The sequence below is a fragment of the Nitrospira sp. KM1 genome, from assembly GCF_011405515.1.
GTDB lineage: Bacteria > Nitrospirota > Nitrospiria > Nitrospirales > Nitrospiraceae > Nitrospira_C.
In genome coordinates, this window is record NZ_AP022671.1 from 113,948 (window position 1) to 344,633 (window position 230,686).

The following is a 230,686-nucleotide window of genomic DNA, read 5'->3' on the forward strand; positions in this document are numbered from 1 at the left end:
ATTGGGACGGCGGAACCGCTGCGATGGCGCCCTCGTCCGTGGCTCCCAAATCCGTCAAAATATCCTGGACCATCCAGACCGGAAAGACGTAGTAGCCTCGTTCGGCAAACGCCGTGCTCACCGTGGTCAGGAAGACCGACGGAGCGTCCACTGCCGTGGTTGTGTTGGCTGGAGGAACGATGACGATCGAGCGGGGTTGGTGTTCATAGAATGTGTCATATACGCGTGGCGGCGGAGGCGACGTGACGCAACCGGATAGCGTGATCAGTACAAAAACTCTGAGAAGAGGCGACACCGGGGTCATGAGGCAGGTTTCTTTTCCAATCCTTGTTGCGGTTCTGGTGTTTTCCGGTCCTGCATGCGACTGATCATGTTGTACATTAACGGTTGAGATTCCGGATAAAGCGCGGCTTCTTTCTGCAGTTCAGCGATCGCGTCGTCTACTTTCCCTTGCTTGAATAGAAGGTAGCCGTAATCGGCGTGAACTCCCGGCGCCACGTTGTGTTTGCCGTCCGTCGGTGCCTCGTTGATTGTCGTGGCCAGCATGGTCGCGGCGCTGGATTCTCCCTGCTCTCCGGCGTTCTGGTGGCGAGTGAGCAAGCTGTCTTCATACGACCCCCAATAAAAATGGGTTGACGGACCGCAAGTGGCCAAACTGAGAAGCAGTGCGCAGAAGGCCGTGCGTGGAATCGTGCGGCGTATCATCGGATGTCGATCGTCCGTGTAGAGCCGGTGCCGACATAGACCTTCTGTTTCAGCCGGGTGGCCCCAGCCTGGCGGATTTCGACGTCGTGCGTCCCGGGTGTGACACCAAGCTGACCTCCGGATCGATAGGCGTCTCCAGAGCCGATCGATGCCCCGTCCAGGAAAATCTCGTCGTGACCGGAAATATTGGTAAAGCGAATGTACCCCTCGTCTTTGTTCTGATCGACGTTCGAAGTCGTGGTCTGGGAGACTGGCCCGAAGATGGGAGCGAAAAGTCCGCAACCGGAGAGGAGGAGAGGGAGCAACCGCAATCCCGGACGCAACAGATTCGTGCTCATGAGCCCTCCTCCCGTTAGAATTGAATCAGATTGTCGGTTGTCGGAGCCGGCCCGGTGACAAGGCGGCAGATCGAACCCTCGTTCGTTTCACTGTCTCCAAAGAATGAGACGACCAGGAGCTCGCCGATCTGGGCGTTCGGGAGCTGAACATTGAAGCCCGTTTGCGGGCTCTTGATCACCTTACCCGGAACCATCACCTTCAGATGATCGCCCGCGCGGAGCCCCTGCCGTTCGCCGCCCGAGATGATGACGTTGGTCCCTTCGACGCTGAGCACGTTCGTCGTCCATGGCTTGTCGGAGAGCTTATTGATGAGTTTGTCGATGAGATTGACCACAGCGGCCGACAGGGCCTTGTCGCCAAGGGTAGAGTCAAAGGTCGCGCGATCCCCAAGTCCCAGAATCGTCGATTGATCCAGCGTGGCGTCTCCCGCTCCATCGTCGCTGAAAAATGCGTGACCGGTCCGCGGGTCCACCAGTCGGGCATTCACTTTTGCGTGGGCGATCTGCTGCCTGGAACGCGAGAACATCTGCACTTCTCCAACGTCCTTACGACCAAACTCGGCAATGGAACCGAAGATCAACGCATCGACCCCGACAAGGTTCTTTTTGAACTGGTCATGGCTCAACCCCATCAGCTCGCTTTCGGCCTCGAGTTTGTTGAGATCGGTGCGCTCCAGGACAATAAACTTTCCGGAGCGTGTCAGCTCTGTGGAGAGCATATCGGCGGCTTGTTTGCCCAGACGGTCAAAGTTCGGATCGCGATTGTAGGCCTCACCAAATAGGCTTGATGAGCCGCCTTTGGCTTCATTGGTGAACCGTGCGACTGCCACCTTGCGTTTCAGCAGGCGGGTCGACGAATTGACGCCGGCGGTCGTCGGGTTGACCGGAGCCTGGGCGGCAGGATTGGGGGAGGAAGGCCGTGAATCCACGACCTCGCGTTTATCGTAACTCGCACACCCGGTTATGAGAAGGAGGGAGGCACCAAGAGCCGCAATCTGTCTCATGAGCACCTCATGGAGGTTTGAATCGACACGTGTAACTACAAAAGACGGTAACAGAAAGCATTGCGGTCAGCAAGGGACGTTCCGGAGAACTGGCGCCCATGGCCAGTCGGACCTGATGGGGATCGGCTTCAGATTTGTCCGCTTGCCACATGCGTGCGTGGAGCGTAATATCGGGCTCTCATCACAATACAAAGATGGAGGTGCTTGCTATGGCTGCGCGCTCCACTTCATCATCCCAAAAATCCAGGCTTTCAATCGACCGAAGCATCGACTTGATGCGAAAACAGCTTGACGGTCTTGCGCCGTTTTTGCGCAAGGGGAAGCCGAATCGCAGTCTCGACGAATTCGACTTGGAAACGGAACGATTGATTGCGGATCTGCTCGGAGAAACGTCTTCGCTGTTGGACGCCTACGAGTATGCCCAGTGGGGTGAAGCGGCAGGTCTTGTGAACATGACGGAAGAAGCTCCGGAGAGCATTGGACTGGATAGCGAGCGGCAAAGTCTCTTTCAGCGAAGCCGCGTGCTTGAAAGTTGCGTGTCGGAGTTGGAAGCCAGACGCGCCAATGGATCCAAAGCACCGCAATCGGGCCGGCATCTGCTCACCGGTCCGCAAGTGGCTGAGCATATGTCGCCTGAATCGAGAAGCGTCTCGCAGACGGCCACGCTACGCGAAGCCGGAAAACTCATGGAGAAGTGGAAGACGGGGTCGCTCCTCGTGACGGACAATCAGACCTACGTAGGATTCATCACCGATTCTATGCTTGCACGGGATGTCGTGGCCAACGGACTCGATCCCAACACGACGCCGGTCTCATTCTGCGCCCGAAAGCCGCTGGTCGCCATTCATGGAGATCGTCCGCTGATTGAAGCGGTGCGCATGATGAAGGAGCAGGCCACCAGGCATTTGGCCGTTGTGCAGGACGGTTCCATTATCGGCGTCATTTCGGTCTCGAACATACTTCGCTATTATTCCGGCGTCGTATAACCGACGCCGAGAACGGTTGCTACGCCTGTAGGAGGAAATCATGGGACCAATGAAGACGGTTGTCAGAGACCAGGCTTTGTATGAGGCGAAATCCGGAAAACTCATCAAAGATGGATTCGCCGATTATCGGGAAGTCGAAGCGTATGTCAAACACCACTATCTCGCGTTGCCGGTGGTCGACAATGCGGGAAAGGCCTGGGTTCTCGACGACGGCCCCATTTACTGTCTGCACGGCAGCCAATATGAACTGTTGAACGATCAACGCGTCCATCTGTCGCGTTGTCCGGATTGCGGAGGAATGGGAATCCGGGCCGACGAATTCGTCGTCGAGTCCGACTGTATTCGATGCACTCAATGTGGACATGAGTTTGATGCGAGATTGGAGATGATGGAGACCTGATCCATATTGTTGTATTGTCTCCATTCTGATCGGTAAGTTTGCTGCGGTTCCTCCATCGGAACGACGGTGGGCGGCCAGCGCCCGGCCGCTCCCAATCTATTTGATTAAGGCCACCGGCAATCATACTCTCATGGGAGAGATCTCTTTGTAGGCGCCCATGAAAGACGGAAAAGATCCCTCAAGCCACTGCTCCAGAACACTCCAGCGCCGGCAATTCCTGAAGATCCTCGGTGTGACCGGATCCGTACTGGCGTTGAATCCAGCGAGCGGGACGAGGAGCATGCTCGCGACAGCCGTTTCCCATGCGAGGCCGGCGCCGGGAGATATTCCGAAGCGCCCGCTTGGCCGCACCGGTATCGAGGTCTCCGTTCTCTGCTTTGGAGGCGCTCATTTGGGACGGATTCAGGACGAGTCGGAGGCCGTCAACCTTCTGCACCACGCGATCGATGCCGGTATCACGTTTCTCGACAATGCCTGGGAGTACAACGGGGGAAGATCGGAAGAATTGATGGGAAAGGGGCTTCAAGGACGCCGGCAACAGGTCATCCTCATGACGAAACTGTGTTCTCATGGACGTGACAAGAAGGTGGCTATGCGGCAACTCGAGGAATCCCTCCGCCGACTGAAAACCGATTATCTCGACCTGTGGCAAATCCATGAAGTCGTGTACGACGACGATCCCGACCGGCATTTCATGCCTGGCGGTGCCACCGATGCACTTTTTGAGGCCAAACGGCAGGGCAAAGTACGTTTCATCGGTTTTACAGGACACAAGCATCCCAAGATCCATCTCGACATGTTATCGCGGAACTTTCCGTTTGATACGTGCCAGATGCCGCTCAACACGTTCGACGGGTCGTACCGCAGTTTCGAGCATGACGTCCTGCCGGTGCTCAATGAACGCGGGATCGCACCAATCGGAATGAAAAGCCTGTCAGGAAACGCCGAACCCATTAAACAGGGAATTCTGACGCCGCAAGAAGCGATGCAATATGTGTTGAGTCTGCCGATCGCATCCCTCGTGAGCGGAATCGATTCTCACGACGTGTTGAAGCAGAACATCACGATCGCGCGACACTTTTCTCCGATGTCGACGGCTCAAATGGACGGTTTGCGGAAACGTGTAGCGGCGTTCGCCATGGATGGGCGGTACGAGCTGTTCAAGAGCACGAATCGATACGATGGGCGTATCGGCAAGGAACAGCACGGGCTGGCCTAAAACCGACACGGGCTCCCATAAACACTGATTGGGAATAGATCAGAGCCGGTTGGATTTGCTGCAAGTCATCTTCTCAAGTCATCCTCTAATGTCGAATAGCTCGCCGCACGACCCCGGGATGTCGAACCCCTCTCACGATGACGTGCGAGACGTCGGTTGGTCCATTGGTCCCTTGCACATTGTAGTCTTTGATATTCGCGAATCTGCCGGCGTGCGGAGCGCTTGTGTTGCACAGCCAGCAGTCCAGTCACATGAATTGCTGAGATTCGAACATCAGCGGAAGCGACTCGCACGAAAAGCGCAGGAATGAGAGGTATGCATCCTGCAAGACGGTCTGGACTGATGAAAACACAGTTCGATCGAGGAGTTAAAGATGCCTGGTTCTCCTGAATTCATATTCCTCCCCATCCCTGTTCCAGACTCATCTGCATGCCGGACAGAGATGTCCCAATGCTGTCACAAAACTTCGCGCTGCTGTTCTATGTGAACGGCGATCAATAGGCCTATTTCAATACAAAGTTCGGCTAGCAGACATTCCGCAATATTGCGGAGCATCACCAGGAGGAGATTCTATGGCTGTCACTGCTCAGGCAGTTTCCTTGATGTCATTCTCGGATTGCTCAATCGATGAATGGCTTCTGAGCACCCTGCAGATGCGTGGGCCACAAACGCTCACTGACCTTAGCAACTCGATACCGGACGCACAGAGAACACCACTGTTCCTGGCCGTAGACCGCCTCAGCCGCTCGGGAGACATTGTCGTCGGATGTCCGACCTGCGGCGATTACATGATTTCGGCGCGACACCAAGTCATTGCTAAAGGTGCAAGCAATCACAGTGCGCACGACGTCGAGCTGAACGGCTGCATAAAGGAGGATACCCGTGATTAGAAACGGTTCGCTCATTGCTTCTCACACGGATGAGATCCAACGTCCAGCGGCCTCGGTCATGGCCGAGCCCCACGACGAGGAACAATTCTGGGACCAAGCGGACCCGTATGGGCGGCCCGGACTTCTCGTTCTATCCTCGAGCTTCAAGATCCTGCATATCAATCCTGAGGCGGAAGAAATGCTGAGATTCCTATGCTCGGACGATTGCAGACCAGACGATTGCGATTGGAGACCGATTCACCTGAAACGGCTGGCCGGCGAACTGCTGCGCCCGGTCCGTCTTCATGGCGTGGGAATTCCCGATCGCGCAGGCATTGCCTATGTCAGGATCGTCATCAGCATCGAGGAGGTCGTGCCTCGTTGTGCACCGTCCACCTGTTCGAGACCCACAAGTCACGGCCGTGAGGATCTGACGCACAAAACCGAGGGATGAAGTCTCATAAATTGAATAAGCACGTACGGGGGTAACCAACATGAGAAGCGGCCGCTCGAAGAGCACAAACCAGGAATGTCCGCATTGCCATCAGGATAAGCTAGTGCAGACGGGGATCTACTGGTGCTGCGGGGTATGTCGCTATGCCATTACGCATGCCGCTCTTCTCGTCGACTGCGGCGAGACAGTAGTGCGTGCCTCATACCATCGAGAGTCGCAGGGCGGTCTGAAGCCATCCTGATGACATCAACGACGGTCCATCCGATCATGGGTTTTTACATGAGCGGTTGGGCATTGAAAGAGAGGGGCACGTGATACGCATCGGAGACAAAGCGTTGACGTTTCGCTTTCCAGCCGTCGTCGACGGCGAAGTGTTCTACGTCGATACTGAAAAACTCTTGGGACAGTGGGTCGTCCTCAGTTTTGTACCCGTTCTTGGAGAATCCGAGCGCGCGATTTGGAATCGGCAAGGGAAACAGTTGATCGCGCTGGGAGCGGCCCTGCTCGTGGTTCCATCCGAGGCCCGGGCTGTTCACCAGGCGCGGTTTCTTCGTGCAGGGCAAATGTACTTCACGATGGTCGGCGATCCGCTGGAACGGTTGCAGCGCCTCTACGGAGACCGGACCGCACAGTCAATGGGACGTGGGCGAACGTTTCTGATCGACCCGGAAGGGTTTGTTCGATTCCATCTTCTGCACACCGTTTCTGAGCGGGGCATGACTCTTTTGATTGAGCTGTTGCAGGCGCATCAAGCCTCGGAAACGCAATATCGATCCGCATCCGCCGGGCGTTTACGTCAGGCGCAAGCATGCGGCCCACGACCCAGCACAACGAGCGGGAAGATTCGAGCGATGAGAAGAGACGTGTCAGTTTCATGAAGAATTTGCAATGAGAATGATCGCCGAACATGTGGTGATCGCAGGAGAAGGGGCGCTGCTATTTGGGGCGGTGCTTTTTGTGCTGGCCATGCTTCGGGACTTTTGGGGAGCACGAAGCGGAGATGAATGATGAACAGGAAACGATAGTGCCGTGGATCAAGGCGGTAACTGTTCATCTCACGGTCAACGGGAGGATACAAGGGGGACCTATGTCTATCGCCTGTTTGAATCAAGACAATTCATCGGATGTCAACGAGCCCGATTCTCAATGCTGTCCTCCGATGCTCTGCCTGGGAAGGCAGCGACGGCTCTGGTCGAGAGTATCCGAATATGTCTTTCATTCAACGGGAGGATGACATGACGGTGATTATCATCGGCATTGCGACGGTGACGGCTTTGGTGTGGGTCGTAGCGGCTAGTCTGGCAAACGAATCCGATGTCCGAAGACGTCTTGATGCTCGAGACAACCAGAGCGGAGGTGGCGAGGAGAAACGGCGCGTCGTCTATGACGAATCTCAACGAGCCGCATAAGACGCAGAGGATTTGTCCGTCGATCCGCGCCCCACGGCGGTCTGGTCGGGCCGTGCTCCATTGGCGGCTCCGCAATTCGCGGGGGGATTCGGTGGGAATCCCATTCCCCCGCTGCAGCCAACATAGCCTGGTACAGATCGGGATCTACTGGTCCTGCGCAGCATGCCAGTATGCCATTAGTCAAGCGGCTCTCCTCATCGAATGCCAAGGAATATCCAGGCGTGCCGGATATTCTTCTCATCATCCCGAACGTCACGGCCGTGATGAAGCGGTCGCGAGCATACCCACCTGGCCAGGCTGGAAGGGCGGGCCTCGGCGGTCCTTGTGTTGATCTGCAAGCAGGGATCAGCACGAATTGCTGATTCTTCCGCAGTCGGCGCGGGTGTAACTCAGGAGATGGCTGAATCAACTCCAAAATCGTCAGTGGCATCGATTCTGCTCTTCTGACATTACCGACGGCACCTGTGAACGCACGTCGACGAGGAAATCAGTGAGACGATTGCGACCAGTTCCCTCCGGTGCAGATCGTGTTCTGAAGAGCGGCGGAGCGACGGCATGACGACCGAGGTCGCTCCGTCGGTCAGCCTCGCCCAGCTTCATGAGTCCAAACCCGACAGGGTTACGATCGTGGTCTTGAGCGGTGACCTGGACCGCGTGATGGCGTCCTTCATCATCGCGACCGGTGCGGCGGCGATGGGGATGCACGTGACGATGTTTTTCACCTTTTGGGGCCTCAACGCCATCCGCCGAAAAGGAGCGGCAAGTGCGGCTCGTGATTGGCTGCGCCGCACGTTCGGCCTGTTGAACAAGGGCGGGGCTGGACGATTGCCGTTGTCGCGATTCCATTTCGGCGGGCTCGGCACAAGGATGATGCACCGCGTGATGAAGCAGAACCGGATGCCGGGTGTACCGGAATTGCTGCAGACCGCGCAGGATCTCGGCGTGCAATTCATCGCCTGCACGACGACGATGGGGTTGATGGGAATCACCAAAGACACGTTGATCGACGGCGTGGATCAGTTGGCCGGCGTCAGCACCTATCTAGCCGAGGCCAAGCAAGGCCGCGTGAATCTCTTCATATAGGTAAAGGTCGATGTCAGGGCTCAGGCTGAGATCGCTGTGGATTGCCGGGCCGCAATCTAACCTCAGCCTTCATGGAGTTGTTAATGGCACAGGCCGATGTCACGCTCGACACCCTCGGACTTCTCTGTCCGATGCCGATCATTCTGACTGCGAGGAAGATCAAAGAGCTGGCCGTCGGGCAGGTACTGGAAGTGGTTTCCGACGATGAAGGGATCAAGAGAGACATGCCGGCTTGGTGCCAGACGACCGGGCATGAGCTGGTGGGGCTTGAAGAGCAGATCGTCGCGAGCAAGCCGGCCTACAAGGCGTTCGTCAGAAAAGTCAGATGAGTCCGCGGCCCGCGGCAGCTCGGCTGCATTGTGAGGGTATCCCGGGCGCCAAGGGCAAGATGGGAGGGCTTGATGAAATGGCAAAAAAGGGTCCGTTCGCCCACGCGGGCTGTGTATATCGGGCTTGGGATCATTCTCATGTGAGTCGGCCTCTGGTCGGCCTGTTCGTCGAACAACACGGATGTCTCTTCCCCTGCATCGGCGGCGGGTTATGAAGTTTGGGTCAGCGATCAGGCCAATACGCAAGGTATTACCGGAGCGGTTTCCGACGGCACTCACGCGGGACATGTGCTGGTCTACGACGGCGCCGATCTCGAGAAGACGCCTCCTGTCGATAATCCGCGGATCTTGGATGTGACGGCCGATCTCTTCCGGAACGCGAACGTGACGACCGGCGCGCACGTGAGCCGCATCCACGACTATGTGTATAGGGCAATGAATTTTGTCGCCAGCGGCCATTTGGGCATCGTGCATGGCCAAGCGAAAACACCGGTGTGTCTCTTCCGCACGACAGCCTTACCACCACCGGGGTGTGCGGCACGACTACCGGTACGGCCGTGACCAACGATCCGACGCCGGACTTGGGTGATGTATCGCTCGGCGGAAATCCGCAAGGCGACCGCATCTATGTCGCTCTTCGCGGGCCGTTTCCACTGACCGTCGCCCATGCTGTGGACGGCAGTTGTCCCGGGCTCGGCCTCGTCAAGCTCTCCGCCGACCGGCGGCCGGGAGAGCTCACGGCGGTGCTCGGCACCACGGTGCTGGACGGAAACGGCGCGCGCAATTTGAGCGATCCCCATGCGGCGATCGTCCGCGCGAAAACATCTTAGGAGCGAAACCATGGCGTTGTTTCTCATCGAAAGCAAGCTGATTCCCGGCGAACGGCGACGGATCACGCAGATGCTGGACCGCTTGGCCGCGGAAGCCAAGCAGGCCGGCGGCGACATCGTGGAAGCGCAGGTGAGCGAGGAGGCGGCGCGCGTCATCATCGTGCTGGACATCGGGGACGCTCGCGGGGCGCGTCATGCGGTCGAGAATGCGGGACTCGACATCCAACTGCTGAAAGCCGTCAGGCTGGTGGGTCAGGACTTGCAGGCCATCAAGCAGCGCAAGGGAACCGCCAACTATCTCGTGGAGTGGAATCTTCCGGCCGGGCTCAGCATGGATGCGTATCTGAAACGCAAGGCTGAAAAGACGCCGCTCTATGCCGAGGTTCCCGAGGTGAGTTTTGAGCGGACGTATGTCTGCGAAGACATGAGCAAGTGCCTCTGTTTGTATGCCAGCCCCGACGAAGACGCCGTCGTGCGCGCCAGGAAGGCTGTGAGCGCTCCCATCGACGCCGTGAACAAAATCAAGAACGTCCGGTAGCAAAACAGCTCATGGCCGCCATATCCGATCGATTGCGGACATTTCTGGCGCAGCGCGCGGACGGCATGAACGACGGGACCGTCCCCGGTGAACAAGCCATTCACGCCATTGCGCAGGAAGAATGGCTGGGGTTGGGGGTTCCTGCGCGCCTGGGCGGATCCGGAGGGCCGCTGCTCGGCGCGATTGAATCGATTGCCGCGGTCTCGGAGTATTGCCTCACGAGCGGCTTCCTGCTGTGGTGCCATCGTATGCTCATCGAATATCTGGCACACAGCGAGAATCCATGGCTGCATGAGCAGGTATTGCCCCGGTTGCTGACGGCCGATCTCCATGGCGCAACCGGTCTGTCGAATGCGGTCAAACATTTGGCGGGAATCGAGCCGTTACGGGTGGAAGCGGAGCTTCGAGCGGAGAACGTGACGATCAACGGATCGCTGGCCTGGGTCTCCAATTTGGCGCCGGGCGGGTTCGCCGTGGCGGTCGCCGCGCGGACCGGCGGTGACCGATGGGCGGTCATCGCGGTGCCTTCGTCCGGCAAGGGAGTCGAGGCGGGAAAAGAATTGCCCCTGTTCGGACTGGGCTCCTCGCTGACTGCACCGATCCGGTTCGACCGGGTCTCGTTGCCCGCGACCTGGCTGATTCATGAGGACGGCGAGACGTTTTTGCGCCGCATACGGGCGCGATTCGTGCTGCTCCAGATCGGCCTGTCGCTGGGGCTCGCTCGGAGGTCGCTCAGCGAGGCCAGCTCGGCCGGGAGAGACCTCACGCAGGGCTTGGCAAAGCGTGCGGACACGATCGCGGCGACATTGCGCCGGTTCGAGGAGGCCGTTCGTGAATACGGATGCGCAGAGTCGCTCGACCCCGAGGAATTGCCCCATGTCTTCGAGTTGCGGATCGCCTTGGCGAACCTCGCGATCGAGGCGGTGTGGTTCGAGCTGCAGGCCAAAGGAGGACGGGCCTATCTCAAGGGCTGTGGGACGGGGCGCCGGTTGCGGGAGGCTGCCTTCCTGCCGATCGTCTCGCCCACATGCGTGCAGCTCGAGGAGGAGTTGAATCGTCATTATATGAGAGCGCCGGTATGAGCGGCCTCCCGCCTCCTCTAATAAGCGATCATCACATTTCACACGGCCGGAAGAGGGCTGATCCGATGTCTAACGCGCGTGAGCACGGCCATTCACAGCCGGTTCTGGCGGCGAAATCGCTGACCAAACACTACGAGACGAGCCGCGGCACGGTCGCGGCGTTCGAAAGGATCGACCTCACCGTCTCCAAAGGTGAATTGGTATGTTTGCTGGGAGCCAGCGGATGCGGAAAATCCTCTCTGCTCCTGACGTTGGCCGGCCTCTACCGGGCGACCTCGGGCGAGGTGCGGCTGTATGGGCGGCGCCTGGACGGGCCTGACCCAACAGTAAGTCTCATCTTTCAGGACCCCTGCCTGCTGCCCTGGCTCAATGCGCGGCACAACGCCGCCTTCGGTCTCCGGTTCAACCACAGCCGGCACGTGACGCGCCGGGAAACGATCGAGCGGACGGACGACGCGTTGCAACGCGTGGGATTGCATGGATGTGAGCTCAGATATCCGGCGCAGCTCTCCGGAGGCATGGCCCAGCGGGTGTCCTTGGCCAGAGCGCTGGTCCGCCGGTCTGAGCTGCTGCTGTTGGACGAGCCGTTCGGTGCGTTGGACGCGATCACCCGCCTGGAGATGCAGCAGCTCCTCCGCTCGTTGATTCACGAGCAGGCTTGCACCGCCGTCTTGATCACGCATGATATCGACGAAGCGCTCCTCCTGGCGAACCGCGTGTTGTTGATGGGCGGCTCGCCGGGCCGGATCTGCCATGAATGGGTCGTCGACATTCCTCATCCGCGCGAGGAACATCCGCGTCCCCTCGGAGAATTGCGTCTGGACGTGTTTCGAGAGCTGGCACATACACTGGCAGGCCAAAGGGCCGATGTCGTAACCCGCACGAATGGTGGTTCAACGGAGGACACATGAGTCATCTGACAAGACGAGATCTCCTCAAGATCAGCGCCGCGCTGGCCGCGGCTGCGGCCGGCACGCTCCGGAAGCCCGGCGGTCTGTGGGCCGCGGCGGAGAAGACCGACGATCCGCCCGTACGGATCGGGTATCTGCCGATCACCGACGCGACGCCTCTCCTGGTGGCCCACGCCAGAAAATTGTATGAGGCGGAGGGCCTGAGCGTGGAGAAGCCGCGGCTCTTCCGTTCCTGGGCGCAAATCGTGGAAGCGTTCGTATCCCGGCAGGTCAATGTGATTCACCTGCTTTCGCCCACGACCGTGTGGGTGCGTTACGGCACGAAATTTCCCGGAAAAATCGTGGCCTGGAACCATTTGAACGGCTCCGCGCTCGTGAGCAATCACGATATTCAGACTCCGGCGCATTTCGGAGGCAAAACGGTCGCCGTCCCGTTCTGGTATTCGATCCACAACATCATTTTGCAGCACGTGCTGCGGGAAAACGGACTGACGTCGGTCGTTCAGGCGCGCGCGGCCGGGCTCGGCAAGCAGGACGTCAAATTGGTGGTCATGGCGCCGCAGGACATGGTGCCGGCGCTCGCCAACCGCAGCATTGCCGGGTATATCGTCGCCGAGCCGTTCAACGCGCTGGCGGAGAATCTCAAGACCGGCAAAGTGCTCCGGTTCACCGGCGATGTCTGGAAAGAGCATGCCTGCTGCGTCGTGTTCATGCACGAGGCGGATCTGCAGCAGCGCAAGGAGTGGTCCCAGCGGGTGGTCAACGCCATCGTGAAAGCGCAACTGTGGATCAGGGGAAACCGCGACGCGACAGCGCGCCTCCTGGCGAAGGATGGCGAGGAGCATTACACACCGCATGCTCTTCCCGTGCTCGAACGGGTGCTTACGCCGGGAGATGATACCGGCTATATCGAGCAGGGCGCGATTCGCCATGTCGGCTGGAAGTCTCCCCGGATCGATTTCCAGCCCTATCCCTATCCGTCCTATACGGAGCAATTGATCCGCCTGCTCAAAGAGACCGCCGTCGAGGGAGACGCGGGATTTCTGCGCACACTCGAGCCGGCATTCGTCGCACGGGATCTCGTGGACGATACGTTCGTCAAGACGGCCATCCTGCAGGCCGGGGCGCTAAAGGCGTTCGGCTTGTCCGAGCAGTTCTCCAGACAGGAGGCGGTGGAACAGTGACCGAGGCGGTGAAACGGAGCGTTGAACGTTCAGCGCGTATCAGTCAGCTCCTGGCCGTGCAGTGACGTTACCGTCAGCCGGCCGCTTCACAGAACGAATCTTGCCGTTGGCAGGCCTCGGCAGCCTGCTCCTCTTCTGGTGGGTCGGCACGGCCTGGTTAGGGGAGCCGGGCCCGTTACGGCAAGCATTTTCTCCTGACCGCTGCCTGGCTGAGTTGGCCAAGCTGCTCTCATCGGGAGCGTTGCTTCCCCACATCCTGGCCAGCCTGAAGCGCGTACTCGTCAGCCTCCTGTTCGCAGTCCTGGTCGGGGTGCCGGTCGGTATCCTCGTCGGGGTCTCATCCCGTTGGGATCGCGCCACCTCCATGGTGTTCCAGTTCGTCCGAATGATTTCTCCTTTGTCATGGATGCCGGTGGCCATCATGCTGTTCGGCATCGGCGACGCGCCGGTCTATTTCCTCCTGACCGTGGCCGCCGTCTGGCCGATCCTCTTGAACACGTCTGCGGGGGTCGCTTCCGTCGAGGAACGGTGGATTCTGTTGGCGCGCAGCATGAGTGCAACCAGATGGGAGACGGTTCTCACCGTGGTGGCCCCCGCAATCCTTGCGCACGTGCTGACCGGGATCCGACTCGCCATCGGGATCATCTGGATCGTGCTGGTGCCGGCCGAGATGCTCGGGGTGAGCAGCGGATTAGGCTACTACATTCTCGATACCAGAGACCGTCTGGCTTACTCAGAACTCGTTGCGGTCATTCTTCTTGTGGGAGTCATCGGTTATGTGCTCGATCTGTCAGCCCGTCGTATCCACCAGGCCTGGATCCATCGGCCGGTGGACTAGCAGGATGTTGAAAAAGTCGCTCATGTCACCCACCCGCCCGGACGTGCCAAGACACGTCTTCACCAGGCTTTGTTCTCGCATCGCTCAGAGGCTCAACGTACCGAAAAGCGTATGCCTCGTCTCCTCGCTCGCTGCGGCCGTGCTGAACGGCCTTTTTGAACATCCTGCGGGATTTCAAATCCTCCCCATGACATTCAGGGGTCCTGGGTTGCCAGGCTATCAAAATGGTTTTTCAACAGCCTGCTAGAACGATTAGGCGCGAGGGATCCGGTTGAGTTGTTGAACAAGGCGCTTGTCACCCGTGCTCTTGTTGCCGCCTTCTCCCGGTGACACGGCGTCATGTGAAAAGCCAACGGATGGGATCCTCAGGTCCGTGTGGAGGGAGTGCTCTAGAGCCTGCGATCCCGAGTGTCATCGCAGAACGGTTTGTGCCGGCCCACCGGGCTCCTTTATCCTCGGTTAGAACCGGTACTCGATGCCGGTCTGAAACTTGACAGCATTGTCGGCAAACGGGGCGTACAGACGTCCCGGCAGAAAAATGCCGAAGTTCGCAAAGAGCCGGACGGCCGGATTGAAGAAATAATCCGTCAACACGTCGAATTCCTGACCGATATCCTTCGTCGGTCCCCCGACTCCCGTGCTGCTGTAGGAGAGGGCCGGGGTGAGGAAAGGGGTCGGTCCCAACGCTCCGGTGCCGGCGGGCTGCGCTTCCGTGGCGCGCAAATAGGTCCATGAAACTTTCGTTTGCAGTTTGTCGAGTGGTTTCACGATGAGATAGGGCTGAATAAACGTCGTGTTGGAGAACCCGCTTCCACGCCTGGTATCGAACGGCCGGCCGTTATAGCCGTGAATGTCGTCCGAAAAGAAGAAATTGTACCGGAACGCCGTTTCATCCAGGAACAGCGCGTCGAAGTTCTTGCTCCCGATGCCGAACGTCGTCCCGAGTGACAGGAGATTGTCGCGCACAAAAGGGAGCGCCTGCGAAGGGACATGGTATTTGAGGTCTAAATAACCCAGATAGTCGCTGTAGTCCTGCCTGGTTCCCGGAACGCCGCCCGCGGCGGCAGTGGTGGTGACGGGCGAAGTTCCCCACAGATAGACGCCTTCGAATGAATAATCGAGCAAGCCCAGTTTACCCGATCCGTTGAGATCGAAATATCTGTTCTGTTTGTTCACTCCCGCTGCCGTCGTGTCGAACAGAGCCCAGGCAAAAAACTGCAGGCGGTTGAGTGGGATCGGCGTATAGTTGAAGACCAGCCCGAATCCATCGAGATCTTCCTCCTTCCCGGTCACGTCGTTGACGCTCGTCTGGGTGGTCTGATTGAGCCCCGGGATGTTCGTGCCCTGCGGTGCGAACGTCGGGCCCGGTTGATTGGGAATCGACCGACCGGCCGAGCCCAGCACCCAGACGAGCGTGGTGTTGAAGGTATCGGTCCAGTTACGCCCGGCGGTGATCATGTCCCGCGGACTCTGGGCCACGATGCCGTTCCCCAGGCGTGCGTACTGGCGACCGGCACGGACCTTCAACCAGTCGTCGTACTCGATGTACAAGAGCTGCGGATTGACGATGAACTGCCGCTGTCCCGCCGCGCCGAGCGGCCCGGCATCGTTGCCGAGCAGGACACCGTCGTTGAACTGGTCTCCCGCGTAATCCAGCAACAACACCACCTGAAACGGCCCGTTCTTGATGGCGGTCGTCAGATACCCGCGCCAGTTGAAGAAGCGCATGCGTTGATCTTCTCGGCACGAGGTGTTGAACGAGCAAGAGGAATTATTCACGAAGGTTCGATTGCCCGGCGTGCTGCCGGGGGCGTTCCTGGTGTCGGAAAAATTATCGTAGAGATTGAACTGGAAGCGATTGTAGATCTGCAGCTCCAGCTCCCAGCCGACTTCCTTGGGTTTCTTCGGGGCGTCCAGGTACAGTTGCGGTTCGGGAAAACATTCCAGGAGCCCGACGCAGGCCACGGGATTGTAGGGGCGAAGCTGTTCCGGCTTTCTAATGTTCACATGGAACGAGGTCCAAGGATCCGGCGGCTTGACCGGTGGGGGAGCGGCCGACGCCTGAGCGGCGTTCGCCCGCTCCAGCCGCTCGATCCGTCGCTGCAGGTCATCGCGCTCCGCTTGCTGTTGCTGCAGCCGGTCCTTGAGATCCTGCAACTCATCGACGGACTGGCCGTAGCCGAGTCCCGGCGAGAGGAACCCATAAAACAAACCGAGCATGATCAGGAGTGCGCCTGACCTGTATGACGAGAACAGGGGGGAAGGCACTGCGTGTCCACAACGGTGGAGTGTCGATTCTCGATTGCGCATCATCCGCTTCACCTCCTTATGCAGTGCCCATAGCGAGGAACAGAGATTCGGCGCGCAGTGCAGTCGTTATGCCAATGGGTATTCAATGGGTTTTCAGCGGGAAGCACTGCGAGGGTTGCGGGCTCGGCAACAGTTTCTGCTGAGCGCTTGTTCAGGGCTCAACGGGGGAATCACGAAGAAGAGAGAGCAGAGAGGTGGACGGAAGATCGTGCGGGACGTCTTCAGAGACGAAGTCGATGGTCAGGTGATGGTGAAACCGGGACGACGCTCAATGGGAGAGCCGGTGCGACGACCGGTATGTTCCCCGTTGGGCCTGATCACTACGCAGGGAGAGGACCGGGCGGTGCCTCACCCTGCCACAGCAGCTCGTACCCGAGTTCCTTCGTCTTGGAGCACATGGCGGTCAAGGCTGAAAACTTGGTCCGGAAGAGGTCATCAGCGTGGGACCGCTCGTGATCGTCGAACGAACGCCAATACGTCACGACCGCATAATGTTCTTCTGTTGATCCGGTCGTGCTGAGCGAACCCTCCTCCGAAACGAAACCGGAAAACTTGAACACTTGCCCCGCGATAAATCCCCCGTTGTTTCCCCCGTACGTGTCTTTGACCACGCTGCAGAGTTCTCCGAAGGCAAGTTCCACGTCATCAAAGGTGACCCCAGGCCTGAGGCGGAGGGTGTTGAAGAGCATCTTGGCGCCGAACGGAATGGTAATCGGACCAAACATGGCCGCCTCCGGAATGGTATGTGGTTCGGTAGCCTTGTACGACAGAGGGCCGAGGTGCGTTTATATACTCCACTGACCGATTCGTTCCGAGAGGGATTTAGGCTGAATAGTAGCCGATGTACGCATTTGAGCCTGCATGACGTGACTGCCAGGCGGCACACTTTGAGTCAGCCACACGTTCCCGCCGATGACCGATCCCCGCCCGATCGTGATGCGTCCCAGGATCGTGGCTCCGGCGTAGATCACGACGTCGTCTTCCACTATTGGATGGCGGGGCTCCCCCTTGACCAGGACACCCTGCTCGTCTTCGGTGAATCGTTTGGCTCCAAGGGTGACAGCTTGATACAGACGGACGCGCTTTCCGATGACAGTCGTCTCGCCGATGACGACGCCCGTACCGTGGTCGATAAAAAACTGTGCATCAATTTGCGCGGCCGGGTGAATGTCGATTCCGGTCAACGAATGAGCGATATCGGAGACCAGGCGGGCCACCAGCGGCGCACCGAGCTCATGCAGGGCATGGGCGATGCGGTAATAGATGATGGCGGTCATGCCGGGATAACAGAGCAGAATCTCCGAGGCGCTGGTGGCAGCAGGATCTCCTTGATAGGCGGCTTGCAAATCTGTGAAGAGCAACCCTCGGATGGCTGGAAGCTGTATCGCGAATTCACCGATAATCCGGCTTGCTCCGCGGGCGAGGGAGAGATCATTCTGTTCATCGGCGTCGGATGCGAACAGCAACCCCCGGCGGACTTGATCCTGTAGGAGGGGCAGGGTCTGATTCAAGGTGTGCCCCACAAAATAATCGACGTTCGTCTCGTTCAAATCCGATCGGCCGTAGTGAGTCGGAAACAGCGCGGCGCACAGGCCCTCCACGATGTCTAGCAGCTCCTTCCTCGACGGCAGCTCGCGAATCCGACCCTGATGACGGATGTTGTGCATGCTCTCCCGCGACGTGCGCAGCTCCGTGACAATCTGGTCGAGGTTCCACGTCGTTCCTGCCGGTTCTTGTCGTTGCATCGTATCGTCTTCCATGATGATCAGCGACGCCGCAGCTCATGCAGAGCCCGGACCAACGTGTCGATTTCGTCGTGGGTATTGTAGAACGCCAGCGACGGACGAACGGTCCCTTCCAATCCGAACCGACGTACAGCCGGTTGGGCGCAGTGGTGTCCGGACCGCACCGCGATGCCGTGTCGATCCAAATGTCTGGCGACCTGCTCGTTCCGAACGCCGTCCAGGACGAAGGACAACACACTGGCTTTGGCTGCCGCGGTCCCGATGGGACGGAAGCCCCGAACGGAAGAGAGCGCCTGGGTCGCATACTCCAGCAACTCGTGTTCGTACGCGGCGATAGCGGGCATGCCTATGGCCGTGAGATAGTCGATGGCGGCACCGAGCCCGACCACACCGGCGATATCCGGAGTGCCGGCTTCGAATTTTTGCGGAATTTCGCTGTATGCCGTTTTTTCAAATGTCACGTCTTTGATCATGCTGCCGCCGCCCTGATAGGGCGGCATCTCTTCCAGCAAGGCGCTCTTGCCATAGAGTACGCCGATCCCGGTCGGCCCGAAAATCTTGTGCCCTGAGAACGCGAAGAAATCACAATCCATGGCCTGCACATTGATCGGCAGGTGCGGCGCGGATTGCGCTCCGTCCACAAGGACCGGTATGCCTCGCGCATGGGCGAGACCGATGATCGACTCCACGGGATTAATGGTGCCCAGAGCGTTTGAGACCTGCGTCACCGCCACCAATTTGGTGCGGGGACCGAGCAAGGGAGCAAACTGTTCCAGGAGCAATTCTCCGGCATCATTGATGGGAGCAATCCGGAGTAGAGCACCCGTCTGCTCGGCCAACAACTGCCAGGGCACGATGTTGGCGTGATGCTCCATTACGGTGAGCAAGATCTCGTCTCCGCGCCCGATATGGGTGCGCCCATAGGTTTGGGCCACGAGATTGACGGCTTCCGTGGTGCCGCGGACGAACACGATTTCCTTGGTATCGGCGGCGCCGATGAACTGCCGGACTTTTTCGCGGCCGCCTTCGTAGAGATCGGTGGCTCGAGCAGCCAGCGCATGCGCGGCTCGATGAATGTTGGAGTTGTCACGGCCGTAAAAGTGCGAGGTAGCCTCGATCACGCTCCGTGGTTTTTGCGTCGTCGCGGCGTTGTCGAGCCAGACAAGGGGATGACCGTTCACCCGCTGTTGGAGAGCCGGAAAATCCCGTCGGATCGATTCGACTTCAAGCGTGGACAACGGCAACGCGGTTGAAGAATGGGTCGTTACGCCGCCTGCCGTCGGAGAGGAATCGACCCCTCGAAGGAAGTACCAATCGCGCGCCGTACTGAACGCGTCTGCTCCCGACACCTGCGAGATACGCTGCTCCACGCGATGGTCTTCGGGCCGTCGTGGATCTCTGGAGCCGAAGAACTCGCCGTTACAGCGTGGTTCGCCAAACGGATAGGCTTCGCTGGAATCCGATGTATGTGCCCCGGAGGGAATAGAGTCTCTCTCGGGCGATGCGTTCGGGGTGACCGTTTCACCGGGGTAGACCTGAGGAAGGATGTTCGCCGTGGCTAATGGATAGCCGCCGGACAATCCCGGATTATCCGGTGTGTCTGCCCAATCAGTCGGCCGCCCAGATGGAGTCGAAGGGGAGGTGCCGGACAGATTCGACACGCTACCTGGCATGCCGGCAATCATCGTCGGAACGGTGGGGATTACCGGTGAAGGTCCCGGGATTGATGCCGGCCATTGCGTTGCCCGTTCAGAGCTCCGGTAGAATTCATTCGCCAGCTTGGTGATCAAGGCTGTCTCGAATGCCTCATCGTTGTGAGGGATGTGGTTCCGCTCTGCATTCATGGTCTCACCCTTTTGGATAGACATACTCGTGATAGAACTTGACTGACACGTTGTCGAGACGCGCGATCGCGTCCTCGGTCGACACCGCGGCGGAGAAATACCGAGTGACGAGATGAGAAGCGATACCGTGTTCGTTCGTCCCCATGTATCGGACGGAGAGGCCCGGTTCCAACTCTCCCGCCACGCCCGCTTTCTGCAGTCCGATGACTCCCTGCTGCGCTTCACCGGCACGCAGCAATAAGATAGTCGATTTACCTGCCTTGTCGATCTCCAGCTTGTTCGTAGGGATCAGAGGAACGCCGCGCCAAGTGATGAACGGCGAGCCGAACAGATGAACCGTGGGTGGAGGGACGCCGCGTCTGGTCGCCTCGCGCCCGAATGCGGCGATCGCCTTGGGGTGGGCCAGAAAGAAGGCCGGCTGTTTCCAGACCAGGGTCAAGAGCTCATCCAAATCATCCGGCGTGGGAGTTCCCTTGCGTGTTTGGATGCGCTGCTCAGGCACTACCTCTTTCAGCAGTCCAAATTCCTCGTGGTTGAGAATCTCCCACTCTTCGCGTTCCTTCACGGCTTCGACGGTCAGGCGTACCTGCTCGCGCAATTGGTCAATGCGATTGCTGTACAGATCGGTCACGCGCGTGTGGGTATGCACGATGGTTTGGATGGTGCTCAAGTGATATTCGCGCGGACGGACCTCATAGTCCACGTACGTCGCCGGTAGTTCCGGTTCGTTTCTGTCAACCGTCAACAGATCCACTTTCACTTCACCAAATTCGCTGGCGGGTTGTCCTTTTGGAGCCTTGGCCACGCGGTTCAGTCGATAGACCCCGCCGTCGACGTCCACCCATGGCAACAGCTTGCGGAGCCAGCGCGGGGTGATCTGGATCATCCGTGGAGCAGTGACGGTGGCCGTGGCGAGGTTGCGCGCCGCTTGGGCGCTTAAACTTGTTCGTGAGGTGTCACTCATGACCATATCCTTTCTGATGTAAGCGAGCGTGATGCCTTAGTGCAGGGTCCCGTACTTTCTATTTCCATTTTCGCGTTTGTTGCTGCGAAGCAGCCACTGGTTCCGGCCTCGAATTCACCCTCCTTTCGTATCGCTGGTTTCCCATCAAGCCGCTCCGTTGCGGGTCACCGGATCGTGCAGATTTCCGGCTCGTGATCTATGAGGGCTGTGATGGTCGGCTGGTCCCCACAGAGCGGACAGGCTGGATTGCGGGCCACCTTGACCTCCCGGAATGCCGTGCGTCTGGCATCGAAATCCAGGAGCCGGTCAGTCAAGGGCTGACCGATGCCCAGGACCAATTTCAAGGCCTCACTCGCTTGGATTGTACCGATGATGCCGGCCAAGACACCGAGCACACCGGCTTCCTGACAACTGGCAACCAGTCCCGGCGGTGGCGGCTGTCTGAATATGCAGCGGTAACAGGCCGAACGCTTAGGAATGATCGTAAATACACGCCCTTCGAAGCGCAAGATCCCTCCATGCGCGAGCGGCTTTCCGGCCATGTAGCAGGCATCATTGATCAAAAACTTCGCGGGAAAATTATCCACTCCGTCGAGTATGACGTCATAACTGCACACGATATCCAAGGCGTTTGCCGCGATCAGACGTTCTTCGTGCAGGATCACTTCGACATCGGGATTCAACGCCTGAATTTTTTCCTTCGCCGAGAGCACTTTGGGACGTCCGACGTCTGAGGTATGGTGAATGACCTGACGTTGCAGGTTCGAAAGATCGACGACATCATGGTCGATGAGACCTATGGTGCCGATGCCGGCTGCCGCAAGATACAGGGCGGCCGGCGCTCCAAGGCCTCCGGCTCCGACGATCAGGACACGGGCCTTCGCGATCTTCTTCTGACCCTTCCCCCCGACTTCCGGAAGGAGAATGTGGCGGCTGTATCTGGTGATCTGGGCGTCGGTGAATTCCATGTCAGGTTTCGATGGTCTTTTAGGCGGTGAAATACTTTTCCATGCTGATATATCGCTCCCCCGTATCACAGAGCACGGTGACCACGGTCTTTCCCGGGCCGAGTTCCTGCGCCACCCTTGTTGCGGCATGCACGTTTGCACCGGACGAGATGCCCACCAGGAGGCCCTCCGCTTTGGCAAGCGCTTTGGCGGTTTGAAAAGCTTCCTCATCCGTTACGGTCACGACACGATCAATTAATTTACGGTTCAAGATGGGCGGCACGAAGCCCGCCCCAATGCCCTGTATCTTATGGGGACCGGCTGCTCCGCCCGACAAAACGGGTGAGGTTGCAGGTTCCACGGCAATGATCTGAACGGCCGGATTCCGTTCTTTGAAGACTTCGCCGCAGCCGGTGATCGTTCCACCGGTGCCAACACCGGCGACAAAGGCGTCGAACCGGCCTTGCAGGGCGTTCCAGATTTCCGGCGCCGTCGTCGAGCGGTGGACCGCCGGGTTCGCCGGATTAGAAAATTGATCCGGCATAAAGTATGACGGATGACCGGCCACGATCTTCTCGGCTTCCCTGATGGATCCCAGCATGCTCTCCCATCCCGGAGTACGGACGAGGTCTGCGCCGTAGGACGACAAGAGACTGACGCGCTCCAGGCTCATGGTTTCCGGCATGACGAGAATCAGTTTATATCCTCGGATCGCCGCTACGAGCGCGAGTCCGATGCCGGTATTGCCGCTGGTCGGTTCGACAATCGTGGCACCTGGCTCGAGTCTGCCGCTTCGTTCCGCCTCGTTGATCATGTTGAGGCAAATACGGTCCTTGACACTGCCGCCGGGATTGGCGCTTTCTAGTTTGGCGTAGATGGTCGCGCCTCCATCCGGTGAGAGCCGGTTTAGCCGGATGAGCGGCGTATTGCCGATCAAGCTGGTGACGTCGTCATACGCGTGAACGATCACCGGCCCCCTCCCATGTAGAAGAGAAATTCGATCCGGTCCCCATCCCGAAGAGGCGTCGAATCGAGACTCGCCCGATCGATCATCGCATCGTTCAATTCCACTGCCACCATCTGAGGTTCGATAGTTTTCTCCTTCAGCAGATCGAGGAGAACAGATGCCCGTGTTTCCTCCGGTTTGCCATTGACGGTCACCACCATGAACGATCTCCTCCGATCCAATTCGGTTTAAATAAACAGCGTCGTCTCGGCACCTGCCGTGACCGTGAGAATGGCGGGCAGTCCCATGACGCTGTCTACCAGCCGGGTGACGGTATCTCCGTTCACCCCCATGTATTCGAGGCCGGCACTGCAAGCGACCAGCTGGAAATCACCGACCAATTTGGAGTCCTTGAACATTTCAGAGATGCTCGGAACCTGTTTCGCCCTCAACAGCGCACGGATCTCGTCGCCCGAGCCGACGTGGTCCGAGGGAAAATCCATCTCATCGATCCGGCCTTCGGCCAGCTTCTTGATTGTCCAGAACATCAGAACGACAGTGACCTCTTTCCCCATGGCGGCGGCCGTGAGCCCCAGCGTAGCCACCTGATGAAGCTTGTCGTACGTGCCGTTATGGGCAAAGATCACAAACCGTGGTTTCGGCGTCATGCATGCTCCCGCTGCGTCTTGAGTAGTCCGTACCGCAGCAGCCGATCGCGGACGATATTGCGACTGATACCCAGCAGGCGCGCGGTGCGCAGCTGGTTCCGCTCACAATACTCGTATGCGGCTTGGAATACGGTTTCATCGATGAGCCGGTAGAGATCTGGCGTGTCCGCATCAAAAAGATGTCTGAGTCCTTCCTCCAGCCGGGCCGGTCTTACCGGCGCAGTGGAGGCCGTGATTTCCGGCGGACGGGCAGCGGGCAGTCGCAGGTCTTCGGGTTGTACGATCGATCCTGAACAGACCAGCAGGGCATGATGAATCGTGTTCTCCAGTTCACGAATGTTGCCGGGCCATGGATAGGCGAGCAACGCGCGGGCAGCTGACGGCGAAAGCTCGACGACGGAGTAGCCGAGCCGGTTTCCATATTCGGCAAGAAAGTGTTGGGCCAGCGGTAATACGTCCGCGGTTCGCTGTCTTAGCGGAGGAAGCTCAAGCGATGCGACGTTGAGCCTGTAGTACAGGTCCTCCCGGAATCGTCCGGCCCTTACGGCCTCATCGAGCCTCACGTTGGTGGCCGCGATCAGCCTGACATCCACGGCGACAGGCTGCCGGGATCCAACGGGCACAACTTCCCGCTCTTGAACCACGCGCAGCAGCTTAGCCTGTAACGGAAGAGGAAGATCTCCTATCTCGTCAAGAAACAAGGATCCGCCATGCGCGGTTTCGAACCATCCTGCTTTCGAGGCGACCGCTCCCGTAAACGCGCCGCGCTCATGGCCGAAGAGCTCGCTCTCCATGAGCGAGTCGGTGATCGCCGCGCAATTCACCGCAATGAAGGGTCCTTGATGCCGAGCGCTCCGCTCGTGCAAGTGCCGGGCGATCAACTCCTTGCCGGTGCCAGTCTCTCCGATGATCAGCACGGTCGCTTCACTCCTGGCAATACGCTGAGCGCGTTCCAGAAGTGCATATGAGGCCGGATCTTCGAAGACCAGGCAGCTGGCACGCGTGGAAAGTGTCAGGGCGTGAGGATCTTTCGCTTTGACGATCGTGATGGATGCTTGCGCGTTCGCGGAGGACATGGGCGTATCGGGTCTCTGGTTCATCGGTAATGTCAGTGCCGGCATGGTCGTACGTACGGCTATTGGTCGTGAATACTCAGCCTCACGTAGGTGTTCCGCGTCCTAAAGCGCTCCTGAATCAGGGTGACAACGGGTCCGGTATTCTGAAAATCTGGAGTTGCTTGGGATACAAAAACACGACGTCGCCCTGTTGGATCTTGAGCTCGCGATATCGATCTTTGGTGAGCTCGACCTCGATGCTTTGCTCGACGTGCTTCGAATTCAATTCCAGCCTAACCCGAGCTCCTGCGTTGATGACCGTGTGTACGGTGGCTTCGAGCTGGGTCGGGGTCGTCCGGTTAAGGCTCAATTCCAGATCGTGCGGCCGGACAAAGGTGACCTCCTGATCACCAGTGGCGCCGTCTCCGGAAACCGGCAAGAGCGCGTGATCGACATCGACACCCGGCTGTTCATGAGGGGCGCGGCCATGGAAGACATTGACGTCACCGAGGAACTTATACACGAAGGGTGTGGCCGGCTGTTCATACACTTCGTCGGGAGTTCCGATTTGCTCGATCCGGCCCTGGTTCAAGACGACGATGCGGTCTGCCGATTCCAGCGCTTCTTCCTGATCGTGCGTCACGAGTATGCTCGTAATATGTAAGTCGTCATGCAGTCGCCGAAGCCAGCGCCGGAGCTCCTTCCTGACCTTGGCGTCCAACGCTCCGAACGGCTCGTCAAGGAGAAGGAGTTTTGGTTCGACGGCCAGAGCCCGCGCCAGTGCCACGCGCTGACGCTGCCCACCCGAAAGTTGATTCGGATAGCGGTTCGCCATGGCTTGTAATTGGACCAGCGACAGCAGTTCCTCGACTTTGTCCCGAATGCGATCCGCAGAGGGGCGCTGAGCGCGCGGAAGCACGTTGAGGCCGAAGGCCACATTGTCGGCGACGGTCAGGTGACGGAACAGCGCATAATGCTGAAACACGAATCCGACGCGGCGTTCGGTGATGCGCTGATCCGTCACTTCGGTGCCATTGAGCAGAATTCGCCCTTCATCCGGCCGCTCCAAGCCTGCGAGAATTCTCAGGAGAGTCGTCTTTCCGCAGCCGGACGGGCCAAGAAGGGCGACCAGTTCCCCGCGTTGCACATGAATGCTCACGTCCTTCAGCACGGTGAAGGCCCCGAAGCGCTTGGTGACGTGTTCAACCTGTATGCTCATGGATGACTCCCTGTCTGTGCGTGAACGTCAGGAGCGTGCGTCGTCCGGACGGGGTCTGTTTTCCTCTCGACGATCGTTTTGGCGATGAGTGTGACGATCGCCAGCAAGGTCAAGAGGGACGCCACTGCGAACGCCCCGACCGCATTGTATTCGTTATACAGAATCTCTACGTGCAGGGGCAGGGTATTGGTCAACCCTCTTATGTGACCGGAGACGACGGAAACCGCGCCGAACTCCCCCAATGCCCGCGCATTGCAGAGGATGACCCCGTAGAGCAGACTCCATTTGATATTGGGCAGCGTCACCCGCATAAATGTCTGCCACCCTGACGCGCCTAATGTCAGAGCCGCCTCTTCTTCTTCCCGACCCTGCGATTGCATAAGAGGAATGAGTTCCCGTGCGATGAACGGAACGGTCACAAACGTGGTGGCCAACACGATTCCTGGCAGGGCAAAAATGATCCTGATGTCGTGCTGCGCCAGCCACGGTCCGAGCCAACCCTGTGCCCCGAACAGCAGCACGTAGATCAATCCAGAAATGACGGGTGAAACCGCCAACGGAATATCGATCAGCGTGATGACAAACTGCTTGCCGACAAACTCGAATTTGGCGATGGCCCACGCGGCGGCAATGCCGAAGACGGCGTTGAGCGGCACGGCAAGAGAGGCAGCCAGGAGTGAGAGGCGGATGGCGGCCAACGCGTCCGGATCCTGAAATGAAGCGAAATACGCGCCGAGTCCGTGCTTCAGCGCCTCGGTAAAGACTGCGGCGAGAGGGATGAACAGGAACAGAGTGAGATATCCGAGCGCGACGGCAATAAGGATCCAGCGAACGAGTGCCCGTTCGCTTGTGAGCGATGCTTTCCACTCCTCATGGCTGATTCTCGAAATGGCTTGTGTCGTCATGAATAGGTGTCCTTAGCGTCCGGCATGGCGGGCGGTGCTCCACCACTGAAGAAGATTGACGATCAGCGAAAGCAGGAATGAAATCACGAGCATGACGACGCCCAATGACGTCGCTCCCGAATAGTCGTATTGCTCAAGTTTCGTCATGATCAGCAGGGGAGTGATCTCGGATTTCATCGGCATGTTTCCGGCAATAAAGATGACCGATCCGTATTCTCCCACAGCCCGCGCGAACGCCATGGCGATGCCGGTCAGGAGGGCGGGCCACAACTCCGGCACGATGACGGCGCGAAAGGTCTGCCAGCGGCTGGCTCCGAGCGTGGCCGCGGCTTCCTCCACCTCCCGATCCAAATCTTGCAGCACCGGCTGGACGGTACGCACGACGAATGGTAGGCCGATGAAGGTAAGCGCCACCAGGACCCCCAACGGCGTGAATGCCACTTTGATGCCGAGTGGCTCGAGCAGCCGGCCGATCCATCCGTTCGACGCGTAGATGGCTGTCAGCGCGATTCCCGCCACCGCCGTTGGCAGGGCGAACGGGAGATCGACCAGAGCGTCCACGATGGCACGCCCGGGAAATCGATATCGGACCAGAACCCAGGCCACGATTGATCCGAACACGCCGTTGATCAAGGCCCCGACCAAGGAGGCGCCGAAGGTCAGACGGTAGGAAGCGAGGGCGCGAGGTTCCGTCACGGTGTGCCAGAACTGATCCCAGGTCAACGTGCTGGTTTTGATCACCAGTCCGCTCAAGGGGATCAGTACGATTAAACTGAAGTACAGTGTTGCAAATCCGAGCGTCAGGCCGAATCCCGGAAGCACGCTGGGCTGTTTGAGTATCAAAGGCATGAAATTCCCCTCATGCAAACTTGATTATGGTGAACGATCTCCGCGCGTCTGAAATAACCGGTCAAATGTGCCTCCGTCCGTAAAATGGGTCGCGATAGCACGACTCCATCCGCCGAAGACGTCATCGGCTGTGAATAGTTCAACAGGGGGAAACAACTGCGCATATTTTTTAGCCACGGAAGCCAGCCGTGGCCGATAGTGATGGGTAGCCGCCAATTCCTGGCCATGCTCGGAGTACAGGTAACTAAGATAGGCTTCGGCAAGCTTTCTCGTGCCGTGTTTGTCCACTATGACATCCAGAACGGCGACGGGTCCCTCGGTCAGGATGCTGGCTGATGGGTAGACCACGTCAAATCGATCGGCACCCAATTCCTTCTGGATCAGTGAAACCTCATGTTCGAACGTCAGCAGCGCATCCCCCAATCCGCGTTGCGCGAAGGTCGTCGTCGCTCCACGTCCGCCGGAATCCAACACCGGCACATTGTTCAACAGTCGCCGGACGAACTCTTCTGCCTCGCGATCGGTCCCGCCTCTTGTGAGAATCTGCCCCCATGCTGCCAGATAGCTGTAACGACCGTTGCCGGATGTTTTCGGGTTGGGCATGATGACACCCACGCCGGGCTTGGTAAGGTCGGCCCAATCGCGAATGCCCTTGGGATTGTCTTTCCGGACTAGAAAGACGATCGTGGACGTCCAAGGCACGCTGCCATGCGGCAGCCGTTGTCGCCAGTTCGCCCCGAGCAATTTGCCGACATCGGAGAGAATTGTGACGTCACTTTCTTGATTCATCGTCACGACATCGGCTTCCAAACCTCCCAGAACTGCACGCGCCTGGGCGCTTGAGCCGCCGTGAGATTGCTTGATGGTCACGGTTTGACCGGTCTTCTCCAGCCAATATTTCTCAAAAGCGGGATTGTACGCTTTATAGAATTCGCGGGACACGTCATAGGAGACGTTCAGCAATTCGTGCGGCTCTGCGCCGGCGGTTGCCGCTTCCGAGCACTGCGATGCGAGTAAGGACAACATGAGCAGGGAGGCGGCGCGATGTATTCCCGCTGATCCGCGCCTGGGCAAAAAACGTCTCACGATGCTCATTTGGATATCTGCAGATAGATCTTGTCGAATGTGCCACCGTCGGCAAAATGGGTCTTATTGGCGTTTTGCCAGTTGCCAAATAATTCCTGGAGCGTGAACAGCTCCACCTTGGGGAATTTTGTCTGCTTTGCCGCCACCGACTGAAGTCTCGGCCGATAGGAATGCTTGGCTGCAATCTCCTGACCTTCTTCAGAGTACAGATACTCGAGATAGGCTTGGGCGACTGCTCGGGTGCCGTGCTTATCGACCGTCTTATCGACAAGGCTCACCGTCGGTTCTGCCAAGATGCTGACCGGCGGCACGACGATATCGAATTTGTCTTTTCCCAGTCCTTCACCGCCAAGAAGAATTTCATTTTCCCAGTTGATCAGCACGTCGCCGATGCCTCGTTCCACGAACGTCGTGGTGGCTCCGCGTGCTCCCGAATCGAGAACCGGGACATTCTTAAAAAGAAGGGACAGAAATTCCTGTGCCTTCTTCTCATCGCCGCCGGATTGTTTGAGGGCATAGCCCCATGCGGCCAGATAGTTCCAGCGTGCGACACCGGAGGTTTTGGGATTCGGTGTGATGACGGAGACGCCCGGTTTGATCAGGTCTTTCCAGTCCTTGATGCCTTTGGGGTTGCCCTTTCTGACCAAGAACGCGATGGTTGATGTGTAGGGAGCGCTGTCGTGTGGGAGGCGGCTTTGCCAGTTGGCCGGAAGCAAAGCAGCCTTTTCAGAAATTGCATCGATATCGTAGGCTAGAGCCAGCGTCACCACATCGGCTTCGAGTCCGTCGATCACGGCCCGTGCCTGCTTGCTGGATCCGCCGTGAGATTGTTTGATCGTTACGGTTGTACCGGCCTTGGCCTTCCAATATTTTGCGAATGCCGCATTAAATTCCTGATACAGCTCGCGCGTCGGGTCATAGGACACATTGAGGAGGGAGACCGATTCGGCGGATTGAGTCGGAAGAGGCTGCCAGACGATGCCACTGATGATGAGGGCAACAGCGATGAAGTATGTAGGTGCCACGACACGATCCTTTCGTTGAGAAATAGTCATAGAGAATTCGCCGAGTCTACGACGTGCATGCATCCTTCATTTTGCCTGACTCTCGAACGGTCCTGACCCTGGATGGCCCGCGGTCCCAATATCCTGGCAAGCGAGGCCTGGGCCAAGAGACGCGTCGAGTCCAAGAGTGGAAGTGGTGCAGTTTCGGGAATCACGATCAGGGGCAGTTCCGTACAACCCAAAATCGCTGCGTCGTAGCCGGATGTGTGGAAGCGCTCGAGCACATCGTGAAGGAATACCTGTGAGCGTGCTGTGAAGCGGCCAGGAATGAGTTCGTTCATGATGATGTCATGAATGCGTGTCTGATCAGCCCAATCTGGAGTGGCGCATTCGATGCCCCATTTGCCGAGGTAGTCTGGATACAGGGAACTGGCCATGATCGTGCGTGTACCAAGCACGCCCACACGGCGGAAACCCCGGCGTGCGGCTTCGGCGGCCACTACCTGTGCAATGTGGAGCCAGGGCGCAGGGGTCGTCACGAATGGATAGGAGAGGTGCAGGGTATTATTCGGGCAAATGATCAGGGTCGCCCCCGCCCTGGCCAATTTGGCCGCGGACTGGGACATCAACGCCGCCACGTGAATCCAATCGTTCCGATCGACAGCGCTCAGATACGAGCGGAGCGGAAATGTATGTAAGCTGACTTCGGGATGTATGCAATTATACGAGGACTCCATTTCTGTGCATAAGATGCGGTAGCAGAGAGCCGCCCCTTCGGCCGTTCCCGCCACGATCCCGATATGTCCGCTGCTATTGGTGAATTCACAAATCATGAAAGTGACCCGTTGTATGAATGTAGACCCAACAGGTTCGTTGTCTGTCGTACAGATGAGCCCACTGCTCGGCTTCGTTTCCGATAATAAACGGGAAGCCCCAGTCGTCCCGCCTCCACGCGTACCTTCTTGGCAAGCGCATGGTTGACCCGGTCCAGAATGAGGATGACAGCGTCAGTTGCCTTGGGAATGGCCCGGCTCAGATCGCGGGTCTTTCGTCCGCTCCAATGGTTGATAGGTGTCCGCGTATCCGCCGCGATCCCTTGCGCCAACGTTCCCACCGAATCGCCTCCCACCACTAAGATGCTCACGATCCCTCCTTCCATCCGTCCAGCGGCGGAGCGGCAGTTGCTGCCGCAGAGCTGCCGCTCCTCCGGGTTCGTCACGCCGTCTTACGGGGTGACATGACTTTGTCGCGGTTCCAGACCAGGTTGAATCGGCAGTGCCGAAAGAGCTTCCCGGTAACGAATATAGAGTTCTTCCCGCTGCTCGGGCGCAAACAGCCGTCCTCCAGACTTCGCCTTGACCAGATATTCTTCCGGCTCGAAGGTGACGTCAAAAGCGGCGGAGCGTTCCGGAACGTTGGGCATCTGCCGGTCGTACTTGCCGATGTCGGGACCCGGACCGTGGCGGTCATGCACTTCACTGAGTGCGAGAATCAGTTGTGGATCCCGGACGGACAGCCATCCCGTCGTCGTTTCCTCTTCACCATGTTCGGTGACATGACTCAGATGAAAATAGACCCGCTGAGCCGCGGTTGCCTGAGCCAGCGCCTTGGAAAGCGCAGGAGCGAGCAGCGTAATTTCTTCATCCCGGAACGCTCTGGTCCGATTGGCTTCTCCGGACACCAACCGATGCACAAAATTTCGCTGTTCCCATGTCCGGACACCGCGGAGAAGCGTACCGATTTGAGTCGGCGTCAACGTGATCGGATGCGTATTATTGCCGGCATCGGGATCTCCCTCCAAGCGGACGACGTTGAGCCCCGACTCATAGATCGCCTTCTCCGGCACGACAGGCTTGCTGGCGCAAGCGGGGAGCAGGACGAAGGCGCCAAGAACCAACAAGGATGTGCGAACCTGCCATGAGAGCGTGTGAGGTGTCAGGGATCGACGGTTCATGGTTTGACCTCCTTCCGCTGTGCAAGGCTCACATCCGATGAGGATTGGTTGAAGCCGAACTGTTTCAACTGCTCCTGGACCTCCGGCGAGAGCAGAAACTCGGTGAAGTCCTTGGCGCCCGAGATGTTCTTTGCCGTCCATGCCGTGGCGACACCATAGCGGACGGGGTTATGCGAGTCGGGTGAGGCGGTGTCGAGAATACGGACGTTCGAGTGGCCGACGGCATCCGTTTGATACACCACGCCGACTTCGGCTTCGCCATTGGCTACGAGATCCAGTACAGCGCGTGAATGTTGACCATACACGTATTGTGATTTGAGCTGCGCATCGAGCTTGGAATGTTTGAGAAATTGCAACGCCACTTTTCCGACTGATGAGGTCTTGGGATCTCCGATGGCAATGCGGCGGACCGGCACCGTGTGCAGATCTTGGACGGATCTGACTGGTGCGGGAAGCGCGGTCGCGGTAATGAGGACGAGTGACGTAGCCGCGTAGCTCCGTTTTGTCCCCTCGAGCACGAGATGTTTTTGTTCCAGCTGGTCGATTTCCTCAAAGAGCGACGGCAGATAGACATCGACCGGCGCGCCTTCCTCGATCTGCTTGCGCAAAGTTTGGGAAGGGCCGTAGATGACTTTGACCGTTATTTCTTTATGCTGTGCCTCGAAAAGAGGCAGCAGTTTGCGGAAGGCGTCCCGCAGGCTGTTCGCGGCGGCGATCGTCAGAGGTTCCGGTTGGGCATGGACCACAGATGTCGTGACCAGTTGCATGGCCACACCGGTCAAGATGACCAAGCTGGTAAAGATTCGTTGTAAGCGCGTCATGGTATTCCTCTTAGGAGTAAAAGGTTTACATTGCTAGAAGAAGAATTGATATTGCACGTTGAAGCGATTCTCGATCAAGTCACGGCCGAACCCCGCCTTGGTTTCAAACGGATATCGGTCGGGCGCGCGTCCCCCGCTTCCCATCGTGATATTGGAGTAGTCAATGACCAGCCGATTGTTGTACGTGCCATCGAAGCTGTAGTTGATGGCTGCACCGAACTCTTTGAGCAGGTCGTCCTTTTGTTTTGTCGATGGATCCAAGACGCCATATCGAACTGCGAGTTCCAGCTTTCTGGGGATCACGTATTTGCCGGCCTGAACGTAAAATCCCCATGCCTGACCCAGACTAACCGGAGGTCCGACGGCCAGAGGACTCGTCGGAATGGTACCAAGATCGAACACCTGGGTACCGCTGTCGGCATTTCGTACGCGTTGGTGCCGATAATAGCCTTCAGCCTGGAGAGACCATCCCCGATATTTTCCGATAAAGTCCGTTTCGTATGTCTGGAAATCGTAGATGCCTCCGCCGAGTAGCCGCCCATTGAAAGCTTTGGTCACGCGCTGACGGAAGGCACGTTCGACGATATCGGACCGTATCGAGCTCAAATAGTTTTGCCCGGGGTCGTATGCGTAGCCGAAGGCGATCGCAGCTTGGGGAGTCCGCGAATTGAGAATGTCGCCTTGCCCGTAGCCTGGATTGCCGGCGATTTTATAGAGCAAGCGAACCGTGTACATCAATTCACCCGTCATGAATCGGGTGTCGTAATTGTAGGTCCTGGTAGTCCCTGAATTCGGTGCTCCGGGGGTTCCCGTAACAGGCAGCACGTTTTGACTGACGGCGGTCCCTTCCCGCGCCAGATTGGCACCGACGCCGCCCCAAATCCCGATCGCATAGTTGAACTTGTATTGATCCTCATCACTCAGAATGCTGATACCGATGTCCCGGCTGCCTTGCAGGTTTGAGGCGAAGGCATTCTGGACAATCAGATTGTCCGCAAAACTGGAGGTGGCGATGGAACTGATGAGGGCACGATTGAACCAGACTCGCTGTTGACCGACCTGAACGGTAGCCCATGGGATATGCCAGGAGGAGACATATGCATCGAGAAGGCTGCCACGTCCGCTGCCGCCCTCTTGATCCCAGGAGGTCTGATCGAATGCGACGGAAAAGTTATAGCGAAAATCCGGATCGAACGCGTAACCCAGGAATTGCAGCCGAGACCGGGGCACCGAAAATTGATTGGAGTCGCTCTGCTTTCTCCATGCACGATACTCCACCTGCCCGCCGAGAATTTCAGGATTTCTTGAATCTCCAGTGGTCGACCAGGTGTCGTTATAAGTGCTGTGAGAATAACGGACCTGTGTCAGCAACCGGAGTTTCAGAAGAAACTTTTCGCCGACGCGAATGTTCAGGCCGTTATTCACATCGACGTTGAAGTTTGGCCGTGAGAGCCGTTCTTTGTTCTCTATCACTTTCAAGCCCTTTTCGTATTCATCCTGAGTAATGATCCCTTTTAAATAGAGATATTTGAGGCCCGGATCTTCGCCCGAGTAATACTCCCATTTGCCTTCCTTCTTGACGAATTGACCTTCTTCGACGGCCAAGCTGGAAGGGGGAGGTGTCAGCCACACGAAACCCAATGCTATGACAAACAGCAGACCGGAAATTCTCATGTCGATTCTCCTCCATGACATGGGAACTTCCGGTGGTCCGGTCAGTTCACAAACAATCGTGTCAAAAAATAATGGGATCGGTCTCCAGTTGACTGGATGACAGCGTTCCGTGTGTTAGCGTCAACAATGTTGATATGACATGACCATTTCCCTCACTTGAATGAATGTGAATATCCGGACTCCAGACGAACTTTTTCCTTGCGCTCGATCTGAACGACTTTGGAATCATGGACGATGATTTCCACCGATCCGAACCGCAGATCTTTCAATGCACTGAGGATTGCCAGCTCGAGCTGTTCTTGCAGGTCCTTCTTCTCTTGCCCCTGTGTTCCCTTACTCAACGTCAACATCTCTGCTTCCTCCTCATCACCCTGATTGATCTAGATGAATAACAATCTTTAGTGAGCGCCCCAGGCCCTCTCGATTAGGGGAGAGGACAGAAGGGTTCCAGTAAAGATGTCGGCCCGACGTTTGTCGATCGTCGAATCAACACGACGGACGATAGGGAGCGTGGTCGAGGAATCAAGGTGTCAGAAGAATGTTGGATGTTCCCGTCTCTATATAATGGATGTATATTAATCATGACTACTCCGATAGGATTTATAAAACATCTTATATATAAACTTAATCTACTTTGTCAACAATATTCTATCTGAACCAGTTGCTTTCATTCATGAATCAATTAAACTTGACAATAGCAATTTATAATTGATAGATAATGCCGCGTCATGGGTCTCAAACATCGCCCAGAATCTCCGGAAAATTTCCAAAACAACCTTAGGACGGTTCGAACGCATCGCGGCCTGTCGCAAGGAGATCTGGCTGGAAAGTCTGGCATTACGAGACAGGCAGTTTCATCTATCGAATCCAACGTTTACCTGCCGACGACAGCAGTGGCATTGCGACTTGCCGCTGCCCTCAGTTGTACTGTCGAAGAGTTGTTTCGTCTAGCCGATGCACCGGATCTCCTTGAAGGCCATTTCATAGGGGAGATTCCAATGAGAAACACCGGCTCCTCACCCGTCCGCGTGAAAGTCGCGGTCGTCGGCTCAAAAACGATCGTCCGTCCAATGGCCGGATTGGGCGAAGTGCTGTCCTGCACCGTTTCAGCCGATGGCTACCTTCAGCACGACACGCTGCGATCTGGTGGTGCTTGCCGTGTGAGACTTTCACGCAATCGTCAGGAAGTTGACCAGGAAATTTCAGTGGCCGGTTGCGACCCTGCCATCTTTTTGGCCGGTGAGCACCTCAGGCGAAAAAAGGATCTGACGACCGTCATCGGATGGTCGATGGGAAGCACGGCCGCCCTTCACGCCTTACAACGCGGCGAAGTGCATGTGGCGGGATTGCATCTGTTTGATCCAGTCAGTGGAGAGTCGAATCTTCCCTTCCTTCGAAAGGCGCTCAAAGGGTCCGGCTACGATGTCGTGACTTTCGCGACCTGGGAAGAAGGATTCGTCGTGCGAAAGGGGAATCCGAAATCCATCCGCTCGGTCGACGACCTGGCCCAACGGGATGTGTTGTTTGTGAATCGTGAGGAGGGTGCCGGCGCTCGATTGTTGCTCGACAACCGGTTGCAGCTCACGGGAATGGTCCCCGCGGCAATTCATGGCTACGGCCGGTTTGTAGCGTCGCATTTCGAGGTTGCCCGAGCGGTGGCATCGGGGCAGGCGGATGCCGGCATCGGAATCCGTTCGGCCGCACAGTTGTTTGATCTGGATTTCGTTCCGCTACAATCCGCCCGCTACGACCTGGTCGTCCCACGGCCCTATCTTGCGTCCCATCCGACGCTGGCCAACCTCTTCGAGACGCTCGTCAGCCGTCCTTTCAGAAACGAGATAGAAGCACTCGGTGGCTATGACACTCGCGAGACGGGAACGCTTCATCCGCTTCGATCCTGACGTGTTCATATGAAGGAGCAAGGAATGATGACAAAACATTCAGTGCTGTACGCATGCCTGCTCGGCGGCCTTCTGATATCGCAAGCGGCCCGGGCAGAGCAATTGATCATCGCCGCTTCTCCGAGCGTTGCAGGTGCGGTCGAAGCGCTGGGCCGGCAGTTTGAATCCACGCACCCCGACGTTCGAGTTCGCTTGTACCTGGATCCAGGTCTTGATCTTCGCCGGACAATCGCCGGGATGGAAAACAGTCCTCGAGGACAATACTTCATCGGTTCCGGACCAATCCATCTCGTCGCGCCAGGCGGAGACGAACTGATTACGCGCCTCGAGCAGAAATATTACGTGCTGCCGGGGACGAAGCGAACGTATGCGGAGGTGCCGCTGGTCCTGGTCGTGCCGGAGGCGTTGGTCGATGCACCGACGTCGTTTGAGTCCCTGGCGCAGGACCAGTCTGTCCGAATTGCTGTGGCCGATCCGGACCTCACAGTGCTCGGTCAGAAAACCCGCGACATGCTTTTGGCGATGGGCGTATGGGGCCGGATCGAGCAACGGATCGATCGGGCAACCGACATGCGGTCCGTACTGGACCATGTGCTCAACGGTCAAGCGGATGTCGGGATCCTGTTCGGCCCCGACGCCGTGCGTGAACGGGAACGTTTGCGGATTACGGCCCAATCAGCCGCCGGCGCCTTTCGTCCGACCGTCCATTCCATGGCCATGGAACGCTACTGTCCAAACCGGGCTCTCTGTGGCGAATTTCTCGAATTTATTCAATCGCCGGATGCCCAGGCGATCTTGCAGCGCCTCGGCTATTCATCCCCTCGACAACAGAAAGCAGATCGTTAAGCGACTCTTATTTTTATGGTCTCTGTATGAGGAGGACTTGTGATGTCAGGTCATAGGACGAGGAAATGGGTGCGAGTGGCTGGAACAGCGCAGATTTGCGCGCTGCTGATCGGTATGGCGGCCGGCGGATGCGCGAGGCTTCCGTATACGACCCAAGTGATTCATGAGGACCGCCGCGTCGTCGTCACGTTGCAACGCGAAACACGGCCGGTGCCGTATTCGCATCCTGTTCAGCTGCGTACTGACGAACTTGCCGCGGCGCTCGCCGGATTCTCATTCCGGGAAAAACAGCGTTTGCCGCTCCGTTGGTTTGCGGAGGAAGTGCCGCCCAAGCAGATTTTCAGATCCGACGAACTCCAGGCGGTCGTTCCGTATCTTGTAGAAGGCCTTCAGAAAGCCGCTCCCGACGAGCGCGTCTATTTTCAAGTGCTGGCCCCGGGGATGAACCCCGCCTACGAGAAAGACACGACGGCCGGGTGGATCGCGCTCCGTGAACCGTACCTCCACCTGACGCTCGAGCATTTTCACGCCCAATTCCCCGTAAGGAAGTCGGAGCAATGGGACCTCCGCTATCCCGCTCTGCCGCCCGAGCCCAAGACGTACCTCCTGTACTTTGAACCGGGTCGATTTTGGGAAACCGATCCTGTGACCGGGCAGTCTGCCGTGCAATTACGCGAGTTTTTGAAAATAGCCATTCCGGCTTCGTCGCGATGACCTCCTGAGCGTTCGGAGTCTCCAACATCACTTTTCTCCATCGATCTTATTTGCGGAGGATCCCCATGACTTTCTTACCATGGTTTGATCGAATTGAAGGAAGAATCAGGGCTGTCTCGGTGGCCTGGGCATTCGCCTGCCTGATGGGGATGCCGGTTCCGGGGCATGCCGTCGAATCTGGAAAACTCGTCGAGAAGGATGGTCAATACGTGTTCGTCGAGAGCATGGATCCCGCGACAAAGCTGTTGCTGGATCGTGCCTACGACAAGGGCATCATCACGCGAGACGAGCGTGATAAGGCGATCAAGGATTCAGAGGCACGCGCGTATATCATGCAGCCCAGCTTCAAGTTGTGGTACGACCGCGGCTTCAACTTCTCGATGAACGACAACGCGTTCATGCTCAAGATCCGCGGCCGCATGCAGCTGCGAGAAACGACCCGTTGGCGGAACGATGCGTGGAGAAACCCCGGGGATGCCAAGAATTTCCCTGAACTCCTCGGAGTCTTCGGTGATTACCGAGCCAACCGCTCGGAAGATTTTGCCTCGCAGTTCAATCTGCGTCGGGCACGGCTGATGTTCCTGGGACATCTGCTCAGCCCGGACTTCAAGTACTTCGTGCAAATCGGTTTCGAAACCGCCGAGAACGCACAGACGCCTGGGTCGGCCAATCTGATGGATTACTATTTCCTCAGCACGCACCTTCCGCTCCTCAATGTGCAAGTCGGGCAGTACAAGGTATTTTTCAACCGATCGCAGATCAACAATACCGCCTCCATGCAGTTTGCAGAACGCGCCCCGGTCCAGGATGCCTTTACCGCGAGCGGGTTGAACCGGCGTGATATCGGTCTCACGATCATGAACGACGACGAAGTGTATCCCGTTAATTATTACCTCGGAATCTTCAACGGGGCCGGACCGCTGTTCAACCGATACGGAAGCTACGACAGTGAAGAGGCTGTGACTGGTTGTCCCGGAGGACAGACCGGAGGCAATCCGTTTCCTTCCCCTGCCGGCTGTCCGACCAACACGCGCAATCTCAATTCAAATTTTCGAAATGAGATCGACAAGCTTATGTATGCGGGACGATTCCAGTGGAATATCCTCGGGCGGCCCGGCTATGGTGAAGGAGACCTGGCATATTCAGAAGCGCCGCAAATGGCCGTGGGAGGCGGGCTGGCCTACAATCCCGGTATCAATACCAGCACCGATAACGCGTTTGTCGGTATCGATCTGGCGAATTTGAATTTCAGGCGTCAGTTGGCGACGTTCGGTAACGGCCGCCAGTTGGGATGGGGAGTCGTGAACTATCTGACACATGCGTTCGACGGCGTGTTCAAGTATCGCGGTTTTTCTCTTCAGGGGGAGTATTATTTTAAAAACATCGATCGGACGTTCAATGGCAGACCCTGTATACAGACTGCTGGTACAGGTGGGCCCTGTACGGCGTTCTCCCCGGGGCTGTTGGGAAATTCAATGGGGTGGTATGTGCAGAGCGGATACTATCTCGTACCGCGGAAGCTCGAAGTTGCGGCGCGATACTCGTATTGGGATCCCGACACGAACTCCGGAGGCGATTTGATCAGGCAGGTCGACGCGTCGATCAATTGGTTTCCGTTTGGGACTTACGACTATCAATTGATGGTGACGTATACGAATATGGCGATGGGGACGGGCGGGTATGCGATCGGCAGAAGCAATCCGTTGCCGAGCACGGGAGGGTCCCAGAGTACCGTGCCTTGCCCGGCAACGTTCCCGTCGGGTTGTGTCCCGTTGGATGCCAGAGGAGGGACATTGATCGAAAATGCTATCCGTGTGCAGCTACAAATTTTCTTTTAATACTTTAATACGAGGAGTCATTCGTGGGAGGAACGTCAGGTATGCATGTGAGGCATCTGAGATGGGCATCTATTCTTGTGGGCGCGGTCGGGCTGGTGTGCATCGTCCTATGGCCGGTGGCCGGTGTTAGAGCCGAGGAACTCACGATCGCCGCGGCCTCGGATTTGAATTTCGCGATAAAGGATCTCGTGGCTGAATTCGAAAAGGAATCAGGTCATCGTGTCAGGCTGTCGCTGGGATCGTCGGGAAATTTTTACGCACAAATACAAAACGGCGCCCCATTTGATCTCTATTTTTCTGCCGACATCGGTTATCCTCAAAAACTCGAAGAGGCCGGATTGGTGGTGCCAGGGTCGGTGTATCGGTATGCAGTGGGTCGCATCGTGCTCTGGACGAGTCACTCGGCCCGCCGCGACGTCTCAAAGGGACTGGAGGTGCTGAGTGATTCTGTCGTCAAGAAAATCGCAATCGCCAATCCCAAGCACGCTCCGTATGGCCGCGCCGCAGTCGCGGCCATGCAGCATTTTCAGGTATACGATCAAGCAAAAGATCGGCTGATCTTAGGGGAGAATATTTCTCAAGCTGCCCAATTCGTGGAGTCCGGCTCTTGCGACATCGGCATTATTGCGTTGTCCCTGGCCATGGCACCGAGCATGAAGACTGCCGGAACCTATTGGGAGATTCCAGCCGAATCACATCCTCCGCTGGAACAGGGTGCGGCGATCGTGAAGACATCAACGCATCAAAAGGCCGCGAAGCAGTTTCTGGAGTTTATGCAGAGTCCGAAAGGACGGGAGATCATGACACGGTATGGGTTTACGCTTCCTCAATAGAACGATGGTTCCGTGGCTGGGTGCGGCCACAATAGTCTTTGCCAGTGGCTGTTCCGACGCCGTGCAGATGACCCAGGAGACAACCACCGGTGGCGTCGTGACCTATTTATTCAAACAGGACAGGGGAGGTCCGATGGGATCGCCTCATCGACGCGATGCGCTGCGCATGATTGAAAAGAAATGCCCGGAAGGTTACACCGTCGTTCGTGACGGGGAGGTCAAGGGGTATGCGAGTATGTCAAGCGTCGAAGGGGAAGAAGGGGACATCACAGGCAGGCGATGGGGAATTCAATTCCGCTGCAAATGAAGGTCAGTTCCAAACCCTTTGATCGGAAGCACGTCGTTGATTGAATTGGTAAGGCAAGGACGTATTCTCAATAACCACATGAGGTCATCATGAAACTCAGCGCACGCAATCAATTCCAAGGCACCGTGACACGTATTACGGAAGGACAGGCCATGGCTGAAGTCATCGTCAAGGTAGGATCGCTCGAATTCGTGGCGGCGATCACCGATGGATCGGTCAAGCAAATGGGCTTGAAGGTGAACGATGGGGTTACCGTCGCCGTCAAGGCGACCGAGGTCATGATCGGCAAATAGCCCGTCGTTGACTTCCATATCGCCACTTTCTACCATGGCGCCGCATAAGAACGGCGGAGAGACTCATGATCACGCGATTCGGCCTCGGGAAACTGAATGCTAAATCCATGATTACGTAAATTGAGACAGTCGTGAGCCGATCGACGCTTTTAGTGGTCAGGCGAGCGGCTGACACTCTTCGGCGGCTGTGAAGGCGGTGTGATGGACTGGACGGCGATCTGGGTGACCTTTAAGTTGGCGAGCCTGACGTCGGCCGCCCTCGTCATTGTCGGCTTGCCGATTGCGTACTGGCTGACATTTTCAAAATGGCGTGGCAAGTTTCTCATCGAGTCCGTTGTTGCTCTCCCTTTGGTACTACCTCCAACCGTTCTTGGGTTCTATATCCTTGTCGCCATCGGTCCGTATAGCCCCGTCGGCCGCCTCTACACCGATATTGTCGGTCACCCGTTGCCCTTCAGTTTTCAGGGGCTGCTGTTCGCCTCGATTCTCTACAGCCTTCCATTTGCGGTGCAGCCGTTCGCCTCGGCATTCGAGCATGTGGACCGAAAGCTGATCGAAACGTCTTGGACGCTGGGCGCCTCAAAACTCGCGACGTTCTTCAGACTCATTTGTCCATTATCCAAGGCCGGCCTCGTCACCGGAATCGTGCTCAGTTTTGCGCACACGCTCGGAGAGTTCGGCGTCGTCCTGATGGTAGGAGGAAACATAGAAGGGCAGACCAGAACCGTTTCCATTGACATCTACGACGAGGTGCAGGCCTTGAACTACGGAAGCGCAGCGAAGACAGCCCTCTTGTTGCTCGTCGTTTCGTATGGTGTGCTGCTCTTGGTCTATGCCATGAATCGAAAGGTGTGGGCGGCATGGCCGAGGAGATGATCGTTGACATCACCAAGACGTTTCCTGGACGACCGCCTATTCGCGCCTCCTTTCGGTATGTGCTGGAAGGCTCGACCGTTCTCATACTCTTCGGCCCGTCAGGTTCAGGGAAAACCACCATCCTACGTTCCATCGCCGGACTTGAGCGACCGGAGCGCGGAATAATCCGATTCCAGTCGGACATATGGTTGGACAATGAAGCGGCGTTGGAAGTGTCGCCTCAAGATCGCCGTGTCGGCTATATGCCCCAGGACTATGGGCTGTTTCCGAATTATTCAGTGACCGGAAATATCGCGTATGGCCTGGCCGGAATGCGTGCGGCTGATCGGGAAAAGCGCGTGCAAGACATGTTGAGGTTGTTTCATCTGCGCGAGTTGGAACATGCGAGACCGCGGGAATTGTCGGGCGGGCAACAGCAGCGGGTCGCGCTGGCCAGAGCTGTGGCGACCAAGCCCCGATTATTATTGTTGGACGAACCGTTGTCGGCGCTGGATACACCGACTCGATTGCTGATGCGAGGCGAATTGAGAACGCAATTGAAACATCTGGCCCTGCCATCCATCATTGTCACGCATGATTGGGCGGAAGCGCTGACCTTGGGCGATGTCATGGCGGTCATGCATGAAGGGACGGTGCTGCAGGTGGGGTCACCGCACGAGGTGTTCAGCCGGCCTGTCAATGCAGAGGTGGCCAGGATCGTGGGAGTTGAGACGGTTGTTCGCGGACATCTGACGGACGTGCAAAATGGACTGGCGACTGTCCTCGTCGGAGATGTGGCACTGACGGCGATTGCGGAATCGCACATCGGCCCCGATGTGTTCGTCTGCATCAGAGCGGAGGACGTAACTCTCCAACCGGTCAGCGCAGGTGTGACCAGCGCCCGTAATCACCTCGACGGACGTGTGCGCGATGTGACGACGACCGGGGCCTTGGCAAAAGTCACGGTGGACTGCGGATTTCTTGTCAGCGCACTTGTCACGAAATCGGCGATGGAGGAATTGGGGTTGGAAGCAGGTTCATCGGTCCAGGCAGCCGTCAAGGCTGGAGCAGTTCATCTCGTGCCGCGTCGCGACCATTCGGAGCATTAAAAGGGACCGACCAGACCGGCAGCCAGTTTTTCACGGATGATCGGAGTCGCTTCCTCGATGTTCGGTTCCTTTTGCAGGACGTGCGCGACCGATCGCTTCGTGTAGACTTTTGGGGGAAGATTGCGGTCCTGATTCTTTTCCGTTACCAAAACGTCGGCAATGCAGATATAGAGCGTACCTTCCGGCTTTGGCGGGGCGGCCATACCCATTCCGCCCATGCCGAATGCGGCTCCTCCTCTCCCGGCCATGGCTCGACGCATCATGGCGTTCATCTCTGGGAGATTGACCATGGGATTGCCCCCGAAAGCCGCCGCCATGCCGGCCATGTCGAAGCCCGTACTGCCTAATGTTGGAAGAGGAGCGCCTCCGCTTCCGATGCCGGCGCCAAATCCGGATTTCACGATCATTTCCGGTGTCATGTTCTCTGCCCCCTTGTGACAATACACCACTTGTGCTTGCAACCAGTAGGCCGCCCGTTCTGGATCGGGTACGAGGGTGTAGCCTTTAGATCCCAGTCTGGCTGAGATGTCGGTCGGAGTAGCCGATTGATTCTCGGACGTGTTGCGCAATTGAACATAGAGCGTCCGTTCGGCGCTGGGCGGGAGCATGATCGAACCGTCGTTCATCAGGCCGGAACGGATGACGTTACTGCAGCCTGTGGCAAAGATGAAAAGAAAGATCAGAAGCAGTCGAAATGACATCGTCAATAGCGCTAAAAATGTCCCGCAACAGATGCGCTCAATCGTTGTTGAACCAGCGGCGTGGCCTCCTCTTCGTCCAGTTTTTTCTGATGGACACTGGCGGCGAGCCGCGTCTGGTAGACCCCTGGCGGAGAAGGCGTGCCTGGTTGAGGATGGGATGGCTGGCCTCCCGTCTTGACCCGTTCGGTAATTTGCACGTCGACAACACAGGCATAGTTGATATTTTCATTCGCGCCCGGGCGTGACGGTCCGCTGAACATGTTGCCGACGGCGCTGCCAATGCCCTCGGCGGCGCTCAAGCCCATGGATGCCGCCCCTCCCAAGATCGCTCCCTGCGGTCCGGCCATGCTGGCCATGCTCGTCAGGCTGTGAAGGCCTCCCATGACCGATGAGCCAACCCCGGACCCGTAACCACTCGCAACGATGTCTTCCACCGGGACTTCCAGCTTTGTCTGATTGCAATACACAATGTTCGTCAACATGACGTAGGCCGCAGTATTAGGATCTTGCGACAGCTGGTATCCCTTGGCAGTCAGCCGGGAGCTCAGATCGTTCAGTGAGACGGCTTGATTGTCCGAGGAGTTCCGGTTCTGTAGGAAAATGGTCTTGCCGGAAGTGGGAGGCAAAATGATGCTGTTACTGGCCAGGATATCCGTGTCCTTGATATTCGATGCGCAACCGGATAGAAGCAGAATTGCGAAGCTGAAGGCGGCGGCTCGCATGGCATTTCCACGGTGTGGAGCAAAAGCGGACGGGATTGTAAGGCAAGGCGTTGGGTTCTGCAATAGAAGAGAACTGACTTTAAAGACTTTGAATGACCGGCTGTTGCGCTGCCTAAATGAACTATCGTTTCCGTTTCAATAATCGCAAATACAATGATCAAGGCTGTTTGAGTCAGCTCGCTTTCATCAAATATGCGTTCACGGCAAATCATTCTCACGTGGTTGGAGTAAATGCTCATAAAATGGTCTTTGAAGCGAGGCCATCGTAAACCTCCCCAGTAAATCTGTTAGTGTTCGCAAGCGTGAGAACCGAACAAAACGTTGAGGGCTTTTAAGCAGCCACGGTTAAGATTCTTTAGTACTCCCCAGTCCATCGTTCCTACGTCTTCCCAGAAAGCCTAAAAAGAAGTAATTCCGACCCCCTTTTCTTCGATTATTCCCAGTATTCCTACGAGCTGATTTAACTAAATTAGTTCCTCCTTCACCTCTTCCCCAGCTTCTGTGGATAACCCTGTGCGTAAGAACGGTTCCTTGGGAATAACAGTCGCGTTTTGTGTCGTAGGAGACCTGATTGCCTATTTTTTAAGCATTGGGCCAGAGACGCTTCCAGCCACCATATCTTGTGGTTCTTTCTGGGAAAAGTCGATGAATGGGTTATTCGCATGATTGGGAGCGGCGTTTGAATCATGATGGTTCGGATCGACATATCTGGAGCAGATTTTCTAAGAAAGTTATGCACAGCGTCAGTTCTTATATGCCGTTTTCCCACCCATTAAGATATAGGGTCAAAGGAAGGGCTTGACACGGGATCATTACGTGTGTAACCATTGGCTACAACATGAAGCCAGCTGATCTCAAACGAATGCGGGAACGAATGGGGCTGACACAGCAGCAATTGGCTGAGGCGCTGCATACGACCCGAGTCTCCGTTGCACGCTACGAAGCGGGCATGCGACGTATCCCGGGCATGGTGAAAGTCGCCATTGAGCAGCTTGGTCGCTCAACAGAGATTCCAATGGCTGGAATCGTGGCGGCGGGGCTGCCGATCGAACCCATTCAGCAATCCGAACTGGTCGACGTGCCGATCAGCATGCTCCGGGGCAAAGATATATTCGCCTTACGCGTCAAGGGAGAATCGATGAAAGATGAGGGGATTCTTCCGGGGGATGTGGTGATCGTTAGAAAACAGGAAACGGCGCAGAATGGCCAGACGGTGGTTGCGATGGTCAATCAGGAGGCGACCATTAAAACATATTATAAAAAAGCGACTCATATCGAATTGCAACCGGCCAATGAGGCCATGCAACCGCTCATCGTCCAACCATCGGACATATTTCATATCGAAGGGGTGCTCATCGGTGTCATTCGACATTGTGCAGATTGATCGAGCAGGACCAGTCATGTTGGGGAGGGAGGCAAGCATGATGACGACGGAACGATCGGTGGTGACAAAAGAACGGCTGATGGATTTAGAGCGGACGGTGGATGCGCTGCACGTGCGGTTGCGGGACATGCAATGGGAATTGCGACGAGCCAAGCCATCGTCATTGACCGAACGGCTCTGGCGCAATCTGGTGTCTTCAAGGCAGAGCAATGAGTTTATGTCGGCTGTGTGCAACAGACGGGTTCGGCCAAATACGAAGGTGGTGGAGCATGGTCATACAAGACATTGATACGCATCTCATGAGTACTTGTTCTGATTGCGGTAGACAGTCGAAGCGTCGTTTTGAATGCATGGACAAAGTGACGCACTCCAGACTGGAATTATGTGAAATGTGTTGGCACGCCTATCAACAGCGGCAGGTCTTTTCCGGCGGCTGTTGCGGATAGCACGAGGTGTCATATGCGAGCTGTCGCTGAAACAACGGAACTGCCGTTCGCAGATCGCCAGAATGACGAAGCGATCGGACATGGGCTGAGCAGAGAGACACAGGATTGGTTTCTCGCCCTTCGGCATGCGCGGGTACCGTTTTATCCCCAGGACCGATTGCTGCTGCTTTACGGACACCCGCTTGTCTTCCGCCTCGGTCTTCATGCTGCAACGGAGCGCGTTCTCGCGGGTGAACCGGTCATCTATCTTGACGGTGCCAGCACGTTCGACCCTTTCGTTATCGGAAGGCTTGCGCGCGTGCATCGCAGGCAGCCGCGACAGATACTCAACATGATTCATGTGGCCCGAGCGTTTACCTGTCATCAGATGGAACGGCTGGTGTCTCAATGCCTCGATGGTGCGCTCGACCGCTATCAGGCTCGCATCGTCATGTTATCGGGACTGCTCGACACCTTCTATGAGCAGACGGTTCCGGAGCCGGAAGCGTCAAGATTGTTTGCCCGCATAATGGAAACCATGACGCGTCTGAGTCAGCAAGGAATCACGCTACTGTGTCTGTGTCCTCCTGCGCCGATATTAACCAATGCCGGCCGCCGGTGTCTGGAGCAGTTGCGCGCTCAAGCAGACCGTGTGATTCGTGTGCAAGAGGAACATGGACTCGTACAGCTGCATGATGAAGGGTCTGCCGATGGTCAATCCTGGGAAGTTGCCCGGGCGGCATTGATTGAGCGCTGAAGCGCAACCATTGTCTTTCCAGCCCGTCATCGTTCATGTGAAGCGCGGAACACATTCTGCGTATTTCGTCTGATTCAACAATCTCGGATCTACTTTCGAGGAGCCTACACCGTGCCGACTATCCGCTCTAGGTCGTGCTGCGGGGACTCACTCCTGGCGAATCTTCATTCTGAGCACCGTCGTAGATCGCGCGCATCGTCTGCCGATCTTTCTTCGGTTGCTCAGAGAATCCTATCGACAAGCAAGTTGAACTATCGAGCGCAGGTGCATGGCGTGATGGCGGGTACATTGATCGGTGCGAGTTGCAGTTGTTTCAGATCCACTTTCATTGATTGCACATGTGCCGAGATTGCCGGCGTGCACGATCGATCGAAGATCCGACAAGAGGTCCATTGTCAGTTAGGTTCAATCAGTTTGCAAAGATAATCGAGGTGCGGTGAGAGGTGTAAGAGGGGTTCCCAGATACAATTGCATGTGTCACCCACGGAGAGCGTTTCTGCGCGTGATCCGATGCGAACAGCGACAGTACGATGCACGATCATCTTGCCGTGTGACTTCTATCAGAGTGTGACGTAGCGTCAGAGCGATTGGACTGTAAGAAGTGAACGTTCAGTATGAAGACGGCGGAGAATAAAATTCCGGAACATGATCCAGAGACATATGTATCTCACAAAGAAATACTTTCTCAAGCACAAAATGCTTTTTGATTCGACTAACCCATTCGTAGGCATATACATCCAGCAAATTTTACCCAGTTATCGCGATAAAGCGCGTTGTATTACACTTGGTCAGGAATAGTAAGCGTTGTGAAAGCATTGATCAGACGACTGATGAACAAAAAAAAATTGGCATACAATGACCTGTATCTAAAATGTATTCGGGGGTGTGCAAAGGAATATGAGAGATCTAGAGAAGTAAGGAAAATGTTTTTATAACAATCACTTAGAAAGGCAATGTCAATGATGCGCGGTTTGTATTTTTCGAATCAGATACTCGTTGAGGTGAGAGTCCAAGACTATCATGCCCGGTAGTTTCAATCTCCTGATCGGAAGGGTTTAGCAATCCCCGATACCCCCTTTCCCTGTTCTTATTCGGAATCGCACCACCATATTGCGGAGTGAAGGAAAGCCGATACGCTTTTACAGCGTCTCCACTACATCCATCACTGCAAAAAATACGAAAACACTCTCCTGGAGCAGTATTTAGCATCTTGCGCCCAATGGCATGCAACCTGCTGTGCGCACGGTCGAGCCGCACGAGCTATTTCGCACGTGCCGCAGTCGCACAAAAGGGGATCCATGAGACGCCAACCATGTGGCCACCAACTGCTCAGCGAGGGTCGGCAGGATAAATGGAAACGGATTGGGTTGTGTCTGCTTGCTCTTGCCGGCGCACAATCTTTCCTGGACTCAAAGGTCGAGGCTCAAAATCTATCTCCCTCGGGCATTACATTCACCTCGACGGCGGGTGGCGGCGCCCCCTCGGCGCAAACGATCACTCTCAATCCAGTCCCCACTGAGCGCACGAGAAATTGGACGGTGTCGAAGAACTCCAGTTGGCTGCGTGTCACACCGACATCCGGAGAAATCAGGAACGATACAGATACGCTTTCGGCCAGCGTCACCACGAGCGGGATGAGCGCCGGTCAATATACTGACACGATTCTGATCACTCTCGTCGATCCCAATGGTGTTGTGAGAACAACAAGCACATCGGTAACCTTGAATCTAACCGGTGGATCTTCATCCTCCACCAATCCATCCATGGCATTGTCCCCGTCGTCCCTGAGTTTTTCCGGAACAGCCGGCGGCAGCGTGCCCGCGACCAAATCCGTAAACATCACCAATCCGGGAGGGAGTGCCAGTACACTTAACTGGTCGACTTCGTCGAGCGCCCCTTGGTTGCTGGTGAGCCCCAGTTCAGGTTCTACGAGAACGGAGACCGACACTCTGACTATCACGGCGAATACGTCAGGTATGGGTGCGGGAACCTATTCCGGCATGTTGACCATTTCGGGCAATGGTTCGAACGCCCCTCAACAGGTTGCCGTAAATTTGACGTTGAGCAGTCAGAGCGGCGGCGGTGGCAGCCAAACTTCAGGACTAAAGATCTCTCCAGGAAGTTTAAATGTTTCTCAGCCCGTTGGGTCTATCACGAATTGGACGGTCAACGTGACCAATAGCGGCACCGGCGCCTTAAATTGGAACGTGACTGATCCAGTGGATTGGCTCTTGAAGAGCACCGGATCGGGAAGTACGCCCGGAACCGTCGAGATCACCTTGGATAACTATTTATTGCCGACAGGGACGTACCAGAGTACCGTGACATTCTCGCCGTCGGGTGGAAGTCCAGTTGTGATGCCGGTGACGATGACCGTGACGCCCGAGGGAACAGCGGTGTCTGGAGGGGGCGGTTCCAGCAGCGGCGGTGGCTCGGGAGGGAGCAGCGGTGGCTCAGGAGGGGGAAGCACATCTCCTATCCTGACCGTGAGTCCGGCGAGCATTTCCACCAATGCCCAAGTCGGCAGCAGTGGGCCATTGACCTCCTATCTCAATATTTCAAATACCGGAGGAGGGGGCAATCTCTCATGGTCCGTCACCGACCCCGTGGACTGGGTCATCAAGAGCGTCGATAGCGGGACCACACCGGGATCGGTGTCTGTGAGTCTCTATCCGAACGGATTGCCGGCTGGAACGTATACGACCAACGTGACGGTAACAGCGTCCGGGGTGAGCGGATCGCCGAAAGTCATTCCGGTGACGATGACCGTCGGCTCGGGGAGCACGGCATCGGCGAGTCTGAGTTGGAACGCGAATTCGGAATCCGACCTCGCCGGATACAAAGTCTATTATGGAACATCATCAGGGAACTATACGTCATCCATCAATGTGGGCAAAGTGACAAATTACACCGTCACCGGCCTTGCCACGGGAAGGACGTACTATTTTGCACTGACCGCCTATGACACGACTGGAAACGAGAGCGCCAAGTCGTCAGAGCGGAGCGTGTCGAGATAATCCTCATCCTCTGCGCCCGCGACGAGAGCGTCGCGGGCGAAGATTCCCCTCTCTCACGTTGTCCACGAAGCCTTGCCTAGACGGTTTCTTCACAACATGCCCCGATATCGCCGCTGGGAGTAACTTTCGTCGAAACAAGTGTTGACGGTGGTCATGAATCCGGCAACCTGTTATTCCTGCTGTAAACCGGATTGTGTTGCTGACGTGCCCGAAACCAAAGGGAGCGACACCAGCAGCAACGGCTCCGCTGAGAACCTCTCCGGGACCACCCCCGTCACTATTTACGTTGCCGAAGGGCGCTACGATTCATATCATCGGTCAGAAGTTTGGAGTCAACCCCGTTCCAGGTTTCAGGCCCTCAGCCGTCCTCTTAGACGCCCGAGCCGCCTCAGGCCGCTGCATGACGAACCGATGCAGCGATATGATCGCATCGTCGCGGTGGGGCACAGCCTTGGGAGCGTAATTGTCTATGACATCCTGACGCGTCTGTGGCAAGAGATGCATTGGCTGCACAACATGCCGGCAAAGCCTCAACAACCTTTCTACGAAGAGATGAAGGCATGTATAGCGGGCGCGTCAGATGCATTCGGAGATCTTGAGTGCTTCCGAAAACTACAGAGCGATCTGTTGAGAGAAGAACAATCACTCGGCATGCCCTGGAAAATCACCGATCTGATCACCATGGGAAGCCCGTTGACTTACGCCGACTTCTTGCCGGCGGATAAAAGTACGGAATAGAAGACGGAAGAAAGATCGTGCGTTTCCGACGTGCCCCCCCCTCAGGCCGAGAACCGGCGCGATAAATTGGATTTCTTGCGAACCGGTACACGTTGCCTGACGGGGCATGGATTCAAAAAAAAGAGAGCAAAAAGATTCTGCATCACGCGGCATCGTTCGCCTGTACACGCTGGATGAATCCCTTCTTCCCGTCCCGCATTGAGAAGCGTAAGGCAAACGTGTGTCAGAAATAGTCTTGCAAAATTTTAATATAAATACTGGATCAGCCGTCCGGATGGATCTAGAAGCCGACTGAGAGCCCCACCGTACTAAAGAACACCGAACGGTCCGATGGCCCCCACAGCTCACTGCCTATTCCAGTATCGAATACCACTCGAGAGCTGACCTGGTGCCGAATTCCAAGCCCGATGCCTGTCGGATTTCTTTGGCCTCTGAGATCCGATTGCCTCGTAAATACGTTGGCAATGATCGTGTCTCGAAAGCTCAAGGGATAACCCAGAGGATAACTCACTGCGGCGACAACACGGTAAATGCCCGGCCGTTCGTTCTGTTGTGGCGAGCCCAATATCGTGTATCCGGCATTCACGTGTGTTCGCCACCGGCCGAATGAACGGGTCATCACGCCGGTCATTTCGGTATCCACTCCCTTTGAGTTGACGCCGGTAGGCAGCCCGATTTCAATTCTGGCCGCAAAAGCCGGAATATTTATGGTCTCGGTATTGAAGTTATAGAGCGCGCCGATACTGAGGTCTCCCGATTTGTCGTCGCCCGTGACTCCCTGCGGCTCCGTTTGGATACCGGACATGATTTCAATCTGCGTATTCTCAAAGGCTCCATAGATAATCTGCGGTTGGAAACCAAACCGCCCTTTGCCCCGCTTACGGTCATCGAATGTCACCCCGCCTTCTACCCCGATTTCTCCTTTGGGAATGACATACGCGTCCTCAATGGCAATCGGGCGGTTAGGATCGAGGTTGTCATGGTCCAAGGCCATGGAAGTCGAAGGAAACATTCCTAAGCACAATAATATGACGCCGACTGTCCGATAATTCACCGCTTGTCCTCATGACCCGGATGCGTATTCGATTGCGGTGGGGTATCGTGGGTCTTCTCATCACGCCTCAGGTAAGGATTCGACGAATCGGCGCTTGCCCAGTAGTACTCGCGTGTGATGCGATAGATCTCATTGCGTTTGTCCTCCCACGTCGGCAACAAATCCGTCACCAGAATATCGCTGATGGTGTCATGCATCATGTGAAGATTATCGAAGATGTTGGCAATGGCCGGATACTCTGCGGCGAATCTCGGGCTCAGTTCGGCCGTCATCGGCATGAATGTCCACTGCACCGGAGGTTGGTCAAGATACCGGTGATAGGTTGTGAGGATTGGTTCGACTGCCTTCTGCTTCTCCGAAAGCCCGCGAGCAGCGCTCAAGGCGTCATACACCACGACTTGTAGATAGTGGTATGCCCAAATGGTTGCGTTAAACAGAGGAAACTTGCGACGAAAGGCTTTGGAATAGGGCAGTGAATCCAGCCGATGATGCTCGAGCCGTTTCGAGGTAATCGCATAGGCGCTCTTCTGATAGAAAGCGAGCACATTCTGCATGGCAGTGTTCTTATCGGGCAGGTCGGAGACGTAGATATCGTATGTCGCGCGATGGAGGGCATGGGCCTCATCGAAAGTATTCTGTGCCTTCCAGGCGAGTTTCATGTATGTCGGCGCAATGGCTTCTTCATTGGGATTGAGGGTCGGTCTCGATGCAATGAAACGAAGGGTCTCTCGCCTGGCTGTCTCTTCGATCGCCGGGACGTCTTGAGCCCCGGTCAGGAGCAAGTGTTCGTACAGATTCGAGTGGCCGAAATCGACTCCGTTGAACTCGATATCGAGCTCTTGGAGATTCTCCCTCAGCGAGAAATTCCATAGCGCTCGATAGTAGAACCGCTTATCGCGTTGTTCGAATTGGGAACACGCAGCAATGCTGGTCGCGACCACGGTCAGGCCGGCGATCGCGACGAACAGTTTAAGCCCGTGAAGCGTCATCGCGCGCAGACCTTTTCTCAGCATCCATGATGGCTGTGTACGAGTGCGTGACCTTTGCCTTGTTCGATCAACCAGCGGTTTACAGGAAACGCCGCAACACCTGCCAGGAGCATCGAGATAGCCAGACTGCCCCAGAATAATGGCGCGACGAGACCCGCGTTCATTGCACCGGGGATCACCAGCATGATCGCATTATCGACCAGCTCCATCGTTGTCATTGAGAGCGTGTCGGAGGCAAACGCCAAGTTCAGGGCTGAGCCCCATGCCAGTCCAGCCTGGCGCAAGGGCCAGAGTGTCATGGCATACCCAAAGACGAATGCAAGAGCGACCGCCAAGCCGATCGTCGGCCGGGTTCCCCAGCCCAAAGCAGTGCCCAGGGCCATGCCGATAACCTCGCCGATCGTGCAGCCAGTCAAGCAATGGATGGTTGCCATCAATGCGGTGCGGTTCAGAGACGAACGGCGATGCGGTGCTTGGATGACATGCTGCTTGGGCTCATTGTGCTCGCCATGATGTCCGCCTTGCACTGCCGTTTCCTGTTCCGTGCAGCATTGAGCCTTGGTTTCTGACACGTTCACGTGCGACTCTACTTGCGTCATCATATAGGCCTCCTTGCATGTGATGATTGATCCTCGCTACTGCAGACGCAAAAGGGGAACAACTATTACACCTCTTCGGAGATGCCTTTTGACAGGAATGACTTAGCGGGCGACGTGGATGGCCTCGATACCTAAGAGCAGGTGCAATTCAGGCAACCATGCTTGGTGCAGACCCCGCAGGCAGTTTCCAGGCTACTGCGAAACGCCCGCCGGGCACGATGAAGGCGGACTGTCGCGTTGGCAGGGGATATGTGAAGATTCTTGGCCACTGCGGCGATGGGTTCATCGCGCAAATCTATTCGCCGAATCATCTCGGCATAATTCGGCTGGAGTTGCGACAACACCCCATCAATGCAAGAGCAGATCGTTCCTTTGATTTCACCGAGTGAGGGTACTTCCTGCGCATCGACGACACGGGAGTCCTTTTCATAAATGTGCCGTCGAGACTCTTCGGCCGATCTGGAGCGATAGTAATCGATGACGGCATTTCTGAGGATCCGATAGAACCAGGCCACGACACTTTCGCGGCTTCTTACGGAATGTTCATGCTCAACGGCGCGAAGTAGGCTTTGCTGGAAAAGATCCTCTGCAATCGTCTCATCGCTGAGTCTCTTCTTCAGGAACCCTCGGAAGGCCGCCTCATGTTCGAGAATGCGAGAGAGCCCATCATCCACGATGCGCTCTCCGGTTGTCTGCTCTCGTCGTCCAATCTCTTTCACTGCAGTATTCCTCGTTCGGAAATGTGATTTGGCCAGCTGCCTATCCCTGCTTCGTCCACACTATGCCCCGACCAAAAGCAGGCAAAGGGACTAGGGAATGCAACGTGAACGGGTTACTCCCAGTCGGCCCCGACGCTATCGAAACAGATCACTGGCTGAGAAGTCAAAGCATAGCACTGCAACCCAACATCGGCTTCTGGTATGATGCGGCCCTACATGTGCGTTTAATGCAAGCGTGGAGGAGGTCCGATGACTATCAGCCGTAGGTGCGTGGGAAGTGCGCGGTATCTGATGATTGGGGCGATGTGTAGTATCCTGATGGTCATGACAGAGAAGCCTGTGACCGCGGCGGAACAGTCCAATACCAGCCCTGAGGCTGCGGCAGGCCTACAAGCCGCCAGTTGGTTGACAACTATTCCATATGGAGCCGTGAAGGTTGCATATGCGCTTGGCGGCGGTATCGTAGGCGGGTTGACCTGGGCCATGAGCGGAGGAGATCTGGCGGCTGCCAAGGAAGTGTGGGTCCCTTCGATGACGGGCGATTATATCGTCCAGCCGCAGAATCTCTCGGGGGAAAAACCGCTCCATTTTATAGGCCGGTCATCCGAGAACGCTCAGCAGGAATTATCAGCCCAGACGTTGCATTAATGCCGGAGTTGGAGCATTTGGCCGATTCGAGGATATTCCCCTTCGGGATGCCCGCCTGATCCAGACGAACTTGTTAGGAGTGATTTACGGGAGTCACTTGACGATGAGGCAGTCCCGGGCATCAAGGCGTTGGCATCCTGATCAATATTGCTTCGATTTCGGGATATAGAGGGCGGCATAAGCGCCCATCGTCTCGAGATGTCTCCCTTAAATGTTCTGAAGCCCTTAGAGAGTATAAGGTATCGATAACATAGGAATCTTCAACTCCTGCCTGATACACTCAGAAATCTGAGAATGTCTTCGGTTTTCATCTGCAACAGGGCCTGGTCGTACTTTTCGGCTTGCTGTAGATAGCTATAAGGCGCACTATCTGAGAGCCTTGTGTGCTTGTAGCGGAACCTTGATGAAGGTATGACTGGTGACCTCATCAACGCTATCGAAGATACAACTTCGAGTTTCAGATACAGCCATTGAGCTATCGTTTCGCTGGAAGATCACACCTTCGTATTGCACGGTAAAACTGTATCGGACACTGACAGATCCAGACCCTCTCTTGATCGCCACGCCGACCGGATACGGCACCATCGCATTACAGGAGCCTCGGACCCTGTATTGCGAATTCATCAAAAACAGTGGAACGTTCACTCTTTATACGGAGACATGGCGGGAGCCTTCACTCGACGAAGTGATGCCGAAGTTGGATGCGGCCAAGACGCTGTTGAATCGCGATGAAGCCGGCGAAAAGGTCCTGTCACAAAAACACATAGCCGTTCTATATATTGACGGACACAAGGAAGACCGTTGGTACTATGCCGAGAGGTTGCAAAGGGTCTTCCCGGATTATCGTATTCTTCAGGCTGAAACCTTGGAAGGGGGACGTCAAATTCTGAAGCGCGAAGGCATTGATTGTCTTGTGCTTGAGCTCGACCTCCCGGACATGTCTGGATTTCACATGTTGACCGACTGCTTGCCGAGTGAAGGATCTCCTGCACGGCCAGTCATCGTGTTGACTCGGGTGCAGAATCGCGATCTGTGGGAGCTCGCGAAAACCAATGGGGCGTATGCCTGCTTGTGGAAATCCAATACGTCGGGGGACCTGCTAGCCAATTACGTTGAAAGGGGCCTCGCGCAAATTGCTCTCTCCCATAAGGAGCGCAGTGGACGTCTTCACTCACTCGAAAGTTTACAATAGATCCGGCTTCATCAACCTTCACCTATTCGCACTCCAAGCCCAGACTCCGTTGAGCCAGGCCTGTCCAGCTTCTAATTTGGTCATTCGATTAGTTTGTACGAACTGCAATGGAGTAAGAAGTTCTTTTTACAGGCACAATCTGGCACCGCACGTGACAATGCGGCGGCGACGGCGACGGCCGTGTTACATGACCACTGTGCTGCCTTGAATGTCCCAATACGATAAAACCAAGGATGCTGAGGATCATTTGCCGAATCGATAATATGTTTTGCGCCGAAATCTCTTACGATTCTTTGAACAGATTCGAATATGAGTGAGCCATCCGGCCCGGTCTCCAGCTGAAACGATGCAGGTTTCGCATGCACTAAGGCATTATGCGCTCGAAATAATAGAGAGAAGTCCTGAAAAGGTTGAGCGCCCACATCAACTGGTTGTCCAGTTAGGATCTGCATGGCATTCTTGTATTTGTGCTCAATGGAGCCACGTCCTGCTTCGATTTCGGCGGCAAGGCGGATGAATTCCCGGATTTGTGGCGGGTCATGCCTAGTCGATTCAGGCAACATCGACAGGAGATCCGGCATTTCATTAATCAGGGCTTGGAGGGATAGCGCTGAAAAGATGATGGAAACGTAAGCATCGCTCTGTCCGCCTGCGGATGTGCGTGAATCGGTCGCAAGGCGTTCGCAGGCGGATTTAGCAATGCTGTAAAGAAGTCCCGAGTTGAAGTACTTGCCAGAGACGTTGAGTTCGCCAGGCAACATTAGTGCTTCTTATCATGTTATGCGAAAAGAAGTAAGCCGTACCGGTGGTCCAACTGTTCACTTTCCCGTCATCGATCATGGAGGATGGGTAGTCCTAACGCTTACACACTCGAACGTCCTGAACCGCCACGGCCATCTCATTACAACCTCCTATCGAATGTCCTTGTCAGCTAGCCCTGCGCCGCAATCCTTCCAGTAATTTCCACAGCGATCTCTACATCTTTCCATCGTGTATCGGGGCTAATGACGAATAGAGACGAGCATTTCATTGCGCCCCACAAACGAGGTATTCTCAACTATGCTCAGAGAGATTTTCGACCGGAAACCCCAATGATTGTAATTCTCAGGCTTGTCATACTCCTTATATATGCCGGTTGTACGTCTGCTCCGATGGAAGTGAGTCCGGGGGCCGTGATTTACAATCGACAACAAAAGGAGATTAGGACTCTGGCATTTCGGCCCTGTGGTACCAACGGTACCTGGGTGAAAATCAACGGATCTAGTATAGCCAGCGGATTCAGTTTTGAGTTCCAGCTTCCCGATGATTGCGTCGACTTACAAGCCCGATCTGATGATGGCAAGGTGGTAGGAACACAATATGACATAAAGCGCCAATACCCGTTTCGATGGGACCTCTATTAAGACGTTGATAAGGATAATCTGGAGTCGCTATGTCTAGGTTAAAGTGTTGTATCTTGCTCGCTGCAGTCGTTGCATTCACAGGTTGCTCCAACCGGTATTTGTTGATCTCGAAATTTGTCGCCAAGCCTCAAGCACCTCAGGCACCAGAAATTCTTGAAACCCCCACTTATTTGGCAGAGCACACGAAGATAAAAACGGTGGCAGTCCGTGCTCCGGATGGCTGCTCAAACCGGACTACAGATGAAAGCACAGGGTCGGCGATTTCTAAGGGGGCCATCATGCGGACGACCTGCGGTGTGGAAATGGCAGAACTTGAGAAGAAATTAGCCAAAGCCGGTTATCGTGTGATTTCGTGGAAAGTGCTTGAGCGTGAAATGAGTAATAAAGTTTCGGCAACAGAGGCTGCGGGCTCGCTAGGAGCCGAAGCCCTCTTTCAGATCAACTCTCTGGAGCGTTCACAAAAGCACATAGGTAAGGATGCTCTGTGGGAAAGGGAATTCTACGATACAAATGAATCAGGGGCCAAAATACGAGAGCATGCCTTTGACGATCCAACCCGTGCCTACTTTAAAAAACAGTATTTTGATCAATTCGAGAGTAATGTGGATTTGGAGCGCCTTGCGATCACGCTTGACGCGAATGCCGTGTTTGTGAAGACTGGTGAATCGATCTGGTATTACCGCTGGACCTATGCAGACCCGGCGGCGATTGATTACCGCAAGGAAGTGCTGGTCAAGTGTAAATCGGACAACCGGGACTGCGCGGATTTTAAGCCGCGTAGTCAGAACCCAATCGAACCCAAGATGACCGTCGCCGGGGAAAGTGAAGCTGTAAGCGTCACCGAAAAACCGGAGGATAAAAAAGAAGCCATGTATGCCCAATTACTATCGACTGTGATGAGTGACTTGGTAAGAAACTTTTCAAAGTAAAAACGGCACAAAAGGATGCTCCGGTTGGGCAAGCCCGGTCGAATGGCCCAAAGGGCTTACATCGTTCTGTGATCGCACCCTTTCAGGGAAGGTTTGTTTGTATGTTTTATTTCGTCTCCGGTGCCGTATCGGACGGGTTGGCCATACCGGCGTCTGACTGTTCGCCCTCGACTCCTCGACGCTGGATTGTTCCGCTGGCTGGTGCAGGCATCCGACCAGGGGTAGTCGTCTGCGGCTGAAGCTGTTGAAGGCTTCCAGGAGGAACGTTGATGGCCTGTGTATGTTCAGTACCAGTGCAATCGCGGGTCGTGCCGCTATGCCCGCCGGTTGTACACGCATGGCCGAGACAGGCCTCTAATGAGGATTCGGTGAACTGCACGGCCCCCGATGGTCCAAAGTGCTCCTTCCCCGTTGAATCTACATACCTACAGGCGCATTTACAGGCCCAATAGGTTGAGCCTTTCTTCGGTTTCGCCCAGCCGTCGTTCGACACTATCAGGACCGCGAGAAGGCTACCGGCCACCAGACTGGCTCTTACAATCCATGCGGTTGGCATACTGTGCTCCCTTCTTTAGTTAAGGTTTCTGCTGAGTAAGTCGCTGGCAGACCGTATACGGTTCAATGCGATGAGAAGAAAAAAGCATTTGATAGAGTATGGAGCATAGGTGCGATGCATTAGATGACATCTGGTCTCATGCGGTGATGGATTGCCCAATCGTGACCGCATGATCGGTAGTTTATTTCTTCGTTAAGCCGCTAACGCGTCGTTGTAACTATGACTCAACCATTGGAGATTGGTCGCCGTATCTGTCATCAAAAGTCTATCTCCGGACATCAAGAAATCGCTGTTGATGATTGCGGCGCGGGCATTTTCGGGTAGAACAATGAAACCAGCAGTACGACGAGCGGGAGAATCTCATGACGCGCGCCTTAGGATAAGTGGATTACCACTATTGCGCTGGGACTGCGCACTGACGGTTCGATTAAAGGATTCAGCAGATTAAAACAATAGAAAAGAGCGGCGAGCGATAGATTCTTGACGAGGATTACACGCAAAATACGTGTAATTTATCACTGCGATCGTGAATGATCGGCTCGTCGGCGGGAGGCCCTCAGCTCATGTCGAAGATTGGGACCGGGTCAATCGGCCTGGATCGGCTGAAAAACCTCCTCGCTCAATCAAGAGCCAAGAAAGGATAGGAATCTTTTCGGGGGCTCGTCCTGTAGTCATGAGGCGGTCCCCTCGGAACGATGATGATGGAGTGGCCGGATGTGGAGTGAGCCTAGTTGCTCTTCATTAGTTTCTCTATGTCCTCCCGATTTATGAGTCTGTTACGAGCATCAACCAACGCCATGCCAGGAACCCCACTGCGAAACCAGGGAACTCCTAAAAGTAGTGTCCATTTCCAAGAATTGGAGAATCCTTCTCCATTAGATTTCCAAAACTGATAGACCATGTCCAAGCCGCCCTCAAAAAAGTATGGGCGACTAATTCCTAATACGACTATAGCTCCTCCCGTGATACCGACTACCGGCCTTAATGTAAGTCCAATAATCCACCGGTATTCATCATTCAATAGGCGCTGTCGCTCGTGGTTGTCCATGTTGTAGCTGAGTGTAAGAGGTAAATGGGGGATACGTGCAATAACCCGATGGTAGAGGAGGGAGTAATGGCGCGGAAAGGATGGGTTGACCGCGGACTACTAGAGAAGCTGAACGCTGAAGGAAAGAAAGTCTGGTTTGGCAGCTTTCACACCAAGACGGCTGCGCGTGACTTCTACAACAAGGCGAAGCTCGAACAGCCGGATGATTCGGCACGAACAAAGATGTTCAAAGACTGGTGTCGGGCTTTATCCGCCGACGACAGTTACGATAAAGCGATAAAGAGTCGGCGGCTCACACGAAGTGTGGTTTGGTGGCGGTGACCCGGATCGAACGGGTGACCCGCGGCTTATGAGTCCGCTGCTCTGCCAACTGAGCTACACCGCCACGAGGAGATATTTTGCGAGAGGCGACCTTTGTTGGCCCACAACTATATAGATGATCAGTCGGACTTCATTTATATCATGCCCAAAAAGAGGGCGTAAAGACGGCGTTGGACGGAATGAGCATCCGCTCCGGACAGAGCGAGCGTTCCTCCCTGCTCAACGCATCTGAGCCTTGAGTTCTCCTTTGGCAACCATCTGTATTTCAACGCCTCCTTTGACGGGATAAATCCCTTTCGGTTCGAGAGCGGTGACGGTCCCTTCGAGCCGCGTCCTTTCATCGAGATCACGGGTCAGAGTATCGGAGAGCTGTTTCTTGAACGCATTCATCCGGCCTGCAAGTTTGATGTGTGTTTCGGGCTCAATTTGCGTCAGCAGACTGTCATGGGCAAAAAAATCCGCAGACTCGACCAGGACATTCTTTGTGTCCACCGTGTAGTCAAAATTTGCAAATTTGAGCTCCTGTAAGGTCGAATCGTATACGGGATTCCCAGTCGCATAGATCTTGCCGTTCATCGCGCCGGTGACGCCGAGCTCGATGATGAGTTTGGACCCGCTTCCGTAGAGCTGCGCCGATGTGATTTTCATGGGCTCTCCAACGGACGTCTGAATTTCCTGCCCGATCAGCCGCAGCCGCAGCCGCTCATTGATGTATGGATAGTCGATCGTGATCGGAACGGCTAGGTTGAAGCCGTTCTGATTATTCTTCGTGAGCCGGAGTGGAGGCAGCGGACGGACTCCAGCCTCTGGTTTCTGTCCTTGATGAATCGTGGGCCTTAGGAGCATTTCCAAAGAGGTCTGAACCGTCTGGTTTCCATCGGATCCGATCGGCGCCGCGAGCACATCCGTTGGATTGAGCAGGAGCCAGAAATCATCTCTCAAGGCAACGGGTTCTTGAAGCCGCTGCCAGATGATCTGTGCGCGTTGCCGGGATTCGCTGCGTTCGCGGACCATGGCGTCCACGGATTCGGCCAGCGTCCGGAGGCGCTGGTTGACCAGTTGCTTGAGGATCGGCGTCGCATCCGTGTCCAGATTACTGAGCCGGCAGGTGTCGGGAAATTCCGGCTGATCGAATGACGTGGTCGATCGCACCGTCCAGTGATCGGTCCAGTTGAAGGCCGAGTGGCCTTTCAATTTGATGTGCTTGGCAGGATCAGCGGACGAGTACCCACAGTTTCCCTCGACTGAGAGGCCTTCAGGGAGAGTCATGCGAAGAGCCAGGCGATATTGAATATCCGGAAACTGCGTCAAAAACTTGTTTTCCACCACTTGATAGTGAAAGGGGCCTCGAAGCATCCGGTATTTGTATTGAAGAGCAGTGTGGTCAGGAAGCTCCCCGCCGTCCTGCCATGCATCTTCGTGCCCGGACTCGGCCGGCACCGAAGCATTGACGGCGAGAGCCAGTTCCCGAATCGGGAGGCTGATGTTGAGATGCACGACCGAATCCGCAACCGGCGGAACCGGAGGGGGAGGGGCGAGTGCTCCGGTCGGCTTGGGAATATCGATCGCCGTTCCGCCGCACCCGGTGGCCACCATGAATGACGCGATCAGGATTGAACGATCGATGACGTTGCGAGCCGGTGGGCGTTGCATACTCTCTCCTCTTGAATCTAAACGCGGTTAATGGATGAAGCGATCAAGAGCCCCGCGGAGGCCGTTGGCTCCCGCGTTCAACACGTCCTTGTTGGCCAAAATGTCTTCAGGTTTGACCGGCTTGCCATAGTAGCGCTCGTTGTCACCGGAATTGGCGGTAATGGCGAATCCGTCCAAAGACAACCCTATGTATGCTCCCTTCGTCGCTCCGAAGGACACCACGTCGAGGCTCGCGCTGAGATCTTCACCGTAGGGACCGAGGGACAGGCCTCCGTCCAATCCAAGCTTGACTGTGCCCATGCCGTAAAAGCGTTCCAGACCTGAGAACGTTTTGATGGCGAGGACGACTTCCGAGGCATCAGCGCCGACCTGTAGGCCGACACTGCCTGATGTCATTCTATAGAAGGCGGGCGGCGACCATCCGCCATTGACAAAATCTCTTGCGAGAAGGACACCGCCACCTCCCGATGCGCCGACAAGAAAGGCGCCCCGCCAGAGCCGTGGGACGATGAAGACCGCCTTGACGTTGGGTGACTCACTGACGTACCAGGCGGCAATACCAGGTTCGGTGAGGAATCGTTCGAACGTCGATTGGGCGCGCTGTACTAATTCCTGCTGGTCTGATATGTCTTCGGCGGCGGCGGCCGATGGGACCAAGCCTGTAGTGGAGATCACCCACAATGATAGGCAGAGAAGAAGTTGTCGTTTGGATGTCATATGTCCACTAGGGAGTTTTTAAGCCCGTTGCATTCTTGTACAATAAACGGGAGGGCAGACTATCAAAGTGCCGCGTAGCCCGCAAGAGAATGCTCAGCCGACACGCCATTTCACCCGGACCATACCTGAAGGCCACGATCCGATGAACCGTCAAAAGACGGGCATCAGATGGGCAAGCGCATGGCATACGGTGGTTGCCGTATCCTTTCTGTGTGCCGGATGTATGCTCGAACAGGAGATTTCCCGCACCCCGAGAACGGCGGTGGAGCAGCTGCTCCTGACCGAAGCCGTTGAGATGGCCCTGAAAAATGTCGCGCTGTCGCTTCCCGATCGCAGCCGGCTCGTCATCGACGTCACGGGCTTGCATACAGACCGCGCGCTGATCACGCAGCCGGGAACCGGGATCAATCTGACCACGACGAACCAACAGGTCCTTCAGGGGGGATCGCTCGACCTGGTGTTCATCCGGGACGCCGTCAGTACCGCCTTGTCCAAACAGGGATATCGGATACACGGGTTTGCACCGGTGGATACGGAACCGGATTATGTCGCCCGGATCTTTGTGGAGTCGTGGGGGACGATGCAAGGTGTGACATTTTTCGGCATGCCCCCCGTACAGAGCCTGCTGATTCCTTTTTCACTTCCCGAGTTGACGCTCTATAAATATCAGCATCAGAGAGGATATGGCCGCCTGCACATCGATTTCTTCAACTATAAAGACGGTCAGTACGTTGATTCGACCTCCACGATCATCGGCCGCACATTCTATGATCAGTACACGGTTCTGTTCTTCATCACCTGGGTCAAAACCGATTTGACCGTTCCCCCGTGAGCATTCGTCCCAGGTGTGCTACACTCCCGCCGCCATCCTGATTCCTTCAACCTTGTGGTGATCTGCCATGATGCAACCGACTTCCCGATTTGAATCGCATGCCGTCCTCCGGACGTTTCTCGGGTTCCTCTCCGCCATCGTGTTGATGAGCGGATGCTCCATCAATCCGGTCAGCAATATGCCCGAGGTAACCCTGGTCACCGTCGCCCAGGAGAAGAAGATCGGCGCGGAAGAAGCCAAGAATGTCGAGCGTGAAATGGGGCTGCTCGATGACCAGGCTCTGACGGCGTATCTGGACCAGGTCGGCCAGCGCTTGGCAAAGGAATCGCCGAGGCAGGATGTCACGTACGAATTTCATGTAGCGGACATGGTTGAACCCAACGCGTTTGCCCTGCCGGGCGGCTATGTCTATGTCACCCGAGGTCTCCTTTCTTTGGTCAATACGGAAGATGAATTGGCCGGCGTCGTCGGTCACGAAATCGGACACGTGGCGGCACGACACTCGGTTCAGAAGATCTCCAGACAGGGGCCGTTTACGTTGATCACCAATCTCGTCTCCGGTGTCACGGGTCTGTTTGTGCCATTGGTCGGCAACATCGTCGGCGGCATCGGCAATCTGGCCCAGAGCCTCGTCTTTTCTCCGTACAGCCGTTCGCAGGAAAGCCAAGCCGACGAAGTGGGACAAGAGATGGCCGCGAAGGCAGGATGGAATCCGGCAGGCTTGTCCTCCTTTCTCAACACGCTCAGTCGGGAAGAGTCGTTGATGAACGATGGTCCGCGCCGGCCGAGCTTCTTCGATTCTCATCCGGCGACGCCCGATCGCGTTGAAAAGACGACGAAACACGCGAAGGAACTCAAACAGGCCAGCCGGCCGCCGATTACTCCCTCACGCGACGCGTTCATCAGTCGGTTTGACGGACTCGTCGTCGGACAACGGGCCGCCAATGGACAGATCATCGGACAGACCTATCGGCATCCGGATCTGAATCTCTTCATCGAATTTCCGGAGAAGTGGCATGTCGATAACAGTCCTATCCAGGTTGCCGCTGCTCCCAAGGACGGAGACATGGCGATCGTGTTACAGGCCGTCGGAGAGGGGATGGACCCGATGGAGGGCGCGAGAGTGCTGGAGAAAGCCAGTAAGTCATCCGTGGTGGCCAAGACAAAGCCGACGACTGTCCATGGCCTGCCTGCGGCTCGCACCCAGCTTTCGGATTCGGGGATGGTGGCGGAAATCACCTGGATTGCCCACGAAGGGATGATTTATCAAATGGTGGGCATCGCGAAAGCCCGTATGTTTGAAACCGTGCAACCGGTCATCCATGCCACGGTCCAAAGCTTCCGTGCTCTGACAACAGACGAGCGGGCCGCCATCCGGGAAAAACGTCTGCGACTGGTCCAGGCGCGGGCGGGGGAACGGCTGAGCGATCTTGCGGCGCGCACCCATTCAAGTTGGAATGTGAAACAGATGGCGGTTGCCAATGAACTGGCTGAGGGCGATGTTCTCACCGAAGGGCGTTTGATCAAGATTGCGGCCGAAGAGCCGTACGAGGGCAAGAACGCTGTGCTCAGGTTTCGTGAGAAATAATCAATCGCGGCGAAGCGCGAAGGACAGCGTCGGCGAGATGAACGTCCTTCCCAGGAGAGCTTCTTTGATCGCGATCGGGAGGTCCGGCGTGAGACGGGGTTTCACCACGTAGCCCAGAGCGCCTGCCGTCAGGGACTCCTCGACGAATTCTCGATCCTCGTGCACCGTCAGGAACACGATTCTCGCGGATGATCCGCTCGTGTTCAGCAGACGAGCAGCATCGAGCCCGTTCAAGCGCGGCATGGAGATGTCGAGAATGAGCACGTGCGGCTGCAGTTCCCGCACGGCTTGCAGCAGGTCTTCGCCATTGCTCACCGTGCCGACCACGTGAAACTCCGGTGTGAGAATGCGTGCCGCTTCTTCCAGCATCGCCGGGTTGTCATCGGCAAGCAGGACGCGTACCGATGCCTCTTCCCGTCGCTTCTTCTCGTCGTGCTGAATCATGCCGGAAGACGATCCTTCCGTTGCAAAAAGCAATGCCCTGATGTGTATCATCCGGATCAGGGAATGGGATACTGGCAAAAATGACAGTGGCGAGACGAACGTCAGCGCCGGCCGTGGTTGCCCAACGTAAGGCCCTGCCGGATGGCGAATTGGATCAGTTCGGCGTTGCTGCGAACGTGAAACTGTTCCATGATCCGATACTTGTGGAACGCGACCGTTCGAGGTGTCACGCGCAGGATCTCTCCTGCTTGCTTCATCGAATAGCCCTCCGCGAGGAGCTGCAGGACCTCCCGCTGGCGGAAGGTCAACTGAGCGGGCACGGGGCGGTTCCCGTTCTGGATGAACGACTGCACCATCCCGTCGGTGGCCTGCGTGCTGACGTACACGCGTCCTTGTACGGCGGCGTGAATGGCCTCGGATAACTCCGAACTGGCCGCGCTCTTGAGCAAAAATCCTGACGCTCCGATACGGAACGCTTCGGTGGACAGATCGGGATCCTCGTTCATCGTCAGGAAAATGAGTTTGACGTCCGGCATCGCGCGTTTGAGCTGTCGCGCGGCGTCGAGGCCGTTGAGCAGCGGCATGCCGATATCGAGCACGATGACATCCGGGCGCAGTTCACGGGCCCTGGGCAGCAGGGATCGTCCATCACATACGGTGCCGACGACGTCGCAATCGGGTTGAAGCAATTTGGTACAGGCTTCGACGAGAAGCCGATGATCATCCGCCAGCAAGACACGCGGTCGCGGCACTCTGTCCTCCGTTGGGCGCGTTACTGCGTCGAGGCGGAAACCTGCACGACGATGCGAGTGCCCCGCGATGGGCGTGATTCGATCAGGATATGTCCGCCCAGGGTTTTCACCCGCTCCTGCATGCTGATAAGCCCGAGTCTGCCCTTTAACGTCGCGGTTCGAAGGTCGAACCCGACACCGGAGTCCGAAATGCATAAATGCACATGGCCGCGGTCTCCGAGCAATTCAAGCCGTCCCTCCCGGACGCCGCTGTGTTTCACCATGTTGTTCAACGCTTCCTGCACGATCCGATACAGACATAACGCCGGTTCCCTCGCGATCACACGCGGGACGTTCCGGTGGAGAAAGTCGATCCGGATGCCTTGGCGCTCAAATAGCTCGCGGCATAATCCCCTGACGGCGGCGGTCAATCCGAGGTGCTCGAGTTTGGCGGGGTGGAGTTGATGAGACAACCGATGGACGTCCGAAGCGATTTCCAGGGTCAATGTCCGCATATCTTCGATTTGCTCGCAGGTGTCATGCTGTAATCCCGCCGTCTCGCCGATCCGTCCAAGGCCGATTGCCAGCAAGGCCAGCCGCTGGCTGAAATCGTCATGCAGCTCGCGGGCGATGCGCGAGCGTTCCTCCTCCTGCACGGTGATCAGCTGCCCGGCCATTTGCGTCAAGGTACGGTCCGCGCGCTTGCGTTCGCTGATGTCCAGCATGACGCCGATCAGCTCTTTGGCTTCGGAACCGTGGATCACGACATGAACGGAATCATGCAGCCAGACCTCGCGGCCGTCGGCAGCCAGCATGCGATATTCCAACACGTGGTGCAGTCTGTCCTGGGTTGCCTGTCGGCGTGAAGCCAGAACCCTGATGCGGTCGTCGCTGTGGAGGTGGGTTTCCCAGAAGTCCGGATGGTCGAGCCACTGTTGCGCGGGGTAACCCAGAAGCGTCTCAGCTTGTTTGCTCACGAACGTCGTCCGGAGCGTCGCGGCATCCCCGCGCCATACGATCGCCTCCAGGGAGTCGACCAGTTCTTCGTAACGCCGTTCCGCCTGGTGTTTGGCCGTCTCGGCCAGTTTTCTCCGTGTGATGTCCAAGTGCGTAACGACCGCACCGCCGTTCTTTCCTCTGAACGGCGTCACCGTCATGAGGAACCATCGGCGCTCACGGGGGGAGTCGCATGCATACTCGTGTTCGTAAAAAATCGACGTACCGTCCAGGACACGCTGAACTCCGATTCTGACTTGGCCGCAATCCTGGCACCCTGAAGCTTCCGCCCGACGGCAGACCTGAAGATAGTTGATGCCGATATTGATCCTGGGGTGGGTGGACGTCTGATTCAGGCGTCCGAATTCCTTCCAGGCCTCGTTGACTGCCATGATCGTGCCCTGTCCGTCGAGGACGGCGATATGGCTTTGGAGGCTGGCGAGTACAGCACTTCCCAATGCTTCGCTTTGGCGGAGCCGGCCTTCATTCCGGCAGCGGCGCTTTTGATCGGCATGACGGTCGACGGCGAGGCGGGTCGATTCGTTGATTCGGCTTGCCGGCGGATCTTCAAGATCGACTCGATGGCCTAACAAGAGGCGATTGCGCTCTTCCGATACGTGAAGGGATCGTTCGGCCCGCATCCGCTTGATCTCAGCGGCTGTCCTCGCGGCGAGAATTCGTAGGATCGAGACGGACTGGCCCATGGCAGGCATGGGACCTTCGTTGAGAACGCCAAGAAAACCTATGGCACCACCGGTGTGATCGATCATTGGCACCGCGCAGCAACTGTCGACGCGCCAGGCCGAGAGTCGCTCCTGATCCGGGAAGGATAGGCGCAAGGAGTCCGCATGGAGAACGACTTGTCCTCCAAGACATAGAGCGTATGGGGTCTTCTCGATGGATTCAGTGTAATTCGAGAGAAGCGTGTTTCGGCTCCAACAGCCCAGCGTGTGATAGAGACGATGATCCTCACTGAACTCACCGACGACCACATGCGATGCGCCCAACGCCCCGGCCAGGTGCTGGACGAGCAATGGAAAAAATAACGAACCTGTTTCTTTTTCGACCGCTTCCATCAACTCGAGCAGCAACAGTTCGGATTCCAATATCGATGCATTGAATCGAGATCGGTCAGCGTGTGAAGACTTGAAGGATGTGCGAGAGGGGTGGGTCAGCATGCGGCCTCAGGAGTACAAATGTGGAAACCTACCTTCCTCCTGATGGAAGGTTGAGGGGAGCATGCACCCATCAATGAATGGAGTCAATAGATCCTCTTGGGTCCGCTCAAAAATAGGGGCATTTCAATGTCACGAGATGGCTTGTCCGAACACTGTCAAATCTGACAGTGTTCGCTGAAGCGAACACGCTGTACAGTTTGCGTGATTCGTGGGTGTCGGCATCCAGAACCGATCAAAGCGATGTGGCATTTACCCTTACGGATAGGATATACACCGCGGGTATCTCGAGACGGGATTGTATGGCCCTGCAGAGGGGAAGGAGGCTCATATGACCGAAGAGCATGAACGGCTCGAAGCAGCGCGCACTCAGAATGTTGCGTGGAGGCGCTGGGGGCCCTACCTGAGCGAACGGCAGTGGGGAACTGTGCGTGAGGATTACAGTCACGATGGAAATGCGTGGGATTTTTTCAGCCACGATCAGGCGCGCTCGCGTGCCTATCATTGGGGGGAAGACGGATTGGCGGGCTTCTCAGACGATAAACAGCGGCTATGTTTCGCCCTTGCACTTTGGAATAGCAAGGATCCCATTCTCAAGGAACGGCTTTTCGGCCTCACCAACAGCGAAGGCAACCATGGCGAGGATGTGAAGGAATATTACTTCTACCTCGACAGCACGCCGACTCATTCATACATGAAATATCTCTACAAGTACCCTCAACCGGCATACCCGTATGACGACCTGGTCAAGACGAACAAGTCCCGTACACGTCATGAGATGGAATACGAACTCCTCGATACGGGTGTGTTCGATGAGGACAAGTATTTCGACGTGTTTGTGGAGTATGCGAAGGAATCTCCGGAAGACATTCTGATCAAAGTCACCGTTCACAATCGCGGGAAAGATACCGCCTCGCTCCATGTTTTGCCGACGCTCTGGTTCCGCAACACCTGGTCCTGGTCCGAGGGGGTGGACAAGCCCAGCCTCGAGCAATCCTCCGAACCGAATGGTATGAGCGTGATTGCCGCGTCGCATCCGGAATTGGGCAACCGCTATTTATGGTGTGAAGGAGAAGTTCCACTCCTGTTCACGGAAAATGAAACGAACATGGAACGGATCTTCAACCAGCCGAATCGAAGCTCGTATGTGAAGGACGGCATCAATCAATGCATTGTGCATGGTCAGGACGGATCGGTGAATCCTCTCAGGACTGGCACGAAGGCCTCCGCGCACTACCAGATGAAGATTCCCGGCGGAGGATCGAAGGTCATACGGATGCGTTTGTGCACCGCCTCTCCATCGGATACGGTCGGATCGACCAAGGGAGAGCCGTTCGGCAAGCGTTTCGACACGGTTGTGAACGATCGGCTGCGGGAAGCAGATGAGTTCTACGGGGCTATCGCGCCGCCGTCTTTGAGCGCAGACGAGAAGCACGTGATGCGGCAGGCCATGGCCGGGATGCTGTGGAGCAAACAGTACTACTATTTTGATCTCGATCTTTGGCTGAGAGAGCATGGCGTCAGCTCCTCGGAAGCGACAAAGGCGTTGCATATTCGAAACCGGCAATGGCTGCATATGGTAAACGACGATGTCATTTCCATGCCGGATAAATGGGAGTATCCCTGGTACGCGGCCTGGGACCTGGCATTCCACACCGTTGCGCTGGCGACCGTGGATCCCGACTTCGCCAAGAATCAGCTCGATCTCATGCTGCGTGAAGTGTATCTTCATCCGAACGGCCAGATCCCCGCATACGAGTGGAACTTCGGAGACGTCAACCCTCCGGTGCATGCCTGGGCGACCAACTATGTCTATTCCCTCGAGAAATCACGACGGGGCCAGGGAGACATCAAATTTCTGGAACACGCGTTTCAGAAACTGCTCTTGAACTTCACCTGGTGGGTCAACCGAAAAGATCCGTCGGGGCGAAACGTCTTCGAGGGAGGGTTTCTCGGCCTCGACAACATCGGCGTGTTCGACCGGAGCTCGCCGCTGCCGACGGGCGGAACACTGGAGCAGGCGGACGGCACGGCTTGGATGGCGCTGTTCAGCCAAAACATGCTGCAGATTGCGCTGGAGCTGGCGTCAAACGATCCGGTGTACGAGGGGATGACCACCAAGTTTCTCGAGCATTTTTTCAGGATTGCCGGATCGATGGACCGGGTGGGTGAACATCAAGACGAAATGTGGGACGAAGAAGACGGATTCTTTTACGACATCTTGCGGCTGCCCGATGGGAACGCCACGCGATTGAAAGTCCGGTCGATGGTCGGCCTGTTGCCGCTCTGCGCAACCACGATCATTCCTGAAGAATTTATCCACAAATTTCCAAAGACCGTCGAGCAGGCTCGGCGCTTTCTCAAGCGCGATCCGGACTTGTTCGCCAACGTGGCTTCGCCGACCAAAGCGGGCGTCGCGGGGCGCCGGCTCTTCGCCGTGATGAACGAAAACAAGTTGCGACGAGTGCTCGCCCGCATGCTCGACGAAGAACGGTTTCTCAGCCCGTACGGGATCCGTTCGTTGTCGCGGCACCATCTCGATGATCCGTACATCCTGCATGTCCACGGTGAAGAATTTCGCGTGCAGTATCTTCCCGCCGAGTCGAATAACGGGATGTTCGGAGGCAATTCCAACTGGCGCGGCCCGATTTGGATGCCGGTGAACGTCCTGATCATCCGGGCGCTCATGCATTTCTATCTGTATTACGGGAACGACTTCAAAGTCGAATGTCCGACCGGATCAGGGAAAATGATGAATCTGTTCGAGGTCGCGCGGGACATTTCAGGAAGACTGACCGCCATTTTCAGGCGTGATGCCAAGGGGAAACGGCCCGTGTACGGCGGATCGAAGAAATTTCAGGACGACCCGCATTGGCGCGACCATATTTTGTTCTACGAATACTTTCATGGAGACAACGGAGCCGGGCTGGGAGCGAGCCATCAAACCGGATGGACCGGTTTGGTCGGCGGCCTGATCTCGTTGTTCGGCCGCGTGAACGAAAAGGAGTGGTTGGAGAAGGGAATCTTCTTTGGTCCGATTCAGACACCGATAGCGGAAGACAAGGCCGTGCAGGACCCGGTCAAGGGTGAAGCGTCGGCCAAGCCGGAGCGCGTGGAAAAATGACGGCTTGGTCGAAACGACCCCGCATTTACGAAATCAATACCTGGGTCTGGCTGAATGAGCTGACGAAGACGGCCGGCGCGTCGATGACATTGGCTGATGTTCCCACGACCAAGTGGGATGCCATCGCCGCCTATGGATTCGACGCGGTCTGGCTTATGGGGGTCTGGGAACGGAGTCCTGCCGGCATCGACATTGCCATGCGCAACGAAGCCTTGCTGGCGGATTTTCGCCGTGCGCTTCCTGATTTCAAGGCTGAAGACAACGTCGGTTCTCCCTATTGCGTCCGGCGTTATCAGGTTGATGAACGACTGGGTGGACCAAAGGGACTGGCCGCGGCGAGAAAAATGCTGGCAGATCGGGGCATGCGTCTGATCCTCGACTTTGTTCCCAATCATGTGGCTCCCGACCATCCCTGGGCGACAGAACATCCTGAATATTTCATCCAAGGAAGCGCGGAGGATTTGGCCAGAGAACCCCAGTCGTTCTTGAATATGGCCGGCCGTGTGATCGCCTGTGGTCGCGATCCGTTCTTTCCCGCCTGGCCTGATGTGCTCCAACTGAATGCGTTTCACTCCGGGCTGCGAACAGCCGCCGTTGAAACGGTGACGTCGATCGCTTCGCAGTGCGATGGGATGCGTTGCGATATGGCGATGCTGATGATGAACTCCGTCTTTGAGCGGACTTGGGGAACTCGTGCCGATGTAAAACCGGCGACAGACTACTGGCCCCAGATCATTGCGGCGGTGAAGAGCCGATCACCAGACACCTTGTTCATGGCCGAGGCTTACTGGGATCTGGAGTTCGAGCTGCAACAGCAGGGATTCGATTATTGCTATGACAAGCGACTCTATGACCGCTTAGAACATGAATCGGCCGAAAGCGTCCGGCTGCATCTCTGTGCCGATCCCGCCTACCAGGATAAGCTGCTTCGTTTTCTGGAAAACCACGACGAACCGCGGGCCGCAGCCACGTTCTCTTCAGAGAAGGCCAAGGCCGCGGCGGTCTCGGTATCGACTCAGCGGGGCGCTGTGCTGTTCCATGAGGGACAATTCGACGGCCGCCGCACTCGGGTGCCGGTATTTCTGCGCCGGCGTCCGCAGGAAGACCCGGACAAGGAACTTCGGGAATTCTACAAGAAACTGCTCGACGTGTTGAAGGATCCTGTGATCCAAGACGGGGATTGGCGCTTGTGCGAGCGAACCGGGTGGCCCGATAACCAGAGCTATCTCAATCTCGTTGCCTGGTGCTGGAGTGGCCGGGACGGGTGGTATCTCATCGTGGTGAATCTTTCTGAAACTCCTTCACAAGGAAACATTCAAGTCTTGGCTGAAAACCTCGCCGGTAGGAAGTGGCGAATGACCGATCGCATCACGGGCGCGACGTACGACCGTAACGGAGACGATCTCTACCGACCGGGCTTGTACGTCGACCTCAATCCATGGGCATTTCATGTGCTGAAATTTTGAGTCACTGTGCGTTTAAGGACGGGTGTTTCATCTTTAAAGGAGGGTGACCATGCGCGTGAGACTAGCGTTGTTCTCGTTGGTATTGTTGGCCGTGTCATTTCAATGGGGCTGTGCGGAGATGCAGTCGCTGGGCGGTACGGAGACATTGACCAAGCTCCTGAGCAATCAATTGGGAGTGACGGCCAACCAGGCGACCGGCGGTGTCGGGTCGATGCTCACGCTCGCCAAGGAGCGGTTGTCAGGGATGGACTTCAACACCCTGAGCACATTTATTCCAGGGGCTGATTCTTTCATGAAAAGCGCCAAAGACCTCGGTGCCGTCACCGGCCCTGTGGGTGATCAGGCAGGACTGAAATCAGCATTTTCCCGATTGGGCATGGGACAGGACATGGTTCCCAAGTTTAACCAGACGGTGTCGGATTTCGTCGGTAAAACAGGCGGAGAAAAAGCACAAAATATTCTGGCGGCTGCATTGAAGTGACACCGCACCAAGGATCGATCGGAGGATGTCATGATGCGTACGGCGAGACGAAACCGGATCTGTCTGTGTGTCGCCGCCTTGCTGGCGGCCTCGTGCTCGACGGTGCCAAAGGATTTTGAATCGCCGCGGGTCAATATCTCCGATATGACGGCGAAGGATGTCGCGCTGTTCGAGCAACGGTTCGATGTCAAGCTGAGGATCCAGAATCCCAACGACATGGACATCAGTGTCAACGGCATGAAGTTCGACATCGAATTGAACGATCGGGAATTCGGAAACGGCATGTCAGGCCAGCGTGTGACTGTTCCACGGTTCGGATCGGAAACCGTGGACGTCGAGGTTTTCACCACCTTGGGGAGTTTTCTCCGCCAGGTTCAGGATCTCAGCGGCGGGGGCGGCCAAAAAGTCCGATACCATCTGAAGGGAACGGCCTTTGTCGTGGCCCCGAGTCAATTCAAAGCGCCGTTCGACGAGAAAGGGGAAATCGACCTCAATCTCGGTTCCAATGCCGAGAAGTAATTGTTATTTCGCGGCACTAGCCGTAAAGACAGGACATGTATACACGATGTCAAGATCTGGATTCGACCTGTTGAATTCAAGACTGACTCGCAGGCCCCTGGCATAGTCTCGAGGCGGTCTGCCTGTCCATCGGCGAAATGCCCTTGTGAAGTGCGCTGAATCAGAATACCCAAGGAGAAAGGCAATGTCGGTCAGCGTGTGAGTTCCCTGATGCACGAGTTGAAGACTGCGGTTTCGACGGAACTCGTCGAGAAGCGATTCAAACGAAACTCCCCAGCGCGCAAGACGTCGTTCGAGCGTACGGATATGAAGTCCCAGAGCGGTGGCGGTGGTCTTGAGCGTGGGGGCTTCGTGGGCCAATTGATCCGACACGGCAGTGAGCACTGCTCGCACGATCTCCTCTTCGGACGGTCTCTCGGGAAGTAATTCACGGGCGGCGGTAGTGCTTGATTGCAGGGGAAGTTCGAGCAGATCCCTGTCAAATATCAGGGCATTGTCTTCGGAATCAAAAGTCAACCTTCCGTTGAACACTCGCTCGAGTTCGGAAGAAGGACCGAACCGCGAATGCTCGAATGACACGTCGATGGCGGCATGCTCTCCCGTCAGAGCCAGGATCTTGTGAAGAAACATCAGGACACCTTCATGATACTGTCTGGGATTTTCCCGCATCCGCCCAAGCATGCGGTATCCCAAACGCGCCCGCTTACGACCTTCACTCAAATGAATCGCTGTCCCGGTTTGGATCAGCGCGGTTCGGCGGCACACCACGTCAATCGCAGCCCGTAATGTCGGCGCATCGAGAATCGCTTCCCCCATGACTCCAAGTTTTAGAATGGAGTCCATTTCGGCAATGTGTACGCCGCAATGGACATCACCGGTTGCGGACGACAGGGCATTGATGAGAGCCAGAAACAGATCGCGGGATAGCCAGGCGTCGGGGTCGAGCAGCGCCTGAGTCGGAATCCCAACCCGTCTCAACACCTTCCCCGGTTGTTCTGCCCTGGACAGCAGGTATGGGACGGCACTTGAGAGTTCGCAGACCCGATGGCGGCAATCTGACATAAGGGGGGAAGACCGTAACAAAGAATGTCGTGAAATGGCAAGGAACCTATTCTGGGATCTGTTAATGCTGTGCGCGCACCTGGATGGGAGGCGCTGTCAATTGTGACAGTTCCCGATTTGTAGGATTGGTGCTAGGAAGTCTCGCAACACATTGCAGTAACACGCAGGAACGATTGCAGAGGAGGTTTCACCATGATCGGGTTCAGTACGTTACGAGTTCCCAACGCCGGTAGAGCGGGTATATTGGCGGGCGTGATATTGGCCGTTGCCATTGATCCTCTCGTTGCAGCGGCTTCGACCGAACAACAACAACTGGTGGATAAGGCGAAGTTGACCGTAGAGGCCTTTGCGTCCGATCCCGCGCAAAAGGACGATATTCGTCAGTCGCTGAAGGATGCCAAAGCGGTGTTTATTGTCCCTCAATTATTTCGAGGTGCATTTCTCTTTGGCGGGACAGGTGGCGGTGGAGTATTGCTCGCTCGGGATGAGAAGTCCGGAGAGTGGTCGCAACCCGTCTTTTACAATATGGCCTCAGTCAGTTTTGGCCTTCAGGCCGGAGCCGATACGTCGGAACTTATTATCGTGGTTCGAACGCAAAAAGGACTGGAGGAGTTTTACAGCACGGATTTCAAGCTTGGCGCGGAAGCCGGACTGTCCGCCGGACCGGTCGGTGGCAGCACGGCCGTAGAGGGCGTTGCGGCCGATCTTCTTTCATTCGGACGGACGCGAGGAGTGTTCGCCGGAATGGCTCTGAATGGAGCCTCCGTCAAGGTCTCTGATGATTCCAATGAACGCTACTATGGAAAATCCGTTCGGCCGATCGACGTCCTCGTCACAAAGACGGTGAGCAATCCGGCTTCGGCGGACCTGCGCGCAGCAGTGGGCAAGCTCGTGAATACGAGCTCCAAGTAAACAGACATGGGGCCTGGAGTCGTGAGATGAAAGGAGACCCTTTGTGCGTAAGCGTCAATTGATAATCGTCTTGATGATATCCGTGTTTGTCATCGGCGACGCGTCGGCAGGCACGGAAACATTCGTCTATCCAAGCAAAGGCCAGACGAAAGAGCAACAAGACCAGGATGAATTCAGCTGTTACAAATGGGCCAAGGAACAGGCCCATTTCGATCCGAATCAACCGATGCAACAGGCTGCCGCTCCGCCGCCGCAAGGGGGGGCTGCGAAGGGCGCGGCCAAAGGCGCGGCGCTCGGTGCGGTCGGAGGCGCGATTGGCGGAGATGCGGGAAAAGGTGCGGCGGTTGGCGCTGGAGTCGGCGCGGCGGCCGGGGCTCACAAGCGACGCAAAGCGGAAAAGCAGCAGGACGCGGCCGGGCAGCAAGCGGAAAAACAGCACGAGGCGAGTGTGGAAAACTATCAGCGCGCGTTTGGAGCCTGCATGGAAGGAAAAGGGTATACGGTGAAATAGCGGGCCGCATATCGATCGTGTGACTCTTGTATGGTGCCTGTGCAGCTTCATTGAATGGGGGACTTTCATGAACAGAATGGTGAAATTCGGGGCCGCGGCAGAAATACGCGGCGGCGTTATGGCCGTGATGTTAATGATCTCATGGCATGCGCAGGCTGCCGAAAAGCCCGACAGGACCGTGCTGCCGATTCCCGAACCCAACGTGCCGGCTATCTCCACGCTGGATGCTCGGAATGTGAAAGTGCCGCCTCGATTTGAGGTGAAGGCGCCTGCGCAGGCACCGAATGTCTTGCTCGTCATGATCGACGATATGGGATTCGGGATGTCCAGCGCATTCGGTGGCCCCATCCACATGCCTACCGTCGACCGTCTATCGGAGACAGGATTGCGGTATAACCATTTCCACACCACCGCCTTGTGCTCGCCGACACGAACCGCTCTGCTGAGCGGGCGCAATCACCATATGAATAACATGGGCGGCATTACGGAGATCGCGACGGCCTTCCCCGGCTATACCGGTCAACGCCCCAACAATGTGGCTCCCCTCGCAGAAATGCTGCGGCTGAACGGCTACAGCACCGGATTCTTCGGGAAGAACCATGAAACGGCCGCCTGGGAGGTCAGTCCTTCAGGACCGACCGATCGTTGGCCGACGCGTTCCGGATTCGACAAGTTTTATGGATTCATCGGTGGAGAGACCAATCAGTGGGCGCCGCTTCTTTATGACGGCTTGGCACAGGTCGAGCTCCCGCACGATCCCAACTACCATTTCATGACCGACATGACCGATCAGGCCATCCATTGGATGCGCTATCAAAAGGCCCTCACACCGGACAAACCGTTTTTCATGTACTTTGCCCCCGGTGCCACGCATGCGCCGCATCACGTGCCGAAGGAATGGATCGACAAGTATAACGGCAAATTCGATGGGGGATGGGATCAGTTGCGCGAAGAGACCCTGGCACGGCAGATCAAGCTTGGCGTCGTGCCTCAAGGTACGACGCTCGCACCCAAACCGGACGCCATCAAGGACTGGACGGCGCTCACGGCTGATGAAAAAAAGCTTTTTGCGCGTCAGATGGAAATTTATGCCGGGTTCGGTGAATACGCCGACACGGAGATCGGCCGGTTGATCCAAGCTCTCGGGCAAATGGGGCAGATGGACAATACGCTGATTTTCTATCTGGTAGGCGACAACGGAACGAGCGCCGAGGGCGGCATGAATGGTCTGTTCAACGAGTACACCTATTTCAATGGCGTCAATGAAACGGTAGAGGATATCCTCAAGCACTACGACGACCTCGGAAGTCCTTTGTCTTATCCCCACATGGCGGCGGGCTGGGCCGTCGCAGGCGATGCCCCTTTCACATGGACCAAGCAGGTTGCCTCAAACTTCGGAGGAACCCGCAATCCGATGGTGGTGCACTGGCCCAAAGGCATCAAGGCGAAAGGCGAAATCCGAACGCAGTTTCATCACGTCATCGATATCGCGCCGACCGTCCTGGAGGCGGCGGGACTTCCGGAGCCGAAGGTCGTCAATGGGACCGAACAGGCTCCGATCGAAGGCGTGAGCCTCGCCTACACGTTCAATGACAGTAAGGCAACGAGCCGGCACCAGGTACAATACTTCGAAATACTGGGCAACCGCGGCATCTATGCCGACGGCTGGCTTGCTGGAACCGTGCACCGTGCTCCTTGGGAATTCCAGCCGCGCGGAAGTCTCTCCGACGATACATGGGAACTCTACGACACGCGCAACGATTTCAGTCTGACGCACAACCTTGCCTCGAAACATCAGGTCAAGCTCAAAGAGCTTCAGGATCTATTCATGAAAGAAGCGGTCAAGTTTCATGTGCTGCCCCTCGATGACCGCGTCATTGAACGTACGAATGCATCAATGGCAGGACGGCCGGATCTGATGGGGGATCGCACAAGCCTCACGGTCTACGAAGGCATGACCGGCATGTCTGAAAATGTGTTCATCAATACGAAAAACCGGTCGCATACGATCACGGCCGAAGTGGACGTTCCCGACGCCGGTGCCAACGGCGTGATTCTCGCGCAGGCTGGTCGCTTCGGCGGGTGGAGCTTGTATCTGAAAGACGGCAGGCCCGTCTATACGTATAATTTCCTCGGCCTGCAGCGATTTGATGTCATGGCGACTCAACCCCTCGCCGCCGGGAGAACGACCATACGATACGAGTTTGTCGCCGACGGACCCGGCATGGGACGGGGAGGAATGGGCACCATGTTTGTGAATGGCGGGAAAATCGCGGAAGGACGCATTGAGCGCACTCAGTGTTGCGTGTTCTCAGCCGATGAAGGCACCGACGTCGGGACGGACGATGGCACACCGGTGACGGAAGCCTACAAGGAACGGGATAACAAATTCACCGGCAAGATTCACAAAGTCACCATTGATCTGCTTCCGGTAAAAAAAGCCGGAAGCCAGGAAGGAGAAAAGACCGGAGCAGAGATGGCTCACAAAAAAACGCTGGCCGACTGACGATCTACCTGATTGCTCATGGGCTTGGACGAGCGGAGGCGAAACGACATGTGATGGTGTGGCCGTAACGTTTCACTACTTGCATTCTGAGAGGAGAATCTCATGCGTAAATATCTGATGATCGCGTTGGTGCTCGGCGGAATGACGATGTCGGCTGCGGGCTGTACCACGTACTACCGCGTGACTGACCCGACATCCGGAAAGGCCTATTACACGACCAAGGTCGACGAAAGCAAAGGCGGAGCCGTCAAAATCAAGGACGACAAGTCGGGAAGTACGGTGACGCTAAACTCCTCGGAGGTGAAGGAAATCTCCGAAGATGAATACAACGCCGGGCTGGTGGCCAAAGCACCGGCCAAGCAGGCGCCTGCTCAACCAGTGCCAGCCGGGACAGCAAGCCCTCAGTCACCGGCCAGTCCAATGCCAATGGTGGCTCCTCCCAATGAGCAGGTGGTGAAGTAGCTGGCGGGGGGGTGAACGGTTTTCAGTGTCGGCAAATAACCGGGACTTTGCGTCGATGGTGTGACAGGTGGGCAGTTGTTAGGGGCCGAACAACGGCTGGCCGTACCGTGCTTTGTCCTGTCGTTCATGCTACTGACGATGCCCGAGTTAGACGCCAGGGCGGAGGTCGGCTTCAACGCACAGGGCATTCTGTTTTATACCGACGACGTGGGCGTCTTTTCTGCCACGCGCCGTCTTTCGCGGGACAACGATCCGACTCAGCCCGCCATTGATACGCGATTGACCAACCAAGGCTCTGACGTCGTCTTTGAACCCGACGCCCGAGTCACTGAGTCGTTTGAGAATCCATTTGGAAAAACCGAACTGAGCCTTCGCGGTCAGGGATTCGTGTTTGTGGATAATCCGCGGTTCAATCATGGAACCCTGAACGTCCAGGCACTCCATGCTTTTAGCGATGCCACTCGGGTTCGATTCCGGTACTACTACGCGCCCGACCTCTTTCTAGGGGAGAACGAAGTCAGAAATCTGTCCTCGGAAGGGCTCGCTGCCGAAACCGTCACCAGTCATATTTGGTCGACGAGGGTGGAGCAGCGCCTTACAAGGGATGTCGATGCCCGTCTGTTGATGCGGTACGGCATTCGCCGATACAACGAGGCGTTCGCCGAACGGGATACCAACTTTTGGACGATCGGTCCGCACCTCGCATGGCGGGTGTCAGAACGGGTGGTGCTCGGATTCAGCTATCATTACGAGCGTGGGCTGGCGGAGGGACGTAACCAGCCGGAATTCAAGGACGATGTGTCGTACGTCAATCACTACCTCAGCGCCGATGTCGATGTGGAACTGATGGAACGGCTGGTCGTATCGGCGGCGGTGCATTATGAACGCAACAATTGGACAAGCGGTATCGTCGGCGACGAACGCAATGGCGCACACGAAACGATCTATCAGGGGGAAGTGATGCTGATACGAAGATTGACGGAGGTATGGACGTCCTTCGTGGGGTTCCAACGTTCGAGTCGGAAACAAAGTTTCGAGCCAGAGGCGGTCAAGAACACCAATGTCGGGGTAGGCGTGAGGGCGTCGTTTTAACACGCATCATTGCATTCGGGTGGAGGCACGGGGTGCGTGTATTCATTGGACGGCGATGGAGCATTGTTCTCGTCATGAGCGGCCTTTCCGCCTCGTGGTGTTGGATGGGATGGCCGGTCCTGGCCGGGGCCGATGAGCCTCAGGGAGGCGCCGTATCCGGCACTGATCGCGCCCCGCGGGTGGAGGAGGCCGGTGTGGAACAGGAACCGGATGCTGAATTGGAACCCGACCGTGAGGGTCCACGGCGGCAGCCTCGATTCTTGCCACCACGCCTCAGACCGAGGGAGTTGACACCGGAAGAACGGGAAGAGGCCGAATATCTCAAGAAATTGGCGGCCAAATACGGGACCGACCCCACGGCCATTGTCGGTCGTGTCCAACTCTCGGGGGCCTATGCAGACTTGCGGAATGATGCGCATGCGAGCGACGGGACGCTGCGCATCGATGTGCCATTCAGAAAAGATTGGCTCCTGCGTGTCGACACCCCGTTTGTGAAGTGGAGCGATCCGAGTCCAAACCGTGCCGGAATCGGAAGCGCGGCGGGCTTCAGCGACATGTTCGTCACACTCGGCTGGCGTGCCTACAACACCCCGGAATATGCCTTTCTCATCGGTGCGCTCACGACACTCCCGACTGCGTCGGTCAATACATTGGGAACCGGAAAATACACCGCCGGTCCGATTATCGCCACTGCCCGTTTCTTGTCCCGGTGGGAATCGTTTCTGTTCGGGATCTTTCAACATCAAATGTCCGTGGGCGGGGACCCTTCCCGCACCAACGTCTCGCTGACGAGGGCGACCGCGCAAATCAATACCATTTGGGCGGAGCGGTGGTGGACCGTTGTTCAAGCCGTGTGGCAGGTGAATTGGGAGCGAAGCGCCAAGAGCAGCATGACCATGGAATTGGAAACTGGAAGAAGCCTGATCGGGCGGTGGGGAGCCTACCTTCGTCCAGGCGTAGGCATATGGGGTCAATCGCTGGCCGGCGCCTACGAATGGAACGTTGAAGTCGGCGTGCGTTACATGTTTCCGAGTTTCTAGCAACCCTCGGCCGATCAGTATGATGGTGCTGCGCGGTTGCCCGGTATTTAGGAATCGGGTTTGACTCTCACGAGGTGAACGGATGAATGAAGCTGGGAACGGTCATGATGAAGTGACGTTCTCTTTAATCCGGAACGATCCCTGGTTTCGGCTTCAGCGAACCCTCGGGCTGATTCCGGCGCAGGGTCTGGGAATCGTTCGACGATGCGGGGTCTTTGCGATGATCACCTGGCTTCCTATTGCGATCTGGGCCATATGGTGGCGACGAGCATTTCCCGGAGAAATCGCTGAACCGTTGCTCCAACATTTTGGAATCCATGTTCGGTGCCTGCTCGCCATTCCATTGTTCATCATTGCGGAGATGACGGCGGATCGGACTTTTCGTGAAGCCATACCGTATTTTGGACGTTCCGGTATCATTGACGACGATAAACCCCGATTCATTCAGATTCTGCGGTCCGCCGACCGGATGCGGGATGCATGGTATGTCTGGTCGTCAATGTTTGCCATCATGTTGCTCGTCGTTCTCGTGGGAGACCAGGAGGCCATGCACCTGCATGAATTGGTGTGGGCCGACGAAGGGGCACCGGGTCGTCAACACCTCGGCTTTGGCGGATGGTGGTTTCTCTTCGTGATGCGGCCGTTGTTCGTCTGGCTCCTGTTGGTCTGGGTGTGGCGGTTAGTGGTCAGTACGGTTTTGTTATGGCGGATTTCCCGGCTGACCCTCCATCTTGTTCCTACCCATCCTGATCGTGCCGGCGGTCTGGGGTTTCTGGAGGATCTATCAATGGTATTCAGCCCGGTGATTTTTGCTCTGTCGGCAGTTCTTGCATCACGATGGGGGCACGAGGTTCTCTATCATGGTGTTGACGTGCATAGCTTTACCATGCCATTTGCGCTATTCGTCGCAAGCATGCTGGTACTGATTGTGGGTCCCTTGACGTTGTTCGTCCCTCAACTGCTTCGTTTGAAGCGACAGGCATTGGCAGACTATAGCGACCTTGTGGGGCGGCATGGGCGGCAGGTCCACCGACGGTGGATCAGCAGGAAGCCGGTTACGGAGGAACCGTTGCTTCAGGCCGCCGAACTAGGGCCGGTCATTGATACGGTATCCATGTACGAGGTCGTTGACCAGATCCGTCCGGCTCCAATCGCGAGAAAGGCGCTCTTGGCGGTGGTGCTTCCGGCCCTGTTTCCCATGATTCCGATGGTGGCCACGCAAATACCCTTGAAGGATGTGATGCTCAAGTTGCTGGAGACATTGGTATGAACAAAGCAAATTGACGCATGAGATCCTCGATTGGAGATCGGATTGCCGTAGTGTAGACTGCTGACTCCCGTATTTCACACCACTGCGCAACCAGGAGCACGATCGTTATGACGACTACCAATACTTCTCTTATCGAACGTTCTTCGTGGAAAGCACTCGAAGAGCATGGGCGGCAGATCCAAGGCAAGCATCTTCGCAGTCTCTTTGCCGATGATCCGCAGCGTGGGACACGAATGACGGCCGAGGGTGTGGGAATATTTCTCGACTACTCCAAGAACCGTGCGACGGATGACACGGTGAGGCTCCTCGTCCGTCTGTCGGAGGAGTCCGGGTTGCGCGCACGGATCGATGCTATGTTCGGAGGCGAAAAGATCAACGTGACGGAAAAGCGCGCCGTGTTGCACACCGCACTTCGAGCCCCGCGAGGCGCATCGATCGTCGTGGACGGCGAAAACGTCGTGCCGAAGGTCCATGCGGTCCTCGACAAGATGGCGGGATTTTGTACCAGCGTGCGAAGCGGAGTCTGGAAAGGGCATACGGGCGGGCGTATCCGCAATGTGGTGAACATCGGCATCGGCGGATCCGACCTCGGACCCGTCATGGCCTATGAGGCGCTCAGACACTACAGCGAACGAAACATGACGTTCAGGTTCGTCTCAAATGTCGATGGGACCGACTTCGCCGAGGCCGTCCGGGATTTGAATCCTGCCGAGACGCTCTTCATCGTGTCATCAAAGACGTTCACGACGTTGGAGACGATGACCAACGCGCACACCGCGCGGGAGTGGCTCCTGAGGGGGTTGGGCGGCGACGCCGCCTCTGTCGCCAAACATTTTGTCGCCGTGTCCACGAATGCGTCCGAGGTGTCGAAGTTCGGGATCGATACGGCCAACATGTTCGAGTTCTGGGACTGGGTCGGGGGCCGCTATTCGATGGAATCCGCAATTGGTTTGTCCACGATGCTGGCCGTCGGTTCTGACCATTTCATGGCCATGCTGAAGGGGTTCCATGAAATGGACGAGCACTTCCGGACCGCTCCCTTTGACCGCAATCTGCCGGTGCTCATGGGCTTATTTGCCCTCTGGTACGCGAACTTTTTCGGCGCTCAGACCGTGGCGGTTCTCCCGTATGACCAGTATTTGAAACGGTTTCCGGCATACCTGCAGCAATTGACGATGGAAAGCAACGGCAAGCACGTGACACTCGACGGAAAGCAGACCGCGTACGATACGGGGGCGATTTATTGGGGAGAACCTGGCACCAACGGCCAGCATTCCTTTTATCAACTCATCCATCAGGGGACCAGACTCATTCCTTGCGATTTCATCGCCTTTCAGCGGTCACTGAACACTCTTGGCAGACACCACGAGATCCTTATGGCTAATGTCTTTGCTCAAAGCGAAGCGCTCGCGTTCGGCAAGACTGCCGATCAGGTCAAGCAGGAAGGTACGCCCGAGTGGCTCGTGCCTCACCGGGTATTCGAGGGGAACCGACCGTCCAACACGATTCTCGTCGATCGGCTCACGCCGGAAACGCTTGGCAAGCTGGTCGCTCTCTACGAGCATTCCGTCTTCACCCAAGGGGCAATCTGGGGAATTGATTCGTTCGACCAGTGGGGGGTGGAACTCGGGAAAGTACTGGCTCAGCGCATCATTCCTGAATTGGAGAACAGCGGTGAGCCGAAACTCGGTCACGATAGTTCTACGAATAATTTGATCCGGCGGTATCGCGTCCGGTCACGCGGCTGACGGCTCAGTGTTGAGGGTCAGGCGGTAAAAAAGAGAAGCGGGGATTGCACAATATGGACACATGGTGGAGGTTTCCTGTAAGCTCGGCCCCCCAATCGGGAGGAACTCAGTCATTAGGAGGAGGTATTATGCGCACACATGTCATGGCAGCGTTGATGATCGCGGGGTTGGCAGTGGCCACCGTGGGCTGTACCAGCTACTACCGCGTCACGGATCCGGCCTCCGGCAAGACCTACTACACCACGAAAATTGATGATACCCGTGGCGGGGCCGTCAAGATCAAGGACGACAAAAGCGGAAGCACGGTGACCCTGCATTCGTCCGAGGTCAAGCAGATTTCGTCGGATGAATATGAAGCTGCTCTCAAACCGCCGCCACCGCCTGTTCAGAAGTAATGTGACGCAGGCTATCTGGTGAAGCAGGGGACGCAATGGATCGACGAATAACCATAATGGGATATCTGTTCCTTGTCGGTCTCTTACTCGGTTCCTTCTTCTTGTCACCGATGGTTCAGGCCGAAGAAACGGGAGATCCCCCCCTGCCGGAGAAGTTGATGGTCCGCGGCGGGTGGGCCTATGTGTTCGGGGCGACCGTCAATGCCGGAGTGGCCGGCCCGGTCCTGGGTCTTGGCACCACGGTCGACTTCACAAATACGCTGGGTGGAAGAAGCAGCACCGATGCCTTCCGAGTCGATACGCTCTATCGATTCAATGATCGTCATGCTCTCGGATTTTCGTGGTATCGCGTGGGATTGGGCGGAGAGAAGGCCCTCAATCAGCAAATACAAATCCGAGACAACATCGTTGCAGCCGGTGCGGCGACCCAGACCTCGCTGAGTTTGAACACGTACCGGTTGCTGTACAACTATTCTTTTTACCGGAACGACAAAGTGGAACTGGGCGTATCGCCGGGGCTGTACATGATGCGGACCACGTTCAACTTTGCCGCACAAGGCACGATCAACGGCGTCGTCAATAACACCACACTCGTGAATGAGCAGATCACGCTGCCACTCCCGTCCATCGGGTTCGTTGCAAACTACAACATCACGCCCAGATTGGCGTTTCAAAGCCGATACGACTTCTTCTATCTGAGCATCAATAAATATACGGGGGCGATGTTTGAATTCTACGCCGGCTTGGAGTACCGGCTGTTTAAACATTTCGCATTAGGAGCGGCGTACGACCGTTTGCAGGCCAGTCTGCGAGGAGACGGCAACCAGGGGTTCAACATCGACTTCAGTTACAATCTCGCATATGTGTACGCAAGTCTCTATGCCTTCTAGCAACGTAACGAATGATTATTCATCCGCTCTGTGTCTCTCCTGAAAGGGCTGTCTGCTGCGGCGGTAACGAGGTTGGAGAATCGAAACGATTGGAACATTCTGTACGTCTGCGACGCCTTGTATTTCTGAATGTCGGACATCGGCCGGCGATCAACTAGCGCTCGGCGCTGTTCGTGCCCGTATTCTTGTGTCACGTCCAACAAGTCACCAGTTCCTCCCTTGCCATCCCGAGACCCGACCTTCCCGACGACGAACGTTGCCCAAGGATAACGAAGGAGGGATTCCATGCGAAGCATGATTCGAATGCTGTGTTTTGCGACGATTGGCTTCTGGCTCGTCGTGCCCGGGGCAATCTGGGTGCTGCCTCTTCTGGCAGAGGAAGGCGTAAGGCAACCGACGCTGAAAGATCTACTCGAGCAGCGGCCATCAGAGTCAGCCACGGCGAATGACATTGCGCACGGCGTGCCTGAGGATCCTTTGGGCCGGGGCACACCCCGATCAGCCGTTCGCGGCTATCTGCTGTCCGTAAGGGCGAGGAACTATGCGCAGGCGGCCGAGTATCTGGATCTTCGCAATCTTCCCCCGGACATGAGCGAGAGTCAGGGGCCGGAGTTGGCCAGGAAGTTACGAATCGTCCTGGATCGCACACTGTGGATTGATTTGGAAACCCTCAGCACCAATCCTGAAGGCGAGGGGGACGACAACCTTCCGGTGGTGCGCGATCGTCTTGGCCACGTTGGAACAGAGGCCAGAACCTACGATCTGCTCCTCCAACGCGTGCCGCGAGGCGATGGCGTGTACATCTGGAAGTTTTCGGGTGTGACCGTGGCAGAAATTCCGGAACTCTATCATCTCTTCGGGTATGGTCCGCTTGAGAAAATCTTTCCGGCCTGGCTTTTTGACGTGTCGGTTCTCGGGATCCATCTGTGGCTGTGGGTAATTTTCATCATTGTCGGAGCGGCACTCTATCCCGTGGCCATGTCGATAACCTGGTTGATCATTCAGGTCATTGACCGCTTCAACAAGAATCTCGCCGAGCAATTCAACCGGCTATTCAGAGGGCCCGTCACGCTGCTGCTCTGGACGGTGATCGGTAGGAACGCCATGGAAATGATCGGTACGACCGTGGCCACTCGTGCGTTGGGGCAGAGTCGGACGGTTCAGGTGTTTGGGTTGGCATGGCTCCTCATGCGTATCATTGATTTTGTTGCGCAACGGGCCGGTTCCAATCTGGATCGAAAGGGTCTCGCAGGATCACGGGTGCTGCTCGTGCCGTTGTCTCGGTTGGTCAAGTTCATGGCGTTGGCCGGTGCAGTCCTTCTGTGGTTGGACAACGCAGGCTACAAAGTGACGACCTTGCTGGCCGGACTGAGCATCAGTGGCGTGGCCGTCGCATTGGCTTCTCAGAAGAGCCTCGAGAACATTTTTGGCGCCGTGACATTGTTCTCAGCCAGGCCGGTCAAGGTTGGGGATTTCTGCAGCTTCGGTTCCGAGATAGGAACAGTGGAAGAAATCGGTCTGCGCGCAACCAAGATCCGGACACTGGAACGGACCGTGATCACAGTGCCCAACGCCGAGTTTGCGAACATGCATCTGAACAATTATTCGATGCGCGACCGGTTCTGGTATCACCCGATGCTGCAGTTGCGTTATGAAACCACCCCTGATCAGATCCGCTACATCCTGGTCGAAGTTCGCAAAATGCTTTACGCACATCCAAAAGTCTTGTCCGAACCGATGCACGTGCGTTTTAAGAACTTCGGTGAGTACTCGCTGGACATCGAAGTCTTCGCCTACATGGGCGTCACGACCTATGACGAATCGTTGGAAGTGGCGGAGGATTTGAATCTGCGTGTCATGGACATCATTGCGGCGGCCGGATCCGACTTCGCCTTTCCTTCACAAGTCGAGTACTCGATTCCAGGAAAGCCGTTCGATGACGAGCGGGCCAAAGCGGTCGCTCGCGAAGTCAAGCAATGGAAGGCCGAACGAAAACTCTATTTGCCGAATTTTCCTAACGAGACCATCGCGGAGATCAAAGGGTCGTTGGCATATCCCCCGGAGGGATCGCCGCAGTATGCTCCGGCCAAAGGATGACCGTGAGCGAACGTTCGATCTTCTGTCAGTTATGCCGGTAGGAGGAAGTGCTTCGGTTCGGTGGGCAGGCAATGGTGGTCATCGTCAATGCAACGGGCGGACGAACACGACGGCGAGAAATACAAACAAGGAGGAACGTCATGCGAATGATCATTGCGGCGATCATGCTGGGGCTTGTCTCTGTGCAAGGGTGCGCGTCAGAACCGGCGCCTGCGCCCGGGCCCGGTCGATCGAATGCTCCATCCGCGGTTCCGGCTACAAGTCAGGCCGGCTCCGGGACCACGAACGCTGACATTCTGTTAAGCAAGATCAAGGCAGACAAGAAGCTGCTGGTCGCCACGAACATGAATCTCACGGAGGCCGAAGCGGCGAAGTTCTGGCCGTTGTATGATTCGTATCAGCAGGAGTTGCAGCAAATCAATCAACGGCTTGGCCGGACCATCGCGGAATATGCCGATGCCTATCAAAAGGGACCTTTACCCGATACCACGGCAAAGCATTTGCTCGACGAGGCGCTTGCTGTCGATGAGGCCGAAGTGGCCTTGAAACACACCTATGCCGAAAAACTGACCCGGGAACTGCCGGAAACCAAGGTCGCGCGGTACATGCAAATTGAGACCAAGATCCGGTCACTGTTGAAATTTGAATTGGCGCGTCAGATACCATTGGTTCATTGATCTGAACAGTCTCGGAAGACCGGAGCGGCGGAAGGCGCCGGCCGATGATTCATGACCATGGAATGTGAAGACGCACGGTGAAGCTCTTCCGCAAGAGTCATGGCAAGCGAGACCTGTCAGTTTTGACAGTTCCTCGCCCCTCGCCTTCATGGCACAACTAGCGGGTAGAAATCCCAAAGGAGAAGCATGGAAGGACTCATGAGGCGCACAGGGACGTGGTGTCTGGTTTTGCTGCTGACATTCCAACTCGGATGCGAATACGTCCGGCCGACCTTGAACGCCCCGCTGAGGCAATGGGTGCCCAACGGTGGCTACCGGTTTATCGGTCTGGCGCCTCCTGAGGCCGAGAATTCTGACAGCATGCTGATCGTCGCTGCGTTTTCAGGCGGAGGAACACGTGCATCGACGTTGGCCTTCGGGGTGCTTCGGGAACTGGCTCATCAGGAGATCATTTGGGAAGGCAAACGAAAACGCCTGCTCGATGAGCTTGATGTGATACACGCCCTGTCCGGTGGAACTTTTACCGGCGCGTACTATGTCTTGAATCGTGACCAGATCTTTCATGATTTCGAATACCGCTTTCTTCGGAAGGATTGGGAAACCGAGCTCAAGGAGAGGGTGTTCAAGTCTCCAAGCAACTGGTTCAGACTCTGGTCCCCGTATTTTGGCCGGGCACATCTGATGTCCGAGCTGCTCGACGAAGCCTTGTTCGATCATAAGACCTATGCAGACCTGGCTGCCTTGCACCAGCGACCCCTCCTGATCATTCATGCGTCTGATATGGCCACGTTGTCGCGATTCGAGTTCACGCAGTTTCAGTTCGACTTTCTTTGTTCGGACCTCGGTGAATTGCCCATTGCCTATGCATCGGCGGCATCCGCTGCGTTGCCGCTCATACTGAGTCCGATTTCCCTCAAGAATTACGCCAATCAATGCAGCTACGAGATTCCTGCCTATCTGGAGAAAGCCAAACGGGGGGGCAGGATCGGCGCACAGCGCGCCAATGAATTGCTTTCGTACACGGATTCGCAAAAGCGACCCTACATTCATTTGCTCGACGGCGGATTGTCCGACAACCTTGCTCTGCGGGGCCTGATCGAGGGAAGCGGCCTTTCGGGTGGATTCGAAAAGTTGCTCATAGCTGCCGGCGTGAAAAACATCAAGAAATTCGTCGTGATTTCGGTCAATGCCGAGACATCCCCTGACGTGGTCGATTTTCGAAGCGATCACATTCCCGTGATTTCCAAGGCCATGGGGTCGTTGGTCGATATCCCCATCAATCGGTATTCATTCGATACGACCACACTCATTAAAATGGGCATCGACAAATGGCGCGACGAGCTGAGGCTGAAGCCTCGAACTCCAGACAGCCCGTTTGCATCGGATGGCGATATTTACTTCATCGACGCGAGTTTGAATGAAGTCGAAGATCCCGACGAGCGGATCGATCTGATGAAGATTCCGACGACCCTGTACTTGACGGATCCGCAGATCGACAAGCTTGTACTGGGGGCCACAAAACTCATTCGCAATAACAAGGAATTTCAGCGTCTCATGCAGGATATCGAGGCGCCGCCGTTGGAGGAGTCGAACATTCAGGCGGACAAAATGCCTCTTGCGAACTGAAAGCGTCCGGTCTGGTGGCAGGGGCGGCCGGTTCAGTTCACACTGAAGCGGAACGGCGCAGTGACCATGGGGGGCCAGGTGGAGTCTATGACGGAACATCACTTTTCGCGACGAGTGGGGGCAATCTTCTCGTTTCTAGTCTTCGTTGTGTTCCTCTCCGGATGCGGCGGAGGGTCTCATCAAGGGCAACCTGGCTGGACGAAAGTGGATCTTACGGATGTCCAGCCGGTTATCGGTGATTGGGAGGGAACCGTGACAAAAGCCCAGGACATTCTGCCTGTCGGGTCCGTTCTGCTGAGGATTCATGAGAACGGCACTTATCAGTTCGTGGGCCAGAGTTCGTCCGATGTGGCCGTCGGCACAGGGCATCTTGAGGCACAGGGTGGCGAATTGAAGGGAGACACGGAGATCCGTGTGCTTCGGCTGAGCTTATTCAGCCATCGATCAAAACCGGTGCTGATCGTCGATGCGGCTCATCGGCTGACTGGCGCCCGGTATCATGGCGAATTCACGAAAGCCAAGTGATCGATATACGCATTCTGAGAGGGGACTCCCGTATGGCTAGGCTTTCATCACTATCCCCGACAGGCAGAGCAGAGGAGCTCATGCCAGACCACCTGCATAGTCTGAGCAGGCTATGTCATGAGACATATGCAAAAGGAGTATATATGAAGCCGATAGGCCTCATTACGATTGTCCTGTGCGCCCTACTTTCTGTTCAGACATACGCCGCGACAGACAAAGACATCACGGTCGTTCGCGTAACTCCCTCCGTCGATCTCAAACAGGTGCAATATGTGTTATCGCATCAGCGCTCGGAAGTGTTCGAGCAGGGTATGGAGCTGGAGTCGGGTCAATGGGACATTTTCTGGCGCATCTATGATCAATATGAGAAGGAGAAACAAAAGATTGATGCCAAGCGGTTGCGGTTGCTCGGCACGTTTGTGAAGAGCCAGGGAGCGCTGACTGGTGATGAGGCGACGAAGTTGATCAAAGCCTCTGGTCTCAATCAACAGGCGGATCTGGCACTACGTCAGAAATACTTCCAAATTTACAGCAAGAAGCTGAATCCGATTGTGGCGGCGCGATTTGTTCAGCTCGACGATATGGCCGGACTGGTCATTCGTCTGGCGATATTGGGCAATGTTCCATTGATTCGAAACGCATCCGAAACCGAAGGAGAGCAGGCCGCGTCCTCACCTTCGGTACAGATTGAGCAGCCTGCGGCGACTGGGCAGTCGCCCGCATCTCAACCATGATGCCACGATAGCCAACGATCGACCGCAGGGAGGCATAATGACATATCGCTATGTACTGATCGTCCTGACGTTGTGCACATGGATGGCCGGCGAGGCAACCGCCGGCCTCGACGTGTTTGTCTATCCGAGCAAAGGACAGAGCAAGGATCAGCAAGAACTGGATGAGTTTGCCTGTTATAAATGGGGCAAGGAGCAAACAGGATTTGATCCGACTCAGACGGTGCAACAGGCCGCTCCACCCCAGCAACACGGTCAAGTGGTCGGCGGCGCCGCCAGAGGCGCTGCTTTGGGGGCGATCGGCGGAGCGATCGCAGGAGATGCCGGGAAGGGTGCGGCCATCGGGGCGGCCGTGGGTGGAGGAGCCGGCGCGATGAGGCGCAGAGGCCAAGCTCGGCAGGCCGAGGCGGCGCAACAGAAAGCCGAGGAGAAGTATGAAGCCAGCCTCGCCGGCTATAAGCGCGCATTCTCTGCCTGCATGACCGGACGAGGCTACACGGTCAGCTGAGCAGATGGTTGCGTATCGTTTCGATAGGGGAGTGATATCCCTATGAACCATATCCAGATGTTGGATCAACTCAGCGGAAACTGGGGATGGGTGTTCTTGCGCGGAGCGGCCGGGGTGACGTTCGGCATCCTCGCTTTGGCCTGGCCCGGCGTCACTCTCGTGGTCCTCACGCTATGTTTCGGCGCCTATGCGTTGACAGACGGCATCTTTGCCTTATTGGCGGCGTACCGGAGGCGTGAGGGACGCAACCCGGTATGGCCGTGGGTGTTAGTTGGGCTTCTGGGTGTCGGTGCCGGGACTACGACGTTTCTCTGGCCGGAGATGACGGCATTGGCCCTCCTGATGTTCATTGCCTTCTGGGCTTTGTTCATCGGCATACTCCAAATTGCCGCGGCGATTCGTCTGCGCAAGGCAATCGACAACGAATGGTTACTTGGCGCGTCGGGCGGCTTATCCGTGCTCTTCGGTGTACTTATGATTGCGAGTCCAGGCGCTGGTGCCGTGGCTGTCGCCTGGATGATCGGGATCTATTCGATCGCATTCGGCATATTGCTTATCGTGCTCGGGCTCCGGTTGAAGAGATTTCACGACAGGAGACACCAGCACAGACATGCCGGTGCAGCCCAAAGCGGTTGACATCGTCCAGCGATCGGAACAACGAATCTTTGCCTGTGATGGTTCTCCGTGAAAGTCAGGATGTGTCTGCGATGCGCCAACAGAGTCGTTCCCTTCAGATGCTGCCACTGATAAATTCTTGTCGTTGACACCCACTCTGTTCATGTCATATGTGATTTAGGTAGATATGTTAGAACCGGGGCTCTCTGTTCGTGAAAAGCTTATTGCCGAATGACCAGATCAGCAATCTTGTATTGACTGCCATACTCTGCCTGGCAGTCGGCGCTGCGCATGCCGAATCACGGTTCGATGCATTGGCGGAATTATCGTACAGTGAAAACCGTCCCACAGCTGAGACGGCACAGGCCCTTCGCGATGAGGTGCTGTTTCAACGCGCAACTCAGATCTATCTTTGGGCCTTGCCGCTACTGAATACACTCGGCATGAAAGAAGGGTCGGAGCAGGCGTTCGGATCAGGCTATAAAATTCTGCCCGTGTGGAAGCGACGGCTCGATGCCAATACATTGATCACAACTCCGAACTCCGATGTCATCTACGCGATGGGGTACGTGGATCTTGGCGCAGATGGTCCGCTCGTGTTTGAAGCTCCGCCGAAGCTTCAGGGCATCCTGCTCGATTTCTGGCAACGACCAATTCCAGCCGACGGCGGAAAGTATTTCGGGGATGTCGGACTGGCCGGCCCTGACAAGGGAAGGGGAGGAAAATTCCTCCTGTTGCCTCCCGGGTACAAGGGTCACGTACCGAAAGGCTATTACGGCTATCGATCCTCCACAAACAACGTGTTCATATTTCTGCGGGCCTTTTATCAAGATCCGGACAATCTGACCCCGGCCGTGGAATTGATCGAACGATCAAGAATTTATCCATTGGGCAGAAAAGAGGACGCCGGTGGGATGGTATTTCCCGATGCCTCCGGCGTGCCGGTCAACATGCTGCCGGCCACTGACAGTCGGGCATTTGATCAACTCAAGCGTCTGATAGACAGCGAGAATCGAACCGTTGCGGATAAGGATTGGCTGGGCATGCTGGCGTCGATTGGAATCGTCAAAGGGGAACCATTTAGCCCGGATGCGCACGCTCGCGAGATTTTGGATCGGGCTGCCAAGACCGCCTACAAGATGAGCCGCGTCATTGGCTTTCAAGATGTCGTAAGCGGGCGCTCATTTCTCATATATCCGGATCGCCGCTGGCTCAATCCGGTCGCCGATGGTACGCCCGACAAACCGGCAGGCCCATTCGATCTGGCTTGGAAACGCACTCAAGAAGGATATCTCGATCTCGACATGCGGATCTGGTTTTTTACCAACTACTATTCGATCAGTCCAGGGATGATGTCGCAGATACCTGGGAAAGGAGCCAGGTACATGGTCGCGTTTGTGGATAGCCAGGGCGCCATGTTATCCGGAGGAACACAGTATCGCTTGAGGCTTCCTCCTGCTATTCCGGCAGCCAATTTCTGGTCTGTGACTGTCTACGAAGCCGAAAACGGGTCGGGCCTGGCCAATGGCCGACCCTTTCCTTCCCTAGGTTCTCGCGACAAGCCAATGACCAACGATGATGGTTCGACGGATCTGTTTCTCGGGCCGACGGCGCCGGAGGGCAGGGAAAGTAACTGGCTTGCCACGGTACCGGGCAAGGGATACTTTGCCATTCTGAGACTCTATGGTCCCACCGGGTCAGCCCTCGATAAATCGTGGAAGCCGGGCGACATTGAATCCATAACGGCGACCGAAGTGTCCGAGAAGGAAGCGCACGATCTCACCAATAGATGAAATTCCGGGAGGCAACCTGAATCACGAGTGAAGACCAAAGAATCACGAGAACCGTATGGATAATATTTTGAAAAGTGAGGACACGACTATGAGATGTACACGAAAGGCAGTACTGCTCGCGCTTGTCGTCTTTTTGGTGTCGGCACCGCTCAGTGCGCATGCCAAATCCGCTCGTCAAACTCCTGCCCCACCACCCAAGCCTGTTCCGGTCACGGTAGACAATTTCATCCGGGCTGAATCGGATCTCTATTTCAGTAATGTTGTGAAAGATCACGGGTTCGGCGAATTTAAACACAATCGCGTCGTGACTCCGCTTGATAAGCAGAACGTAATACGCATGAACCGCGACACGCTGTATTCGGGAGCGGTGTTTGATCTGGATGCAGGGCCGGTCACAATCACACTTCCCGAGGCCGGGGCACGATTTATGTCGATGCAGGTGATCACAGAGGACCATCTGTCGCCAACCGTCGCCTATAAGGCCGGAAGCTACACATTGTCGCATGACGACATCGATACACGGTACATCATGGTGGCAGTTCGTATCCTCGTGGATGCAATGGACATGAAAGACCTACAGCAGGCGCATGCGCTTCAAGATGCCATCAAGGTAGAGCAGGCCGGCGCCGGTCATTTCGAGGTGCCTTACTGGGATGCGGTCAGTCAAAAGAAGATACGCGATGCGCTGTTGGTGCTTGGCTCCTCAGTTCCAGACTCGAAGCAAATGTTCGGGACGAAGGAACAGATCTCTCCGTTGCGTCACCTCATCGGCTCGGCCACCGCCTGGGGCGGTAACCCGGAGACGGAAGCCGCCTACCTAAACGTCACCCCTCAAAGAAATGACGGAGTCACCGTCCACACCTTGACCGTCAGGGATGTCCCGGTTGACGGCTTTTGGTCCATCAGTGTCTACAATTCCAGGGGATATTTCGAAGCCAACAAATATGACGCCTATTCGTTGAACAGCATCACGTCCAAGAAGCGGATCGACGGCTCGGTGACCGTGCAGTTTGGAGGGTGCAACGGAAAGGTTGCCAATTGCCTTCCGATTATGCGTGGCTGGAATTATATCGTGCGACTCTACCGGCCACATCCCGAAATCCTGACCGGTTCCTGGGTGTTTCCTGAAGCCCAACCAATGAAGTAAGGCCATTCGGCCTGTGCAAGCAAAATGGACTGGTAGTTCTGACAGTTCCTCTCGTCCGGGCTTCATGGCAGAACAGCTAGGGAACTTCCCTGCTCGCAGAGGAGTTTGGAGAGGGTGGGATGTGCGATCAACGAATTGGGATTGGTATGCCAATGTTGAGAGAGGAATCAGAGAAGGTATGGCTGTACGCCCGGGCAACGGAACGCCGAGCGTATTGCATCGTCCAGATTCTTACTTTCCTGGCAACGTCGGACGTACGTTTCTTGACTCAAACAAGGCGCAGTTTCCTGGGCCATCCAAGCGCCCAAGGCGAAAAGTGCAGTGGGGGTTCCCTCCCGGCAGATCATCGTCATATCGAGCCTGGCGGCAATGACCAGGCTTGCAGCCCGTGCTGACAACTCGAGATCCACGGAGCGAATGGATGGTGAATATGTCAAGATCGCAATCCGGCGTCACAACGTTGTGCAGCCGGAGGGAAGACTCATCGAGCCGACCCGATCGACGGCCATGGACAATTTGGAGTGTGTGTCTTTGAGGAGAATCGTCAGTGCGAAGAATGGGCACTGTTCCGCGTGCATTGTCAGACCGGAGGAGTAAACGTGACCGGGTATTCCGCCTCAGCCGGGCGCTATTGCGCCATCACCGGCGGTCGTTATCCGGTAACCCAACACAGCGGGGCACGGATGAAACCGGCGTCTGCGAGTCGCCGAATGGCAAGAGGTGCGAGGCGGCGGCCTACTAGAAGCGAGTTTGCAACTGAATTGTTGAAGAACGACAAGGCGAGAGGGAATGATGCCAACTGATGAGCATGAAAAGTCTGAGACCGGAGACCTGATTGTTCCGACGGGGACCCGACGCAGTTTTTTCGAGTGGGTCACGCGCGCCGCAGCGGGCTTGATCGGCCTGAGTCTTGCGATTCCTCTGGCGGGATACGTGGTTTCTCCCACTCTGAAGCGCCGCGAGTCCAAATGGTCTGAGGTCGGAACCATAGATGAACTCACAGGCGGAATTCCCAAGGCGCTGGATTATGTCGCCACGATCCGTGACGGCTATGTCGAGTCGAAGATTCATAAAGCCGTTTGGGCGGTCAAGCAGCCGGATGGCGCCGTGACGGTCTTCTCTCCCATGTGCACGCATCTGGGCTGCGGCTATACGTGGAACGATGAGGAAAAAAAGTTCAAATGTCCCTGCCACGGCAGTGTGTATGACATCTCGGGGCAGGTGATTGCCGGCCCTGCCCCGCGGCCGCTCGACCGCCTTCCGGCAAAAGTCGAAAATGGGCGTGTGTTGGTGATGTACAAAGAGTTCAAATCGGGGAGCCGCGAACAGACGGAAATCTAGTATGGCAGGGCATCGGAGAGGACACGGTCTGACCAGGGGAGAGATCACCTGAGAAAGGATCTTATGCGAGAAAAAACGGATATGCCTTCTTGCCGCATTGGCCGCGCGGCACTGTCTCACACCATGGGCCGGGCCGCCTTTGGTTGTTTTCTACTCGTCGTCTGCAACATACCGCCTGACGTATCAGCGCAACCCGTTACATTGGTCAAGCAGTCGGATGCCAAACGCGGCGTTCCCGGAACCACGCCGGCCAATGAGCTTGCGACGATCGAGACGGTCACGACCCATGCGCCATCGGTGCCACCTCCTATCAGACGTCGCCAGCCCGCGAAGGTCAAGGTCGAGTTGGAGACGACGGAGGTCGCGCTACCTCTATCGGAAGGAATCGACTATACGTTCTGGACGTTCGGGGGCAAGGTCCCGGGAAAATTTATCCGTGTGCGCGAGGGCGATACAGTCGAATTTCACCTGATGAATCATCCCGACAGTCGATTTCCCCATAACATCGACCTGCATGCCGTCACCGGACCGGGCGGAGGAGCCGCCAGCAGCAATACGGCGCCTGGAAAACGGACACAGTTTACCTTCAAAGCGCTGAATCCGGGTTTGTACGTCTATCACTGCGCCACTGCCCCCGTGGGTGAACACGTCGCGAATGGGATGTACGGACTGATTCTCGTCGAACCGGCTGCAGGATTGTCGGCTGTAGATCGGGAGTATTATGTCATGCAGAGCGACTTCTATACGGCAGGAAAGTACGGTGAGCATGGTCATCAGGCTTTCGATATGCTCAAAGCCGTCGACGAGCATCCGACGTACGTCGTCTTTAACGGCGCCGTCGGCTCGTTGATGGGCGAACATGCGTTGAAGGCCAAGGTTGGCGACCGTATCAGGCTGTTTGTGGGCAACGGCGGACCTAATCTGGTGTCGAGCTTCCACGTGATCGGTGAGATCTTCGATCGGGTGTATGCGGAAGCAGGGACGCGATTCTCGGAGCATATTCAGACCACGCTGGTGCCTGCAGGAGGCGCCGCCATCGTGGAATTCAAAGTCGACGTGCCAGGTTCCTACAAGCTTGTCGATCATTCGATCCTTCGTGCGTTCAATAAGGGCGCCCTTGGCGAGTTGGCCGTCACGGGTTCGGAGAATACAGCGATCTATTCGGGGAAGCAGGCGGAATCGGACTATCAAGCGCCAACCGTTGCGTCAGGCAAACGTCCGGAACCGGTGCCGGCCAACGGTACTCCGGCATCTGTTGCCACAGGCGCGACCCTCTATAAGACATACTGCATGGGTTGTCATCAATCCGAAGGACAGGGGCTGCCGGGTACATTTCCACCGCTGGCGAAGTCCGACTTTCTCATGGCCGACAAAGCACGCTCGGTCCGGACCGTCCTGCATGGTTTGACCGGGCCGATTCAGGTCAACGGGCAAAAATACAATGGTGTCATGCCACCGATGGGACACCTCAAGAATGAGGAAGTCGCCGGTATTCTGAGCTATGTCAGAAGCTCTTGGGGGAATGAGGGCGATCCGGTCTCTCCCGCCGAGGTGGCAGCCGGCCGGGGAGAGCGTTCGCATTGAAATGGACGAGCAGAACGTGTTGTGCGTCGTCCGACGCGCATCAAGGGAGACGTAGGTGATGCAATTACGAATATATGACTGGATGGATCGTCGGCTGAAGCTCAAGGCGCTTGAGAAGACGCTGTTGGACGAACCGATTCCGGGTGGTGCCAGTTGGATTTATGTGTTTGGGTCGGCCACGCTGTTTCTTTTCGTGCTGCAGGCCGTCACCGGAATGTTCCTTGCCATCTACTACGCACCCACACCGGACCATGCCTATGACAGCGTGCAGTTCATCGAGGGCCAGGTTGCATTCGGCTGGTTCGTCCGCGGTCTTCATCACTGGGGAGCCTCCGGGATGGTGGTCGCAGTGGGCCTCCACATGCTCCAGGTGTTTCTCTACGGCGCCTACAAGCCGCCGCGCGAGATGATGTGGATCGTCGGAGTGATCTTGCTGCTGCTCGTGCTTGGGTTTGCATTCACCGGCTATCTGCTGCCCTGGGACCAGACTGCTTATTGGGCCACGCAGGTCGGGATCAATATGGTGGGGACGGTTCCTCTCGTCGGAGACTTTCTCGCGCGAGTCATGCGGGGAGGCGAGACGCTCGGAGCATTGACCCTTTCGCGGTTTTTCGCCATCCATGTGCTCTTTCTTCCGGCAGTGATCATCCTGGGTATCATGGTGCACCTCTTCATTCTCCGCCGGGTCGGCCCCGCCGGACCTTGGGACGAGAAGAAGGCGTCCGCCAAGCGTGAGGCATTTTATCCGCGGCAGGTCTATATGGATGCCGTGGTGATGTTGGTCGTATTCGCTACGCTTGCCGTTCTCGCCACGTCCGTACCGTTTCCTCTTACGGACAAGGCCAATCCATCGGACACGAGCTTCGTCCCTGTTCCTGAATGGTACTTTCTGTTCTATTACGAATTGCTCAAGCACGTGCACGGCCCGCTGGAGCCGCTGGTGACCTGGGTGCTGCCGGCTCTTTTCATCACCACGCTCATATTGTGGCCGTTCCTCGACCGTAAGGTATCGCGCAGCCCTGCCTCTCGACCGATTGGGATGACGCTCGGGGTAGTATTTCTCCTCGTCGTCTTCTCGCTGTTGGGGATTTCCTTGAAGAACCTATATGCCGTGAAACGGACCGATCCGGCCATTGCTCAAGGCAAGGCGGTTTTTGCGCGATTCGGCTGCGCGGGCTGCCATCGGATACATGGCGAGGGTGGAGCCGTCGGGCCTGATCTTTCCTATGAAGGGGACAGCCGCCCCGATCGGGAATGGCACCATCGCCACTTCAAGGATCCTCAATCGACTTCGCCGGGGTCGATCATGCCAAAATTCCCATTGACCGACCAAGAATTGAACGAGTTGACAAGCTATATCCTGTCACTCAAGAAGACAGCAACATAGCGAACGTGAAGGTGGAGGGATCGCTCATCTTCATCTATTCATCACGTTCCGAGCGAGAAACGTACCGACAGACTGGGAGCTTAGTCGAGGAGGAAACATGAGGTTCACGAGTTTGGTGATGGGCTTGGTGGCGATCATCTCTGCCGCGGGAACGATGCCTCAAGAAGCCCGCGCGGCGGAACACAAAAAGCCGAACATCTTGGTGATTTGGGGCGATGACATCGGAGTGCATAACATCAGTGCGTACAATCACGGAATCATGGGGTATCACACTCCGAATATTGATCGCCTTGCAAGAGAAGGAGCGATGTTCACCGATGCTTATGGTGAGCAATCGTGCACGGCCGGCCGGGCGGCATTTATGCTCGGGCAACATCCTTTCAGGACGGGATTGCTGACCATCGGAATGCCGGGTTCGCCGCACGGTATTCCTGATTGGACACCGACGATCGCCGACATTATGAAAGAGCAGGGGTATATGACGGCGCAGTTCGGGAAGAACCACTTCGGTGACCGCGACAACCATCTGCCCACCGCGCACGGCTTCGATGAATTCTTCGGCAACCTCTACCATTTGAACGCTGAAGAAGAGCCGGAAGGGTATTACTATCCCAAAGATCCTGAATTCAGGAAGAACTACGGGCCGCGCGGCGTGCTGAAAGTCGCTGCAGATGGAAAAATCCAGGATACGGGTCCGTTGACTCGCAGGCGCATGGAAACCGTGGACGAAGAATTTTTTGCCGCGGCGGTGGATTATCTGGACCGGGCCAAGAAAGCCGACAAACCTTTCTTCATCTGGTTCAATACCACGCGGATGCACGTCTGGACGCATCTCAAGAAGGAAAGCGACCGAGTCACGGGCATCGGACTCTATCCGGACGGCATGGTCGAGCACGATAAGATGGTTGGGGCCATGCTCAAGAAGCTCGAAGACCTCGGAATGGCGGACAACACCATCGTGATGTATTCAACCGACAACGGTGCGGAAACCGTTACATGGCCCGACGGAGGAATTACACCGTTTCACGGGGAGAAAGGCACGACCTTTGAGGGGGGACATCGGGTTCCGTTGATCGTCAAGTGGCCGGGTGTCATCAAGCCCGGCACGGTCTCAAACGAGCCGATTGCACACAACGACTGGATGCCGACCTTCGCCTCGGCCGCCGGTATGTCCGATGCCGTCGAACGCCTCAAGCGGGGCACCAAACTTCACGGGAAGGACTTTAAGGTGCATCTCGACGGCTATGATTTTCTCCCGTACTTGAAAGGCGAGGCCAAAAAGGGACCGCGCGAAGAATATTTCTACTTCGGCCAAGGTGGCGAATTAAACGCCGTTCGATGGAATGACTGGAAAGTGAATTTCGCCATGATCGACGGCAATATCGCCACCGGGACGCGCAAGGTCACTGGTTGGCCGATCATCGTCAACTTGCGGGCGGACCCTTACGAAAAGATGCCCTTCGAGTCCGGATCGTACATTCGGTGGTATGCCGATAACTTATGGTTGTTCGTCCCCATTCAACAAAAGATCAAGGCGTTCTTCACAGATTTTGACAAGTATCCATACCAAGCCGGCGCGAGCTTGAACGCGGCTGGTATCAACTATCAGAGCTTAAAAGTGATGGAAGCTCTGAAGCGCTTGCAACAGCTGGAGACCCTCGCGCCCCCTGGCAATTGATATTCATGAGCTCATGGAACGCCACAGTTTTCCGACCATCAGATTCATCACAAGAAGGAGGTGGTCATGCGGAGTCGAACAATTTTCAATTGGACATGCTAGGCACTAACGCTTCTCATGCGAGGCGGGCCCCGTCTGGAGAAAGGGGTTCGAACGGCTCCGCATTCCAAACGTCTACAACCTGTACACAGATCCCTTCGAGCGAGGGCCGGAGTCGGCCGCCTGCGACTGGGCATACTTCGCGCCCGCGGGTTTGTCATTGTGCCCGCGCAAGCCGTGGTCGCGCGTTGGCTGGAGAGTTTCAAGGAATCCCCCATCCGTCAGAGGCCGACGAGCTTTAACCTCGACGAAGTGGTGCAGAAGTTGATGTCCCGTCCGTAACTGATATGACGGCACGGTGTTGACAGGTAGGATGGCGTCTCGATTTGCATGCGCAATTCATATCGGTCTCCTGGTGAGCAGTTTCCTCACCGGTGGCTGCGCGAGTTCGTTATATGGCTGGCAGGCCAGAACTAATTCGACCGCTTTCGCGCCCGGCGTTCAGGTCGCCACCATCCAGCAGGTTCCGATCGGTATATTCCCAGCTGTTACGATTGTGGGTTTGCGGGGCAATGAGGTGGCGATCAGTCATTTCCTCGCCGAGATTCTTGGGAAGGTCGCTCCCCATTGGAAGGTGGTGTCCCCTCAAGAGATTATTGCCCAGATTAATAGGCGGGAACTCGCCCAGGATTACATGCGAATGCGGGCTGATTATGATGCCAGCAACATGTTTGACGTCGTTCCTTTGCGCAAGATCGCCGAGGCCGTCGGCGTGAGATATGTCTTTCAGCCCAGGCTGGCGGCATTTTCACAGCTCATGACGGATCGATGGACCTTTCCGGGGTTCGGAGTGCTGCTTTCGCAGACCCGCTCGAGCAACATGCGACTGATGATCCAGTTGTGGGACGCCGAAACCGGGGAAGTCGTGTGGGGTTCCCTCGTGGAAACGACGATGCAGAATGAGGCGGTTTCTCAGGACCCGGTGTATCTGGAGGATATTACTCGTGCAACCATGGGCAGCGTCGTCTCGGATCTGCTCAACGGGAGACGGTCGTCAAAGTACACTCCGGTGAACAAGTTTCTCGACGACCTCATTACGGAGTCCATGCCGCAAGAAACTCCGGATGACAGTCATCCGGCACGAAAAGACAATCCGTAACGGATGGGATTCTGGAACGCGATCGCAAGTCTGACATGCTCGGCCGTCTGAAGGAGACCTCATATGAAACAGGTGAAACAACTCGTCCAGATCACAGTAGTGGGGGTTCTCCTAATATGTGGTGGCGGGCCCGTTGCCTTTGCGCAGGATTCGGACACGGTTGAATCATTTCGAAGCAAACGGTGGGAGATCCTCCTCTCGCCCCAATATACGTTGGCAAAAAATCTTGGGTTCGACGGCGGAACGACCGGCAAGGTCAATGATACCTGGGGATTTGGACTCCAGATCGGCTATAACTTCAACGAGCACTGGAACCTCGCCGGCTATTTTTCGTGGAGTCAACCGGATTATCAAGCGGTCGTCCAGCCGGCTCCTGGAAATCCTGGACCTGCCCGCAACATCAGCGGGGAACTCCAGATGAACACATTTGGGCTCGCCGTGACGTACAACATCTTGAAGGGACCGCTGACACCCTACGTCGAAGGTGTCATCGGAGGAACTCATATCCATACTGATATCGCCGACGGTCCTCCCGTCGTCGGCTGTTACTTCGATCCATGGTTCGGGTACATCTGCGGCGCAAGTCAACCGACCAAGTCAGACACGTTTTTTAGCACAGGCGTCGGAGGTGGGTTACGTTGGGACGTTAACAAGTACTTCCTGCTCCGGGGGGGAGTGAGGCAGCAGTGGGTTGATATTTCCAATACGGGAATGCCTGGGTTTACGACCTTCAAGATCGACATTGGCTTTAAGTTTTAGGAGTGCCAGGAACGCTGAAATACCTCACAGTCTTACCATGTCTATACGGCACAGCGATCGCCCATGCTTGCGATGACTGCCTTGAGAATTCTCTATCCATTGGTTCTTCTCCAACGGGTGGCCGAAGACGACTCTCCGAGAAGCTGTTACCGATCTGCAACATAGAATGGAGTCATCAATCATCGGGCAGCGGTATCGTTCGAGACGTTCCAAACCCGGGCTATCGCCCTGAGATTGCCGTCCCGATTGAGGCAGCCGCGCCGGTCCCAGTTCATAGGCTGATTCATATTCGAGCACGGGCTTGGTTGCCGGCCGGGGTCGTGCCGTGCACACTCGCAATCCGCTTCCTCGGTTCAAACATCCGGCGAGGCGTGCGCGCCTTCCTGTCACGTCGTGCGGATCGGCGGCGTCTGTACGAGCGCTCCGAAGCCGCGGCATTCGGACGGTTGCAGGAGGCGGCACATCACCGTGATGCGGGGCAGACGGTGCAGCGACTCTATCAGTGGCTGGATCGGTGCAAGACAGTCGTCAAACCCGCGCGACTCGAGCAAGCGGTCATCACGTCACGAGATGATCATTTTAAGGAGGCGGTCGAGGGTCTGCTCGACCGGCAATTTGGATTATCGGATGCCACGCAATCAAACGCGGTGTCTGCGGACTTCGAAGAGGCATTGCGTCAGACGGGAAAAAGGGTTAATGCTGATGACCGTGCACGAGGGAGCGGAGCATCGGTTCTTCAAACGCTGAACCCCGAGTAACGTGGGAGGATGACGTATGTCGACAGTTTCGGTGGACGTTCCGGTTCTCAAGCATATCTTTCACCCATCAGATTTTAGCGCAGCGAGCGACACGGCGTTTGCACATGCGCTGAAAGCCGCGTTGGTCGCTCAGGCCGGGTTGACGATTCTTCACGTGGCCAAAGATGAAAAAAGAGACTGGACGAACTTTCCGGGAGTACGGGAAACTTTGATCCGGTGGGATTTATTACCGAGGAACAGTGTGACGGCCGATGTTTCAAGGCTCGGGATTGGTGTGGAGAAGGTCCAGGCGTTTCACGATGATCCTGTGGAATCCGTTACGGCCTATCTCGAGAAACATCATGCGGATCTCATCGTGCTGGCTACCGATCAAAATAAGGAACGGACACTGTGGCTCAGTCGATCCATTGCGGCTCCTATCGCCCGCAAATCACGCCAGATGACGCTTTTCATTCCGAAGGGGACATATGGATTTGTGTCGATGAAGGATGGATCCATTACTTTGAAAAATGTCTTGATTCCCATTGCCGCGGCTCCATCAGCTCAACCCGCCATCCATGCTGTGATGCGTTTGATCCATCGGCTTAATTGTCCGTCCGGCACTGTGACCCTGCTTCATGTGGGAGACAAGAACAGCCTGCCCCACCTTCAGTTACCCGATATCAAAGGGTGGAACTGGAATACGGTCGTTCGGAATGGAGACATCATCGACGTCATTCTCGATATGGCATCGGAGATCAAAGCCGATCTGATCGCCATGACGACGGAAGGGCGAAATGGATTTCTCGACGCGTTGCGGGGCAGCCACAGCGAGCGCGTCCTCCGGAGAACGCCCTGTCCCTTGCTGGCCATCCCAGCGGACGGCCTTATGGCTTCGATGATGTAGGGCACGAGCTTCACCCGAGCAACGAATGGTATGTGGAGCATTGAAACAACATGGTCCGAGGCCAGGGCAGTCGGTGCTCGACTAAAGACAGTTTCAGCTCATGTCGTTCTAGTCGTTTCGGTACTCTTCCAAGGCTGCGCGACGCTCAAGGTCGTTTCCCCAGACCAATTGAATGGGCAACAATTCTCCGATGCCGGGGTGCCTGTCGCTCATCTCTATGTGGATAACTGGGGTATCTATCTGTTCAAGTACATTCCGCTTGTGACCGGCAACGTGGACGATCTTGAAGGAGCTCAGATCCCCCGTTTGTTTACTCATAATGTTCGTGTCGATCTACTTGTCGATAAGGTGACGCAGGAAAGTAAGAAGCGGGGAGGCACCATCGTCACCGATCTCAGAACGCGTGATCGCTCGTACTGGATGCCGTTGACATTCATTTTCTGGCTCAATGAATTTGAGGTTTCGGCGAACGCTTCGAAACAAGTCCCTCCGCTTGAAAGCCAGGGGTCCAGGTAGCCGCAAGAGCTCTGTCAGTTTTGACAGTACCAGCCGACGCTGAGACATGTTAGTCACATGGTGAAATGATGAAGAAAGCCGGCTGACAATCTGGGCTCGCATGTACCTATTCTATTTTGTATAGGGGTGTCATGCTCACTCGAAGGGCGATATCACTCATGGTCTTGATCGGGATCGGCAGTCTCCTGTCCTGGCTTATGGCCTTGGTATGGCTGACAATGGTGCTGACAGAACCATCTCTGCCAGTGAAGACAGGGATATCGATCCGATGATACACAGCGGGTCCCTCCGTCACTAGGTCAAGGCTCAATAGCACACATCCTGCCTCATATGAGCGTCAAGGATAGAAGATGCGGCTCTGCCACTGAATCGTGTAGGCAGAGAATTCGTGGGCTTGTGCCTGAGAATCGGGAGGAGGGTTGGCATGGATAATTCTATAGAAAGTCACGGCCTGTTCCTGTCCGAACTGTTACGAGGATGGAAGAAGGGCGTGGCCATGGCATTGTCATGCGCATACCTGGCGTTAAGTGCGACAAGTGTGCAAGCTGAGCCGAAGAAGCCGAATATTCTCGTTATTTTCGGTGACGATATCGGCCAGACGAATGTCAGCGCATACAGCCGCGGCCTCATGGGGTTCACCACGCCCAATATCGACCGAATTGCACATGAGGGAGGCGTCTTCGTCAACTACTACGGCCAACAATCCTGCACTGCAGGCCGTGCCGCGTTCATCCTCGGGCAGTCCCCCTTTCGTACAGGGCTGACAAAGGTTGGCATGCCCGGCGCGCCCGTCGGCATCCAGAAGGAAGATCCTACGATAGCGGAGTTCTTGAAGCCACTCGGTTACATGACCGGTCAATTCGGTAAGAACCACCTCGGGGACCGGGATGAGTTCCTACCGACCAATCATGGATTCGATGAATTCTTCGGCAATCTGTATCACCTAAATGCTGAAGAAGAACCGGAGCACGAGGATTACCCAAAAGCCCAGGAGTTCCGGCAGCGATTCGGACCGCGCGGCGTACTCCGCTCATTCGCAGACGGCAACATTGAAGATACTGGGCCGCTTACGCGCAAACGCATGGAGACTGCAGATGAGGAATTCCTGGCTTCGGCAAAAGACTTCATCAGCCGCAGTCATAACGCCAACAAGCCGTTTTTCGTCTGGTTCAACGCGACGCGCATGCATATCTTCACCCACCTGAAACCCGGTTCAAAGGGCAAGACGGGGCTGGGGATTCAGGCCGACGGCATGATGGAGCATGACGGTCATGTCGGGGAGTTGCTTAAGCAGCTTGACGATCTCAAGATCGCCGACGATACGATCGTTCTGTACACGACTGACAATGGAGCGATGAAAAGCATGTGGCCGGACGGCGGCGCTTCGCCCTTCCGCTCCGAAAAGGATACGAATTGGGACGGCGCGTTCCGCGTTCCCGCCGTCATGAGATGGCCAGGCCACATCAAGCCGGCAACAAACTTCACGGAGCTCTTCAGTGCCGAGGACTGGTTGGTCACGCTCGTTGCTGCCGCAGGCGGGGACCACAATTTGCGGGAGACGGCCACCAAAGGAGTGAAAGTCGGCGACAAGACGTTCAAGGTACATCTCGACGGCTATAACCAGCTGGATTATCTCACCGGGAAGAGTCAGAAGGGGGCACGTCACGAGTTCTTCTACTTCAGCGACGACGGCGACCTGATGGCTTTCCGCGACGACCGGTTCAAGTTCACCTATGCCAAGCAGGATTCGATCGGCGTCACGGTGTGGATGAATCCGCTGACCAGGCTGCGGATTCCCTTGATATGCGATTTGAAATCTGATCCCTACGAGTACTCGGTGGACGCGTCGGCATACTATCACCCCTGGTTGATGGACCATGCGTTTCTGGTCGTGCCTTCAGTCCAAGTCGTCGCGAACTACCTCAAGAGCTATAAGGACTTTCCGCCTCGTCAACGTCCTGCAACGTTCTCGATCGACCAAATCATCGAAAAGCTCGAAGCCGCCACTGGTGCCAAGTGAGAGGAGATTCTATCGTCTTGTTCCCATGAACTGAACAATGGTAAAGGAGAGATCCCAGCGATAACCTGTGTCATCTCTGCCGAACCAAACGTTGCGACCGTTGCGCGCTGTAAGCGGAGTTTTTCTCTTTCTTTGGATCATGGTGGGAGCGGGCTTTGCCCAGGAGCCGGCGGCCGGTTCCGCTCCGCTGCATGGTCCTCCTTCACCGTTCGAGCCGCTGCCTTCTGAGAAACCATCATCGCAGCTCAATGCATCCGGCAAGCTCGGTCGGATCGCCCGCGAGTGGCGGGACGACAAACTTGTGTGGGAGACCGGCGCCGGCCGCAGCTATGCTCTCCCAGTTGGAGAGATCCTCTTATATGAATTCTTGCTCAACATGTTCGACCGGCATTTCGTCGAGCCGATGGATGATTACAAGACGAACGGCGATACGATCTGGAAGAATCTTACCGATCCGCATTGGGTTGTCGATAACGATCAGTTCAAGGTCAATCAATTCCTGCATCCTTATGGAGGAAGCGTCTATTACGGGCTGGCACGATCTTCCGGCCTGAACTTCTGGGAATCCTTCCTCTACAGCGTCGGTGGAAGTTTTGTGTGGGAGATTGCAGGCGAGACGACCAATCCATCGATCAACGACATGATTGCGACGCCGATCGGTGGAACGTTTTTGGGAGAACCGTTCTTCCGGATGGCCAGCCTGTTGCTGGAGGACAGTGAAGGCAAGCCGGGATTCTGGCGCGAACTCGGTGCAGCGGTCATATCACCTCCGACGGGATTCAATCGCTTGGTGTTTGGGGATAAGTTTGCCACGATCTTTCCAAGTCATAAACCTGCCACCTTCTTACGCCTCCAGGCGGGAGGAACGATCTCGTCAAGCAGCCGGAATGTGTCATCGGCAGTCGAAGAAACTGGAGCCGTTGCCGACTTTACGTTCAGCTATGGTCTGCCGGGAAAGCCGGGCTACACCTATAAACGTCCGTTCGATTACTTTGACTTTCATGTCACCGCAGTCACAGCCAATGTGTTGGAAAGCATCAACAGCCGAGGCCTCCTCATAGGAACAGACTACGCATACGGGGAATCGACTCGAGGGATCTGGGGCTTATACGGAAATTACGACTATATCTCGCCGCAGGTATTCCGAGTTTCGAATACGGCTTTGTCGTTGGGCACGACATGGCAAACCTGGTTGTCCGACGTAGTCGCGGTTCAGGGAACGGCGCTTGCCGGAGCCGGTTATGGAGCGGCCGGCAGCATCGAAGCTACCGGCGAGCGAGACTATCACTACGGCCTGACGCCGCACGGCTTACTGTCTCTTCGCTTCATGTTCGGCGACAGGGTCATGATCGATCTGACGGGCAGGGAATATTATGTGAGCACGGCTCTCGCGACCGAGCATGGATGGGAAAACATCTTGCGGGGGGATTCGTCGCTGACGGTTCGAGTCTACGACCGTCATGGCCTGGCGGTCCGATACAACACCTCACACCGGGATGCCAACTATCCGAATATCTCCTATAAAGACCAGACAGTTGGCATGGTCAGTCTGATGTACGTGTTACTGGGAGATTCGGGATTCGGCACCGTAGAGTGGCGGTGATTCGGCTATTCAGACAACCATGCTATTCCCCAATGCTGTTAGTTTTGACAGTTTTCCATCAACCCGAGACATGGTACCCCCTAACGAAAGGAGTGATCAAAGAGGCTTTCCCTGCCGTCGAATGTCGAGTAAATGAGGACCTGCGTCGGACGAAGGCGAAGAGATCAGTTTCACAAAATGAAGGAGTACCTAGATGAATACACGAGCCCTTCTCGCGGCCCTGTTGGTTATCGTGAGCAGTATGCTCGGGTGGGTGCTGCCGTCCGGCCTGACAATTGTCCTTGCCGAAAACATGAAAACGGACGAAGCGTCTCCGGTTGCCGACGGCACACCGACTGTGTTGCCGCGTCCGGATTTCCGTTTCCCTGGCAGCGTGGGGCGGACGTTTCTCGATTCCGATCCGGCGCAGTTCCCACAGCCGGTGCAGGCGCCGAAGGGGGCGCCGAATGTGGTGCTGATTCTTCTCGACGACGCGGGATTCGGCCAGTTCAGCACGTTCGGAGGAGGTGTACCTTCTCCAACTATGGATAACCTTGCCGCCCAAGGCCTGCGATTTAACCGGTTCCATACGACAGCGTTATGCAGTCCCACTCGCGCGGCATTGATCACGGGTCGCAATCATCATTCGGTTGCGACTGCCGGTATCCAGGAAATGGCAACAGGATATGAAGGCTATACCGGCATTATCCCTCGGAGTACTGGCACCATCGGTGAAGTGCTCCGACAGAACGGCTATATGACGGCCTGGATCGGGAAGAACCACAATACCCCGGCATGGGAGGTCAGCGCCGCAGGTCCATTTGATCGCTGGGTGAATGGGCTGGGCTTCGACTATTTCTACGGATTCAATGCCGGCGATATGAATCACTGGAATCCAGTGCTGTACGAGAATCGCGATCTGGTCCCCGCTTCAGCGGACCCGAACTATCATCTGACGTCGGATATTGCCGACCACGCCGTCGCTTGGGTGCGCAAGGTCAAGAGTATTGCTCCCGATCGGCCCTTCTTTCTCTACGTCGCACCAGGGGCGACTCACTCACCGCATCAAGCCCCGAAGGAATGGATCGACAAGTTCAAGGGCAAGTTCGACATGGGCTGGGATACGTACCGCGAAGAGACCTTCGCGCGGCAAAAGAAGCTCGGGGTGATCCCGGCAAACGCGAAATTGACGACAAGATCAGCCGGTTTGCCGGCATGGGCTTCACTGAATGCCGATCAGAAGCGATTGTACGCACGTATGATGGAGGTGTTCGCGGGCTATGGTGCTCACGTTGATCATCATATGGGTCGCCTCATCGAGGCGGTACAGCAGTTGCCCGGTGCGCAGGACACAGTCTTCATCTATATCGCTGGAGATAATGGCTCGAGTGCCGAAGGAGGCATTGAAGGTTCGATCAACGAGAATCTGTTCTTCAACGGCTTTCCAGAGAAATGGGAAGAGAATTTGAAGGTGATCGATGAACTAGGAGGCCCCAAGCATTTTAACCATTTCCCTTCGGCTTGGGCCCATGCGATGGATACGCCGTTCCAGTGGACCAAGCAGGTAGCCAGTCACTTTGGCGGCACGCGCAATCCCATGATCGTGTCGTGGCCTTCCCGAATCAAGGATGGGGGCGGACTGCGAGATCAGTTTCTCCACGTGATCGACATTGTGCCTACGCTTTACGAGATAATCGGTATTACCTCTCCGATGGTACTCAACGGCGTCGAACAGAAATCGATCGAAGGCATCAGCTTCGCCTATACACTCGAAGACGCAAAAGCCAAAGATCGCCGGACGACTCAGTATTTCGAGCTAGGAGCCAATCGGGGAATCTACCATGACGGCTGGATGGCCTCGGCGACATCCTTCGCTCCCTGGCAACCGAACCGCACCGGCTTTGATCCGGACAAACAGAGGTGGGAACTCTACAATATCGACCAGGACTTCACGCAGGCTGATGATCTCGCCAGTGTCAATCCGCAGAAACTCCGCGAGCTACAAGATTTGTGGTGGGTGGAGGCAGCCAAGCACAATGTGCTGCCTCTAGATTGGCGTGGGGTCGAAAGGCTCAACGCTGAGCTCATGGGCCGGCCGGATCCGGGCGGAAATCGTAAGAGTTACACGTACTATCCGGGACAGGTCGGTCTGCCGAACGATGCCGCCCCGCGCCTCCTCAATAAGTCATGGACAGTGACGGCCGATCTCGAAGTACCGGAGGCCGGCGTGGAGGGCATGGTTGTGACGCATGGAGGATTGGTCGGCGGCTACGGCTTGTATGTCCGCGACGGCAAGCCTGCATTTGTATACAACTATCTCTCGCTGGATCGCACGATGATCGCGAGCCAAAAACCTCTGCCTCATGGAAAGGTGCAACTCAAGATCGATTTTGATTACAAAGGTCGTGCCGGAGAGCGAGGCGAGCCCGCATTTGTGACAATGTCGGTCAATGGTACCAAGGTTGCCGAAGGGCAACTGCCGAAAACCATTCCGAATCAAATTTCGCTCGGCGAAGGGTTGGATATCGGCGAGGATGTCGGCTCCCCGGTGGACTTCTCATACAAGCTCCCGTTCGCCTTCACCGGGAAGATCGAGAAGGTGACGGTGGAGCTGAAGTGATTGTGAAAAAGAATATGGTGCAGTGCTCGGGTGCCTCGAGCCGTTCCGTGAATGGAGTGGATCAGAGGGAATTACTCTTTGTAACTTCGAAAATCTCAGCGCGAAGGGGTTCCACGCAAGACGGCAGTCCAAACCGGATGACCTGAGCATTTCATGGGCAAGACCTGCATGCGTCACCAGTTTGCCCCGAGAGTGAGGCAACTATGGATCGCACATTGGATTCGCTGGTCACCTGGACACAGGTGGTGTACGCGCTGCATGCGTTTAGCCTGCTCACCGGCATCATCGGGACCGCGACCATCGTCGGGGCGTTCCTCACCGGCTGGCCGTCGATTATTGCTGTTATCCTGAACTATCTCAAACGGAGCGAGGCACGTGGCACCTGGCTTGAATCACACTTTCGATGGCAGATCCGGACGTTCTGGTTTGGCTTTCTTTGGATCTCGCTTTGCGTGGGTTTCATTATCGCGACGTTTGGGATTGCCATCCTTATCGCATGGCTTCCCATGGCTGTCGTAGGACTCTGGTTCGTGTATCGGATCATTCGCGGATGGGTAGCACTTGGGTCCGGACGGCCGATGTATACAGAAGCTGTTCACGGATCGTAAAAAAAGAGAATCGGTTCATGGGCTCTTGGTGTGGCCACGAGGCACGAACCAGAAGGTGGTGCAAATCGAACAGATTCGCCGCATGGCAGATATAAGATCGGAGTATGAACAATGAATTGTTCACTGAAAAACCTAGACGGTATGGCCGCAGTGGCCTTTGCTATGAGCATGCTGTTGAGCGGCTGCGCGGGCGGGTTGGTAGGAAGCCCCGACAGTAAGCGAGCCTACTTCAGCAAGCTTGAACAGGATGCGTTGGCCCGGGTAATCCAGGAGCAGCCAAAAGCGAAACAAGAGTTGGAGCAGGCGGCTGGTTATTTGGTGGCGGAACAGGATATCGTGAAAGTTCCCATGGTTGGATGGGGAAGCGGTGCCGGTATCGCGGTGGAGAAGGCGACCGGCAAGCGTTCATACTTGAGAATCCCTGAACTTCAGTTTGGAGCCGGTTGGGGTGGACGAGTACAAAAGGTCGTGCTCATCTTTCAGGATCTCGGTAAGTTCCGCGACGTGGCTGATGGGAAGTGGTATGCGGGCGCTGAAGCTGAGGCTGCGGTCAAAGCGGGAGATGTTGGCGTGGCGGGGAGCGGGACCTCCGCTGATCTTCTCACAAAGGGGTTTTCGACCTACGTGTTGACCGATGCAGGTGTGTCCGGCACAGCTACAGTGTCTGTGTTGCGGGCGCAACCCTATTCGATCGACTGAGTAAAGGAAATCTTCACGGTGGACAGCAAGCGCGCATGGGCGATGTGTCACAGCGGTGGCCTTGGCATCGCGCTGCTGTTTCTCGTATCGAACGGATGCAATGGTGACACATACTCGGCGGTGATGGACAAGGCGGAGGCCGGGTACAGTGCTCTGGTGACGGCGGATGACCGTATGTACCGGCGACGGCTGCAAGATGCCTTGGAGGTCAATACCGCATTTTCTGGGCTCAATCTTTCCGCATACGTTTTCATGGACAAAGGGTATGTCGTCGGTCATGTCGAGAGACCGGAGCAAGCGAAGGACATTTTTCAGACGGCCAGGAATGTGAGAGGGCTTCGCTCAGTCGACGCCTTTCTTCCCGCGAAAGATTCAGCTCCGGTCGGCGGGGCCGGGCCAATCACCTCTGATGCGAGCATCAAGTCGGAAATCGAATCCACGCTCCTGCGCGCTCAGGGCGTTGAGTATAGCCATGTGCATGTGGAAGTGTTGGACGGTCGCGTGGTCCTGCTCGGTGTTGTCGCAGGAGACCAGGCGCGGACCCGCGCAGAGCGGATTACGGAAAAGACCGCAGGAGTGAAGGATGTCAGGAATTGGTTGCTGGTGCCGGAAACCGACTATCTGACGATCAGATCACAGTTCTAATCTACCGAGGCCCGTGTTCCGTGCGCACGACGGTTTCTTCACTGCGGGATCATCCGTGTGTCCTTCTCCTTCTCGTCCCCGTGTTATGGGGATCGGCCTTCGGCTGTTCGGAATCTATCCGGGTTGCCATGCGGGAGCCTGCCGGCAAGCCGATGCCGCAGGTTAAGGTGCTGACGTATAACACGCTGCATGGTCTTGAACCCGGCGGACTCACCGTCAAAGCCAGCGAATCCAAAGAAGTTCATCAGGCGCGTCTCGATCTTCAATTTCGGCAACTCTCCGTAATCAAACCGGATGTGATGCTTCTTCAAGAAGTCAATCCTTTGCCTGAAATGGCTGAGACCTACGTCTCGGCATTACAGGGATTAGGACTGCAATACACTGAAGTCCATCAGGTCGATGCCTGCGGGGTTCGTCTGGCCCCAGGGCTGGCAGTGGTGCCCGGATTGAATAATGGTCTGGCTGTGCTCGTGAAAGCACCCCTACGGTTACGAAAAGTCGAGGGGCTCAAACTAAGTGGAGGATTTGGACGATGCGACGACTATATGGGGCTGCAAACGGGGGAACTGCGCTACGCGCTGATTGCGGAGGTGGAAAATCCTGAAACCGGCAAGAAGCTCCTCGCTGTCAGCCTCCATCTGCACTCCGGGATCGAACGGAATGCCTTTTTCATCCGTAAGATCAACGAAGCCGTGGAACAGGGTCGTGTCAAACGAGAGGACTTCGAAGGGATCGTCGGGGCCATAGAGCAGGATCAGGCACGGCGTCTCGGTGAAATTCGCCTGCTCATCGAGGAGATTCAGAAACTACAGGCCGGAGACATCTACCTCGGAGCCATTATCGGTGGAGATTTCAATTTTGAACCGGATGATCCGGAGTACAAAGAACTGGAGCGCGCGGGTCTCAAGGACACCTACATGATCGCTCATCCGGAGACCGATATCTACACCCTGGATCCACAGCGAAACGTGATTGCCGAACAGGGCTCGCGGGAAGTGCCGTCCGCACTGCGCAATGCCATGAGACGTCTGCCGGAGAGCCAACAACAAACGATTCTTGAAGGCTATCAAAAGGGGATCGGTCAGGCGAGGCGGGTGGATTTTCTCTTTCTCATGACGAAACCGTCCAGCACCCTGAAAGGCTGCTTTCAACAGGAACTATTCGGCCTGCCTGATATCGTGACGGTTCAACCGGGATCGGACCATTTTGGCGTTCTCGATACATATATCGCAGATGCCGTGCAGTGCGGACAGAAATAATTGATCCGACGGGGTGTCCTAACCATATTTTCCCATCCGGCTTCAGAACCCTCTAGAGTAACGGTTTGACATCCAACCAGATTTCTGGTCCCCTCAGGCGACTCGGATGCTCTAAATGCCTGTCAGTTCTGACAGTTATATTTCTTATTTCGGAGCGTATAGATAGCCGTGCAACGAATGCCGACTCTGTTCTCACGCTTAGAATGTAAAGCGCTCCATCAACATGGGCATCGCCAATACAAGTTTAAACTCGGCAATGAGGAGTCGCTGTTTTTTGATGAGATGCCGATCCAAGGAGGAGATATGAAACCAGTCAACGTATATGTGCTGTGTGTTCTTGCACTGACGCTGGCATGGCCACTGGATATCGCACGAGCGATGGAGGAGCCGCTTCCATCGTGGAACAATGGACCGGTCAAGAAAAGCATCATCAGTTTTGTTGAGAGAGTGACGACCGAAGGTAGCGCGGATTTCGTCTGGCCGTCGGAACGCATTGCGGTGTTCGACAATGATGGGACGCTTTGGGCAGAGCAACCGGTTTACTTTCAGCTGCAATTCGCCTTCGATCGTGTCAAGGCGCTGGCGCCGAAGCACCCTGAGTGGAACAAGAATCCGGCGCTTAAGCCATTGCTCGCCGGAAATATGAAGGGATTTCTTGCAGGAGGCGAGAAGGCGTTGGGAGAGGTCATGGCGGTGACACACGCCGGAATGACCACCGCGGAGTTTAAACAGATCGTGACTGAATGGATGATGACGGCCAAGCATCCCAGGTTTCAGAAAGCCTATAACGAGGTGGTGTATCAGCCGATGATCGAACTGCTGCACTACATGCGAGCCAATGGATTCAAGACGTTTATCGTCTCCGGCGGCGGGGTCGAATTCATGAGGGCCTGGGTCGAAAAAGTGTACGGAGTTCCTCCGGAGCAGGTTGTCGGCAGCATGGGCAAGCAGAAGTTTGAGCTGCGGAATGGCAAGCCGGTGTTAGTGAAATTGCCGGGGGTGGACTTCATCAATGATAAAGACGGAAAGCCGATTGGCATTCAACGGTTCATCGGACGCGTCCCGATCTTTGCGTTCGGCAACTCTGACGGAGATCATCAGATGCTGCAATGGACGGCGGCGGGGCCGGGAGCCAGATTCATGGGACTCGTGCACCATACGGATGCCGAACGGGAGTGGGCCTACGATCGGAAGTCGCATATCGGAAAACTCGATAAAGCACTTGATGAAGCCGTCGAAAGGCGATGGACGATAGTGGATATGAAACAGGATTGGAACCGACTCTTTCCGTTCGAGCCATGAGGATGGCCTATTGAGCGGCAAGCGTGTACTTGAGGGAACTGTCTCTTGCCGGCGCGAGGCAAACAGGAGGAGCATTTTAATTTTATTCAGTATGTTAACTGAGAGAAGTCGGCCGATTGTCCATGAAATCCCTATTTGGATCTATTGGCACGTGTTTTCGGATACGAGAGAGCAATTCCGTGAGCCTCGATAGCGATACCCCGGAAAGTTTCAAGAATCGATTGCCTCACTACCGTATGGGCCTAAGGTTCGGGGTAATGCTGGTTATACTGGCAGGCTGTACGCCCTTTCACCTCTCGGATATGTACAGCGTGTCGACACCCAAGCCGGCTTATCCAACGACTGCTGTTCTGGCAGAGGAGCTTCTGGGAACATTTTCGACCGTCGCACCCGCTGCTCTGCAGGGCTATGGCCCGGTCATCTCGCATGCATTGTCCGAGGCGTTGAGATCCTCTGCCCCTCCTTTCCATGAAATTCCTCCGATCGTGACCATTAACCAGATCAATGCCAAAGGGTTGTTTTCGGACTATGGCGAAATGATGGCCGGACTTTCACGCACCGGCATGTTCGATCGTCGATTATTGGACCGCGTCGGCACAGCCCTCGGCTCCAAGTATATGCTGCAATCGGGGCTGGCTGATTTCAAGGAGGCAATAGGGGATCGCTTCATGTTTGCTGGTTGGCGTCTTGTCAAGACGCGCGCCACCACGCTTCGGCTATGGCTGCGACTGTGGGACGTCCGAACGGGGGAGATCCTTTGGGAAGCGACGGGAGAGGCGACGGTCACGAGCGAACTCATTCAGGATACACCAACCATTCCGGTACATGAAATTGCGAGACGCCTCTGGTCGAGAATCCTCCAGGAGCATTTGATTGGGGATAAAACCAAAGTTGGCTTCACGCTTCGCGATGATAACCCTGTAATCAGACAAAACGAATGATGCCGGCATGGCCGTCTTCTTACAGTAAGACAAATGGTTGTCAGATGAAAACCTGCCCGCTTTGGTTTTGCCCCTTCGTACTGGTTCTGATATTGCTGCCTATGCAAGGGTGCGTAGCCAAGTACAAGGCCATGGCTGAAGCGGCTCAGAGCGAGCTCAGTCCACGGACGATCGCACAAGACGACCTGCAGAAGATTCATGTTCATGAGGCATTGGTAGCCGCTCATGGCATCTCGGGGCTCACGTTATCGGTGTACGTGTTTATGGCGAAGGTCTTCGTGGTCGGTCATGTGGACACACACGAGCAAATCGAGTCTGTCCTTAAGACCGCTCGACAGGTTGCAGGAGTTCGTTCTGCGGACGGGTATCTGCCGCTGAAGGACGGCCAAGCAAGTGATGCGACGGTGGGCGGATTGACTTCGGATGCGACAATGAAGGCGCATATTATATCCGCCCTCGCGGTCACGCCTGGTGTCGTCAATAGTCGTATTCATGTTGAAGTGCTGGATGGACATGTCGTGCTGCTGGGAGTCGTATCCGGGCAAGAGGAGCAATTCAAAGCCGGACGGGCAGCGGTCGTGGAAGGAGTGAAGGACGTCACGAACTGGCTTCTGTTGCCGGAATCCCGGTATATGTCAATCAGGCGAAAGGTGTTGTGACGTCAGACAGACCCTGAGGCGACGGCACACCGTACATGGGGAAATCCCAAAAGCACAGAGGGCATGCAGGGCCAGGCCGGACGACACGCGTGTCGTTACGACACTGGTGGCAGATCTTCGCTGCCTGTGCGTTGTTGGTCGGTGTGGCCGCGCTCATGCTCAGCCGGCAGTCTCCTCTGTCCATTTCCCATGATGTTCCGACAGATTCTGCTCCATCGAGATATGTCGGCGGAACAATGTGCAGCAGCTGTCACCAGGAGCAATATGATTTATGGAAAAAGTCAGACCATGCCCTTGCTATGCAAAAAGCGGATGAGAAAAGCGTGTTGGGCAATTTCCAGAATGCCACCTTCAGAAAAGATGGTGTGACATCAACCTTTTTCATGAGGAACGACCGATATGTGGTCACCACGGACGGTCCGGATGGCCGACTGCACGAGTATCCGATCGCCTATACGTTCGGTGTCGATCCACTCCAGCAATACCTGGTCGAATTCGACAAGGGGCGCTATCAGGCGTTGAGCATCGCCTGGGACACCCGTCCGGCCTCAGCGGGTGGTCAACGGTGGTTCCACCTGTATCCCAAGGAAAAAATCGACCATCAGGACATCCTGCATTGGACCGGGCCGCTGCAGAATTGGAATTTCATGTGCGCCGACTGTCACTCGACCAATCTCAAGAAAAATTACCGTTCGCCCGATGATCGATTCGAAACGTCGTTCTCGGACATCAACGTGTCGTGCGAGGCTTGTCATGGTCCAGGCTCGAGACATGTGGAATGGGCGAAGGATGCGCGTGCTCCGTATGCGAGCGAATCGGCATCAAAAGGGTTGGTCGTGGAACTGAAGGATGCCTCGCAAGGGACGTGGTCTACGGCCTCCGGGGAATCGATTGCAAAACGAATCCCTCCGCTGCTTCAACGCAAGGAGACTGAAACCTGTGCGCGCTGTCATTCACGCCGGGCCCAAATTCAGGATGATTACGAGCCGGGACAGTCGGTCGAGCAAGCCTATCGCGTGAGTCTGCTGGACGAAGGCCGCTACCATGCTGACGGGCAGATGCTGGACGAAGTCTACGAATACGGCTCGTTCTTGCAGAGCAAAATGTATCAGGCCGGCATCACGTGTTCCAATTGTCACGATCCTCATACGTCGAAGTTGCGAAAGACCGGCAACGCCCTGTGCGCGCAATGTCATGTGCCGGCTGTCTACGATAGTCCCAAACATCATTTCCACGACGGACGGAAGGGCTCCGCTGAGTGCGTGTCCTGCCATATGTCTGGGCGGACCTACATGGAGGTCGACACACGTCGTGATCATGGCTTCCGTATTCCGAGGCCGGACTTGTCCGTCAAGCTGGGCACACCGAATGCCTGCAACCAATGCCATAGCGACAAAACGCCGCAATGGGCTGAGAAAGCGGTCCGAGCCCGATACGGAGCGACGCGTCAATCAGGCTGGCATTATGCGGAGGCCATCCATGCCGGGCGAACGTCGCGGCCTGATGCCGAAAGCCAGCTGGTCCGGACCGTCAAGGACGCGCACCTGGCGCCCATCGTGCGAGCGACGGCCCTGAGTCTCTTGCCTCGCTACCTGGGAATCGACTCATTTCCCACTGTCGAACGGAGTTTCAAGGATTCGGATCCGCTCGTGCGTCGCGCAGCGGCGGCTGCGCTGGCTGTTCTCGATCCTCGGCAACGGAGCGCATTGGGCCTTCCGCTCCTCGATGATCCGATACGGACCGTTCGTTTGGAGGCCGTTTCGAATCTGGCTGCTCTTTCCCGAGACACGTTCACGGCGCGGCAATACTCTTCGCTGGAGACCGCGATGGGCGAGTACCGGCAGACACAAGCATACAACGCTGACCGCGCCGAAGCTCATCTCAACCTGGGGGCGCTCGATGCCATGTCAGGACGCGTGGCTCAGGCCGAATCGGAATATCTCCTCGCGATACGACAGGAGCCCCGGTTCATCCCTGCCTATATCAATCTTGCAGATCTGTACCGGCAGCAAGGGCAGGAGGGCAAGGTTGAAGAAATCTTGAAGAAGGCGTTAATACAGGAGGCCGACGACGGCGACGTTCATGAGGCGATGGGGCTGTCATTGGTGCGCAGGAGCCGGTTGCACGATGCCATTCCGATCTTGAAGCGGGCCTGGCAGCTACGCGTGGATCGTTCACGCTATGGATACACGTATGCGGTGGCGCTGCATGAGGCCGGACTAAAGGCCGAGGCGCTGTCTGTCTTGAAGCAGGTCCATGAACGGCATCGTGCAGATCGCGACGTGTTGGCGGCTTTGGCGCAATATCAGCAAGAAGCTGGTGATCGCAAAGGAGCCGTGAATTCGGCGCGCAAGCTGGTCGAGCTGTCTCCTTCAGAGGAAGGCGCCCGTCGTCTCCTCAATGCACTGGAGAAACAACCATCATAATCGTTGGAGGAAATTCGATGATGAACCGCCTTGGCGTGACGTGGTTCGTGGCCTGTCTGGCGTTGAGTCTGTCTGCATGCGCGAATATCGACGTGAAGACCGACCATGATCCGACAGTCGATTTTGCGAAATTTCAGACCTATGCCTTTGCCGGGCTGACGGAAATTGACAAGACCGGAGTATACGACAACTCGTTGATGCGAAAGCGTATCGAGGCCGGGCTGTCTCGAGAGCTTGAGAAAAAGGGATTTCGTCGTGTAGAGCTGGCCGATCATCCTGACCTTCGTGTGCATTATTGGGTGGGCATCAAAGAAAAACAACGTATCGAAAGCACCGGCGGCTATTACGGCGGGATGTACGGTTGGCGCGGCGGATATGGATGGGGAGCGGGGTACGGAGGCGGTGTCCAGAGCTACGATTATAACGAGGGCACATTGATCGTCGATCTGGTGGAACCGGTGAAGAACGAGCTGGTCTGGCGGGCGACGATGGTGGCGCCGTTGGAGGATACGACCGACGAAAATCTGGAGCTGGGACGGAAGGCGCTCGAAAAAGCATTCGAAGAGTATCCACCGAAGAAGCCGTCTCCATAAGCCTCGAACCGCAATACATATTCGGATCGTACACATCCTGCGCGAGCCAATTGAAAAAGACCATGTATCGGCTCTGCATCGACGAAGAGATTAGTCATGAATGGGAGTCTTCAATGAATCACTCGCCGTTGCATAGCAATCAGAGCTGGTGGATGGAAGCGTCCGTCGTGTGCCTTGCGGGTGCGGTAACGCTGGGAGCATTCTCATTCACGCAGGCCGCCGAATCCATGCCGGCAAGATCTGAGCCGCTCTCGCAGGCAGAACAGCCTGTTTCGCAGACATCCCAAACCAAGCTGGATCAAGAGGTCAGGTACGAGTATGTGCTTGTGCACCCCAGCGAGGGATATCTGGCAGGATTCGCGGGATATACATTCGGCGGAACATTCGATGCCGAGGGCATTGGGGCCCTCAACGGCGCCAATTTTGGAAACCACAACCTGGCCGATTCCGTCGTCTATGGCGCAAAAGCAGGTGGGTTTTTCCCGCAGAGTCTGAGCTGGCTGGGGATTGAAGGAGAGATCTTCAACACCACTCCGCATGTGGAGCAACAGGGGACCTCGCCCGGAAGTCACATGCGGGTGACGACATTTGCGCTGAATGCGATCGCCAGGGCGCAGTTGGGTTGCACAACTCTTCATGATCGGACGGAGGCGGTCACGGAACGATTTGTGATCCGATACGAACGGGAATTCTGCCGACTTCAGCCCTATGCCGGGGTGGGCTTGGGAATCTTCTGGGTCAACATGTCGAACGCTGCGTTCACTGCCCACCAAAATTTCGTGCCAGGACTCAATGTACTCGGTGGAATTCGCTATTATTTCACGGAGCGAATCGCCATGTTCACCGAATATAAGTACAACCGCGCGACATTCGATTTCTCCGGTCCGGCCGGTCTTTCGGGTTTTCAAGGGGTCTATAGCGTCAACCACATCGTCGGGGGACTGTCCTACCATTACTGAGCATGCAGATCTTCCATTCCATGTAGACCTCTGTTACTTTTGACAGTTTCCGGTCGATCTTTAAAGTGATATCTACGCTCCTGCATGTCCGCTTCACGATATGAAAGTGAGAATGGAGGACCCATCATGACTGCATCAAGTACCTGGTCAAGGTCCGCCGTGTGCGTGTTGGCGACAATAGCAAGCCTGGTTACTGTGTTCGCGCCTGCGCCGTCGATGGCGGTCAGCGAACAACAACAGCTTGTCGAGAAAGCCAAATTGACGGCGGAGGCATTCGGGGCCGACCCCAACCAACGGGACGATATCCGTCAGGCGGTCAAAGACGTCAAGGGCGTCTTTATTGTCCCTCAACTGTTCCGCGGAGCCTTCATCTTTGGTGGGACGGGTGGAGGCGGGATTCTCCTCGTCAAAGATGAAAAAACCGGTGAATGGTCGCAGCCGGCCTTCTATAACATTGCGGCGGTCAGCTTTGGCCTCCAGGCTGGAGCCGACACCTCTGAATTGATCATCCTGGTTCGGACTCAAAAGGGATTGGAGGAATTTTATCGCTCAGATTTCAAGCTTGGCGCTGAAGCGGGGATTTCTGCCGGTCCGGTGGGAGGCAGCACTGCAGTGGAGGGAGTGGCGGCGGATCTGATCTCTTTCGGAAGGACCAAAGGGGTTTTCGCTGGAATGGCACTGAACGGCGCCGCCATCGCCGCCTCCGATGATTCCAACCAAGCCTATTACGGAAAGGCGGCCCGCCCGACCGACATCCTGGTGCAGAAGACCGTCAACAATCCGGCTTCCAAAGACCTGCGTGCTGCTGTGGCGGAATTGCTGGATAAGGGCAAAAAGTAGGCGGCATGTGATGAAGGACGGAACAGCATGGAGGAGGCAGGCGTTCTTTTCAATTGACACGCCTCGATGCTCCCTTCATCATGTGCGGCCCGCTGGTCGCTCGACACAGATCGGATCGGCAGTTCTCGTGACGCAATCGAGGTTACGAGGTTTCACAGGTATCGGGATCTGTATCGCCCGTACCCGTATGTGCTTTAACCATCATCAGAAAGGATCCCTCACATGATCAGATTGCTTTCGTTAATGCTCGCCGGCGCCATGCTCTTCGCAACATCGGCGATCGCACAACAGCCGTTGGACACCAACATGGAAATCCTCAAGCAAAAAATGAAGGCGGACAAGAAGCTGCTGATCGCCAATAACATGGATCTGTCGGAAGCTGAAGCCAAGCAATTCTGGCCGATTTATGAGTCCTACCAAAAAGACCTCGAACAGGTGAATCAGAAGCTCGGCAAGACGATCATGGAATATGCCGAGGCCTTCAACAAGGGATCGATCCCGAATGATACGTCGAAGAAATTGCTGGATGAGGCTCTTTCAGTTGAAGAACAGGAAGTGAAATTGAAGCGCAGCTATGCCGAAAAGATGGAAAAAGTCCTCCCGGCGACCAAGGTTGCCAGATATATCCAGATGGAGACCAAGATCCGGTCGGTGATCAAGGTCGAAATGGCGCAACAGATCCCGCTCGTCTACTAACCTCGCGTCGAGGACATTCGACATCTTTCTGGAGGGGGCTGAGTTTGACGATTTCGCGTCATCAGCCTCCTCCTGGAAAGAACTGCGGACACATCACATCGGACCCTCTCAATCGAAAACACTCCGGGGCTACGTTGGCCGTCGGCTACCATGTCGTCCCGCCGGCGGCTCTCGAAGGATCATAAGCGACCCTGGGTACGTACGGAGGAGTGGAGTGATGTTCGTGGAAAGCTTGACCGACGTATTGACAGAAACTCCCTGTCGTACTACATCCTTCTGTCGGCCCATCTGGATCGTTGCGCCCGTCAGTCTGCGTTGTCGTGTACGGTCCCATCCGACCACGAAGTGAGCGCCAAAGACATGCCTGCCATTACCCCATAGTAGCCAGTATGCCGTCGGTGCTGCGCCGCAGTATCTCTCATAGAGGTGGTTACGACCGGGAGTCTGCTCACATGGCTTGGAAGGGTCGGCTCAATCACATGCGAACAGCGGTCGGTATGGTCCTGGCCGTGGCCATCCTCGCGTCCGCGGGTTGTTCGAGCTCCATCTATGGTTGGCAGGTACGAACACACTCCATGGAGCCGTTACCTTCATTCAGTCAGAGCGTGCTGGCTCAGGAACCCGTAGCGCTGTTTGGCGGACTGGCACAACCGGGGCTTCTGGGAGGCGAGATCGGCTTGGAGGTTCTCCTGTCTCAAATCTTGAAAAAGGTCGCTCCTCATATCAAGGTCATTGAGCCAAACCAGACATTGACCACGATCAACAGGGTGGGACTTTCCGCAGACTATACGCGCATGCGGAATGATGCGCTGCAAAGCAACATGCTTGACCGAGACCTGCTCAACAAACTCAGCGCGGCGGTAGGGGCTCGATATGTGTTTCAACCGAGATTGACGGCCTTCACGCAGACGATGACCGATCGGTGGAAATTTCCCGCCTTGGACTTTCGAGTGTCGCAAACACGCTCCGGCATTATGCGGCTGTCATTGCAATTATGGGATGCCGAAACAGGTGACTTGATCTGGTTTTCAATAGCCGAAGCGACCATGCAGAGCGAATCGCTTTCACAAGATCCTGTATATTTTGAAGATATGGCGCGGGTGTCGCTTGGAAGTGTCATCGCTGATTTTCTCAATGGCAAGACGGCGTCGACCTATACGCCGCTCAATAAAATATTGGACCAACTTATTCAAGTTCCGGTGCCGGAGGAGAAACGCACCGAGGGGAAGCCCCTGACAGGGTCTGAACAGTGAGCAATGCGATTTGAGGCCCTCCAACTGGAAGCCGTCCATGGACTATGGTAATTTGCGTTCCGTTAGTCGGAGATGAAGAGGAGATAATCATGTATGCAATGAGATTCTGGTGCGGAGTGCTCGTTCTTGGGATGACAGCCGTGCTGGTCGCTTGTGAATCGACGGAACGCAATCAGCAACAGCCGCCTTGGACGCTCGTCCCCATTAACGACTTCGCAAAAGTGGCGGGAAAATGGGAAGGCATCATGCGCCGGACCCCGCCGATGAAGCAGGACGATTGGGTGACCATCGTGATCGATGAGAGCGGACGATATGAGTTCGTCAGTGTTCGGACCATCGGTGTGCTGAGCGGGCAGGGGGTGTTTAGCCTTTCAGAAGGGAAAATCTCAACCACTTCAGAACGAGGATCGATCGACGGGACGCTCTATGAGACTGGTACGCACCGGATGTTGAGAACAAAAGCCAAGGCTGCGGACGGCACGCAGTATCTGTCCGATTTGAAGCCGGCCAGGTAATCGTGTCATTGCGTGCGATCAATTCGTGTCCGGCAATTGTTTCGGCGGCCGCCCTGCGATGTTTTTTTGACGGATGAGTTTGGTGAAATAGGTACGCTGGAGACCGAGCTCTTCAGAAGCCTTCGTCTGATTCCATTCATTTCTCTTCAGTGCCTCCTCAATGACCCTCCGGCTATAGGCTTCCATCATGTCGTGATAATACGGAGACGGCGCAGGGACGCTGTCGCCAGAGGGCTGAGCGGACGCTGTGTTCGACAGGTTGAGGTGTTCCGGCTCGATCAATCCTCCGGGAGACAAGATATAGGCCCGCATGAGGATATTCTCCAACTCCCGAATATTGCCGGGCCAGCTGTAGCCACTGAGCATTCTGAGTGCGGCGTCGCTCAGGGAGGCTTGTTTCTGAGTGCCGAAGCGTGAGGCCGCTCGACGGAGAAAATATTTGGCCAATGCGGGTACATCGCCCATTCTGTCGCGGAGCGGCGGCAGTGTGACGCTGATGACGTCCAACCGGTAATAGAGATCCTCTCGGAACGTTCCCAGCTTGATCGCCTGTTTCAGATCCTTGTTCGTGGCCGCGACATAGCGGACATCGGTACGCACAGCCTGAGTGCCGCCGACGCGATAGAATTCCTTATCCTGAAGCACTCTCAAGAGATGGCTTTGCATCGAGAGCGACATGTCGCCGATCTCATCAAGAAACAGCGTTCCGCCTTCCGCCACTTCAATCTTCCCGGCTTCACGCTTGACGGCGCCGGTAAATGCGCCCCGCTCGTGACCGAACAGTTCGTTTTCGAGCAGATCTTTTGGGATTGCGGCGCAATTCACGGGAACGAATGGCTTATCCTTGCGAGGACTCCATCCATGGACGGCCCGTGCGACGACCTCCTTGCCGGTTCCGGTCTCGCCGAGAACGAGCACGATCACGTCCATCGCAGCCGCCTGCCTGGCAATCTTCAATTGGGTCGTGAGCTTGGCGTTATCCCCAATGATCGAACCATACTGATCGTCGACTTCATGCTGCAGCACGCAGATGCGTCGCCGAAGCGAAATGGCCGCCAACGCCTTGTTGATCACGACGGTGAGATGGTCGGCGGTAAAGGGTTTCGGGATGAAGTCAAAGGCTCCCAGATGCATGGCCTGCACGGCGCGCTCGATGGTTCCAAACGCCGTGAGCATGATGACCATTGGCGAGGTGTAACTGGATCCGCCTTCCGTGTCAGTCTCGTTGGACCGCCCGGCATCGGACAGGGTCTTGACCTGTTTGAGAATATCAAGCCCGGACATATGTGGAAGTTCGATGTCGAGGAGAACGAGATCGGGATGCTCTTGCTCGATCATCCGGACGCCGTCCTTGCCATTGCCGGCTACGAGGGGCTCATGGCCCATCCACGTCACGCGATTTTCGAGAGCAAGAACGATATCCGGATCGTCGTCGATGATGAGGATACGTGCACGCATACAGTGCATCCTCCCCTGGATAAAGCAGTTTCAGTTTAAATCATTTCGGTTCGCAAAATATACTCTCGCTTGTCGTATCGATAGATACTCATGTGCGCGACGGTTCCTGAGCCGAGGAGGACGATCCTCCAGGCTGGAGCGGCGCCACGGGAAGCGTAAAGTAGAATTTCGTTCCTTTCTGCTCTTCGCTCGTGACCCAAATCGTCCCCTTCTGCATCGTGACGAAGCTTTTTGTGATGAAGAGTCCGAGCTGCGCGCCTTGCGATCCCGGGAATACGGAGGGCACCTTGGAAAACTCATCGAACACTTTATGCAGATGCGTGTGCGGGATCCCGCATCCCGTATCTGCGACACAAATCTGCACGAAGCCGGCCGGCAGCGCTGCAAGAAAAATCATCACCGAACCGTCGGGCTGTGTGAATTTGATGGCGTTCACGACCAGATTCCAGAGGATCTGCTCGATCTTGTCCCTGTCACCCATGACCATCGGCAGGTAATCCGGCGTCTCCAGAGTCAAGGCAATCCGCTTTTCATCGGCCATCGACCGCAGGGTTTCAATCACGGCGGCCGTGAGGTCTTTGATGAACAACGGTTCGAGGTGAAGTTCTTCCTTTTTCAGATCGAGCCGAGACCAGTCCAACAATTGATTGATGATCCGGGTCAAACGGTTGAGATTGTGTTGGATGCGCTCGAGATAAATGCTTTGCCGGTCTGTGAGAGCTCCGGCGACGCCGTCGAGCATATTGTCCGCAAAGCTGCGGATGACGGTCATGGGCGTCCGCAATTCGTGAGACGCCACCGAGATGAACATGGTCCGTCGCCGGTCATGGTCCTGAAGCCGCTCGTTGGCGACCGACAGTTCCCTCGTTCGCTCTTCAATGCTGTGCTCGAGGTTTTCTGTCAGGCGGGCCAGATGCTCGTAGGCTCTTGCATTGTCCAGCGCGGTGGCCACATGGCCGGCGATGGTCGAAAGAATATCCAGATCCTCCGTGGTGCACGATTGCGGGCCCCGATCCCCGCTGATGAAGCCGAGGATTCGGTTGTGACTCTGCAAGGGGACGCAGACGAATGACACGACCCCAATGCGCCTGGCCAATTCGAGAATTGCCGGGTGCATTCGATGCGAAACGGCATTGATGTCCGGAGCGAGGACCGGCTTGGCGTGAATGAGCAGTTCCGCCAGCAGCGTGTCATCGTCATGAAACGTGATGCGCAGCGTCTTTGCGGCGTCGGCGATCTCGGGATCCACGCCGGCCACGCGGGCGACATAGGCGATGTGACGGTCTTCGTGCTTGAGCATCAGCATCATGCGTGAGAGTCCAAGGTTCGCCATGAGTAATTGAAGAACGGTATCCATCAGTTGGTGCAGGTCGAGCGTGCTGCTGATGGCGGCGCTGGTTTGATGGATACTGGTCAATTGCCCGATCTGGCGGCGAATGGTTTCGAGATTGTTCGTGATGGCCACATTGCGTTCCTGAAGCGCCGCGGTCATGACATTGAAGATGCCGGTGAGTTGTCCAACCTCGTCGCGGGTCGTATATGGCAGAGCCGGAGGCGTGCCGCCTTCAGCCAGTTGCCTGGCAGTCGTGGCAAGACTCCGCAGTGGAATCGTGATTCGCGATGTCAGAATGTGCGCGCCCACGATGCCTGCCACGATGATCAGCAACGTCAGCCCAAGCACATGCCTCATGATTTCAAATAAGGCTCGTTTGGTTTGGGCATCGCTGATGCCGATCTGAACCACTCCCTGAACGGGCTGTCCGTCCCGCTCCCTGCGTTGGTCCGCTGATTCATCGAACTCGAACGGCAAGGGAGCAGGAGAAACTTCAAAGGCAGGGCGGCGCATCACGGGTAGAGCGAAGTCGTACAGGTTGTCCCGCAGAGGTGAAAAAAACTGTGACCAGACCGACAGGGGCGTCGTCGGCACCAGAATCTTATCCTGCGATAATTCTACGGCGGTCATGACCGGGGCATGCACCGGACTCCTGTAGAGTTCTTGAGCGATTCGTTCCTCCGGATAAAAACGCCGTTCTTGCGTGAAAGTCAGGCTGCCTAACGATTCTCGCACCAGCTTGTTTTGCTGGGCGAGGATCATCCCATCGGTCCCTCGGATCACGACATACACCACCTCCTCCACCGCGATGAGACTCTCGGTAAACTGTTGTAGCGTCGCTCGATCTTCGGCAATGAGCGCGCCGTACCGGAAGCGTCCATTGTTGACGAGGCTCGTCAATAAGATCGAGCCCAACCGGTTCAGCTCTTCAGTCATCGAAGCGCGGCGGGTTTCAATAAAATATAAGCTCAGGGCGGAACAGGTCAGAATCAAGATCATGCTGAAGAACACCACGAACTTGGTTCGCAGGCCGATGAACCCTCTGCCCCCGTTCAACTGTGATGTCCGTTCTGCGATGAGTTGCTGACTCGTCATGAGCGTATCTCGCTAGTACGTCTCGTCGATAATCCCGTTCAATTCCTTTGCAAATGAAAGACCCAAGAATTTGGCCGTCTTCAAATTGACGGTAATCTTCAGGCGATCGATGGGTACGGGCTTCGCGAGCGCAGACCTATCGCCGTCGAGGATGGCCTTGGCCAGCAAGCCCGTTTCTCGTCCCACCTGACCGTATTGAACCGAAATACTGAGCAGTGCCCCCAAGCGGGTGAGCTCGGGGGAGAAACCGATGACGGGCACGCTTCGTTCGAAGGCCGAGTCCAGAATGAAACGCACCGACTCATTGGTCAGGACGGTGGAGTCGGGCAACAGCCAAAGGGCTTGGTTGACCGAGAGAAGCGTTCGAAGCTGTTGCGGCACGTCCCGCTCGCTGTCGACCGGCAACTCTTGGAGTTTGAACGCATTGGCGGCCGCTGATTGGTTCGCTTCCTTGATCTTGAGCGCATTCTTTTTTGGATCGTAGAGTGTGCCGAGACGGTGCGTATCGGGAAGAAAAAGCCGGATGATTCTCAGCTGACGATCGACCGGAACCTCCAGCATGGTCCCGGTCATGTTGGGAGCGGAGAGCTGGTGCTTCAACGGATCGAGGATCATCATATAGACGATAGGGACATCGACGATCTCCAGTTTGGCGGCTAGCGCGGCCTTGAGGCCGACAGCAAGGACCAGTGAGGCATCGGATGCACGTATTTTTCTGGCGAGTTTCTTTCCTAACTCCAAGTCGCCCTGGAGATCGTACTCGCTATAGACGGCCGCGTTTGGAGCGGCGGCCTTGAAACCTGCGATGGCCTCGCGGTAGGCGGCAATGTCCGAGGATTGAAGGATCGCAATATCGAGGGCATACGCAGGCGTGAAAGCGAGTACGGCAACGAACAGCAGAGCGAAGAAGGCAACGGAAATGCAGAAGGCGACGACAGCCACTCGTGAATCGTTCAGCCTTCCAGCAGGTCTATCCATGCACGACCCATCCGAGCAGCGGTCCGAACCCCGTGCACATCATACGCCTCCTAGCAGGATGCTGAAAAAGTCGCTCATATCACCCACCCGCCCGGACGCGCCGAGACGCGTCTTCACCAAGCTTTGTTCTCGCGGGACACTGCCGCCTCACTATCTCGGCGGCGTTCACAGGCGTGCCGTGCCTTATTCGGCACGGCGTGAACCTCAGAGGCTCAACGTACGGCCCGGGAACACGACTGTTCCCACAGTCGGTGGGCGGGCGGGTGAGAAAGATTACGCCTCGCCTCGAAGACACTGGGCGCTCACTGACTCGCGCCCGTCCGCAAACGTGGCGCTCATTATTCTTCGCGCCGCGGACCTCGTTGCGACCTCGCTGGACGGCCTTTTTGAGCATCCTGCATGGCGTACGCCTGTTATTCCAGACGTCTCGGCCAGTGCAATTCCGGCGTACCCACAGGGTTTTTCCACAGCCTCCTAGACGTCGGGGCGCCTGTCGGAACTGATCACGACACCTACCACCTGCACAGGAGATCCGGGAGGATCGGCAAAGGCGGACCCCACCCACGTGAGCCAGCGGAAGGTCTTGTCCGGACTGAGGAGGCGATGGACAAATCGAATGTCCGAGCCAGGCTTCACGGCACGCCGAAACATCTTCGACACAACTGCGCGGTCGGGAGGATAGATGCATTCAAGACAGGCTGCCTGGGTGCCCGCAAACGATCCAGGAGCGATTCCGAACAACCGTTCCAGTTCAGACGACCACGTCATGCGACCGCTTGCGACATACCATTTCCAGCCGCCGATACCTGCGGCGGCCATCGCGAGCCGCACATGCTCGTCCTCATGTCTTCCGGTCGATTCTTCACGCTTACGGTCGGTGATGTCTTCAGCCAGCCCCGCGATCCGATAGACTTGCCCCTGTGCATTACGAATCGGGAATGCCCGGTCCCAAATCCACCGAATCGTCCCATCCGGGCGAGTAATCCGGTATTCGACATTGTAGTCGCCGGACACTTGTTTCGTCAGAGAGTCATGGAGAACGCGTTCACGATCTTCAGGGTGGATCGCCTCGACCCAGGATCGCGGAGACGCCCGCACTGATGAACAAGACCTTCCCCAAATGGTTTCATAACCCGGGCTGATGTACAAAATCTGATTCTTGTTCGGGTCCGTCATCCAGAACACATCGGTAATGATATCCGTCATCTGGTTGATCAAGCCCTGACTCTCTCGGAGAGCCAGTTCGGCTTCTTTCTGCTTGGTCACGCACTGTAGAGTTCCGATCATACGAACGGACTCCTCTCCGTCAGTCCGAAAGGACTGCCCGGCGCAAGCAACCCATCTCATCGTTCCATCGGGCCCAACGATCCTGAATTCGTCCATGTATTCAGTACCGGTGACGGTGGCCTCAATCAGCTTTCTGGCCGCCTCTCTCCGATCCTCAGGATGGATGAGGGCCAGAAACGTCTCGAATGGCTGAGTACCGGGAGGAAGGCGAAACAGTTGAGCGGCATTATCAGACCAGACAACGGTGCCAGAGCGGGGGCTCCAATCCCAGGTACCGAGCTTACCGGCTCGAAGGGCCAGATTCAGCCGGTCGCGGCTTTCCTGGATGGCTGCCTGTACGCGTTTCCGCTCGGAGATATCACGGATGATCCCGCTGTAAAACAGTCCTTCGCGCGTCTTCCAAGCGGCCAATGATAATTCGATCGGAAACTCACGCTTGGTCTTGTGGAGGCCGAACAACTCAACTGCCCGTCCGATTATCTTGGATGGCGCGCCCGTCCTCATGCGATCCAGCCCCATCTCATGCGCTTCGCGATAGCGAACCGGCATCAACATAGTGAGGGGCCGCCCTTCGATTTCGGCCTTCTCGTAGCCAAAGAGTCGAGCTGCACTTTGATTCCACGAGACGACATATCCCTGTTGATCCGCGACGACGATCGCGTCGCTGGCCGACTCGACGAGCGACCTGAACCGGTTTTCACTCTCCGTCAGCGCATACTGGGCATGTTCGGCACGCGCGGCTAAATCCTTGACGCCGATCGCGCGCCGGAGAATAGCACGCAATTCTTCCCGGTTATACGGCTTTATGAGATAGGCGAACGCGCCTTTTGACAATTGACCGATCGTCTTTTCCGTTGAGGTCGATGCCGTGACGATGACAACCGGAAGCGAGGGGTCGAGTTGCTGAAGCGTATGGAGGACATCCAAACCGTCTCCATCCGGTAGACCTAGGTCGAGCAGGACCGCATTGAATGCCCGGCTATGAGCCTGTGCCAATGCTTCGGCGCAAGTGCCCGCCACCGAAACCTGATAGCCCTCGTGCTCCAAGAGGTCCTGCAACCCGATCACCAGGTCCGGATTATCCTCTACGACGAGAACGGAATGATCAGACGTCACGACAGCAGCCATCGAACCCCTCCTCGTAGAATCTCACCGTCAGCCAGGCCATGACGCACCTCCCGATTTCTTCACTAAGCGGAAACTCCTTCGTCTTGTCATTCAATGCATTGAAGCGCTCACGGCGACTTCTGCGTCGCGTGGATAGCCGGCTGCGGCCTTGTGCCGCCGGAAGCGATAGTCGGTGCGGAGGTTCAAGAGGTTATAGGCTCCGCCCGTAGGATCTGGAAGCGGGACGAGTCCTTGTTGGGCGAAGTCGGCGAAAGACTGTTCCGGTGGAGAGAGGGCTGAACCATAATAATGGTACAAGGCTTCCGCACTGATTCCAGTTTCCCATTCTCCACGCAGTCCAACATTGAATTTGTTATGTGGACCGCCGCGTCTGACGAGCCCGGTAAAGTATTGGCGGATGTCATCATAAGAATAATTGGCAAATCCCGTGAGCCATCTGGTCACTAATAGGTCGACTCCGGTTTCTGCCCCATAGATGTCCGCAGAGCCCTGATCGTTGGAATATGCCGAGACGCTTGGCGATTGGTTGCGAACACTGATGAGATCGGAGAGGTGACTGAAGAAGCCGTCGGCACGTATTTTCATGCGATGGTTGAAGTACCAGCTCCGATCCCCCGCGTCGTACGAAATAATCTGCTCCGGAGCCAGATTCGATCTTCCCAAAATGGAAGTTGTGATGGGAGGCAGGGGCGGATTCGTAGCAACCCGTATGCGTCGAAGGAGAGTCGGAATATCTGTGGCGCCGAATTGACGGATGTCTTCATCCGTGATGACGGAGACGTTGGAGGGAGTCTGGGAGATCGGCTGATCGTATCTGGAGACAACACTCACGGTTTCTTCTTCCTTCATCAGTTCTAATTCCTGCGCCAACTTGCCTCCCAACATCGACTCGACGTTGACGGGGAGCCGCTCTTCGGCACGACAGGGGTCATCACATTGATGTTCAAGACGCGACGGAGACCGAGTATGCCCATCGGCTCAATTCAACATGCATGCCCTTCCTTCCGACACCGGTTGTCCGGAGTATTCTCCTCCATCGCGGACTAACGATGTGGAGGAGCGCAGAGGGCACTGTGCCTGGGGTAGTCTCATACGCCAGAGAGGTAGGTGTGGAGCGGTTACGTATTGAGAGCAGGCCGAATGGACACGTTCGCGAAAGTGCCTATTCTCGTCATGCGGAGGCGGAAGTCTCACAAGCCAGATGCGCGTATGTGTTTGGCAAGACAAGTCAAACACGGTTGCCTCCGACGCAACAGCGTTCGAGACGTAGAAGCTGACCGGGCCTTCTTAAAGAGATGTTCCCATTGAAGCCTGAGGCGCCGGTGGTCGTTGTGTTGCAATGAGACGAAGGAGCCGGGGACGGCCACGCTTCAACGGTGCGAGCCGGGCCGGAAATGTTCCTCCGTTGATGAGTTCCATATCGTTCACTGTCCGTTCGAGCGCATCGGTTATCAGCTGGGCAAGGGGGATTGTTCCAGTCCAATACACCGCGTTTCGCATCCGGTCGAGAAGAGTTGCCGGCAGGGTGATGGTCACCCGCCGTTTTCTGACAGTCGAGGTGCGGACGATTCGACCATTCCCATTATGATGGAGGGATGAGGCGGTCTTGCCATTTGTAGTATTCATATGTTCCTGCTCCATTATTGACTTCATGCAGTCACCGATCGTTGTTTGGATTGACTATCTACATGGGGTCCACCGACCGATTGAGACGCTTCCTCATGATGAGAATCCTTACGTGCCGTCACCTCTTCGGTCAGAACGGAAAAAGTCATGGCCCAAACCAGCCCTATGAGCCCCACGAGCAGCACGGCGAGAACAAGTTCCTGTGTCATGGCGGATTCCTTTCCTAATCTCAGTTGCGGGTTCATGACGAAGTAATTGATAGTCGCATTCAGCAAGCTCTGTGCCTTCTTTGTCGTACTGCGCGACCGCACTTCATCCAAGAAACATTGTAAATATTGGGAAATTTTAGATGAGAGGTATTCAAAAGACAGGGATGGCGAATGGCCGTGAATCAAAATAGATTCTGCTCTGGATCAGAATTGATCTACGAAACAATCTAGCAGGCAGTTTGTTTTGGATCCCGGAAAACACAGAGCCGGGTATGATCGCTGATCGGGTCGGAAGAGCTCACAGGATGTTCAAAAAGGCTGGTTCTCACCCGCCCGCCCGCCCGCCGACTGCGGGGACAGTCGTCTTTTCGGGTCTCACCCGCCGCCCTGAGCGGCCCAAGCCGCTCTTACTCGCCGTACGCTGAGCCTCTGAGGTTCACGCCGTGCCGAATAAGGCACGGCACGCCTGTGAACGTCGCCGAGATAGTGAGGCGACAGTGTCCCGCGAGAACAAAGCCTGGTGAAGGCGTGTTTTGGCACGTCCGGGCGGGTGACATGAGCGACTTTTTCAACATCCTGCTAGACAAGTAGAGATGGATCAGGAAGGAAACAGTGCGTTCGGAATTACCGTGAGGTGGTTCGAATGGATCGCAGGTCCCATTCGGCGACGCCATGGAGACCGACCTGCTTCAACATCGCGGCTCGCTGTCGTCGAAGGGGCACGTCAGAAGGGTTCGCGTCGATCAGTTCACAGAGGCAGGCCATCGCATCGTACCAGAACCCATGTCGCGCATTGTCCAATACGCTTTGCCCGTTACAGGTGAGGTTGGGTTGCATACCGGTAATGCATTCACTGAATTCACACCGCTCGATAATACCGCCGGCCACGATATCCTGGGACGGCGATTCGGGGTTGCGAATGATTGAGACATACCACCGATACTGCACATCCGGTTCAAGGGTCAGGCCTAGGTTCTTGAGATGAATCTGCTGGACGCCGGGTTCCTTCGGTGAGGAAATCGGCGCTTCATAGACTGGTTTGATCGATCGGCTGTCGACGAGGGTGAAATGGACCGGATGACTGGTCTGTTTCGAGAGAAACCAGTTCAACACAGGAGTCTCCCGAATCGTCAACGCCACATGGTCCGGTACCAATGCGACGAGTTCGGGATCGCTACCCTCTGTACCACGAAGTTCCCCGCCGACCCTGGCGCGCGGGCTGATTCGTTTAGGGGGGTTGTAGACGGGAAGCTCCGAATTGTCTGAAACAGCTTCAATCTGTTGATTTGATTGTTCGGAGAAGACCGGAGTCGAAGGCCATCCACATAGTAAAATTGATAAGATGGTCAGTCCCCTCCAAACTCGAGTCGGAACAGGTCCGAATGACATTGAGATTTTTTTCATGATGGCCGAAAGATTAAATAGATCCGATTGCCGTGTCGCATTGTAGCAAACCTTCAACTTCCAGTCATAGCCAGTTGTTTAACAACAAAAATGGCGACCAATAGGCCGGATGCTCGTACACACGATCTTCCAGGAGCTTGATCTGTGCGCTTTGCATGGCCTTGGCCTTCGATACTCCAGGCGATCGAAGCTGACGATAGAATTCTGTGACGAGAGTCGCTGAAGCCTCGTCATTGATGAACCAAAGCGTTGCCAATGCGCTCCTCGCCCCGGCCTTAATTGCTACACCGGCCAGGCCCAATGCCGCACGGTCGTCACCGACTCCCGTTTGGCAGGCGCTCAGGGTAAGCAGTTCGAGCGGATCCTGTCTAAATCGGAATAAACCGATTAAACGATCAAGATTGCTCATCGTGAGCTTTCCGTCGAAGGTGAGAAGAAACGAATCGTCGACATCGGTTGAGAATTTCCCATGTGTGGCAATGTGAAGAATCCCATACCTGCTTTCACGCAATTCCTGTTCCAGCTTCGGAGTCCGAAACTCCTGGTTGAGCAGCTGATCGGCATCATAAAGAGTCCGGATAGATTTCACCTCTTCGGCGACGTAGGGAAGAGCCGGAAAGCCTTGGACGGAGTTAGTCAGTCCGCCTGCAAGAAACCGTATATTTTCACGGTTTAACGGACGTGGGTCGGTGAGGAAGAGACCCGGTGTCAATGCGACGGCATATTTTTGAATAAGAAACATGCTGCCGTCGTGCAGTGCCGACATGGGTATGGTCCGCAACACTCCGTCAGGTACAAATACAAGCGTTTCGATCTTCAGACGTATCAATTCGGATTCAATCGGACGGATCAGCCACTCATACATTTGCTGTGCATGAGGAAGATATTCCCGAGAGGTCCGTTTCTCAACCGTTCGGCGGAACGCCCTGACTTCCTGCGTCAGGAGTTGAGCCGTCACGGGGACAGAAAAGCGCGTGAATGTCCCCGGCAAACTGACCAGTAGCTCCGTCCGATCGGGGAAGACGATCGGATAAATGACCGCCGTGGTTGGAGAGACCGTGTCCAGCCTGGTTAGTTTGCTCTGCAGCGTATCGACACATTGATCACGAAAGTAATCGCGAAGTTCCGCGGCCTTGTATGCTTCGATCGCATCACGGGCGCTGCGGAGATACTGCTCGGCTATTTTAGGATCAGCCGTCAAGGAAGCCCGTTTGAGCAGAAGGTCGGCGAACTCAAAGAACAATCCGCGAACCGAATCATCGCCTGTCACTGCTCCGAATTCAGAAGCGGCGGCGACTTCTTGCCGTATCGGACGAAGCGTCTCGGCGGCGGAAACGTAAGAGCTAATTGCTTCATCCAACTTTCCCGCTGCGGCCAGTTGGCGTCCCAATTGCCGCTGCCAGCGATACAATGATTCCGGCGCATTGGCAGCTTGAGCGGAAAATACCGCCCGCCGGGTTAGATGCAGGGCCTCATCGTTTCTGAATTCTGTTTCATAGAGAAGTCCCAAATAACCGTCTGCATAGGACTGCATTCTCTTGTCTCCGATATTGTGCGCTACGTTTGCGGCTTCGACCAACACGCCGGCAGAACGCAACAACAGAGGAGCATGCATGGCGGGCATCAGTGGTATGAGCTGTTGATACCCTAAGCCAACTTCAATGAGGTCGAGGGATTGTTCATGAGAAGGATCGAACCGGGTGAGCACGTCAGACGAACGATCCAGATAGTCTCTGGCGTTTTCAGCCTGGTTCAACTTCAGCGCCATACGGGCGGCGTTGATATTCGCACGTGCAATGAGTGATCGATCGCCGGTAGCTTCGGCTCCATTTGCCGCCGCCAGAAACAATGAAAGTGCTTCACCATCCTGATGTTCCAGGACCGCGACAACCCCTAAATCATTTTGGATCAACGCCGTGAGTTGCCCATTTCCATCCGCCTCAGCCATCTCAAGCGCCTGCTTGAGCGTTGTCGTTGCTGCAGCTGAGTTTCGGGCGGCAATGTAGGTACGTCCAAGATTCTCCAAGACGGAAGCCGTCCATGTGCGGTCACCTGCCTTTGATGCCAATGATAACGCGAGGTCCAGTTGTTGTAGCGCCTGGCTGGTTTGCCCCATTGATGCCGAGGCCTGCGCCGCTTGGACCAATGCCTGACTCTGCTCTTTGGTTCTGCCTTCTTGCTCATAGTGGGCTGCGGCTTGTTTCCACTCCGCCAGCGCGCGATCGAATGCGCCCTGACGGTAGGACCGAAGCCCCTGCGACATCAAGCTGTCCGGTGATGTGGACTCTCCGGCGCCGGTTACTGATATCATTGGCAACACCAGGCTTCCAACCGATATGATGAGAATCACCAGCCAACAGCTCAACCGTTGTCTTTCATAGACGGTGCGCATCTTCCTTCATCATCCTCTAGAAGAGGTTTACCACTACACCCAAATGCACGCCATGATCTTGGATGGTATTCCCTATTTTGGGTACGTGATTCAATTGCTGTCCCCAATAGACTTCGAACGACGCTCGGTCCTTTGGGAGAATGTTCCATCGTAGGCCGACCCCCACGCTCGCCAATGTATCAGGAAAAGTGCTGATCGGAGCCGTGACCGATGGACGATTTTGGCCGAGATTCCAACCATGAGCGACATCCACAAACGGCGCGAATTGAAACATCGGTTCGCCGCTCGCCCAACGATACAACGGAAAACGTGGCTCGAGCGATGCAATGAATGAATTGTCTCTGATGATCGTCACTTCCCTGTAGCCCCGGACACTATAGCGGCCGCCCATGGCGACCTGCTCGAGAGGGAAGAGAGGGGAGTTGGTCAGTTGAAGATCCATGCGGCCGAGCAGTTGCATGCCGAGCAGCTTTTCGCTGAACTGTTTGATGGCTTGTACTTGCCCGAGCCAAGAAAAGAACTGCCCGTCCGGAGTATCAGGATTCGAATTGATGGTAGCCCCAAGGACGTTTAAGCCGACGCTGAAGCGGGACCGCATAGCGAGCACCGTGTCGATGGTGCGATGCGTCCACTCCTGCGCAAGACGAAGCGCTGATACCGTCGCTGCGCCATTCTGAAATCCTGGAAAGATATTGAGCGTCATCTGGTCCGGGGTGCCATAAAACAAAAATGACTGCGTGTACAAATGTTCCCCGGTTATCGAGAGCGCCACCTCGTCGGTGACAGTCTGATAGATCGGCTGACGGAGGGTCATACCGATAATCTCCGTGTTGGTATGAATATCAAGCGGGCGGAACGGTTGTTCGATCAATTTGAAGTCGTAACGCCGGTAGTAGGGTGAGAAGGACGTGCCGTACTTCGTGAAGGGAAGTTCGTAGGAGCCAAACACAATAGGGAATGCACCGCTAGATTGCCCATAACTAATGCTGACCGGATCGCCATGCCCGGTCAAATTATCGTGGGTCAGCGTTCCGATACCTTTTATTTCACCCACAAGCGGTGTTTGGTAGTTGTTGACTTCAAGCCTTGCATGAAATGGTTGGTTGTCCGAGACTTTGACATTGAGGACACTCTCGCCTTGCTTGTCCCCGGGACGGAGTTCCGCATTGACCCGTTCGATGCGGCGGTCCTGTTGTAAGAGTTGAAGCTGCTCCTGCAAGGGGCCAAGTGAGACGGGAGTTCGCTCGCCGAGTGAAATGCGGTCGCGAATGTAGGAAGACCTGAACCAACGATTTCCTTCGACGTTGATGCCGGACAATGTGCCTTCCACGATGTGAACCGTCACGACTCCTGCAACGACATCTTGATCGGGGATGATCGCACCGGAGGTGATGTAACCTTTGTTGACATACAGAAGAGTGAGAGCCAGCCGAAGCCGCTCGAGGTCTTCGGTAAATAACATCCTGTTTTTATACGGATTCGTGACCTCGTTGATTTCTGCTTCACTAAAGACCGTATTTCCGACGATCCAAATATCGCGGACAAAGACCTGCACAGTGCCGGGCCGCTGAGGAATTTCTGATTCTGGGGGAAGAGGAACGATTGGCAAGACAGGACTCGGTGGCGGTTGAGGACGTTCGAATTCTTCCTTAAGCGGGCCCGGCGGTTCTCCAGATCTACCGGTGGGATCAATCTGCGCAAAAGATGATGACACGCCGACCAATGCCATAAGCACGCCGATGATCACGCAGGCAAAACAATCCCTTAAACGCGAAAGCCTGGACCGGGGCGCCGGTTCCCCAGCGCGATGTATCATGATCGACAACCAACCTGAGTTTCGTGTGCGAACGCCTGTGTCAGAAGTCCTGCTGGGGATATTTGTCGCAAGGAGAGAATGGAAGGCACATCATCAGATGTATTCGTGAGCGATTGTGGGACACTGGCGACGAGTGTCTCCGTGATCCCTGATGGTATTGAATCCGTGAGCCAGCTTCCAGGTTCAATCGGCAGACGATCTCTCCCCGCAAGCGTGAAGGTGCTGAATTCCCCTGCGACTTGTACCGCGCAAGGCTGACCGAGCAGTGCCGTTGGGATCAAAGGCTGTTGCGAAAGAGGGATGATCTTCCCGCTGGCGGGAGCAATAGGGGATTGAATCGTGATGGAGCCATGTTGTCCGAGTTGTGAGGATGCCGAGATCGTGCTGTTCGAATCCGGAAGAAGAAGGTTTGTCGTGATGAAGATATTGCCACCAGGACCCTGCACCGCTTGAGCAAGAATCTGGCTATTCTGAAGCAACACGTACTGTGGATCGATATTTACACTGCCTCCGCCGCCAGCTCCATTCAAGACCGACGCGCTGATCATGCTATTGATGAGCTGTACTGTCCCTTCGGGGGCAGTGGTAATCTTGATCACGCCCCCGCTGGCTTGATCGGCTTCTGTTGTCAAGGAGCTGTTCATGAGAGTGAATTGGCCACCACTGTTGACCGTGATATCGCCGGCATTGCCCGTTCCAGTGTTGCTGGCCGAAATACCCGAACCCGCCGCGGCGTTGATTGATCCTTGTGAAGTAATGGCGATGCTGCCGCTGTCCTGATTCCCATTCGAGCGACTTGAAATCTGGCTGTTGAGCATCGAAAAGTTCCCGGCAGAAACAGCGATATTGCCGCCTTGGTCGGTGACATTTGCAGACTGTGGACGGACATCGTGTACATTGGAAGAAATGGTCGTGTTGTGCAGTTGAACAGGACCGCGTGAGTTGAGGAAAATTTGTCCTCCGAGTGCATCGCTCTTGGTATCCGTTAAGACATCGGTTCCGCTCAGACGGATGGAGGCTGCCGGCCGCAAGGGCGTCCCCTCAGGCGCCTGCACACTTTCTCCAGCGATGGTGATACTTCCTGCGCCACCTATTCCCGTGCTATTGGTTGAGATGACAACTCGGGTCGGATCCTGCGCATTGAGAATGCGTGGAGCTGCGAGCGTTCCTCCGGGTCTATTCCCTTGTTGAGTCGTCACCACATCCGCGGCCAATTCAATACGGCTGCCGATGCGGCTGCCCTGCGTGGGAGCATCGATTCCTCCACCGATGATGTCCAAGATCTTTGCGGACACGAGAATAGTTCCCTGAACATCCCGTCCATGTGCAAGAACTCGTCCCCTCTCGCCCGCACCGACGACGTCGATCGTTTCTCCATTGGGCTCTATCCCATTCGATACGTCGTTCACCTTCGAATTGAGAATCGAATGATCCATGATGACTTTATCGGCACGGATTCTGAGGTATCCTGGGAATCCCGTGCCTTGAGCCTCGACGGTAATTTCCGAATTGGTCAATTTGACTAAATGGGTCGGAGGATCGGGGTAATCCGGCTCCCAGACGGCGCCGTACGAAAAGAAATTGTCTTTGATGATCTTCGTGATGCCCGCCTGAGCCCTCCCTCGACTTGTATTCGTAATGTACGAGTTATCCGCAATAAGTGAATTTTGGACCCGCAACCAGATTTCCCCGGCGCTCGGCCCCTCGGTGCATGTGGGACAAGCTGCAAGATTGGAGACTTCCGCGTCTGCCTTGATCGAACTGTCTTTCAAGATGACATCGTTGGCAAAAATATCGATGCGACTGAACCCTGCATTTCGCGCAAACTCTCCATTCGGCTTGTTTCCATTGATGTTGAAGTCTTGCGTTGCGACTGAGATATGGGTGTCCGTGAAGGAGGCTTGATTCTGAACCCTCATGATCACAGCCCCTCCGGGGGCATTGCCGATGGCCTCGGAGCGGATGTCCGTCCCGTGAAGATCGATATTCCGAGCGAGGGGGTATTCGAAAACTTCTGTCGGCCCTCCTTCCGGATTGACGACCGACGTATACGTTTTGGTCACCGTCGGAGTCACACCCAAAACACCTTGAATGGTAATATCGCCGGCCTGGCCGCCTGCGCACCCCTGTGCACAAATACTCGTACTTGAGATCAGGACGCGACCATCAGGTCCGGCCCGAGTTTCCAGTGTTCCAACATTCAACGTAATTAATCCGGCATCTGCACCGCCGGTGGTATCTGCCGATAGGACCGTTCCATTGAGAAGCACGACCTTCTCGGCCGTTATCTCGATACCGTCGCTGGTAGGACCGGGAATGGTCGCCTCCGTCGCGTTTGCGATTACCTTCGTATTGCTGAGTGTAATCGTCTCCGCCCGCTGCCCTTCACGGCCTTTGATGAAGATGGTACCTGCAGTGCCTTGGCCATTGCTGTTGCTGGCAAAAGTCACGGGCCACGCATTGCTGAGCGGTTCGCCATCGCCTCCCAGATTACTGCGCAACGATCCTACCTCGAAGATGATATTCCCCGCTTTCCCGGCACCGCTGGTAGACGTGGTAATCGTCGAGCCGTTGCTTAGATTTGCACTGTCTACTTGAATGGAAATGTCCCCTTGGGTGGTCGAGCCGGTAAATGCATTAGCGGTCTGGTATGAGCTATTTGCTTCGAGCGAAGCATTTTCCATTACAAATTGCCCGCCTCTAATTGAAATCGGCCCGGCATTCCCTCTGCTCGAACTCGTCTGCACCACGGATCCGGACAGAAGTTGAATTGTGCCGGTGCCAACTGCATTGGCGGGAGTCGAGAGACCGCTTACATCACCGGAAGTGCTGAGTTCTCCATTGCCTGCTAGACTCGCCAGAGTGATTTGACCACCCGGCGCGGTGAGCTTAGTTGCCTGAGTTGTACCACTGTCTGTTTTTGCTTTTTCTAAAGTGATATTCCCCCCGATTAAGGAGATGCCCGTTCCCTCTGAGACGGTTATCTGGCTGCCTTGAACCATGATTGCCCCGGGATTGGAACCTAGGAATCCAAATGCAGCCACAGGAGCGGCACTGAGCAACGTATCCGTTATGGCATTCGAAGCGGCATTGAACCGTGCACCATCCGCAAACCGGAGATAATCTGCACTCGTGAACGCCACCATGCCTCCGACGTTCACCGTGGCATTGGGTCCGAACAAGAACCCAGCGGGGTTCATAAGGAAGAGGTTCGCATTTCCAAAGCCGGTGGTCTGGATGCTTCCGTAAATATTGGAGACGTTTCCGCCGGTGACACGACCCAGGATATTGGCGGTAATTGGTAAGCTGCCATTCACCGGCGTATTGAGAAAGTTCGCAATTTGATTGGCCGGAATATTGAAATTGCCGAAGCTGTGAAACAGATTTGCCCCTGCCCTGGTTCCACCGATAATGTCATGCTGAAGTACTCCTCCAGCAATTTGTGATGAACTTATATGAGTATTGAGTCCGGAGGACGTAATGGGGGCGGTCGTCTGCGCCTCTGCTGAAAGTCCAATCACAATTCCCGATAAAAGGAGTGCACACAGCAGCCTTGAGCAGAATGATGCGTGTGACATATGCAAATTATTTGAAGATCAGTTCATATCCCGGATAAATGAATGCCGTTCCATGTTTATCCGCACTCCACTGATGGATCCGGAGCAAATGCCTGGCTTAAGAATCCCGCCGGCGCGATCTGTCTTAAAGCAAGAATCGGGGAGTCGCCAATTGAGTCATCATGGCCTGAATACTCGAGAGTTAGAAACGAAGGCGTAATCGGATTAAACATTGTTGGACTGGCAAGCCAGGTTCCTGGTTCAATCGGAAGGCGATCACGACCTGCGACTGTAAAGCTGCTCATTTCGCCGCTGGCGGCGAACACCGCGCAGCGTTGGCTGAGAAGCGTTGCCGCCGTGAGCGGACGTTGCGATAGTGGAATGATCTTTCCGCTGGCAGGGGAGATGGGGGACTGAATCATAATCGTTCCGTTCTGACCAAATTCAGAAGAGGCCTTTATAAGGCTGGTCGCATCGGGCAGCAGCAAATTCGTCGTGATCGAAATATTTCCGCCATTGCCTTGGACGGCATTCGCCAGGATCTGACTGTTTTGTAGGAGCACAGTGTTTGGATCGATGGTGATATTTCCTCCACTGCCGGTGCCGCCGAGAACCGAGGTGCTGACGGCACTGCCTTGCAGGTTCACAATATCCACCGCACGAATGTCGATATTACCTCCAGCCGCCTGCGCGGCCTCGGTGGTGATCGATCCCTTCTGCATGTTCAATTGCTGGCCGGCGTTGATAAAGATATTCCCGGCATTGCCAGGGCCTGTACTACTGGCCGAGATAGTGGCGCCATTAGTAAGGTTGACCATTTGACTGGCTGTGATTGCAATGCTTCCACCAGTTGCCTGAGATGCAGTGGTGCTAATGACTCCGGCATTACTAGAGAGGGAATTTGTGGAATTGATTACTATTGATCCGCCTGCACCCATACCTGTCGATGCTGCAGTAATAAGCCCACCGTTCATGAGATTGACTTGATTCGCGTTAACGGTTATCGCTCCGCCTGTGGCAGATGACGATATTCCAGACGTGGCTGCAGAGATCGTTCCACCATTCTGTACGGTCAAAGTCTGAGCCGCGATGTATGTATTTCCAGCTGTTCCAGTACCAACTGTATTGGTAAAGATACCGCTCCCGGCGCCATCAATCATCACCGTACTCGTCGAATTGCCTAGAGCATGAATATTGACCGTTCCACCCGCACCCGAAGGAACAACAGGCGTACCACGAACGGGGTCGATGCCAATCGTGCTAGGGCTCCTTATTTGTCCCCCACTTGTAAGTTGAAGGGTTTCAGTAACAATACTGAGTTGTCCGCCATTTCCTGAACTTCTGGATTCAGTCGACAAGAAACTGGCATCAGTCAAACTAATATTGTTCGCTGTTATTGTCAGGTCAGCAGCACGGGCAGACCCTCGTGCCACGGTTTCGATGTGTGAGTCCCCACTGAGACTTAAGTGTCCTGGAAGAGATATAGAAATATTGCCTGGGGTCACAGTGCTAAAATTATTTCCAGCGATAATGGAGTTGTCGCTCAGTGTGAGGTTGTTGGATTCTATCTGAATCCCTTGTAGTGTTCCCCCGCGAAAGGTCAAATTAGAAACTTCGGAAGCGTCACCCAAAAGAATATCTCCCCTCGGCGCCTTCACTGCGATGGAGCCCGCGTTTCCGTCTGTGGCAGTCGCCTGAGAAAGGATGATGGTGGAACTGGCAAGAATATTTCCGTTTGTACTTAATAGTTCAATATTTCCCGCATTACCTGTTGCATTGATAGATCCTGAAAAGACACTTCCGAAAACCATATCGATATTGTTATTTGCCTTCAGGAGAATATTGCCGGCGTCGCCTATACCTTCGGTCAGAGTTTCTAGACTACCGAAGTCTTTTAAAAGTATGGACCTGGCTTCGAGTTCGATGTTTCCACTTGGACCCCCCATACTGTCTTTTGCGACGCTGGATTGGATAGTAGTAGGAGCAATAACTTCGGCATCACTGTCAAAGACGCCAAGAATCTCAATGCTCTCAGCTTTTACGCGTACTCCTCCGGACCCTAATCCTTTAAGCACGTCTTTGCCAACATTTGTTTCAATGACTGAGCCATTTTTGATGATCGCGTCTTGTACTACTTCAATGTCCACACCTGCTCCAATTGGCGTCCGCAGCGGACCAGCTGCTGGGCCTGTCGTGTTTGCAGAGATAACGGAATCATCGATTAGAAAACGCCCACCTCGAATGAGTACTGTTCCACCTCCATCGCCGCTGACATCCAAGACAGATTTGTTAGAGATCTGAATATCCCCCAGCGATCCGAAGGATTTACCCGCAACATTCGCCGCTCGATCCAATGTTGTTGCCAGGAATTCTCCTGGGGATTTGGCGCTTGCCAGATGAATAGAACCGCTTGGAGCGGAAAGTTGCGCAGCCTGACCGCTATTGGGACCCACGGGTTCGCTCTCGATGGTAATGTCACCGCCTATCAGGGAGATGCCTTGTCCTTGCGAGACTGAGAAGCGACTCCCTTGGACGACGATAGCACCTGGATTGGAGCCAAGAAACCCAAAGGCTGTAACAGGAGCACTTGTCAAGATACTTACCTGAGTTGGATCGGCATGAAAAACTCCAGAATTGAGAGTTCCTACTTGAGCAAGCCGAAGATAGTCGGCCGTTGTAAAGGCTACCATTCCTCCCGCACTAATCGCAGCATTTGGTCCGAAAAGAAACCCGGCGGGGTTCATGAGGAAAAGGCTGGCATTTGGAAAATAAGCGGCACTATCGATGGCTCCGAATATATTTGAAGGAAGCCCTCCTGTTACACGCCCAAGTATATTTCCCACCGTAATGTCCGGTGTGAGATTGGCAGTTTGGAACCTGGCGGTCTCTATGGAACCGACACTGAAGGTGCCAAAACTGTGATAGATGTTTGAGCCAGAGCGCGTGCCTTGAGTAATTTCGTACACATTGCCAACTTTGGTCACTTGGGTATTAAGTCCGTTGACTCCTGTCGTCGAGGTTACTTGGGCATGGCTAAAACTCACTAGGGAGCCAAAACCCAAAATAGGATGGACAATCAAGGGGAGACAAGAAAGACGAAAAGCAGTCAGCAAGAGTGAAATCGCCTGTTTCATAATTCACCGTCCTCTATATGCAGCGCAATCCAGATGTATTGAGTCGGATTTTGATACAGATCCGGCTCAATACATTTTCTGGTCCGTTATCGGGTCACGTTGACTGCAATCTCAATCAACGCCGCGCTGTCGTATGTAGTCTCCTCGGTCATGTCAAACCACCTAACTTCAAAAGGTTTTCCGGCATCACGGAGTATGGACAATGCGGAGTTTTGTCTGGCGCAATCACTGAGGCCTGACATTTGCGACAGTCTGTCAGTACTGTCCAAGCTGCGCGCAGTCCTAATATCTATTCTCACATCGCTGATGGGAGTGTAGGCCTGCAACGCATCTTGATTAGGGGAAGAAGATCGCATGTAGGGACAGTTTCCCTGACCAGGACAAGAACAATGAGGGAAATATGAGCATTTGTTCCACGCACAACAGATGTGTCCTGCATCTGTGCGACTAACGTGCAAGAGGACCTGCGCGCCGGTAAGCAGACAAATCAGAATGATAGGGAAGAACCTAATCACACGCATCTCGCACCTCCTTGAAGATGTTTGGGTTTATGTTCAAGGAACCTGAATGGGTCCTCCAGGAAGAAGCTCAAGGTACGCAGAGTTCCCTATCCTTACAAATTCATAGGTCTTGTTCTGTTCCAACTGGTTTCCAAGCTTGTCTAAATCATGAACCCGAAAAGTAAACGGCTGGCCAGCAAACTTACTTTTATCCGTTGGATACTTTGATTCTTTATCATCCTTCTCATAAACTATGGATGGAAGTTTGGCCGTTACTTGGTATTTGTTCATGTCCACATTGGTAATTGTAAGCTGGTAAAAACAACTTATTACCGGATCGTCGGCAAGCAGACCAGGCGGCGCACATGGCACTGCGCAACCAGTCAGAAAAATAATAAACCCGAAGGCGACAAGAGGACCAGGCTTGATCATGTGCGCACCTCCTCATGACTATGTGTGAACCGACGTCAGTATCACCTCACTCGCTTTCTCCGCGATCATATAAATCGGTGTCACGATGAAAAACCCCGGGATGTACGGAAAGACCGATGCATCGACCACCCGTAGGTTTGTCGTGCCCCGCACTTTGAAGTTGCTGTCCAGTACTGCCATTGCATCGTCCATCGCTCCCGCTTTACATGAACATGACGCGTGATGCCCCCAAGCTTCATTCATGATCCAATCCCGTAATGCATCATCGACTATGCCAGGTCCCGGCCAAATCTCTTCTGCCTGTCCCTCGGCCGTGAGCCGGCTCATCATCTTGCGAATCCAGGTCACGGCTTCGACCATCGCCTCAAGGTCTTCTCTTCCCTTATTGGCGTCGTTGCCCTCTTCGAAATATTTGAAGTTGATGTCCGGTGTATCGCGGGGATCGTTGGATCGCAGCGTAACTTCCCCTCCGCTATTGCGGGTATGGGCCTTGAGAACAAGCCAGGTGAAATGGTTCTTGATCGTAATGTTCTTGGTATAACCTTGTTCGTACCCGCGAAAATCAGATGGCAGGCCGAAGATGAATAAGTCAGGATCTTGTTTCATATTCTTGGCGACGCTCGAACGTTTCAATACCGCAATGACCACGCCGTTGCTGGAGTACAGAAATCCCTTTCCATCACGACGTTCATCGGGGCTGGCTTCTTTCCATTCACGGTAGGCGGGATCGGTCTGTTCGTCGGCCTCGAATTTCGCATCGGCCAGCGTCGATAGATCCTCTTTCATCTTGAAGACGATTCCGACCTCATAGCGATCCTGCAGATTCTTCCCCACGCCCGGCAGGTCGATCTGTACAGGAATACTATGCCGCTCTAATTGTGACTTAGGCCCAATTCCTGACAGCATGAGCAGTTGAGGACTGTTGAACGCACCGGCCGAGAGAATCACCTCGCGCCTGGCTCGTACTGTCTTTACCCCCAGCCATGTCGCGACGTTCTTTGGGTCCGCCCGATAGAGGTGTGCCCCCTCGTAACATTCCACGCCCACTGCTTTGCGAAGCCCTGAGGAGGATGTACTTGCATTGCCGAGTAGCACCTTGCCGACGAGAACGTTGGGTTTGACGGTCAGCCGGCCAGGACAGTTCTGTTGCACCTCTCGAATCCGATCTCGAACGCCGGCTCGCGTTCCTCCATTAGTGGCCAGCGGCGTGAGATACAGACCCTCCGGCCGGTCTTTGATGGAATCCATGTGATTGATGTCTTTCTTCAAAGCGGCACTGAACAATTTGGGAATCGCCTGACGGATCAATGCCTCGGGAACTGATCCTGGCAGGTCTTCCAAGGTCGTGAGCGCGACGGCGGCGAGAATCCGCTGGAGCTGCGGATCTTGTTTCACGAACCGCTCCAGCGTCTCCTGCCTGGGCCGTTCGGTCGAGAGCCAGCCGTTGAACCCATGACGCCCTCCGGTTAGGGTATCCCAAGTGCGTGATGTGTATTGGCAGCGTTCGACGAGTTGAAAATACTTTCGCATCTTGTCCGATGACCACGAGGCGTCACCGGTGATCGCGGCGATCCGGTCCCAGTCGCTCTCGTGCGGGTAGACGGTGATCATGGCATTGTGGGCGGTGCAGCCCCCCAACGTGCCTGCTCTGGGATACCAGATGCCTTTTCCACTTTTATCCCGCTTGGTGTCATTGCTCTGTCGACTATCGTTAGCATAGTGCCGCACGAAATAATTCCATTGCAGGTTCTGGTCCTCGGTTGATAATGGGTGAAACGCCGGGACGGAGTAGTTCGCGTCTTCGTAGGCGCCCCCGGCTTCGAGCAAAAGCACGCTATATCCGGCTTCAGCCAGGTTTGCTGCCACAGGGCCGCCACCAGCCCCGGAGCCGATCACGATGTAATCGAATTCCGTGTCGCCAGGAGATCCTGGGACTGAGCACTGGTCGGACTTCGGCCTAGCTGGGAGAGGGGAGAGAAGCGAGCAGCTTCCCAGAGAGAACGTCAAGCTGGTTACGCTCGCCAACTTCAAGAAGGTTCGCCGTGAAATGGGTTCCATCCAATGTCCTTCGCGTACGAGCGTGTCAGAATGTTTTTAAAAACTCGATGAGCGCGCGTTTATCTTGCTCGCTCAGTCCGGGCTCGTTCTCTGCCTTGCTCAACCGATCCGTTCCGAAGTAGTGGCCGCGATTTGGGACAAAGTCCGGGCATTTGCTGAGCTCGAGTAGCGGTTCCACGAGGTCTTTTTCCAAAAACACCTTTCGCGCTTCTTCGTCACTCGCATTTAGCGGCAAGGCTTTGAGGGCCTTCTTGACCTTTATCAGGAGTTTGGCCAACTTCCGTTTGTGCGCGATCTTCTGGAAAAATCCTGCATCATCCGGGAGCATGTCCAGATTTGCGAGGAGGTTGACGGGTGTTCCCTTGGGGATCGGTCCCACTTCGATACCGGCTTCCTTAAAGATCGGTGGAAGGACCTGTACGTCGGGGAGAATCTTCTCTTCCAGTTCTATGACGTCCTGCAAGAAGTCTGGAAGAAATCCCTTTGGGATTCGGAGATAGCTGGTCGCGGTTGTGCGGTCGATGACCCCTGGTACCTTGTTGCCGAGGATGGGATCGTTGTCTCTCTTTTCCGGCCAGAGCATCTGTTCGATCGAACTCTGAAATGAAGTCATGCGGGCATCGACGCTCGGACTCGGATTGAAGCGGCCGACACTGTTGTTCAGAAGGTAGGGAGCGGTGGACCACAGGCTCACCAGAGACGTCACGCGTGTATAGCCCCGGCCACCTGCCGGCATCTGATAGGACCGGGCTTCTCCGGTGATCGGATGGTGCACGGTGATCGTGCCGACCGAGGGGAGGTCTTTATACGATCGTGATGAGAAGTTGTCCCAAATATTGTTCTCGATGGCGTTGGTGGCGAGCGGGCTGCAGGCATTCGTCTCGAGCAGCGTCACCGGCACTCTCATGTCGTTCGACAGGAAGTTGTTTTCAAGGAAGTTATCCGCCAAGACGATCTTCCTCATCTCGCGCTTGAACTCCTCGGTCTTGGTCGATTGCCAATATTTATTCCAGCAGTTCAAATAGTCCGAACCGGCGCAACCATGCGGATCGAGGCCGCTTATTTGTGTCGGCAGTTTACTCGAATGGCAACGAGCGCACCGTTCCGCAAACACTTCCTTGCCGTGCAGAAGCAGCTCGGCGTTTGGTGTCATGTACTTGCCGCCGTCGGGGGCATCCTTGAGTTTGTGCGCCCCTGTGGTCTTCAGAAAGAAGAGGGCCAGATTCGGCGTCTGTGCCTCCGTCGACTCCCAATAGCTGGAGTTGTTTCGAGCGTCGCGGATCATGATGGGCGTGATCGGTTCTCCGCCGATCAGGGGTTTAAAGTGCAAGAGCCACTCTTCACTGAAGAGGCCAATGTTGAGAAATACGCGGTTGAGCGCGCCCAATGCTCCCACGGAGTCCGAGCCGTCTTTCAAGACACGGGTTGTCCAGACGGTGGCAGGAGCTTTGAAAAATGAATTGGCAAATTCTGCTGTGCGGCCGGTCTTGTCATATTGCCTCAACGCTTGTTCATAATCGTTGAACTGGCGATTATTCAGGCTGCCGCCGTCCAACAGTTCATGACCCCAGCGTTTGGCCATCTCCAGGCGTGCGCCCAGCTCATACACTGCATTCATCGTTCGTGGATTGTTGATGCTGTCCGTCGAGACCAGCGAGGTATCGAGGGCACCGGGGCGCGATGTCCTGAATATTTGATAGGGAAAGCTGGTCTGATCCGCTTCCCAAGAAAAGATGCGATCGATCCAAAAATATTGTGCGCCAACGTTCGAACTCAAATGTTTCCATTCTGGATGTTCAGCATCCGTTGGCGGCTTTGTTGGAATTGGCCCCACGTGACAGAATGCACAGGACATTCCAACGCGGTACGGTTTAACTAGATTTTTTGCCAGATAGTAGCTTGGATCTTCGTAATAGCGTTTGGGATCCCATTGCTTGGCTGCTTCTTCATCGAAATCGGGATTGGGGAACAGGCGAAGACCCACGATGCCTGTGGCATATCCGTAGAATGAGCCTACCGGCAGGTTTCTGCCGCGAGCCCCGGTCTTGACGCCCGGATACTTTGCTTCATTTTCGAACGGATCGGCCTGACAGTCTGGACTCGCGATGCGCTTATCCAGCCACAGCCCGAATCGCGAAGGATCAGGTCCGGTGGCCTTTTCAAAACAGGGTTCATTGACCAGACCCAGGTAAGACCATCTGTTGTCCCGGCTGAATTTGAGATTTGGATGGGAAGAGAGCGTTTTGAGGAAATCCAGCGTTCCGAAACTGCGTCGCGAGAGATCATCCCAGAATTTGTCATTGCCTCCGGTCCAGACGATCCAGGTATTGCGACCTTTGACTTCCGCCGGAGACAGTGCCGCGCCGCCATCCATGTCTTTAAAATAATCCTCGTCTGCCGGTGGAAAGGATGCGGCGTTCCGATTGGCTCGACGAGCTTCATCGACGACCTGTCCGGGGGTGCCAGACGACTTATTCAAGGACAATGTATCGCAGCTCATGAGAAGGACGATTGACAGGATCACAAGCGATCCGGATTTCATCGATTGATCTGACATGATCGTTCGTAGACGAGACCGGTTGTTGATGACACAGAGATTTTTCATTGCTCGATTAACTCCTGTTATGGACTAGGCTTGGAAACTCAATTGCCGTATGGCTTTTCAGCCGCCTAGCTATGCCATTAACAGGAATGTGGCAATAACCCTTACGATTAGGGCCGGATTTCAGTAATACGTGCATTTTTGTTTGGTGAGTCTGACTTAGCTTCAGACAATTGAATCATGGCTGCTGCAAAGGAGGCCCATAGCCGACTGCAAGGTCTTGATTAACAGGGGAAGTCGATCGAGATGTCAGCAATGACTGTGCCGTTGCCGATACCGACGTGCACTCAGAATAGAAAAATCATGAACCGTGTATTAGGAGAGGACTAGATTGCTTTGTAGCTGGAACCAATATGGCTGGAAAGACCTATCGAGGGGGAGTCAAATAGAATCAAAAAGTAGGTACCATGAATCAGTTTGGATTCACGTTGCATGTCCTCTGAGCTGAGTTCGATTGAAAATCGGGATCTGATGTCGCATCAGCCCTGGGGATCCACGTCAGGCTGTAATATTCACAGCGGTCCCTTGCCCATGGATCGAACACATTGACGACATGTTTCAATTCAGATCGTAATTCTGGAATCGTTCGCATGAGCACCCGTTTCAACGGAGATACCTCCACCGTTCGGCCGTTCGATTTCTCCGGTTCATACAGCTTTCCGTCCGGCCCGTTATTGTTCACCCATTCGATCCCAAGTGTTGAATAGAATTCGGGCCGGAAGCTGGATGTAAAGAACCGGTCACTGAACAGACGCCGCGAAGCATTCAATATGAAGACTTGAAACTGGGTCTCTGAAATGGCAAATCCATGCGGCCGTATTGGCTCTGCCAGCCACCCGACGACGGTATCAAGATCCTCGATATTATCCACAACGAGCGCCCTGTGGGAGCCCTGATTTTTCTCATGGCCCAAGCAATCGTTGATGGGTGTTCCGTCCTCATTGGTTTGCGCCCTGGTAATGGTCTTGCGCGGATCGCATGTGTGGGTGCCATAGATTTCTCGCAAGCTGATTACGAGATCTTTCTGCCGCTTTAACTCAGGAGTGTTCTCGCCGAGGGTTCGATCGATAAAGTCGTCAAAACCGGTCAAGGTTCTCAGGCCATACTGCCGGCGGAATTCATTGAAGCGCGGAACGCCTCGTTCACGATCCCGTATGAGATCCAATGCCGCAACGTCGATCCGATTAGCTTTTCCGAGCCGATCGAGCGGCAGGTTTTGCAGAAACTGGGGGTGATTGTTGAGAGTGAGTCTGCCCAGACGTTGACGGCCCATCGACAGAGCCCAGTTCGCCAACCCCTTTTCACGCATGTACGCGGTCGCGTTACGCCCGACTGTTCGCACGACGGGTATCTTGCGCTGTATTTGGTTTGAAGTGTCGGCAGCGTCATCGGCCAATTCCCGGTAGTTGAGTAGATCCGGCACCATGGGATGCAACCGGTAGACCGTCACGAACTCTTCGGGAAAATTAAACGGTGAGCCGAAATGGTTTGTCCCGCCGTTGATGTCCTGTCTGTTGGCGATATTCCAGCGGTCGAGCAGATTCCAGCAGCGTGTGAACCACAACCGGCAATGTTGATTGCCCTGCCCGATGATTCCAGGCCCTGCCGCAAACGCGGAATATAACTGTTCTTTCTCATCATGCTTGACGCCGGCAGATTTCAATATGGTCTTCAAGGCGGAGGCGACAATCGGCTCTTGAGTGTCGAACAGTCCCAACCAGGTCCCGGCATATAACCCATTCCAGTTGGCGGTCATCGCCTTATAAAGGGGTTCGTCGTATAAAAGCTGTGCCGTCCATTCAATGGTATGAATTTTCGCAATTTCGGCTGAGATGACGAGCCTCGTGACTTCGAAGAGATCGTCGTCGGTGACGTCCCACCAACGGATCACTTTGCGCGGCTCGTCGGGATTGCGCAGACCGCTGTCATCATCGCTTTCGTCAACAGTCGCCTTTGCTCTGAGGGCACGTTCCTTAAAGGCTTCGACGAAACGATTGTGCTCACGAGCGAACACATTGTGATAAAAACTTAACCCGATGGACCAATTATCAGGAAAAGCCGTCGCCTCTTGCCCGGCCCATTGCGGGCTTGCCGGTACATCCGTGAGATCCAAGACCGGCAGGTAGCCCTGACTGTCTTGACGTTGTGACGCGATCTGCACCGTTTGTAAGCGTGACCGGTCCTGAGGATCGCGCTTCACCCGCATGGATGAAATCTGGTCATAGCCGTAAACTTGTGATGCATCCCACCAAGCAGTGACATGATTGTTTGTGGTCTTGTACGCCTGCGCAAGACGACCCGATCCGTCGGAGAATGGTTTCCCTGCCTCAGTAAGATCAGAACGATCTATTCGCCGGCTCGATCGGCCGATCGGCATTACGTCAGGTTGTCCATCAGCCAGGCGGTTATGGCCATCCTTGAGATGGGAGAACCAGTCATGGGTCATGAATTGAATCCAAAAAGCGGCGAGCACATTGAAGGAATTTGCCATCTGGTAATCGCAGGTCGCTTCCGGTGCACTGCCTGGTAAGCCTTCGCATGTGTTTAGCGGACTTTGCAGGCGGGTGAATAATCTATGGCTAATCAACTGAGGATCTGGTTTCAATAACCCGATTCGGCCTCCATGCCGATTTCGTGAGAGTTCATCTCTGGCCTCGTCTGGAAACGTCGTTTCAAACTGAACGTTCCTGGCGAATGGTTGTCCCGTGGATCCCATCAATGGATTGTCGATGTCATTGCACATTCCATCGAGACGGCGAAAGCGAATCGCTTGCCCCGTGCAACTCTGAGAATCATGCCCTTGAAGATGAAGCCACTGTTTTATAGCCGTGCCATCGGTCCCATCACCGGCAGGGCCGCGAATGTACTGTTCGTAGCTCCCACCGTTATCGAACAAATTGAACCTGATCATCTCCATCCGCTGATATTCGAGATCGAGCAATGCGCCTCGAATTCCTCTCCGATCCGGCGCCAGAATGCGGACTGTTTCCAAGGCATCTTGAAAAAGCTCCGGCAGGGATTGGATCAGCCGTGATGCGCGGCTATGTCTGGAGTGGCTGTCGCCTGCAGCCCAATAATTCTGCCAGTCGACCCAAGGCAAGCTCCGTTGGGACACAGCCTTGTCTCCACCACGGCAACGAGCCGTTTCTTCCCGGACTTTTCCTAGAAAGCGAGTACTCCTCTCATGCGCGAGTTGTCGGGGACCGTCGAGATCCTTTTTTGCACAAGCGACAAGATCTTCGGCGTCGTTGCAGCCACTAACGGCCAGCACGGCTAACAAGGTCCACCAAAGGCATCGCTGCCTGTGGGTTGGTCTTTGACTGCAATGAGATGACGGCATAGGTTTGAGGCGACTCGATCGGTCGAAACCTGCACAGGCGAATATGGCGATAGCCGTGAAGCAGTATGTTGACAAACCCTGTGACAACTTCGGAAATGGTATCGTGTCCGAGGTCACAGGCGCCAGCAGTCTGCCCTGCAGGCTGTTCAGAAAGGCCGTCCAGCAAGGCCGCAGCGAGTGAAGAGGCGAAGCGTACTCTGTCCCGTACGTTGAGTCTCTGAGCGATGCGAGAACGCCGCTGGCGGACTTTGTCAACAGCCTGGAAGGTAGCTTATGACATGGACGAGAAAAAGTTGCCAGTCATTGAAGCTCGAAAAGAAGGCCGCGCTCCCGTTAATGGATGCGCGGCCTTACGGGCGTTGAGGCAACCGCTGAGTTCTGGAAGGGTCAGGACCAGAACCAGTCAGGTCGTTTGCTGTCGGTAGCCAGCACTGACCATCGGTCGGCTCCGCGCCACAGTCGCTCGACGAGAATGTATCCTCGAATCATGCTCCTATTGCTTGCCAGTATTTCGTTCCCTTTCGCCTTCAGTTTCGACCATTCTCGCCCGATAAAGCCCAAGAGATCTCCACTTCTAGGCATGAAAGCTCCTTCGCATGTTGACGTTGTCATGGCACGTGCTGTTAGTTGTATTCATCATCGTGCTATCCGGTTGTGCAGGACACTCATCCGTACAGAATTCCGTGCTGCCTGCTGAATCAGCCATGGGTATAAACGTCTTTGCACAAAGTCCATTTCTTTCGAGTCATTCATTGGTTCTTGAGCAACTCTCTGACCGACGGGTTCTCGTTCGAACACAGATTCCCGTTGATTCGTCGCGGTCAGCCATTGATCAAAGCAGTCTGTTCACCGGCTCGCGACTCGGATATGTGAGTGAGGCGATTCGGCCATTTCTGTTTCCATTCTGTGAAGCCTTCCCAGAAGCATCACTTCCATAGGCAAGGAGTACATTCTGTCTTCCATACGCGTCAGTCCTGCCAAATCCTCGCTACGATGATGTAAATAATTATCGCCATGAGGGTGTTGCTCAGTACTAGAATCGCTCCGAATTCCATCGTGGTCTCCTTCTCGCTTCCCTTGCGAGCCGGAATATTGATGATGGACCCTTCGCCGAGTTTAGTCAGCAATCACCGTGCCACGATCATCCCATTCGGGATTAGAGCTGGCCCCATATATCCCAGAGGTTTAGATTGTAAGTATTTGCCAGATCACTGAATAGGAAAGAGAAGGGGGTAATATTTATGAATCTGTTTTGCGGCCGTCAGGGATCAAAATGGATTCAGTGATGGCCAGTCGGATAGAAGAGTATCTAGAGGCATCTGTCGCGGCTATACGGCATGAGACGATTGTTCTTTTTTTGGCTGTTGAGCAATAGGCAGTGTGAATGTGAATGTGCTGCCCTTTCCGAGTGTGCTAGTAACCAGAATTTGACCGCCATGAAGTTCGACCAGACTCTTTACGATTGCCAACCCCAAACCCGCCCCTCGCTGATTGGAACTATGTGCCGCGCTTTTGAAAAACTTATCGAACACCCTGGGGATCTCTTCGATGGGGATGCCGCATCCGGTGTCGGAGATGCTAAATTCAACTGTCGTGTCTTGTTCTTTGTGCGTGACGGTGACACGAACCCTCCCTGTTGCGGGAGTAAACTTGAAGGCATTGCCGATCAAGTTAGTCAGAATCTGGGTTAACTTATCTTTGTCCACTTCGATCCTGGGAAGATTACCTATGAATGCCGATTCAAGAGACAAAGACTTTTCAGCTGCCAATGATCGAAGAGTATCAAGCGTGTCAGTAACGAATTCCTGCACAGAGATTGTTTGCGAATGCAACTCCACTCTTCCCGCCTCTATCCGTGACAAATCGAGGAGATCATTGATCATGCGACTCAAACGATCGATGTTTACAAGCATACGGCTGAGATACTTGGATTGTTGATCATTGATGGTGCCTGTCAGCCCGTCCATCATATTTTCAACATACACTCGTATGGAAGTCATGGGGGTCCTAAGCTCATGCGACACCATTGAGACAAATGATGACTTGAGCTGATTCAGTTCCTGCAGCTGCTTATTTGCCAATTCGAGTTGAACCGTTCGCTCGTGCACTTTATCTTCAAGACCGACATTCAGCTCTTCGATCTCGCGATACGCTGAGACATTGTCGAGCGCGATCGCCAATTGATTCGCAAAGGTCACCATCAGCTTAAGATCCTCTTGAGTCAAGCTGTCGGCCTTGCTTCGATCTACAGTAATTGCACCCAAGACTGAATGCTGTAGTTTTAATGGAACAGACAAAAAGGAAACCGTGTGTGTTTGCAGCGCAAGCTCACGATAGAGAGGATGCAAACGATCTACAATGTCGTCGATATTCCGCACGAGAATCGGCTCTCCTCTAAGAAGAACGGTTCCTTCGATTGTTGTGGGATCGGTGACTGGAACTTCAATCTTTTTGGCGAGATCTGCGACCTCCGCAGTCACTCCCACTAGTCTCGCGCTGTGGGCCACATGTCGAGCGTCGTCATAAAATGAGATCATGACTCGGTCATAGGACAGTTTATGTATTAACGTTTCCAATGCGCATTTAAGAATATCCTCTCTATCACGCGTCGAAGTAAATGCTAGTCCGGTTTCGTGCAACGTGGTTAAATGATCAACACGCCGCCGCAATTCGGCCGTCAATTGCTGTTGTTGAACATATGATTTTTGTAATTCATCATGCCAGGCGTCAAGTGAGCGAGCCTGCTCCTCAATGATCTTCTGCCCTTCCTCGATACGCCGTGTTGACCCAGGTTTCCGGAACCATGTTGACGGTTGCCAGAAGCGAAGACGAGACTCGTGTACCGGCCAGACCACCTCCCATTCACAAAAGTCATCGCCCTCGGCAATACAGCTGCGATCAGTTACCCGCGCCGGCGGAAGTTTGTGAAAAATCTCAGGCACTCCGACGAAATAGCCCTTGACGGCTGTGCACCACAATTTCGCACATGCACGACGGTACGGGCCAAAGTGTTTATGCGCACGTTCACTGAATTCAAATCGAAGAATGGCCCATCGATCCGAGGACGTGACCGTTTCCACGTAGAAACAATTCCTGGAATATCTCTGCGCGATATAGATAGACATGCCATAGATCTGTTGAACCGAAAAACGGCGCAGCAGAATTTGAATAATCGGAGAGATGGCTTTTTTTCTTGCCATGTTGAATTGGAGATCGGGATCGCTGGATATGTCCGAGCAGAACTGGGTAAAGAAGGCTGAGAACTCGGTCGAGTAACTGTTCCAGGGATTCGTGATGAAATCTTCTGTCACGTGAAATGCAGGATCGGGTATGCGTTCGTTGAGCCGGGACACGAGTTCCTGAATCGCCTGTTTTCCGGCTTCGGGGCCGTCTCGTGCTGCGATGTATTCCTCGAGTTCTTCGACGCAGGCCCGTATGACCACACCGCTCAAGTCGCGGATCTTTGTCCCATCGGGCTCGTTGCCGAAAGGCTGAAATTCCATCAATCCCTTCTCTGTAATGGGATGATCTTTGGTAAGCAGCATAGTCACGGGTTATGTTTTGGCAGCGCGTTGCTTGTTAAGCCCATATCGTACAGACTACAGGGTTTTGAGGTACTCGATCAGGGCGCGTTTCTCCTGGTCGGGCAGTTCTGTTCCGTACGTATGTCCGCCATTTCCGTTGCCCTGCAACGCCGTATCATATTTGAAAAACCCTGGGCACTGCTCGTCGGTCAATTCCCATGCAAATCCTACATTCTCCCAATCGTATAAATCGTTGCCTCTGCAAAATCTCTTGGGGCGCCATTCTGGCTTCTGAAGGAGATGCCAGAGTGTCGGGACCGATCCATTGTGCAGGTATGGAGCACGAAGCCAGATGCCCGTCAGTAAAAGATTGGCGTACCCATAAGTTTTTCGATAATTTTCAAGTTTCCACATGGAGAGATGTCTCACTTCGTTGAGTTTGTCGCGTAACGCTTCAGAGAACGTTTCCAAACGGGCTCGATCCGTTCCGATTTCATCGATTCCGACAAGTCCACTCGTATGAACCCAGTATGCGGCGTGACAGTGCTTGCAGTTTTTGTCGAAGATATTCGCACCCTGGGACGCCAGCGTCTTGAACAGCACAGGATCGGGTTTAGGGTTCGGCGCTATCTCATGATAGGTCTCGACCTGATAATCGGGTGACTCAAACCACTGGGAAATGCGCGTCACTGCAGGAAGGTCAAGCGTCGCAGGAGTCGCACCAGCTCCCAAAGCAGCAGTAATATTCCGTTCTTGAACACTCTGGTTATTGCCGTCCCAGTGAAGGAAGCCGTTGTCAGTTTTTTCCCTCCAGAGAGCGGGGAAATCAGCCAGGCCGGCCAATGATCCAGGATCCATTTCAATCGTATAACGGCCGAATCTCGGCAGCTTTTCAAACAGCCAGAAAGAGTCTTGGAGTTTGTGGACCTTGTAATACGCCCACGTATCTACCCTGCCGGGACCGAAGGGTGTCGGCCTCCGATCGAGAAAACCGAATTCGTGTTTCATTCTCTTGCCGCCGTCGCGAAATGCCGGAATAAGAACATACCGATGGATAAATGTTTGCCAATAGCCAAGTTGCCCTTTTTTCTGTATGTGCCTGAGCACATTGTCCGCTGTAAATTTAGGATCTTCGACGACGGCAAATAAGAAGCGGAAAAACGATTCGGCATTGACCTTGTTTGCGGGCATGCCCAGGATAATTCTTGGATAGCTGTCCGGGGTCGGCCGCACGGTGGAGACGTGGCAGAACGCACAATTGATACCGACGGTATATCCGATTCCGAGGCGCCAGCGTTTGGAAAGCCCAATCGGTCGATCGACCGAGCTGTTAGGGTCGCGCGTGAGTCCGAAGGCCTCATAACTCTTCGGTTTGCCACATGGGAGATGTTCGGGAAACATTTCAGGCAGTACCTGCCAGATTCGATACGGAAAACCTCGGCTCAGGTTGTCGGATCCGATAGAGCCGTACTTGAAATGCATCGCACGATCATCATATGTCACCGGGTGTCCGTCCAGCACCAGATCGTTCAACAGATAGCAAACGACTGCGACGATTCCCAGTCCCACCAATAATCTCTTGCCAGACTTAGGAGACCGATCGTGCTCCATAGTGCATCATCCTCGTACATTGTTGACTGCATCGTTGAAGTGAATAATCGGTTCACGCATTGATGTTCGCTTCCAGCATCGCGGGATAAATCTTCCAGACCTCCCATGGATCTTTCTCCATCGTCGCTTGAAGCTGATGAAGATCATGGCGAAATCTGGTAAAGGCAACTGCGCCTCGGTCGTCCAAAGCCAGATAGGAGAAATCATCCATGAGGGAGCGCCGGGAAACATTGAGATTGAAGTTCGCATTGATCAGCCGCTGATAGACATCTAGAGGTTCTCGCCGACCGTTGGTATAGACACGGACGGGTTGGCGATGCGTCCAGAGTTGATAGTTCCAGAGGGACGTCCCTGCCATCTCGTGCTGGACAGTAACCATATAAATCAACCGGGCGATCAGACGAGACAAGGATGCGCGTGTCAGCCGGTCGCCGGGCAATTCCAGTCCGTTTCGGACCAGGTGTTTCATGTCTTGAAGCCATGTTTCGATCTCTCTGTCTTCTTGTAAGCGAGCATCAGTAGGGTAGTAGGCAGCAATATATCGGCGGCAGTGTTTCAGAAACACGGCAAAAAGCTGTCTCAGATTATTCTGGGTCGGTGTGTTCAACGATACCTGCCGCTGCCGCCCCCCTCTCTTAGCAATTCCACGTGCCCGGGCGTCTAAAGAAGGATCATTTATGAGGATGGTATACGTGGAGAAAGTCTGTGAAAACAGGCGGCACATCTCCTCATAGGTGAAACTGAAGATTTCCTCGAAGTCGCCGTGTTGCGTCATTTGCACGCGGGTGACCATGTAATTGCTCTGTTGTGTGCCGTAAATGTGCGGCCACAATAAGCGGCAGATCGGGTGATCAGACGACAGGCGATTTCTGGTGGCAAGAGCCAAGGGTTCACTGCCGGCCAGATGCACCCAGTTAAAATGCCGGACGAGAGACAGGTGTGTCGTTGCCGTGCAGAGAGCGAGTTTCTTGGCAAGTTGCCAGTTCGGGTCACCCGGCTTGGAGGTACCCAAGATACTCTCTATGAAACAAGGAGTGAGTCTCCCGGTGACAGGATCGTGAGAAAAGCCTACACGGGCTCCCAGGCGATAGAGGCCTTTGTGGCATGCGTAATCCTCAAGAGCACGGAAATCCCACAAATATAGGAGGTCATCGATCCGTTCCGTATAGCATGCATAAGGTCCTTTCACTGCAAGCGATCCCAGATCGGGGCTGCCTTCGTAGTCCGGAGGCAGTTCCGGAGGATCAAAGGCCCGCCGCTGCAAAAAACTGTACGCATTCCTGATGGCTTTAAAAGGATCTGCTGATATGGCGGGTAGCGGATGGTCTGGCTGCATTGGCGAGAAGGTGGCGGTGAGCCGGACTTGAATCTGTGAGAAGAACTCTTTGAGTCCGGCCCGTTCGTCGGGCGCAACCGATTTTGAAACTCGGATGTTCGTGATCGGAATGTCAAATCGATCTGAGAATTGAACGTCGGGAATCCGGTCGAGTGCTTTCATTGCTTGAGAACGGTGCAGGCATGCATCAAGCCGGCTTTTGACGCAGTTCAAAAAATTTTCGAGGCTGCTTCCTCGCTGCCGAGCAAGCTTCGCATGCTTCTCGGCCAAAAACTTAATCCGCACTGCTTGCTTCCACCACCAGCGTCGCCGAGGCGGCGGGATTGGCACGGGTCGATTGCCTATAAATTTGACCCAGCAGAATAACCTCCAGAATAGGCCTCGGATACCCCAGGTCACTTCGGCGGTACGGACCATCCAGACCGAGCCCACGAAGAGGGCAAAAATAAGCCCTCCCCATAGTGCTGAACGGCTTGTAGAGGCAGCCCAAATCAAGGAACAGAAACCCTCGTTCGAAGCTTTCTTCAATAGCGAGAGAATGACGCCGGCCGAAAGCCCCAGGACCGTGCCGCGTAAACCCCATATGACCGCCCAAGTCCAATCACGGACGAGAACGAATGTCGTGCTGAATCCCACGAGCGTTCCGAGAACGAGTCCCGTCTCTGCCTGATCTGATAACAAGGCTTCAAACAACTGGATCTCATGGTTGAAAATCAGATGGGCAACTGTGCCGAACAACCATCCACATGCAGCGGCTATGGCGACCCACCCCGACATCGCGAGTATGAGCCCTGCGGCAGCACCGATAACAACACCTCCCACGAGATGAAAACTCACTATATCTAATACCGTGAGACCTCTCTCTATAATGGGGAAGAATCCGCCGACAATCTCGATCAGTACCAAAGGAAGACCTCCTATAATAATGGCGGCTAACGCGCCAAGGAGGAAGCCGTCACGCAGTTGATGCTTTGATCGAACCACTGCATCCCGCAATACGGTCGCAGCTGCCACAATGGCGATTGCGCCGGCTACCATCGTAAGAACCTCTGTGAACGGCCAAAAATTTTCTGCCAAACTCAGTATCACTCCAACAATGAATCCAATAACCCCTCCCCCCAGTGCTCCGAACAGGAATCCATAGGCTGAACGGGATAGATATTTGACCATACCGGAACCGCTGAAAACAGTTCGCAACGACTGCCGTCCCGCATAGATGATCGCAACCGCTGCTCCGCAGAATGCAGCAATGAGCGCCTCCGGTTCAGCGAGTGCCTCAAACAGAGGCAGAAGGTCCTGTTTGAGCGGAACAAAAGACACCTGCCGGAGCCAAAGGAACGCTACCGCACCCATAATCCAACCGATGGAGGCCCCGAGAATCACGCCAGCAGGACGTTGTGCTCGAACATAACCGAGGACAATCCCCAACAACGCTCCAAGAAAGGCGGCTTTTGTCTCCAGTGCAGAAATGACGGTCGTCATAACTTCCCAGACGCCCCCAAACGTAGATCCTCGTATGAGAGTGTAAACGACGGCACCGAGGATCCAGCCTATGGGAGCACCGACTCCGGCGGCTGTCTGCATCTGCTCCCGGAGCGTAAATTCCCGTGTCGCGAGGTAGCTGACCATGTACAGGGTTGCCAAACATGCCCCGCCCAGAATTGCGCCGATTGCGGTTCCATGAGCTGCTGATCCGGTGCCGAGCGACTGCAGGAACTGCCCGGTCGTAAAACCCTCCGGAGACGCAGCGGCTCCCACTCCCGCTCCCACAAGCCAGCCGATAAATGCGCCGCCGAAGATGGGCATCTGGAAGATCGAAACACGCCGCATGTCTGGACGAGGATCGGCCGCAGCGGGGTTGGGATCCACCGGTTCGGGAGAGGGGCGTTCCGTGCGTTGCCACGGAGTGAATGCATTCTTGATATCGTCAAGCGCAGGGGCAAGATCTGGATAGTGACGCAGAAGGACGGTTTTAAAGTCGTTGTGCTCTACCCACTCCATGCCGACCGGTGTATACACGTCGGCGTTGAAGTCAGTGGTGATGAATCGATCGCTTTTCAGACGACGCGGGGCCATCAGAACAAATATCCGGAATGCCGTATCGCTGAATCCGAATCCTTTCGGGAGTTCTTCTGCATGAAGTCCGACCATGAGGTCGAGATCTTCTTTGTTCGGATACCATCTCTTCAGCTGGCGAACCCACGTCTTTCGCTCCTCGATTTGGCGATTCGTGAGACCGCTGAACCATTTTAGGATCGGCACTCCCACGAGTCGACTGTACGAGATACACGGAGACATCATGAGCATCCGGCGAAAATTGTTATAGCGGGGAATGGCGCGCTCGCGGTCGCGCATGATATCGATCGTTCCCAAGTCAAGTGCTTCGCCTGGAGCCGGAAAGGTGTAGCCGTCTTCCCTAGTTCTTCGCAAATTCTGTAAGGCTCGCGGGAAATTGTTTAATGTGACGGCACCAGGATGAGCTACGCCGAATGAATACAGCAGATTCGTCACACCGGATTGCTGCACGAAGTTGCGCGTCTGATTGCCTTGAAGATCTTGGAACCGACACGCTATCTTGAGTTCGTCTGTATGCAGATCATAGATACGATAATCGTCTGGGATTAACGGATGCATTCGGTATACCGAAACAAACTCTTCAGTAAGATAAAAAGGGGATGCGTGGTGATCTTGTTCCGATGCTGGGATTCCTGTGACTTCTTCTTGCAGGTCTCGCAAAATTCGCAACCGCCCAATGATCTTGGTGAAGCGCTGGGTGAGGATCCCCCACCAGTTCGCCCGCATTCCAAGGTATAGGGTGGGATGGCCCAAAACGGCCGGCGTCCATTCGACTGTGTGAATTTTGGCGATCAAAGCGGTATTGATCAGCCGTGCTGTTTGGAAAAGGCGCTCTCCCCTCCAATGAGGGTATGCCATTTTTAGCCGATCACATATCGCGTTATGCTCCAAAGCAAAAAGCGTGTGAATGAGATTAAGTCCTGCCCACCAGTTATCGTTAAAACCCGTCAAGTCGATGCCATTCTGAGTATCATCGGGCGGCAACGACCTGTCTACAGTATGTAATTTCCCGCTCTCGTCGCCTTCACGCAGCAACATCTGTTTGTCCAGGCTGCTTCCATAGAGCTGGGATCCATCCCACCAATGTGTCTCTGAATTCCGGTAAACTGGAAAGTCTCGAAGGCCTTCAAATTTTCCGCCTGGGTCAAAGTCGCTGCTCGTCCGATCGACCGTATCATCTGGAAGCGTATCTCGAATAACCATCGTGGTTTGGTCCGGACTTCGTCCGGACCAGTTATCCTCGGGGTCCAACTCGACAGGAGGAAGAGTGTTCTCCCTTGGAGGGAAGGTTTGTCCAGCAGGGTTAGGAGGACGCCGGCGGTGATTGACCCAATCATGGACCTGGAATTGGATCCAGGCGGCAGCGAAGAGGTTTAATGAGGATGCCGGTCTGAATCGGTCTCTGGTCAGAAGCGTGCGACTGATGTTCCGTGGGTTCGGCGAGAGAAGATTTTGAGACCTGTCCGCAACCTGTTCTTTGAACAAGTCATTGAGCCGCTTGAGCGGAAAATTTCTGGCAAACCGGGTTCCCGCACTGCCCATGAGAGGATCCTGCAGATCGTTGAAGGTTCCGTCGGCCGTGCGTGCAGTTCTGTAGGAAGGATTCCATGGCCACGTCCGAGGATCGGGCCGGGGCGGTCGTGTTGGCAGCAGCGACGTGTCGTAGAGGTTGCGCTTCCGCATGATAAAGCGGTGCATGGCGAGATTCCAGATGCCGATATGGCGCCAGAGGCGATGCCAGGGTACGAGCAGGTTGAGAAGGAGAAAGCATGCAGCCAGGACCCAGAAGAGCATGGCCGCGGTAACACCGAGCAACCCAAATACAAGCTTTCTCAGGAGGTCCCAGAGATACAATCGGTCAGTCATGGAGACCTTTCTAGAGGTATCTCTTCTCCTTGGACATTAGTGCCGTTCAGGCCAACATGTTTCGATATATTGAGCGAGCGTCTGCGTTATTGTCGGTTTGCATTTTGCAAACGTTGCATCCAACTGATCGTCTACTTCTTGAGTCGATTCATCAGAAAGAACCCAGCCCAATGGAAGATTTGACGAGCTTGCCCGAAGCTGGAACCGAAGGTATCTTGCGGGGAGGATCTTCTCGTATGCGGTTTGACGCTGAAGGTGAAGTGAGGCATGACGGCCACGAGCCTGTTGCGATTTATACATCGTGGTCAGCGGTGCAAACACTTCGTCGAGATAGGTGAGACCAGACTCAATCACGTCTACAACAGTATCCTGACGGTCAAGCCGGAATGTGTAATGTCTCTTCTCCACGAGCCTATCTCTAACGGACTTTGTTGCCAGCAACAATGTCTGATTTGGCAGTCCCGGAGCGGATCGGCCGCAGTGCGGATTGGAGCCGGAAAATCCGTCAGGAACGCGTCCCTGAATTTCAACCCTTATACATTCGGGAATAATGGCGGAGTTATGCGTCTCGGTTATACCGAGATAGTGAACGCCGAGTGTCAAATACTCCGGATCGTTTCCAATGTAGATGACAACCGGTACGATCGTTCTTTGCTGGGCTCGACGGGCACGCCATTCGGTGAATTTTTGACTCATTATCGGGATCACCTCTCGATAGACTTCTTCCAAGGAGGTCATGCCGGAATTTTCGAAATACCCTCCGTCGACGATACGAAGGCGATCGTGCAGTGTCCCCGCCGGACTGATAAACGAAAATCTGGCACTGTTGTTGACCGCAGTACTTAGCCGAACGGTCCGTGGGTGGGAATGATCGTCGCGATGATCAACGCACTTGGGAGTATTCAAAGTTTCAGAAAAGTCAATGACATCATCGAATACACCGATCACTCTTCCTGTCCATGAGTCCACACATCGACCTGCGTCTTCCGGTTGTGATATTCGCAAATTGCTGATCAGCACGCGATTACCGCCTTCGACTGATGTCATATTCAGAATCAAACCGGGAACCTTGGGGGCGTTTGGGCCTTTCCAGAGATTTTCGAAGGAGTCCTCAAACCGGTTCAGTCGATTCTTTGTGATTCTGTTCCATTGCCGTTCCCAACTCATTTCCAGTGTCTGTCCCCGGTCCCAATACTCAATCGGGAAAAGCAGGAAGCGTTGCAAAAGGTCCGGATAGAGAAGCGTACCGAATGTGGCTGAAAGATAATCCTGTTTCAGCAGGTCTCTAGCGCATCCGGGGAAATCAGCAGCACTGGTGCATGAGGTGGAGCTACCCTCATCGGCCAGGAGAGCCGAGAAGATTGCGGCGCCCAAACTGCCTCCAGATACCGCGCTGATCACGAAGACATGTGATCCAAATCCGGGCATGTCCCGTTGAATTCTTGTAAGGATCGAGGCGGTCCAATAGGCGGCTCGTATACCGCCACCCTCGGCCGCGACGAATATCACAGGGACCGAATCCGCATTGCGACGAACGAGGGAGTCCTCAAGGCGATGATCGAGCCATGAATTGAAGTGATCGGGTAATGGCTGCTTGATCTCTGGGGGATCGTTGCGTGGAAGGGTCCGAATGGCGTGATTGTCGTTATAGGGACTAATCACTGCAACATATACGAACAAGATTGTCAGAATTGGAATACGATGCCAGAGACTCCAATAGACGAGGGTAGTTCCGGGCGGTATCCAGGACGCCGCAGCAAGGAGGATAATAGAGCCGGATCCGACTACGGGTGCAATGCATAGATTGACGCCTCGAGTTTGGAACACCACCAAGGGAATAATGAAGAGAAGCAAGAAGGACCAACCGAGAGCTTTGCGCGTCGGACCAGGCAGTGCATAGCTGTCGTGATAAAAAACACCAAATCGTGGATTGTCCGAATCAGAGAGGGGCGGGAGGAGTATTCTGTTCGCCAAGAAGAAATTCTGCCGCAGGCGTGCAGCCCAATCCCGGCGTTTCCGGACCACAAATGCAAAAATGACAGCGCATATAAGGTAGAGCACTCCGTTGCTGACGACAGGCCGCATCGCATTTCTGACGTCTAAGGACCTAAAAAATCCTACTGCGACGACCAGAATGGCAATGACACCGAGGGCACGAGGCACCATGCGATGGTATCGCATGATTCGCTCGACTCTCCCTGACGGTTCAGAGGGCGGCCAATCACGAAATTGGAAGGATACGATGACTCGTGACCAATACCAAACTGCCCAAGCCCATACAAACACGCTTACGAAAAAAGCCATATTTTGGATGAGCCACCCGTCATCCTGTAGTGTCTGCAATCTGATCAGGACCTCCTGACCCTGAGAAGACCCTATAAAGAGGATGGCTACCAAGGCGATCGTCAAGACAGCGAAGCGACATAGCTTGAGTACTTGCCAAAGATCGAGCAGCGGTTCGAGAAACTCCCTGACCGCGATTCCGAGGCCGTCAAAGAAGCTCCGACACCGAGTGAGATTATCTGATGATCTCACTGAGAATGGCTCCATCATCCACCGTTCCCTTGGGCTTGATGTTCCTCTCCAGGAATCACGTCGCTAAAAACTCATTCGGAGATTGACTGATCCGATGTGCAATAAGGTTCTATATGTACCGTCAACCGTCGGGTTAATATTTCCTACTATGGTCCGCGATTCATAGATTTGAGCCTGGTAAGCCAAATCCAACCCGAGTGATCCGCGTCCTTTTTTGCCGAAGTGTCCGCACGGAATTGATCCAAAAAGATGACCCTTGTCCTTACAAAGTAAGCCAAGTCCGATTGTGATGCCGTTGAAGTCGGATTCAGGAATCACCGGTGAAAACGTGGCGTCTGGAATCGGACTCTGTGAACGAATGTATCCGCCTCGAATTGCGACCTCCCATTGAGGCAGTCCTTCCACCTGCAGCCAGCGATGTTCAGTGCCGATCATGACGACAACGCTGTTTTTCCAGTTTTGTGGAAATGGCAGCGTTGCTCCATTGGAGAGGTGGATATCCAGGTTACGGAAGGACTTCCATCCCACGTAGTCCAGATCGAATTCGAGCTTCCACTCTCTTTCATCATTACGCACAGGCCAGATTGCCACTCCGCCGGAATAAATTTGCGGCAACACCGATGTGAAGGCCGTGTCTGCGACCGCCGCTCCGTTGACCATGAATTGGCCTTTGAGATGAAACGTGGCTTGAGATCTATACACTAGACCGATGTTTACGAGTGGTTTGCCGGCTTCATTTCGGATGGGGGTGTACAACATGCTGATGTTAAAGCCTGCCGTCGTGTTGTTTCCGTTAATTTCCAATGGTGCACCGGAAGGAATGCCCGGAATTCCCGGATTGTTAAATTTCTGTTCGAATTGGCCCTCTCCGATGAAGCTGGCAAATGTATAGATATCGGCGCCTATACCGAAAGAAAGTTGGTCATTGAGTTTAAAGCCGAGAGTTGGCTTGATATCCAGCAACGGTAATTGAGCGCTGGTCACAGCCGACGAGAAGGGACCGTCATTTGGATACCGGACATTCAGGCCGAATGGTGATGTGACTCCGAGACCTAAAACAGTATTGCCAAGGCTGGAAAAACCGAGATCTTTGAGGTTCGCCGTAAGGTACAGGTTGCTCGGTGGAGGAACGGCAACACTTCCTCCTACATCGCCGTGGACATCGACTCCTGCCGGGCTTCGGTACGAAACCCCGCCTCCGACCAGCGTAGTTCCTACAGATACCTGGAATCCTTGTAATTGGGTCATCCCTGCCGGGTTATAATGTATGGCGGAAGGATCGTCGGCCTGAGCTATAAAAGCATTGCCTTGACCGTGAGCCGAGGCACTTTGAGGCATTATCCGAAAGGCTTCCCCGTACGCCTCATGTACTCCCCAGTGCAGTGCGGTAAGAAGAACGACGGGGACAAATGCAGCCTTCCAACGACGAGTCAATGCTCGAAGCATATCGACCCTCCACAAACTCGATGAATGTAGGTCTACGCGCATATCCTGTTTAATGAAGTAAGAACTAAAGAATTGCTTGTCCGATCTTTAAAGACAAACGATTTATTGCGAGGATTCAAGATGTCTGCGCGATGAAGTTGTAGAAGATCCTGTCGATTGGCTGGAGTGCGCATTAGCTAGAGAACTAGAAAACAGAGCCAGGGTATTTGGCCCGCTGTTGACTTGATGAAACTATTCCAGAGGCAAGGCTTCATCCTAGGACCCACACATTCAGTTCCGGAGTGATGAACGGTTCTGCCGTCAGCAATCTATGGACCAAGATCAATTTATGGGATTTATGTAAAAATTGAGGCTGTTTCATTGCTATTGCTAAATATCAGGGGATTAATTGCTCCGAATGACACTCACAGACTGAATCGTTTTAGGTCCATCCAGAATCAAAATGGATGCTATTGTCACCTAACAACACCTAGTTGGTTCTGAATGTACTTTCGGCTACACTCATCCAATGAAATTGATGCTTCCTGCCTCCTGTGAGCCTGCTCTCCTCGAACGCTTCCTCAAGGCCGAGGCCATGGCCTTATGGTCGGTCCGGGCGGCCCAAGCCAAGAACGTCCCGAAGGGTGTGCTGGAATTTCTCCTCCGCCATGAAGAGGAGGAAGCTCAACATCTCAAGGAGTTCGAAGCGAGACTGGGTGTTATTTCCCATCAGCGGGAGAAGCTTCCCCGTGTGCCGAGTCAATGGTATGCCCTCGTCATCCATCTATTCGGCTATGAAGCCCTCGGGTTGGAATTTGCCAAGTTGCTCGTTCAGGTTCAGCCGGAACTGATATCCATCCTTGAAGATGAAAAGGTGCATGTCGGATTCTTCGAACATGAAGTTCGAAAAGTGGTAGAGCAGGGCGGGACGACTGCGGAGGCTGCAAGGCAATCTGCCGGAGCGTGGTGGCGCCGGCTCCCGCCCACGGTCGAACGCTATCTCGAAGGCTCCGAATTCGATCCGTACCGAGATCAATTGCGGAAGATCATCTTAACCTCCATCGAAGAGCGATTCATGAACGTAGGATTGCTGGATCCGGTCATGAGTTGAGAATAGAGAATCATGGATTGTGTGCTGTTGAGACATGGGATTGCGGTTGACCGGGAACAGTGGGAAGGGACGGACGGGGACCGGCCGTTGACTGACCGGGGTGCCAAACGGGTGGAGCAGGTGGCTTCCGGGTTGAAGTGGCTCGAAATCCAACCAACTCACGTTCTGACGAGTCCGTTGGTGCGTGCGATGGAAACGGCGAAAATTATTCATACCTCTTTGAAGGGTCGGTCCGCATTGCAAGTGGTGAATGAGCTGCTACCAGACGCCGCGCCGGAGCAGCTTCTCACCCTTCTATCGGATCTGCCGCGGGAAACCTCCGTTCTCTGCGTCGGTCATGAACCCCATTTGAGTCTCACGGCGAGCCTCATGCTGGCGGGAAAACCGTCCATGTCGTTTCCATTCAAGAAGGCGGGAGCGTGTCTCATCGAGATGCCGACGCCGCTCAAGCCCAGCCGAGGGACGTTACGTTGGTGGATGGGGCCGTCGCAGTTGCGTGCCCTGAGGAAAAAAGGGTCAAAGGTGCCCGCAGATTGGTAGGAGCCTTGTCAGATCGGAGGACTCAATTCTGGATGAACAGCCTCTGATTGGATTTGATCAGCCATAGGAGCCGGCAAGGGACCGCTGTGAGTCAACAGCCGGTGAATCTGATTTCGTAACTCATCTTGAATTTCCTCCAATGACTTTCTCGCGTCGACGACCTCAAATTTGAACTCTTCCGCCATCTTGTCGAATTCTTCGATGAGCAACGACTGATACTTCTTGAAGCTGTCGTAGAGATCGTTGCCCAGCCGGAGATCCATACCTGATTCCCAGAAATTCATCGCCTTTGTCTCGATCACGCGGAGAACCAGGGTTTCCACGTCGATGCGCAGGTAGCAGACCAAATCTGGTACCAGCGCAAATCCAAAGACGTCCCGAATCCATCGGCGGTCGCTGCTCCGAACAAAATCTCGGGCAAACGCCGTAAAGATGTACCGGTCGGCCAGCACGATGAATCCGGACCGCAGGGCGGGGATAATTTGATGCTCAAGGCGGTCGGCAAAATCCGTCGCATACAGGAGGCTCAGTGACCACCGGTCGATAATATTGCCTTCTTTTGCGACCTCGATCGTTTTGGACATGAGATTGGATCGCGTCCAGCCGGTCGTGATCACGCCATAGCCCTGCACTTCGAGCCACTCCTGCAGCATTTCGATATGCGTGGAGCGGCCGACTCCGTCCGTCCCCTCGATGGCGATCAGCTTGCCCTTGAGGTCACTCGGATTTAGGTACGTTAAACCGTCGCCAAAATAGTGAGCGTCGCCCATGGGTTCCCCTTCGCGGTTTATAGTCCTTGAGTGCTTCATCGACGAGCCGGCGCATGACTTCCTGCTGCTCGGCAATGTCTTTTGTGGCATCCATTGTGATGAGCTGGTATTCGTCCACAATCTTATCGTACTGGGCCAGGATGCGGGATTGAAAGATTCGAAAACTCTCCGTCACGTCCTGGCTGATGTTCATGTCCATCCCGGCTTCGTAATATTTGAATTGACCTCTCGTCCCGCCGAGCAGCCTGGAGATCGCCACTTCGATCGGGACTTTGAAATAAAAAGCCATGTCCGGCTTGATGGCAAAACTGTAGAGCTTGCGAACCCAATCGGCAGATACGCCACGCACGACGTCGCGGGCAAACGCGGTGTACATGTACCGGTCGGCCAGGACCAGCATGCCGGCCTTGAGCGGCGGAAGGATCTCATGGTAGAGCCGGCTCGCAAAGTCCGTGGCATGCAACAAGCTGAACGTCGTCGGGGTGAGACTCTTGTTCTTTTTGCCTCGCTTGGTCGTGTCTTTGACCAACTCCGAAGAATTCCATTCGGTGAAGAATACTTTGTGCCCTTTGGATTCGAGCCACTTGTGCAAGAGCAACAACTGCGTGCTCTTGCCCGACCCGTCGATGCCTTCAACAATGATGAGCTTTCCTGGATAGGGGTGGGGAGCGTTCAATGCGGGGCTCTGATCTGTCATGCCGTATCCTCTTGTGGAGTCAGGTTCAATTGTACGCGCCGGCGGAATACACGTTCGAACAGGTCAGCGCGCCCTCTGGCTGCCCAGGCTTCAAGTTCCGCATCTCCCGAGACAGTGGCCGTAATGGTGACCGAGGGGCCGATCTTCACGTCGAGTGAACGGACGACGGAAAAATGTGTCCGGTCCAGGCCATCCGCGATACGAAGGAGCGAGGAGAGGATACGGACCACGCGTTGGAATCTTGGTGCCAAGACATCGAATCCGTCGTGCTTGGAGTGAGGCACGGCGCGCCGGTGGTATCGGGCCACATTGGCGATAATGTGCAATTCGTCGCTCGACAGGCCGCCGATGTCACTATGGGTGATCAAGTAGTACGCGTGCTTGTGATGTTGGCGTTCATTGATCAGATATCCGATGTCATGCAGGATCGCTGCGTATTCCAGCCAATCTCGCTCCAGGCTGCCTAGACCATGCAGCCGCTTCGTCTGGTCGAACAGGCGTAGGGCGAGACTGGCGACTTGAAGGCTGTGAACGTCCGGAGCATGGCAGCGCTTGGCCAATGCGATGACGTTGCGCCGGCGCAGATCGGGAATTTCCGCTTCGGCCTTGAGACGGTCCCGATGGCGCACGGTGAAGTCATAGATAACCCCTTCGCGAATGGCTTTATCGCAGAGGACGATTTCATCGCGGCCGGACAGTTCCATGAGGCGGCGCAGCACGATGGTCGCGGGAAAGAGCGTATCGACCCGCTTGGGATCCAACCCGGGAAGAGCCAGCCGTTCCTTGATCGTAGATGTTCTCAATTCCTGTTCGATTTCCTTCACGTCCTTGATCGATACCGTGGCCAGGTTCAGCTGCGGAAGAGGCCGGTTGGTCTTTTTGAGATGAATCACTTCGGCCAGGTTTCCCGCCATGCCGGAGGTCGCGATGAGCGAGTCGTAGCGCTTCGTCTTGAATGTCTCGAGTGCCGCCTTCAATTGGCTCGAAACAGATTCCTCCAAGGAATGGAGCATACCGTCGGACGGGGGGGTTCGCTTCAGGAATTCGTCGGCCAGCCTGATCGCACCGAGCTTTAAGCTCTTGGCATGCAGCAGTTGATCGCGGTTGCCGACCATGAGCTCGACCGATCCGCCTCCCACGTCAACGGCAAGCACGGGCTGATCCGACATCGGCACGCTGTTTTTGATACCCAGAAAAATCAGGCGAGCTTCTTCAGGCCCGGAAATCACCCGAATCTTCAAACCTGTTTGTTCGGCAACGAGATCGATGAAGTCGCCGCCGTTTTTTGCCTCGCGCACCGCACTGGTCGCTACGGCAATGATGCGCTCGTAACCCTTATTCCTCGCAAGAGTCACCAGATTACGGAGCACGTCGAGGCCCCGGGCCATGGCTTCATCGGACAAGCGGAGTGTGGTGAACGTCCCGTTCCCAAGACGGGTCATGTCCTTGAATCGATCGAGGATCTTGTACGTCCCATCCGGTTGGACATCGGCCAGCACCATATGGATGGAGTTGGTTCCAATATCGATGACAGCGAGCCTGGTCATGACGGGTTGTGTGGGCCAGTGGTGATCAAGATTGATGGCAACGTAGGAAGAAAACCGGATCAGAATTGGAATTTCCGAGCCGACCATAATGAAAGGCCGGATTGCTGTCAAGATTACCAGGGTTAATTTTCTGTTACAATCGATGCCTTAAACCGGACATCACCGATGCAGCTCGATCTCTACGACCGATTCGTCATGATTACCGGAGCTTCGACCGGCATCGGAGCGGCCTGCGCGCTGGCTTGCGCGCAACGAGGCATGAATGTGTTTGCAGGAGTGCGCACTCGGGAGGCAGGAGAGCTCCTGCAACAGCAGCCAGATGGAAAGCGCGTGACGCCTGTATATCTGGATGTCACTGATACTCAATCGATCGCATGCGCCGCCGATATCGTAAGAAATGCCGCCGGGCTCGCCGGGCTGGCCGGCTTGATTAACAATGCCGGCATCGCCATCGGCAGTCCCTTGGAAGTCATCCCGTTGGCGGCACTTCGCCGGCAAATGGAGGTCAATGTGATCGGCCAGATTGCCGTCACCCAGGCCTTTCTGCCGCTGATTCGTCAAGCAAGCGGACGAATTGTGAACATGGGATCAATCGCCGGACGGGGCACGATCCCTATGATGGGCCCCTATTCAGCTTCGAAGCACGCGCTGGAAGCGTTGACGGATGCCTTGCGTCTCGAACTCCGGCAATGGGGCATTCATGTCTCCATCATTGAACCGGGGGCGGTGGCAACGCCCATTTGGGAGAAATCACTCAAGACCTCCTCCGCGGTCGAAGAGGAAGTGACCGCGGAGGCGAAGGCATTGTACGGGGAGGCGGCGCGCCGAATTCGCGAGTCTGTCGATCAGGCCTCGAGGCGGGCGATTTCGACTGACGCGGTCGCAGAGGCCGTATGGCATGCGCTAACGGCAAAACAGCCGAAGACGCGCTATTTAGTCGGTGTGGACGCCAGAATTCGGGCCCTCATGGTGAAGTGGTTACCCGACCGATTGCAGGACTGGATTCTGACGAAGGTACTGCACCTGCCGCAATAGGCGAGGCGCATGGCCTCGACGACTGCCCGGAGTTCTTCCAATACGGCTACAGCAACCCGTGCCTTGGCGCGGATACTTCCCCGCAACTGTTCATGTCGATATGGAAGGGAAGGCTCCGACCTTGCGTGAGAGGATGAGGCTACGGGAAAGAAGGTAAGAGAAAATCAGCCGACGAGGTCCGGGTTCAGACGATTCAACGATTTGATGGAAAGGGCTTTGATCTCATTATAAATGATGACTCTTCCGGCTTGGCGCAACCGGGAGAAGATACCTTCGACGATGACCTGATCGCCTTCTTTCACCTCCGCCTGTCCGAGTGCGATGACTTTGATCGTTCCGGCATTGTCCTTTAAAAGAAACCCATACGCGGGTTGACCCTGCCTGTTGGTGGCCAATTGCACGTTGGTGACCTCTCCCATCACCACCACTTCCTGCCGGTCATACTGTTCAGGGTGGGAAATCAAATCGGCAAGATCCAGCATGTCGGCGAAGGCCGGAGTCGTGACTGACATTACAAATAGAACGGACAGAAGCAGGGGAAGTTTCTGCGAATGACGAGGCGAACATGAGTGTGAGTGGAGAAGAAATGATGGCGAGCACATAAGTCTCGTTATACCCTTCGATCGATTCGATTTCAAGCTCTTACCACTTACCTCCCCCGTACAGATCGGGATGCTGCTCGCCGAACATACTCTTCAAGACGTGTTCCCTCATTTGATTAGCCTCGGAGTCAGCCGGATTGGCCTCGGTCAGCTGTGCCGGTTCCTCCTTCGACTTCGGCGTCACACGAGCCATCAGCACTTCGTCCAATGTTTCAGGCGTGGCATCCGTGTCGTTCAGGATGGCGTCGAACCGTTGAAGGCCGAAAAGATTGCGCGTGATCTCAGAATGAACGGCGTTGGTGCTGGCTCCCTGAACGATCGATAACCAGAATTTCGTTTCGGCATCTTCGGCCATCGTACCAGCGGCCAGTGCGGTCAACTTTTCATTGAGGTTGGATTCAGTGCGCTCGAGACCATCGTATGTCGGCAGCGAACGTTCAACGGGCCTGGTCGCCAGGATGGCAAAGGTTTCTTTCCAAAGGTCGATGGGAACCTGGATCGCATCGGCGGAAGGGTGTTCCGCGTGCATGGCTGTCTGCAAATTCTGGAGAAACTGCGCCATATATTTGACTTTGCGCGCGGCGAGACTTCCGGCTGGAATACCCCAGATGTGGCCGAGTTCGTGGTCCTGCAAGGGGGTGTGATCGGCGCCCTGACGCTCGCGTTGAGCGAGATCGAGCCGTTTACGGTATTTTTCGGCCATGCGCAGGTGAAATTGCATTTCGATTCCCAGCCGCTGCCGTTGATAGTCCTCCGAGGAGATTTCACTCGCTTCCCATCGTTGATCCAATGCCCGTACGGCAGGTCTGGGTACGGCGGTTCTGGCCTGGGACTTCAATTCGGCGATGGTGTCGGCAGGAACAGAGAATTTTGCGGACAAGAGCGATTCGGCACGCTCAGCCGTCGCCATCCGAAGGGCGAGCAGTTTTTTCAAGGTTTCGCATTGCAGCCAAGTCCGTTCACGCTTGAGGCGCACTTGACGAAGGTATTGGTCGCGCCGATCTCTGACGGCTTTGATGGCTTCCTGGGTCAGGATGTTATGGATCGGCTTGCTGCCGGCCACGCATCGAGGATCCGGACGGTCGGCTGCCATGTACTGAACATCTTCTTCGGTTACGTCGAAATGCTGCAGAAGGATCAGGCGCATCATGATACGCCCCTGAACCGGTAACGCATTGACGACGGATTCGATCAGTGATGGCGAAAGCAGGGCAGGCGTTTGAGTGCTCATCATGTTGATCAGGCTGTTCCTAATGGCCGAGTTTCGAGATAACTGGCTACGTATTCACGGACTTCCTGTACGGTTCCACTGGAAAACAATTCACGGGGAATTTCGACGCGCGTCAGGGCCGAGGGATCGATCCCGCGGTCTTTCGCATATTCTTCGTCGATGTAGAGGCTGACGGAACCGTCTGCGTGACGTATGGCATAGAGGGCATTCGTATCAGACATACTTGATGGAGCCTTCCGTCACTGCTTCTACAGGTACCATAGCGGTGCTTCGGCTGTCAAAGTTGCAACTGCGCTAATCCTCACGGTTTGTCAGAAGGATTCGCCTCCTCCACCAGACATAGAGAGTGGAAACAATGATGGCGACCAAGAGCGTGTTTCTAATTCGTCCCGGGCCAAAGCAGGTCAGGTTCACCATGCCGTTTGTGAACCCATATGCGGCGTAGACGAAGTACAGAAACAGCGACCAGCGTCTGTGTTTCATAAAGCCGTAACCGACTGCCATATGTAGGGCAGGAGACAAAGCCTTTGGAAAGAAACCAAGGGCGCCGGCAGGTTTGGTGCAATAAAACGGCATGGAGTAATCGAGATTGGCAAGAATGATGTAGGTGTCGTTCAGTGCACTGACGAAAAGCAAAAAACCGAGAAACCGAATATCATGCCCGGCCCGCCACACTGTCCGCCAGGTTCTTGACCAGCCGAATCCGTGTGATGGAGGGCCGAGCCAGGCGTCGTACGTTTGGAAGACCCACCAGGGGAGAGCCAGGATCATGAAGAAAAAAACTTCTGCCGCGCGACCGGAGATACGTCCCAAACTCAAGCTGCCGGCAATGAGGACACCTGAGAGAAGGAGCGTCGCCGTTCCATCGAGAAACCGCCGTTGGAGGACCTGCCCGAGACCGGGCAGACAGACGGACGCTATAGCTGCCACAAGCGGCGTGTGAACAGGCGAACTCTCAGTATCCGCCTGAGGCATTTAACGGGACAATGCGGTTATGGTGGTCATGGGGTGAAACAGCCGGGAATGTACGGACGGAGAATCCAAAAATGACAAGGCCTCCAATCGGATGATCGGAGGCCTTGTCATGACTCACACGTGAAACAGACTCATCCGCCAAGGGTATCGAGCGATTCCTTTAAGCTGCGACGGATGCAGGTGAAGATGGGCGTGTCGCGAAGCGTATAGCGCGATCCCTCGGTTTCTCGCAAAGCCATCACGAGGTCCAAGAAATCTTCCGGTTTATCGCTCTCGAAGGCGACGACCCATTCTTGGTCGTCAAGCCCGAACGAGTAAGTCGTATTGAGTTTCACCGAAGGGAACCGGTGTCCGACCTCGATATGTTCATCCATCATTCCCTGGCGGGCTGCTTTGGTAAGCAGGAACCACTCCCGTGTTTTCAAGAACGGGTACACGAAAATGTATTTGCTTTTGCCGGGGACCACGGTCAAACGCTTGCTTTCCTGACCTTCATGCGAATGGTTGTCCACATAGATCGAACGCTTGGTCATGGACAGATAGGAATACGGCGTTGTGAGATACTTCCCCAGGCCTGAGGCGAAGATCTTCATGGTCATTTCTTGGAACAACTCCAAGTCATAACTGATCCGCCACAGCATGATGTCGCAATCGCCCCGGATGCCCACGGCGGAGTAGGCGATGACGAGGACCTTTCCAGTGTAGTCTTCGACGGCGCGAATGAATTCCTGTTTTCCCCTTGTCCGTTCATCCTCGGGGAGCCTGCGCCAAGCTGGATCAATTTTATAGAATACGAAGTTGACGTACTGGCGTTTCGGCGGCTGCTGCGCCGGCTGTTGTTCGGGGCCTGCCATGGAATTTCCTCCGTGTAACGTCTTGATAATGCAGATTAAGTGAAGAATGCAGTTCTTAGCACTTCATGTTTTGCTTTGTCAACGGCTGGAGTCTCTCCTCAATGTCTCGTTGACAGAACATGGCCGATCTGATACTCGCGTCGGCATGCGAGGCCGGCACGTACCGCAGATTTGGATCGGAGTGATCGCGGTGATGCTGGCCGCGTTCGCCATACCCGCAGCCGCCATCGAAATTCAACCTTCATCGGATCAAATTCTCGCCGCCCTCCAATCGGGAAAAGAGGCGGCGCGGCAGCACAGTCCTCCGGATTCGTTCTACGTCAGGTTCGGTGCGATGGACGATCTTCATCCCAATGGATTTCTCATCACAAAACTCGGTGCGCTGTCGGTCATGGCCACGCATATGGCGCTTCGGGGAATGGAGCCAAGTGACCCTGACGTGACTCAGGTTCTTGACGGAAAGACCATGTTGATCAGCGCCGTCATCTTTGGAGACGTGCCGACGTTCGCTGTCGACAGCTACATGGTGTTGGACCAAGAAGGACATACGATCAAACCAGTCACCGTCCGCTTTGACGCGCAAGCCAATCGCAGCGCGGCATGGCCGGAGAGTCCGCGTTTCAAAGCCAAGGTCGTCGCTTCGTTCAACTATGCCGATTTCAATCCTTCGTCCGCCACGACGATCACCGTGTATCCTGCCAATGGGGGAGAGGCCGCCTTCCACGTCGACTTTTCCAAGATCAATTAGGACATCATTTCTTACATGGCCCAGAGGCGTCACGGTCCACAATCTTCCATCGTTGCGGAAACGATTGCCGTCGGGTCCGAATTGATCGTCGGGGGACGATCCGACAGCAACTCCTGTTTCATAGTCGATCAACTCGGTCTTCTCGGCATCGAAGCGCGCTATAAAACGATCGTCGGCGACGATGAATCGGATATCGCAACCGAGTTGCGGAGTGCCGCGAAGCGGGCATGCATTATCGTGGTAACCGGCGGGCTGGGTCCGACCGTCGATGACCTCACCAGGGAAGCAGTCGCGAGGGCCACAGGCCGTAAGTTGGCCAGGCGGAAAGAAGCATTGGATGCCGTCAAGTCCAGGCTTGCCCTATGGGGGAGAGTTCCAAATGCCGGTCAACGGCGGCAGGGCCTTGTTCCAACCGGCGCGACCGTGATTGGAAATCCCGTAGGGTCGGCCCCGGGATTCTGGATGGTCTGGCATCGGGTGATCCTGTTTGTTTTGCCGGGCGTACCCCGCGAGATGGAAGCCATGATGAAGGAGGGAGTGGTTCCGGTCCTTCAGGCTTATCTGCAGCAACGGCGACGGGTATCACAGCCGTTGAGCCGCCAGGTGTTCCATATATATGGCCTGGCTGAATCCGAAGTAGATGAACGCCTTTCCGGGATTGTTCCCCATGGAGCGGCCATCGATCTAGGGCTCTTGGCTGCACCGTCCGGGGTTCTGGTTTCACTCACGACCAACGGCAAGAAAAACCTCTCCTCTTCAGAGTTGAACGGTTACGCCGATGAACTGCGTTTGAGGCTTAAAGATTGGATTTTTGCCGAAGGCGACCACACGATGGAAGAAGTGGTCGGTCGTGCCCTGACCGAATTGGACCTGACGGTTGCGGTCGCGGAATCCTGCACGGGCGGCCTCATCGGGCACCGGCTCACTCAAGTGCCGGGTTCCTCCTCGTATTTCGAGCGAGGAGTGATCTGCTATAGCAATAGAGCGAAAGTCGAGTTGCTAGGCGTGCCCGCGGATACCATTGAACAATTCGGGGCGGTCAGTTCTGAAGTCGCCGCCGCCATGGCGCAGGGAATCTGCGAGAGGAGTAGGGCCTCCCTCGGATTAAGCGTCACCGGAATCGCCGGTCCCGGCGGAGCCACCCCCAACAAGCCGGTCGGCCTGGTCTACATCGGTCTGTATGAGCAGAACGGCAACTCTGTGACAAAGGAATACCGCTTTCACGGCGATCGATCCGTCATCAAGCAGCGGGCGTCACAAGCTGCGCTTGATATGCTGCGCCGATGGTGCAAGGACAGAACCGTTGCATGATACGGGCGTTCGTTGCCTTTGAACCGGATGAAGCCACCCGCCGTTCGCTTGCCGGACTGCAACAGGAACTCAAGAGACTGGTCGAACGGGCCTGCGTGAGAAACGTCGGGATTTCCTGGACCCGCCCTTCTTCCATTCACCTCACCGTGAAATTTCTCGGCGATATCAATGAAGGACAAGTCCCGCTTTTGCAGCGAAGAATCACGGACGCCATTGCTCATCATCCGCCGTTTCATATTCCGCTCGAGCGGCTGGGAGCATTTCCTCGAATCGAGCAGCCCCGTGTGCTGTGGGCCGGTCCGGCGGACCAATGGGAGCGAGGGGACGATGCCATGAACCTCTTGTCGCTGCATCGCGCCGTCGAATCATGCTGCCAAGCGCTCGGATTCGTCTCTGACCCCCGCATGTTGAAACCACACCTTACGCTGGCAAGGATCAAAGAGGGTGGGCGAATGGTGGGGCAAATCCTTGCCGGAAGCGGAATCATCGATCGGATAATTGAAGGCGCGACTCTGCCGGTAGAAGCCATCGTCTTGCTGAAGAGTGAATTGAACCCGACGGGTTCGGTCTACACGAAGCTGTGGGATTTACGGTTAAGGTGAGTAATGCCGATTGTCAGGATTGAGGAGGCTGCTCACGCATGGTGGTGCAGAACAATTGGGTCAGCTCCGGGTCGAAGCATGTAGCGGCTTGTTTCTCGATACAGTCGATGGCTTCGCTCATCGAGAGCCTGGTGCCTCCTCCTGGTTTTTCCGCCGTCAGATCGTCGAACGTCTGGGCCAAAGAGACAATCCGAGCCAGCAGAGGGATACGGGAACCCTCCAAGCCGAAAGGATGTCCTGTCCCGTCCCATCGCTCATGATGCAATGCGATGATCTGCACCGCATCGGCAGGCAATCCTAGCGCCCGTCCGATCCGTGCCCCCATGTCGGTGCGGTGGCGGGTATCATGGTCATCCAACCCAAAGGCGGTCCCGTCTGCCGGGGCGATGAGATCGAGGTCATGTGCGAGGGCTCCGAGGGAAAGCAAATGTTGTTCCGCCAACGACAATTCAAGTCTATTTCCGACCAGAGTGGCATAAAAGCTCACCCGGTTCCCGTGATTGACGAGATGCCGATCCTTTGCCTCGAGGAGATCGGAAACCAGGTGGATCAAAGGCGAAGGATCATGCCCATGGGCCGGCGGCAGCATGCCTTGTTTGAGAAGTGCGGTATACCGGGCGGCGAGAGCTTGCCATGCCGCGGTGCAGGCTGGTTCAGGACCCCAGAGAACGTCGTTGTCAGTGAGCGCGGCGCGCAGTACGTCAAGCCGCTGCTTTTTTCGCGACGTCTGCAGGCTGATGGTCAACAATTCGGACGCGTTAAACGGTTTGAGAAGAAAGCCGGCAGCACCGTGCCGGATGCAGTCCATGGCCGACGTCAAGGTGCCGTAGGCGGTCACCATGATCACTTCGATCGTTGCGTGGGTGCGCTTGATTTCGTCCAGCAGATCGGCTCCGTTCCGGTCTGGAAGTCGAAGATCGAGCGTGACGAGATCGACGCCGTGATCGTGCAGCACGGCCAAGGCTTTGGTCGCATTCTCAGCGGTAAGAATATTGAAATCCTGCCGGAGGATTTGTGTGAGCGCGGCGCGTGGCGCCGCCTCATCGTCCACGATGAGAACCGTCGGTTTGGCATCGGAAGGGATGTCGAGCGCTGAACCCATATTTCTCACGTGTAAGCCCATACCCGTATTTCGTCAAGGAAACCGCAATACCTTGCCTGGCTGATTTATTGAAATATGGTGACAGGTCGAATGGCGTTTTTTAGGAACCCTACCATTGGTACGAGATCAATTTCTATTCGCTATGGCACTGACGAACGCACATTCGCATCTTGACCTGCAAACGATCGGCAGATACAGTGTCTCACATGCTTCCAGGTATTACGCTCTGTCTGGCAGTGGTCTTGTCGGCTGCAACAGCGGCGGCCGGTGAACGCGACCGATTCGACCCTGGCCAGCCATTCAAGCAATTATTTGATCGCCATCTCCTGGAGTCGTTCGTTGAGCAGGCTCAGGATATCCTTCTGGACCATTTCGAACTTTCCGGAAGTCTTGATGGAGAGGGAGGGCAAGGCGATCACCCTCGCTCCTTTCAGTTCAAATTCTATCCTGAAGGCAAATCAAAGTCGGATCGACATATTTCGGCAGAAGGGCGGCTGGGTCCATCAGACAATTTAAAGCGACAGGAATTTCATTTCGACTTTACCTTTCCTCGGTCTTCACCTGAGCCGGCTCCGTTACCAGATAACGTTCTCTAGGCACTCGTTAATTCACAAAATGCTTTCATAAGCGGTGTTCCGTTCTCTTGCGCCGCTCGCATTTCCATAATCCGTGCTAGGCATCCTTCCCCAAATTTCGGTATAATCCGCCCCTCTCAATCCGATCAGGAGGACTGCTCTCATGGCCGAAAAAGAAGACAGGAAGCGTGCGCTGGATCTGGCCCTGTCCCAGATTGAAAAGCAATACGGGAAGGGCGCCATCATGAAGCTCGGTGATGCCGAGGCGCCTGCCGACATCCCTGCTATCTCGACCGGGTCGCTCGGTCTGGATATTGCCCTTGGGGTAGGAGGATTCCCCCGCGGACGGGTCATCGAAGTTTTCGGCCCTGAAGCGTCGGGCAAGACCACGCTCACCCTCCATGCCATCGCCGAAGTGCAGAAAACAGGAGGAGTGGCCGCGTTCATCGATGCCGAACATGCGCTTGACCTGAACTACGCCAGAAAACTCGGTGTCCAGGCCGATGACTTGCTGGTTTCGCAGCCGGATACGGGCGAACAGGCATTGGAGATAGCCGAGACGCTGGTCCGGAGCGGGGCGATCGATCTGATCGTCGTGGATTCAGTCGCCGCATTGACCCCACGCGCGGAGATCGAGGGTGAAATGGGGGATGCCCATATGGGCTTGCAGGCGCGATTGATGTCGCAGGCGCTTCGCAAGCTGACCGGCGCCATTTCCAAATCCCAGACGACCGTGATCTTCATCAACCAAATACGCATGAAGCTCGGCGTGATGTTCGGCAACCCGGAAACGACGACCGGTGGCAATGCCTTGAAATTCTATTCATCGGTCCGGTTGGACATCCGACGGATTGAATCAATTAAAGAGGGCCAGGAGGTCGTGGGCAGCCGCGTACGCGTCAAAGTCGTTAAAAACAAAATGGCTCCTCCATTCAAACAGGCAGAATTCGATATCCTGTTTGCTCAGGGCATCTCGAAATCCGGTGAATTGGTGGACTTGGGAGTGGATAAAAAGGTTCTCGAAAAATCAGGAGCCTGGTACTCCTACCGAGCTGAGCGTCTGGGCCAGGGCCGCGACGCGGTGCGCGATTTTCTGCTGGCCAATCAGCCCCTCGCCCGTGAAATCGAAGGGAAAATTCGCGAGCTAGCCGGCCTCAAGGGCCGAGCCCAGGAGAAAACGGCACCCGTCAAGGAGGAGAAGCGGGCTGAAGACAAGCGGGAAGATCGCAAAGCCCATAAGGTGGGGGCCTAGGGTCCCAACAACCGAGGAATGACAGGATGCACGGGGATGCTTCCGCTCCAGCCTGAGCGATGGCTCCAATCCGCAGTGCGATATCTGGCACGATTCGATCGAACGACCGCTCAGCTCGAACGGTTCTTGCGCAATAAAGGTGCTTCTCCTTCTCAGGCCAAGCAGACCGTCGAACGCCTGGTCGAACTCAAATATGTCGACGACCTGGCCTATGCTGAACGCTGGATCGAGAACCGGCTGAACCGAAAACCCGTTGGAAGAGCGCGCTTGAAGGCAGAGCTCTTGGCTCGAAGCGTACCGGAATCGCCAGCCGCGCGCGCCATCCAGAACGTCCTTGACGGGATCGATGAGGAGACGCTCGCGCGGCAAGCCTTGCGCGCGCGAAGCCGGCGCGGCGCCAGTGTCTCTCCGCAGCGCGTTCCGCAACTCCTACGTCAGTGGGGTTTCGAAGACGAGACGATCGAACGTATTATGGGAGAGTATACTGAGCCTGAAGGATGATACCAATGAAGAACGGGGCACATGATCTACGCCAGGATTTTCTAAGGTACTTTGAAGCGCAAGGACACCGTGCGGTGACGAGTTCCGCACTCATTCCGCAAGCCGATCCTACGCTCCTCTTTACGAACGCGGGGATGAATCAGTTTAAACGCGTGTTCCTAGGAGAAGAAACTCGGCCTTATAAGAGGGCCGTGACAGTTCAAAAGTGTCTGCGGGCCGGTGGCAAGCACAATGACCTGGAAAACGTCGGGTACACCCGCCGACACCATACCTTCTTTGAGATGCTCGGAAATTTTTCGTTCGGCGATTATTTCAAGGAAGACGCGATTCGGTTCGGGTGGGAATTCCTGACCCAGACCGTAGGTCTGGATCGGTCGCGGCTCTGGATTACCATCTTCCGCGAGGACGCTGAGGCAGGCCGGATATGGCAAAAGATCGGCGTCGCTCCGTCCCGCATCGTCCGTTGCGATGAAAAGGATAACTTCTGGCAAATGGCTGATACCGGTCCCTGTGGCCCCTGCTCAGAGATTCATTTTGATCAGGGACCTTCCGTGCCAGGTGATGATACCCCCAATGGAGAAGGCGACCGGGTCATCGAGATCTGGAACCTCGTGTTTATGCAGTTCAACCGGGATGCATCCGGGACATTGCACCCGCTTCCTGAGCCGAGCATCGATACCGGCATGGGCCTCGAGCGCCTGGCCGCCGTCGCGCAAGGCGTCTACAGCAACTACGACAGCGATTTGTTCACGCCGCTTCTTGCCGCCATCGGACGTCGTGCACATACGACATATGGGAAGACCGAGGAACATGACCGATCGATGAGGGTCATCGCCGACCATCTTCGCGCTATCACATTTTTGATGACGGACGGTGTCCTTCCTTCGAACGAGGGCCGCGGCTATGTTCTCCGCCGGATTCTTCGCCGCGCCGCGCGACACGGCAGGCTGCTGGGCATTGTGGAGCCGTTTCTGCACGAATTGACCCCGACCGTCGTGGAACAAATGGGTACCGCCTATCCGGAAATCAGGGCTGCCGCGGACACGGTCACGGAGGCGACGCGCGGGGAAGAGGAGCGGTTCATCGCCACGCTCGATCAGGGTCTTCCGATCTTGAATGACATGATTTCGAAGGCCCGAGCGGCCGGCCGGCCGGTGCTTACCGGACCTGATGTGTTCAAGCTGTATGACACGTACGGCTTTCCAATCGACCTGATGAGCGAAGCCTGTCGCGAGCAGGGCATGACGTTGGACGAACGGGGATTCGATCAGGCGATCGAGGAACAGCGGAATCGGGCCAGAAAGACCAGTGGGTTCGAGCAAGAGATTACGAGGCCCGTGGTCGCCGATGTGGCCGGACGGTTCGGCTCGACGAAGTTCATTGGATACGATCGGTTGGAGTCCGAGGGTGTGTTGCAGGCTATCCTCAAAGGCGACACAATCGTGAAGGAAGCCATTGCGGGCGATGAAGTTGAAGTGGTGCTCGACGTCACCCCTTTCTATGCGGAAGGGGGAGGCCAGGTCGGCGATCAGGGTACCCTGACCGGTTCGGAAGGTCGGATCGAAATCAAAGAGACCACACGACCGATTCCTACGCTGATTCTTCACAAAGGCACCGTCACCGCAGGGCGTATTCGCAAGGGCGAGCCCTTACGGATGGCGGTCAATCATTCGACAAGACAGGATGCGGCCAGAAACCACACCGCCACGCATCTGGTCCATGCGGCGCTGCGCGATCTCCTCGGTCCTCATGTCAAACAGTATGGCTCGCTGGTGGCACCGAACCGCCTCCGATTCGACTTCGCACATTTCAGGCCCTTGTCCTCACGGGATATCGACGACATCGAATCCACCGTCAACGGCGAGATCCGCAAAAACGAATCGGTTCGTACGGAAGTCATGAATATTCAGGAAGCGGTGGCGAATGGAGCCCTCGCATTCTTTGGCGATAAGTACGGTGAACAGGTCCGGGTCGTCACGGTGGAATCCTTTAGCAAGGAACTCTGCGGAGGCACACACTGCCGGCATACCGGTGAAATCGGATTGTTCCGAATCGTCTCCGAGACCGGTGTGGCGGCAGGCGTGCGCCGCCTCGAAGCGCAGACCGGCAGCGGAGCCGTCGCGCTGATGAAGAAGCTGGAAGCCGATGTCCGCGAGCTGTCCGATCTGCTGAAGGTCGGCCCCTCCGAGCTCGTTGCCAAAACGCGCAAGGTGATGACTCAGCTCAAGGACAAAGAGCGTGAATTGGAAGAACTGAAACTGAAGATGGCGAGTGGATCCCCCGATCACTCGTCCGTGAAGACCGTAGCCGGCGTGCAAGTTCATGTGCAGCGCACGGATGGCCTGGATATGAACGGCATGCGGGCATTGGCCGACCGGCTTCGGGACAAACTGAAGAGCGGGGTTGTGGCGCTGGGAGGAGCGACTGAGGACGGAAAAGTTTCGCTGCTGGTCGTCGTCACGAAAGATTTGATTGCCGCGATCAAAGCCGGAGATCTCATCAAAGCCATGGCTGCCGAGGTTGGCGGTACGGGCGGCGGGCGGCCGGAAATGGCCCAGGCCGGCGGTAAGGATCCCTCGAAGCTGGACGCGGCGTTGGGTAAAGTCTTTGAGCTGGTCGAAACCATTCGGCGAGGGTAAACTGATGACTGGTCCGCGCATACTCGCGCTGGATTATGGAACCAAGCGGGTCGGTGTTGCTCTCAGCGACGAGTTGAGATGGACGGCGCAACCCCTTGAAACATTTGAACGTCGCACGCTCGATCGTGACATCGCACATATTGCCTCGCTGGTTGAACTGCACGATGTGGGCCTCGTACTGCTCGGCCTCCCGTTACAATTGGACGGGCGAGAAGGCCCCGCAGTCGAAGCCATGCGGGAGTTCGTCGCCGGGCTCGAGAACGGTCTAACGGTTCCGCTCGTCCGATGGGACGAACGGATGACGACCAAAGCGGCTGAAGATTTGCTGATCGCAGCCGATGTGAGTAGAAAGAAGCGGAAGGGGGCGATTGATCGTGTCGCCGCCGCAATTCTGCTGCAAAGTTACCTGGCAAGCCTGGACAACCCGGAAGCAGAACCGGGAGGAGGGCTTGAGGAAGGAACGCTAGACACACCTCATGAGGTGGCGGAGTCTCCTCGCATGTCTCCTGATCGCAGGACTCGCGGCCGTGATCGGCGGGTATCTGACGATCAAATGGGCTAAGGGTCCCGCTGTTTCTCCATTACAACACCCTGCCCCCCGCATCATCACCATCCCTGACGGGTCGTCATTTCAACAAGTGGCCGCATTGCTCGAGCACGAGCGCCTCATAAAAAGCCGCTTGGCATTCATCCTATTGGGGCGATCACTCTCCGCGGATCGAAAGATCCGCTCCGGGGAGTACGAGCTCAATGCCGGAATGCCTCCCGCGGACATACTGGCTAAACTCATCAACGGGCAGGTCGTACTCCATCCGGTTACCATTCCTGAAGGCTTGACCATCGTCCAGATCGGGGACCTGCTTGCCCTCTACAATGTCACCGACCGTGGGGAGTTCCTCCGCTTGGCTCTCGACCGCGCCTACGCTGCATCGTTGGGAATCACCGCCGAGACGCTTGAAGGCTATCTCTACCCGGACACATACAAGTTCCCCCGCCAGGTCAAGGCAAAAGAAGTCCTGACGACGATGGTCGATCACTGGAAACAGGCGTTTGGCATCGATCTGCGCGCCCGCACCGTGGAGTTAAGGATGACGGTGCACGAGGTCATGACCTTGGCCTCGGTGATTGAAAAGGAAACAGGCGCCGGCCATGAACGGGCCGAGATCTCGGCGGTCTTTCACAACCGCCTGAGGAAGCACATTCCGCTGCAAAGCGATCCGACCGTGATTTACGGTCTGCCGGATTTTGACGGAAATATTCACAAAAAAGATCTTTCCAGCCCGAGTCCGTACAATACCTATCGGGTGCAGGGCTTACCTCCTGGACCGATTGCGAACCCCGGCATCCAAGCGATCCAGGCAGCGCTGTATCCCTCCGGGTCCCGCGCCTTGTACTTTGTTTCAAAAAATGACGGTACCCATCAATTTTCAAGCACGCTCGAGCAACACAACGAAGCGGTAGAAAAGTACCAAAAACGTCCGTTCAGGCGACAGCATCTCCGCCGCACCTAAAACCTGTCGTTTATCAAAGCCGACGAAATTGCTATAAAGGAGCACGATGAATCCAAAACCGTGGGATCTGCCTGCCCTGATCGACCACACGATACTCAGACCCGAAGCGACTCGGCCGGACATCTTGAAGATATGTCAGGAGGCGAGGGAGCTGGGCTTTGTTGTGATCTTCATTCCACCCTGTTATGCCAAAGAAGCTGCGGATGCCACGGCCGGCACTCGAATCCGGATCGGCATCCCGGTAGGTTTTCCCCTTGGAGGGCAGCGAACGGGAATAAAAGTCGCGGAAGCGGTGGATGGCGTCGATCAAGGGGCAACGATCCTGGACATGGTCGTCAACGTCAGCCGTCTGAAGTCCGGCGATTACGACGCGGTCCGCCAGGACATTTACGAAGTCGTACAGGCCACGCCTCGAGCGGAGCATAAAGTGATCATTGAAACCTGCTATTTGACCGACCAAGAGAAGTTAACCGCCTGCCGGCTGGTGGTTGAAGCCGGAGCCGACTATGTCAAGACATCGACGGGGTTTGGGCCGGCGGGGGCGACGGTTCCAGATGTGAGGTTATTGAAGGCAGCCGTGAATGGGAAGGCCAACGTGAAGGCATCAGGAGGAATAAGAGATTGGGCTGCCGCCGAAGCGTTACTTGCCGCCGGGGCTGACCGCATTGGAACGAGTGCGAGTCTGACGATCCTGGAACAGTGGAGAGCGGCTAAAACCGGAAAGTGAGTTTCCTCGCGCAATATTTCAGAGAATTCTTTTTGCCATAGACTTCGTATGATCAATCGAGTCTTTCTCTTTGTCATCGACGGAATGGGTGTCGGCGAGGCCCCGGATGCATCGAAGTACCAGCATGCGGGAGTAAACACTCTGGCCCATCTTGCCGACCGAGCGGGCGACCTTCATCTTCCGACATTGGAGTCACTGGGACTCGGACATGTGACGAATGCCAAAGGGTTGCGCCAGATGGCGCAGCCGCATGCCTGCTTCGGCCGGCTGGCCTTCTGCTCAACGGAGGTGGACTCGCTGACAGGAAATTGGGAAATCGCCGGCTGTGTGTACACATCCGACCGTCCGGTTTATGCAGAGCGCTTTCCGGACTCAATCATCACCGAAATCGATCGTATTTTCGGCCGGAATGTGCTGGGCAATACGGCGGCTTTCGGTCCCGAGGTTCTGCACCGGTATGGCAAGCAATCCATTTCTCACGCCGCTCCGATCATATGGACGGACGGACGCCGAAGCTGTCATATTGCCGCCCACGAGAGGGTGCTTCGCATCGAAGAGCTCTATCAGCATTGCCGCGAGGCACGAAAATCTCTGAAGGAAACCACCGGACTCATCAGAATTGTGGCGCACCCCCTTGAGGGCGAAGCAGCCGCGATCAGATTCAAGCCGGCAAGGCGAGACTTTGCCATCGAGCCACCCCATCAAACAATGCTGGACGTGTTGAACCGCGCAAGTCAGATTCTCATCGGTGTGGGAAAAATCGGAGATCTTTTCAGTGGGCGTGGGCTGACCCGTTCGACGCCGGTGACGTCATGGAGTGCGGCGTTCGATGAAGTGAAAGGGATGCTGACCAAGGTTCCCAGAGGTCTGATCTATGCCGGTCTCGACCTGTTCCATACCGGTCCGCATGAAACCGCGGCATCGCTGACGGAGTTTGACGGTCGTCTCCCCGAGCTACTCGAGCAATTGCGTCCCGGCGATCTCTTCATCCTGACCGGCGACCACGGACGAGACATGAGCAGGACGCCGTATTTGCCGACCCGTGAGTATGTGCCGCTCTTGGTCACAGGCCCGAAGCTGTCCCAAGGTGTGAATCTCGGAACGAGATCGAGCGCTGCCGACTTGGCTCAAACCATCGTCGAGGTGCTGCGTGGCGCACCGTTGCCGGTGGGCGACAGCTTTATTGACGCGCTTCAAGCCGGTTGATCACGACATTTCCACTCCGCCGTAGAATATTGACTCATAACAGAGGAGGCATGCCGAGTGTCGTACGAACGCAAATTGGATGAACTGAACATCACCTTGCCGCCGGCTCCAAAGCCGGTCGCCACCTACATTCCCGCAGTGCGCGCAGGGGAGCTGCTGTTCCTGTCCGGTGTCCTCCCGATGCGGGATGGTCAGTTGGCGTATAGCGGAAAACTCGGTCGTGAGCTGACGCTTGAGCAGGGGACGGAAGCTTCGAAACTCGCCCTGCTCAACGCGTTGGCCATTGCCCGCCAGGAATTAGGATCCCTGGACCAGATCGTACGGGTCGTCAAAGTTGTCGGCCATGTCGCTTCTGCCGAAGGATTCAATGACCAACCGCAGGTGCTCAATGGTGCGTCGGATCTTCTCGTAAAGATATTCGGTGAGGCCGGACGCCATGCTCGTGTCGCGATCGGAGCTGCGGAGCTGCCTCGAAAAGCGGCCGTTGAAATCGAGTTGATTCTGCACGTGTCCTAAACCGGGAAATCATCTCCGCGTGATAGGTCCGATCTCACGTTCATCGTCTTGACACGTTAAAAAACAGCTTGTTATAGTCGATTGTCCCTTCGGTCGGTTCACGTTGTACCCCCGATTTTCATCCTGCTCCGGTGCGCGGGGTTCTCGTGCCACGCGCAGGGATCATTTTCCCAACGACATAAGTCGGAGACTTAACCGGTAATGAACATCCATCTTCCTGCCTGTTGCATGGTACTTCTCCTGTCGTGGGGCGGTGAAGCCATCGCCGCAGGAGCATCCTCAAAACTCGAATTGCATCCACAAACCGGTGTTCCCGGCTCCACTGTGTCGATTGTCGGCAAAGGCCTGGGAGCGTTTAAGTCGGTCCAGGTGAATCGCGTGACGTTCGGTGGAGTGCCCGCATTAATCCAACGCTGGGACCCCGACGTCATCGAGGTGAAAGTTCCCTCCAAGGCCGCGACCGGCCCCGTGGTGGTGTCTATCGGCAAGAAGACTCTTCAAGCTGGAAGTTTTACGCTGGTCTATCCCAAGATCACATCCATACAACCGGCTGAAATCGAACCGGGGCACAGCGTAGAAATCCTCGGGGAGCATTTCGGCCTGACTGCGGGTCCGAGAGACCCGAATACGATGTTCGGGGTCAACGACGTCGTCGTCGGCGGTCTCGTCGTGCGTCCCAGGAGATGGAAGGACGACAGGATTGAAGTCGAAATTCCAGCGAATGCGACGTCGGGCGACATGGCCATACGTTTGGCTTCCTCCGATCCGCTCCCCGATGGCTCCTGCTGTACGCCGGTGGAGCATACAGTCAGCAACCGCGTCGCATTGACGTTGATTCCAAGCGTCCGGGTGGATCCGCTGAAAGGTCCGGTAGGCACCAAAGTAGTCTTGTTCGGTAAAGAATTCGGCGCTTCACAAGGGCAGGGGGACAGCGTCTCGTTTGGAGGCCATGCCGGCGTCATCGCACAATGGACCGATACCACGATCGTGACTCATCTGCCGGTCGATGCCGAAACGGGACCGGTGGTCTTGAGAGCTAACGGCCGCGACAGAACGGTCGGAACCTTTACCGTTCATATCCCAAAAGTCTCCGAGATCGTGCCGCCCGCGGCTCCTATCGGTACGCTGTTGAAGATCAAAGGCGAAAATTTCGGGATCTATTCGGAGAGCGGTGACAGTCCGTTCGCATTCGCCGATTTCAACACGGGCGAGAACCGGGTCGAAATAGGCGGAGTCCCTGCCGTCATTTATCGCTGGCAGAACGACCGCATCGATGTCTGGGTGCCATACAGCGCCAAGAGCGGTCCGGTGACCGTGTATCGCGGAGCGACAAAACCAAATGCCGACGGGTCCTGCTGCGCGACCAAGGGCGTACTCACGACGCCGGCCGGTACCTTCACGCTCGTTACGCCATCCATCGAGTCCTATGCACCGAAATCTGCAGGGTTGGATGAGCTTGTGACGATCAAAGGGGCTGGATTCGGGACCTTCTTGATGACCGCCGAACACGCCTATTTGGGGATCAATCAGAAAGCGTATAAACGGCGCGAAGACGTCGAACTCAATGAGAATGTCTCTCGTACGGAAGTCCTGTTCAATGGCATCGCCGCGCAGGTGGTGTCATGGACGGATAACGAGATTGTTGCACGCGTTCCGCATCGAAATCTCTATGGGGTCGGGAAAAAAGGAGAGTTCTTCGACAATCTCTCCAAAGGACCGCTTGTTGTCCGGCGCGGTTCCTGGGACATGTTGCCTGACGGCACCTGCTGTACGCCGAAGAAGTGGATTACGCTGGAGGCGGGGACGTTCACCATCGAGGCGAAGGGCATGCCCGATCCGACATACTTTGAGTCGATTCATCCGGAAGATCACACCTCGCAATGATGCTGCTGCAGCGAGTCAGCCTTGTGCTGGCAATCCTTTTCTCCGTTTCGATCGTCTCCGCCTCGGATGCCCCTCTCATGGTCACTCTCCAATCGACGCATACCGAATCGACTCTCCTGGGCCTGTATTTTCGCACCCCTCAATTGGGATGGTCGGTGGGTTCTGCCGGAACAATATTGAAAACAACCGATGGAGGGAAGCGGTGGAAAAAAGTCACCAGCGGCACCTCCGCCTTGTTGACGAACGTATTTTTCCTGGATGAGAAGAAGGGGTGGGTCGTCGGCGGAAACGGCACGATACGGGTGAGCCGTGACGGAGGAGAATCCTGGACTCCCCAGATTGCCGATACGCAGGTTCCGCTCTATGGAATGTCGTTTGTGTCGGCCGGCGAAGGGTGGGTCGTCGGCGGCAACGGCACGATCCTGCATACCACCGACGGAGGAGCGCAGTGGTCTGAACAGACGAGCAAGACGAACTCCGCGCTGTACTCCGTGCAATTTACCTCGGAGAAGCACGGTGTCGCCGTTGGAGCAGTCGGCACAGTTTTGGTCACTCAGGACGGAGGATCCACATGGCTTCCCTTGGAATCGCTCGGAGCCGTGACGTTTTTTGACGTGCATTTCTCGGACGCCGCCACGGGATGGGCCGTCGGAAATGCAGGAGCCCTTTTTCAGACCACGGATGCCGGGCAGCATTGGATAGACCGGACGCTGCCTTGTTCCAGAACTTGCACGAAACTCACGGATCTGCTGCACATCCGTTTTACCGACGCCCAGACCGGATGGATCGTCGGTGAACGAGGCATGCTGTATCGAACATCCGATAGCGGATACACCTGGCAGGAGCACGGTTCGATCGCGAAGGTATCGCTCTTCAATCTTTCATTCCCCGACCCGTCGCATGCATGGGCGAGCGGAGATAAGGGCACGATCGTGCAGTTGAAGATCGGAAAGTAACCGGGCTCGGCCTCCTGTACACTCCCGCACCTCATCCCCCTACTACACTTCATCTCAGCTCGTTTGTGCAACTCGTTCCATTCCCTGCTTTGCAGAAATGAAATGGACCATCAACCAATGCTCGCCGTCGTGAAGCACGACCCCTTCGGCTCAGCAAGTCCAGGACCGGATTCGAACGCAAGTCGCGGGCTTAGTGTCCGAGTTGTCTACAACCCTTCCAGCCACGCCCGCCAATTGAAGATCCTCAATTCAGAACGTTGGCAATAAAAAATGGACTAGGTTGTTTCCGTAGGACCTGTTCCGTCACACTCTGCCGCTACAATCCGGAGCTCAAAGACGACGGAGGTATAGAGCCATGAAGAATTTGCAGGGCCATGAAGACGGATTCATCTACATCAACTGGAGAGGTAAATCCTTCACGATCGACGAACGGTACGCGGAGGGATTGAGAAATTACCTGGTCGAAGAAGCCGGGTGTACCCCGCAAGAGGTATCGGATATCACGTCTGAAAAGCTTATAAGGGATGTGCCTGCCATAGAGTCGATTCGGAGGCTCGTTCAACTGGAGGAGATGTGGGAGATGCCGGATGCCAAGACGGACCGATAAACACAGTGTGAAGAGCACGGAGCACTCAGGACGTAATGAGCGCAAGGACCTAAACCCTGGAGCGCGAATGGTGCGGATGATCCGGACCCTTTGCTCTCGCGGGATGACCAGAGCTGAATTGGAAGAGGAGTTCCAAGTCGATCGGCGGCATATTTATGACTACCTTCAGGCCATCGAGCAACTGGGGTATGTATTCGAGGATCACGATGGAACCGGTGAACGGCTCTGGCGCATCGACGGCGGTTACCTGGGAATCAAACCTGAGCCGGCGAGTATTGCCGAACTCATGGCGTTCTATCTCGCCAAGGCCCATATCGACTATCTGTCCGGAACTCCGTTTATAGCCGACCTCGAGAGACTGAGCCGGAAGATAGAGGCAGGCCTTCCCGAAAAGACTGCCGCCAAGATCAAACAGATGGTGCAGGTGTTTCTTCCTGCCCAACGCCCCCAACGATCTTACGCCAAGCAGAACGAGATTCTTTCAGAATTACAGAAGGGCTTGCTCTTTCAACGGCCGGTTCGGATTACCCATCGTGCTCTGAGCTATCCCAAGCCGGTCGCCCATCATGTCGAGCCATATGGTTTACAGCTCTTTGATTACGGTCTATACCTCGTCGGCTATTCCGACCGAGCCAAGGACTTTCGGCGTTTTGCCATCGAGCGAATTCAATCGGCAAAGGCGGACATGACTGCCGATCCATTTACCGTCAGGCCTGAGTACCAGCAGCGCCTGAAGTCCAGAAAAGCCTTCGGCCTGATCGAGGATGATGTAATGGACGTGAAAGTCCAATTCTCAAAAGAAGTCGCCGACTACTTCAAAGAGCGGCAATGGCACCCGACGCAGAAGGTGAAGCAGCTCAAAACGGCGATGTCATTGTGTCGTTTCAAGCAGGAGGGATGGATGAGATTGTGTCGTGGATTTTGTCATGGGGTAGCCATGCCAGAGTTCTGAGTCCTTCTACACTTATCGAGGCAATTAAAAGCCATCTCCGAGAAATGGACCGACAGTATACATAACTAGCAGGAGACAAAGGAGTCGTCATGGCAACGAAGTGCAAATATTGCGGGTCACCTGCCTTCGGTTCTGGTTGCTATGCCAGCCCGCACAAACACCATGAGCATACTGGAGTAGATGGCAACCATTGCATCTTTTGCGGATCTGTGACATATGGCCTTTGGGTGTTTTAATTCTCCCTCGAAAGCCCATCGGCATGGGAGTGACGGGCGTAAGTGCGTGTATTGCGGTTCTACCGCAATGGGCGCCGGATGTTTCTATAGTCCACAGAAAACTCACGAACGCTAAAGAATCAGAATGCAGTGGGAATGAGATCAATCGTGGGTGCTTGTCGTGGGGAGCGAGTGCTAAGGTACTGACACCTCCAGCATTGATCAACAGCATTGCCGAAGAATTGAAAGAAATACGACGCAATTATGATATGAATCCAAATAGTCTGCTGAAAGTCAATTGATATGAACTTAAATATTTGGGAAGCCATAGAATCTTGGACGGAAGAGTGGAAGACACTTGATGGAATTGTTCGCAAGCAGTTCGCCAACCTTCTGCAATGTTCTGATCGTGTCTTAAGTCCTTTATCCGACCCCTTTAATTTGAACCTTGAAGCAACTCGTCTGTTTTCAGCGGCTCGAGAAGAAACATATTCGGACTGGCTGGCTCTGATACTTAAGGATTTAGCCTCTACTCTTGGGGCCATGACAGCTACTCGGCGGATTCTCGGCGTTAATGATGAGAAGTTGCATGAGCTTAGTGGTGACTTTGAGGTAAAACGTGAACAGGTAGTGCCGCATGGTCACGAAGGACATGCTGGCAGGGTCGACATCTTGATCTTCTATAATTCCACTAAACATGTTCTCCTCATTGAGGTAAAAAGTACACCATTGGGCGAGGAGGACTCGGGTCTGAAAAAAAAAATAGTGGCTATATTGCATCGCTCAAGGAGCTATACCCTAATTTTGAACCACTCGAGCCAATACTTTTAGTAACAGATGCGCTGGTCTCAAAGGATAAGGACTTTCGTGTAATTACGTGGCTCTATGTGTCGAAAAATTTGCGTTCGCTAGCTTCTGATCACGCCGTACTTAAGAAGCAACCATTATTAGCTGCTTTAATGCTTCTGTTTGCGGGAATCATCGAACAAACACTATATAGATTTTCGTGTGTCACCGGACCAACGATAAAGAGGCCACATATAAAAGCCATTACATATCTTCGGGAATGCATCACGGATCTGAATAAGGAAGGAATAACAATGCTCGAAACGAAAGTGACAACCAGCACCGTCAGCATTTTGTGAAAGAGGGGGTGCGATTGTATTCCCAGACGCTCTCTGCAATCAAGGATTTCAGGCAGGAGATTCTTGACCGCAGCAAAAAGGTAGTGGAAAGCAACTTGTCCGATCTAGCGAGTGCCATCGATTATGATTTGAATCCCACCAAAATAGTTCCATACAAGTATGAGCATCCTGAAGGAAAATGGATTGCGAGTAGGATTGTCCTCGAGAAATACGGCATAAATTTTTACTTCGGAATGATTTGGAAGGTCAATCCGCACAGACAGATCGATTCCCAATTTGTAGTAACAGTCATGGATGTTAGGTCGAAAGACAAAGCAAGCGTATTGCTGGATTTTGCAAGAAAATGTAATACCTTAAGCAGATCAAATCGTATTTGCTTGTATTTACCCCATGAAGTCGCACTAGATGAGGAAATACGATACGACGATTTTCATCTATTTGAGCAGACGCTTGAAGGGCTGATCAAAGAATGGATAAAGATTTGGAAAGCTTTTGGAGGCACACGGGCTCTGGGCTTTGATGCGACTTCACCAAAGCAGAATGTCCCCTAATAATTCCTAACCTCACGATGTGCATTCGAGCATATGATCATCTCATCTGACCTAATCCGTCACACCCTTATGCTAGGCTCTCTTCCGTCAAGGGGAGAGCCACATGCCTGCACTTCGCGCGATCAATCATAAGTTTCAAAGCTGCATATTTGCCGTTGTAATTGCGGCAAGCATGCTTTCCGGCTGCGCCTCGACCAGCACGCTGATCGACGGCCGATTTCCCACGGCTATAGGACCCGGCGTCGCTGTCGAGCATGGACTGAGCCTTGCCGTGTGGCTGGAAGATCAATGCGAAAGTGAGGAGGACGGATGGAGAGACTTTGACAGTGCTGGAAGATCTTTATGACGGACTTCTCATTCCCACGGAAATGCTGTTCGCCGTGGCGGCTGTCACTGTCCTGGGAACAGCCTGGAGTCTGTATGACCGGCTGACACTTCCAGCAGGCGAGCCGCTCCCTAATCGGCCGGGAACGATTATTAATTATATCAACCCGCATCGTGCTGGACCGGCTATGCGGACGAGCCCTCATGGCCCCATGACGGTTACGTGGTTCGGGTGCTCGTCGGCCTATGGGGAAAATGGAAAGCCGCATCGCCGCTAGGTTTGTAGGTCGTGAACAGGTCTTTTCAAAACCCCTGGAGCTATGACCTCTTCTGTCAGACCTCCATGCTGGGCTTTCTCCATGAACAGATGAACACTACAGTCGTTTGATACTGATTTCGACAAGGAGATAGAACGATGGGCTGTCTCGTATTCACCGACCTTCTCCAATTTGTCGAGGAGTTCAAACACGCTCGCCCGTATACCGAGCGGAATGTGATTCGAATAGCTGAATCGCAGCATGAAGGGTTTTGGTGGTATACGGCCGCGATGAGGATGAACATGACCGTGAGCTTCAAGGCATGACGAGCGATCTTGCAGGCCTTCAGGAGGCTTGCCGCGACCTGGGTCTTGAAATCCGCTGCGGCATCTTAGAGGAGATACCGGCGCTCCAATATTAGGAGGTGTGATGAGTCAATCATTCTTCTTAAACCAGCATATTCAAGAGTTTGCCTCGGCTCATCCTCTCGAAGATGGCTGGAGGGTGTACGAGCTTCCCGACGAAGCGGCATGCAGACTGTCGTTCCATTATCTCTTGGATTTCATTCAGTCCTGTCATCCTGAGTGTCTGAAGCGTCGGATTGCCATGAAGTGCGTTGCGGAAGGGGAATTGCGGGTGAGGCCTTGTGATGAAGAAATAGAAGTGCCTCACAAAGAGGTAGAGTGCGGAAGAGAATTGCAATCTGATGGATGGTTTGGTCAGGTAGACATGGAATGGGTCGGATATGGCATCCATTTCAAGAGCCTTCCTATTATGACGGCGGGCGGATATCCGACCGTGTATCACGTGGCTACACAGTCGAATATCGCGCTGCGCCTTTTTATTCGTGAGCTGGAGTGTTATGGGCGAACAAGGGAGAAAGGCCATATTACGGTCATGAACGGACCTGATATCCCTATCACGCCAGTTGAATGGGACGATATCATGTTGCCGCACGGACTTCTTGATGCCATTCGATCCAATGTTACAAGCTTCTTCGAGAATGGAGACCGGTATAAACAACTTGGCATCCCGCATCGACGCGGGCTTCTTTTCGCCGGCCCCCCTGGCTGTGGCAAGACAGTGACCTTGAAGGCGCTGGCCTACCATACTCGAGTGAAGGTCATCACACTGCTTGGCAAATCGAACATCGATGATGCCGAGATCGAGAACACGCTGGAACTTGCCGCCAGATGCACTCCGGCCATCGTTCTCTTTGAGGATCTGGACAAACTCCTCATGGGCAAATACGTATCGCTGTCATACTTCCTTAATCTATTGGATGGACTCAAGGTTCTCAATGGCGTCCTGGTGATCGCAACATGCAATGAGCCTGAGAAATTGGATCCGGCTCTTTTGTATCGTCCTAGCCGGTTCGATCGCATATGGACGTTCCCTGTGCCGGCCAAAGAACAGCGTCTGATGCTACTTGAAAAACGTGGACAGGGATACTTCTCTCGGCATGTGCTTCAAGAGGTCGCCGAAAGGTCTCAAGGGTTTTCCATGGCCTATGTACAGGAGATCGTCGTCAATGCGCTTCTTGAGTCAGCGCACAATGGAACGACGCCGACCGATTCGGATCTGCTACGGAGTCTCAAAACGCTACGGTCACAGCGAAAAAATATTACAAAAAAGCTCGATTCATTGGCGGAGTCCGACGGAGTCGGATTTGCCTTGTCGAGTCACGTCGAAATATCTTGATTCCAGAGGTAGCCGTCTACCGGCTTTCCCCAACTCAAGAGTATTTAGAAAGGTGGTTAAACCGCGTCGATGCGTGCCGTGATGAGGCCAATAACCGTATTCTGGAGGTCACGGTCAACGGGCATGCCGATGCGATCGTAACGGGCGATACGGATTTGCTCAGTCTCAATCCCTTTCGCGAGATCCGCATTATGAATGCCCGCGGACTTCATGAAATAGTCCTGTCGATCTGCCGCCCAGCCATGGTACAGGAGCGAGGGCGTTTTGAGCTGGCTAGCCTGGCTGCGGGTTGAGAGAAGCCGGCGACCTTGTCTTTCATGTATTGCTTTAGTAGTGTCCAGTTAACTCCAGGTGGAAAGTAAAAAGATCTGTCCATTCAGGCCGTCGCTAAGCTGATGGCCCGGACAGCCTTTTTGTACGTCTGGCGCCGAGTGCGATTTCAAGAGCAGTTTCGAGCCGGATGACGCGGCCGGTGAGATCTTCGATATGAAGCTGCTGTTTGGCGACGGTCTCGGTGAGTTGCTCGATTTTGTCGGCCAGCTTGATGGTTCTGGCAAATGCATCCCAGACCCGTTCCATGAGACCCATGCTCAGCGCTTCCTTCGAGATTTTTCGAGAGCTTGGATACGCGTTTCCGATTCCGCAACCAGCGCTAATGTCTTATCGATGGCTTGAATCGCCCTTTGAACTGCTCGCGTCACCTGTTTGGCGAATTGCTCCGACATGGCTGCATCTTCCGCGGGAGAAAATCGCTCACCTCCTTGGCGAAGCAGCTCGCCCATGGTCAAGTTGGCGGCTTTGGCTTTGCGGGCAAGACGGCGCTTTTGCGCCGGACTCATCAGAACGGGGACTTGGACACTGGGCTGGTTCATAAAGAGAAATCTTTGACGATATACATAAGATGTATCTCAAATTATGTACATGGCGTCGAGCAGGCGTTCCGCCTGCTAGCCCAATTCTCCCAGTCTCGATTGAACGATGCTCAGAGCTGCAATTGCCGCGGTTTCGGCCCGGAGAACCCTCGAGCCGAGAGTGATCAGCCTGTACCCTCGCTCTTGCATGAGCTTTGGTTCTTCATCGTCCCATCCACCTTCAGGTCCGATCAACAGCATGACTGTCTGATCCGATCCGCTCGGGAGCGGCACTGACGTGAGAGACGATTCGGACGACCGTTCGACCAGCATGAGTTTCTGGGCGGAAGGTAGCGCTGCTTCCGCCTTGGACAGATCGGTCGGCGCGGCGATCGTTGGAACGGTCCACCGTTCGGACTGTTGCGCGGCTTCGAGCGCGATTCGTCGCCATCTTTCCAGCTGATGTTCGATTCGGTCCGGCTGAATTTTGACGACGGCATGTTTTGCCCGAATAGGAATGATGGAGTCCACGCCCAGCTCGGTGGCTTTTTGGATAACCCACTCCATTTTGTCCCCTTTGAGGAGGGCTTGGACCAAGACAAGTGATGGACTGGTTCGAACTGGTGTCGCGATCGTTTCGACGATCCGGCTTTCGAGGCCTTGCGCGCCGATGCCGGTCACTCTGGTTCGGTAGCGCCCGCGGCGGTCATCCGTAATCAGCAGATCGTCTCCGACTTTAAGCCGCAGGACATCGCGCACGTGATGGAGCAGGGGGCCGGAAATTCGAACGAGCGGATGAGCGACTGCAGTGGATGTCACGAAAAAGGTGGGCATAGAAACCGACCGAAGGAGAGGTATGAATAACGACTTCCGGCTTATTCGAAGAACGTCTTCATTTTATCGAAGAAGCCGTCGCCGTCGGCCTCCATCGACATCCCGCTTTCTTTGGCAAATTCAGTAAGCAGTTCCTTTTGACGGGCGGTCAGCTTGGTGGGGATTTGAATCTTCATGGTATAGACTTGATCCCCGGTTGATTTGTCCTTCAGGCTCGGGATGCCCAGACCCTTCAGGCGCAGGATCTTGTCGTGCTGTGTCCCCGCAGGAACTTTGATGACCGTCGTCCCCTTTAAGGTCGGAACTTCGATTTTTCCACCGAGCGCTGCGGTAAGAAAGCTGATTGGAACATCGCAGAGGATGTCGGAACCCTTGCGCTGGAACACTTGGTGCGCCTTGACGGAAATCGCCACATAGAGGTCGCCGGGAGGTCCCCCGTTGACCCCATGCTCTCCCTCGTTGGAAAGCCGCAGCCGCATGCCGGTCTCGATTCCTGCCGGAATATGCACCGCGATCGTCCGTTCCCGATAGATGCGTTGTCGTCCTTGGCATACCGGACAGGGTTCGGTGATGATCTTACCGGCCCCCTCGCATTGACCGCAGGGCCTGCTCACGCTAAAAAACCCCTGTTGGAGTCTGATCTGTCCGGCCCCTTTGCAACTCGGACAGGTCTTGAGCGAGGAACCGGCCTTGGCTCCCGTGCCCTTGCAGTCAAGACAGGATTCCCACCGGGGAATTTTCAGCTTGGCTTCTTTGCCGTATACGGATTCTTCAAATGTGATCTCGAGATTGTATTGCAGGTCGTTGCCGCGTTCCGCACGTGTTCCTCCGCGTTGGCCGCCGAAGAAATCCTCGAAGATGTCGTTGAACACATCTCCGAATCCGCCGCCACGGCCGAAGTCAAATCCTTCGAAACCGGCACCGCCTTGCGAGCCGGCATGGCCGAACATGTCGTAGCGTTTCCGCTTCTCCTGGTCGCTGAGGTGCTCGTACGCTTCGTTGATCTCTTTGAATTTTTCTTCCGACTGCTTTTTTTGCTGTTCGCCGGTATGGAGGTCGGGATGATACTGGCGGGCGAGCTTCCGGTAAGCCTTTTTGACGTCGTCGTCTGAAGCGGTTCGATCGACTCCTAGCGTTTCGTAATAATCCCGTTTGGACACAAGTATCGTCGCTCCGTGAATGATCGCAGAAAGACCGAGTCTTGTTCGATCACAAGACTCGGTCTTATGCCGCGTATTGTATCTTATTTCTTATCTTTGTCTACTTCCTCGAACTCGGCATCGACGACTTTTTCGTCGGTCTTCGCGCCATTCGAGCTGGTGCCATCCGATTGGTCGCCGCTCGGTGCAGCCGACGCCGATGCCTTCTTGTACATTTCTTCAGCCAGCTTGTGAGAGGCGGTCGTCAAGGTTTGGGTTGCCGCTTCAATCGCATCCGGATCGGTCCCCTCCATGGCCTTCTTCAAATTCGCCACGGCCTCTTCGATTTTGGTCTTTTCCTCCGGCGCGATCTTGTCACCGTGCTCCTTGATGTTTTTTTCCGTCTGATAGATCAGACTGTCGGCCTGGTTCTTGGCTTCCGCTGCCTTGCGACGCTTTTTGTCGTCTTCCGTGTGTGATTGGGCATCCTTGACGAGCTGTTCGACTTCTTCCTTGCTCAGACCGCTCGATGCGGTAATTTTGATCGATTGCTCTTTCTGCGTCGCCAGATCCTTGGCCGACACATGCACGATTCCGTTCGCATCGATATCAAAGGTGACTTCGACCTGAGGCATGCCTCGAGGAGCAGGGGGAATACCCACGAGATCGAACTGGCCCAGCAACTTGTTATCGTTGGCCATTTCACGTTCACCTTGGAACACCCGGATGGTCACAGCGGTCTGGTTATCCGCCGCCGTCGAAAATACCTGACTCTTCTTGGTCGGAACCGTTGTATTCCGCTCGATCAGCTTGGTGAACACTCCGCCCAAGGTTTCGATACCCAGCGAAAGCGGAGTGACGTCCAGGAGCAGCACGTCTTTGACGTCGCCTTTGAGCACTCCTCCCTGGATTCCCGCCCCAATGGCGACGACCTCATCCGGATTGACCCCTCGATGCGGTTCTTTTCCGAAAAAGTCCTTTACAACCTGAATCACTTTGGGCATGCGGGTCATACCGCCGACGAGAACCACTTCGTTGATGTCCCGGGACGATACCCCGGCATCGGCCAGTGCTTTTTTACACGGTTCAATCGTCCGTTGGATCAGATCGTCCACCAACTGTTCGAGCTTGGCACGGGTCAGCTTGATCACCATATGCTTCGGACCGCTGGAATCGGCCGTGATGAACGGAAGATTAATCTCGGTCTCCTGAGAAGAAGACAACTCGATTTTGGCCCGCTCCGCAGCTTCTTTTAACCGCTGAAGCGCCATGCGGTCCTTGCGCAGATCGATGCCCTGATCCTTTTTGAACTCGTCGACCAGCCAATCCATGACACGAAGGTCGAAGTCGTCGCCGCCGAGATAGGTGTCGCCATTTGTCGATTTGACTTCGAAGACTCCCTCGCCGATCTCGAGGACCGATACGTCGAAGGTCCCTCCGCCCAAATCGTACACCGCGATCCGCTCGTCTTTTTTCTTGTCCAAACCATAGGCCAGGGAGGCGGCGGTCGGTTCGTTAATGATCCGGAGAACGTTCAGTCCGGCGATCTGGCCGGCGTCCTTTGTCGCTTGCCGCTGGCTATCATCGAAATACGCCGGCACTGTGACGACGGCCTCGGAAATCTTTTCGCCGAGATAGTCTTCCGCCGTTTGGCGCATTTTCTGAAGAATCATCGCGGAGATTTCCGGGGGACTATATCGTTTCCCGCGCAACTCCACATGCGCGTCTCCATTGTCGGCTTCGACCACTTTGTAGGGAAGCCGCTTGAGCGCTTCCTGGACTTCTTTGCTGCGGAACTTCCTGCCCATGAGTCGCTTGACTGAAAAAATCGTGTTTTCAGGATTCGTGATGGCCTGACGTTTGGCAATTTGTCCGACCAACCGCTCGGATTTATCCGTGATGGCCACCACAGAAGGCGTGGTGCGGCTGCCTTCCGCGTTTGCAATGACGACGGGGTCGCCGCCGCTCATAATGGCAACACAGGAATTCGTCGTTCCCAAGTCGATGCCGATTACTTTACCCATGGTATGTGTGCTCCTTCCTCAATGCTTGTCGTTTTCAGTATCGTAGATATGCATCTTTACGATGCGGTGTTCGCTCCGCCCGTCGATACGCTGACCATCGCCGCCCGAAGGATACGATCATGCAGACGATACCCTCGCTGAAACTCTTCGACGACGTGGTGCTCGGGGACGTGACTGGACGGAACCGAGGTCACAGCCTGATGGCCTGAAGGATCGAATTCCTGTCCGACAGTAGGTATGGGCTGTACTCCGAATTTCTGCAGCACAGCGGACAGTTGCTTCAATGTCAGCTCAACCCCTTGTGTCAACGAATCCTTGCTTCCGGATTCATTTGCAGCCTTGATGGCACGCTCCAGATTGTCGACAACCGGCAACAACTCTTTAATAATCTGTTCGTTTCCGAATCGAACCTGATCACGCTGATCCCGTTGAGCTAATCGCTTGTAGTTATCAAACTCCGCTGCGAGCCTCAAATATTTATCATTGAGGATCTTGAGTTCGTCCGGGTTGCACGTTGGTAGGTTTCCGAGTTCACCCGATGCGTTGTTGGATTCCTGATTGTCTCCTAACTCATCGATTATATTGGCGTTATCTTTTTCCTCAGTCACGGCTGCTCCTTTTTATGAGCACGAGATAGGCATAGACCGCATAAAGTCAACAGGAACAAAGGAAATATATTATGGAAATGAATTGGCTAGACCCAGTGAGCGGTGCCGCCGTTTTCTTGTGAACGTCGATACAGCAATTCCAATCCCTCGAGAGTCAGCAGCGGTTCGATCTTTTGAATGGATGACGTTTCAGGAGCTATGGTGGAGCTCAACCCGCCCGTGGCGATCACATATGTGGAATGCCCCAATTCCTGTTCGATACGCCGTACCAAGGCATCAACCAACCCGGCATATCCGAAGATCAAGCCTGACTGAATGCTTCCGGATGTATCGGCACCAATGACGCTCTTAGGTCTGATCAACTCAACCTTGGACAACTTGGCCGCACGGGCAAACAGCGCTTCGGCCGATATTCCCAGTCCGGGAGCAATAACTCCGCCAAGGTACTCCCCGGTCTTCGTGACCGCACAAAATGTCGTCGCCGTTCCAAAATCGACTACGATGAGATCTCGACGATATTTATGGTATGCGGCGGCGGCATTGACGAGGCGGTCGCTGCCAATCTCCTTCGGATGAGGGTACCTAATGATCATGCCCGTATCGATATCCGAAGTGACCAGAAGGGGGCATCGATGGAAGAACTGTTCAATAAGAATTTCGAATGTTCCGGTCAATGCAGGAACGACACTGGATATGACGGCGGCATCTATGCGTATTGCCGGTACACCCGCTGCCGAGAGCAGACTCGTAAACAAGATGCCGTATTCGTCCGATGTTTTTTTCGCATCCGTCGCCAAGCGCCAATGTGCGTGCAGGCGTCTATCCTCATAGATTCCCCAGACGACGTTGGTATTGCCGATATCAACTACAAGGAGCATGATGCCATTGTACGGTCCGTCGGCCGATTTAGCTAGCAGCCTGTTGACAAAGTCGACCGTCCCACCCGCCCAGCCCGGACGCGCCGAGACGCGTCTTTCACCAAGCTTTGTTCTCGCGGGACACTGCCGCCTCACCATCTCGGCGGCGTTCACAGGCGTGCCGTGCCTTATTCGGCACGGCGTGAACCTCAGAGGCTCAACGTACGGCCTGGGAGGACGACTGTTCCTACAGTCAGGGAGCGGGCGGGTGGGTGAAAAAAGACGGCCTTTCTGAACAGCCTGCAGGGCAGGCTAATACCGCACGTAACTTCAAACATGACTCTATTTCCAAGGTCATCACGTAGTTTGTCCACACTGCTAGGTGCGTAAGTGAATGATATCTGCAGCTCGAAGATGACGAATCGGCTCCCGCCTAACGTCGGATTCTGGACGGTGAGGTTCGACGATAAGTGAACCGTCCGGGCCAATGGATCGAGCCAGGGCGATAAAATCCTGCCCTCCCGTCAGGCTGGCCTTGATCCTTTTTCCCAACGTCGAGCATCGGCGGTTGTAGGCTTGTGCTATGCGCTCCGATCCGCGAGTGGCGTATTCTTCAAGACATTGTTCAAGTTCATTGAGCAACTGTGCGATAACTCGGTTACGATCAATCTCAGCCGTCGACTCATGACGGATGGTCGTCGCACCATCCCGCAACTCTGCCGGAAAATCTTGATTTTTACCATTCACATTCAACCCGACACCAATCACCTGAAATGATTTTGATCCAGGCAGCGGTCCGCTTTCGCACAAAATACCGCCGACTTTCCGCTCGCCGATGAGAAGATCGTTGGGCCATTTAACTGAAACGGCGACAGTCGATACCATTTCGATCGCTTCGGAAGCCGCGAGCGCCGTCAGCAACGGCAGCCAGGAAAGGCAATCGGACAGACGATCAAGAGGAGCGGAATTTATCAACACGATAGAACAGTAAATGTTTACACCTGGAGGTGAGAACCACTGCCTCGATAGCCGGCCACGTCCTGCAGTCTGTGTATCGGCCAGTACAACCGTGCCGTGCTCGACACCTGCCTGTACGAGCCTGACCGCTTCGCGGCTCGTCGAGTCGACTTCATCGTGTAATTCCATGCGTTGGCCGAGACAACGGGTGCTGAGGGTGCTCCGGATCGCATCGGCGGAAAGTGAAGGTGGCATGCTTATCGTCTTCGTCTCGACCGTACTCTCGTCAGTTCGAGACTCACATCGGCGGCGGAGGCTGAATGAGTGAGCGCGCCGATTGAAATACGATCCGCTCCGGCCGCAGCCATCGCGCGGACATTCGTCAAAGAAATGCCGCCGGATACCTCAACCAACGCCCGCCCCCGGATCAATGCCACGGCTCGTTTCACCATGTTGACAGACATGTTATCAAGCAAAATGACATCTGCTTGTGCCGCCAATGCTTGCTTGACCTCCGGCAACGTCTCAACCTCTACAATGATCGGCATGTCCGTGGGACTTCGAAGATGAGCAAGACGACAAGCGGCTTTCACAGTCCGTCTTGTCCGATTCAACAGGGCAAGATGATTGTCTTTGATCAGAATGCCGTCTTCCAGAGACAGCCGGTGGTTGAGTCCCCCACCCAGCGAGACAGCCCATTTTTGCAAAGCTCTCCATCCGGGCAGTGTTTTTCTCGTATCAAGAATCACTGCGGGGAACTCTTGCACCGCCTGGCAGAACCTGCGCGTCAGTGTGGCGATGCCCGACAGATGCTGGAGGAAGTTCAGAGCTACTCGCTCGGCCATCAGCATAGAACGGCCGTCGCCTTGAAGTTGCATCAAGACGTCCCCTGCGTTCGCACGGCCCCCATCGCCGATCAACACGCTCAAGAACAACGATGTATCGACGGCCAGGAACGACTGCACTGCCGCAGCCATTCCCGCGACAACGAGCGGCTCCTTGGCGATAATCGTCCCTCTCGCAGCGACGGCTGACGTGAACAATGCCGCAGTCGTGACATCTCCGTTGCCCAGATCTTCCTGAAGCCCTTCGCGTACGAGCCGGCGAATGTCTGCGGCCGGAAGCGTCACCATGACTTATGGTCTCAGCATCGAACGCAGCTGACCTTCGCTACTGGCCAGGAGATCCTGATCATTCTGGAGACTCTTTAGGCGGGATTGATGGTCGGCAATGACATCCGGAGGAGCTTTTGATACAAACTCGTGATTCCTTAATTTTCCCTGAAGCCTGGCCATCTCCTTGTCCTGTTCCTCGATCTGTTTTACGATCCGATCAAGCGCTTTCTTCAGGTCTACATCACCCGAGACAGCGATTCCGATCGAAAGTCCTTCGGTCACGAGGCGAAGGAGTTTGCTCTTGGGCCATTCATCCGGTGAACGAATCTCCGCAGTGCCTCGGCTCAGGTGAGCGAGATGCGGTCGAATAGAATGAAGCAGCCGCTGCACGGTAGCATCATCATGCGCAACATAAAATGATACTTGTTGTCCGGGAGGGTAGTTCAGCAGAACACGTCCGGTTCTCAGCAGACTGACCGCGTGCTCCAGCCATGCGTACAGACGTTCGGCTTCCGGGTTGCGTCGTTCTCCATTCGTTTGGGGAAACTGCTGTATGACCAGGCTGTCTCCCTGGTGAGGAATGGTCTGCCAAATCTCCTCGCTGATAAACGGCATGAACGGATGCAGGAGACGCATTGTGGTTTCCAGCGTTTCTACGAGCGTATGCCGTATTCCAGGGGCGTCGGGATGTTGAGGGTCTTGAAGGGCCGGTTTGATCATCTCCAAATACCAGTCACAGAACTCATGCCAGATGAAGCGGTACAGTGCCGCTGCAGCTCGGTCGAACCGGTATGCTTCGAGTTCTGATATGACCGACGCAATCGCGTGGTCGAGACGGCTGCAAATCCAGCGGTCGGGGAACGAACGGGCTCCTGCCGGAGTCGCTGATGTCTGCCCGTCAAGATACATCAGGGCGAACCGTGCGGCGTTCCAGACCTTGTTGGCAAAGTTCCGATATCCTTCAATGCGTTCCTCCGCGAGTTTGACGTCCCTGCCCGGCGAAGCCATAGACGCCAGCGTAAAGCGTAAGGCATCGGTTCCGAACTGGTCCATGACGTGCAGGGGGTCAACCACATTCCCTTTTGACTTACTCATTTTCTGCCCTTCGGCATCGCGGACCAGGGCGTGGATGTACACGTCGCGGAACGGGACCTCTTCCATGAACTTGAGCCCGAACATGATCATGCGCGCAACCCAAAAAAACAGAATGTCCAGACCGGTGACCAGGGTAGAGGTCGGATAGTACTTCTGGAGCTCCGGAGTGTGTTCGGGCCATCCGAGCGTCGAGAAGGGCCACAGACCTGATGAAAACCAGGTGTCGAGCACATCGGGGTCACGAAGCAACGACTGTGTGCCGCAGGCTGGACATGCCGACGGGGCAGTACGAGACACGATCGCACGAGCGCCCTGCAGCAGCGTGATCCGCGTCACGGTCGTACCATCTACGTTCGTCACGACCTGGCGTTGAATGAGGTCGGCATTGCACGATTCACAATACCAAGCCGGAATTTGGTGTCCCCACCAGATCTGTCGGGAAATGCACCAGTCTCTGATATCACGCATCCAACCGAGATAATTATTGACCCAACCTTCTGGAATGATCCGAATCCGGCCATCTTCGACGGCCTTGATGGCTGGCTCTGCCAACGGTTGGATGTTCACGAACCATTGCGGCGACAGATAGGGTTCGACGATCGTTTTGCACCGATAACATTTTCCCACCGACATCTTATGATCATCGACTCCGACCAGTGATTCCCTCTCGCGTAGCGCCTGTTCGACCTTAGGCCTGGCCTTTGCGACTGGCAGTTTACCAAGTGTCTGGATGACACCTTGGTCCACGCCTGCAGCATGCAGCAACCCCGGATCCATCAGCGCTTGATGATCGAGAATCGCGAGGCGTGGGAGATGATGACGCTCACCGGCCTCGAAGTCATTGAAGTCATGCGCTGGAGTAATTTTGACGGCGCCTGTTCCAAATTCACGATCAACCAGAATGGGATCTCCGACAATAGGCACGGTTCTGTTGGTAAGGGGAATGTGCACCCGCCGGCCGATCAGGCCACGATAGCGAGGGTCGTCGGGATGAACTGCGACCGCCGTGTCCCCCAATAAGGTTTCCGGTCTAGTCGTTGCCACCGTCAAGGCGGTTGACGCTTCGCCTTCCAGAGGATATTGGATCAGATAAAGTTTTCCCTTTGTTTCTTCGTGTTCGACCTCGATGTCCGACAGCGCGGTAAGACAGCGCGGGCACCAATTGATGAGCCGTTCCCCACGATAGATCAATCCATCCTCATACAGTCGAACGAATCCCTCGACGACGGCTTTTGAGAGCCCCTCGTCCATGGTGAAGCGAAGTCGATTCCAATCGCACGACTCCCCCAGCTTCTTCTGCTGCTCGATGATGGTGTTCCCTGACTCGGCCTTCCAGCGCCACACTCTCTCGATGAACCGTTCTCGTCCAAGCGATTCGCGTGATAATCCTTCAGCCGCCATCTGTTTTTCGACGACATTCTGTGTCGCAATACCGGCATGGTCGGTTCCTGGCAGCCAGAGCGTATTCCACCCCTGCATCCGGCGCCACCGAATGAGGATGTCTTGCAGCGAGTGGTTCAGCGCATGGCCGATATGAAGAGAACCGGTGACGTTGGGAGGAGGAATGACAATGGAGAATGGCTGACCGGGAGCATGAACATCCGCGTGGAAGTATCCGCGGTCATTCCAGATGCGGTACCAGCGAGCTTCGACTGTCTTGGGGTCGTACGTTTTATCGAGTTGCGGGATGGTCATTGGTTCGCCGCGTCATCACGGGCGCATCTTACCACGCAGCAGAGATGCCCTCAAGACAAGCCGGCCCGGCTTGAGAGGAACCGGTCCGTGTGTTATACACACATGCGTTGACGCGAGCACAGTTCTTCATTCACCTTTACAAGTCGGAGACTTGATATGGCGACAGGCCGTGAGAAGGATCGCAAGACGAGAAAAAAGCACCGCAAGAATGTGAAGCGGATGAAAGCCTTGGCGAAGGCCAGGAAGGGAAAGAAAGGAAAAAGAAGCTGATCGAGAAGGTATTGCGCGTCAGGCTGCTTCGGATAGGCGCTTGATCTCGGTTCTGATTTGTTCCTCGGCGATGTCCGGTACGACCTGCTGCACGGTTTGCCGGACTTGATCGTCGGCTGTCACCCGCACCAGTTCTTCTGCAAGTTTTTCAATCTCTCTGGACGCCGCTTTTCTGACTTCTTCCTGGATCTGTCCGTCAAACGTTTTGATATGTTCTTGAACGAGGGCAGGGACAGATGATCCCATCGAACCGACCTGATCCCGGACAAGATGCTCGAGGTGTTCGGCGACGCGAGGCGTGGCGATCTCCCGAACCGTCTGGCGGATGATCGGTTCCAGATCCGGAATTGCCGAGGCGATTATTTTCGGGAGCTCTTTCGCGACCAACGACTCCATGGCTTCAATGACGCTGTCATGAGTCAACTTGGCGGCCACCTGTTGTTCGACTTCGGACTTGACCGCCTTGGCGACTTCCATAGCGAGATTTTTGGCGATCATGCCCGGGAGCATTTCAGAAATTGTTTTTTCTGCCCTCTCGGACATTGATTGCAACAACTGTCCAAGCAGTCCTTTCATGGCTTCTTCCGGTTCCGATGCGGGAGATTTACCACTGGATGCTGGCATCATAGGCTGATCCCTCTGTAGCGGTGCGGAAGCGATGGGTTGTGCTTCAATTTCTCCTGTCTGATACTCATCTTCCGCGCCAGGTCCTTCATCGTCGTCGGAGTCAGTGGCGCTTGAGACCGGAGGCCAGACCCGCCGCTTCTTCTTGTTCGTTTGCCCAGGGTCGGGCTTTTTTGAATCGAGTTCCTTGATCAGTTCAAGCAGCTGCTCGGACTGAAACGGTTTTTTCAGCAATGCCTTTACGCCCAAGGATTTGAGATGAGCCTCTTCAAGCCGGTCCCCCGCGCTTACAAGGGAAATGATATAAGTCTCCGATAACGAATCGACCTTATGGACTTCCTTGCAAAAACCAGAAAAGGTCATATTATCGAGATGGTAGTCGGCAATAATGAGATGGGGGGTCGTCTTGCGCGTCGCCTCCAAGGCTGCCGGTCCATCTTGGAAACCGATTACCTCGAATCCTTCAGGCGTAGAAATCTGCTCAACCATCCGTCGGACAGCCGGACTGCTGTCGATAATAAAAATCGTCAAAGGCACTCCAAACCTCCAATTTTATTGGACTCCGTCGAAGCTAGCAGTGGAGGTATTCTTTGTCAAGAAATGGGAAGATAGATGCGCTGTGACACCGTAATATCTTCATCGACATCATCGGTACGACTTTCGCGCAGGAGCCTATCAGCATGAATGAATCGATCCGGGTGGTTTTTTTCGATGCCGCCGATACGTTGTTCCATGTAAACGGATCGGTGGCGGAAATATATTTGGCACATGCGGTCCAATTCGGGTTTCAGCAGTCACCGGGTTCTCTGGATGCCATTACACAGGCCTTCGGCAGGGCCTTTCGTGATGCCCCGCCGGCTCTATTTGCAGAAACAGACCCGGTAAAACTCAAAGACAGCGAGAGGTTGTGGTGGTTCGATATCGTCCACAATGTATTTTATCGGGTCGGGATGTTCGAGCGATTCGACGACTTCTTTGGCGAAGTCTTCAAGGCGTTCGAAAGTCCGGAATCGTGGAGGTTGTTTCCTGACACCGTGCCGTCACTACAGGATCTTCGCAACCGGAAAATCGAACTTGGCATCATTTCGAATTTCGACTCGCGCCTGTTCTCGGTCATGCGGGGTCTCGGGATAGCAGATCTATTCGATACGATTACGATCTCGAGCCTGGCGAAAGCGGCAAAACCGGCTCAGAAGATTTTTCACTTGGCGTTGGAAAAACACGCCGTGGATCCGGAAGAAGCGATTCATATCGGGGACAGTATACGGGACGATGTTCAAGGGGCGACCCAGGCGGGTCTCCATGCGATTCTTTTGGATCGTCAGGGCCGAAAGACGGATCCGCAGGTCAGATCCATCCGGAGTTTGAAGGAGATTCCGGAGATTCTTGAACGTTAGAGTAACAGCGGAACCACATCCCGAGCCCTTCCTTGAACCGCCACATCAACGATGTGTGAATTCCCGGTCGGTTCAATGTTAATTTCAGCCACGAACGCGCCTTGCTCTTTAGCCAGAGAGGCGAAACCAGCAGCCGGATAGACGACTCCGGAGGTGCCTACCACGAGTAGGACGTCGCACGATTGCACCGCTTTCAGACTCTGTTGAATGTCTGCGGCAGCCAGAGCCTCGCCGAACCACACGATATGCGGCCGCAACAGCCCGCGGCAATGACGACAGATCGGAAGCAGGGCAATCGGTACATCGTGATTGGGTTCGACGGAGCCACATGCCGTACACCGTACCATCCAAATATTGCCGTGAATCTCCGTCAGCCATTGAGATCCCGCATTACGATGCAGGCCGTCCACATTCTGAGTAATGAGGTGGAAAGATGGTCCACGCCGTTCGAGATCGGCCAGGGCCACATGAGCTGCATTCGGTCGTTTTGTGCTGATCAGTCCTCGCCGCCAATCATACCATTCCCATACGAGGCGGGGATCCCGAGCAAATGCTTCGGGCGTTGCGAGGTCTTCGGCCCGAAAGCTCCTCCACAACCCGTCTGTACCGCGAAACGTCGGGACACCGCTATCGGCGGAGATGCCAGCTCCCGTCAATACGACAAGAGACCGGGCTCCGCTGATGCGTTCTTTCAACTGTGCCAGCGGATCCATGAGCGGGGTCAGTAGTGTGTCATGGGGCGGTTCTTGGTCCTGACTCGCATGCTATAGTACCGCTGATTGTGAGGCAATTGGAAAGGAACGGTATGAAACAGATTCTCATGGTCGGGGCCGGATCCGTCGGAGGGTTTTTCGGCGCCCATCTGGCCAAACACCTTCCGCATGTTTCGTTTCTTCTTCGCCCCCGGACGCTGGATGCGGTCAGGCGCAACGGCCTGACGATTCGTAGCGCCGGCAACACGTTTACGGTTCATCCGGACGCGTCTTCAGATGCCCGTTCCTTGCCGCGCCCAGATCTGATCGTGCTCGGGGTGAAGGCCTATGATCTCGACGAAGTATTGGACCAGATTGAACCGGTCATGTCCGACCGCACAGTCATTCTCACACTGCAAAATGGCATCGATACGGAAGACCGTATTCTCGAACGCTTCAAGCGGGACTGTGTGATAGGGGGAGTCGCATTCATCTATTCGAAAATTGCCGAGCCAGGCATCATCGACCATTATAAGAAGGGGGCTGTCGCCATCGGGGAGCTCTTAGGTCATGAGAGTCAACGGCTGTTGAAGATCCGAGAGCTGTTTGCGGCTGCCGGCATTCCCTGTCAGATCTCCCCGGATATCCGGCGCGCCAAATGGGAAAAAATGTGCTGGAACTGCGTCTTCAATCCTCTGACCGTCCTGATCGATGACAAGGTCGCAAAGGCGTTGGACCATCCGGAGATGTCCAACGTGATTCGGCAGATCGTTGGCGAAGTCGCCTCAGTCGCTGCCGCTCGTAAAGTTCCACTGCCCGCCGATATGCCCGAACGAGTGATTAAATGGACGAGGGAAATCCGGGACATTCACACATCCATGTATGACGATTGGAAGGCCGGTCGACAGACGGAAATTCGGATGCTGAACGGATATATTGTTGAGCAGGGACGGGCATTCGGCATCCCGACCCCCGTCAACGAAGCCCTGACGGCGATGATCAAAACCATCACCGAAAAAGAACGGGCCGGAGCCGGCATGATCCGCATTGATGGGCTGGTGGTGACACCTGTTTCCTTCGACAGAACGGCGATCGACCAGCTTCACAGGGAGCACCATGTTGAAGATGTCGGTGCGTTGATGCCCGGAATGCAGGGCCGCGCCATCAAGGTCCAGGCGCTGTTGGACATTCCAGCCTTGCAAGTCCAAGCGGATCATGTGACTTTTCACTCGCTCGACGGAAAGTATGCCGCCACCCTGACGATCCAACAGGCAAAAACATTCGGCCTCCTACTGTATGAGCGCGACGGCATGCCGCTCACAGAACACTCCGGTGGTCCGTTCCGTCTCATTACCCCGGGACTGGGCGATCTTTGCGCCAATGTCAAACACGTGGGGCGCATAGAAATCGTGCGCGGGACGGGAAAAGATACCCGACCAGCCGACAGACCTCCCGAATGCACGCCGGCAGAGCGGTCATCCTCATATTAGCGAATGACCTGAATATTCCTCCATCGTTCTGATCGATAGCGCCACACCATCAACCCCATCCTGAGGGTCCAATCCGCGATCATGGCGAGCCAGACGTATGCGATGCCCAAGTGCAGCCATACGCCAACCGCGACCGCAATAGGAAGCCTCACTGCCCACATGCCGATGGTCGTGGCCACCATAATGAAGTGGGTATCACCTGCGCCGCGCAACGAACCTGCCAACACCATCGTCAATGCAAGGGGCACCTGGATGAGCGCCACAATCTTCAGGAATGTTGTCCCCAGCTCGATGACATCCTCATCGTGCGTGAACGCCCTGAGCAGGCCGTATGGAAAAAAGAAAAAGATGAGCCCCATCGCTGCCATCACCAGGGCAGCCATGCGGTTCGCCTCAAGATTTTCAATCTTCGCTCTCGTAAATTTTCCGGCGCCGATGCTTTGGCCGACCATGGTCGCGGCAGCAATGGCAAATCCATATCCAGGCAGGAACGACAACGATTCAATCGAGAGCCCAACTTGATGGGCTGCATAGGAGACGGTGCCATAGAGGAGCACGATTTTCGTATAGAGGAGGATCCCGGCCTGCTGTACGATTCGCTCACCGGAGACCGGAGCTCCTACCTGCCACAACGTCCTGATCCATTCGACGTGGAGATTCTGACTCTTCCGAAAGATGGGCATGGCTCGAACCAAGAGAAAGAGCATGCCGGCCGCTTCGGCTATACCCACCGCGGCGGCGGCACCGCTCACGCCGAATGCGGGCACACCCCACTTGCCGTAAATCAAGGGGTACGCAATTCCGACATGGAGCACATTGACCACGATCATGGCGTACATCGGTGTCCGTGTGTCTCCCGTCCCCTGTAAGATGGAGGCCAGCACCTGGAGCAAGACGGTAAAGGGAATAACCAGAAAGATCAGGGTGGAATAGGGAAGTGCGACGTCGATCACACGGGCATCGGCTCCCAGCATTGTCATGGCCGCTTCGTTGCATGAGATACCCACGACGCTCAATACCAGTGACACTCCGGCAGAGAGGCCGAGAAAAAGACGAGCCGCTTGCCCCGCATCCTCCCGTCGTCGCGCTCCCCACAATTGAGCCACGATGACGTTCGTTCCGACCGAGAGGCCTGAGACCAGCGTCGTGGCAATGAACGCCAGCAGCTGGCCCAGTCCGACGGCGGCAATGGGCACGGCGCCGAGGCCGCCAACAAGGAACACGGCCACGATGCCTTCCGTTCGTTGGAGCAAACTGCTGACGGTCACCGGCAGGGCCAGTGTCATGACGGATTTTCTGATTTGCAACAGGCCGTTGGCCATCCGCGCATCCTAGCAGAACACTGTGTCAAGGCATGTAGACAAAATCTGTACGCTTCGATAGGGTCTGTTTCCCATGACCGAGTCTATTGAAGGCCCTGGCACGAGCCCATCCCCAGAGCCTCGCCTATCCAAATCGAAGTACTTGAGCGGTTTGCAGTGTCACAAACGCCTCTATCTGGAAGTGCATCATCCTCAATATGCCTCGCCTCACGATATTTCGACGCAGGCTATGCTGGACATGGGCACCGAGATTGGTGAACTTGCCCGACGGTGTTTCCCGGGAGGCATCCTGGTCAAAGCGGGGTTTCGCCAACGGGAGGAAGCGCTGGCTGAGACGGCGGCGCTGATACAGAATCCCTCCGTTCCCACCATCTTTGAAGGCGCGTTTGAATACGGCGGAGTACTGGTCAGAGTCGATATTCTTCAAAGAATTTCGTCAGGGGGGCCGTTCACTCCTCCAACATGGCGTGTGATAGAGGTCAAATCATCGACCAAGGTCAAGGAAACCCACCTCAACGATCTCGCGATCCAGAATTATGTCGTCGCTCAGACGGGAATTTCACTGGCAGCCGGTTGCCTCATGCATATCGACACGCGATATCGTTTTGAAGGCGGCGACGTGGATATCTCACGGCTATTTACGATCGTCGATGTCACTGAGGCGCTTGCGGGTAGGTTGGACGGCATCAGTGAACATCTGAGAACAATGAAAGCCATGTTGCGAGAGAGGCGGGAACCAGAGATCAATCCAGGGCATCATTGCCAAAGTCCATATGAGTGCCCCTTTTGGGATTACTGTACGAAAGACAAGTCCCCACGCTGGATCTACAACCTTCCCGGTTCCCGGCAGACCGTAACGCGTTTAGCAGAACAGGGGGTTGTCCTGATTGATGACATTCCCACAATGGCCCCGTTGTCGCCGTCTCAACGCCGAGTGAAGGACAACGTCGAATATATCTCTCCCGGATTGGAGGCTGCGCTTCGATCCATCCGACATCCCGTGCACCACGTCGATTTCGAAACCGTCATGCTGGCGGTTCCTCGATATCCTTCGACCAAGCCCTATCAGTCGATCCCCGTACAATGGTCGAATCATATTGTGTCGGAATCCGGAGAGACGATGCATCACGAATACCTTCATGCTGAATCGACGGAACCGCGCGAACGCTGGGCCGAGGCGCTCATTGAATCCCTGGGCTCGGAAGGAAGCGTGTGCGTGTATTCTGCGTACGAGGAGGCTATGTTGAGACAACTCGGAGAGGCCTTTCCTCGGTTCCGTTCGGCGATCAACAGTATTATTCGGCGCCTCTGGGATCTCCATCCGGTCATACGGGATCATTATTATCATCCCGGATTTGCCGGATCGTATTCCATTAAATCCGTGTTGCCGGCGGTCGTGCCGTCTCTCGGATATGACGACTTGGAAATCAGAGAAGGAGGGCAGGCGGCATGCGAGTATTATCGTATGGTATTCGTCGAAACTGATTGGGTTGAACGACTGCGAATCCGTGAGGCATTGTTGCAGTATTGCGCGCGCGACACATTTGCAATGGTCGAATTGAGGCGAGCGCTCTTGGAAAAAGCACGCCAGGTTTCTGAAATGTGATGCGGACCCGACCGGAGAATTTCCGATCGGTTACCGCATGGATCGAGTGCGGCAGCAGGATCATCGCAGTGAGGTGATGTGTGCGTAGAGGTTTTTGTATCTGCATCGCGTGCATGGCGAGCGTCGGGATCTTTTCTTTTCCGGCTGTGGAGGGGGCAGTGCCTGAATCCAAACTACACGTTGCAGCGGCACAAGATGAGGTGCCTGCAATTCGAGACCTCCTATCGAAAGGAGCGGCCATCGATGCAAAGGATGACGGCGGACGGACTCCTCTATTGGTCGCCACTCATGCGAATAAGATCCACGCGGCAAGGGCGTTGATCGAGGCGGGTGCCGACGTCAATGCCAAGGACCGGATCAACGACAGCCCGTACCTCTACGCGGGAGCACATGGGTATCTCGACATTCTCAAGATGACCTTGGTGCATGGCGCCGACCTGAGAAGTACCAACCGGTATGGCGGAACGGCTCTCATCCCCGCCGCCGAACGCGGGCATGTTGAAACCGTTCGTGTGCTTATCGAAGCAGGGGTTCACGTCGATCACATCAACAACCTCGGTTGGACGGCATTGCTTGAAGCCATCATCCTCGGAAACGGCACGGACCGGCACCGGCACATTGTAGACCTGCTGGTCAAGGCCAACGCAGACGTCAATTTGGGCGATCGCGAAGGGGTCACACCGCTCCAGCATGCGCGCGCCCGCGGCTATAAAGAGATCGAAAAGATTCTCATGATGGCGGGAGCACGATAACAGGACATCAGTCTGCGATGGAATCGTCTTTTGAGTGGAAAATGAACGGGGCCCTTTCCCTTACGATTTTGGTCTTCCGCATAAGGCGAGGACATACAAACAGTTCTGATCTGAGAACAAAACAATTTGAGAAATGGCGGGCCGAGAACAATGAAACGGAGAACCACGTCTACGCCATAGCCCTCTGTGCCTCTCCGAAATAAATCTATAAAGCGAACGGCAGCACATTGGTGGTTAGCGGACCTCTGGTTATTCGTCACAGTGATCACAAAGCGGCGCGTAGTTTGTGCCCGACCTCTTCTTACGCATAACGGCGACTCAAGGTATTCTGAAGAACCAGGGATGGAGATTTTATAGCATGGCGACGCTCGTCTTCGGAATGAATCAGTCACTGGACGGCTATGTCGACCACAAGGAATTTGAGCCGGATCCCGCGCTCTTTCGTCACTGGATAGAGCACGTGCGCGGCGTGACGGGCAGTGTGTACGGCCGCCGCATGTACGAGGTCATGCGCTATTGGGACGAAGACCATTCTGAGTGGACCCCGGAGCTCCGCGAATTCGCCACGGCATGGCGGAGCCAGCCGAAGTGGGTCGTGTCGAGCACGTTGGAGTCGGTTGGCCCCAACGCCACGCTTGTCGAGGGTGACCTGGAGACGGTGATAGGTGACCTGAAGGCTCGGCTCGCTGGGGAGATCGCCGTTTCCGGACCAGACCTGGCGCGAAGCCTGACCGACCTCGGTCTTATCGATGAGTATCGACTCTACTTCCATCCCGTCGTGCTTGGTCACGGCAAGCCATTCTTCGCCGGCCACCGGCCGCCGCTCCGCCTTGTGGCCAGTGATGTGATCGGCGAGGACGTGATCAGGTTGACATACGTTCCTGCCTAATCATGCAACTTGCCCGACGGATCGCACCGACGCGGCAGGTCCGCCTTTGCGGTCGAAAGCACCCAGTATTGCGCTGCGCCAGTCCATCGCGCTGGGCCAAGATAGATCGAGCTACAGCGTAGAATCGGCGGTTCGCTACGCCGCTTGTTGGCGATGCGGTGATCGGCGGCGATATCGCACCATGGAGGACAATCGGCGGCTTATGGCGGAGAGGGTGGGATTCGAACCCACGGTCGAGTTACCCCGACAGCAGTTTTCGAGACTGCCCGATTCGGCCGCTCTCGCACCTCTCCGTGATCTGATCGCACGGCTGGATTTAGGGGAAGCGTTGGTCACACAGCGGTAAACCAAACCGGCCGAAGCTTACCTGGCAACGACAGATATTTCAATCGATATTCTCTTGATCCGGTCCATGGTCCTTCACGCTTCGCCCGCCTGTTGGGAAGAGCGTGCATGAACGAGTGGAAGAAAAGTGAATCTCCTTTGGCTCTGCAATGAGCTGTACTATCTTTAATGATTATCAGGACTTCTCTATCGCCCACCCTCCGATGACCGATAGGTGTGGCGCGCTTTCCTGGGTGGCGTTCAACCGACATTTCCGCTCGCGCGCGGGGCGGCAGAAGGGCTACGACCGTCGACATGCCTCACTTGCCAGGATCTTTCGAAAGGCTCGGAGATCTCTTTCTCTGGCGATGTCGGCAGCATCCGCACGGTCTGGCCTACGTTGTCCTGCGCGACAACCTTGAGCCCTCCAATCAACTGACCTTTCAAGACCTCGAAAAGACAACGTGTACGCTGAGCGGTGCCCTCGCAAACCGTTATCAAGCAGGCACGCGTATCCTCCTGGTCTTTTCATCAGGACTCGAAGTCGTCTCCGCTTTCTGGGCTTGCCTGCTGGCTGGTCTCGTGCCGGTCCCAGCACCGGCCCTTGACCCGCTCCGGTTGAAAACCGGGCTGCCGCGACTTCGTTCGATTATGGAAGACTCTGCTGCCCAAGTCATTCTGACGGACGAGTTAAACCGAACCATCGAGCGAGAGCAGATCAACGACGAATCCGTCGAGTGGGTCACGGTCCGTCAGCTGCTGGAGGCCGGACGGTGGACGGCCCAGTGTTCAGCACCTTTCTCGTCACTCGCGTACTTGCAATACACTTCCGGCTCAACGTCATCGCCCCGGGGGGTCATGATCAGTCATGAGAATGTTCTCAGCCAGTGTCAGAGCATCATTGCGGTAGCCGGAATCGATTCCGAAAGCCGCTCTCTCTGTTGGCTGCCGTATTTCCACGATTATGGTCTGATCCACGGCATCATCGCCCCATTTTATGCCGGCATTCCCGCGTTGCTGATGTCATCGCTGACCTTTCTTCGTCGTCCGCTTCGATGGCTGGACGCGATCGATCGCCACCACATTACCCACAGCGGAGCGCCAAACTTTGCTTATGAACATTGCGTGAAAGCCTTGCAGAAACAGCCTGGGTGGAAGGCAGATCTCCGACGATGGGTCGTGGCAAGCTGCGGGGCGGAGCCCATCCAAGCCGAAACCGTCGAGCGATTCACCACAGCCTTTGCTCCTTCATATTTTAGTCCTTTTGCGTTCAGACCATCGTACGGTTTGGCAGAGACGACCTTGATGGTTTCCACGACCGCGCTTCACCAAAGACCGGTCATGCTGTCCGTCTCGGGAGAAGCGCTCGAGGCGAACGACGTGCATGTCTTGCCCGGTCAAGACATGAAGACGCGCACGCTCGTAGGCTGTGGCCGCCCAATCCCAGGCATGGAAGTCCGTATTGTGAATCCTGTCACCCGGCGGTTGAGCCAGCCAAGCGAAGTTGGAGAAATCTGGGTTTCGGGAACGAGCGTTGGCCAGGGTTATTGGGAACGTCCAGAGCTCTCGAGCGAAACGTTTCGAGCCTCTCTCGACGGTCAGGATCGGACGCGGTATCTCCGTACGGGCGATTTGGGCTTTTTGCACGAAGGCCAGATTTTTGTCACGGGCCGTCTAAAGGATCTCATCATTCTCAATGGCAGAAACCTTTATCCCAACGATCTCGAAGCCGCGGTTGGCAGATGCGATCCGAGATTCCGCTCTGGTGGTTGCGCAGCCTTTTCGGTCGAAGCCGACGGCACGGAACGCCTGATCATCGTGCTGGAGATAGACAAGAAAGATGGGATTGCGATCGATGCTGTATCGACCACCGTGCGATTGGCTGTGGCAGAACAATTTGACGTCCCGGTCTGGGAGGTCCTCCTCGTTAGAACGGCAACGATCCCAAGAACGTCCAGCGGGAAGATCCAGCGTCACGCCTGCCGGAAGGCTTACCTTGAACGGGCGTTACCCGTTCTGGCGTCCAGTTCCGCGTCAGCCGCCACGCTGGCACATGTGAATCCCTCTGGACACCGCGTTGAAGATGACCCCCTATCTCAACTCCAAGAGAGGGTCGAACCTATCGAAGTTCGTATTGCACAACTCTTCGCCGATCAGCTGGGGACCGTTGAACCACAGATAGACAAACAGATTCCCATCGTAAACTTCGGGCTGGATTCACTGAATACGAGTCTGATCAAGCACAAGCTTGAGGATGAGTTTGGGATTGATCTCTCATTTTCCGAATTGTTCGGCCCCGGAACGATCCATGACCTGGCCCGGGCCATTGCTCTGCGAACGGATCAGGCGGGATCCAACAAGACCGCTGCGCGGATACCAGATACAGGGACAGGCGACGTTGAGCAGGGTGAGTCGGCTGAAACGCACACATCATTTCCTCTTTCGACGAGCCAGGAGCGCTTGTGGTTCCTAGAACAAATTCACCCCGGGGGGGCATTCAACCATGTGTCATTGACTTGGGAGATGGAAGGATCGTTGGATACCGAGGCCTTCACCGTAGCCGTTGAAACGCTCCTCGCACGCCACGATGCTCTTCGCCTGGCCTTTTCTCCCTCCGGAGACCGCGTGTCTCAATCGGTCAGTGCTCAGGTCTGTAGTCCGGTACGCTACTGTTCGCTCGTGGAGATGGATCCTACGGAGGCGGCGAATGAATACCGTCGCCTCAGTAGACAAGAGGCCACTGTTCCGTTCGACCTTGCGAAGCCTCCCTTGCTGAGAATCCTCATTGTCCACCGGAGCGAGCGCACGCATACATGCATTCTCACCATTCACCGATTGATTGCCGACGGATGGACCCTCCGTTTGTTTTGCCGCGAGCTCGCCGCGTTGTATTCCCCTCGCGGCATCGCAAAACAGGCTGTGACCTGCCAGGCGGGTGCTGCCTCGTACATCAGGTATATCCGTTGGCAGCAAGATCGCATGCATGACGCCAGGCGGCGTATTCACCGCTCCTACTGGCAAGAGGCGCTGAACCGGCTTCCACCTCCCGTCGAGCTTCCGGCCGAGCGCATGCGCCCCCGGGTTCCTCTTTCCCAAGGAGGAGCAAGATCCAAACGACTCCCTCAAGAACTCACGACGACCTTGCGTATGTTCTGCCGGCGCCATGGCATTACGCCCTTCATGATGTGCTATTCCATCTTTGCCGGCTGGGTACATCGGGTTACTGGTATGGCAGACATCGCCATAGGATCGGTCATGGCGAATCGGCCACACCCTCAATGGGAGGACACGTTCGGATATTTTGCCAATACGGTCATCCTGAGAATGGACTTCTCAGGAGTCGAAACGGTCCAAGCCCTGCTCAGTCAATCACGCCGAATGATTATGGAGGCCTACGATCATCAAGAGGTGCCATTTGAGCAGGTCGTCGCAACGTTGAACCAGCGCAGCCAGTCATCGCCTCGCCTCTTCAATCTGATGATCGTCTGGGAAGATGATCCCGTGGCGGAGTTGACGCTCAAGGGCATCACATCCGGACGCGTATCGACGGATGATGTCGCAGTGGAATTTGATCTCATTCTGCTCGTCGTCAACGGTCCACAAAACATTGAGCTTGTGTTCTTGTACGACAAAGCCTTGTTCGACGGCGGGATGGTCGAGCGGATGCTCGGTCAATTGATCGCTTTGCTCGAGGGGGTCATTGCAGATCCTGAGCGGCAACTGTCTGCCATACCTCTGATGGACACGAGTGAGCGGACCCTTCTGTTAACACAATGGGGAACGGGACAATCCCTGCAGTCCCTCACCCAACACATCACCCATATTCTGGACAGAGAGGTCGAACACATTCCGAACCATATGGCGGTGATTTGCGGCGACTTCTCGATGTCCTACGGGGATCTATTCAAGAAAGTGAATCAACTTGCGGGACTGATCTGTACGTTCACCAAAGGCCGACAGGTAAGAATCGGCCTCTGTGTCGAACGCTCGACACTCGGCCTCGTGGGCATACTGGGAATTCTCAAGGCTGGCTGTGCCTATGTGCCCATCGATCCCTCTGCTCCAAAGGAGCGGCAACGTCTTGTCGTTGAAGATGCCGACTTGTCATTGCTGGTGTCTCAACGACATCTGACTTCTCATCTTCCGCTGGAACGTCACCATGTCATCGAATTGGAGTCAGTGGCCGGGCTGACACACGACATCGGACGCGCTCCCTTACCGATGGCAGAGCCTGACGACCTTGCCTATCTTATTTATACGTCCGGCTCGACGGGTCGTCCGAAAGGGGTAGAAATCACTCACGGCGCTCTATCGCACTCACTGTCGGCACGGCTGGCACAGTATCCTGATCCGGTTACATGTTGCCTGCTGACATTTCCCTGGTCCTTCGATGGATCGATTACAAGTATCTTTTGGACTCTTTTGCATGGCGGCACGCTCGTCATTCCAACTGAAGATCAACATAGAGACCCGCAGCAACTCGTCCGTCTGATCTCAGAATTTGAGATTACTCACTTGATCCTCATTCCGTCCTTGTACGAAGCCATGCTGCGCGATACGCCGGCCGAACGCTTGGCCCCGCTCCGTACCGTAGTCACCGCGGGAGAAGTCCTGTCACCCAACCTGGTGCGGCGCCATTACGAGAGAGTTCCTCAGGCACCGCTCTACAACGAATATGGTCCGACAGAGGCAACCGTGTGGACCACCGTCTACCGAACGAATGGCACGGAACAAGGTGCCAGAATTCCGATCGGAAAGCCTATCGCCAACAGCAGTATTTATGTGCTCGATGGCCGCATGCAACCGGTCCCGATCGGCATGGCGGGAGAGATCTACGTCGGTGGAGGCGGCCTCGCCAGGGGATACCATGGGCAGCCGAAACTGACCGCCGACGCATTCGTCGCTCATCCATACGAGTCTGGTTCGCGCCTGTATCGAACCGGAGATCTTGGTCGTTTTCGCGACGACGGGAACCTCGAATTCCTCGGCAGAAGAGACCAGCAAATCAAACTCCGTGGATTCCGAATCGAGCTGGGCGAAATAGAGTCTCTCCTGCGACAACTGCCCGACGTCATGGAGGCCGCATGCCTGCTTCACGATCATCCTGTCAGTGGTCCGTTTCTGATTGCGTTTGTCACCACGAATGATCCTGCGGCTGCATCTGAGTCGTCTCTTTTGGAACGGCTCGGTGAGAAGGCGCCAACTTACATGATGCCTGCGACCGTGCATGTGATGGATTCACTCCCTCTGCTTCCGAATGGCAAGGTTGACCGCATGGCATTGAAAGAGCGTGCAGCAAGCCTGGAACCACAGACAATGGCCTCCGCTCTCCCGCGAGATCCCGTCGAACTCGGCCTGACGGACATTTGGTCGGAAGTTCTTGGGAAAGAGGGAATCGACGTCAACAGAAATTTCTTTACACTGGGTGGCCATTCGCTGCTGGCGACACAGGTTATCTCCCGAATCCGCGATACGTTTCAGGTTGAACTTCCGTTGCAAACATTGTTCGACGCTCCGACTGTGGCTGGCATGGCTCATCAGATCCGGGCTCTGCAACGCGGGAAAACCTCATCACCCGTGTTTCCTCCCATCGTTCCCGTTGCTCGTACTGCCTCGCTGCCGCTTTCGTATTCTCAGCAGCGCATGTGGTTCGTCCAACGCCTGGCTCCAGAATCAACCGCGTACAATCTGCTCTTTGTTTCGCGCCAACGGGGAACATTGAACAACCTCGTCCTCCGGCAGGTCGTCGATATCCTCTCCAGACGGCATGAAGCATTTCGAACGACGTTCGCCATGACCGCAGCCGGATTAGTCCAACGGATCGCCCCATGGCAGTCGCCCCATCTCGCGGAAATCGACCTGCGCCGGTTGCCTCGTGACCAACGAGAGGCGGAAGCCAGACGACTGGCGGAAGAGGAAGGAAGGCGTACCTTCGATCTCGAGCGGGGACCTCTTGCCAGGGTTTCGGTGATCAGACTCGATCTCGAGGACTATCTGTTGGTACTCAACCTCCATCACATCGTGGGAGACCAGTGGTCGTTTGGCATTCTCGGCCGGGACTTCGCTGCCTATTACAACGCACTCTGCCAAGCCCACCCGCTTCCGGAGCTGTCCCTCCCGGTTCAATACGCGGACTACGCTGTCTGGCAACGTCACTGTCTCACCGAGGAGATACTTGCGGAACAAGTAAACTATTGGGCTACGGAGCTGAACCAGCTCCCGATTCTCTATGTCCCGACGGATTTCCCTCGGCCCGCGGTGCAAACATTCCGTGGCGCCTACTGTGCGGTCGATATCCCACAATCGGTCATCGAGAATCTGACCGTATTCAGTGCCGAACGAAATATGACTTCCTTCATGGTTATGCTGGCCTGCTTCCAGCTGTTAATGAGCCGATATTCCGGGCAAACTGATCTGGCGGTCGGATTTCCCATAGCCAACCGCACACAGCTGGCGATGGAGCAGCTGATTGGAACATTTGTCAACACGCTTGTGTTACGGGTGAATGTGGACGGAGATTCATCGTTTTCGGCATTTGCCGAGCATGTCAAGGCCCGTGCCCTTGGGGCGTTCGCCCATCAAGATTATCCGTTTGACAGATTAGTCGAAACCCTCCAGGTCGACCGAGATCCGAGCACTCCACCATTGGTTCAGGTGCTCTTCAACATGGTCAACGCACCCATCGGAGACATCCACCTGTATGGTCTGAAATGGGAACCGTTTGAAGTTGAACCAGGCTCCTCGCAGTTCGATTTGGCGATGACGATCGAACTCCATGCGGCAAAGAAAGCATACCTGACGTTCAACACCGATCTGTTTACGCGCCAAACAGCGGAACGTCTTCTCGACCACTACATCGCCTTGCTGCAACAGGCGTTGAGCAATCCTTCCACCTGCGTTGACGATCTGCCGATCTTGAACACACAAGAGCGAAGGCAAATGCTTGAGCTCTGGAATGACACCGTAGCCGACAATCCCCGGTCGCTGTGCTTTTCAGCCCTCTTTGAATCCGTCACCAGGTTCTGTCCTGACGCCGTTGCGGTCAGCATGCAAGGAGAGTCGCTCACGTATCGTGAACTCAATCACCAGGCCAATACGATAGCCAGGTTATTGCAGCTCCATGGGGTCGCGGCTGAAACACCGGTCGGCCTGTGTATGGACCGGTCACTCGACATGGTTGCGGCGCTGCTGGCGGTCATGAAGTCCGGAGGATGTTACGTCCCGCTTGACCCAGACTACCCTGCGGTCCGAATTCGTTTTATGACGGAGGACTCGGGGGCGGCTGTCGTATTGACCACGGCGTCGCTGACCGAACTGTTCACTGGACTACCGTGCATCGTTCTCGCTCTCGATGCGGAACGCGACGCCTGCTCCACGGAGGATGGCTCCGATTTGCCGTCTGTCGCGATGCCGGATGATCTGGCCTACATCCTCTACACGTCAGGTTCGACTGGACGACCCAAGGGCGTTGAGATCCGTCATCGATCGCTCGTGAATTTCCTGTGGTCCATGAAACAGAAGCCGGGTTGTACGGACCATGATGTCGTCCTGGCTGTCACGACATTGTCTTTCGACATTGCAGGTCTCGAGTTGTTTCTGCCTCTTCTGTGCGGAGCCCGAGTGGAGATCGTGAGTCGCATGGTCGCATCCGACGGCAGACAATTACGAGAGTGTCTGGACCGGTCCTGCGCCACAATCATGCAGGCGACCCCGGCCACCTGGCGACTGCTTCTGGAGTCCGGATGGACCGGCAATAAGAAGTTGACTGCGCTGTGCGGAGGGGAGGCGCTTCCAGCCGATCTGGCCCATGAATTATTGAGCCGGACGAAAACGCTCTGGAATATGTATGGTCCGACCGAGACCACGATTTGGTCGACCATTGAGCGTATGGATCCGGCTATCCCTGAAGTGACGGTGGGACGCCCCATCGCCAACACGGAGATCTATGTCTTGGACCGGAGAATGGAGCCTGTTCCTCCCGGAGTCACCGGAGAAATCTACATCGGCGGAGAAGGGCTGGCGCGCGGCTATCACCGAAGACCCGAGCTGACCGCCGAACGGTTCGTGGCACATCCGTTCACAAAACGTCCGGGCGCCCGGTTGTTTCGCACGGGAGACTTGGGCCGCTACCGGTCTGATGGGAGGCTCGTGCATCTTGGGCGTGCCGACCATCAGGTCAAGATCAGGGGGTACCGAATCGAAACCGGGGAAATCGAATCGGTCCTCCATCGTCATCCAAAGATACAGCAGGCCGTGGTAACGGCACGAGACGACAAGCAGGGAATGAAGCACCTGGTCGCATATCTGATAGCACAGGATCATCAATGTCCGGCCATTGAAGAAATGCGAGGCTACTTGAAGTCCCTGCTTCCCGATTACATGATCCCATCTTACTTTGTCTTTCTCGACCGGTTCCCTCTCACGGCCAACAACAAACTCGATAGACGTGCTCTTCCAGCCCCTGTGAACACGGCAGCTGCGTTAGAATCCCCGTACGTCGCCCCTCGCACCGCTATGGAGATCCAACTGACTGCGCTCTGGCAGCATGTCTTGGGAATTCAACGGATCGGCATACATGACAATTTCTTCGACCTGGGCGGCCATTCGCTTAAGGCAGCGCAATTGTTCTTTCAATTAGAAGCCGTCTACGGTCGTCAGCTACCGCTCGCAACGCTGTTCCAGGCTCCTACCATCCGTGAACTGGCCGTTGTGCTCACGCAGGCTCAGTGGTCTCCACCGTGGCAGTCACTCATCGCCATTCAACCAGGAGGCTCGCTGCCTCCGCTGTTCATGGTGCCTGGCGTAGGAGGAAACGTTCTTGTATTTGCTCAGCTGGCCAAATTTTTGGGTATCGACCAGCCCATGTACGGGTTGCAGGCCAGAGGATTGGACGGGAAGGAAGAGCCTTTCACATCGGTTCCCGACATGGCCGCTCATTATGTCTCGCAGATACGAAGGATTCAGGGTCAAGGCCCTTACCACATTGCCGGCGCTTGCACGGGAGGACTCATCGCCTACGAAATGGCACAACAGTTACTCGCCAGTGGGGAAACCGCCCGGGTGATCATGATGGACACCTGGCATCCTGACTCGTATAGGCGACATCGCCATCAGCGCTATGGCAAGCTGGTCGTGGCGCCGTTGATCGTGGGAAAGATCGCGCTGGATCTGCAACAGATCGCCCATCAACCGGTCGCGGAATGGTGGCCGTTGATCAGACGAAAAAGCAGCGCGTTATATCACCTCTTCTCCGTCGCTGATGAACGGGACGGCGGAGACAGGGATTTTCAGATTCAACGCCTGACACAGGCGACGCTGATCGCGGTGGCACACTATCGCGTGTGCCGCCTCGGCGGCCAAGTCCTGAACGTCGTGGCCTCTCGACGGCAAGTCGATGAAGTTATTACTGATACTCGCCACGGCTGGGCGCATTCGGGAAACCAGGACAGTTATACCGTCTCAATTCCCGCTGAAGATTCCGGCCGGCTTTTTGTTTCACCTCACGTGGAGCCTCTCGCGGGCGAAATTAGAAACTATCTCCATTCGCACAAACCGTCCTCCGCGACACACCAGATTCAGTCGAGTAGCCGTCTCGCATGAAGATTCACATCCCGGCCTTTCTCGCGTTCCTCTTCAGCCGTTCCAGAACGATGA

General features: G+C 55.3%; 200 protein-coding genes, 2 tRNA genes and 3 pseudogenes (2 of these 205 cut by a window edge). 120 read left to right on the top strand and 85 right to left on the bottom strand.

Going from position 1 to position 230,686, the window contains the following annotated elements; translation table 11 throughout:
- The 4 genes in view from W02_RS00550 to W02_RS00565 are tightly spaced (at most 14 nt apart) and all read right to left on the bottom strand, a layout consistent with a single transcriptional unit that may run on beyond the window.
- Window positions 1-304: the 5' end (the start) of a GNA1162 family protein gene (locus W02_RS00550; protein ID WP_173043766.1), read on the bottom strand. It extends 365 nt beyond the left edge of the window; 304 of the gene's 669 nt are visible here — the first part of the coding sequence; it begins with the start codon at window positions 302-304; the stop codon falls past the left edge of the window.
- Window positions 301-705: a DUF4810 domain-containing protein gene (locus tag W02_RS00555; RefSeq protein ID WP_173043768.1), complete on the bottom strand. Its 405-nt coding sequence runs from the start codon at window positions 703-705 to the stop codon at window positions 301-303. Before W02_RS00555 ends, W02_RS00550 begins: the two co-directional genes overlap by 4 nt.
- The gene (locus W02_RS00560; protein WP_173043770.1) at window positions 702-1,043 is read right to left on the bottom strand and encodes a hypothetical protein; all 342 of its coding nucleotides are present in this window, start codon (window positions 1,041-1,043) and stop codon (window positions 702-704) included. Before W02_RS00560 ends, W02_RS00555 begins: the two co-directional genes overlap by 4 nt.
- Before the next feature lie 14 nt (window positions 1,044-1,057).
- Window positions 1,058-2,047: a CsgG/HfaB family protein gene (locus tag W02_RS00565; RefSeq protein ID WP_173043772.1), complete on the bottom strand. Its 990-nt coding sequence runs from the start codon at window positions 2,045-2,047 to the stop codon at window positions 1,058-1,060.
- A gap of 275 nt (window positions 2,048-2,322) precedes the next feature.
- Here W02_RS00565 and W02_RS00570 point away from each other — a divergent pair, with 275 nt between their 5' ends.
- From W02_RS00570 to W02_RS00645, 16 genes are all read left to right on the top strand, one after another.
- Entirely contained in the window at window positions 2,323-3,033 is a 711-nt protein-coding gene (locus tag W02_RS00570) for a cyclic nucleotide-binding/CBS domain-containing protein (protein ID WP_232068611.1), read from the top strand.
- A gap of 40 nt (window positions 3,034-3,073) precedes the next feature.
- Complete coding sequence (locus tag W02_RS00575; RefSeq protein WP_173043776.1) at window positions 3,074-3,433, top strand: hypothetical protein; 360 nt, start codon at window positions 3,074-3,076, stop codon at window positions 3,431-3,433.
- 157 nt (window positions 3,434-3,590) lie between these two features.
- A complete protein-coding gene (locus W02_RS00580; RefSeq protein ID WP_173043778.1) occupies window positions 3,591-4,652 on the top strand; it encodes an aldo/keto reductase in 1,062 nt (353 codons plus the stop codon).
- A gap of 882 nt (window positions 4,653-5,534) precedes the next feature.
- Window positions 5,535-5,975, top strand: a complete 441-nt coding sequence (locus W02_RS00585; RefSeq protein WP_173043780.1) for a hypothetical protein — start codon at window positions 5,535-5,537, stop codon at window positions 5,973-5,975.
- A gap of 311 nt (window positions 5,976-6,286) precedes the next feature.
- A complete protein-coding gene (locus W02_RS00590; protein WP_173043782.1) occupies window positions 6,287-6,853 on the top strand; it encodes a redoxin domain-containing protein in 567 nt (188 codons plus the stop codon).
- 357 nt (window positions 6,854-7,210) lie between these two features.
- Window positions 7,211-7,384 (top strand): hypothetical protein, encoded by a 174-nt coding sequence (locus W02_RS00595; RefSeq protein WP_173043784.1) that lies wholly within the window; start codon window positions 7,211-7,213, stop codon window positions 7,382-7,384.
- Between the two features lie 170 nt (window positions 7,385-7,554).
- The gene (locus W02_RS00600; protein WP_173043786.1) at window positions 7,555-7,746 is read left to right on the top strand and encodes a hypothetical protein; all 192 of its coding nucleotides are present in this window, start codon (window positions 7,555-7,557) and stop codon (window positions 7,744-7,746) included.
- A gap of 193 nt (window positions 7,747-7,939) precedes the next feature.
- Window positions 7,940-8,467, top strand: coding sequence for a DsrE/DsrF/DrsH-like family protein (locus W02_RS00605; RefSeq protein ID WP_173043788.1), 528 nt, complete (start codon window positions 7,940-7,942; stop codon window positions 8,465-8,467).
- A gap of 83 nt (window positions 8,468-8,550) precedes the next feature.
- Complete coding sequence (locus W02_RS00610) at window positions 8,551-8,796, top strand: sulfurtransferase TusA family protein (RefSeq protein WP_173043790.1); 246 nt, start codon at window positions 8,551-8,553, stop codon at window positions 8,794-8,796.
- 288 nt (window positions 8,797-9,084) lie between these two features.
- A complete protein-coding gene (locus W02_RS00615; RefSeq protein WP_173043792.1) occupies window positions 9,085-9,357 on the top strand; it encodes a hypothetical protein in 273 nt (90 codons plus the stop codon).
- Window positions 9,354-9,626 carry a hypothetical protein gene (locus W02_RS00620; RefSeq protein WP_173043794.1) on the top strand — a complete coding sequence of 91 codons (273 nt, stop codon included), beginning with the start codon at window positions 9,354-9,356 and terminating at the stop codon, window positions 9,624-9,626. The genes W02_RS00615 and W02_RS00620 overlap by 4 nt, the downstream gene beginning before the upstream one ends.
- 10 nt (window positions 9,627-9,636) lie before the next feature.
- Window positions 9,637-10,164: a DUF4242 domain-containing protein gene (locus tag W02_RS00625; protein ID WP_173043796.1), complete on the top strand. Its 528-nt coding sequence runs from the start codon at window positions 9,637-9,639 to the stop codon at window positions 10,162-10,164.
- An 11-nt stretch (window positions 10,165-10,175) separates the two neighbouring features.
- Window positions 10,176-11,246: an acyl-CoA dehydrogenase family protein gene (locus W02_RS00630; protein WP_173043798.1), complete on the top strand. Its 1,071-nt coding sequence runs from the start codon at window positions 10,176-10,178 to the stop codon at window positions 11,244-11,246.
- A gap of 65 nt (window positions 11,247-11,311) precedes the next feature.
- The gene (locus tag W02_RS00635; protein WP_173043800.1) at window positions 11,312-12,157 is read left to right on the top strand and encodes an ABC transporter ATP-binding protein; all 846 of its coding nucleotides are present in this window, start codon (window positions 11,312-11,314) and stop codon (window positions 12,155-12,157) included.
- A complete protein-coding gene (locus tag W02_RS00640) occupies window positions 12,154-13,341 on the top strand; it encodes an ABC transporter substrate-binding protein (protein WP_173043802.1) in 1,188 nt (395 codons plus the stop codon). Before W02_RS00635 ends, W02_RS00640 begins: the two co-directional genes overlap by 4 nt.
- A gap of 61 nt (window positions 13,342-13,402) precedes the next feature.
- The gene (locus W02_RS00645) at window positions 13,403-14,179 is read left to right on the top strand and encodes an ABC transporter permease (protein ID WP_197742096.1); all 777 of its coding nucleotides are present in this window, start codon (window positions 13,403-13,405) and stop codon (window positions 14,177-14,179) included.
- Window positions 14,180-14,638: 459 nt separating this feature from the next.
- Here the strand turns inward: W02_RS00645 and W02_RS00650 are convergent, their stop codons facing one another.
- From W02_RS00650 to W02_RS21905, 21 genes and pseudogenes are all read right to left on the bottom strand, one after another.
- A complete protein-coding gene (locus tag W02_RS00650) occupies window positions 14,639-16,399 on the bottom strand; it encodes an alginate export family protein (RefSeq protein ID WP_173043804.1) in 1,761 nt (586 codons plus the stop codon).
- 410 nt (window positions 16,400-16,809) lie between these two features.
- Window positions 16,810-17,214 (bottom strand): hypothetical protein, encoded by a 405-nt coding sequence (locus tag W02_RS00655; RefSeq protein WP_173043806.1) that lies wholly within the window; start codon window positions 17,212-17,214, stop codon window positions 16,810-16,812.
- Between the two features lie 60 nt (window positions 17,215-17,274).
- Window positions 17,275-18,249, bottom strand: a complete 975-nt coding sequence (gene epsC / locus W02_RS00660; protein ID WP_173043808.1) for a serine O-acetyltransferase EpsC — start codon at window positions 18,247-18,249, stop codon at window positions 17,275-17,277.
- A 5-nt stretch (window positions 18,250-18,254) separates the two neighbouring features.
- Window positions 18,255-20,078: a cysteine desulfurase gene (locus W02_RS00665; RefSeq protein WP_232068612.1), complete on the bottom strand. Its 1,824-nt coding sequence runs from the start codon at window positions 20,076-20,078 to the stop codon at window positions 18,255-18,257.
- A 4-nt stretch (window positions 20,079-20,082) separates the two neighbouring features.
- Entirely contained in the window at window positions 20,083-21,048 is a 966-nt protein-coding gene (locus tag W02_RS00670) for a family 2A encapsulin nanocompartment shell protein (RefSeq protein ID WP_173043810.1), read from the bottom strand.
- Window positions 21,049-21,206: 158 nt separating this feature from the next.
- Complete coding sequence (gene moeB, locus W02_RS00675; protein WP_173043812.1) at window positions 21,207-22,010, bottom strand: molybdopterin-synthase adenylyltransferase MoeB; 804 nt, start codon at window positions 22,008-22,010, stop codon at window positions 21,207-21,209.
- 19 nt (window positions 22,011-22,029) lie between these two features.
- Complete coding sequence (cysK, locus tag W02_RS00680; RefSeq protein ID WP_197742201.1) at window positions 22,030-22,956, bottom strand: cysteine synthase A; 927 nt, start codon at window positions 22,954-22,956, stop codon at window positions 22,030-22,032.
- The gene (gene thiS, locus W02_RS00685) at window positions 22,956-23,156 is read right to left on the bottom strand and encodes a sulfur carrier protein ThiS (protein ID WP_173043816.1); all 201 of its coding nucleotides are present in this window, start codon (window positions 23,154-23,156) and stop codon (window positions 22,956-22,958) included. The genes cysK and thiS overlap by 1 nt, the downstream gene beginning before the upstream one ends.
- Window positions 23,157-23,183: 27 nt before the next feature.
- Complete coding sequence (locus W02_RS00690; protein ID WP_173043818.1) at window positions 23,184-23,603, bottom strand: hypothetical protein; 420 nt, start codon at window positions 23,601-23,603, stop codon at window positions 23,184-23,186.
- Window positions 23,600-24,679, bottom strand: a complete 1,080-nt coding sequence (locus tag W02_RS00695; protein ID WP_173043820.1) for a sigma-54-dependent Fis family transcriptional regulator — start codon at window positions 24,677-24,679, stop codon at window positions 23,600-23,602. Before W02_RS00695 ends, W02_RS00690 begins: the two co-directional genes overlap by 4 nt.
- 118 nt (window positions 24,680-24,797) lie before the next feature.
- Window positions 24,798-25,877: a sulfate/molybdate ABC transporter ATP-binding protein gene (locus tag W02_RS00700; protein WP_173043822.1), complete on the bottom strand. Its 1,080-nt coding sequence runs from the start codon at window positions 25,875-25,877 to the stop codon at window positions 24,798-24,800.
- Window positions 25,874-26,782 carry a sulfate ABC transporter permease subunit CysW gene (cysW, locus tag W02_RS00705; RefSeq protein ID WP_173043824.1) on the bottom strand — a complete coding sequence of 303 codons (909 nt, stop codon included), beginning with the start codon at window positions 26,780-26,782 and terminating at the stop codon, window positions 25,874-25,876. The genes W02_RS00700 and cysW overlap by 4 nt, the downstream gene beginning before the upstream one ends.
- Window positions 26,783-26,794: 12 nt before the next feature.
- Window positions 26,795-27,631, bottom strand: coding sequence for a sulfate ABC transporter permease subunit CysT (gene cysT / locus W02_RS00710; protein WP_173043826.1), 837 nt, complete (start codon window positions 27,629-27,631; stop codon window positions 26,795-26,797).
- A 24-nt stretch (window positions 27,632-27,655) separates the two neighbouring features.
- Entirely contained in the window at window positions 27,656-28,657 is a 1,002-nt protein-coding gene (locus tag W02_RS00715) for a sulfate ABC transporter substrate-binding protein (RefSeq protein WP_173051311.1), read from the bottom strand.
- A 65-nt stretch (window positions 28,658-28,722) separates the two neighbouring features.
- The gene (locus W02_RS00720; RefSeq protein WP_173043828.1) at window positions 28,723-29,772 is read right to left on the bottom strand and encodes a sulfate ABC transporter substrate-binding protein; all 1,050 of its coding nucleotides are present in this window, start codon (window positions 29,770-29,772) and stop codon (window positions 28,723-28,725) included.
- A complete protein-coding gene (locus W02_RS00725) occupies window positions 29,769-30,554 on the bottom strand; it encodes an aspartate/glutamate racemase family protein (RefSeq protein WP_173043830.1) in 786 nt (261 codons plus the stop codon). The genes W02_RS00720 and W02_RS00725 overlap by 4 nt, the downstream gene beginning before the upstream one ends.
- Complete coding sequence (locus W02_RS00730; RefSeq protein WP_173043832.1) at window positions 30,551-30,865, bottom strand: DUF2325 domain-containing protein; 315 nt, start codon at window positions 30,863-30,865, stop codon at window positions 30,551-30,553. Before W02_RS00730 ends, W02_RS00725 begins: the two co-directional genes overlap by 4 nt.
- An 81-nt stretch (window positions 30,866-30,946) precedes the next feature.
- Window positions 30,947-31,675: a hypothetical protein gene (locus tag W02_RS00735; RefSeq protein ID WP_173043834.1), complete on the bottom strand. Its 729-nt coding sequence runs from the start codon at window positions 31,673-31,675 to the stop codon at window positions 30,947-30,949.
- Window positions 31,672-32,496: a molybdate ABC transporter substrate-binding protein gene (gene modA, locus W02_RS00740; protein ID WP_173043836.1), complete on the bottom strand. Its 825-nt coding sequence runs from the start codon at window positions 32,494-32,496 to the stop codon at window positions 31,672-31,674. Before modA (W02_RS00740) ends, W02_RS00735 begins: the two co-directional genes overlap by 4 nt.
- 33 nt (window positions 32,497-32,529) lie before the next feature.
- Window positions 32,530-34,170, bottom strand: coding sequence for a hypothetical protein (locus W02_RS00745; RefSeq protein WP_173043838.1), 1,641 nt, complete (start codon window positions 34,168-34,170; stop codon window positions 32,530-32,532).
- A 152-nt stretch (window positions 34,171-34,322) separates the two neighbouring features.
- Window positions 34,323-34,445: pseudogene (locus W02_RS21905) on the bottom strand (YezD family protein); the annotation flags it as partial.
- Between the two features lie 453 nt (window positions 34,446-34,898).
- Here W02_RS21905 and W02_RS21910 point away from each other — a divergent pair.
- The 10 genes and pseudogenes from W02_RS21910 to W02_RS00795 form a co-directional block, all read left to right on the top strand.
- Window positions 34,899-35,108: pseudogene (locus W02_RS21910) on the top strand (helix-turn-helix transcriptional regulator); the annotation flags it as partial.
- Between the two features lie 60 nt (window positions 35,109-35,168).
- On the top strand, window positions 35,169-36,071 hold the full coding sequence (locus W02_RS00755; RefSeq protein ID WP_232068614.1) for a substrate-binding domain-containing protein: 903 nt from the start codon (window positions 35,169-35,171) through the stop codon (window positions 36,069-36,071).
- Between the two features lie 24 nt (window positions 36,072-36,095).
- Complete coding sequence (modA, locus tag W02_RS00760; RefSeq protein ID WP_173043844.1) at window positions 36,096-36,917, top strand: molybdate ABC transporter substrate-binding protein; 822 nt, start codon at window positions 36,096-36,098, stop codon at window positions 36,915-36,917.
- Between the two features lie 42 nt (window positions 36,918-36,959).
- Complete coding sequence (locus W02_RS00765) at window positions 36,960-37,631, top strand: hypothetical protein (RefSeq protein WP_173043845.1); 672 nt, start codon at window positions 36,960-36,962, stop codon at window positions 37,629-37,631.
- A 65-nt stretch (window positions 37,632-37,696) separates the two neighbouring features.
- Complete coding sequence (locus tag W02_RS00770; RefSeq protein ID WP_173043847.1) at window positions 37,697-39,469, top strand: porin; 1,773 nt, start codon at window positions 37,697-37,699, stop codon at window positions 39,467-39,469.
- 23 nt (window positions 39,470-39,492) lie between these two features.
- On the top strand, window positions 39,493-40,302 hold the full coding sequence (modA, locus tag W02_RS00775) for a molybdate ABC transporter substrate-binding protein (protein WP_232068615.1): 810 nt from the start codon (window positions 39,493-39,495) through the stop codon (window positions 40,300-40,302).
- Entirely contained in the window at window positions 40,280-40,609 is a 330-nt protein-coding gene (locus tag W02_RS00780; RefSeq protein ID WP_173043849.1) for a hypothetical protein, read from the top strand. The genes modA (W02_RS00775) and W02_RS00780 overlap by 23 nt, the downstream gene beginning before the upstream one ends.
- Before the next feature lie 89 nt (window positions 40,610-40,698).
- Window positions 40,699-40,902: a molybdopterin-binding protein gene (locus tag W02_RS00785; RefSeq protein WP_173043851.1), complete on the top strand. Its 204-nt coding sequence runs from the start codon at window positions 40,699-40,701 to the stop codon at window positions 40,900-40,902.
- Window positions 40,903-41,103: 201 nt separating this feature from the next.
- Window positions 41,104-41,778 carry a molybdate ABC transporter permease subunit gene (gene modB, locus W02_RS00790; RefSeq protein ID WP_173043853.1) on the top strand — a complete coding sequence of 225 codons (675 nt, stop codon included), beginning with the start codon at window positions 41,104-41,106 and terminating at the stop codon, window positions 41,776-41,778.
- Window positions 41,763-42,866, top strand: coding sequence for an ABC transporter ATP-binding protein (locus W02_RS00795; RefSeq protein WP_173043855.1), 1,104 nt, complete (start codon window positions 41,763-41,765; stop codon window positions 42,864-42,866). The genes modB and W02_RS00795 overlap by 16 nt, the downstream gene beginning before the upstream one ends.
- Here the strand turns inward: W02_RS00795 and traT (W02_RS00800) are convergent.
- Both traT (W02_RS00800) and traT (W02_RS00805) read right to left on the bottom strand, forming a co-directional pair.
- A complete protein-coding gene (gene traT / locus W02_RS00800; protein WP_173043857.1) occupies window positions 42,863-43,567 on the bottom strand; it encodes a complement resistance protein TraT in 705 nt (234 codons plus the stop codon). The genes W02_RS00795 and traT (W02_RS00800) overlap by 4 nt on opposite strands.
- An 11-nt stretch (window positions 43,568-43,578) precedes the next feature.
- Window positions 43,579-44,289 (bottom strand): complement resistance protein TraT, encoded by a 711-nt coding sequence (traT, locus tag W02_RS00805; protein WP_173043859.1) that lies wholly within the window; start codon window positions 44,287-44,289, stop codon window positions 43,579-43,581.
- Between the two features lie 838 nt (window positions 44,290-45,127).
- Here traT (W02_RS00805) and lexA point away from each other — a divergent pair.
- From lexA to W02_RS00830, 5 genes are all read left to right on the top strand, one after another.
- The gene (lexA, locus tag W02_RS00810; protein WP_173043861.1) at window positions 45,128-45,673 is read left to right on the top strand and encodes a transcriptional repressor LexA; all 546 of its coding nucleotides are present in this window, start codon (window positions 45,128-45,130) and stop codon (window positions 45,671-45,673) included.
- A gap of 37 nt (window positions 45,674-45,710) precedes the next feature.
- Complete coding sequence (locus W02_RS00815) at window positions 45,711-45,962, top strand: hypothetical protein (RefSeq protein WP_173043863.1); 252 nt, start codon at window positions 45,711-45,713, stop codon at window positions 45,960-45,962.
- Between the two features lie 170 nt (window positions 45,963-46,132).
- Entirely contained in the window at window positions 46,133-46,855 is a 723-nt protein-coding gene (locus tag W02_RS00820; RefSeq protein ID WP_173043865.1) for a hypothetical protein, read from the top strand.
- A gap of 1,298 nt (window positions 46,856-48,153) precedes the next feature.
- Window positions 48,154-49,872 carry a fibronectin type III domain-containing protein gene (locus W02_RS00825; protein ID WP_173043867.1) on the top strand — a complete coding sequence of 573 codons (1,719 nt, stop codon included), beginning with the start codon at window positions 48,154-48,156 and terminating at the stop codon, window positions 49,870-49,872.
- Window positions 49,873-50,283: 411 nt separating this feature from the next.
- A complete protein-coding gene (locus W02_RS00830; RefSeq protein WP_173043869.1) occupies window positions 50,284-50,610 on the top strand; it encodes a hypothetical protein in 327 nt (108 codons plus the stop codon).
- Between the two features lie 280 nt (window positions 50,611-50,890).
- Here the strand turns inward: W02_RS00830 and W02_RS00835 are convergent, their stop codons facing one another.
- The 4 genes from W02_RS00835 to W02_RS00850 all read right to left on the bottom strand — a co-directional run bounded on the left by W02_RS00835 (window position 50,891) and on the right by W02_RS00850 (window position 53,971).
- On the bottom strand, window positions 50,891-51,664 hold the full coding sequence (locus W02_RS00835; RefSeq protein ID WP_173043871.1) for a transporter: 774 nt from the start codon (window positions 51,662-51,664) through the stop codon (window positions 50,891-50,893).
- Window positions 51,661-52,653: a hypothetical protein gene (locus W02_RS00840; RefSeq protein ID WP_173043873.1), complete on the bottom strand. Its 993-nt coding sequence runs from the start codon at window positions 52,651-52,653 to the stop codon at window positions 51,661-51,663. Before W02_RS00840 ends, W02_RS00835 begins: the two co-directional genes overlap by 4 nt.
- Window positions 52,654-52,670: 17 nt before the next feature.
- Window positions 52,671-53,255 carry a DUF4396 domain-containing protein gene (locus W02_RS00845; RefSeq protein WP_197742099.1) on the bottom strand — a complete coding sequence of 195 codons (585 nt, stop codon included), beginning with the start codon at window positions 53,253-53,255 and terminating at the stop codon, window positions 52,671-52,673.
- A gap of 128 nt (window positions 53,256-53,383) precedes the next feature.
- Entirely contained in the window at window positions 53,384-53,971 is a 588-nt protein-coding gene (locus W02_RS00850; RefSeq protein ID WP_173043875.1) for a sigma-70 family RNA polymerase sigma factor, read from the bottom strand.
- A gap of 249 nt (window positions 53,972-54,220) precedes the next feature.
- Between W02_RS00850 and W02_RS00855 the strand changes: the two genes are divergently transcribed.
- Complete coding sequence (locus W02_RS00855) at window positions 54,221-54,619, top strand: hypothetical protein (RefSeq protein WP_173043877.1); 399 nt, start codon at window positions 54,221-54,223, stop codon at window positions 54,617-54,619.
- A 418-nt stretch (window positions 54,620-55,037) separates the two neighbouring features.
- The gene (locus W02_RS00860) at window positions 55,038-55,811 is read left to right on the top strand and encodes a response regulator (RefSeq protein WP_173043879.1); all 774 of its coding nucleotides are present in this window, start codon (window positions 55,038-55,040) and stop codon (window positions 55,809-55,811) included.
- An 80-nt stretch (window positions 55,812-55,891) separates the two neighbouring features.
- On the opposite strand, the gene W02_RS00865 is transcribed toward W02_RS00860, so the two are convergent.
- Window positions 55,892-56,572 (bottom strand): hypothetical protein, encoded by a 681-nt coding sequence (locus W02_RS00865; protein ID WP_173043881.1) that lies wholly within the window; start codon window positions 56,570-56,572, stop codon window positions 55,892-55,894.
- Between the two features lie 695 nt (window positions 56,573-57,267).
- On the opposite strand from W02_RS00865, the gene W02_RS00870 reads away from it, so the two are divergent.
- Window positions 57,268-58,143, top strand: coding sequence for a hypothetical protein (locus W02_RS00870; protein WP_173043883.1), 876 nt, complete (start codon window positions 57,268-57,270; stop codon window positions 58,141-58,143).
- Window positions 58,144-58,249: 106 nt separating this feature from the next.
- On the opposite strand, the gene W02_RS00875 is transcribed toward W02_RS00870, so the two are convergent.
- Window positions 58,250-58,699, bottom strand: coding sequence for a hypothetical protein (locus tag W02_RS00875; RefSeq protein WP_173043885.1), 450 nt, complete (start codon window positions 58,697-58,699; stop codon window positions 58,250-58,252).
- A gap of 1,114 nt (window positions 58,700-59,813) precedes the next feature.
- Between W02_RS00875 and W02_RS00880 the strand changes: the two genes are divergently transcribed.
- Window positions 59,814-60,068 carry a hypothetical protein gene (locus tag W02_RS00880; RefSeq protein WP_173043887.1) on the top strand — a complete coding sequence of 85 codons (255 nt, stop codon included), beginning with the start codon at window positions 59,814-59,816 and terminating at the stop codon, window positions 60,066-60,068.
- Here the strand turns inward: W02_RS00880 and W02_RS00885 are convergent.
- The 3 genes from W02_RS00885 to W02_RS00895 all read right to left on the bottom strand — a co-directional run bounded on the left by W02_RS00885 (window position 60,057) and on the right by W02_RS00895 (window position 62,438).
- Window positions 60,057-60,132, bottom strand: a tRNA-Met gene (locus tag W02_RS00885). The genes W02_RS00880 and W02_RS00885 overlap by 12 nt on opposite strands.
- A 155-nt stretch (window positions 60,133-60,287) precedes the next feature.
- Window positions 60,288-61,721 carry a DUF4403 family protein gene (locus W02_RS00890; protein WP_173043889.1) on the bottom strand — a complete coding sequence of 478 codons (1,434 nt, stop codon included), beginning with the start codon at window positions 61,719-61,721 and terminating at the stop codon, window positions 60,288-60,290.
- 27 nt (window positions 61,722-61,748) lie between these two features.
- Complete coding sequence (locus W02_RS00895) at window positions 61,749-62,438, bottom strand: lipid-binding SYLF domain-containing protein (RefSeq protein ID WP_173043891.1); 690 nt, start codon at window positions 62,436-62,438, stop codon at window positions 61,749-61,751.
- Between the two features lie 142 nt (window positions 62,439-62,580).
- On the opposite strand from W02_RS00895, the gene W02_RS00900 reads away from it, so the two are divergent.
- Both W02_RS00900 and W02_RS00905 read left to right on the top strand, forming a co-directional pair.
- Window positions 62,581-63,270, top strand: a complete 690-nt coding sequence (locus W02_RS00900) for a hypothetical protein (protein WP_173043893.1) — start codon at window positions 62,581-62,583, stop codon at window positions 63,268-63,270.
- Between the two features lie 67 nt (window positions 63,271-63,337).
- Window positions 63,338-64,858 (top strand): M48 family metalloprotease, encoded by a 1,521-nt coding sequence (locus W02_RS00905; RefSeq protein WP_173043895.1) that lies wholly within the window; start codon window positions 63,338-63,340, stop codon window positions 64,856-64,858.
- On the opposite strand, the gene W02_RS00910 is transcribed toward W02_RS00905, so the two are convergent.
- The 3 genes from W02_RS00910 to W02_RS00920 all read right to left on the bottom strand — a co-directional run bounded on the left by W02_RS00910 (window position 64,859) and on the right by W02_RS00920 (window position 68,207).
- The gene (locus W02_RS00910) at window positions 64,859-65,302 is read right to left on the bottom strand and encodes a response regulator transcription factor (protein WP_173043897.1); all 444 of its coding nucleotides are present in this window, start codon (window positions 65,300-65,302) and stop codon (window positions 64,859-64,861) included.
- A 101-nt stretch (window positions 65,303-65,403) separates the two neighbouring features.
- A complete protein-coding gene (locus tag W02_RS00915; RefSeq protein ID WP_173043550.1) occupies window positions 65,404-66,054 on the bottom strand; it encodes a response regulator transcription factor in 651 nt (216 codons plus the stop codon).
- A 20-nt stretch (window positions 66,055-66,074) separates the two neighbouring features.
- Window positions 66,075-68,207 carry a PAS domain S-box protein gene (locus W02_RS00920; protein WP_173043899.1) on the bottom strand — a complete coding sequence of 711 codons (2,133 nt, stop codon included), beginning with the start codon at window positions 68,205-68,207 and terminating at the stop codon, window positions 66,075-66,077.
- A gap of 328 nt (window positions 68,208-68,535) precedes the next feature.
- On the opposite strand from W02_RS00920, the gene W02_RS00925 reads away from it, so the two are divergent.
- Genes W02_RS00925 through W02_RS00940 form a run of 4 tightly spaced genes read left to right on the top strand, consistent with a single transcriptional unit; the run spans window position 68,536 to window position 73,794 of the window.
- Entirely contained in the window at window positions 68,536-71,328 is a 2,793-nt protein-coding gene (locus W02_RS00925; protein ID WP_173043901.1) for a glucosidase, read from the top strand.
- Entirely contained in the window at window positions 71,325-72,794 is a 1,470-nt protein-coding gene (locus W02_RS00930) for an alpha-amylase family glycosyl hydrolase (protein WP_173043903.1), read from the top strand. Before W02_RS00925 ends, W02_RS00930 begins: the two co-directional genes overlap by 4 nt.
- A gap of 49 nt (window positions 72,795-72,843) precedes the next feature.
- The gene (locus W02_RS00935; protein WP_173043905.1) at window positions 72,844-73,275 is read left to right on the top strand and encodes a DUF2780 domain-containing protein; all 432 of its coding nucleotides are present in this window, start codon (window positions 72,844-72,846) and stop codon (window positions 73,273-73,275) included.
- A gap of 30 nt (window positions 73,276-73,305) precedes the next feature.
- Window positions 73,306-73,794, top strand: a complete 489-nt coding sequence (locus W02_RS00940) for an LEA type 2 family protein (protein ID WP_173043907.1) — start codon at window positions 73,306-73,308, stop codon at window positions 73,792-73,794.
- Between the two features lie 3 nt (window positions 73,795-73,797).
- Here W02_RS00940 and W02_RS00945 read toward each other — a convergent pair whose 3' ends face one another.
- On the bottom strand, window positions 73,798-74,775 hold the full coding sequence (locus tag W02_RS00945) for an AraC family transcriptional regulator (protein ID WP_173043909.1): 978 nt from the start codon (window positions 74,773-74,775) through the stop codon (window positions 73,798-73,800).
- 273 nt (window positions 74,776-75,048) lie between these two features.
- Here W02_RS00945 and W02_RS00950 point away from each other — a divergent pair, with 273 nt between their 5' ends.
- From W02_RS00950 to W02_RS01175, 46 genes are all read left to right on the top strand, one after another.
- The gene (locus W02_RS00950) at window positions 75,049-75,768 is read left to right on the top strand and encodes a lipid-binding SYLF domain-containing protein (RefSeq protein ID WP_173043911.1); all 720 of its coding nucleotides are present in this window, start codon (window positions 75,049-75,051) and stop codon (window positions 75,766-75,768) included.
- Between the two features lie 43 nt (window positions 75,769-75,811).
- Window positions 75,812-76,279, top strand: coding sequence for a glycine zipper family protein (locus W02_RS00955; protein WP_173043913.1), 468 nt, complete (start codon window positions 75,812-75,814; stop codon window positions 76,277-76,279).
- A gap of 118 nt (window positions 76,280-76,397) precedes the next feature.
- The gene (locus W02_RS00960) at window positions 76,398-78,785 is read left to right on the top strand and encodes an arylsulfatase (protein WP_370467994.1); all 2,388 of its coding nucleotides are present in this window, start codon (window positions 76,398-76,400) and stop codon (window positions 78,783-78,785) included.
- A gap of 102 nt (window positions 78,786-78,887) precedes the next feature.
- Window positions 78,888-79,247: a hypothetical protein gene (locus W02_RS00965; protein ID WP_173043917.1), complete on the top strand. Its 360-nt coding sequence runs from the start codon at window positions 78,888-78,890 to the stop codon at window positions 79,245-79,247.
- A 138-nt stretch (window positions 79,248-79,385) separates the two neighbouring features.
- On the top strand, window positions 79,386-80,339 hold the full coding sequence (locus W02_RS00970; protein ID WP_173043919.1) for a hypothetical protein: 954 nt from the start codon (window positions 79,386-79,388) through the stop codon (window positions 80,337-80,339).
- A 74-nt stretch (window positions 80,340-80,413) separates the two neighbouring features.
- A complete protein-coding gene (locus W02_RS00975) occupies window positions 80,414-81,379 on the top strand; it encodes a hypothetical protein (protein WP_173043921.1) in 966 nt (321 codons plus the stop codon).
- A gap of 82 nt (window positions 81,380-81,461) precedes the next feature.
- Complete coding sequence (locus W02_RS00980; RefSeq protein ID WP_173043923.1) at window positions 81,462-82,649, top strand: hypothetical protein; 1,188 nt, start codon at window positions 81,462-81,464, stop codon at window positions 82,647-82,649.
- A 107-nt stretch (window positions 82,650-82,756) separates the two neighbouring features.
- The gene (gene pgi / locus W02_RS00985) at window positions 82,757-84,397 is read left to right on the top strand and encodes a glucose-6-phosphate isomerase (RefSeq protein WP_173043925.1); all 1,641 of its coding nucleotides are present in this window, start codon (window positions 82,757-82,759) and stop codon (window positions 84,395-84,397) included.
- Window positions 84,398-84,525: 128 nt separating this feature from the next.
- Window positions 84,526-84,792 (top strand): hypothetical protein, encoded by a 267-nt coding sequence (locus W02_RS00990; RefSeq protein WP_173043927.1) that lies wholly within the window; start codon window positions 84,526-84,528, stop codon window positions 84,790-84,792.
- Between the two features lie 35 nt (window positions 84,793-84,827).
- Window positions 84,828-85,682, top strand: a complete 855-nt coding sequence (locus W02_RS00995) for a hypothetical protein (protein WP_173043929.1) — start codon at window positions 84,828-84,830, stop codon at window positions 85,680-85,682.
- Window positions 85,683-85,967: 285 nt separating this feature from the next.
- Window positions 85,968-87,779 (top strand): mechanosensitive ion channel family protein, encoded by a 1,812-nt coding sequence (locus W02_RS01000; protein ID WP_173043931.1) that lies wholly within the window; start codon window positions 85,968-85,970, stop codon window positions 87,777-87,779.
- A 140-nt stretch (window positions 87,780-87,919) separates the two neighbouring features.
- Window positions 87,920-88,456, top strand: coding sequence for a hypothetical protein (locus W02_RS01005; RefSeq protein WP_173043933.1), 537 nt, complete (start codon window positions 87,920-87,922; stop codon window positions 88,454-88,456).
- 186 nt (window positions 88,457-88,642) lie between these two features.
- On the top strand, window positions 88,643-90,082 hold the full coding sequence (locus W02_RS01010) for a patatin-like phospholipase family protein (RefSeq protein ID WP_173043935.1): 1,440 nt from the start codon (window positions 88,643-88,645) through the stop codon (window positions 90,080-90,082).
- A gap of 87 nt (window positions 90,083-90,169) precedes the next feature.
- A complete protein-coding gene (locus tag W02_RS01015; RefSeq protein WP_173043937.1) occupies window positions 90,170-90,607 on the top strand; it encodes a hypothetical protein in 438 nt (145 codons plus the stop codon).
- A 143-nt stretch (window positions 90,608-90,750) separates the two neighbouring features.
- Entirely contained in the window at window positions 90,751-91,341 is a 591-nt protein-coding gene (locus W02_RS01020; protein WP_173043939.1) for a hypothetical protein, read from the top strand.
- A 37-nt stretch (window positions 91,342-91,378) separates the two neighbouring features.
- Window positions 91,379-91,846: a glycine zipper domain-containing protein gene (locus W02_RS01025; protein ID WP_173043941.1), complete on the top strand. Its 468-nt coding sequence runs from the start codon at window positions 91,379-91,381 to the stop codon at window positions 91,844-91,846.
- 42 nt (window positions 91,847-91,888) lie between these two features.
- Entirely contained in the window at window positions 91,889-92,482 is a 594-nt protein-coding gene (locus W02_RS01030) for an HdeD family acid-resistance protein (RefSeq protein ID WP_173043943.1), read from the top strand.
- 233 nt (window positions 92,483-92,715) lie between these two features.
- Complete coding sequence (locus tag W02_RS01035) at window positions 92,716-94,254, top strand: DUF1254 domain-containing protein (protein ID WP_370467995.1); 1,539 nt, start codon at window positions 92,716-92,718, stop codon at window positions 94,252-94,254.
- An 88-nt stretch (window positions 94,255-94,342) separates the two neighbouring features.
- Complete coding sequence (locus W02_RS01040) at window positions 94,343-95,401, top strand: DUF1254 domain-containing protein (RefSeq protein WP_173043945.1); 1,059 nt, start codon at window positions 94,343-94,345, stop codon at window positions 95,399-95,401.
- 428 nt (window positions 95,402-95,829) lie between these two features.
- Entirely contained in the window at window positions 95,830-96,204 is a 375-nt protein-coding gene (locus W02_RS21915) for a DUF333 domain-containing protein (RefSeq protein WP_173051315.1), read from the top strand.
- On the top strand, window positions 96,191-96,742 hold the full coding sequence (locus W02_RS01050; RefSeq protein ID WP_173043947.1) for a ubiquinol-cytochrome c reductase iron-sulfur subunit: 552 nt from the start codon (window positions 96,191-96,193) through the stop codon (window positions 96,740-96,742). The genes W02_RS21915 and W02_RS01050 overlap by 14 nt, the downstream gene beginning before the upstream one ends.
- A gap of 123 nt (window positions 96,743-96,865) precedes the next feature.
- Entirely contained in the window at window positions 96,866-98,326 is a 1,461-nt protein-coding gene (nirK, locus tag W02_RS01055) for a copper-containing nitrite reductase (RefSeq protein WP_173051316.1), read from the top strand.
- 58 nt (window positions 98,327-98,384) lie between these two features.
- Complete coding sequence (locus W02_RS01060) at window positions 98,385-99,713, top strand: cytochrome b N-terminal domain-containing protein (RefSeq protein WP_173043949.1); 1,329 nt, start codon at window positions 98,385-98,387, stop codon at window positions 99,711-99,713.
- A 97-nt stretch (window positions 99,714-99,810) separates the two neighbouring features.
- Entirely contained in the window at window positions 99,811-101,391 is a 1,581-nt protein-coding gene (locus tag W02_RS01065) for an arylsulfatase (protein WP_197742102.1), read from the top strand.
- 412 nt (window positions 101,392-101,803) lie between these two features.
- Entirely contained in the window at window positions 101,804-102,589 is a 786-nt protein-coding gene (locus W02_RS01070; protein WP_173043951.1) for a hypothetical protein, read from the top strand.
- A gap of 63 nt (window positions 102,590-102,652) precedes the next feature.
- The gene (locus tag W02_RS01075) at window positions 102,653-103,348 is read left to right on the top strand and encodes an outer membrane protein (RefSeq protein ID WP_173043953.1); all 696 of its coding nucleotides are present in this window, start codon (window positions 102,653-102,655) and stop codon (window positions 103,346-103,348) included.
- 320 nt (window positions 103,349-103,668) lie between these two features.
- Window positions 103,669-104,106 carry a hypothetical protein gene (locus W02_RS01080; protein WP_173043955.1) on the top strand — a complete coding sequence of 146 codons (438 nt, stop codon included), beginning with the start codon at window positions 103,669-103,671 and terminating at the stop codon, window positions 104,104-104,106.
- A 16-nt stretch (window positions 104,107-104,122) separates the two neighbouring features.
- Window positions 104,123-104,992, top strand: coding sequence for a universal stress protein (locus W02_RS01085; RefSeq protein ID WP_173043957.1), 870 nt, complete (start codon window positions 104,123-104,125; stop codon window positions 104,990-104,992).
- 30 nt (window positions 104,993-105,022) lie between these two features.
- Window positions 105,023-105,508, top strand: coding sequence for a hypothetical protein (locus W02_RS01090; protein ID WP_173043959.1), 486 nt, complete (start codon window positions 105,023-105,025; stop codon window positions 105,506-105,508).
- 424 nt (window positions 105,509-105,932) lie between these two features.
- Entirely contained in the window at window positions 105,933-107,528 is a 1,596-nt protein-coding gene (locus W02_RS01095) for an arylsulfatase (RefSeq protein WP_173043961.1), read from the top strand.
- 67 nt (window positions 107,529-107,595) lie between these two features.
- On the top strand, window positions 107,596-109,131 hold the full coding sequence (locus W02_RS01100; RefSeq protein ID WP_173043963.1) for a DUF3943 domain-containing protein: 1,536 nt from the start codon (window positions 107,596-107,598) through the stop codon (window positions 109,129-109,131).
- 193 nt (window positions 109,132-109,324) lie between these two features.
- On the top strand, window positions 109,325-111,730 hold the full coding sequence (locus W02_RS01105; RefSeq protein WP_173043965.1) for an arylsulfatase: 2,406 nt from the start codon (window positions 109,325-109,327) through the stop codon (window positions 111,728-111,730).
- Window positions 111,731-111,933: 203 nt separating this feature from the next.
- Complete coding sequence (locus tag W02_RS01110) at window positions 111,934-112,338, top strand: hypothetical protein (protein WP_173043967.1); 405 nt, start codon at window positions 111,934-111,936, stop codon at window positions 112,336-112,338.
- A 111-nt stretch (window positions 112,339-112,449) separates the two neighbouring features.
- The gene (locus W02_RS01115) at window positions 112,450-113,037 is read left to right on the top strand and encodes a hypothetical protein (protein ID WP_173043969.1); all 588 of its coding nucleotides are present in this window, start codon (window positions 112,450-112,452) and stop codon (window positions 113,035-113,037) included.
- Window positions 113,038-113,055: 18 nt separating this feature from the next.
- Window positions 113,056-113,682, top strand: coding sequence for a BON domain-containing protein (locus tag W02_RS01120; RefSeq protein WP_173043971.1), 627 nt, complete (start codon window positions 113,056-113,058; stop codon window positions 113,680-113,682).
- Between the two features lie 20 nt (window positions 113,683-113,702).
- Window positions 113,703-114,941 carry an endonuclease/exonuclease/phosphatase family protein gene (locus W02_RS01125; RefSeq protein WP_173043973.1) on the top strand — a complete coding sequence of 413 codons (1,239 nt, stop codon included), beginning with the start codon at window positions 113,703-113,705 and terminating at the stop codon, window positions 114,939-114,941.
- 303 nt (window positions 114,942-115,244) lie between these two features.
- The gene (locus tag W02_RS01130; RefSeq protein WP_173043975.1) at window positions 115,245-116,243 is read left to right on the top strand and encodes an HAD family phosphatase; all 999 of its coding nucleotides are present in this window, start codon (window positions 115,245-115,247) and stop codon (window positions 116,241-116,243) included.
- Window positions 116,244-116,500: 257 nt separating this feature from the next.
- Window positions 116,501-117,184 carry a hypothetical protein gene (locus W02_RS01135; protein ID WP_173043977.1) on the top strand — a complete coding sequence of 228 codons (684 nt, stop codon included), beginning with the start codon at window positions 116,501-116,503 and terminating at the stop codon, window positions 117,182-117,184.
- 131 nt (window positions 117,185-117,315) lie between these two features.
- Window positions 117,316-117,843, top strand: coding sequence for a BON domain-containing protein (locus W02_RS01140; protein WP_173043979.1), 528 nt, complete (start codon window positions 117,316-117,318; stop codon window positions 117,841-117,843).
- Window positions 117,844-117,932: 89 nt separating this feature from the next.
- Window positions 117,933-120,269: a multiheme c-type cytochrome gene (locus W02_RS01145; RefSeq protein ID WP_173043981.1), complete on the top strand. Its 2,337-nt coding sequence runs from the start codon at window positions 117,933-117,935 to the stop codon at window positions 120,267-120,269.
- Window positions 120,270-120,286: 17 nt separating this feature from the next.
- On the top strand, window positions 120,287-120,862 hold the full coding sequence (locus W02_RS01150; RefSeq protein ID WP_173043983.1) for a DUF4136 domain-containing protein: 576 nt from the start codon (window positions 120,287-120,289) through the stop codon (window positions 120,860-120,862).
- Window positions 120,863-120,975: 113 nt separating this feature from the next.
- Complete coding sequence (locus W02_RS01155; RefSeq protein ID WP_173043985.1) at window positions 120,976-121,821, top strand: outer membrane protein; 846 nt, start codon at window positions 120,976-120,978, stop codon at window positions 121,819-121,821.
- A 126-nt stretch (window positions 121,822-121,947) separates the two neighbouring features.
- Window positions 121,948-122,661, top strand: coding sequence for a lipid-binding SYLF domain-containing protein (locus tag W02_RS01160; RefSeq protein ID WP_173043987.1), 714 nt, complete (start codon window positions 121,948-121,950; stop codon window positions 122,659-122,661).
- A gap of 222 nt (window positions 122,662-122,883) precedes the next feature.
- Window positions 122,884-123,357, top strand: coding sequence for a hypothetical protein (locus W02_RS01165; RefSeq protein ID WP_173043989.1), 474 nt, complete (start codon window positions 122,884-122,886; stop codon window positions 123,355-123,357).
- Window positions 123,358-123,809: 452 nt separating this feature from the next.
- Window positions 123,810-124,610: a hypothetical protein gene (locus tag W02_RS01170; RefSeq protein ID WP_173043991.1), complete on the top strand. Its 801-nt coding sequence runs from the start codon at window positions 123,810-123,812 to the stop codon at window positions 124,608-124,610.
- Between the two features lie 89 nt (window positions 124,611-124,699).
- Entirely contained in the window at window positions 124,700-125,125 is a 426-nt protein-coding gene (locus W02_RS01175; protein WP_173043993.1) for a hypothetical protein, read from the top strand.
- 18 nt (window positions 125,126-125,143) lie between these two features.
- On the opposite strand, the gene W02_RS01180 is transcribed toward W02_RS01175, so the two are convergent.
- The 22 genes from W02_RS01180 to W02_RS01285 form a co-directional block, all read right to left on the bottom strand.
- Window positions 125,144-126,583, bottom strand: a complete 1,440-nt coding sequence (locus W02_RS01180; RefSeq protein WP_173043994.1) for a sigma-54 dependent transcriptional regulator — start codon at window positions 126,581-126,583, stop codon at window positions 125,144-125,146.
- A gap of 88 nt (window positions 126,584-126,671) precedes the next feature.
- Entirely contained in the window at window positions 126,672-129,011 is a 2,340-nt protein-coding gene (locus W02_RS01185; protein ID WP_173043996.1) for an ATP-binding protein, read from the bottom strand.
- Window positions 129,012-129,023: 12 nt separating this feature from the next.
- Window positions 129,024-129,989, bottom strand: a complete 966-nt coding sequence (locus tag W02_RS01190) for an ABC transporter substrate-binding protein (RefSeq protein ID WP_173043998.1) — start codon at window positions 129,987-129,989, stop codon at window positions 129,024-129,026.
- Window positions 129,990-130,463: 474 nt separating this feature from the next.
- The gene (locus tag W02_RS01195; protein ID WP_173044000.1) at window positions 130,464-132,404 is read right to left on the bottom strand and encodes a PAS domain-containing protein; all 1,941 of its coding nucleotides are present in this window, start codon (window positions 132,402-132,404) and stop codon (window positions 130,464-130,466) included.
- 90 nt (window positions 132,405-132,494) lie between these two features.
- Window positions 132,495-133,253, bottom strand: coding sequence for a hypothetical protein (locus tag W02_RS01200; RefSeq protein WP_173044002.1), 759 nt, complete (start codon window positions 133,251-133,253; stop codon window positions 132,495-132,497).
- A gap of 438 nt (window positions 133,254-133,691) precedes the next feature.
- A complete protein-coding gene (locus W02_RS01205) occupies window positions 133,692-134,030 on the bottom strand; it encodes a hypothetical protein (protein WP_173044004.1) in 339 nt (112 codons plus the stop codon).
- A gap of 23 nt (window positions 134,031-134,053) precedes the next feature.
- Window positions 134,054-134,239, bottom strand: a complete 186-nt coding sequence (locus W02_RS01210; RefSeq protein ID WP_173044006.1) for a hypothetical protein — start codon at window positions 134,237-134,239, stop codon at window positions 134,054-134,056.
- A gap of 624 nt (window positions 134,240-134,863) precedes the next feature.
- The gene (locus W02_RS01215; RefSeq protein ID WP_173044008.1) at window positions 134,864-135,628 is read right to left on the bottom strand and encodes a DUF928 domain-containing protein; all 765 of its coding nucleotides are present in this window, start codon (window positions 135,626-135,628) and stop codon (window positions 134,864-134,866) included.
- Between the two features lie 79 nt (window positions 135,629-135,707).
- Window positions 135,708-138,035, bottom strand: a complete 2,328-nt coding sequence (locus W02_RS01220) for a CHAT domain-containing protein (RefSeq protein WP_173044010.1) — start codon at window positions 138,033-138,035, stop codon at window positions 135,708-135,710.
- A gap of 16 nt (window positions 138,036-138,051) precedes the next feature.
- Complete coding sequence (locus W02_RS01225; protein WP_173044012.1) at window positions 138,052-139,851, bottom strand: ShlB/FhaC/HecB family hemolysin secretion/activation protein; 1,800 nt, start codon at window positions 139,849-139,851, stop codon at window positions 138,052-138,054.
- A complete protein-coding gene (locus W02_RS01230) occupies window positions 139,848-143,429 on the bottom strand; it encodes a filamentous hemagglutinin N-terminal domain-containing protein (RefSeq protein WP_173044014.1) in 3,582 nt (1,193 codons plus the stop codon). Before W02_RS01230 ends, W02_RS01225 begins: the two co-directional genes overlap by 4 nt.
- 56 nt (window positions 143,430-143,485) lie before the next feature.
- Window positions 143,486-146,542, bottom strand: coding sequence for a filamentous hemagglutinin N-terminal domain-containing protein (locus W02_RS01235; RefSeq protein WP_173044016.1), 3,057 nt, complete (start codon window positions 146,540-146,542; stop codon window positions 143,486-143,488).
- 554 nt (window positions 146,543-147,096) lie between these two features.
- A complete protein-coding gene (locus W02_RS01240) occupies window positions 147,097-147,474 on the bottom strand; it encodes a hypothetical protein (protein ID WP_173044018.1) in 378 nt (125 codons plus the stop codon).
- An 18-nt stretch (window positions 147,475-147,492) separates the two neighbouring features.
- Window positions 147,493-149,532, bottom strand: coding sequence for a GMC family oxidoreductase (locus tag W02_RS01245; protein ID WP_173044020.1), 2,040 nt, complete (start codon window positions 149,530-149,532; stop codon window positions 147,493-147,495).
- A 25-nt stretch (window positions 149,533-149,557) separates the two neighbouring features.
- A complete protein-coding gene (locus tag W02_RS01250; protein ID WP_370467996.1) occupies window positions 149,558-152,074 on the bottom strand; it encodes a hypothetical protein in 2,517 nt (838 codons plus the stop codon).
- 472 nt (window positions 152,075-152,546) lie between these two features.
- Entirely contained in the window at window positions 152,547-155,249 is a 2,703-nt protein-coding gene (locus W02_RS01255; protein ID WP_197742104.1) for a peroxidase family protein, read from the bottom strand.
- 612 nt (window positions 155,250-155,861) lie between these two features.
- Complete coding sequence (locus tag W02_RS01260) at window positions 155,862-156,056, bottom strand: hypothetical protein (RefSeq protein ID WP_173044024.1); 195 nt, start codon at window positions 156,054-156,056, stop codon at window positions 155,862-155,864.
- A gap of 746 nt (window positions 156,057-156,802) precedes the next feature.
- Entirely contained in the window at window positions 156,803-158,977 is a 2,175-nt protein-coding gene (locus tag W02_RS01265; RefSeq protein ID WP_173044026.1) for a cell wall metabolism sensor histidine kinase WalK, read from the bottom strand.
- Between the two features lie 96 nt (window positions 158,978-159,073).
- On the bottom strand, window positions 159,074-160,609 hold the full coding sequence (locus tag W02_RS01270) for a cytochrome c (protein ID WP_173044028.1): 1,536 nt from the start codon (window positions 160,607-160,609) through the stop codon (window positions 159,074-159,076).
- Between the two features lie 52 nt (window positions 160,610-160,661).
- On the bottom strand, window positions 160,662-165,887 hold the full coding sequence (locus W02_RS01275; RefSeq protein WP_173044030.1) for a peroxidase family protein: 5,226 nt from the start codon (window positions 165,885-165,887) through the stop codon (window positions 160,662-160,664).
- Between the two features lie 36 nt (window positions 165,888-165,923).
- Complete coding sequence (locus W02_RS01280; protein ID WP_173044032.1) at window positions 165,924-168,068, bottom strand: hypothetical protein; 2,145 nt, start codon at window positions 168,066-168,068, stop codon at window positions 165,924-165,926.
- A gap of 417 nt (window positions 168,069-168,485) precedes the next feature.
- Window positions 168,486-169,868: an OmpP1/FadL family transporter gene (locus W02_RS01285; RefSeq protein ID WP_173044034.1), complete on the bottom strand. Its 1,383-nt coding sequence runs from the start codon at window positions 169,866-169,868 to the stop codon at window positions 168,486-168,488.
- A 508-nt stretch (window positions 169,869-170,376) separates the two neighbouring features.
- Between W02_RS01285 and W02_RS01290 the strand changes: the two genes are divergently transcribed.
- Both W02_RS01290 and sixA read left to right on the top strand, forming a co-directional pair.
- A complete protein-coding gene (locus W02_RS01290) occupies window positions 170,377-170,958 on the top strand; it encodes a hypothetical protein (protein WP_173044036.1) in 582 nt (193 codons plus the stop codon).
- Window positions 170,959-170,970: 12 nt separating this feature from the next.
- Window positions 170,971-171,498, top strand: a complete 528-nt coding sequence (gene sixA / locus W02_RS01295; RefSeq protein WP_173044038.1) for a phosphohistidine phosphatase SixA — start codon at window positions 170,971-170,973, stop codon at window positions 171,496-171,498.
- Between the two features lie 8 nt (window positions 171,499-171,506).
- Here the strand turns inward: sixA and W02_RS01300 are convergent, their stop codons facing one another.
- Genes W02_RS01300 through W02_RS01310 form a run of 3 tightly spaced genes read right to left on the bottom strand, consistent with a single transcriptional unit; the run spans window position 171,507 to window position 174,599 of the window.
- Complete coding sequence (locus W02_RS01300) at window positions 171,507-172,268, bottom strand: thymidylate kinase (protein WP_173044040.1); 762 nt, start codon at window positions 172,266-172,268, stop codon at window positions 171,507-171,509.
- Entirely contained in the window at window positions 172,216-172,965 is a 750-nt protein-coding gene (gene tmk / locus W02_RS01305; protein ID WP_173044042.1) for a dTMP kinase, read from the bottom strand. Before tmk ends, W02_RS01300 begins: the two co-directional genes overlap by 53 nt.
- Complete coding sequence (locus tag W02_RS01310) at window positions 172,962-174,599, bottom strand: Ppx/GppA phosphatase family protein (RefSeq protein WP_232068616.1); 1,638 nt, start codon at window positions 174,597-174,599, stop codon at window positions 172,962-172,964. Before W02_RS01310 ends, tmk begins: the two co-directional genes overlap by 4 nt.
- 78 nt (window positions 174,600-174,677) lie before the next feature.
- Between W02_RS01310 and W02_RS01315 the strand changes: the two genes are divergently transcribed.
- Entirely contained in the window at window positions 174,678-175,547 is an 870-nt protein-coding gene (locus W02_RS01315; protein WP_173044044.1) for an SDR family oxidoreductase, read from the top strand.
- A gap of 164 nt (window positions 175,548-175,711) precedes the next feature.
- Here the strand turns inward: W02_RS01315 and W02_RS01320 are convergent, their stop codons facing one another.
- From W02_RS01320 to W02_RS01340, 5 genes are all read right to left on the bottom strand, one after another.
- Window positions 175,712-176,059, bottom strand: a complete 348-nt coding sequence (locus W02_RS01320) for a hypothetical protein (protein ID WP_173044046.1) — start codon at window positions 176,057-176,059, stop codon at window positions 175,712-175,714.
- 130 nt (window positions 176,060-176,189) lie between these two features.
- Window positions 176,190-177,383 carry a hypothetical protein gene (locus tag W02_RS01325; RefSeq protein ID WP_173044047.1) on the bottom strand — a complete coding sequence of 398 codons (1,194 nt, stop codon included), beginning with the start codon at window positions 177,381-177,383 and terminating at the stop codon, window positions 176,190-176,192.
- Between the two features lie 5 nt (window positions 177,384-177,388).
- Window positions 177,389-177,601, bottom strand: a complete 213-nt coding sequence (locus tag W02_RS01330) for a hypothetical protein (RefSeq protein ID WP_173044049.1) — start codon at window positions 177,599-177,601, stop codon at window positions 177,389-177,391.
- A gap of 73 nt (window positions 177,602-177,674) precedes the next feature.
- Window positions 177,675-178,310: a hypothetical protein gene (locus W02_RS01335; RefSeq protein WP_173044051.1), complete on the bottom strand. Its 636-nt coding sequence runs from the start codon at window positions 178,308-178,310 to the stop codon at window positions 177,675-177,677.
- A 176-nt stretch (window positions 178,311-178,486) separates the two neighbouring features.
- Window positions 178,487-179,209: a chlorite dismutase family protein gene (locus W02_RS01340; RefSeq protein WP_173044053.1), complete on the bottom strand. Its 723-nt coding sequence runs from the start codon at window positions 179,207-179,209 to the stop codon at window positions 178,487-178,489.
- Between the two features lie 145 nt (window positions 179,210-179,354).
- Between W02_RS01340 and W02_RS01345 the strand changes: the two genes are divergently transcribed.
- Genes W02_RS01345 through thpR form a run of 3 tightly spaced genes read left to right on the top strand, consistent with a single transcriptional unit; the run spans window position 179,355 to window position 181,870 of the window.
- Window positions 179,355-179,957: a hypothetical protein gene (locus W02_RS01345; RefSeq protein WP_173044055.1), complete on the top strand. Its 603-nt coding sequence runs from the start codon at window positions 179,355-179,357 to the stop codon at window positions 179,955-179,957.
- Between the two features lie 15 nt (window positions 179,958-179,972).
- Complete coding sequence (locus tag W02_RS01350) at window positions 179,973-181,268, top strand: competence/damage-inducible protein A (RefSeq protein WP_173044057.1); 1,296 nt, start codon at window positions 179,973-179,975, stop codon at window positions 181,266-181,268.
- A complete protein-coding gene (gene thpR / locus W02_RS01355; RefSeq protein WP_173044059.1) occupies window positions 181,265-181,870 on the top strand; it encodes an RNA 2',3'-cyclic phosphodiesterase in 606 nt (201 codons plus the stop codon). The genes W02_RS01350 and thpR overlap by 4 nt, the downstream gene beginning before the upstream one ends.
- Window positions 181,871-181,883: 13 nt before the next feature.
- Here thpR and W02_RS01360 read toward each other — a convergent pair whose 3' ends face one another.
- On the bottom strand, window positions 181,884-182,972 hold the full coding sequence (locus W02_RS01360) for a response regulator (RefSeq protein WP_173044061.1): 1,089 nt from the start codon (window positions 182,970-182,972) through the stop codon (window positions 181,884-181,886).
- Between the two features lie 197 nt (window positions 182,973-183,169).
- Between W02_RS01360 and W02_RS01365 the strand changes: the two genes are divergently transcribed.
- The 20 genes and pseudogenes from W02_RS01365 to W02_RS21925 all read left to right on the top strand — a co-directional run bounded on the left by W02_RS01365 (window position 183,170) and on the right by W02_RS21925 (window position 200,784).
- On the top strand, window positions 183,170-183,568 hold the full coding sequence (locus W02_RS01365) for a hypothetical protein (RefSeq protein ID WP_173044063.1): 399 nt from the start codon (window positions 183,170-183,172) through the stop codon (window positions 183,566-183,568).
- A 142-nt stretch (window positions 183,569-183,710) separates the two neighbouring features.
- A complete protein-coding gene (gene recA, locus W02_RS01370; protein ID WP_173044065.1) occupies window positions 183,711-184,799 on the top strand; it encodes a recombinase RecA in 1,089 nt (362 codons plus the stop codon).
- Between the two features lie 36 nt (window positions 184,800-184,835).
- Entirely contained in the window at window positions 184,836-185,300 is a 465-nt protein-coding gene (locus W02_RS01375) for a regulatory protein RecX (protein WP_173044067.1), read from the top strand.
- 5 nt (window positions 185,301-185,305) lie between these two features.
- Window positions 185,306-187,939 carry an alanine--tRNA ligase gene (gene alaS / locus W02_RS01380; RefSeq protein WP_173044069.1) on the top strand — a complete coding sequence of 878 codons (2,634 nt, stop codon included), beginning with the start codon at window positions 185,306-185,308 and terminating at the stop codon, window positions 187,937-187,939.
- A gap of 4 nt (window positions 187,940-187,943) precedes the next feature.
- Window positions 187,944-188,501: a Holliday junction resolvase RuvX gene (gene ruvX / locus W02_RS01385; protein ID WP_173044071.1), complete on the top strand. Its 558-nt coding sequence runs from the start codon at window positions 187,944-187,946 to the stop codon at window positions 188,499-188,501.
- Window positions 188,467-189,450, top strand: coding sequence for an endolytic transglycosylase MltG (gene mltG, locus W02_RS01390; protein WP_232068617.1), 984 nt, complete (start codon window positions 188,467-188,469; stop codon window positions 189,448-189,450). Before ruvX ends, mltG begins: the two co-directional genes overlap by 35 nt.
- A gap of 46 nt (window positions 189,451-189,496) precedes the next feature.
- Window positions 189,497-190,177, top strand: a complete 681-nt coding sequence (gene deoC / locus W02_RS01395) for a deoxyribose-phosphate aldolase (protein ID WP_173044074.1) — start codon at window positions 189,497-189,499, stop codon at window positions 190,175-190,177.
- 48 nt (window positions 190,178-190,225) lie between these two features.
- Complete coding sequence (locus tag W02_RS01400; RefSeq protein ID WP_173044076.1) at window positions 190,226-191,383, top strand: phosphopentomutase; 1,158 nt, start codon at window positions 190,226-190,228, stop codon at window positions 191,381-191,383.
- A 57-nt stretch (window positions 191,384-191,440) separates the two neighbouring features.
- Complete coding sequence (locus tag W02_RS01405) at window positions 191,441-191,899, top strand: RidA family protein (RefSeq protein ID WP_173044078.1); 459 nt, start codon at window positions 191,441-191,443, stop codon at window positions 191,897-191,899.
- 201 nt (window positions 191,900-192,100) lie between these two features.
- Window positions 192,101-193,783 carry an IPT/TIG domain-containing protein gene (locus tag W02_RS01410; RefSeq protein WP_173044080.1) on the top strand — a complete coding sequence of 561 codons (1,683 nt, stop codon included), beginning with the start codon at window positions 192,101-192,103 and terminating at the stop codon, window positions 193,781-193,783.
- Entirely contained in the window at window positions 193,780-194,739 is a 960-nt protein-coding gene (locus W02_RS01415; RefSeq protein ID WP_173044082.1) for a YCF48-related protein, read from the top strand. Before W02_RS01410 ends, W02_RS01415 begins: the two co-directional genes overlap by 4 nt.
- 355 nt (window positions 194,740-195,094) lie before the next feature.
- A complete protein-coding gene (locus W02_RS01420; protein ID WP_173044084.1) occupies window positions 195,095-195,346 on the top strand; it encodes a hypothetical protein in 252 nt (83 codons plus the stop codon).
- A gap of 415 nt (window positions 195,347-195,761) precedes the next feature.
- Window positions 195,762-196,363, top strand: a pseudogene (locus W02_RS21920) (helix-turn-helix transcriptional regulator).
- Between the two features lie 453 nt (window positions 196,364-196,816).
- The gene (locus W02_RS01430; protein ID WP_173044089.1) at window positions 196,817-197,344 is read left to right on the top strand and encodes a hypothetical protein; all 528 of its coding nucleotides are present in this window, start codon (window positions 196,817-196,819) and stop codon (window positions 197,342-197,344) included.
- A 328-nt stretch (window positions 197,345-197,672) separates the two neighbouring features.
- The gene (locus W02_RS01435) at window positions 197,673-198,209 is read left to right on the top strand and encodes a hypothetical protein (RefSeq protein ID WP_173044091.1); all 537 of its coding nucleotides are present in this window, start codon (window positions 197,673-197,675) and stop codon (window positions 198,207-198,209) included.
- A 103-nt stretch (window positions 198,210-198,312) separates the two neighbouring features.
- On the top strand, window positions 198,313-198,555 hold the full coding sequence (locus W02_RS01440; protein ID WP_173044093.1) for a hypothetical protein: 243 nt from the start codon (window positions 198,313-198,315) through the stop codon (window positions 198,553-198,555).
- On the top strand, window positions 198,536-198,811 hold the full coding sequence (locus W02_RS01445; protein WP_173044095.1) for a hypothetical protein: 276 nt from the start codon (window positions 198,536-198,538) through the stop codon (window positions 198,809-198,811). Before W02_RS01440 ends, W02_RS01445 begins: the two co-directional genes overlap by 20 nt.
- A gap of 137 nt (window positions 198,812-198,948) precedes the next feature.
- Entirely contained in the window at window positions 198,949-199,116 is a 168-nt protein-coding gene (locus W02_RS01450) for a hypothetical protein (RefSeq protein ID WP_173044097.1), read from the top strand.
- A 103-nt stretch (window positions 199,117-199,219) separates the two neighbouring features.
- Entirely contained in the window at window positions 199,220-200,491 is a 1,272-nt protein-coding gene (locus tag W02_RS01455) for an ATP-binding protein (protein ID WP_173044099.1), read from the top strand.
- Window positions 200,488-200,784, top strand: a complete 297-nt coding sequence (locus W02_RS21925) for a putative toxin-antitoxin system toxin component, PIN family (RefSeq protein WP_197742105.1) — start codon at window positions 200,488-200,490, stop codon at window positions 200,782-200,784. The genes W02_RS01455 and W02_RS21925 overlap by 4 nt, the downstream gene beginning before the upstream one ends.
- A gap of 94 nt (window positions 200,785-200,878) precedes the next feature.
- Here W02_RS21925 and W02_RS01465 read toward each other — a convergent pair whose 3' ends face one another.
- The 11 genes from W02_RS01465 to W02_RS01515 form a co-directional block, all read right to left on the bottom strand.
- Window positions 200,879-201,079 carry a hypothetical protein gene (locus W02_RS01465; RefSeq protein ID WP_173044101.1) on the bottom strand — a complete coding sequence of 67 codons (201 nt, stop codon included), beginning with the start codon at window positions 201,077-201,079 and terminating at the stop codon, window positions 200,879-200,881.
- A gap of 2 nt (window positions 201,080-201,081) precedes the next feature.
- Window positions 201,082-201,363, bottom strand: coding sequence for a hypothetical protein (locus W02_RS01470; RefSeq protein ID WP_173044103.1), 282 nt, complete (start codon window positions 201,361-201,363; stop codon window positions 201,082-201,084).
- 75 nt (window positions 201,364-201,438) lie between these two features.
- Window positions 201,439-202,176 carry a 16S rRNA (uracil(1498)-N(3))-methyltransferase gene (locus tag W02_RS01475; protein WP_173044105.1) on the bottom strand — a complete coding sequence of 246 codons (738 nt, stop codon included), beginning with the start codon at window positions 202,174-202,176 and terminating at the stop codon, window positions 201,439-201,441.
- A 41-nt stretch (window positions 202,177-202,217) separates the two neighbouring features.
- Window positions 202,218-203,336, bottom strand: coding sequence for a molecular chaperone DnaJ (dnaJ, locus tag W02_RS01480; protein WP_197742106.1), 1,119 nt, complete (start codon window positions 203,334-203,336; stop codon window positions 202,218-202,220).
- 83 nt (window positions 203,337-203,419) lie between these two features.
- On the bottom strand, window positions 203,420-205,339 hold the full coding sequence (gene dnaK, locus W02_RS01485) for a molecular chaperone DnaK (protein WP_173044107.1): 1,920 nt from the start codon (window positions 205,337-205,339) through the stop codon (window positions 203,420-203,422).
- Between the two features lie 56 nt (window positions 205,340-205,395).
- Window positions 205,396-205,947, bottom strand: a complete 552-nt coding sequence (gene grpE, locus W02_RS01490) for a nucleotide exchange factor GrpE (RefSeq protein WP_173044109.1) — start codon at window positions 205,945-205,947, stop codon at window positions 205,396-205,398.
- Window positions 205,948-206,033: 86 nt separating this feature from the next.
- Complete coding sequence (locus W02_RS01495) at window positions 206,034-206,825, bottom strand: type III pantothenate kinase (protein WP_173044111.1); 792 nt, start codon at window positions 206,823-206,825, stop codon at window positions 206,034-206,036.
- A 357-nt stretch (window positions 206,826-207,182) separates the two neighbouring features.
- Complete coding sequence (locus tag W02_RS01500; RefSeq protein WP_173044113.1) at window positions 207,183-208,016, bottom strand: biotin--[acetyl-CoA-carboxylase] ligase; 834 nt, start codon at window positions 208,014-208,016, stop codon at window positions 207,183-207,185.
- 2 nt (window positions 208,017-208,018) lie between these two features.
- Entirely contained in the window at window positions 208,019-208,894 is an 876-nt protein-coding gene (gene nadC / locus W02_RS01505) for a carboxylating nicotinate-nucleotide diphosphorylase (RefSeq protein WP_173044115.1), read from the bottom strand.
- A gap of 3 nt (window positions 208,895-208,897) precedes the next feature.
- Complete coding sequence (locus W02_RS01510; RefSeq protein ID WP_173044117.1) at window positions 208,898-211,666, bottom strand: valine--tRNA ligase; 2,769 nt, start codon at window positions 211,664-211,666, stop codon at window positions 208,898-208,900.
- 288 nt (window positions 211,667-211,954) lie between these two features.
- On the bottom strand, window positions 211,955-213,097 hold the full coding sequence (locus tag W02_RS01515) for a response regulator (protein WP_173044119.1): 1,143 nt from the start codon (window positions 213,095-213,097) through the stop codon (window positions 211,955-211,957).
- Between the two features lie 143 nt (window positions 213,098-213,240).
- Here W02_RS01515 and W02_RS01520 point away from each other — a divergent pair, with 143 nt between their 5' ends.
- Window positions 213,241-213,957 carry an HAD-IA family hydrolase gene (locus W02_RS01520; RefSeq protein ID WP_173044121.1) on the top strand — a complete coding sequence of 239 codons (717 nt, stop codon included), beginning with the start codon at window positions 213,241-213,243 and terminating at the stop codon, window positions 213,955-213,957.
- Here the strand turns inward: W02_RS01520 and W02_RS01525 are convergent.
- Entirely contained in the window at window positions 213,954-214,670 is a 717-nt protein-coding gene (locus tag W02_RS01525) for an NAD-dependent deacylase (protein WP_173044123.1), read from the bottom strand. The genes W02_RS01520 and W02_RS01525 overlap by 4 nt on opposite strands.
- A gap of 92 nt (window positions 214,671-214,762) precedes the next feature.
- Here W02_RS01525 and W02_RS01530 point away from each other — a divergent pair, with 92 nt between their 5' ends.
- Entirely contained in the window at window positions 214,763-216,139 is a 1,377-nt protein-coding gene (locus tag W02_RS01530; RefSeq protein WP_173044125.1) for a 2-dehydropantoate 2-reductase, read from the top strand.
- Here W02_RS01530 and W02_RS01535 read toward each other — a convergent pair.
- Entirely contained in the window at window positions 216,136-217,461 is a 1,326-nt protein-coding gene (locus W02_RS01535; RefSeq protein ID WP_173044127.1) for an MATE family efflux transporter, read from the bottom strand. The genes W02_RS01530 and W02_RS01535 overlap by 4 nt on opposite strands.
- A gap of 73 nt (window positions 217,462-217,534) precedes the next feature.
- Here W02_RS01535 and W02_RS01540 point away from each other — a divergent pair, with 73 nt between their 5' ends.
- From W02_RS01540 to W02_RS01550, 3 genes are all read left to right on the top strand, one after another.
- Entirely contained in the window at window positions 217,535-219,067 is a 1,533-nt protein-coding gene (locus W02_RS01540; protein ID WP_173044129.1) for a DUF2779 domain-containing protein, read from the top strand.
- A 113-nt stretch (window positions 219,068-219,180) separates the two neighbouring features.
- On the top strand, window positions 219,181-219,819 hold the full coding sequence (locus W02_RS01545) for an ankyrin repeat domain-containing protein (RefSeq protein WP_173044131.1): 639 nt from the start codon (window positions 219,181-219,183) through the stop codon (window positions 219,817-219,819).
- Between the two features lie 358 nt (window positions 219,820-220,177).
- Window positions 220,178-220,708 carry a dihydrofolate reductase family protein gene (locus W02_RS01550; protein ID WP_173044134.1) on the top strand — a complete coding sequence of 177 codons (531 nt, stop codon included), beginning with the start codon at window positions 220,178-220,180 and terminating at the stop codon, window positions 220,706-220,708.
- A 203-nt stretch (window positions 220,709-220,911) separates the two neighbouring features.
- Here the strand turns inward: W02_RS01550 and W02_RS01555 are convergent.
- Window positions 220,912-221,001: transfer RNA gene (locus W02_RS01555), tRNA-Ser, on the bottom strand.
- A 346-nt stretch (window positions 221,002-221,347) separates the two neighbouring features.
- On the opposite strand from W02_RS01555, the gene W02_RS01560 reads away from it, so the two are divergent.
- Together W02_RS01560 and W02_RS01565 are read left to right on the top strand one after the other, a co-directional pair.
- The gene (locus tag W02_RS01560; RefSeq protein WP_173044136.1) at window positions 221,348-230,632 is read left to right on the top strand and encodes a non-ribosomal peptide synthetase; all 9,285 of its coding nucleotides are present in this window, start codon (window positions 221,348-221,350) and stop codon (window positions 230,630-230,632) included.
- On the top strand, window positions 230,629-230,686 hold the 5' end (the start) of the coding sequence (locus W02_RS01565; protein WP_173044138.1) for a cyclic peptide export ABC transporter. 1,619 nt of this gene lie beyond the right edge of the window; the window shows 58 of its 1,677 coding nt (coding positions 1-58); its start codon is at window positions 230,629-230,631; its stop codon lies beyond the right edge, outside the window. The genes W02_RS01560 and W02_RS01565 overlap by 4 nt, the downstream gene beginning before the upstream one ends.

Bases quoted from the DNA above. Each gene is read 5' to 3' on its own strand.
- W02_RS01050 (WP_173043947.1), top strand. From the start codon at position 96,191: ATGATGCCAACTGATGAGCATGAAAAGTCTGAGACCGGAGACCTGATT.
- modB (WP_173043853.1), top strand. From the start codon at position 41,104: ATGGACTGGACGGCGATCTGGGTGACCTTTAAGTTGGCGAGCCTGACG.
- W02_RS00635 (WP_173043800.1), top strand. From the start codon at position 11,312: ATGTCTAACGCGCGTGAGCACGGCCATTCACAGCCGGTTCTGGCGGCG.
- W02_RS01140 (WP_173043979.1), top strand. From the start codon at position 117,316: ATGGCTGAAGCGGCTCAGAGCGAGCTCAGTCCACGGACGATCGCACAA.
- W02_RS01095 (WP_173043961.1), top strand. From the start codon at position 105,933: ATGGATAATTCTATAGAAAGTCACGGCCTGTTCCTGTCCGAACTGTTA.
- W02_RS01410 (WP_173044080.1), top strand. From the start codon at position 192,101: ATGAACATCCATCTTCCTGCCTGTTGCATGGTACTTCTCCTGTCGTGG.
- W02_RS00650 (WP_173043804.1), bottom strand. From the start codon at position 16,399: ATGCTCGGTTTGTTTTATGGGTTCCTCTCGCCGGGACTCGGCTACGGC.
- W02_RS01540 (WP_173044129.1), top strand. From the start codon at position 217,535: ATGACCGAGTCTATTGAAGGCCCTGGCACGAGCCCATCCCCAGAGCCT.
- W02_RS01560 (WP_173044136.1), top strand. From the start codon at position 221,348: ATGCCTCACTTGCCAGGATCTTTCGAAAGGCTCGGAGATCTCTTTCTC.
- W02_RS00935 (WP_173043905.1), top strand. From the start codon at position 72,844: ATGCGCGTGAGACTAGCGTTGTTCTCGTTGGTATTGTTGGCCGTGTCA.
- W02_RS01520 (WP_173044121.1), top strand. From the start codon at position 213,241: ATGAATGAATCGATCCGGGTGGTTTTTTTCGATGCCGCCGATACGTTG.
- W02_RS00575 (WP_173043776.1), top strand. From the start codon at position 3,074: ATGGGACCAATGAAGACGGTTGTCAGAGACCAGGCTTTGTATGAGGCG.
- W02_RS01000 (WP_173043931.1), top strand. From the start codon at position 85,968: ATGCGAAGCATGATTCGAATGCTGTGTTTTGCGACGATTGGCTTCTGG.
- W02_RS01210 (WP_173044006.1), bottom strand. From the start codon at position 134,239: ATGACACAGGAACTTGTTCTCGCCGTGCTGCTCGTGGGGCTCATAGGG.
- W02_RS00610 (WP_173043790.1), top strand. From the start codon at position 8,551: ATGGCACAGGCCGATGTCACGCTCGACACCCTCGGACTTCTCTGTCCG.
- W02_RS01530 (WP_173044125.1), top strand. From the start codon at position 214,763: ATGAAACAGATTCTCATGGTCGGGGCCGGATCCGTCGGAGGGTTTTTC.
- W02_RS00970 (WP_173043919.1), top strand. From the start codon at position 79,386: ATGCCCGAGTTAGACGCCAGGGCGGAGGTCGGCTTCAACGCACAGGGC.
- W02_RS00670 (WP_173043810.1), bottom strand. From the start codon at position 21,048: ATGGTCATGAGTGACACCTCACGAACAAGTTTAAGCGCCCAAGCGGCG.
- W02_RS01005 (WP_173043933.1), top strand. From the start codon at position 87,920: ATGCGAATGATCATTGCGGCGATCATGCTGGGGCTTGTCTCTGTGCAA.
- thiS (WP_173043816.1), bottom strand. From the start codon at position 23,156: ATGGTGGTGACCGTCAATGGCAAACCGGAGGAAACACGGGCATCTGTT.
- W02_RS01185 (WP_173043996.1), bottom strand. From the start codon at position 129,011: ATGACGAGTCAGCAACTCATCGCAGAACGGACATCACAGTTGAACGGG.
- W02_RS01165 (WP_173043989.1), top strand. From the start codon at position 122,884: ATGATCAGATTGCTTTCGTTAATGCTCGCCGGCGCCATGCTCTTCGCA.
- W02_RS00625 (WP_173043796.1), top strand. From the start codon at position 9,637: ATGGCGTTGTTTCTCATCGAAAGCAAGCTGATTCCCGGCGAACGGCGA.
- ruvX (WP_173044071.1), top strand. From the start codon at position 187,944: ATGACTGGTCCGCGCATACTCGCGCTGGATTATGGAACCAAGCGGGTC.
- W02_RS01090 (WP_173043959.1), top strand. From the start codon at position 105,023: ATGTGGAGCATTGAAACAACATGGTCCGAGGCCAGGGCAGTCGGTGCT.
- W02_RS01280 (WP_173044032.1), bottom strand. From the start codon at position 168,068: ATGCGATACCATCGCATGGTGCCTCGTGCCCTCGGTGTCATTGCCATT.
- W02_RS01105 (WP_173043965.1), top strand. From the start codon at position 109,325: ATGAATACACGAGCCCTTCTCGCGGCCCTGTTGGTTATCGTGAGCAGT.
- W02_RS01070 (WP_173043951.1), top strand. From the start codon at position 101,804: ATGGCGTCTCGATTTGCATGCGCAATTCATATCGGTCTCCTGGTGAGC.
- W02_RS01550 (WP_173044134.1), top strand. From the start codon at position 220,178: ATGGCGACGCTCGTCTTCGGAATGAATCAGTCACTGGACGGCTATGTC.
- nirK (WP_173051316.1), top strand. From the start codon at position 96,866: ATGGGCCGGGCCGCCTTTGGTTGTTTTCTACTCGTCGTCTGCAACATA.
- W02_RS01030 (WP_173043943.1), top strand. From the start codon at position 91,889: ATGAACCATATCCAGATGTTGGATCAACTCAGCGGAAACTGGGGATGG.
- W02_RS01325 (WP_173044047.1), bottom strand. From the start codon at position 177,383: ATGATGAGCACTCAAACGCCTGCCCTGCTTTCGCCATCACTGATCGAA.
- W02_RS01475 (WP_173044105.1), bottom strand. From the start codon at position 202,176: ATGCCCACCTTTTTCGTGACATCCACTGCAGTCGCTCATCCGCTCGTT.
- W02_RS01510 (WP_173044117.1), bottom strand. From the start codon at position 211,666: ATGACCATCCCGCAACTCGATAAAACGTACGACCCCAAGACAGTCGAA.
- W02_RS01170 (WP_173043991.1), top strand. From the start codon at position 123,810: ATGGCTTGGAAGGGTCGGCTCAATCACATGCGAACAGCGGTCGGTATG.
- W02_RS01190 (WP_173043998.1), bottom strand. From the start codon at position 129,989: ATGGATAGACCTGCTGGAAGGCTGAACGATTCACGAGTGGCTGTCGTC.
- cysW (WP_173043824.1), bottom strand. From the start codon at position 26,782: ATGACGACACAAGCCATTTCGAGAATCAGCCATGAGGAGTGGAAAGCA.
- W02_RS01260 (WP_173044024.1), bottom strand. From the start codon at position 156,056: ATGCCTAGAAGTGGAGATCTCTTGGGCTTTATCGGGCGAGAATGGTCG.
- cysT (WP_173043826.1), bottom strand. From the start codon at position 27,631: ATGCCTTTGATACTCAAACAGCCCAGCGTGCTTCCGGGATTCGGCCTG.
- W02_RS01250 (WP_370467996.1), bottom strand. From the start codon at position 152,074: ATGAAATCCGGATCGCTTGTGATCCTGTCAATCGTCCTTCTCATGAGC.
- W02_RS00715 (WP_173051311.1), bottom strand. From the start codon at position 28,657: ATGTTGTCCTTACTCGCATCGCAGTGCTCGGAAGCGGCAACCGCCGGC.
- W02_RS00875 (WP_173043885.1), bottom strand. From the start codon at position 58,699: ATGCCAACCGCATGGATTGTAAGAGCCAGTCTGGTGGCCGGTAGCCTT.
- W02_RS00910 (WP_173043897.1), bottom strand. From the start codon at position 65,302: ATGATTCAGCACGACGAGAAGAAGCGACGGGAAGAGGCATCGGTACGC.
- W02_RS00695 (WP_173043820.1), bottom strand. From the start codon at position 24,679: ATGTCCTCCGCGAACGCGCAAGCATCCATCACGATCGTCAAAGCGAAA.
- W02_RS01150 (WP_173043983.1), top strand. From the start codon at position 120,287: ATGATGAACCGCCTTGGCGTGACGTGGTTCGTGGCCTGTCTGGCGTTG.
- W02_RS00735 (WP_173043834.1), bottom strand. From the start codon at position 31,675: ATGAACCGTCGATCCCTGACACCTCACACGCTCTCATGGCAGGTTCGC.
- W02_RS01330 (WP_173044049.1), bottom strand. From the start codon at position 177,601: ATGTCTGATACGAATGCCCTCTATGCCATACGTCACGCAGACGGTTCC.
- W02_RS01300 (WP_173044040.1), bottom strand. From the start codon at position 172,268: ATGGGCGACGCTCACTATTTTGGCGACGGTTTAACGTACCTAAATCCG.
- W02_RS01245 (WP_173044020.1), bottom strand. From the start codon at position 149,532: ATGGAACCCATTTCACGGCGAACCTTCTTGAAGTTGGCGAGCGTAACC.
- W02_RS00595 (WP_173043784.1), top strand. From the start codon at position 7,211: ATGACGGTGATTATCATCGGCATTGCGACGGTGACGGCTTTGGTGTGG.
- W02_RS00925 (WP_173043901.1), top strand. From the start codon at position 68,536: ATGACCGAAGAGCATGAACGGCTCGAAGCAGCGCGCACTCAGAATGTT.
- tmk (WP_173044042.1), bottom strand. From the start codon at position 172,965: ATGACAGATCAGAGCCCCGCATTGAACGCTCCCCACCCCTATCCAGGA.
- W02_RS00745 (WP_173043838.1), bottom strand. From the start codon at position 34,170: ATGAGAATTTCCGGTCTGCTGTTTGTCATAGCATTGGGTTTCGTGTGG.
- dnaK (WP_173044107.1), bottom strand. From the start codon at position 205,339: ATGGGTAAAGTAATCGGCATCGACTTGGGAACGACGAATTCCTGTGTT.
- W02_RS00570 (WP_232068611.1), top strand. From the start codon at position 2,323: ATGCGAAAACAGCTTGACGGTCTTGCGCCGTTTTTGCGCAAGGGGAAG.
- W02_RS01545 (WP_173044131.1), top strand. From the start codon at position 219,181: ATGGCGAGCGTCGGGATCTTTTCTTTTCCGGCTGTGGAGGGGGCAGTG.
- W02_RS01085 (WP_173043957.1), top strand. From the start codon at position 104,123: ATGTCGACAGTTTCGGTGGACGTTCCGGTTCTCAAGCATATCTTTCAC.
- W02_RS01430 (WP_173044089.1), top strand. From the start codon at position 196,817: ATGAACTTAAATATTTGGGAAGCCATAGAATCTTGGACGGAAGAGTGG.
- W02_RS00770 (WP_173043847.1), top strand. From the start codon at position 37,697: ATGACTTTCTTACCATGGTTTGATCGAATTGAAGGAAGAATCAGGGCT.
- W02_RS01340 (WP_173044053.1), bottom strand. From the start codon at position 179,209: ATGGCAGGCCCCGAACAACAGCCGGCGCAGCAGCCGCCGAAACGCCAG.
- W02_RS01415 (WP_173044082.1), top strand. From the start codon at position 193,780: ATGATGCTGCTGCAGCGAGTCAGCCTTGTGCTGGCAATCCTTTTCTCC.
- W02_RS01345 (WP_173044055.1), top strand. From the start codon at position 179,355: ATGCGAGGCCGGCACGTACCGCAGATTTGGATCGGAGTGATCGCGGTG.
- W02_RS00895 (WP_173043891.1), bottom strand. From the start codon at position 62,438: ATGACATCCAAACGACAACTTCTTCTCTGCCTATCATTGTGGGTGATC.
- modA (WP_173043836.1), bottom strand. From the start codon at position 32,496: ATGACGCGCTTACAACGAATCTTTACCAGCTTGGTCATCTTGACCGGT.
- W02_RS01220 (WP_173044010.1), bottom strand. From the start codon at position 138,035: ATGCGCACCGTCTATGAAAGACAACGGTTGAGCTGTTGGCTGGTGATT.
- W02_RS00905 (WP_173043895.1), top strand. From the start codon at position 63,338: ATGATGCAACCGACTTCCCGATTTGAATCGCATGCCGTCCTCCGGACG.
- W02_RS00830 (WP_173043869.1), top strand. From the start codon at position 50,284: ATGCAGCGATATGATCGCATCGTCGCGGTGGGGCACAGCCTTGGGAGC.
- W02_RS00725 (WP_173043830.1), bottom strand. From the start codon at position 30,554: ATGATTTGTGAATTCACCAATAGCAGCGGACATATCGGGATCGTGGCG.
- W02_RS00815 (WP_173043863.1), top strand. From the start codon at position 45,711: ATGATGACGACGGAACGATCGGTGGTGACAAAAGAACGGCTGATGGAT.
- W02_RS00930 (WP_173043903.1), top strand. From the start codon at position 71,325: ATGACGGCTTGGTCGAAACGACCCCGCATTTACGAAATCAATACCTGG.
- W02_RS01065 (WP_197742102.1), top strand. From the start codon at position 99,811: ATGAGGTTCACGAGTTTGGTGATGGGCTTGGTGGCGATCATCTCTGCC.
- W02_RS00785 (WP_173043851.1), top strand. From the start codon at position 40,699: ATGAAACTCAGCGCACGCAATCAATTCCAAGGCACCGTGACACGTATT.
- W02_RS00995 (WP_173043929.1), top strand. From the start codon at position 84,828: ATGGATCGACGAATAACCATAATGGGATATCTGTTCCTTGTCGGTCTC.
- W02_RS01130 (WP_173043975.1), top strand. From the start codon at position 115,245: ATGAAACCAGTCAACGTATATGTGCTGTGTGTTCTTGCACTGACGCTG.
- W02_RS01155 (WP_173043985.1), top strand. From the start codon at position 120,976: ATGAATCACTCGCCGTTGCATAGCAATCAGAGCTGGTGGATGGAAGCG.
- W02_RS01290 (WP_173044036.1), top strand. From the start codon at position 170,377: ATGAAATTGATGCTTCCTGCCTCCTGTGAGCCTGCTCTCCTCGAACGC.
- W02_RS00580 (WP_173043778.1), top strand. From the start codon at position 3,591: ATGAAAGACGGAAAAGATCCCTCAAGCCACTGCTCCAGAACACTCCAG.
- W02_RS01020 (WP_173043939.1), top strand. From the start codon at position 90,751: ATGAAGCCGATAGGCCTCATTACGATTGTCCTGTGCGCCCTACTTTCT.
- thpR (WP_173044059.1), top strand. From the start codon at position 181,265: ATGATACGGGCGTTCGTTGCCTTTGAACCGGATGAAGCCACCCGCCGT.
- W02_RS00845 (WP_197742099.1), bottom strand. From the start codon at position 53,255: ATGATGACGCAAGTAGAGTCGCACGTGAACGTGTCAGAAACCAAGGCT.
- W02_RS01465 (WP_173044101.1), bottom strand. From the start codon at position 201,079: ATGGGTCTCATGGAACGGGTCTGGGATGCATTTGCCAGAACCATCAAG.
- W02_RS01320 (WP_173044046.1), bottom strand. From the start codon at position 176,059: ATGTCAGTCACGACTCCGGCCTTCGCCGACATGCTGGATCTTGCCGAT.
- W02_RS01375 (WP_173044067.1), top strand. From the start codon at position 184,836: ATGCTTCCGCTCCAGCCTGAGCGATGGCTCCAATCCGCAGTGCGATAT.
- W02_RS01450 (WP_173044097.1), top strand. From the start codon at position 198,949: ATGGGCTGTCTCGTATTCACCGACCTTCTCCAATTTGTCGAGGAGTTC.
- W02_RS00555 (WP_173043768.1), bottom strand. From the start codon at position 705: ATGATACGCCGCACGATTCCACGCACGGCCTTCTGCGCACTGCTTCTC.
- W02_RS00795 (WP_173043855.1), top strand. From the start codon at position 41,763: ATGGCCGAGGAGATGATCGTTGACATCACCAAGACGTTTCCTGGACGA.
- W02_RS01160 (WP_173043987.1), top strand. From the start codon at position 121,948: ATGACTGCATCAAGTACCTGGTCAAGGTCCGCCGTGTGCGTGTTGGCG.
- W02_RS01135 (WP_173043977.1), top strand. From the start codon at position 116,501: ATGCTGGTTATACTGGCAGGCTGTACGCCCTTTCACCTCTCGGATATG.
- W02_RS01440 (WP_173044093.1), top strand. From the start codon at position 198,313: ATGCCTGCACTTCGCGCGATCAATCATAAGTTTCAAAGCTGCATATTT.
- W02_RS01215 (WP_173044008.1), bottom strand. From the start codon at position 135,628: ATGTCATTCGGACCTGTTCCGACTCGAGTTTGGAGGGGACTGACCATC.
- W02_RS00560 (WP_173043770.1), bottom strand. From the start codon at position 1,043: ATGAGCACGAATCTGTTGCGTCCGGGATTGCGGTTGCTCCCTCTCCTC.
- sixA (WP_173044038.1), top strand. From the start codon at position 170,971: ATGGATTGTGTGCTGTTGAGACATGGGATTGCGGTTGACCGGGAACAG.
- W02_RS01265 (WP_173044026.1), bottom strand. From the start codon at position 158,977: ATGGAATTTCAGCCTTTCGGCAACGAGCCCGATGGGACAAAGATCCGC.
- W02_RS01175 (WP_173043993.1), top strand. From the start codon at position 124,700: ATGTATGCAATGAGATTCTGGTGCGGAGTGCTCGTTCTTGGGATGACA.
- W02_RS01525 (WP_173044123.1), bottom strand. From the start codon at position 214,670: ATGGATCCGCTGGCACAGTTGAAAGAACGCATCAGCGGAGCCCGGTCT.
- W02_RS01495 (WP_173044111.1), bottom strand. From the start codon at position 206,825: ATGCTCCTTGTAGTTGATATCGGCAATACCAACGTCGTCTGGGGAATC.
- W02_RS00965 (WP_173043917.1), top strand. From the start codon at position 78,888: ATGCGTAAATATCTGATGATCGCGTTGGTGCTCGGCGGAATGACGATG.
- lexA (WP_173043861.1), top strand. From the start codon at position 45,128: ATGAAGCCAGCTGATCTCAAACGAATGCGGGAACGAATGGGGCTGACA.
- W02_RS00855 (WP_173043877.1), top strand. From the start codon at position 54,221: ATGACTATCAGCCGTAGGTGCGTGGGAAGTGCGCGGTATCTGATGATT.
- W02_RS01270 (WP_173044028.1), bottom strand. From the start codon at position 160,609: ATGGAGCACGATCGGTCTCCTAAGTCTGGCAAGAGATTATTGGTGGGA.
- W02_RS01235 (WP_173044016.1), bottom strand. From the start codon at position 146,542: ATGAAACAGGCGATTTCACTCTTGCTGACTGCTTTTCGTCTTTCTTGT.
- W02_RS01315 (WP_173044044.1), top strand. From the start codon at position 174,678: ATGCAGCTCGATCTCTACGACCGATTCGTCATGATTACCGGAGCTTCG.
- W02_RS01360 (WP_173044061.1), bottom strand. From the start codon at position 182,972: ATGGGTTCAGCGCTCGACATCCCTTCCGATGCCAAACCGACGGTTCTC.
- W02_RS00640 (WP_173043802.1), top strand. From the start codon at position 12,154: ATGAGTCATCTGACAAGACGAGATCTCCTCAAGATCAGCGCCGCGCTG.
- W02_RS01110 (WP_173043967.1), top strand. From the start codon at position 111,934: ATGGATCGCACATTGGATTCGCTGGTCACCTGGACACAGGTGGTGTAC.
- W02_RS01535 (WP_173044127.1), bottom strand. From the start codon at position 217,461: ATGGCCAACGGCCTGTTGCAAATCAGAAAATCCGTCATGACACTGGCC.
- W02_RS00720 (WP_173043828.1), bottom strand. From the start codon at position 29,772: ATGACTATTTCTCAACGAAAGGATCGTGTCGTGGCACCTACATACTTC.
- W02_RS01400 (WP_173044076.1), top strand. From the start codon at position 190,226: ATGATCAATCGAGTCTTTCTCTTTGTCATCGACGGAATGGGTGTCGGC.
- W02_RS00665 (WP_232068612.1), bottom strand. From the start codon at position 20,078: ATGAATGCAGAGCGGAACCACATCCCTCACAACGATGAGGCATTCGAG.
- W02_RS01225 (WP_173044012.1), bottom strand. From the start codon at position 139,851: ATGATACATCGCGCTGGGGAACCGGCGCCCCGGTCCAGGCTTTCGCGT.
- W02_RS01230 (WP_173044014.1), bottom strand. From the start codon at position 143,429: ATGTCACACGCATCATTCTGCTCAAGGCTGCTGTGTGCACTCCTTTTA.
- nadC (WP_173044115.1), bottom strand. From the start codon at position 208,894: ATGGTGACGCTTCCGGCCGCAGACATTCGCCGGCTCGTACGCGAAGGG.
- W02_RS00605 (WP_173043788.1), top strand. From the start codon at position 7,940: ATGACGACCGAGGTCGCTCCGTCGGTCAGCCTCGCCCAGCTTCATGAG.
- W02_RS00890 (WP_173043889.1), bottom strand. From the start codon at position 61,721: ATGCAACGCCCACCGGCTCGCAACGTCATCGATCGTTCAATCCTGATC.
- W02_RS01015 (WP_173043937.1), top strand. From the start codon at position 90,170: ATGACGGAACATCACTTTTCGCGACGAGTGGGGGCAATCTTCTCGTTT.
- W02_RS01040 (WP_173043945.1), top strand. From the start codon at position 94,343: ATGAGATGTACACGAAAGGCAGTACTGCTCGCGCTTGTCGTCTTTTTG.
- W02_RS00630 (WP_173043798.1), top strand. From the start codon at position 10,176: ATGGCCGCCATATCCGATCGATTGCGGACATTTCTGGCGCAGCGCGCG.
- W02_RS00565 (WP_173043772.1), bottom strand. From the start codon at position 2,047: ATGAGACAGATTGCGGCTCTTGGTGCCTCCCTCCTTCTCATAACCGGG.
- W02_RS00765 (WP_173043845.1), top strand. From the start codon at position 36,960: ATGTCAGGTCATAGGACGAGGAAATGGGTGCGAGTGGCTGGAACAGCG.
- deoC (WP_173044074.1), top strand. From the start codon at position 189,497: ATGAATCCAAAACCGTGGGATCTGCCTGCCCTGATCGACCACACGATA.
- W02_RS01205 (WP_173044004.1), bottom strand. From the start codon at position 134,030: ATGAATACTACAAATGGCAAGACCGCCTCATCCCTCCATCATAATGGG.
- W02_RS00940 (WP_173043907.1), top strand. From the start codon at position 73,306: ATGATGCGTACGGCGAGACGAAACCGGATCTGTCTGTGTGTCGCCGCC.
- W02_RS01455 (WP_173044099.1), top strand. From the start codon at position 199,220: ATGAGTCAATCATTCTTCTTAAACCAGCATATTCAAGAGTTTGCCTCG.
- W02_RS00600 (WP_173043786.1), top strand. From the start codon at position 7,555: ATGCCATTAGTCAAGCGGCTCTCCTCATCGAATGCCAAGGAATATCCA.
- W02_RS01470 (WP_173044103.1), bottom strand. From the start codon at position 201,363: ATGAACCAGCCCAGTGTCCAAGTCCCCGTTCTGATGAGTCCGGCGCAA.
- W02_RS01420 (WP_173044084.1), top strand. From the start codon at position 195,095: ATGAAGAATTTGCAGGGCCATGAAGACGGATTCATCTACATCAACTGG.
- W02_RS00900 (WP_173043893.1), top strand. From the start codon at position 62,581: ATGAACCGTCAAAAGACGGGCATCAGATGGGCAAGCGCATGGCATACG.
- W02_RS00755 (WP_232068614.1), top strand. From the start codon at position 35,169: ATGAGAAACACCGGCTCCTCACCCGTCCGCGTGAAAGTCGCGGTCGTC.
- moeB (WP_173043812.1), bottom strand. From the start codon at position 22,010: ATGGAATTCACCGACGCCCAGATCACCAGATACAGCCGCCACATTCTC.
- W02_RS01075 (WP_173043953.1), top strand. From the start codon at position 102,653: ATGAAACAGGTGAAACAACTCGTCCAGATCACAGTAGTGGGGGTTCTC.
- W02_RS00990 (WP_173043927.1), top strand. From the start codon at position 84,526: ATGCGCACACATGTCATGGCAGCGTTGATGATCGCGGGGTTGGCAGTG.
- W02_RS01310 (WP_232068616.1), bottom strand. From the start codon at position 174,599: ATGGTCGGCTCGGAAATTCCAATTCTGATCCGGTTTTCTTCCTACGTT.
- W02_RS00950 (WP_173043911.1), top strand. From the start codon at position 75,049: ATGATCGGGTTCAGTACGTTACGAGTTCCCAACGCCGGTAGAGCGGGT.
- W02_RS01275 (WP_173044030.1), bottom strand. From the start codon at position 165,887: ATGACTGACCGATTGTATCTCTGGGACCTCCTGAGAAAGCTTGTATTT.
- W02_RS00825 (WP_173043867.1), top strand. From the start codon at position 48,154: ATGAGACGCCAACCATGTGGCCACCAACTGCTCAGCGAGGGTCGGCAG.
- W02_RS01180 (WP_173043994.1), bottom strand. From the start codon at position 126,583: ATGCGTGCACGTATCCTCATCATCGACGACGATCCGGATATCGTTCTT.
- W02_RS01010 (WP_173043935.1), top strand. From the start codon at position 88,643: ATGGAAGGACTCATGAGGCGCACAGGGACGTGGTGTCTGGTTTTGCTG.
- W02_RS01500 (WP_173044113.1), bottom strand. From the start codon at position 208,016: ATGCCACCTTCACTTTCCGCCGATGCGATCCGGAGCACCCTCAGCACC.
- W02_RS00780 (WP_173043849.1), top strand. From the start codon at position 40,280: ATGGGTTTACGCTTCCTCAATAGAACGATGGTTCCGTGGCTGGGTGCG.
- recA (WP_173044065.1), top strand. From the start codon at position 183,711: ATGGCCGAAAAAGAAGACAGGAAGCGTGCGCTGGATCTGGCCCTGTCC.
- W02_RS00980 (WP_173043923.1), top strand. From the start codon at position 81,462: ATGAATGAAGCTGGGAACGGTCATGATGAAGTGACGTTCTCTTTAATC.
- W02_RS00840 (WP_173043873.1), bottom strand. From the start codon at position 52,653: ATGACGCTTCACGGGCTTAAACTGTTCGTCGCGATCGCCGGCCTGACC.
- W02_RS01240 (WP_173044018.1), bottom strand. From the start codon at position 147,474: ATGATCAAGCCTGGTCCTCTTGTCGCCTTCGGGTTTATTATTTTTCTG.
- W02_RS01115 (WP_173043969.1), top strand. From the start codon at position 112,450: ATGAATTGTTCACTGAAAAACCTAGACGGTATGGCCGCAGTGGCCTTT.
- pgi (WP_173043925.1), top strand. From the start codon at position 82,757: ATGACGACTACCAATACTTCTCTTATCGAACGTTCTTCGTGGAAAGCA.
- W02_RS00700 (WP_173043822.1), bottom strand. From the start codon at position 25,877: ATGAGCATACAGGTTGAACACGTCACCAAGCGCTTCGGGGCCTTCACC.
- W02_RS00960 (WP_370467994.1), top strand. From the start codon at position 76,398: ATGGCCGTGATGTTAATGATCTCATGGCATGCGCAGGCTGCCGAAAAG.
- epsC (WP_173043808.1), bottom strand. From the start codon at position 18,249: ATGGAAGACGATACGATGCAACGACAAGAACCGGCAGGAACGACGTGG.
- W02_RS00880 (WP_173043887.1), top strand. From the start codon at position 59,814: ATGGCGCGGAAAGGATGGGTTGACCGCGGACTACTAGAGAAGCTGAAC.
- W02_RS00655 (WP_173043806.1), bottom strand. From the start codon at position 17,214: ATGTTTGGTCCGATTACCATTCCGTTCGGCGCCAAGATGCTCTTCAAC.
- W02_RS01285 (WP_173044034.1), bottom strand. From the start codon at position 169,868: ATGCTTCGAGCATTGACTCGTCGTTGGAAGGCTGCATTTGTCCCCGTC.
- traT (WP_173043857.1), bottom strand. From the start codon at position 43,567: ATGTCATTTCGACTGCTTCTGATCTTTCTTTTCATCTTTGCCACAGGC.
- W02_RS00920 (WP_173043899.1), bottom strand. From the start codon at position 68,207: ATGCTGACCCACCCCTCTCGCACATCCTTCAAGTCTTCACACGCTGAC.
- W02_RS01195 (WP_173044000.1), bottom strand. From the start codon at position 132,404: ATGGCTGCTGTCGTGACGTCTGATCATTCCGTTCTCGTCGTAGAGGAT.
- W02_RS00865 (WP_173043881.1), bottom strand. From the start codon at position 56,572: ATGTTGCCTGGCGAACTCAACGTCTCTGGCAAGTACTTCAACTCGGGA.
- W02_RS01060 (WP_173043949.1), top strand. From the start codon at position 98,385: ATGCAATTACGAATATATGACTGGATGGATCGTCGGCTGAAGCTCAAG.
- W02_RS01350 (WP_173044057.1), top strand. From the start codon at position 179,973: ATGGCCCAGAGGCGTCACGGTCCACAATCTTCCATCGTTGCGGAAACG.
- traT (WP_173043859.1), bottom strand. From the start codon at position 44,289: ATGCGAGCCGCCGCCTTCAGCTTCGCAATTCTGCTTCTATCCGGTTGC.
- W02_RS01025 (WP_173043941.1), top strand. From the start codon at position 91,379: ATGACATATCGCTATGTACTGATCGTCCTGACGTTGTGCACATGGATG.
- W02_RS00975 (WP_173043921.1), top strand. From the start codon at position 80,414: ATGAGCGGCCTTTCCGCCTCGTGGTGTTGGATGGGATGGCCGGTCCTG.
- alaS (WP_173044069.1), top strand. From the start codon at position 185,306: ATGAAGAACGGGGCACATGATCTACGCCAGGATTTTCTAAGGTACTTT.
- W02_RS01200 (WP_173044002.1), bottom strand. From the start codon at position 133,253: ATGAAGGAAGAAGAAACCGTGAGTGTTGTCTCCAGATACGATCAGCCG.
- W02_RS00690 (WP_173043818.1), bottom strand. From the start codon at position 23,603: ATGACGCCGAAACCACGGTTTGTGATCTTTGCCCATAACGGCACGTAC.
- modA (WP_173043844.1), top strand. From the start codon at position 36,096: ATGATGACAAAACATTCAGTGCTGTACGCATGCCTGCTCGGCGGCCTT.
- W02_RS00820 (WP_173043865.1), top strand. From the start codon at position 46,133: ATGCGAGCTGTCGCTGAAACAACGGAACTGCCGTTCGCAGATCGCCAG.